Raw genomic sequence first — 230,686 nt, forward strand, 5'->3', positions numbered from 1 at the left:
CTCCTCCATGAGCCACGTCCGCCACACGGAAGAGGGTTGAAAAGTGCAAACGATGTCCCCGAACAGGTGTAAACGATGTCCCCAGTCTTTACAGGCCCGCGCTCCCAGCGGGGGTCACTCGAAGCCGGGGGCTTGTTCGTCTTTCTCGCTGCTTTTGGCGGCGGTGTCTTGGTATTTGAGGATGCCTTGTTCCATCCACTTCCAGAGGTCGGGTTGTTCCTTTTTGAAGTGTTCGTAGCCGGCGTGGAGGGCTTGGCTGCGGGCTTCGGCGTTGTCGACGTTTAGCTCGAAGCCGAAGTCGGCGCCGGCGGGTTCGACGGGCCAGCCCATGATGCGGGCGAGCATGACGTCGCCGAGGGCCTTGCGGGCGTGGGTGCCATCGAGCCACCAGTGCATCTTGGAGTTGTCCATGGGGACCTTCTCGGCATTGAGGGCGTGGAAGTCATTGAAGTCCCAGATGGTGGCGGGCGGGGCTTCGGGGTGGGCGGCGTTTGAGGCTGCCACCATTTTGGCCATGGCCATGCGGTCCTTGCTGAAGGTGGGGTCGGGATCGCCCTGCTGATAGAAGACACCGATGTAGGTGGCGTGGCTCGGCGGGATGACGAGGACGAGGCGGCACTTGTGCGCCTTGGTGTCGTCGAGAATCTGCTGGAGCTTGCTCGCCTTCCATTCGTTTGGCTCGGTGGGGAGGTGGGCCTTGCGACGGCGGATGACGCGGAGTGCGTGGGAGATGGCATCGCGCTGGATGACCTTGGCGACGTCGACGGTTTCCTGGTGGCGGAGGCGGTGGCCGAGGGCGGTGTATTCGGGAAGCCGGTTCTTCCGCTTGTTCATGATGGTCTGAACCGCGGACTCGAAGGTGGAGATGCCGGCGTAGTAGCGGAGCGTTTGCTCAAGGTGATTGCCGTCGGGATTGAACGGGCTCTCCATGAAGCCGGTGGTCTTGTAGGGCGAGTTGCTGCCCATCAAGTCGCCGATGTCGATGCCTACGATGGCGGTTTCCAGCGGTGCGCGCTCGATCGTGTAGTGAAGGATGGCCGAGGTCTCGGGCAGGGTGCCGGCGCTGACGGCGAGGTTCACGGCGGGGGTGTCATTCCACTGCGGTAAGGCGGGGTCGAAGGCGATATCGATGCGAGAGGAACCGAAGAAGGCGACTTTCCACGGCTTGGCCTCGGCGATGCCGGCCTTGCCGGTGCGCTGGTAGCGGTAGATCGGCCGGTATTCGGCGAAGCTGTCGTCGGTCCACGGGCCCTTGCTGACCCAGAGTGGATTGACCCAGACATTCACGCCCACGAAGAGGGCGATCAGGAAGCTGGCGGCGATGAGAACGGCCAGCGTGAAGCGGCGAAAGGATGGACGGGGCAGGCGCATGCGGAGCTCCGGTTAGAATTGGAAGTAGATGAACTCGCTGAGCTTGTCGAACTGGTAGAGGACGCCGGCGAGGAGGAGGACGAGGCCGAACGCCCAGACGGCATTCGGGCGGAACTCCCACCAGCGGCGGGTGCCGGGACGGCCGTCCATGACCCGCGAGGGATCGAGGGCGGGATTGTAGCGGCGGAGGAATTGCTGGGTATTTGGCAGGAGCCAGACGATGAGCAGGATCATGCACGCGCGGACGGCGTGGGCATCCTTCACGACGTAGGCGCTGCTGTCCGGCCAGCCGTGGATGCCATTCATGCCGAGCATGGCGCGGTACATCTGGCCGGTGGCTGCCATGGCTTTCTCGCCGCCGTTTTTCACGAGCTCATAGGCACCGGCGCGGAAGGGGACCCAGGAAACGAGCACCGCGACGAAGGTGAGCAGGATGGCGATGGGGCGCGGCATTGGCTTCCAGCCCATCTTCTTGCGGAAGCCGAACCAGGCGTGATTGAGGCAGAGGTAGATGCCGTGCAGTGCGCCCCAGATGACGAAGGTCCAGCCGGCGCCGTGCCAGAGGCCGCCGAGGAGCATGGTGAGGAAGAGATTGATGTAGCGGCGGGCGGGGCCCTTGCGATTGCCGCCGAGCGGGATGTAGAGGTAGTCGCGCAGGAAGCGGGACAGCGTCATGTGCCAGCGGCGCCAGAAGTCGACGACGGAGTCGGCCTTGTAGGGTGAGTGGAAATTCAGCGGGAAGCGGATGCCGAAGAGGCGGGCGGCACCAAGCGCCATATCCGAGTAGCCGGAGAAGTCGAAGTAGAGTTGGAGGCCGTAGGAGATGGCGCCTACCCATGCTTCGGCGGTGGTGACCGGGCGCTCGCCGCTGGCGGCGAGGTCGAAGATGTTATTGGCGATCGGCGAGAGATTGTCGGCGATGACGACTTTCTTGAAGAGGCCGATGATGAGGATAGCGAGGCCGACGGCGAAATTCACCCAGAAGCGGGTGCGGCCGGGCTTCCGCTTGAACTGGGGCATCATCTCCTTGTGATGCACCAGCGGGCCGGCGATCAGGTGGGGGAAGAAGGTGACGAAGAGCAGGTAGTCGGTGAACTTGTACTCCTTGGTTTGCCCGCGCCAGGCATCGACGAGGTAGGCGATCTGGAGGAAGGTGAAGAAGGAGATGGCGAGCGGAAGGATGATCGACGGCGGAGTGGCCGGCCAGCCGATCAGCTTGGCGGTGATGCCGGCGAAGAAGCCGGCGTACTTGTAGTAGCCGAGCAGGCCGAGATTGGCGGTGAGACCGGCGACCAGGGCAACCTTTCCCTGGTGGGTGTCCCGGTGGGTGGTGAGGAAGCGGCCGATGAGGTAGTTCCCCCCGCAGGAGCCGAGGATGAGGAGGATGTATTTCGGCGACCAGCCATGGGCCGGGTCGGGATTCCAGACGCCGTAGAAGGCGATCGAGGCGAGCACCAGCCAGGCGAACGCGGCGCGCGGGACGAAGCGCCGCAGCAGCGAGAAGACCAGGAGGGTCAGCGGCAGGAAGACGAAGAGGAAGGTGTAGGAATTGAAAATCACGGTAGCTGGGGCCGCCGGGCGACGGGGTCTGTCTAGCGGTGCGGATTTCGCCCCGCAACCCCGGAGGGTGTGATCCTCAGGCGGGCGTCATCCGGGCTTTTTGCCGCTTGGAAGTTTTTCTCCGGCCCGCCAGCCTCCGCGGCGTGATCCGCGTGTGCCACGTCCTCGCCAGTGTCGGCGAAAAGGGCGGTCTTGAGAAAAATGTCATCGAACTCGCGAACCGGCAGGCCGCGCTCGGCCATGCCGTCAGCGCCGTGGCCGACGAGACGATGCGGCAGCATTTCGACCCGGCGGTGAATTTCCTGGCGCATCCGATGGGCGGATGGCGGCTTAGTCCCTTCAACCTGCTGGCTTTACGGGGGAAGATCCTGGCGGCCGGGCCGCAGGTGGTGCATGCGCATGCGAACAAGGCGGGGGGGATGGTGCGTTCGCTGCGCGGGTTTTTGCCGGGGATCAAGCGGGTGGGCACGGTGCAGAACATCAAGCGGAGTGCGCGGCCTTTCCGGGACTACGACGCGGTGATCACGGCCTCGGCGCAGGTGCGGGATTCGCTGGGTGGCATTCCGGCGACGGTGATCTGGAATTCGATCGCTCCGCCGCCGCCGGGGACGCGCGAGGCGGCGCTGGCGACGAATCCGCCGTTTCTGGGCGAGGGGGAGCCGGTTTTTTCGACGGTGGGGCGGCTGGTGCCTGCGAAGGGGATGGATTTGCTACTGGAGGCGATGGCCGAGGTGCCGGGGTTCAAGCTGTGGCTGGTGGGAGAGGGGCTGCAGCGGCCGCTGCTGGAGGAGATGCTGGGGCGCTTGAATTTGCGTGAGCGGGTGTGGATGGCCGGGCATCGCGATGATGCGGTGGGGCTGATGGGGTGCTCGGATTTGTTCGTGGTGGCTTCACGGAATGAGGGTGGGCCCTACACGCTGGCGGAGGCGCTGCACATGAAGGTGCCGAGCATTTCAACGAGGGTGGGGTTTGCGCCGGAGTTCCTGCCGGCGGAGGCGTTGATGGAGACGCACTCGGTGCCGGAATTGGTGCGCGGGCTGAGGGATGCGTTGGGGGATTTGGCGGGATTGAGGGAAAGGCTAGAGCCTTCGTTCGAGCTGGTGGCGAATGAGGTGACGCTGGATGCGATGACGGCGAAGGTGATCGGGGTGTATGAGCGGGTGCTGGGGAAGTGAGGTGGGACGCGTCGACGGAACGTCGACACCCCTTAGGGAGGCTATTCGGGTCGCGTCACGGTTAGTGGCGTGAAGGGCCTATCCCCGGATTTCCACAGGACCTTCAGGGCTGAGGGGCCGGTGAGGTGGTGGTAGTCTATGGAGATGGAGACGGGTTGTCCGGCTTGGAGGGTAAGCGTCTTTCCTGCGGCTGGGGTGCCGGCGGGTTTGTCGATCAGGGGGGCGTCCTTTCCGAGTGTGAGGGTCACTGCATCGTTGCTCACGACCTTGATTGTTAGAGGGCCTGCGGATGGTGGGATGACGATGCCGTCCCAGTGGATCTTGAAGTGGTCTTTGCCGATTCCGGCGGAGGCATCGGGTGAGCCTGTTCCCGGTTCGTCGCCGAGATTGAAGTCAATGAACGGGACGATGGAGGTTTTGGTGGCGGGCTTTTCCGAGCCATCGGCGGCGGTGTAGGTGACGCGGAACATGCCGTCGCTAAGAGTGGAGGGGTCGGGCAGCATCGCAGCGACTTCATCGACGCTCCATGGATGGCCGTCGGGATAGATGACGCCGTGGAAGGGCTGGGCGGGTTCGTCTGGGCCATCGGGGTGGCCCCAGGGGTAGCGGCAGTTGTCGCGGCCGATCATGAGTTCCCAGGCAACCCAGCCGTTCTTTTTTCCGCCGATGTCGGCGATGATCTTTTGGAGCGGGGCGTGGGGGCGATCGAGTGTTTCGGTGCAGAGGTGCTCCGGTCCGCCATCGGCATTCGGCAGTGAGCCGGGGCCCATGAGATACGAGTGGTAGGTGGGGAAGTCGGAGTACTTCGCGCCGTAGAAGCCGCCGTAGGTGGCCGTGACTGGTATCTTGGTGCCTGTGCCCTTGACCCATTGCCGGGTCCATCCGAGCAGGGTGTCGATGTTGGCATCGGTGTCCGAGGTGCGGTATTTCTCCTTCGCTCCGAAGGGCTCGTTGTAGAGCTGGAAGAAGGAGATGCGGGGATCGTCCTTGAAGCGGGTGGCGATGCCGGTGACGTAGTCGTGGAAGCGTTCGCGGTGTGCTTCCAATTCCACCTTGCTGTCACGGATGCGGTGGGAAGGGTTCGGCATCATCTGGGAATTGTGACGGCCTGGCACGGGTGCCTGGAAGTCGAGCGAGGGCTCCACGTGGCCGCAGTCGTCCCATAGGATGAGGTTTGTTTTCAGGCCGTGCTTTTCTGCGCGGGAGAGGAAGTCGTCGATGCGCTTGAGGTATTCCGTCCCGTCCTGGTCCCACACGATCCAGTGGAGGTAGACTTGCACCATATTGAAGCCATATCGCGAGGCGAAGCCGAGTTCGCGGTCCAGTACGTCGACGTGATCCCAGTAGTCTTGCCACATTTGCACGGAGTTCACGGCATCCGATCGCACGTAGATCGCTCCTTTCACCCATGACCAATCAGTGCGGGATGGCGGGTCGGGAAGGGACGTCACGGGACCCACTGCAAAGTCGTCGAATTTCGCCCCGCCGATCTGGTCTTTCCAGAGTCCGACGCGACTAGGACGTGAATAGGTGTCGTCGAATTCGCGGATGACGGGCGTCTTCATGTCCTCGTAGTAGACGAAGAGATCGGCTCCGTGGCATTGCACCTTGAGCTTCCGGAGTTCGCCGGAGCGGCAGTGCATCACCTTTGACTCTTGTAGTAGCTTCCAACCGCCTTCGCGATCCATGCGGAAGAGTTGCAAGAGTGGTCGCTCCCAATCCTCGCCTTTTTCCACTTCTCTGAGGCCGACGGCGTATCCGGTGCGATCGTCGCCGATGCGAAACTGGATACCTGCGGCCGCATGGGGTTCGTTGGAGAGGTAGGCGACATTCGCGGTGACTTCGAAGTCCTGGCCGGTGAAATCCTGCCGGGTCATGAGGGCGAACTGCTTCTCTTTGGACGGCGTGCCGTCTTGTTCGACACCTGTGGAGGCGATGCCGCCTGCGATCTGCCATTTGCCGTCGAGCGTTTCCCAGTTCCCGGTGGAAGCGGCGTGGAAGTCGTCGGATGCTGCCCGCGCCGTGGCGAATGGCGAAAGGGCAAGGAGAGCCACGGGAAGGGCGGATTTCATGGCTGCACCATACGCCGGGTCGGGATGGGTCTTACTGGGTCATTGCCGATGTAGACGCATTTTCGGTACCGGGGCTGGTGCGCTGGTTCGGGCTTCCAATCGTCCGGGAGCTGTATCAGGTTTCGTTTTGATGGGTTCTCGCTGGCTACTGCTCTTCCTCATTGGCACATCGCTGGCCGCTGCGGAGCCGGACTTGGCGGCATTGATTGCGAAGATCGAAAGCACCGCCAGTTCAGGTGAGGGAATGAATGCGGCGGAGCAGACACTGGCACATCATATTGCAGAGCATAAAACCGCTGCGGCAGATCAGTTGATCCCGCTGCTGAAATCCGAGAATGAAGATGTTCGCCAGTTGGCAGGGTATTGTGTGCTGGAACTTCCGCCCGGCAGTCTGCTGGAACGCCACTTGCCCGAATTGATCGAGGCATGCCGAAAGGATCGGGGATGGCTGCCCAATGCGATCGCAGACATTGATGCCGACGCTGCGGTGGAGTTCCTCGCGGCGGACTTCCGACGCAAGCCCGAAACGGGCGCCCAGATCGACCATGCGCTGATACAGGCGGCCCCGCGGTCAGTGCCTCATGTGCTCAAGGAGTTCGGACAGGCGACCGAAGAGGAGGAGGATTTTCTGGATGGAATTTCGAAGCTCTGGTTTGCGATGGGTGACAAGGCGGCGGATGCCGTGAAGCCGCTGCTGGAGATGACGTTGGACGAGAGCTTGCCACAGTTCCGACGGGAGCGGGCGATCGGCTATTTGGGAGACATCGGGCCCGCTGCCAAGACGTCATTTCCATCGCTCAAGGAAGCGGCGGTCAATCAGCCCGAGTGGTTTGGAACTGCGGTGAATGCCGCGCTCTCGAAGTCTCGAACTTCGGAGGCGGCGTCGGGATTGTTGCTGAATGCGGTGGCGGAAGCACGCAAGGAGGGAGAGATCTATGTATTTGGCAGCCTTGCCGAGCTGGGGAAGGAGGCGGAAGCGGTCGGAGATGAACTGGCCGGGTTGCTCGATGACCGGGATACCAACGTGAGGCTGGGTGCTTGCAGCGCCCTCGCGGCCACCGGGCGTCTCGATCTGTGGCCTCAACTGGCGCGCGCCTTGAAGGACCCGGATTGGCGGGTGTCTTACTGCGCTTGCATTGGCCTTGCCGAATGGAAGGCGAAGGGGGCGCTGCCTTCGCTGGAGCAGGTGAAGAAGGGTCATTGGTATCCCCGCGTGGCTCATGCGGCGGACTACGCGATGGTGGTGATCAACGGAGGAAGTGCGAGCAAGGAGCAGATGGAGTGGTTGGGGAGCTTTCCCGAGGACCATCCACTCACGGTGGGTTCGTATTGTCCCAAACTCACCTATCTAGCGAGCGAGGAAGTCGAGAAGCTGGGAATCGAGGAGCCCGAGGAAATTCGTTGGAATGTCGAACCCACCGAGGAACAGGACATTCCCACCTTCAAGGGTCTGTATCCTGCCGAATTCAAGGCGATCTCCGAAGTGATCGAAAATCAGAAGCGGGAGACGTGGGACTTCTGCTGCCGCCTGAGACGGAGATTGGAGCGGGATCGGGGGACGCTACTCGGGTTTACGGCAGGCGAGTGGGTGGGGGGACTCTTCACTGTGACCGCGGACGGAAAGGCGGAGCTTATCCTCGACGAGAACATTGAGAACCTTCTCGAGTGGAATGGGCGCTACGTTGTCTTGTCCGGGATGAGCCATATGGGCATCAACGAGGGTATGGTTCACGAGGTGATGAACGAGCAGGGGAAATGGGGAGTCCGCCCCCTCTATGCCCTCCCCGGGTGTCCGTCGGATAGCGGGGTCCTTGAGGATGGCCGCTTGTTTGTGAACACCCAAGGTGGAGGCGTCATCATCGGGAAGGACGGGAAATTCGAGTTCGCCGGCTCTTACAAATCCTCCTCTTCTGAATGACACCTTTCGGCGACGACTTGCCGGGGCGCGATGCGTAGATGGGAGAATGATGAAAGCCCTGCGTTTCCTTTGCCTGCTTCCCGCCTTGGCTTCGGCTCAGGAGAGTATTGAAAAGCTCGATCCGGGGCTGGATGCGATCCTTGATCCGGCGGCGAAGATCGAGACGGTGTGTAAGGGTTTTGATTGGGCGGAGGGGCCGGTGTGGGATGAGAGGGAGAAGCGGTTGCTGTTTTCCGATGTGCCGCGGAATACGATTTATCAGTGGAAAGAGGGGGATACGGAGGCGAGCGTCTACATGAAGCCGTCGGGGTTCACGGGGGTGGCCAATTACAGTGCTGAGCCAGGCTCGAATGGCTTGGCGATGGATGACAAGGGGCAGCTCTATTGCTGCGAGCACGGGGACCGGCGGATTTCCTATCTGACGCCGGGGGGCGGGAAGAGGACGCTGGCGGACAATTTCAATGGGAAGCGCTTCAACTCGCCCAACGACCTGACGATCGCGCATAATGGGGATGTGTATTTCACCGATCCGCCGTATGGCCTGCCGGACCGCGAGAAGGATACGAAGTTCCGCGAGCTGCCCTTCTGCGGGGTGTATCGAGTGACGCCGCAGGGTGTGGTGTCGCTGGTCACCCGCGATCTTGAACGGCCGAACGGGGTGGCGCTATCGCCGGATAACAAGACGCTTTATGTGGCGCAGTCGCATGATCCGGCTCCGATCATCATGGCTTATCCGCTGAAGGCGGATGGGGGGATCGAGGGCGGGAAGATCTTCTTCAATTGTAAGGATGTGGGCGGTCCGGGTGTGCCGGATGGCATCAAGGTGGATGCGAAGGGGAATGTCTTCGCCGGGGCAATGGGTGGTTGCTTGATCCTGAGTCCGGAGGGCAAGCTGTTAGGGCGGATCGTGTGCGGGCGGGCGACGGCGAATATTGCCTTTGGTGAGAATGGGACGCGGCTTTATCTGACTTCGGATGACCGGATTTTGAGGGTGGCGTTGAAGCGCTAAGGCTTTGATGCCGTGAAGACGGTGTAGCGCATCGCGCCGGTGAGGTAGGCGAACCAGATCCTTAGTAAGGTGAGGGCGAAGATGCGGTTGCGCTGGTGGTCGTCGAGGAGGAAGCGGCGGAGTGCGGGATCGCGAAAGAAGGCTCCGATGGTGCGCTGGATGCAGATGGGCCAGGTGCGGCGGACCTGGCGGCTGAGGTCGTCGGTGGATTGGAGGCTGAGGCCAGCGCCGGCGATCCATCGGAGGTAGTCTTCTTCATTGCCCATGCCGACCAGGCGGCCCTCGCGGCAGATGGGCTCTAACAGGTGCTTCTTTTGCCATTCGCTTGGCGATGGTCCGGCCATCCAGGCGCAGATGACGAGCTGGCCACCGGGAGCGAGGACGCGGGCCATTTCTCGGATGCCTTGCGCGACATCAGGCAGGTGCTCGGTGCTTTCGATGGCGATCACCGCGTCGAAGCTCTCGTCGGGGAAGTCATTCTTCAGCCAATCCCCGAGCACGAAGTCGGCTCCTCCGGCGGCAGCAGCGGCTGCTTGCTGCTTGGGCGAAATGGTGATGCCGGTGACTTGTGCGCCGTATTCCGACGCCAACAGCCGTGCGGTGGCTCCGTAGCCGCAGCCGACATCGCAGACGCGGTCGCCCTTCTTGATCCCGGCGCGCTTCGCGACGTAGCGGCTCAGGGCATCGACGGCGGCGAGGGGTGACTCGCGGCCGGTTTCCCAGAGGCCATGATGCACGTGCTCGCCCCAGAGGCTGCGATAGTAGGGGTCCAACTCGTCGTAGTGAGCGGCCACTTCATCGCCGGTCGTGTCGGTGTGGATCATCGCTGGTGCGGGTGAGGAAGCTCGTGATTTCCAGAACGAGGTCTTCCATCGCTTGGTTCTTCGCGATTGCCAGCAAATGTCCGCAATGGGTCTCCAAAAAGGAACGATCGGTGGTGGCGTTCCTGCCGGATCCGGTCCGGTCGTCGTAGCCTGCGGCCCACTCGATGAAGGACTCGTGCTCTTCCTGCATGTCGCCGCCGGGATCGATTCTCGAGCCGAATTGATTCTTCTGGCGATTCAGCAGGCGGTCGAGCCGGACTTCCTTCGGGATGTCGAGGAAGATGCCGTGGGTTGGCTCGAGGGAAGGCAGCCCCCAGGTGGCGACGGAGCCGCTGAGAATCCAGTCCGGCTGAGATTTCAACGCTGAGTCTAGCAGGTCCCGGCGCTCGTCGGGTGTGTATTGTTCTTGGAACGGAGGATCAGTCGGCTTGTGGAAATACGAGTCCGAATCGAAGACGGGTAGTCCGAGTTGCTTGCCGAGGATCTCGGCTGTCGAGGTGCAGCCGGATCCGGGGCCTCCAGAGATGAGGATGCGCATCGTGTGTGGCCGGATTCTATTCGATCGGATCCCAGCTCTTTTCCGAGATCGTCTTCACCAGTAGGAAGCAGCCGACGGCGGAGGCGATGGCTTCGAGTGCCAGGAAGGGGCCGAAGGCGTCGAGATATTTCTTCGCGGCGAGACCGAGTCCGGGGAGGATCATGGCGCTCATCATCATGAGGAACATCGTGGCACCGCGCGTGGCGGACTTTGATTCCTCGGTGGGCTTTGAGAGGGGGACGGTCTTGTCGATGGCGCCGGGAGCGAGGGCGTAGACGGGCAGGGCGATCAGTCCGGGTAGAAGGATGGGGAGGTGCTTCATGCCACCGGGCAGCAAGGGCATGATCACGCCGAGCAATGAAATCGCCGGAATCACGAGCACGATGAGAACGGCCACGACTGCGCCGAGGATGAAACGCCCGGGTCCAGGCACGGGGGCCAACCGGTAGATGTCTGCCGCTTGCCAGTGCTGGGAGAATTGCAACAGTCCCATCGCGCTAAGCGGCAGCAGTCCCAGGTAGCCGCCCGCGATGGCGATGCCGAACGTGCCCATGGCTGGCGAACTTCCCTGGAGGAGGAAGACGGCCGGCATCATCAGAAGCGGGGCGAGACCTGGGTAGAGACGCAGCTTCATGTCGCGGTCGCGCAGCATGTAGGCGGCGGAGAGGCGGAACGAGGCCCGTGTCACTGGATCACGCAAGAGCCAGGAGAGCGGCGGGAGGTCGGCAATGCGGTCGAGCCAGCGGCGGCCACCGCCGGTTCCCGACGCCTTGGGTCGCGACTCGGCCAGGGTTTTGAGGCCTTCCTCGTAGGTGCCGGCCATCTTGCCGAATGCCAGGAGGAGCACGCCAGCGGTGGCTGCCAAACCGACTCCCGCGAAGGCCCAATTCACGGTAGTGCCGTGGCCGATGACGATCTCGTCGAGACTGGCGAACCATGCCGGTGGCAGCAGGAAGAGCCACCACTTGATGGCGATCAGATCGCTGTGCTTTTCCATGCCGCGCATCAAGTAGGGCAGCATCTGACTGCCGGCGACGAGTGCCATGGCAAGCAGCACCTGGGCAGTGGTCATCAGGTTATCGAGACGCTCGCGGCCGAACCAGCGCAGGCAGAGCTGATAGATGAGGACCACGCTGCCCGCGCAAAAGAGCGCGGCGAGTGCGGTGGACATCAGGTGCACCGGCGCGAACAGTGGACCCCACTTGATGGAGCCAGCGATGATGCCGACCAGATTGAAGGAGCAGGCGACCCACAGTGAAACCCGGACCATCACCGAGACCTTCGCCCATAGGAGGGTGCGGGCATCGACCGGGCGGTGGAGGAGGATTTCCGGCTCGTCCTTGTTGAAAAGGATCTCGCCCGCCGAAGCTGCCACGAACATGCCGAGGAACAGCAGCGACATGCCATGGAGGTATAGGGACAGGGCGAACGATGGCTGGCCGATGAATGAAAGTGCGGCCATCCCGACCAAACCATACAGAGCCAGCGTGCCCCACAGCTTCGCGCCGACTGAAGCAGGTGCGCGATTCTTATTCAGCCCGCGCGAGCTGCGACCGCGCAGGAAGAGCGTGAGGTAGAGCTTCTGCAGCGTCTTCGATGTCGAGGGCGAGTTCACGGCCGGAAGGTTCTTGCGAAGTCCTCCGCCTTTTGGGCGAGGTCGTGGCCGCCCGTCAGGGTCGTGAAGAGCTCTTCCAGCGAACGGGCGTCGTGTTGCCGGACCAGCTCTGCGGGGGCTCCGTCCACTTTCACTCTTCCCTGGTCGATGATGATGACCCGGTCGCAGACTCGCTCCACCACGTCGAGGATGTGGGAGCTGTAGACGATGGCCTTGCCTTCGCGGGCGAGGGTTTGGATCAGGGCCTTGAAGCCGACGGCGGCGTTTGCATCGAGGCCGTCGAGGGGTTCGTCGAAGAAGACGACGGGGGGATTGTGGAGGAGTGCGGCGGTGATGACGACCTTGCGGCGCATGCCTTTCGAGTAAGCGCCGAGGAGTTTATCGGTGAGGGTTTCGAAGCTGAGGTCGAAGAAGGCGATGAATTGGCGGATGCGCTCGCGGGCAGCTTCGGGCGGGATGCCGTAGAGGGCGGCAACCATTTCGAGATACTCCAAGCCGGTGAGAGATTCGAAGACGGCGCCGGAGTCCGGGACGAAGCCGACGAGGCGCTTCACTTCCATGGGTTCCTGGAGGAGATCATGCCCGCAGATGGAGGCGCTGCCGGAGGTGGGAACGAGCAGGCCGGTGAGCATTTTCAGCGTCGTCGATTTCCCGGCGCCGTTTGGTCCGAGCAGGCCGACGATCTGGCCGGCGGGGATATCGAGGGTGAGCGAGTCGACGGCGGTCTGGGTGCCGAAGCGCTTGGTGAGCTGGCGGAGGGAGATCATCCTCAGGTGTTTCTGCCGGAGCGGGCAGGGGAGGGCGATGAAATTCCTGAGCACTCCGTTCTTGTCCTTCGCGGGGGAGTCGCGGGAAACTGGGGGTCATGGATGACCCGAGGGAGGAGCCGCTGTATGAGATGATCTTGGGCAAGGTGCTCTGGGGTGAGCCGCGTGAGGAGGTGTTTCACAGGCTCAACGTCAATGGCCTCACGGGAGAGCGTGCGGAGGCGATTTATGCTGCTGCTTGGGAGGAAAGGCTGGTCGTCATCCGTCGTGAGTGTGCGAGGAAGGCTGGCACCGGCCTGTTGCTCACGGTGGGGGCGGTGGTGATTTTCTGCGTCTTCTGGTTTGGCCTGGGGGTGATTCTCAACGTGGTCCTCTATCTCTGCGCGGCCATGTTTTTCATGGGAGCGTGGAAAGCGATCGATGGCTTTGCCGGGATGCTGATGGCCGGGCGCAAGGAGGGCTCGGTGGCGGATGATGCCTGAGGCGATTGTCCGGGGACGGAAGGTCTAGCGCTTGTCCTTGGCTTCCGTAGGGATTTTCGTCAGTTGAGGTTTCAGCACGGTTCCGTCCATTAGCACGGCGCGCAGGATATCGTTATCATTCACGTGGAAGGTCACGACATAGAATGCCACTGGAATGTCCGGGTGAGCTTGATCGCGGCTGGGTTGGTTGCGGAGCTCCAGTTTGGTGACGTGGAGGTTGTCACTTCCAGAGATGTCCGAAGAATCCAGGCTGGCTTCGGCAAGCTCCAGTACCTTCACCGCGGAGAGAGGTGGTTTTGCCCGGGGGATGGCCCGGGGTTGCTGCTTCCACAATCCCCAATTCACGGTGAATACGCGGACGAAATGGAGAACCTCATTGTCGTCCGCTCCCGGTGAGGTGAATTCCTCGCTGCGGTAGATTTCCACTTCGTCTTCCCCGGCGATTGCGACCCGGGGGAGGGCGAGGAACAGGATCGCTAGGAAAACGAGCCGTTTCATCCATTGGGAATACATGGACCTAAGAAAACTCGAACTCATGGTTCTAATCAAGAGCCGTGGTTCGAGTGGGAGCATCTCCCGTGGAAAACGGCGAGCTTGTTTTTACCTTCTATTTACGATCAGATTGTCAGGTTCGTCTTCCCGCTCTCGTCAGGCTTTTTGGCTGCAATTGCTGTTCACCACCGCCGGCGCTACCGCGCCATGGATTCCCTCCCAACCCTCCAAGTCATGATCAAGATCCGTTTCCAAGCGGTCGGCATGAACGCCGCCCAGATTAACGTTCCGAAGGAAACAGAAGCCCCGGTTCCGCTTCGCGTGGATGACCATGTCGATCACCTCAATGGTGGCGGCAAGCCCCAGCACTTCGTCGTCGTCAGCGCGCGATACGTGGTGGATGAAAACAGTGGTGGTTTTTATCAACAGGTGGGTGTTGCGCTGAACTCGAAGTAGGAATCCTTGCGGGTTACATTGCGACAAAGAAAGAGGCCGGGAGAAGATCTCCCGGCCTCATTTAACCCAATTTTACCCAGAGAAGATGGGCGCTACCTGAAACGATCAAGGAGCGTCGGCGATGGTGATGCGGAGGAAGCCCTTCGGTCCGCGCGGGGTGGCTCCGCCGACCGCGCCATCGAGGCGGAAGGTGCGGTAGGTCCAGCCGGTGGTGAGCGCCGGCATGCCAACGGAGCTGGCGGTGATTTCCGTCACGCCCTGGTCGTAGAGGCCGAGGTTGTTCGAGCCCTCGATGGTGTAGATGGTGTCATCGATGGTGGCGGCTTTCGACGGGGTGCCTGCGAAGACGGCTCCGGTGCGCACTGGCAGGGTGATCACGAGGGCCTGATCGGCTCCCACTGCTTCGACGCGCGAGCGGACCTTGCCGGTGGCGCCTCCGACGGCGGGATTTCCGTCGAGGGCGAACTCGTCGAGGTTGGTGAGGCCGTCGTGGTCCGGGTCGTCGGTCTTGGCGTTGAGGGTGCCGACGGCGGCGAATCCGGAGATCCAGTTGATGAACGGATCCTCGGGCAGGACCAGCAGGCGGCCGGTGCCGGTGATGCGATCGGTCTCGTGAGCGGCTCCGGAGCCGATGGCACCCCACTCGCCGTCTGCCTGCATGACGCCGTCGATCACGAGGTCATCGATGGAATCGGTGCCGACGTAGTTGAGGTTGATGAACGATCCATTGGTGGCGCTGACGCTTACAATCGCGTTGTCGGCGAGCGTGGCGGAGGGAAGCGAGAGCGTGCCGGTGGTCACGGTGACATTGCCGGTGGGCGTGGTATTGGTGAGGGTCAGGGTGCCGGAGCCGACCTTGGTCAGGTGGCCGACCAACGTGCCGCCTGCGAAGGTGGTGCTGGTATTGAGGCCGCCGACGCTGAGGGTGGTGGCACCGCCTTGTGACGGGCCCTTGATGCCGGCGGTGGCGGAGGCACTGGAGAGCGAGCCGATGGTGTAGGTGTTGCCGTTGCTATTATTGCTTGGCTCCAGCAGGACGGTGCCTGCGAGGTCCACGGAGCAATTGGCGAACCCGCCAGTGTTGAAGCTTCCGCCGTTGTTCAGGAGGCGAACGGTGCCGCTGCCTGCGATGTTCAATTGGCCGGTGAAGCCTGCCCAGTTGTTGCTGAAGTCATCGCGGGCAACGGTGGTGTTGGCGTTGATGTTCAGCGTGCCGGCTCCGGTGATCACCGCACCCGCACCAAGGCTCATGCGGTTGTTCATGTTGATCGTGCCGGTCTGGCCGGTGGCGATGGTGATCGGATTGCCGAAGAAGTAGCCGTTGTTGTTGCCGTAGTTGTTCTGCAGGGTGCCGCCCTGGAAGGTCAGCGTGCCCATAATGAACGAGGTATTGTTCACGGCGAGGGTGCCAGCCTGGATGACGGTTCCTCCGGTGTAGCTGTTGGTATTGCTGCCGAGGGACACGGTGCCGGCGCCGATCTTGTTCAGGGTGCCGGTGCCGCTGATGGGACCGCTGATGGTGTAGGTCACTCCGGTTTCGGCCTGGAGCAAGCTGGCGGCGTTGCCAAGGACGACGCTGCGGGTGCCGGTGAAGCTGGCCGTTGCTTCCAGCGTGGCGGCATTGATGGTCACCGAGCCGGCGGAGTCGCCGAGGCTGCCGATGCTATTGATCTGCACCTTGCCATTGTTGATGACGGAGCCGCCGGTGTAGGAGTTGAAGCCATTCAGGGCGAGGGTGCCGGTGCCGGACTTGTTGAGGGTGCCGGTGCTGGCCCCGTCCATGATGCTTCCGGTGATGGTGTGGGTGGTTCCGGAAGCCACGGAGAAGTTGCTGGTGCCGCTGCCGAGGTAGAAGCTGCCGGTGCTGGTGAAATCCGCTGTCGACCGCAGGGTGCCGGCATTGATGGTGGTCGAATTGACGGGGTCACCGAGGGCGAGGTCATTGGTGATCTCGAGGGTGCCGGCATTGACGGTGGTGCCGTTGAAGTAGGTATTGACGCCGCTGAGGATCAGCTTGCCCGCGCCACCCTTGGTGAGCGGCGAGCCATTGCCATCAATGACTCCGCTGATGGTCACGATGTCGGCGGCATTGGTCACGGTGACGGCCGCGCCATTGCCGGTCAGGGTCACCGGTGAGCCGATAATGTGGCTGCCCGAGCTGTTCGTGATGAAGGCTGCTGAGGCTCCGTTATTCAGGGTGAGGCTCGCGCCAGAGCCGGCGGCGAAGGTGTAGTTCTTGGCGTTTGCGGCACCATTGAAGGCGATGGTTCCGACGGTGAAGGCACCGTTCACGGTGATGGTGCGGTCCGCGGTGATTTCGGTGCCGCCGCCGCCGAAGGCCGCGATGGCTCCGCTCGCGTTTGGAGCGCCGGTGGGAGTCCAACTGCCGGCAGTACCCCAGCTGCCGTCGGCATTCACGTTCCAGAACTTCTGCACCACGGCGCTGTTCGCCACCGTCAGGGTGATGAAGCCGCCGCTGGCGCCGAGCGTGTAGGTCTTCGCCGGAGACTTGTTCGAGTCATTGATCGAAAGCGAGCTGACGCCTGAGCCAGAGATCGCACCGCTGTAAGCGATCAGGTTGTAAGTGCCATTGGTGGTGAAGGCACCGGCACCGCCGTTGATGTTGATCTGGCCGCCATTGATCGTGAGGCCGCCGCTGGTGGTGACGTTGATCTTATCGAGCGTGGTGGTGTTGGTGATGCCGAAGTCGAGCTGGGATCCGCTATCGAGGGAGAGGGAACCGGTGGAAAGAGTGCCGATATTCGTGTCGCCGCCGTCGCCGGGGGCGACGTGGGAGCCGGTGGCTGCCGCTACCGAGCCTGCGATGCTGCCGCTTCCGGAAAGGACCGCATTGGCAGGAAGGCTCACGGCGGTGTTGCCAAGGCTGCCGGTGAGGTTGATCGAGCCGGTGGTGAGGGTGGTCGCGCCGGTGTAGGTGCTGGCGCCGGAGAGGTTCAGGGTGCCCGCGCCGGTCTTGGTGAGGGCCAGTGCGCCGCCGCCGGTGCCGTTTTGGAGAGCGCCTGCAAAGGTATCGGCCACGGCGATGTTCGTGGTGAGCGTGGCATCGAGGGCGGTGGAGTTTTCGACGGCTCCAGAGCCGGTGAGCGTTGTCAGCGTCGGCGTGCCGCCGGTGCTGCCACCATTGAGTTGCAACTTGGCGCCGGTGGCCACGTTCACGCTACCTTGTGTTCCGAGTGCGGTGTCGGAGCCGAGGCGAAGCGTGCCTTCGTCAACGGAGACGGAGCCGAGGTAGTTGCTGTTTTGGGAAAGGACGACGGCTCCCGGGCCTGCGACGTGCAGGACGGTATCGGCGGCACCGCCGGTGAAGTCATTGGCGGCATTGCCGATGGTGAAGACGTCCGCGGCATTGACGGTCGAGAGCGTGCCGCTCACGGCGGCTGCGGCGGAGAGTGAGACGCGGGAGTTGACGGCATTGGTACCCTTGGAGCGGACGGTGGCGGTGTTGCCGATCGTCACGATGAGGTTGTTCTCAAGGGTGAGGCTGCCGTTGGCGCTATTGGCATCAAGTTCCAGCACGCCACCATTCACGAACACCTTCGCGTTTGCGGTATTGCCGAACGCGAGGTTGTTTTGCACCACGAGGGTGCCGGCGTTCACCTGTGCGCCATTGGTGACGATCGCGTGGACGTTGTTGCCGCCGCTGGTGTTGCCGATGAAGATGTTCGTTCCCGAGAGGATCCACCGTCCTACACCGTTTTTCTGGATCGGGCCGGCGCCGCCGTTGCCGGTGGTGGTGGTGTTGTTGATGTTACCACTGATGATGTTGTTACCAGTATTCGTCCCATCGAGAATGATCTGCCAGGTGCGGGTGGTATTGGTGGCGTCGAGGTTGCCGGAGATGATCAGATTCGCACCGGTGGTGGTGGAGTTGTTGATGAACGCGTAGTTGTCGCTCTGGCTGCTCGGCTGGGTCAGCTTCAGCGGGCCGGCCAAGGTCTGGGAGACGGCGACCGTGTCGGTCATGGTGACCGAGTTCGGAGTGGCGATGTTTTGCGCCGAGAGGAGCAGCGGATTGCCTCCGGTGGCACCGATGACGTAGGCGCCGACGTTTGCCGTATCGAAGCGGATGAGGCCGATGCGGCGGTTGAGATCGATGGTGACCGGGTCGGTGACGCCGCCGCGAGTTCCACCGACGAGCGCGGAGCTGAAAGTTGCCTGGTCGTTCGAAGTCGTGGTGGTCGATCCGGGAACGGCGTTGGCCACCCAGTTGGTGGCGTTGACCCAGGTTGCATCCACTTCACCATCCCAAGTCTGAGGGGCGGCGAATGCGGAAGTGGTCACCGCGCAGAGTGAGGCGCAGGCGACGAGAGAAGTGCGGGTGAGGGGGGAAAGAATGGCGGGTTGGGAAAGAAGTCGGGCTTTCATCGGAATCTTCGGGTTGGCAGAGTTGGCTTGAGGCGCAGGGGCGGCGACGCGAGATGTGGCTTTCAAGGCAGTGTTTGGATTTGCTTGGGTTGTCGGGAGGCTGGCCCGAAGGCGGCCGTGATGAGGCAGGGTTGTGTATGAAAGCTAGCCAGCGGGTGATGATTGCCCAATAGCCCGAAGGAGGTAGGGCGGGGGTCACCCGAACGGGGAGGTGGTTTGTTGCTGCCGAATCGGCTCCATGCGATGGGTGGAGCCGTGGAAAAGTGGCCTGTTAGATCGGCGGATGCGCGGGCTTCCCGTGGCGAAATGCATCGGCTGCCGGTAGCTTGACCCTGCGGGGAAAAGACGATAGGTCCGCCGGGATGAAGTGGTTGTGTTTCGCCGTGATCGCCGGCCTTTGTTCCGGTCAAGCGATGGCCGAGACGACGGTGATCACGGGGGTGCGCACGTGGCACATGACGGATGGCAAATCCCGCCGCCTGAAGCTGATCATGCTAACGCCCGATGGAAAGCATGCCTATTTCAGCGATGGGAAAAACAAGGGCCAGATTCCAGCGGTGGCGGTGGAGTCGCTGGTGCCGGAAGAGCGTGAGGTGTTAGAGGGAGTGCATTCCGGAAAGGTAACGCTGTGCAAGGTGGAGGGACTTTCGATGCAGCTCAGCTGGCCCACGGGCAAGGCACCGGAATATCTGGTGGGACTGCAGGCGGGTGAGGCCCGTGAGTGGAAGCATGTGAGCGGCAAGGCGATCCAGGCCCGGCTGGTCAATCTAACGGATGACGATGTGTCGCTGCTTGTCGGCGAAACCTTTTCGCTGGTGGCAATCCGCGATCTCTCGGAGGCGGACCGGCAACATCTGGAGAAGGTGAAGCGCGGGAATGTCACGGTGGCTTTCTCCGGAGCACTGGAGTTGCTGAATGGAGGTTGGGACAAGGGGCCGAGCTATTCCGTATCGGTATCGTCCGAGCGCTTTGCAGCCCTCGGTGAGCTGGGAGGCGATTTTCAGAAGGCATTGAACGCCTCCTTGAAAGCGGCGGGAGAGAAGTTGCCTGAGGGAAAGTGGAAGTTCATTTCGCTGAGTGAATACACTTGTTCGCGGCCGAACTTCGCGGCGGCGGACGCGAAGCTTCCCATGCTCTATGAGGCGACCTTCGCTCTGGAAGGTACCGGCGTGCGTGCTGCCAGGGATGCGTGGCCTCTAACCGTGACTCCCGTCCAGTGGCCCGGCGATCCGGAGCTGATCCTGCATGTGACCGCCGATGGCGAGATTCTCAAAGCCCAACGCCAATAACCCCGGGAATGATGAAACCGTGGCTCGTTCTTTTTCTGGTCCTGCTGCTCGGTCGCGCCGTGGCGGAGGAGGTGACGCTGCATCGCATCTACCATAACCCGCAGGAAGAGAAGGGCTGGATGGACTACCGCGTGGAGCGCCCGGAATACGTGAAGGTGCCGGAGTGGGAGCCGATGCCTGGAAGCGAGGTTCCGCTGAGCCGTGACAAGGCGGTGGAAATTGCGAAGCAAGCGACCGCTGCTTCCGGAGTGGGTGAGAAGGCGAGGATGATCGTAAGCCTGGAAGCCACGAATCGCTATGAGAAGGAGATCCTCAAGCGCTTGCCCCAAGATGGCTGCCGCTGGTTTTACGTCGTCGAGTTCCGGGAGGAGGGAAAGAAGTCGATTTTTTGCGTGGTCACAATGAGCGGGGCGGTGGCGAAGGCAGTGCCGGGTGGGAAGTAAGGCTCCGCGTGGAATGGACGAGGTTCGTGGGGCGTGCTACGGAGTCGAGGCATGATTCGGGCTTTGATCCTAGCGATGCTGATTGCGTTCTCCGGTGTGCTGGGAGCGGCGGAGGTGGAATCAGCTCCGCCTCCCGCGAAGCAAGAACCCGCCAAGGAGGAATACCTGCCCGGGGTGGCCTTCAGCCAAGGGATCACGGAGATCACCGGGGTCGCGATTTCGCCGCTGCTGGGCGTGAGTTCGGTGGGGGCGTGGCGCTACTGGAAAACGCCGGCCGAGGCGCGTGCGGCGCTGCCGTGGTATGCGCAGCCGTGGGCGTGGGGGACTGGGCTGGTGCTGCTGACGCTGTGCTTTCTCAAGGACTCACTGGGGACGGCCGTGCCGGGTCTCTTGAAGAAGCCCTTCGACATGGTGGAGTTGTTCGAGAACAAGGCGAGCGCGCTGGTCGCGAGCGGGGCCTTCGTGCCGCTGGTGGCGGCGGAGATGGCGAAGCATCTGGATGCGGAGAAGGCTGCGGTGGCAGTGCCGACGGCGTGGCTCGGTGGAGAGACGGTGGCATTCATCGATCTCTCGTGGCTGATGATCCCCGGGGCGGTGGTGGCCTTCCTGCTGGTGTGGATCTGCAGCCACGCGATCAATGTGCTGATCATCCTTTCGCCATTCTCGACGGTGGATGCGGGATTGAAGCTGCTGCGCACCGCGCTGCTCGCGATGATCGGTGTGGTCTATGCGATCGCGCCGTGGCTGGCGGCGGCGTTTTGCGTGGTGCTGATTCTGATTGCGGCGTGGCTGGCTCCGGCGGCGATGCGGCTGGCGATCTTCGGGGCGCGCTTTGCCGGGGACATCCTGCTGCCGTGGCGCGGGAAGCGGCGGGCAACGCCGGAGAACCCGCATGTTTTCACGCTGGGCCGTCTGGCGGGGCTGCCGCCGCGCACGGGTGGGCGGCTGGTCTTGTTAGACGATGGCACGGCGGTGTTCCGTTACCGGCGCTGGTGTGTCCTGGACGAGCGGACGGTGCCGCTGCCCGAGGGGGTGCGGCAGGTGGAGAAGGGGATTCTATCGCCATCGCTGGTTCATGGAGGTGAGGAGAAGATGGCGACGCTGCTGCTTTTTCTGCCGCGCTATCGCGGGCACGAGGAGAAGGTGGCCGAGCACCTGAAGCTCCAAGGGGTCCGCGAGCATCCGATGGCGAGGGGATTTGCGGCGGTGAAGGAGTGGCTGAAGGGCGTGCTGCGGCGCGGGCCGGCGGAGGTGCGATCCTGATTTCTGCTGAAGACTACCCGACTGTTTCTTTGCGCCCGGGGCCTGTTGCGACGAGGGATGATGCTTTCCTTCTTGCAGGAAAATCCGGCAAGGGTGGAAGATTGCTCCGTCAAACCCGTATCACCTGTCAAATCCTCCCCTTGAGTCACCATTTCATGAACGATACCCAAGCGAAAACACGAACGCGCCGCGGCCTCGCGGGCTGTCTGGGGCTGCTGGCCCTGGCCGCCACGGCTCAGGCCCAACAAGCCCCGGCGGCCCCGCAGTGGAAATACACCACCGACAAGCCGGCCGACGGCTGGGAAGCCCCGGGCTTCGACGATGCCTCCTGGAAATCCGGTCCCGGCGGCTTCGGCGGCAAGGGTGACAAGCGCGCTCCCGGCGGGATCGTGAACACCGAGTGGACGACCAATGACATCTGGCTGCGCCGCACCTTTGAACTGAAGGAGATGCCGGGCCACCCCGCGCTCTTCATTCACCATGACGACGACGCGGAGGTCTTCCTCAATGGCAAGCAGGTTGCGAACTTCACGGGCTACAGTCAGTCTTATAAGATTGTGCCGCTTGAGCTGAGTGCCCGCGATACGCTGAAGGCGGGTGCGAATCTGCTCACGGTTCATTGCCATCAGGGAAGTGGCGGCCAGTTCATCGATGCCCATGTGATCGATACGGATAACCTGCCTGACCAGCGCGAGCTTCTCGGCAGCGATGGCGCGGTGCATTCGGATCTCATCACGACGTGGGGCGAGAAGGTGACCCCGGAGAATGCGTGGCGCGAGTATCCCCGCCCGCAGCTCCAGCGCGAGCAGTGGAAGAATCTGAACGGGCAGTGGGACTATGCGATTACGACGCAGGAGGCTGGCGTGCCTTCGAAGTGGGCGGGCAAGATCCTGGTGCCGTTTGCGATCGAGTCGAAGCTGTCCGGCGTCCGGCGGATGCTGCAGCCGTATGAGGCGCTGTGGTATCGCCGTCCGCTGGATCTGGCCAAGCAAGCGGGCAAGCGCACGGTGCTGCATTTCGAGGCCGTCGACTATCGTGCGAAGGTTTGGGTCAATGACAAGGAAGTCGGCAGCCATGTGGGCGGCAATCTTCCGTTCAGTTTCGACATCACCGATGCGCTGAAGGACGGTGGCAATACGCTGACCGTCCGTGTGGAGGATGCCACCGGGGGCGCGCAGCTTCGTGGCAAGCAGGTGCTGAATCCGGGCGGGATCTTTTATACGCGCAACTCCGGCATCTGGCAGACGGTGTGGGCCGAGGAGGTGGCCGAGCGTCGCATTGATGACCTCGTGATCACCACTGATATCGCCACGGGTGAGATCAAGATCGAGCCGAAGCTGGCTGGTGGTGATGCCGCTGGTGCGACGCTTCAGGCGCATGCGCTGGATGGTGGCAAGGTGGTCGCGGAAGCGAAGGGCGGAACGATCGTTCTCAAGATCCCGGATGCGAAGCTGTGGTCGCCGCAGAGCCCGCATCTCTACGACCTGAAGGTTTCGCTGTTGGGCGAAGGTGACAAGGTGGTGGATCAGGTTACTTCCTACACCGGCATCCGGAAGGTGGGACGAGCCAAGGACAAGGATGGCAACTGGCGCTTCACACTGAATGACAAGCCGATCTTCCACTGGGGTCCGCTGGACCAGGGCTGGTGGCCGGATGGCCTGCTGAACCCGCCGGCTGACGATGCCATGGTCTTCGAGATCCAGTGGCTGAAAGACGCGGGCTTCAACATGATCCGCAAGCACATCAAGGTGGAGCCGCGGCGCTACTACTACCACTGCGACCAGATCGGCATGCTGGTGTGGCAGGATCAGGTGAGCGGTGGCGAGAGCCCGCCGTGGACGAGGTTCGACGCCAATCCGAAAGACGCGGAGTGGAAGGACGAAGACCACAAGCAGTGGCTCAACGAGTTCGATAGCATGATCTCGCTGCTGGATCATTTCCCGAGCATCGTGGTGTGGACGCCCTTCAATGAAGCGTGGGGCCAGCATCGCACGATGGAAGTCGGCGAGTGGGCGGTGAAGCGCGATCCTTCCCGGATCATCAACATCGCGAGCGGTGGCAACTTCTGGCCGGTGGGTGATGTCGCGGACCTGCACCACTATCCGGATCCGGGCTACCCGACCGAAGACGCTCGCTACAAGGATTTCATCAAGGTGGTGGGTGAGTTCGGTGGCCACGGTTGGCCGGTGAAGGATCACCTGTGGAACGTGAGCAAGGAGAACTGGGGTTACGGTGGCCTGCCGACGAGCATCGAGGAGTATCACAACCGCTACGTGAAATCGATCCAGGTGCTGACCGAGCTGAAGCGCAAGGGCGTCTCGGCCGGGGTCTACACCCAGACGACCGACGTGGAGGAAGAGATCAACGGCCTGATGAGCTACGACCGCAAGGTGATCAAGATCCCGGCGGCGGAGCTGAAGAAGATCCACAAGCCGCTCATCGACGAGTGAGGAGCTGCTGACGAGATTGGTTTATGGGAAGCGCGGGCGTGATTGCCCGCGCTTCTTTTTTGGTCCGACGGAGTGACAGCGCGGTGCGGTTCGTTGAAGCGGGCAGTTCGCGTGCTTCCGCGTTCTCACGAACGCGCCTACTGAAGGGTCAGCGGAACGGGACGATGCTTGCGCCGGTGGTTCGCTGGATGATGAGGATCAGGCCGGCGAGGCCGACGAGGGCGGAGCCGATCCGCTTGACCCAGATGAAGCGCTTTTCGCCCCACCAGGCGAAGGCGGCGAAGGCCATGGCAAGCAGGGCGATTTGGCCGAGTTCGACGCCGAGATTGAAGCCGAGGAGGGCTGACGGTAGTTTCTCCGGCTGGCCTGTTGGAAGTTTTCCGACGAGCCATCCGGCGAAGCCAAGGCCGTGGACGATGCCGAAGATGCCGACGAGGATGAGCCGGCCTTTGCCGAGTTCCTTTGCCCAGAAGTTTTCGATGCCGACCCATGCGATGCTCGCGGCGACGAGGATCTCGACGACGGTTGAGGAAACATGCACCCAGCCGAGAGCCGCGGCGGCGAGGGAAAGGGAATGCGCGATGGTGAAGGCGATGGTCTGTTGGAGCAGCGGCTTCCACTTGGGCACTAACAGGAAGAGCCCGAGCACGAAGAGGATGTGATCGACGCCTTCGGGCAGGATGTGGGTGAAGCCGAGCCTGATCCAATCGCGGAGGTGGGTCTCCGATGGCTTCATTTCCGCATGGGTTGCGGGTCGCTCCGCGACTACCTGTTCCTCGTTGAAGAGCGGTCTGGTCTGGGCCGCGTCACCTTTGCCGGTGGTGACGATGAGATTCACGCCGAAGGGCTCTTTCCACGAGACGCCTAGCTTGGTGGTGCCGACTGGCATTCTGGCCTCGATCTGCACGGCGAGCATGGGCAGCTCCTCCGGGTCACCTTTCTCCATGAAGCCGGGTGTCTCCTTTTCCAACTCGGGGACATGCAGGGTCCACGGGAGCTCCTGGCCATCGGCCTTCAGGTGGAGGCAATCGCGCCAGTAGGTCTCGCATTCGCGGGCGATCTTTTGCCAGCCCTCCGGGCCTTGTTCGCGGAGCCATGCGAGGTCCTTGGCTTCCTGATCCTCGTCGCCGCGGAACTCGGGGAGCATGTAGGCGGCATCGGCGTCGGCGATGGCTGTCACCTGGTCTCCGTCCAGCGCCACGGACATCGAGATCTCAGCGATCTGGTGGGCGGAAGCGAATCCCGCGAGTAGAAGCCAAACCAAGAGCAGGCGGCGAAACATGGCGGGGCGGACAGGTGGAAGAAGAGCGGAGGGGGTGGGATTCGAACCCACGGTCAGTTTCCCGACTTCGGTTTTCAAGACCGACGCGATAGACCACTCTGCCACCCCTCCTTGGGCGCGAAGCGGCGGCACTTTCCGTGGTCAGGGCGGGTGTGCCAAGTCCAAAGGCGGGGAGGATGGCGGTCCTGCGGCGGAAATCGCGTTTGAGAAACGAAAAGACCCGCGCGCCTTTGAGGGCGGCGGGTCTGGAAGCCTGGTGGTCTTTGCTGGCCGGTCAGCGTCCTGCGACCCAGTTGACGGAGTTGGTGAGGAGGGTCTTGAAGGCGGGGTTGTCGTGCGCCTTGTCATCGTGGCCGAGGGTGATGCAGACGATGCGGGTCTTCTTATCGCGGACGGCCCAGACGCTGGGGATCGGGTCCTTTGTTCCGTCAGGAGCGTTCACCGCAAGGATTTCCATGCCGGTGTTCAGTTCCCTGGTAAGTCTTCGCCTGAGGCTATCGCAGCGACGGGTTCTGGCCCGGAGTCGAGGAGCCGAGCGCGCAGATCTCCGGCGGTCAGCTCCTTCTCCCAGCGGCTTATGACGACCGTCGCGACGCCATTTCCGATGAGGTTGGTGATTGCCCGGCACTCGCTCATGAAGCGGTCGATGCCGACGAGGAGAGCGAGACTTGCAATGGGGATGCCCGGCACGACCGCGAGGGTGGCGGCCAGGGTGATGAAACCCGCACCGGTGACGCCGCTGGCGCCCTTGGAACTGATCATTGCCACGAGCAGCAGCGAGATCTGCTGTTTGAGATCCAGTGGGGTATTCGTCGCCTGCGCGAGGAAGACCGCGGCCATGGTCATGTAGATGTTCGTGCCATCGAGATTGAAACTGTAGCCGGTGGGAATCACGAGGCCGACGGTGCCGGGGGCGCAGCCAAGGCGCTGCATTTTCCGCATCATCCCCGGAAGCGCCGTTTCGCTCGAGCTGGTGCCGAGGACGAGCAGGATTTCCTCCTTGATGTAGGCAAGGAAGCGGAAGATCGAAAAGCCGGTGCAGCGCGCGATAAGACCGAGGACAATGCACACGAAAAGCGCGGCGGTCAGGTAGAAGCTGCCCATGAGCGCGAGGAGCCGGTTGAGCGACCCAAGGCCGTAGGTTCCCACGGTGAAGGCCATTGCGCCGAAGGCTCCGACCGGAGCCACTTTCACCACAATGGACATGATTCCGAAGAAGAGCTGGCCGACGGTCTCGATGGCGTGAATCACACGCGGCGCGCGGCTGCCGAGAGTCTTCAGGGCGAAGGCGGTGAGAATCGCGAGAAGGAGGACCTGGAGCAGGTCGCCCTTGACGAAGGCATCGAAGAAACTGGTGGGGATGATGTTGAGAAGGAACTCCACCGTGCCAAGGGATTGCGCCTTCTCGGCGTAGCTTTGACCGATCTTCGGATCGAGCGCGGCAACATCGACATTGAAGCCCGCACCGGGCTTCAGCAAATTGACCACGACAAGGCCGATCACGAGTGCGACCGTGGAAACGACTTCAAAGTAGAGCAGGGTTTTGCCCCCGACCCGGCCGAGCTTCTTGAGGTCGGACATGGACGCCAAGCCGTGAACGACCGTGCAGAAGACGATCGGCGCGATGATCATCTTGATCAGCCGGATGAAGCCGTCGGCAAGGGGCTTCAGAGACGAAGCCTGCCAGTCTCCAGGCTGCGGGGTGTCCGGGAAGAAATGACCGGCGAGGATGCCCAGTAAAACCCCAGTGATTACCTGGACGTAGAGGACGCGATACCAAGGTGTGCGTGGACGGGGGAGGTGCATCTCGATTAATTATGCGATCCACTTGACCTCAGCCTAGCTCCGAAATCCATCCTAACGGTGTGGAGCCCAATAAACGAAGAGACCCGCGCACCCTGATGGGCGGCGGGTCTGATAGTCTGGTGATTCTTACGGGCTGATCAGCGGCCTGCGACCCAGTTGACGGAATTGGTCAGGAGGGTCTTGAAGGCGGGGTTGTCGTGCGCCTTGTCATCGTGGCCGAGGGTAATGCAGACGATGCGGGTCTTCTTATCGCGGACGGTCCAGACGCTGGGGATGGGGTCCTTGGTTTGGTCCGGGGCGTTCTCGGCGAGGATTTCCATGCCGGTCTTCTTCTCGGGCTGGAAGCGGTAGTTCTCGTCATAGATCATGAAGGTGGCGGGGACGCCTTTCATGATGGGATGCTTGGTGTCCTTGACGGTCACCTGGAAGTCGCCCTTGCCGTGGTTCGGGGTCTTGCCGCCGATGAAGCGGTCGTTGTAGCCCTTCCACGGGGTGTGGTCCCAGGTGGCGGCGTGGAGCATGACGATGCCCTTGCGCTTGTCGGCGAAATCGTTGAGTGCCTTTTGGAACTCTTCCTTGCCCCATTGGTCGTGGTTGCCGCTGAAGACGAGCACGTCCGCCTGAGGGAGCAGTTTCATGGCTTCATCGTAGTTCGGAGTGGCGGCGACGTCGGTCAAGGGGGCCGCCTTCAGGGTGGTGGCGTCGGTGCCGAGGAAATAGGTGGGGAAGTCGTGGGAGCTGCCGGAACCGACGAGCAGGACGCGGACGGTCTTGGCAGGCTTCGGGTCCGCGAACTTCTGGTTCATCGGTTCGGTCGAGTCCGGGCCAGCGAAGACCGGGAGGGCGAGAAGGGCGGAGAGAACGAGGGCTTTCATGGTGTTGCGTTCGTGATGGTGGAGGTTTTGTAGAAGTGTTTGCGAGAGGTTCAGGGCTTCTTGGCGACGCTGCGGATGTAGCCGATGATGTCGCGCAGGTTGTCGGCTCCCATGCCTTCGAGGCCTTCGGGCATGAGGGAGTTTTCGCCCTTCTGGCGGCTGGCGATGTCGGCGGTCTTCAGGTCGACGGTGATGCCACCGGGCTGGCGGATCTGGACGCGCGTTTCATTTTCACTGGCGATGAGGGCGGAGTACTGGGTGCCGTCCTTCATGGTGATGTTCCAGGTGCGGTGCTCGTCATCGACGATCAGGTTTGGATTGACGATGTGGGTGAGCAACTCGAGGACCGGATGGGAACCGATGCCGCCGAGGTCGGGGCCGAAGACGTGGCCCTGACCGTCCAACTGGTGGCAGGTGGAGCAGATCGCGGTGAACATCAGCTTGCCGTTTTCGATGTTCGCGGGCTTTTCGACGAGTGGGACCAGCTTGGCGATGATCTGGTCCTTGCTCTGCGAAGCCGCGCCGCCGAGCAGGGTCTTCGCGCGTTGTGCCGTGGCGGCATCCGGGTGAGCGGTGAGGCGGGAAACCTGCGTGGCATCGAGGGTGGATGGATCCACCTTCTTCGCTTCCACCGCATCGAGCAGCAGCTTCGCCCACTCGGGACGGCTGGTGAGGGCGGTGACGGCTTGGTCGCGGGCGGGTTTTGGCAGCGTTGCGAGTGCCTCCGCGATTGCGCGGCCGGCTTCGGGGTCGCCGGTGGCGGAGAGGGCGGAGATCAGGTCCTTGGCAAAGGCTTCCGAGGCGGTTGGCGTCAGCAGCGCGGTGATATTGGTGAGGATGAACTTGTTAGAGCCGCGGGCGGGCAACAGCGCACGCACTGCATCAGCGCGGACGGTGTCGGATTGGCCGGCATCGCGGGCGACTTCCATCAGCTCGGTGGCTGCCTTGGTGATTTCCTTCGAGAGCGTTCCGCCTTTGTCCCAGGTCGCGGCAAGCGAGAGGGCACCGGCAGCGATCCCGCGATCAGGCGAGGCGAGCAGCGCCTTCAACGAAGCCAGTGCCGCTTGCAGGTTGCGCGGGGCGGCTGGAGGCGTCTTGCCGAGCTCGCGGAGCACGACGGCGACGAGCTTCGGATTCGGGGATTTCTCGGCGGCCTGGAGGACGGAGATGAGCTGACCTTGATTGCCACTGGAGGCGAGGGTCGATGCCATCGACTGGACGGCGTCTTCCGATTGGGAAGATCCCGCTTCGGTCAGGACGGTTTCGAGCTGCGAGGATGGGTTCCGCGCGCTGGCGGCGGCGGCAGCGGCCTTGGACCATTCGTCGTTCTGCTTGGCACCGGAGGCGAGCAGGGCGGCGCTGGCTTCCGGGGTCATCGGTGAGGCACCGAGGGCGCGCAGGGTGGCGAGGCGGACGCGCTCATTCTTGTCGTTGAGGCCGGCGGTCACTTCGGCACCGCCGAGTGGGATGCCACTGGCTTCGGCGATGAGCATGGCGTTCTTGCGGACGCGGTCATCGCTGGCGCGGAGGGCTTCCTTGAGCACGGGCTCCTTGAGCTGGTTGAGGCGATTGAGCGCCCACAGCGCCTGGATGCGGGCGGGCACGAAGGATTCGCTGGTCGCCATGGCGGTCAACTGAGGCTCGACCGAGGTGCCGACTTCAGCGGCGCGCTCGAGGAGGATGCGGATCGCGTTGAATCTAACATCCTTGTTTGGGTGCTTGAATGCAGCGACGAGTTCGGCGGGCTTGGCACGATACATGTCGAGCTGCGGCCACTTCGGTGCGCCCTGGTATTGGACGCGGAAGATGCGGCCGAAGTAGTGATCGCGGTCGGGACGGACGGAGGCACCGGAGCGGCTGTGTTGCGGGCCGCGGGTGTCATTGTGAATGACGACGGGCGTATTGAAATCGAGGATGTACATCGCGCCATCCGGTCCGAAGGAGACGTCGATGGGGGAGAACCAGTAGTCCATGGAGCGGAGCCATTCGCCGTTCTGGATGATATTCTCACCTTTGAAGGATGGGCCTTCGGGCTTGAGGTTCTCGACGTGGATGATGTCCAGGATGGGCTCGGACATGAAGATCTTGCCGTCGTATTCCTTCGGCCACGCGCCGCCTTCGTAAACGGCGGTGGAGCAGCCGGCGCTGTAGCGGCCGACCTGGTCGATCTGCATGGTGGGCGGGCGATCGGGCATATCGGTGCGCTGGACCGTGCGGCCGGGATTCACGGCGAAGAAGCTGGATGCCTTGGTGTTAGGAGCGCGTGCGAGCACCCACTCGGGCAGGACCACATGCTGGACGGGGTTTCCGCTGGTGGCCTTGCCGTGGAAGAGCTCCATGTCGCTGGTGACTTCACCACCGAAGGAGTTGCCGCCTTGGGATGCGACTTGCTCGATGGCAGAGCCGTCCGCCTTGAAGCGGAACATGCCCGCGGTGACGCGGCCCATGCTCTTGTGAAGGATCGGGCTCGACACGTTGGCATCGCTGCCGGTGCTGGCGTAGATCCAGCCATCGGGGGCGGCGACGAAGTGATTCGCAACGAAGTGGGTGTCGCCGGGAGCGAAGCCTTCATAGAGGGGCTTCACGACGTCGGCCTTGCCGTCGCCGTTTTCATCCTGAAGCGAGACGATGTGCGGCTGCGCGACGGCAATAACGCCACTTTCCGAAAGGCAGAAGCCGGTGACGAGTTCGAGGCCTTTGTAGAAGACGGTCTTCTTGTCCATCTTCCCGTCGCCATTGGTGTCTTCGAGGATGCTGATGCTGTCCTCGGCGGGGCGGTTCGGATCGACGGGAGTCAGGGCACCGGTTTCCTTCCAAGGCTCGGCGACCGTGGGGCGGCGGCCGTTCGGATACTCGGGAGTTTCGGCGACCCAGAGGCGGCCCTTGCCGTCCCACTGGATGGCGATGGGCTTGTTGATGAGGGGCTCTTCCGCCACGACATTCGCGACGAAGCCGTTCTGTAGTTTGAATTGTTTGACGGCATCGGCAGCGCGCAGGGGGCCACCGGCGGGATAGCGGAGGGTGGCGAGGTCGGCCTTCGCGCTGAGTTCGTCGGGCTCGTGCTTTCCGGTCCAGGCGACGGAGCGCAGGATGAAGGTGCGGATGCTGGCGTGAGCCAAGTTGGCAGGCGCGCCTTGAAGAATAGCGGCAGCGCGGTGGGTGGAGGGCTCGTAGGTCCAGATCTGTGGCTGGAGGTCGTAGACGGAGGCTCGCACGTCGCGGCCGGGGACCTTGGGTCCGTCGCCGCGCTTGGCATCGCGGCCTTTCGGCGTGAAGGCGGAGGCGAGCACCTGGATGCTATTCTCGAAGTCCAGGTCGTAGAGGGTGTCGTCGTCGATATCGAAGGGGGAGCTGTCCTTCACGATCGGGTGCGAGTTCGTGACGACGTAGAGCATCATCTTGCTCATGAACTTGCGGCTGCTGTCATCCCAGCCGCCGCCGAAGGTGGCCTTCCCCCAGGCTGCGTCGCCGGATGCGACGGCGCCGTTGACCACGACGATACCGCCGCCGCGCTTGGTGAAATTCGTGATCGCCGTCTGGGAAGTGGCGGGCAGGGCCTCGAACTTTTCGCGGTGCAACAGCAGCACGTCGGCTTTGGAAAGCTTCGCCTCGTCCGGGGTGAGGACGGCGATGGCTTGGGCACCACCGGACTTGAGCGCGGCGAGGTAGGCGTTCGAGAACTGGTTGTTGTCGCTCGACACGATCACTCGCAGCGGAGCGGCGTGCAGGGATGATACGAGCACGAGGAGAAGCAGGGGCAGCAGGCGGAGGAACATGGGTTGGAAAATTGGTGCTCGAGGCAGGGTCCGCATGGTGAGAGATGGGTTCATTGGCATTTAGTCGCATTTTGGATGAAAGCGCCAAGCTTCCACCGTGTCCCGTGCGGCGAGGATTGAAGTCAGACTACGCGCGGATGTTTCGTTGTTTGGCATAGCAACCGCGTTTTTTCTGTCATCAAAGCGGTGCGGCCGGGTGGGTTGGTTCAAATCCAAGTGAGAGGGGAGCAAACTGCACCTCCCGCGGAAATTCCCCTTGCACCGGGGGCGGGGCGCGTGAATGCTCCGCCCGAAACCATATAAACCTGAGCAAGTAACTAAGGTAATGCTTCCCGAGCACGCTCCCTTCTCTCCCGACCAACGCCGCGCCGTCGATCTGGCGCTGGCAGGACTCGATGCGTCCCAGCGCTTTTGGCTGGCTGGATTTCTCTCTGCCGCACCGGTGGGTTCTGGGGCTCCCGTGGCTGCGGCCGCGGGTTCGCTGAAGCTGACCGTGCTGTATGGTACTGAGTCCGGGAATTCCGAAAAGCTGGCAGATCTGTCAGCGAAGGAGGCGAAGAAGCGTGGTTTCCAGACTGCGGTGAAGAACATGTCGGACATTTCTCCGGCGGATCTCGCGAAGGTGGAGAACCTGCTGGTGATTGTCAGCACCTGGGGTGATGGCGAGCCGCCGGAAAGCGCGACCTCTTTCTACAAGGAGTTCATGAATGGCTCGGCGATCCATTTGCCTGCCGTGCGGTTCTCGGTGTGCGCGCTGGGGGATACGGCGTATGAGAAATTCTGCCAGATCGGCAAAGACGTCGACGCTCGCCTGGAGGCGCTTGGTGCGACCCGGATCTCGCCGCGTCAAGATTGCGACGTGGAGTATGAGCAACCGTATCACGAATGGCTGGATGCGGCGCTGAAGTCCTTCGGCCCGGCTGCTCCGGCTCCGGTGACCCTTGCCCCGACCGCGACCCATGTGGCCGAGGAATACGGTAAGAAGAACCCGTTCCCGTCCGAGCTTCTTGAGAAGGTCCTTCTTAACGGCAAGGGCACGACCAAGGAGACGTGGCACTATGAACTCTCTCTCGAAGGCTCTGGCCTGACCTACGAAGCTGGCGATGCGCTGGCTGTGGTGCCGGTGAATGCGCCGGATATCGTGGAAGGTATCCTCAAGGCATCGAAGCTTTCGGGCAGTGAGACCGTGGAAGTGAAGGGCGTGGGGCAGAAGGTTTTGGCCGATGCGCTGCGTGAGGACTTCGATATCACGGCGCTGTCGCGTGCGGTGCTGACCAAGCTTCAGGCGATCTCCGGTTCGGACAAGCTGGCTGCCTTGCTTGCCGATGACGCGAAGGATCAGCTCAAGGATTACCAATGGGGTCGCTGGATCGCTGACGCGATCGCCGACTTCGCTTCCAGTGGTGTCGGTGCCACGGAGCTGGTGAGCATTTTCCGCAAGCTGCCGCCGCGGCTTTACTCGATCGCTTCCAGCCCGCTGGCTCATCCGGGTGAGGTTCACCTGACGGTGGCTTCGGTGCGCTATCAGGCTCATGGTCTGCCTCGCAAGGGTGTGGCTTCGACCTATCTCGCTGACCTGATTGAGAAGGGCGGCAAGGTTCCGGTCTACACGCACCAGAACAAGAACTTCCGCCTGCCTGCATCGGCCGATACGCCAGTAATCATGGTGGGGCCGGGCACGGGGGTGGCTCCGTTCCGCGCCTTCGTCGAGCAACGCGCTGCGACTGGCAAGCCGGGCAAGAACTGGCTGTTCTTCGGCGACCAGCGCTACACGTATGACTTCCTCTATCAGACCGAGTGGCAGGATCACCTCAAGGAGGGGAACCTGACCAAGCTCGACGTCGCCTTCTCCCGCGACCAACCGGAGAAGGTCTATGTGCAGCATCGGATGCTGGACCGCGCGAAGGAGCTCTACGGTTGGCTCCAGGAAGGCGCGCACTTCTACGTCTGCGGCGATGCCTCGCGCATGGCCAGCGATGTCCACGAGGCCTTGATCGCCGTCGTCGAGAAAGAGGGTGGCTTCTCCCGCGAAGTCGCCGAGGCTTACATCGAGGACCTCAAGAAGTCCAAGCGCTACCAGCGCGACGTGTACTGACCAAGCATCGAGTCAGCAGTTCCAAGTTCCAATTTTTCAGACGCCATGAGCGAAAAGAAACTCTCCGCCAACGAAGGCATCAAGACGCGCTCGAACTACCTGCGCGGCACCATTCAGGAAGGTCTCGCCGACCAGTCCACCGGCTCGATGTCGGAGGATGACCAGCAGTTGCTGAAGTTCCACGGCACCTATCAGCAGGACGATCGCGACACCCGTAATGACCGTCGCAAGCACCGCCTTGAGAAGGCCTACTCCTTCATGATCCGCATCCGCGTGCCGGGTGGCGTGGCCACCCCGCACCAGTGGATCGAGACGGACCGCCTCGCGACGCAGTTTGCCAATGGCACGATCAAGCTGACGACGCGCCAAGCCTTCCAGTTCCACGGCATCATCAAGACGAACCTGAAGCGCACGATCAAGGAGATCAACCAGGCGGCGATGGATACCGTCGCGGCTTGCGGCGACGTGAACCGCAACGTGATGTGCAATCCGAATCCGTATCTCTCGTCGGTGCATGCCGATGTGCTGAAGGCGGCACAGGACATTTCCGCACACCTCACGCCGGCGACCCGTGCCTATCACGAGATCTGGCTGGATGGTGAGAAGATCGAAACCTCCGAGCAGGAAGAACAGGAGCCGATCTACGGCAAGACCTACCTGCCGCGGAAGTTCAAGATCACCATCGCCGTGCCGCCAAGCAACGACGTGGACATCTTCGCGAACTGCCTTTCGTTCATCGCGATCGTCGAGAACGACAAGGTCGTCGGCTACAATGTCGCCGTTGGTGGTGGCATGGGTTCGACCCACGGCAACGAGGCTACTTATCCGCGCATTGCCGACGTGATCGGCTACTGCACGGCGGAGCAGGTCGTGGACGTGGCCGAGAAGGTGGTGCTGGTGCAGCGCGACTTCGGCGATCGCACGGATCGCAAGCACTCGCGCTTCAAGTACACCGTGGATGACCACGGCCCGGAGTGGATCCTTGCCAAGCTCAACGAGTATCTCGGCTACGAACTCGGTCCGGTGCGTGATTACAAGTTCACGGACAATGGCGACCGCTTCGGCTGGGTCGAAGACGAGAAGGGGAACTTCCACTACACGCTCTTCGTCGAAGGTGGCCGTGTGCTCGACACGCCGGCTTACCCGATGCGCACCGGTTTGCTGGAGATCGCAAAGATCCATGACGGCGACTTCCGCCTGACTGCGAACCAGAACCTGATGATCGCGAATATTTCCGCCAAGAAGCGCTCCGAGATCGAGGCGCTGCTGGAGAAGTATGGCATGCATCATAGCCACGAGCGCAGTGCGCTGCGCCTCGCCTCGATCGCTTGCGTCGCCCTGCCGACTTGCGGCCTGGCGCTCGCGGAAGCCGAGCGCTATCTGCCGGAAGTGGTGACCGAACTGGAAGAGGAACTGGAAAATGCCGGCCTCCGCCACGACTCGATCACGATCCGCATGACGGGTTGCCCGAACGGTTGCGGCCGTCCGTTCATCTCCGAGATCGGCTTCGTCGGTCGCGGACCGGATCGCTACAATCTCTACCTCGGTGGTGGTCACGCTGGCCAGCGGCTCAGCAAGCTCTATCGCCAGGACATCCATGCGAACGAGATCCGCGGCCTGCTGGCTCCGATCTTCCAGCGCTACGCGAAGGAGCGGGAAAAGGGCGAGCACTTCGGTGACTTCGTCATCCGCGCCGGCATCGTTGCAGAGACCAAGCAGGGCGGCGACTTCCACAAGAACATCAAGGAAGAGGCGCTCAAGAACTGAACCGACCATGAACAGGGAATGTGAAACCGGATACCAGCGGTGTCGGCCTTAGGCCGACCTCACCGCTCCGTGTTTCCGTTTTTAAAATAGCAACTCATTCCCTCGCGTTCATCGCGGTTTAACAAAATGTCCACTATCACTCGCATCGCCACTCCTTCCGAAGCCGAGACGCTTTCGGAAGAACTCGCCCGCCTGAAGGCTGGCGACCGGCTCAAGCTTTTGCACGAGCGCTACGGCAAGCGGCTGGTCGCCTCGACCAGCTTCGGCTTGCAGGCGGCGGTCATGCTCAAGCTCATCGCTGACAACGCGCCGGAGATCCCGGTCGTGTTCATCGATACCAATTACCACTTCCCGGAGACCTATCGCTATGCCGACGAGCTGACCAAGCTGCTCGGCACCGACCTCCGCGTCTATCAGCCGACCCACTCCGCCGCCCGCATGGAGGCCCTTTACGGGAAGCTGTGGGAGCAGGGGAAGGAAGGCATGGATAAGTACGGCATCTTCACCAAGGTGGAGCCGATGGACCGTGCGCTGAAGGAACTCGGCGCCGATGTCTGGATCAGTGGTGTTCGCCGCAGCCACTCGAGCACCCGTGCCGAGCGTGCCTTCGCCGAGCAGCAGAAGAAGACGCTGAAGGTGTATCCGATCCTCGATTGGGCGGATGCGCAGGTTTCGGTCTTCATGCACCAGAACAATCTGCCGCGTCATCCGCTGGAGGCGGAAGGCTATGTCACCATGGGTGACTGGCATAGCACAGTGCCAGCTGTCGACGGGCTCTCGGCTGAAGAGACCCGCTTCAACGGCGAGAAATACGAGTGCGGTCTCCACCTGGACTCCGGCAACTCGGATTTCCAGATCTAACCATTCATCGTCGCGCACGTCATGGCATCGTCACTCCAAGTGCTGCATGTCAGGGAGGGTGAGGGCGCTGATAAGGCGCGTCTCGGTCCGTATGAGATCGAGACACTGATCCCGGTCGCCGACGAAGGTGCGGCGACCGCCTATCGGGTCCGCATCGAACCGAACCAACGCACGGCCACCAGCTATCACAAGTTGGCGGAGGAGTTGTATCTGGTCCTGGCCGGGAGCGGGGTCGCGGTGCTGGATGGCGTGGAATACACGCTTCGCGCCGGTGATTTCCTGCGCCTGCCACCCGGGACCACTCACGCCTTTATCACCGGTGACGAGGTCCTCGTCATGCTGGACGTTCACACCCCGGGATCGCGGCCCGACCGGGACGTCTACTTCGTCGGGGAGACTCCGCAGGGTTTCTCGGTGCCGTCTTTGGTGACGTAAATTGACCCGTTTTTCCATGGCCTTCCACGGCCTCCTCCGCTCAATCTCTTATCCAACATCCCGCCCCATAAAGCTATGCCCATCGCAGACTCCATGGTTGCCACCGTTGGCAACACCCCGCTTATCCGCCTGAACAAACTCACCAAAGGCCTGAACGCCGAGGTGCTGCTCAAGGCCGAGTTCTTCAACCCGCTCTTCAGCGTGAAGGACCGTATCGGCAAGGCTATGATCGAAACCGCCGAGAAGGATGGCTCGCTCAAGCCCGGTGGCCTGATCATCGAGCCGACTTCCGGTAACACCGGTATCGCGCTCGCCTTCGTCGCCCGTGCCAAGGGCTATCGCTGCATCCTGACCATGCCGGAAAGCATGTCGATCGAGCGCCGCGTGCTGCTGCGTTTGCTCGGTGCCGAGATCGTGCTCACGCCGCGTGCCCGCGGCATGGGTGGTGCCATCGCCAAGGCCAAGCAGCTCCTTGAAGAGAACCCCGGTTCCTTCGGCCCCGGCCAGTTCGACAATCCGGCGAACCCGCAGGTCCACCGTGAGACGACCGCCGAGGAAATCTGGCGTGACACCGATGGCAAGATCGACGCCTTCGTGGCTGGTATCGGCACGGGTGGCACCATCACCGGTGTCTCCGAAGTCATCAAGGGCCGCACCGCGATGAAGACCTACGCCGTGGAGCCGGTGGCCAGCCCGGTCATCACCCAGTTCCGCAATGGCGAGGAGATCAAGCCCGGCCCGCACATGATCCAAGGCATTGGTGCCGGTTTCATTCCGAAGAACCTCAACGTCGACATCGTCGATGACGTGATCCAGGTCACCAACGAAGATGCCTTCGCCACTGCCCAAGCGCTCAACACCGAAGAAGGCATCCCGGCAGGTATTTCGACCGGTGGTAATGTCTGGGCGGCCATCCAGCTTGCCAAGCGTCCGGAATACGCAGGCAAGCGCATCGTGACGATCGGGGCCTCGTCCACCGAGCGCTACCTCTCGACTCTGCTCGCCGAGAAGATCCGCGAGGAAGTCGCGAACCTGCCGGTGGCGGAGATTTAAGCCGTCTCGGTAAGATCGAGTTTATTAAACGCCCCGTCCGTGAGGATGGGGCGTTTTTCTTTGTCGATGCGATTGTCGATACCCTGATGGGTGTCCTTGGATCCCGCGCGATTTCTCTTCCCTTCATTTGGCCGAGGTTTAACCTATCAGGCTCAAGAGGTTTGTTGAATTTCCGGGAACTTGTTCCCATCCCCCGAAGAGCGTCATGAAATCCGTGTGTCTGTTATGGTTCGCCTGTGTCTTGTCCGTTTCGGGCGCCACTGTGGCTCCAGAGCTCGTGGAGGATATTTATTCCTCGACGCCGACTTCCCACTCATCCCCCGACAAACATTGTGCGGTCGGAAACACCTTGTACTTCATCGCGACCGATCTCACCCATGGCGAGGAGCTCTGGAAAACCGATGGAACGGAGGCGGGTACCGTCCTGGTAAAGGACATCAACCCCGGGGCGGAGAGTTCATCCCCGAACTTCCTGACGGCGGTGAATGGCATGCTGATGTTTTCTGCAAGCAACGGGGTGAATGGCTATGACCTGTGGAAGAGCGACGGGACTGCTGCCGGGACCGTGCGTGTGAGGAACGTGAACGGCCTTGGCTTGAGGCCGACGGGGATCACGGCACTGGGCAACCTCGCCTATTTCGCCGCACAAAGTAATAATGACACCGAGCTGTGGCGATCGGACGGTACTTCTGCGGGCACCGTCCTGGATCGGAATATCGACAGCAGCGGTAGTTCCAGTCCCAGCGGATTTTGCGTCGTGGGAAACACGCTCTATTTCACCGCCACCACGGGCTCCCTCGGGAGGGAATTGTACAAGGTGGGAGGTGGTTCCAGCACGGCCTTGGTCAAGGATATCAATACAGGTACCGGCAATGGTTCGTCTCCTGATCAGCTGGTGGCTTTCGGCGGTGCCTTGTATTTCACAGCTCGGGACGCGACGGGTTTCAGCGGTTTGTGGCGAAGCAACGGAACTTCGGCGGGAACAACCCCGGTCAAGGCAGGTGACATCAACGGCGTCCGGCATCTGGTGGTTACCGGGAACAGCTTGTTCTTCGTCGTGACGGACGATTTGTGGAAGTCGGATGGAACTGTCGCCGGTACCGTCTCGGTGAAACATTTCGAGCCCACGGGCACCTCCTACTTTCCGCCTGAGCAACTGACGCCTTTGGGCAATGATATTTACTTCGTAGCCGATAGCGCGGCGACAGGTCTCGAACTCTGGAAGAGTGATGGCAGTGCCGATGGCACCAAAGTGGTGAAGGATATCGTACCGGGTTCCGCGGGCTCTTATCCCTTCAACTTGAACGTCCTCGGAAACTCGTTGGTATTTTGGGCGAGAGAGGAGGGGACGATCAATTCGTGGATGTGGCGCAGCGATGGCACCGAAGAGGGGACCAACCTCTTCATGAAGATCAAATTCCAGTATGTGATCAGCGCGCAGGCGACCATAGGGAATGTGTTTTACTTTCGCGGCTATGATGACACAGCCGGTGGTGAACTCTGGCGTAGCGACGGAACCCTCGAAGGCACCGTGATGGTCAAGGATATCCTCCAGCCAACGGGCAGTGCTTCGCCGGCAGATCTAGTGAAATTTGCCGGTGGGCTGGCTTTCTCTGCCGACGACGGCGTGCACGGGCGCGAACTTTGGAGAGCGGATACGATGGGGAGCAGCGCGTCCATGATTGCCGACGTGCTGGAGGGGCCGGCCTCTTCGTCGCCGGTGGCCCTGGCAACCCTCAAGGAGCAGCTGTTTTTTGCGACAAACGATGCAGCCAAAGGGAGTGATCTCTGGTCGAGTGACGGAACGGCAGGCGGAACCCGGATGATCAAGGATCTGCCTGACGATGCGGATAACCATCCCATTCGAAAAATCGTGGAAGCGGGAGATTGGGTGTATTTCATTTACCCCGACCGTACGCCGGGTGGGAATCTCTGGCAGAGTGACGGGACGGAGGAAGGAACAAAGCTGGTGCCGGGAGGCACGAATTCATTCCCGAGCCAGCTCACAGCGGTGGGAGGCATTCTCTACTACCTCAACTATAATTCTGTCACCGGACGCGAACTCTGGCGGAGCGATGGGACGTCCGCTGGCACGTATGTCGTGAAAGATAGCTTCCCAGGGTCCGGCGGGGCGGATTCTCCGGCGATCGTTCCGATCAATGGCGTGCTCTACTACGTGGCCAACGACGGGGTTCACGGTGAGGAGCTTTGGCGGAGCAATGGGACAGCAGCGGGTACCTCGATGGTGAAGGACATTTTTCCCGGAAGCAGTGGCTCGAGCATCACCCAGATGGCCGCTGCGGGAGGCATTCTCTATTTCGGTGCGGACAACGGGGTCAACGGAATCGAGCTATGGAAGAGCGATGGTACGGCCGCGGGTACGAGCATGGTTTTGGATATTCGCAGCAATCTCCCCAGCTTCTCTTCTTCACCGAGTCTGCTCACCGGAGCGGGGAATACAGTCTTTTTCACCGCCAACAATGGTATCAACGGCGTGGAACTCTGGAAAAGTGACGGAACGGGCGTGGGAACCGTGCTCGTGAAGGATATTCGCCCGGGCGCGAGCAGCAGCTCAGACATTTCGGGAATTACGGCGGTGGACGGTCACGTCTACTTTCGTGCCAATGACGGGATTGCCGGAGACGAGTTGTGGATCAGCGATGGCACGTCGGCGGGGACCGTTGTAGCAGCGGATCTCACTGGGGATTCTGGAAGTTCGATGCCGTCGAACCTCTACTTCACCGGCAAGCGTTTGTTCTTCACTGCCGTCAGCAATGAATTCGGAACCGAGCTTTATTCCATTCCCGAGGGGCGTGAGATCGAAGTGAGGAATCCTGATGGGATGCCATTGGCAGATGGAAGCGGAAACGTGGATCTCGGGTCACCTCTCACGGGAGCCCCTTCCGGCCCGCGAGCTTTTACCATTATCAATAACGGCGGCCTGCCGCTTCAGGTCGCGGGTGCTTCTGCAAATGGGGCAAACTCCGGCGATTTCGCAGTCGATGCCGCGACCTTGCCCACGACGCTGCAGCTTGGGGCGTCCGCAATGATTTACGTCAATTTCACTCCGGGCGCACCGGGCAATCGGAGCGCGGGGCTATCGATTGCCAGCGAGGATCATGACGAAAGTCCCTTTGATGTCGCACTGAAGGGATACGGAAATACCGCTCCTGCTTTTGGAGGCTATTCGTTCCCTGCTTCCAACGGCCCCGCGCGAATTTCCGTCGCGAAGCTTCTCTCCAAAGCTTCCGATGTGGATGGTGATGCACTGTCCATCCGCTCGGCAGGACCTGCGTCGGCAGGAGGAGGGAGCATCGCACTGGACGGTGGAAGTCTCGTCTATACTCCGGTCGCCGCTTCTTCTGGATCCGACACGTTCGAAGTGGTGATTAGCGATTCCCGGGGCGGCACGGTGGCCGGCGTGGTCACAGTTGTTTCTCCGGCCGTTGGTTCCGGCATATCCACCACCAATCCTCCGAAGATCGAAGTTCTTCCGGGCGGCGGTGTCTCAGTGGCGTTCCACGGCATTCCTGGCCGTACCTATTCGATCGAAAGATCCACGGACATGAATAGCTGGGTGACCGTCGCGTCCTTGCCTGCAGGAGCCACCGGCAAGCTAGAATGGGTGGATGCCGACCCGCCGAAGCCGAATGCCTTCTATCGCCTGACTACCCCATGACCCTGACTCTCCCCATGAAAGCTCTCATCTGCTCGCTTGCCGTGGTTCCCCTGATGGCTTCGGGTGCAACCATTGTCGAGTCACACGTGTTTTCGGTCAGTACGGTGATACCGGACAATAGTGCGATCGGAGTGTCGGACTCACGTGTCTCGGTATCCGATATCGAGTCGATCACCAGCGTCGAGTTGACGCTGGTCACGAGTGGAGGATGGAATGGAGACCTGTACGTCTATCTACTTCATGGGAGTGGCTTTTCGGTGCTCCTCAACCGAGCTGGCAGGACGCTCTTAAACCCTGATGGGGCGGCATCGTCTGGCATGGTGCTGACGTTCTCGGATTCGGCAAGTGGTGACGTGCATGCTGGAATTGCGGCTTCGGGTGTTGCGAGCGGAACCTTTCAGCCAGATGGCCGGGAGACTGATCCTGCGAACGCGCTCGATACTGACAGCCGCACGGCGCTGCTATCATCCTTCGGCGGGCTGAATGCAGACGGTGAGTGGACTCTTTTTGTGGCGGACGCCGCCACCGGCGAAATTGCGACTTTTGAGAGTTGGACGCTGACCCTGACCGGAGTGCCGGAGCCATCCTCGGCCTTGCTTGCGGGGCTTGGTTGTCTGATGGCATTCAGGCGCAGACGCTGAGACCAAACCGGTCATGAAAGCATCAGCGGTCCGCCTTCACAGAACTTTTGCTGGCCGAAGACGGGGATGTGATGGCCGAAGGCGTGGGCGATGGAGAGCCAGAGGCGGTTGTGGGTGACGTTGTCGAACTGCATGGCTTGGCCGGTCTTGAAGCCGAGTCCGCCGCCGAGGAGGACGAAGGGGATGTTGTCGAGGGAGTGGCTGTTGCCTTTGCCGAGTTCGTTGGTCCAGACGATGGTGGTATTGTCGAGCATGGTGCCCTGGCCGCCGGGTTCGGGAATGCTGTCGAGCTTCTTCGCGAGATAGGCGAGCTGCTCGCAGAGCCAGATATTGATCTTCACCAGTTTTTCTTGTGCTCCGGCATTGCTGTCCGGCTCGTGGGAAAGTCCGTGGTGATCCTCGTTAATATCCAGCCAGCGCATGCGGGCTTGGCCGACGCTGTTGGTGTATTGGAGCGTGGCGACGCGGGCCATGCCATTGGCGAAGGCGTTCACCAGCAGGTCCGCTTGCATGGTGCTGATCTTCGGGATGCCATCGTTGTCGAGGGCGACACCTGCTTCCAGCGCGGGGGGAGGGAGGAGGAGATTCTGGGTGCCGCTGCTTTGGAGATCCTTCTCCATCTCGCGGACGAAGGTGGCGTGTTTTTCTAACAGATCCTTTTCCTCTCGGTCGACATTGGCGGCGATGGTGCGCAGGTCATCGCGCACTTCATCGAGCACGCTGCCGAGGTTTTCCCGGTCCTTCGTGCTGCCGTAGAGTTTATCGAACAGGGAGTAGGGATCGCTGTTCGGGGCGAGCGGCTGATTCGGGCCGGCGTAAGATTCTCGGGTCCATGGGTCGGCCCTGTTAGGAACGGCGACGCCGACTTCCAGCGAGCCGAAGCGGGTTGCGGTCTCGGGGCGGGCCTGGAGGAAATTCCTGATCTCCTGGTCGATGGAGATGTTACGGGCCCAGCCGGCGGGTTTGTCGCTGCCGCCCTGGATATTGCCGGGTAGAAGCTCATCGGCGGTGAGCAGGCAGCTGATGCCGCGCATGTGGCCATCACCATCGCCGCGGACCTTATTGTGCACGCCCTTCAGGGTCATGAGGCGCTTCTTGAAGGGCTCGAGCGGCGCGAGGATGCGCTTGAGCTGGAAGTCCGGTCCCGCTTGATCCGGCCAGAACTCTTGTGGGATGGTGCCGTTCGGCGTGAAGAGGAAGATGATGCGCTGCATCTTCGAGCCGGGCGCGTCTTGCGCGAGCGAGGGCAGCGATGGGAGGAAGGGCAGGGCAGCGGCGGACAGGCCGAGCTGGCGGAGGAAGTGGCGGCGGGTGGTCGTGTTCATCGGCTGGCTTGGTCAGGGCTGGCAATGCCGTGGCGAGCGGTCAGTGCATTGATTTCGACGAGGAGTTGCCGGATTTGATGGCCGGATGCGGTGAAGGTGGCATCGAGCTTCGTCACCGTGTCGTAGCCATACACGGCGGGATTCTGCTTCAGCTCGTATTGGAGAAGTTGGCGGATGAAACCGCGGCGCGCGCCGTCGGATTCCACGGCGTGATTTGCCAGATCGCGAGGACCCTTTAATCGCAGTGTTTCACCTTCGAGCGTATGATAATCGGCCTCGGGGTCGATGGGGCGGTCACCCTCGGTGGTGCGGTAGCGGCCCACGGCATCGAAGTTCTCCAGGGTGAAGCCGAGCGGATTGATCGTCTCGTGGCAGGTCATGCAGTTCGCGTTCCGCGTCATCTCGGCGACCTTCTCGCGCATAGTCATCTTTGGATCGAACTTGTGGTTCTCGAAGGCGATCGCTTCGGGCGGTGGCTTGAGGATGCCGCCCAGTACATTGCGCGTGACGAAGACGCCGCGGTGGATGGGCGAGGTGCTGTCGGGATGGGCGAGGCGGGCGAGCAGGTAGGGATGCGTGAGCACGCCGGCGCGTTGGGCGGGATCGAACTTCACCGGTTGGAAGCCGCCGCCTTCCGGCATGGGAACGTCGTAGAACTTCGCCAGGCGGTCATTGAAGAGGAGGTAGTCTGCTTGGATCAGTTCGCGGTAGTCGGACTTCTCGCTCCACACGACCTGCTCGACAAATAGCTCCAGCGAGCGCCGGAGGTCGGCGACCAGTGCGGCATCGAAGCCGGGGTATTCCTTTTCGTCCTTCCGCAGCAGGTCGCTATCGGCATCAAGCTTCAGCCAGCGTTGGAAGAAGGCATTGGCCTTTGCCTTCGCCCGCGGGTCGGCGATCATGCGCTGGGCTTGGGCTTTCACCTGCTCCTGCGTGTGGAGCTGGGCGTTCTTCGCCGCGTCTAGCAAAGGCTGGTCCGGTAGCGAATCCCATGCGCCGAGTGCGAGCCGCGAGGCGACGGTGTAATCGTCCTTTTCCTTGCCGAGTTCCGGATAAAGGAAGCGTGGCGACTTCAGGATGAGGATGACGGCGCGCTTTACCGCTTGCTCCGGAGCGATGCCATCGGCGAAGGGGTGCTCGACGTAGAGCTGCTGCATTTCATCGGTCAACGGGCGACGGAAAGCTCGCTCGGCGAAGGTTGCGATGAAGGCCTTCAGTTTCGCCGGACGCTCGGGGTCCTCGTCCTTCGTCTTGCTCAGGAAGGGCAGGCGGGAAAGCACTTGGTTCGCCACCTCGATCGCTGCGGTGGTGGTGGCCTCGTGCCAATCCTTCGAGATGCCGGTGCCGCGTTCATAGCCTTCGCTGGCGTCGTCGGCAGGGAAATCCGTGCTGACCACGGCGATCCGGACGGCGCGTGATGGTGAAAGATACGGTGCGCGTAGTACTTCCCACTCGCCGCGCGGGGCCTTCCACTCGAGGCGGACCATGCCGCGCTTGTCCTGATACTTGAAGTAGTCGAGCCGGAAGGGATAGCTGCGGCCGCCGAGCAAGAAGACGCGCGCCTTTGACTCGCGGACCTCGGCGCCGGAGTTGACCCAGGCATCGATCAGGGCGGGCTGGCGCTTGGCACCGCTATCGTCGCGGAAATTCCCGTCGCCTTCCTGTTGGTCGCCATTGAGGTAGAGGCGGGCACCATTCGGGGTGACCAGCTTGAACTCATACCAGCCGGTCGCGGGTGCGAGGAGCGAGCCGTCCCACGCGACCGAATACTGGTCGGCCTTCATGCCCTCGGCCGGCGGCCCTTCGCCGAAGTCGAAGGCCAGCTCGCGGTCCTCGCGTTCGAGCGCCTTGCGGGCCTTCTTGTTCATGCCGTCGGAGTCGAAGTACTGCGCCTTCAGTCCGCGGCCTTCGCCGGGCTGGGCCGCTTGGCCGAAGCTGCCTAACAGATCCGCCACGGACTCGCGGAACTGGCGGTTGGTGAGGCGTGCGAAGGCGGGCTTCGGCGGTGGTGTGTTTTTTGCCCGCGCTTCGTCTGAGTAAAAGGCACGGTAGATGAACTCGGCGACCCGCTGGGATTCCTCGGCATTCAGGATCTCCGGTTTGTCCTCCGGCATCTTGCGGTCGATGTAGCGCGCGAGTGAAGGCAGCGCGCGCTCGCCTTGCAGGGGCTCGTCCACTTCATCGGGATTTCCCTCGCCGTGCTTGCCGTGGCAGGAGGCGCAGTGCTCGGCGTAGATCGCTTCACCGGTCAAGGGGGCAGGTGCTTCCTGCGCGAGCAGGCAGCCTGTCAGTCCCATGACAATGGAGATCCGGAACACTTCCCGGATACGTCACCAAAGGGCCGCTTTTTCGATTAATGTGAAGATCGGGCGACAACAGGCGGATTGACGGTTTCTCCGGGCATGTTGGATGCTCCGCATCGTTTCAAAGGAACGAGATCAAAAGCATGAATTCTCAGGGCAAAGTATGGTTGGTGACGGGAACTTCTTCCGGTTTCGGGCGGCGGATTGTCGAAGAACTCATCGCTCGCGGCGAGCAGGTGATCGCGACGGCGCGTGATCCCCGTGCGGTGGAGGATCTGGTGGCGCTGGCACCCAATAACGTGCTGGCGCTCCGGCTGGATGTCACGAAGGCGGAGGACATCCGTGAGGCCGTGGCGGCGGCGGTGGAGCGGTTCGGGAGGATCGATGTGCTCGTGAACAACGCGGGCTACAGTGTGGTCGGAGCCGTGGAGGAAACGGGGGAGGAGGATCTCCGGCATATCTTTGAGACGATGTTTTTCGGCGCGGTGGCGATGACCCAGGCCGTATTGCCGGGGATGCGCGAGCGGGGTTCGGGCACCATCGTGCAAATCAGCAGTGTGGGCGGTTTCATCACCGCTCCCGGATTCGGGCCTTATTGCGCGGCGAAGCACGCGCTTGAGGCGCTTTCCGAGGCCTTGGCGGCGGAGGTGCAGCCCTTCGGGATGCGGGTGCTGATTGTGGAGCCCGGGGCATTTCGCACGGAGCTTTTTGGATCCGCTTTCCGCAGCATGCCTGAGATGGAGGTCTATGCTCCGACGGTGGGGGCGACGCGGAATTATGCTGCGCAATCCGCCGGGACGCAGGCGGGCGATCCCGTCAAGGCGGCCAAGGCAATCCTTGATGCGGTGGCGGCGGGGTGTCCTTCGCTGCGGTTGCCACTGGGAGCGGATGCGATCCACGGAATGCGGGCAAAGCTCGCCCAAGTGGCCGCAGACGTGGACTGGAATGAGGCGATTGCCGCTGCCACAGCCTATTGAAGAGCAAGCGGCGGAGAGCGGTGGCAAGGGGTGGTGAAACTGTTCGATTGAACATTTAAAAATTTCCCCTAGCTTGCCCGCATGGCTGCCGCCGTGATCGAGCAACTGCGCAAGCAACTGCGGGAGAAATTCCCGCAGGCTCATGTCGCGCCGCCGATTGCCGCCGAAAAGCCGCCCCTGACACAATCCCTCGATCCCGGATTCTTTCCGCCGGGGGAAATTTCAGAAGTGGTGGGCTCCGGCCTCGGTTTGCTGGTAGCGGGTCTCTTGGGCGAGCCACAGGAAATGGCACCTCTGCCGGATTTCATTCTCATTGATGGAGGTGATCAGTTTGATCCTGCATCTTTCACGCCCGAAGCCTGTTCGCGGTTGGTCTGGGTTCGTTGTGGCACGGCGGCTGAAATGTTGAAGGCAACGGATCTAGTTGTTCGAGATGCGAACATTCCTTTTATCCTGCTGGATACCTGTGGCATCGGTCGCAGGGAATTAAGATGCATCCCGGCCCCGGCGTGGTGGCGGCTGAAACTGGCGGCTGGAACAGGAAATTGTCGCCTCGTCGTCATGTCACCCTTCGCTCAGGTGCCGTGTGCAGCGGTGCGCGTGGTGCTGGATAGTTGGGTGAGGCTGAGGGATTTCGAGCTTCCTCGCCGCGAACTCGTAGCGCGGCTGCGCATGGTGCCGGTGAAGATGAAGAGAGTGAATTGAAACGTCGTGTTCGCAGCCCTTCATCTTCCTGATCTCACTGTGATGGCTGCTATGCGAGCCTGTCCCGGGGCGTGTAGGAAGCCGTGCGCCGTGTTGGAAGCAGATGTCGATCCTGAGGCGATCTTGGAGAAGGTGAAGCTGCAACTCCAAGCGGTGAACGACGTTGCGCGAGAGACTGGAATCGGTCCCGGCTGGCCGCTCAATCGTGCTCTCGTCCGCTGTCCCGATTTGAAGGTGCTGACACCGGATCCTGAGGGCGAGGCGCAATTGCTGGGAGAGATGATTGCGCAAGCGGAAGGCATCACGCCGGATCTGGAAATCGCGTGCAAGGATACGCTTTTGCTGGATCTATCGCGCACGTCTTCACGGCATGCGGCACGCTTGAGTGAATTGGAAGTGGCGGATGTTTGGCCACTGCATGCGAGGGCGGCCACGCCGGACCTCGCTCGCCTCGCGGTAAGGCATGAGGACTGCCACGAACGCTTGGTCACCTCGCGGGATATCGCCAGATTACCTCTAGGACTGCTGCATTTTCTACCGGGTGGCGGTGAATTCCTGCCACTGCTGAAGGATTGGGGCCTCTCGAAGCTCGGGGACTTCATGGAGCTTTCACGACAGGATCTGACTGCTCGTCTGGGACCTCAATCGGGTGCCTGGCATGACCTGCTTCATGCCAAGACTTGCCGCCTGTTGCGGCTCCATCGGCCGCCGGAGAGCATGGAGCAGACCATGGACTTTGAGGAGCCGGTGACTGCGACCGAACCGCTGGTGTTTGCTTTCAAGCGCTTGCTGCATGCGCTTTCCGCCCGCTTGGCGGCCCGGTATGTGGCCGTGAAGACTTTGAGGATTATCTTCCATCTGGAACGTGGAGGAATCTTTTTCCGGGAGATCCGGCTGCCCGAGCCGCGGGTGGAGGAGGGGGAGTTGCTCAGGCCGATTCAGGTGCTGCTAGATTCGCTGAAGACCGGTAGTAGCGTGGCGGGCATTACGCTCGATGTGGAAACCACGCTGCCGACCTCGGCGCAGCGCGATTGGTTCATCCGCCAGCTCCCACAACCGGAGCGTTGGACGGATACATTGGCGCAATTGGAGGCTCTGTTAGGTCCCGGGAAGGTGGGTATTCCCGTGCCGCCTGCGAGCCATCGACCGGATGATTTCAAGCTGCACGTTGCGGATGGAAGCATGCCGGCCTCTTCGAATGGCTTCTTTCCTCCAAGCTCCTTGCCTTTGCGCCGTTTTCGCCCTGGTGTGTCAGTGATAGTCGCCGCCGACGCCAATCCCAGCCAACCACGGCCACTTGCCGTGCTAACTGGTCCCTATCGGGGGCAGGTGATGGAAAGCCGTGGTCCCTTTGGAGCTTCCGGCCACTGGTGGGACGTCCATCCTTCCTGGCAACGGCGCGAATGGGATGTGCGCCTCGCAGGTGATCATCTTCTGCGTCTCGCTTTTACGCCGCCGGACCGATGGTCGATCGATGGGCATTATGAGAAAGAGGATGACCTTGGGATGCCTGATGCGAAGGAGAATGCAGCAGCGGTTGTCTCATCTGTCGCTCAGTTGAAAAAGAGAATGCGGCCATTCGTGGAGTTCCATGCCCGATCGGCGTTCTCTTTCCTGAGGGGATCGAGTAATCCGGAACAAATGATCCTCCAGGCAAGGGAAGTGGGCTTGGATGCGATTGCGATTACCGACCATGAAGGCTTTTACGGCTCACCTCGAGCTTACAAGGCCGCAAAGGAGTTGGGAGGGATTCGCGCCATTACTGGTGCTACCTTGGAGATGGATGGAGCCCAAGTTCCGGTTCTATGTGCCACACAGGAAGGTTACAAAAGCTTGTCCCGGCATCTCACCAACCGGCATCTCAAATCGATCGTTGCCCACGGAGATCTGAATGACGGGAGATTGATCGCCCTTACCGGTGATCGCGAAGGGCCTTTGATCCGGCATCTGCTACGCGATGACAAAGAGGCTGCATTGAAAGCGGTGAATGCCTTGATCGACACCTTTGGCCACGGCAACGTGTATGTGGAGATCCATCGGCATAGCCTTCGGGATGACGGCAAGCTGAACCGCTATCTGGTGGATCTTGCCCGTCACCTCCGTCTGCCTCTGTTGGCGAGTAATGCGCCCCTTTATGCAAGGCGGGAAGACCGTTTGTTGGTGGATGCCTTCACTTGCCTGAGGCATCATACTTCTCTGGACGCTGCAGGACTCTTGTTGGAGTCAAATGGAGAGCGCCATCTCAAATCGCCTCAAAAGATGGCGAGGCTTTTCCATGATCTTCCGGAAGCATTGGAAAACACGGCCAGACTTTCAGACCGGATTGGCTTTGCCTTGGAGGATATGGGATACCAGTTCCCTCATTTGACCGATGAAGCTGGGGGGCTCTTTATCGAGCAAGAACAGGAACAGCTATTGCGGGAACGTTGCCGCGAGGGCGCGATTTGGCGTTATGGGAAATGCGACGGGAAGGTCAGGAAGCGCTTGGAAAAGGAGATCTCGCTCATCTGCCGGCTCGGGGTTGCCGGCTATTTCCTAATCGTTCAGGACATCGTCTTGTACGCTCGGCGCGAAAACATCCTTTGCCAAGGCCGGGGGTCTGCCGCAAACTCGGTGGTTTGTTTCGTCCTGGGCATCACGAATGTCGATGCCGTGAAACAGAAGTTGGTCTTCGAGCGCTTCCTTTCCGATCCACCTGAGGGGAAGAAAAAGGAGATTGTTTGGCCGGATATCGACATTGATTTCCCATCGGGCGACCAACGGGAAAAGGCGATCCAATATGTCTTCAACAAGTACGGCGCCCGCGGTGCCGCCATGACGGCAAACGTCATCACCTATCGGCCCCGCTCGGCTTTCCGGGAAATGTCCAAGGTGCTTGGTTTCCCTCCTTCAATCGCAGACCGCTTTTCCACGATGGGGGGATCTCCCGAATACCAGCGTTGGGAAGAGAAGCAGGAAGAAATCGGAGTGCCCGAGGAAGAGAAGAAAAGAAGGGAAGAGGAACGACGGCATGAAGCATTTGAAGAGAGCATGGCGAGCTTGTTGCCGCCCTCTCATCCGCGCCTAGCCGCTCTTGAAAAGTTATATCATGCAGTGCTGGGGTTGCCGAGGCATTTGGGGCAGCATTCCGGCGGCATGGTCATTTGCGCGGGAGGCTTGGATGAAGTGGTGCCTATCCAGCCTGCCAGCATGCCGGATCGAACCATTGTTCAGTGGGACAAGGACGATTGTGAGAACCTGGGTCTGGTGAAGATTGACCTGTTAGGTCTCGGCATGTTCGCCGCGATGGAGAACATGATCGAGATCTGCAAGCGCAGGAATGAGCATGTGCCTCTGGATGAAATCCCGCTGGATGATCCGAAGGTCTACGACATGCTGCATTGCTCGGATACGATCGGGACCTTCCAGGTGGAATCGAGGGCTCAGATGGCGACCTTGTCCATTCTCAGACCAGAGAGCTTTTACGAGATTGCCATCCAGGTTGCCATTGTCCGGCCGGGGCCGATTGTGGGAGATCTTCTGAACCCTTATTTGAGAAGGAGAAACGGCCGAGAAAAGCCCGATTGCATTCATCCGAAACTGGAGAAGGCGTTGGGTCGGACCCTCGGCGTGCCTCTATTTCAAGAGCAGGTGCTTCAGATGGGAATGATCATTGCCGGATTCGATACCACCGAAACCGCAGAATTGCGGAGGGCGATGTCCTTTCACCGCTCTCATGAACAAATGGATCGCGTGACCGCGAAATTGCACCATCGGATGACAGAACGTGGGATTCCATTGGATGTTCAAGAGAAAGTCATCCGGGCCACTGAAAATTTCGCCGAGTATGGTTTCCCCGAAAGCCATGCCCTGTCATTTGCCGCAGTCGCTTACTGGTCCTGCTGGTTCAAGGTCCATCACCCTGCAGCTTTCTACACCGGCTTGATTAACAACCAGCCGATGGGCTTTTACTCCACTCATTCCTTGATCCAGGATGGCAAGAGACACGGCATTCGGTTTTTGCCAGTTTCATGCGTGCACAGTCTTATGGTCACGGATGTGGTGGATGAGAATGTGATCCGTCTCGGCCTGCATCGTCTTCAGGGGATTTCCAAGGAAACGCAGGAGAAGATTGTGGAGGAGAAGACCAGGGAGCCCTTTGATTCCTTGGAGGATTTTCTCTATCGCGTCGTTCCTAATGCCAGAGAGCGACGGATTCTGGCGAAGTCGGGGGCGTTGAATGATCTGCCGAAAGCGGGGCATCGGCGGAAAGTAATGTGGCAAGTGGAGCTGCCTCTGTATGGCGATCTGTTAGGCGGTCAAGAGGAGGCTTCCGAAGATGCTCTTGCTGCGATGACCATGCCTGAGCGCCTTGCCGCGGATCTTTCAATCCAAGGAGCTTCTACTGGTCCGCATGCCATGAAGCTGTGGCGGAGGAGCCATGCTGAGATGGGGCTGGTGAATGCGCGGGATCTCCAGAGCTTGCCGCATGGGATGCCGGTGAGGGTGGGGGGCTTGGTGATTTGCCGTCAGCGTCCCGGGACGGCGAAGGGGCATTGCTTTATTTCGTTGGAGGACGAAACGGGGATCTCGAATCTCTTTGTGAAGAAGGAGAACTTCCAACGGATGCGGCTGACTATTGTCAGCGAGCCTTTTCTGATGGCGACGGGGCGGGTGCAGATTGCCGAAGGGGGGATGCGGACGGTTTATGTGGATGAGGTGTTTCCTTTGCCGGGGGCGGAGCCGGTTCATGCGGCGGAGTCGCATGATTTCCACTGACGCGGGGGAATGGAGTGCCGGGCTGGCGAACTTACCATCCAAGCGGGATGAATCCCGCGCTCCCAGTGAAGAATCAGGCAAAGAAGCGGCGCAGGTTGGTGAGACTTTCGGTGGCGATGGCTTCGGGGGTGGGGGTATAGTCGAAGACTTCGACCGAGACCCAGCCGTCGTAGGATGTTTCGCGTAGGGCTTCGACGATGGGGGTGTATTCCACCTCGCCCATGCCGGGGCCGCGGAGGTTGGGGTCGTTGGCGTGGAAGTGGACGGTCCAGTCCTTGCTCTCGCGGATGACTTGGCCGATGGACTTGTCCTCGTAGCTCATGGCCTTCACGTCGATGTGGAGCTTGCAGGCGGGATGGGCGACGGCTTCGCAGAGGCGGATGGTCTCGGCGGCGGTGGTGAGGAAGTTGGTTTCGACGTGGCCGAGTGGCTCCATGGCGATGGTCACGCCGAGCGGTCCGCAGTGTTCGGCGGCGGCGCGCAGGACTTCGGTAGCGCGGGCGAAGGCGTCGTCGTAGTTCCAGGCGGGATCGAGCGAGCGTTGCATCGGGCTGCCCCAGACCATGATGGTGCCGCCCATGGCGTGGCAGAGGTCGGCGAGGTGCCTGGCGTGGTCGGCGGTTGCTTTCCGGATGGCGTCGTCCGGGGTGGTGAGGTGGAAGCCGGTGGTTTTTGCCAGCAGCCAGTGGAGTCCGACGACTTCCATGCCGGCGTCGCGGACTTGATTTCCCAGGGCTTTCGCGTCCGACGTGGTGAGGGTCCGGACGTCATCGGCCAAGGTGAATGGGGCGATCTCGAGGCCTGTGTAGCCGATCTTGGCAGCGATGGCGGCGGCTTCGGAGAGGGGGATGGAGCCGAAGGTCTCGTTGCAGATGGCGTAGCGCATGACGTGAGAAAAGGCAGTCAACCGGCATGGCGCAATGCCATGGATGGGTAGGTGAGAAAAGCTTGCAGGGTTGAATTTGCATGCAAATAGTGACCGCGTCATGTCGCTTGAGACCCGCCACGCTGCCAAACGCTTCCGCCGCAAGATCACCGGATACGCCGCCTGCCTGCTGCCCTTCGAGGCCGATGGTTCGATCGCGCGCAGCGCCTTTCAAGCGGCCGTGGCCCGCACAACGGATGCCGGCCTTGGCTGTGCGGTGAACATGGACACCGGCTACGCGAACTACCTGACCGCTGCCGAGCGCACCGAGATCCTGGGGCTTACGAAAGAGGTGATTGCAGGCCGCCGCGATTTCGTGGCTGGGGTTTTCGTAGAAGGCGTGGAAGGGGAACTCATCGATCTCTACCGCCGTCAGATGGATGAGATCGTGTCTTTCGGTGGCACGCCGATTCTTTTCCAGACGACTCGCTTTCACGACTGGGCTCCGGCGCAGATCGTCGAACTCTACGCGAAGGTCTGCGAGGGCCACGAGTCGGTCTTTGGCTTCGAGCTGGGGAAGATGTTCGCGCCGAATGGGATGATCTACGACGAGGAAACCATCCGCGGGCTGATGACGATCCCGGCGCTGAAGGGGATCAAGCACTCGTCGCTTGACCGCGGCAAGGAGCTGCGGCGGCTGGAGATCCGCGATGAGGTGCGGCCGGAGTTCATGATCTTCACCGGCAACGACCTGGGGATCGACATGATCGAATACGGCTCCGATTACCTGCTCGGTCTCGCGGCCTTTTGTCCGGAGAAATTCGCCCTGCGCGACCAATATTGGCTGGATGGCGACGATCGCTATGCCGAGCTCACGGATGCGCTGCAGTATCTTGGCAATGTCGGTTTCCGTGCGCCGGTGCCGGCCTACAAGCACAGCTGTGCGGTCTTCCAGCATCTCATCGGCCGCATTCCGACTTCTGAACCGCACCCGCTCTGCCCGCGCCGCCCGGATTGGGAAGCTGGCATCATTGAGGATTGCGCCAAGCGCCTCGGCTACGATCTCTAATAGACCATGCCGACGATCGACGACATCGCCCGTGAACTGGGTATTTCCTCCGCAACCGTTTCGCGCGCGCTGAATGGCTCGCGGTTGGTCGGCGTGGAAGTGCGGGAGAAGGTCGCCGAGGTCGCGAAGAAACTGGGCTACGAGAAGCGCAGCATCCGCCGTCACCGCGGGCGTGGCATTCTCAGTGTGAAGCTGGTCCTTCCGCGCCATGCCGAGCCGGAGCGGGCGCTGTTCTATGATTTCGCGGCACTCATCGAAGGGCTGCGGCGTGGCTTCACTCTGTGCGGATTGAATCTGTTGTGTGAGATCAACTCGCCGGACTTCGAGCCCTATCCGCACAAGAAGGGTGGGGATATCGATGCGTTCGTTTTCGCTTTCCAGCGTCCCAGCCAGCAGACGCTGAAAAGCCTGCGTGATCATGGGACGCCCTTCGTAGTCCTCAACCGTTCGATCCCGGGGCTGCCCTGCGTGGCTTCCGATCATGCGGCGGGGATGCTGGATCTGCTGGATCATCTCCGATCGGTGATGAGCGAGATACGGCCGCGCTTCGTGTCGATCGAGGGCCTCGGCCAGATTCATGAGGAGCGGCTCGATGGTTTCGTGCAGGCATGCGTCCGTCGCAATATCGCGTTTGATCGCGAGAAGGACACCGTTGCCTTCAGCGACATCGCTTCGATCCAGTCCGCCAAGGTCGCTGCCGCGGCGAAGGGAGCGAATGTGCTGGTCTGCGTGAACGACATTGTCGGCACGGTGGTGCTGACCGAGCTTGATCGTCTTGGGATTTCGGTTCCGGGCGAAATCGCGGTGACGGGCTTCGATGATTCGCCGGTGCGCCGGTTGTCCCGTCCGCTTCTCACCACCGTCAGCCTACCAGTCGAGGAACTGGCCCGCTATGCGGCGACACGCTTGCAGGCGGAGATTATCGAAAACGAGGCACCTGCCGCCTTGTTGCGGGTCGCCGGCCATCTTGTTCCCGGAGAATCCACTCCATGAGTCCCGACCGCCTCGCCATCCACACCTTCACGAACAAGCCGTGGTCGATCCACGAGTGCTTGGAAAACTATGCACGACGTGGGATTGGCGGCGTTTCGATCTGGCGCGAGACGGTGGCCGGCCATGACCTCGCGAAGGTGAAGAAGCATCTCGATGACAGCGGCTTGAAGCCGGTCAGTCTGGTGCGCGGTGGGTTCTTTACTGGAAAGGATGCGCCGACCCGTGAGGCGGGCATTGAAGCTAACAGGGATGCCTTGCGTGAGGCCGAGGCGCTTGGTCTGCCGATGATCGTCCTCGTTTGTGGGGCGACGCTTGGGCAGACGCCGGAGGAGAATCTGGATCAGATTCGCGATGGGATTACCGCGTTGCTGCCGCAGGCGGAGAGCGCGGGCATCCGGCTGGCCATTGAACCGCTGCACCCGATGTATGCCGGGGATCGCTCAGCCGTTGCCTCGATGCGGGATGCGAACGAGCTGGCTGAGTCGCTGGGTCATCCGCTCGTCGGCGTGGCGCTTGATGTTTTCCACGTGTGGTGGGAAAGCGGTCTCGAAGCGCAGATCCAGCGCTGTGCTGCTGCGGATCGTTTGTTCGCGTTCCACGTCTGCGAGTTCAAGCCGGACTTCGATCACGTCTTGCTCGACCGCGGCTTGCCCGGAGAAGGGGTGAATGCTTCTGCGCGCATTGCGAAGATGGTGCAGGCCGCCGGTTTCGATGGTCTCACCGAGGTTGAAATCTTTTCCCGAAAATATTGGGCCGAGAACCAGCACGACTTTCTGGAGAAGATCGTGGTGAGTTGCGCGGACCTTTGAATCCAAACCACGGAATCGCCGTGGTCCCTTTGATTTTTGATTTATGAAGACCAAGAAGCTCGGAATCATCCTCAATGGCGTCACCGGACGCATGGGCACCAACCAGCACCTCGTGCGCTCCATTCTTGCGATCCGTGAGCAGGGCGGGGTGGTGTGTGGCGATACGTTGGTGATTCCCGATCCGATTCTCACCGGACGCAATGAGGACAAGATCCGCGCGCTGGCGACGAAGTATGGCGTGGAGCGCTACACTACGGATCTCGATGCCGCGCTGGCCGATCCGCACAATGAGATCTTCTTCGATGCCTCCGGCACGCCGTATCGCATCGGTTTCCTGGAGAAGGCCATCGCTGCGGGGAAGCACATCTATTGCGAGAAGCCGACTGCGGTTAGCTTTGATGAAGCGCTGCGCATCGCCGTGGTTGCCGAGAAGGCGGGCGTGAAGAACGGAGCCGTGCAGGACAAGCTGTGGCTGCCCGGCCTGCGGAAGTATCAGCTTCTGAAGGAGCAGGGTTTCTTCGGGAAGATCCTCAGCGTGCGCGGTGAATTCGGCTACTGGGTTTTCACGGGCGAGCATCAGGGCCAGCCGATCCAGCGGCCGAGCTGGAACTACCGCAGCGAGGATGGCGGCGGCATGATCGTGGACATGCACTGCCACTGGCGCTACGTGATCGACAATCTCTTCGGGAATGTGACCCGTGTCTTCTGCAAGGCGGCCACCCACATCGAGGAGCGTGTCGATGAAGACGGCAAGCCCTTCAAGTGCACGGCCGATGATTCCGCCTATGCGCTGTTCGAAACGGACACCGGGATCATCTGCCAGTTCAATTCCTCATGGAATGTCCGCGTTCGTCGCGATGATCTGCTCACGATGCAAGTCGATGGCACCGAAGGCTCGGCCATCGTCGGCCTCCGGAAGTGCTGGGCGCAGCACCAGAGCACGACGCCGCGTCCGGTGTGGAATCCGGACATCGACAGTCCGATCGACTACTACGATCGCTGGGTGGAAGTGCCGGACCAACTCGCCTTCGAGAACGCGTTCAAGATCCAGTGGGAGCTCTTCCTCAAGCATGTCGTGAATGACGAGCCGTTCCGCTGGACGCTGCGCGAAGGAGCCAAGGGCGTGCAGCTTGCCGAGCTGAGCTGGAAGTCCCACGAGACCGGTGCGTGGGTGGATGTGCCGGCGATCGGGTGAAGGGGGGCGAAGAAGACGCGCCGCTACATCATGGCATGTAGCGGCGTTGAGGTGATCCCGGAGCACGATCTCACGATGCGGCTTGTTGCCGCCAGTTAGCGACGGTCATAGACGTGCCGCTATATTGGAGGACGCTTACTGCGTGGCTTGGCGCGGGCGATTGAGCCGCTCGACGAGTTGCGGAGGAAGCTGCTGGGAGTTGCTGGCCATCCACTGCCGGGCGGCGGGTTCGTCGCGGCGCATCCAGTCATTGAGGTAGCGCCAGTAGTAGCCTTGCTTGCGATTTTGGTCGCTGAGCTGGGAGACGAAATTGAGCGAAGATTCCGGCGAGCTGCGGAAGCTTTCCTCGATGTATACCTGACGGGCACCATCGAGATCCGGGTTCTTGCCCAGGCTGGCGAGCCACTGGCCTGCGGCGGCGGGGTCCTGGCGGGCAAACTGGCGAGCGACGCCTTCGGCTGCCTCCGTTCGAGTATCTTCCGGCAAGTGCTCCACCCAGGTGCGGGCGGAGGCGAGGTCTTGGCGAGCCCAGGCGTCGGAGACGGTTTCAGAGACATCGCGGCGGGTGTTCACGTCGGTGATGGCGGCGTTCCACTGTCCTGCTTGGGCGGGATCGAGGCGAGCCATGTCGCGGGCCAAGTCGCGCGATGCCTGATTGCGGAGATTGTCATCCGTGAGGCCGGAGAGCCATGACGCCGAGTAGTCGAAGCCGAACTGCGTGACGTAGGGCTTCATCGCATTGATCGCCTCGTCGCGGGTGCGGCCTTCGAGTTGGGCAAGGTAGTCACGGGCAAGCAATGGATCGGAGGCGGCGATGCCACGGGTGGCGCCAAGCAGCCAGTTGTTCACGTCGCCTTCGTCGGGAGCGGTGGCGGCCCAGGCAAAGGCAGCTTGCGGATCATTGGCGGCCCAAGTGGAGAGTGCGGTTTCGCGTTCCCAATCGTTCGCGTTGCCCTGTTGGAGGAATGCGACGGCGCTGTTTGGGTCACGCTCGGCCCATGCCTGGAGGATCAGCGAGCGCTCGGCTCCGCGCAGCTCGGCGGAGGGAGAATTGCGAAGCTCGTCGTAAACGCCGGCAAATTGGTCGGCTGGCAGGCGGTCGAGGAAGGCGAGCAGCCGTTGGGTGCGGTCGAGACGGCTGGTGACGCCGAGGATGGACTTGAGATCCCGGTCGACGTTTTTGGTGGCATCGCGGCCTTCGCCGGCGCGCTTGCGCTCAAGGCGCTCTGCCAAGCTCATGCCCGCGGTACCTTTGCTTGATCCGCGGCCATCGGCTCCGCTCCCGTCGGCGGCGGTGCCGGATGCGTCCGGAGCGCTGATTCGTCCGATCATGACGCCGGCGCCCAGCGCCAAGGCGAGACCACCGGCGCTCCAAATCATTTGGGATTTTTTCGGATTCATCGTGAGGAGAGGTAAGCTTCGGAAGCGGCGGATGTTTCAAGCGACGTCGCTTTTCAACTGCTTTTGCAGGAATTGAGAGGCGCTGGAGCAGAAAATGTTCCCGCTGATGCGCTACGGGAGGACCACGCGGAAGGTCGTGCCCTTGTCGCTGGTGACCTCGATCCGGCCGCCGTGGTTCTCGACGATGGTCTTCGCGATCGCCAGGCCGAGGCCGGTGTGGCCGTTGATTTGGCCACGCGCGGAGTCGGCGCGATAGAAGCGGTCGAAGAGTCGCGGCAAATGTTCCGCGGAGATGCCGGGGCCATTGTCGGAAACTTCCAGCACCGTGCCGTCTTCATTCACCGAGGTCTTCAGGATGACGGTGCTGCCCGACGGGGGGTGGATGAGGGCGTTGGAGAGCAGGTTCTGAACGACCATCGCCAGCGAGTGAGGATCGCCCTTGAGCGGGGCGGGGGAAATCTCCCGCTGCACAGTGATCGAGTGCTCGTTGGCGAGCGGTTGCAGCAGATCCGCCACCCCGGTGGCGATGTCGGCGAGGTCGCAGGCCACAGGGTCGAATTTCGAGGCAGGCAGATCCTGGCGAGCCAGCACTAACAGGGACTCCACCAGCGCCCGCATCCGCTCGGCGGCGGTGCGGCAGTTGGCGAGGATCTCGCGATATTGCTCGGGCTCACGCTCACGTTTGAGAGCCCGCTGCGTTTCCGAGAGGATGATGGTGACCGGCGTGCGCAGCTCGTGCGAGGCATCGGCGGTGAAGCGCTTCTGGCGTTCGATCGCCGCGGAAAGACGCTCGAAGGTGTCATTCAGCACATGACCGAGGCGGTCGAGTTCGTTGTCGGTATTGGCGATCTGGATGCGCTCGTCGAGATTGCCGGCGGCGATGCGTGAGGCGGTGCGGCCGATGGTGTCGATCGGCTTCAAGGCGCGACCGGCAAGCCACCATCCGCCGCCGAGGCCGGCGAGCCATAGGGCTCCGCCTCCCAAGGCTAACAGCACGCCGAAGTTTCGCTGTTCCCGCTGTTCCTCGCTGATGTCGCGACCGACGATCGAACTCATGCCCGAAGGCTGGACCCGGTGTTGTTCGCGCCGGTGATCTTGTTCGACGTATTTTGTGGAGCCGTCCTTCGGACCGCAGGGTGGCTTGAGATCGTCGGGCGAATTGGCGGAGATGAAAAGCGGCGAGCCATCGCTGTCCCAGCACGCAAGGTAGCTGCCTCCATTGGCTCCGGAGAAAAGCGCGTGGAGTTCCGGCGGGAACTTCGAGACGTCTCCGGGATTGAGCAGGCGCTCGCGGATTTCATCGAGGCTAGGCGGCTCGTCCTTGTTCGGCAGCGGACGCGAGGCGAAGAGGCTGCGGAAGAAGGTGCCTTGGAAGCCGCGGATCTCGCGGTCGATCTGGACGGTGCGATCGTTTGAGGTCAGGCGGAACGACAGCAAGCAGAGCCCCGTGATGAGACACAGCAGGATGAGCGCGTACCACAGCAGGAGCCACCAGCGGACCGATTGGAAGAGCCGCTTCATTCGATGCTGTAGCCGTGGCCGCGGCGGGTGGAGATGAAGCCGGCGCCGAGCTTCTTGCGAACGTTCGAGACGTGGACGTCGAGCAAGTTGGAGAGCGTGTCGTCGCTCTCGTCAAAAAGGTGTTCGTAGAGTTCCGTGCGGCTGACCACGCTGCCGCGATGAAGGGCGAGGTATTCGACCAGCCCATACTCGCGCGGGGTGAGCGAGACGATTTCGCCTGCGCTGCGGACCTGGCGCAAGGCGGTGTCGATCTCCACGCCATCGATTTCCAAAGAGCTCGTCCCAAGCCCCGAGCTGCGACGGATCAAAGCCCGGAGGCGGGCAAGGAGTTCCTCGAAATCGAAGGGCTTGGTCAGGTAGTCGTCGGCTCCGGCATCGAGGCCGCGGATGCGATCGGGCACGGCATCGCGCGCGGTGAGCATCAGGACCGGCGTCTTTTTCTCACGACGGAGGCGGGCTAACAGCTCCCAGCCATCGATGCCCGGCAGCATGCCATCGAGCACGATGCAGTCGTAGTCGGTCTCGCGGGCTTTCGCCAATCCCTCCTCACCATCGATCGCGGTGTCGACCGCATACTGCTCCTCCCGCAGCCCTTCACTCAGGCTGTGGAGCAGCAGTGGATCGTCCTCGATGACCAGCAGGCGCATTTGGAGATGGTAGATGGAAGATGGTGGATCGTAGATGGAAAGGCCGGAAGGCAGAAGGTTGTTCAACTACCATCTGCCATCTGCGATCTCCCATCTATTCATGACGCAGTGCCTCGATTGGATCGAGACCCGCTGCACGGCGCGCGGGCATGAAGCCGAAGAGGATGCCGATGGCGGCGGAGAAGATGAAGGCGATGCCGTTGATCTTGGGATCGAAGGCGAAAGGCGCACCCACGAGCGTGGCCAGCCAGACGCAGAGTCCGTAGGCCAGCGCAATGCCGCACAGTCCGCCGACGCAGGAGAGGGTCACGGCTTCCACCAGGAACTGGAGCATCACCTCGCGGGCTCGTGCGCCGATGGCCATGCGGATGCCGATCTCGCGGGTCCGCTCGGTCACCGAGACCAGCATAATATTCATGATGCCGATGCCACCGACCAGCAAGCTGACGCCGGCCACCGCGCCTAACAGCGAGGTCATGACCTTGGTGCTGGAGCTGACCGCGTCGGCGATCTGGCGACTGTCGAAGGCGGAGAAATTGTTCTGCTGATTGTGGCTCAGGTGGCGTCGTTCGCGCATCAGCGAATTCAGGTCGGCCACCACCGCTTCGCTCGGGTAGCCGTCCTCGGTGGAGATCATGATTTGGCCGAGGTTCTGTTTCGACATCTGTCCGTTCAGGCGCCGTTGCAGGGTGGTGATGGGGATGATGATGTTGTCATCGAGGTCATCGCCCCAGCCTGCCTGGCCTTTCACCGTGGTCACGCCGATCACGGTGACGGCGGTGTTTTGCAGACGGATCTTTTTGCCGAGGGCGTCCTCCTTGGGGAACAGCTCCTTGCGGATCGTCTCGCCGATCACCGCGACGGTCGCGCCATCCACGACTTCTTCATCGGTGAAGAAGCGTCCGTCGGCGATCTGCCAGTTGCCGATCGGGAAATAGGACGGGGTGGTGCCCTGAACATCGGTCTGCCGTGCTTCCTCATCGGAGATGGCCTGGACACTGGTATTGGACATGGGGGCGATGGCCCGGATGCCGGGGACCTGATCGCGGACGGCATCCAAGTCTTGCTGGCTGAAAAGGGCGGCGGATTGAGGGCCCCATCCCTGGCCGGGACGGAGGGTGAGCAGGTTGCTGCCCACCTTCTCGATCTGTGACTTCACCGTTTGCGTGGCCCCGCGGCCAAGGGTGACGAGGGTAACCACAGCGGCGACTCCAATGACCACACCGATCACGGTGAGGAAGGCACGCATCAGGTTGCGGCGGATCTCGCGCAACGCGATGATAAAGGCGTTCCAGAACATGCTCATCATCGCGTTCTCGGGGTGCGGTTGGTGTTGATGTCGTCCGAGCCGATCAAGCCGTCGCGGACGTGAACGATTCGTTTTGCGTAGTGCGCCACTTCATCCTCGTGGGTGACCATGATGACGGTGATGCCCAAGTCGTCGTTGAGGCGGCAAAGGAGCTCCATGACCTCGAGCGTGGTCTTCGAGTCCAGGTTGCCGGTTGGTTCGTCGGCGAAAAGCGTGCCGGGATTGGTCACGATTGCCCGGGCAATGGCGACGCGCTGCTGCTGGCCGCCGGAGAGTTCGGCGGGCGTATTGCGCTCCTTGTCCGGCAGGCCGACGCTGGCGAGGGCCTTGCGTGCCATCTCGTGGCGTTGCTTGCGCGTGTAGCCGCGGTAGAGCAGGGGAAGCTCCACGTTCTCCAGCGCGGAGGTGCGGGCGAGCAGGTTGAAGCCTTGGAAGACGAAGCCGAGCGCGGTGCGGCGCAGTAGCGAGCGCTGGTCCTTGTTGAGCGTCTCTACTCCCACACCTTCGAAGCGGTAGCTGCCGGTGCTCGGCGTATCGAGACAGCCTAACAGATTCATCAGGGTCGATTTGCCCGAGCCGCTGGGTCCCATGACGGCCAGGAACTCGCCGCGGGCGATGTCCATGTCCACGCCGCGCAACGCCTGGAACGCGGCATCGCCACGCCCGTAGGTTTTGGTCAGGCCGCGCAGTTCGATGAGGTTGCTCATGACTTCATCGGAGGCTTGGCGCTGACGATGATGTCCGCGCCTTCGGAAAGTCCTTCGCCAGTGATCTCGGTGTCATTGCCATCGGTGAGCCCCGTCGTGACCTTGATCTCGAACGGCTCGCCACTCTTCAGCACCCAGACACTGGTGTCTTTCTTCTCCGGGCCGGTGGGAAGTCCGCCGTTGGCACCGCGGCCCCAGCGTCGTCCGCCCCCGGGCGAGAGCTGCTGGACGATGGTGCGGTCGCTTTCTTCCACCTTGCCGAGTTTCTTTGCCGCCACGGGATCGAAGCGGAGCGCTGAGTTTGAGACGGAGAAGATGTCCTGCTTCCGCTCGATGAAGATGTCGGCGGTCGCCGTCATGCCGGGGCGCAGGCTGAGGTCGTCATTATTCACCTCCAGCTCGGTGCTGTAGGTCACCACGTTGTTGGTGATGGTGGAGCCGTAGAAGACCTTCTTCACGGTCGCGTTGTAGACGCGTTTCGGCCATGCGGAGACTTTGAACTCAACGGCCTGGCCTTTTTCTACGCGGCCGATGTCGGACTCCGCGACTGCCACGACGAGTTCCATCTTCCGCAGGTCTTCCGCGATAGTGAAAAGCTCCGGTGCGGTGAAGGAGGCGGCGACGGTTTGGCCGACCTCCAGCTTGCGCAGCAGGATGGTGCCATTGACGGGCGAGCGGATCACGGCCTTTTCCAGGTCGCGCTCGTTCGACTTCACGTTTGCATCGGCCTCTGCCACGGAGGCCTTCGAGCTTTCGAGATCTGCCTGGGCCCGCTCCATGGTGGCCACCGAGGTATCCATGTCTGCCTTCGATGGAGTCTGGCCGCCGCTTAGCTTGTGCAGTTCTAACAACCGGCCGTGTGATGCCTCGCTTTCGCGCAAGGTCGCCTCGGCCTGATTGACGCGGGCCTTGGCGGAAAGCAGGGCGGCGCGGGTGCGTTCGGTCTGCTGGGTCAGCTTGATGGTGTCGAGCTTCGCGAGCTGCTGGCCCTTGGTCACGGTGTCATTGGTATCGACGAAAACCTCGGCGACGGTGCCGGACAATTCGCTACCGACGATGACCTGATTGGTCGGAGCCAAGGTGCCGGTGGCGGTGATCTCGATGGAGATTTCGCCGCGCTCCAAGGGCTTGGTCACGTATTCGGGGCCGGTCTCGGCCTTGCTGTTCTTCTTGTAGTAGTAATAGCCGCCGCCACCCAGTGCGGCAACGATCAGGGTAATGATGATCCACTTGCGGATCGGCCGGGATTTGCCCTGCTCCAGCACGGTAGCGAGGTCTTGCGATGAATCGGATGGCTTCATGAAGAAATGGGTGATTCAGGAACCGGAGGACCAACCGCCGCCGAGTGCCTTGTAGAGTTGAATATGCGCGGCGGCGCGGTCGGCTTTCACCGCAGCCACAGTTTCCTCGAGGGCGAGGTCATTGCGCTGGGTATCGAGCACGGTGGTGATGTCGATGATCCCGGAGCGATACTTCTGGCTCGCCATCGTGGAGGCTTGCTTCGCGGCGGCGGCAGCTTTCTCAAGGGTGGCGAGGCGTTCCTCCGTGCGGCGGCAGGCAATGAGAGCGTCTTCCACTTCGGAGAGCGCGGTGAGGACGGTGGATTGGTAGGAAAGGAGTGCCTGTTCCTCAACGGCGCCCTGCGCGACGATATTCGCGCGGATGCGGCCGGCGTCAAAGATGGGGCCGGAGATCCCAGCGACGATGCCGGTGGCGGTCGTGGCGGGATTGAAGAGCTTGTTGCTGGTCAGGGAGTCGATGCCGAGGGAGCCGGACAGGCGCAGGCTTGGCAGTTTCTCGGCCTCGGCCACCTTGGTGCGAGCCACGGCGGCGACCCATTGGTAGCCGGCACCGCGGACATCGGGACGTTGGCGGATGGTGTCGGCGGGAATGCCGACCGCGAGACGACGGGCAGGCGAGGGGATGCCGCCGGAGCCGGTGGAAATGCCGCCGGGGGCGCGTCCGCAGAGAAGGGCAAGGCGGTTCTTGGTTTGCGCGATGTTTTGCTCTTGGGAAGAGATCTGCGAGCGGGCGGTCTCGAGGCTCGACTCTGCCTGGCGCAATTCGAGCTGATCGATCTCGCCGGCCTGAGCACGCCATGAGGCGAGCTGGGTGGTTTCCTCGCGGGTCGTGAGGCTGCGCTTCACGATGGCGAGACGGTCTTCAGCGGAACGAAGGTCGAGGTAGGCGAGCGCTACCTCCGATGCGAGCGAGGCCTGAGCCGAATGAAGGTTCTCCTTCGCGGCTTCCACCTCAGCAGAGGAGGCGAGCACGGCCTGACGATTCTTTCCAAAGAAATCGAGTTCCCACGAGGCGCTGAGGCCCGCGGAGTAAGATGTGCTGGAGCGGTCCTTTCCGTCATCGATCCAGGTCTTTCCAGAACTACGGGAGCCATCGTAGTCCACGGACGGAAATAGCGAGGCGCGTTGGGCGTCGCGTTGCGCCTGTGCTTGGCGGACGCGGGCGATGGCGGAGGCGAGGTCGCGGTTTCCCGCAAGTGCCTCACGGATCAGCTTGGTCATTTGTGGATCGCCGAAGGATGACCACCAGCTCGACAAATCGCGCTCGGGCGAGGCACTGGGGAAGCCGGCCGCATTCCGCCAGGAAACCGGCAGGACGACGTCCGGACCCTGGGCAGGTGTCACGCGGCATCCCGGCAGCACGACGAGCAAGGTCGCGGTGCAAACGGCGAGGCGAACGGGGAAAGTCATGCGCCCACCGTGGCAGGCCGAACCTTTAGGGATCGTGAAGGCGCTCGTTTCCCGGGCGGAAAATCACTTGAAATCGACCGTCATTGCTTCGCCACGGTAATCCACTGCCGTTTCTTTCACGCCGGGGATCAATAAAATGCGGAGCTTTTGCGGGTGCTTGAGGAGGTGCTGGGCGGAGACTTGAGGCTCGATGGTGAGCTTTCCCGCTTGGTCGTCCCACTTGAAGGAGGTCACCGCGGAATCGCCCTTGAGGTAACCATTGCTGGACCCATCGTCGTGGTAGATCTGCGCGGTGCCATCTGCCCCGCGGTAGATGCGAATCGTCAGCGGCTCTTTTACTTCTTCGCCGGTATATTGCCGGATGGGATCAAGCGGCAGGATGGTTCCGGCCCTGACGAAGATCGGCATGGTCGCGAGATCGACGGGGCGGCGGATGGTGCTGCCACCTTCGTGGGCGTCGCCGGACCAAAAATCATACCACTGGCCTGCCGGGAGGTAGGTTTCGCGACTGGTGGCGCCCTTCTCGAAAACCGGGGCAATGAGCAGATCGCGGCCCCATAGGTATTCATTGCCGATCCCGCGGGCCTTCGCGTCGTCGGGGTAGTGCAGCCACAAGGCACGCATGAAGGGCAAGCCGGTCTCACGGGCTTGCGATGCCAACGTGTAGTTGTAGGTGAGCAGTTGGTAACGAAGCTCGGCGTATTTCCTGGCGATCGGTTCGATGGCAGGATTGTTCAGCTCGGAAAGCGACGGAGGCTCCTTGTCCTCCACGGGCCCGAGCGAATCGAGTCCCCATCCCCACGGCAGCCGTGTCCACCAAGTCCGGCCGTGGGCGCGGAAGGATGGAGTAAAGGCGGCAAATTGAAACCAGCGTGCGTAGAGTTCGCCGGTCAACTCAGGGGTGGAAAGGAAACCGGCAATGTCCGAGCCCCAGTAGGGCGAGAGGCTGAGCGAATGATTGATGCCGACTGCGATCTGGGCTTCGAGGGTCTTCCACGTCGATTGGGTGTCGCCCGACCACACCCAGCCGCCCCAGCGCGCTATGCCGAGGTAGCCATTGCGGTGTAGGCTCCACGGACGGCGGTCGGGTTGCGTGGAGATCGGGCCATCGTAGTAGAGCTGATGGCGCTTGAGCCGTTCATTGAGGTCGAACCAATCGCCCTCGTCCGGCCACCAGCCGTCGACGCCAGCTTTCACGAGACCTTCGTGTTCCTTCCAGTAGCTGCCGAGGAGGGCATCGTCTAACAGCGGAATCTTGTCGCGATCCCACGGCACCATGTGGAGGACGACCTTTGCGTTGCGCTGGTGCACATCGGCGATGAAGGCGGCGGGGTCGCGCTTGAAGACCTCGGGGTTGAACTCGAAGGACGGTTGCTTCTTGTTCCAGCCGCGCGGGGTGAAGCCGGTGCCGAGGTAGATCACGGCATCGAGCGGGATGTGCTTCTCGCGGAAGGTATCGACGATCTTCAGCATCTGGGCGTCGTCTTCGAGCGTGCGGTGGGATTGCATGTAACCGAGCGCCCACTTCGGAGGCATGACCGCACGACCGGTCAGCGCGGCGAGATTGTTCATGAAGGCGGCGGGCTCGCGGGCGTCGAAGACGAAGACATCGAGCAATCCGGGAACGAAGGTCTCCATGGGAGGGATGCCCTTGCCGAGTTGCTTGCCTTGATTGCCGAAGGTCTGGCGCATGGCCTTGGGATCCTTCGCTTCGATTGGGATGAACTTGCCGGTGTCAGGCTTCGAGAGATCGATCTTTCCCCACGGCGTTGCGAACCAGAGTCCCCAGCCGCGCGTGCCGGCGAGCAGGGCGACGGGATTGCGCGAGCCGTAGGCATCGGATTGCCAGTGCGGCTCCATGGTATCGAGGCGTCCGCGGCGATCGAACTGCACGGGATCGGTGCGCCAGTTCTTGCCCGGCATCGGTCCGCCTTCGCCGAGGCCGAGCACCGGCTGGTCATCGAGAGGGAAGTCGATGGAGCCATCGGCTTGGAATGCCAGCTCCTGGATCAGGGTGCCGTTCGCGGAGGACACGCGGACGGTGAGGGGATCGGGCTTTACTGAAACCTTGAGGGTGCCGGCGGTGATTTCCTTTGCTTCCGTGATTTCCTGCAAGCGGAGCAGCGGGACGTCCGTGCGATCTAACAAGGCCGGATTCGGCGGCAGCTCTGCGGTGAAATCGAGTGGCTTCAGCGTGACGCGCAGTGCGCCTTCACCCACCACACGGATGCTTAGCTCGGCGGGTTTTCCCGCGGTGACGAGAGGGGCTGCGTGAAGGGCGTTCGCGAGAGCGGCAAAGGCTGCCATCCGGCACAGGGCGGATTTCATAGGGTGTTCCAATTCTTCATGCGACGCCTTCACCGGGAAACAAAAAGCCGACCCGGTCGGAGATGCTGACGCATTTAACCCATTGATGCGGAGACATCCGACATTCCGGGTATCTTTTCACCGCGGAAAAATCCGAGTAAAGTTGGTCCGGTTTCGCGGTCTTCCGGAATGCAAGGGTCCGGAATCGCCTGATGGCTGCCGGGTCTTCTCGTTCCTTCATGAAATCCGTTTTGAGATGTGCTGTCGCCCTTTTGGGCCTCTTGATCGCTGCGGCGGGCGCGGCGACGGTGGCTGACCCGTCTGCGGCGGCCCTTATCCAGAGGTTGATTCCCGCCAAGGCGTCCAACTTTGTCTGCGAGCTGATCCCGCCGGACGGAAGCCGCGACGTCTTCGAGATCGAATCACGCGACGGCAAGATCGTGCTGCGCGGAAACAACGGCGTGAGCATCGGGTCCGCGTTGAATTGGTATCTGAAGTACTATTGCCACTGCGAGGTCTCCTGGTGTGGGGATCAACTTGCGCTGCCGGATCCCTTGCCGATCCTGAAGGAGAAGGTTCGCAAGGACTCGCCGCATCAGTATCGCTATGCCTTCAACTACTGCACATATGGCTACATGATGGCGTTTTGGGATTGGGCGCGGTGGGAGCGGGAGATCGACCTGATGGCGCTGCATGGGATCAATACGCCGCTGATGGCCACGGGCGCGGAGGTGATCTACCGGAATGTCTATCGCGGCCTCGGGCTTTCCGAGAAGGACATCGAGTCGTTCATCGCCGGTCCGCCGTTCCTGCCGTGGTTCCTGATGGGAAACATCGATGGCTGGGGCGGGCCGAATCCGCGGGCTTGGTATGACCGGCAGGAAGCCCTTCAGAAACGGATCATGGCCCGCGCGATGGAGCTCGGGATGAAGCCGGTGCTGCCGGCCTTCGGCGGGCACGTGCCGGCGGCGCTGAAGCAGAAGTTTCCGGAAGCCAAGATCGCGAAGCTCAAAAATTGGGGAGGCTTTCCCGGTGTGAATGTGCTGGATCCGACGGACCCGCTGTTTCGCAAGATCGGGGCGCGCTTTGTCAGCGAGGCGGGCAAGCTATATGGCACCGCGCACTTGTACTCCGCCGATACCTTCAACGAGGTCGATCCGCCGACCGACGATCCGGCGTATCTCCGCGAAATGACCCGCCAGGTCTATCAGTCGATGGCGGATGCTGACCCACAGGCGGTGTGGTTCATGCAGGGCTGGCTGTTCGTTCACAGTAAGTTCTGGAGCCAGCCACGGGTCGAGGCATTGCTGTCCGGAGCGACGGAGCGGCAGATGGTGGTGCTGGACTTGTTCGCGGATGGCAAGCCGCAGTGGCTGCGCACCGGGGCGTATTCCGGCAAGCCGTGGCTGTGGTGCATCATCAACAACTGGGGCGGCAAGCAGGGGATGTATGGGCGGCTGACGAAGGTGGGGGTCGAGATGCCGAAATTGCTCGGGAGCTCAGAGGCGGGGAGGCTTTCGGGCATCGGCACGCTGAACGAGGGTGGGGAAAACAATCCGATCGTTTACGAGCAGCTTTATGAGATGGCGTGGCACGACAAGCCGATGGATGTGGCGGCGTGGGTGGAGGACTTCGTGTGGGCGCGCTACGGCAGCCGGAACGAGAATGCGCTGAAGGCGTGGCAGATCCTGAGCAGCACGCTCTATGAATGCGGCGACCTGCGTCATGGGCCGCAGGGCAATTTCCTCGCGATGCCGCCATCCTTGGGGAAGGACGGCGGTGGTTTTGCGCGGGGTGCGATCTTCTATGATTCCTCGAAGGTTCGGGAAGCGTTCCGTCTGCTGCTGGATGCTTCCGCTGAATTGGGGAGCCGCGATACCTACCGGTACGATTTGGTGGATGTGGGGCGTCAGGTCATGTCGGACATCGCCCAGCAGAAACTACACGCTGAGTTACGGGAGGCTTTCGCCGCGAAGGATGCTGCCCGTTTCAAAGCAGGGTCGGATGCCTACTGCGAGGCGATCATGGACTGCGATCGCTTGCTGAGCTCGCACGCGATGTTCCAGTTCGGTCGTTACCTCAAATACCCACTCGCCGCGGATGCCACCGCGGAGCGGAGGGGCCAATGGGAAGGCAATGCCCGCCGGCTCATCACGCTGTGGGGAGATCGTGGCAATGGTTTGTTCGGCTATGCCCAGCGCCAATACGGCGGGCTGATGGGCGACTACAACCTGGGCAGTTGGAAGCTCTACCTGGATGCCGCGGCTAAATCGCTGCGAGGGGGCGAGAAGTTCTCCGGGGACTCGCTGGTGCGCGATTTCACCGAAAAGTGGATCTCCTCGCGGAAGCCGTATCCGGCCGAGGCCGAGGGTGACTCCATCGCCATCAGCCGGATGATTTGGGAGAAATATGCTGCCCATGCGCCCAAGGTGGACCGCCCGGGGGCTCCGCTCGACATCCACGACAAGGAATGACCCGCAAACCTGGCTTGCGATTTTTCGTGGTCAGCTTTTCGGTGGATCGGGAATAGGAATAGCGATGAGCACCCGGCCCGAGTTTGATCCCGGATTCACCGAAGAGAATGACGCCACCGTGGGCGCTCTGATCGAGGAAGTGCGGCCTGCGCTCAGGGGGTATGTGCTTTCGCTCCTGCCGGACCGGGACTCCTGCGATGACGTGGTGCAGGAGACCTGCCTTTTCCTCTGGGACCGGCGGGGTGAATTTGAGGCGGGCAGCAACTTCAAGGCCTGGGCTTTCAAGGCCGCATGGTTCAAGGTGCTCACCCACCGGCGGGAAATGCAGCGCCGGAAGCTGGTGAGCTTTTCCGAGGATGTGCTCGAGCGGATTTCCAGAGCGGCCGAGAATTTTTCCGAGGACGTGGACCACCGGCTCGCGGCCCTTCGCGAGTGCGTGGCCGAATTGCCGGGCGAGAGCAAGCGGCTCCTGCAATTGAAGTACCTGGATCGCCTGTCCCTTACCGCTCACGCCAAGAACCTGGGTGTGAAGCCAAACCAGATTCAGAAGAACCTGTCGCGGATCCGGCTCGCGCTCCGCCACTGCATCGAAACCCGAATTTCTTTCCGTCATGAGTAGCCGCCCACCGCATGCCAAGCTCCGAAGTCTGATCGACCGACTCCACGATGGGCCGCCGCTGTCCAAGCAGGAGGTGGCGCAGCTTGAGGAGTATCTTGAGGACGACGAGGCGCTGGCCTACTACGTCGCGGTCAGCCAGCAGGAGGCGCTGCTACCATCTTCGATCCCGGAGCGTGATTTGTCAGAGGTGGAGCCTGCCCGGATCGTGCGATTCCCGCGCGCGATGCGGTTCGCCACGCCCTTGGCTGCGGCGTGTGTCGTGTTTGCCCTAGGACTGATCCTTGGGCGGCGACTGGAACGAGATCCGTCTAACAGCACGGTGGCCATCTCCCCGGCGCATGCTGCTCCTGCCCGGATCACTGGCATGGTGGGCGTCGAGTGGGCTGATGAAAGCGCTCCTCACAAGATTGATCTGGATGCTGCGTCTGATCCTATTTCGATCAAATCCGGCTTGGTGGAGGTGACGTATGGGAATGGCGTGTGCGTTACTCTCGAGGGGCCGGCCGTCTATGAGGTCGCCGGGCAAGAGGAGGGACGTCTTGCAAAAGGGAAGCTCTACACCACGGTGCCGAAGGGTGCGGAGGGCTTCAAGATCCACTACTCGGGAGGCACGGTGGAGGATCTGGGCACCGAGTTCGCCATGGATGCGCAGGAGAATGGGAGCACGGAAGTGGGCGTGTTTTCAGGGAAGGTGAAGCTGCACTCGGAGGGGCGGGACTCGATCATGCTGTTCGAGAACCAGTCGCTGGTGCAATCGCCAGGTGCCGAGGAGCCGTTCGAGCCGGTGCCGCTGGATCGCGAGAAGTTTGTCGACCGGTTGCCGGCCCGCGACTTCCGCTGGGAGGTGGATTCTCCGGGGACGCGGGAGTTCACCTGTGATGTGACCCATCTGGTGTGGAAGCCCGCCAAGTATCGGGCGATCTTCAAGTGGATCAGCGGTATGGACGCGGTGAATCTCCGGGATGTGCGGCTTTTCCGCGATGGTGAACTCGTGGTGGCGGATGATCACGCTGGCAGCACCGGTGTGCTGCGCTACGTCTCTAACAACATCTACGCACTCGACGTCCCGCCGGGGGACTACAGTCGCGGGCGCTGGACGATCAAGGCCCGGATCGAAACGATCAGTCGTGAGGGAGGAAATCTCGCTCATGCCGACGTGCCGATCGGGAGCCGGGGGATCCTCCAATTCGAAGAGGGGCTGGTGACCGGTGCGGGCCCGGAGCAATTCATCGGTCGCTGGGCTTACCGCCACATGGGCACTGCCTTCGTCCGCGAATTTCATCCGGATGGCTCGGTATCCCTGGAGCAGAATGGCGTGAAGGATGAGGGCTACTGGGTGGACAGCCGCTGGGAGGTGAAGGATGGCGTCCTCAATGTCAGCATTCCGAAGCGAGGGCTGGCAGAGCGCCATGTCTTGCGTGACGCGAAGACACTCATCTTCGCGAGCAACCCGTATGAGAATGCGGTGAAGGAATCCGACTGAGAAATTTCTGCAGGAAATCCGGTCAGCATCCGGACGGGAGGGGAATAAGTGCGGGTCGATCTTGTCCGGTGTCAACCGGTGCACGGCGACAACATCGACGCACAAAAAATACCTGAACGATCCCGATGCACACGATCAACCTCCTGGCGGTGGCGGCCGCCCTTACCCTGGGCACGGCGGAAGCCGCCCTGATATCGCACTACACCTTCGACGAGACCTCCGGGACCACGGCGGTGGACAAGGGCTCGGCCGGAGCCAATGGAACGATTGGCGCCAATGTCACGCTCGGTGCGGCGGGGAAATTCGGAACGGCTTTCACGTTTCACAATGATGCGACGCAGGCGGGCATCGTCGACATGGAGAATGCGACGACCTTCGCCGCGATCAATGCAAGCCAAGCGGTGACGATCTCGGTGTGGCTGAAGTGGGCGACCTCCACGGCGAACCGCGACACCGCCGTCTTCCTCGGCAGCAATGCGGCCAGTGACCGCTATCTGGACGTCGGCACCACCGGGGGAACGAATACCGCGAATCTCGGCGGCGTCTTCGGTCGGACTCGCGCTGCCACGACCTTTCCGGATTTGATCAGGGGTGCGGCACTGAATGACGGCCAGTGGCATCACGTCGCCTACACGGCCAATGCGACCACGGACGTGACGCAGATCTACATCGATGGTGTGCTCGCCGGCAGCACGACGACTCCCTTGTTCACGTTTCCGGCCTTCAACAACTTCGAAGTGGGACGGCTAGGGCGCAGCGCTCCGACGGATGCCTATGATGGTTCGGTGGATGAACTGCGGATCTATGATTCCGTTCTCACCGCTGGCGAGATCGCCTCGCTGGCACAGGGAGCGGCAGGTGATCCCTCGATGCTGGTGGAGCCTTCGTTTTCCTTCACGAGCAATGGTGTAGCTGGAATCCTATCCGTTCCCTTTTCCAACAACGGAGCCAGCCAGACGCTGACGCTCAGCTCTGTCGCTCCCGTCACGATCAGCGGCGACAACGCGGCGAACTTCAGCCTCGCCTCCTTCGATAACAACCTCGCGCCAGGTGCCACGGGTGCCATTCGCCTGAACTTCAATCCGCAAGGAGGGGGGACCTACAATGCCACCCTCACCATTGCCTCGAACGATTCGCTCAAGCCGTCGCGAGACGTGGCCGTCAGTGTCGAGGTAAGGGACCCGGTTGCCGGTATCGCGCCTGCTTTGATCGACTTCGGCAGCTTCGCGACGGCTCCTTCACCGCAAACCCAGACCCTGACGATCTCGAATACCGGAGGTGCCACCGATCTAACGGTCTTTGATGTGGCCAGCACGGGAAGCGCGGCCTTCACCACGAATGCCGCGCCTCCCTTCGCGGTGGCGCCCGGTGGAAGCACTACGATCACGGTGACTTTCACCCCGGGAAGTTCCGACGGCAATTTCACCGGCAATCTGCAAGTCATTACCGACGGCTTCAATCAGGGTGTCTTCGATGTCCCGCTTTCCGCCTCGGTGAAATTGAGCAGCCCGGATGCGAGCATGGTCTCCCATTTCACCTTCGACCAACAGGCGGCCGTGGGCGATGACACCGGGACTCTCAACAATGATGGTACGCCAGTGGGTGATGCCCAATGGACGGCGTCTTCACGTATCGGTGGTGGAGCCCTGCTGTTGGACGGCACCGGTGACCTGATCGATCTCGGCGCCGATACCGGACCCGACTACACGAGCCAGCTGGTCGCCGACAGCGATGGCTTCACGGTGGCCTGCTGGGCCAATGTGCCGGTGGGAACGACGGTGGATCGCACGCGGTTCTTCTCGGCCTATGCCAATGGTGCGGCCACGCTGACGCAGGGCTGGGGAGTGGGGCAACGCAACGCCTCACGGCAGCTGATTGGCACCACCTACGGCAAGGTCGACTACCTCGCGCCGGTGAACTCGGCACCGGCCCTGGGCGCCTGGCATCACTATGCGTATGTGTTCCGCAATGTGCCGGTCAACCGGCTGGACACCTACATCGATGGTGTGCTGGTGGATAGCCGGACGACGGCGACCAACACCGGCTTCAATGATGCAACGACGGTTGGCTTTGCGATTGGTGCGCTGGGCCGCTCGACTGCCTTCGAGGGATTCGCTGGCCGTCTGGACGATCTGCGGATCTACAACCGGGAATTGGTGGCGAGCAATATCGCGGACCTCTTCAATTCCGCGCCGCCGCAATCGGCCTACGACGTTTGGGCGTCGACCTACGGGCTGAATCCGGCCGGCAATGGAGCACCTTCGCAAGATCCCGATGGCGACGGCCTGGCGAACTCCGTCGAGTTTGTCGTGGGATCGAGCCCGGTTTCCGGGTCTTCGGCCAACCTGCCGGCTGGAAGCAAATCCGGAAACAATCTGGTGATCGTCTATCGGCGTGAAACCGCCGCCGCGGTGGCAGGGTTCGTCGATCGAGTTGAGTTCAAGGACGACATGTCCGCTACTCCGTGGACGCCTGCCGTGAATGGAAGCGGGGGAGTGACGATCAGCAGTGTGGCGATCGATGCCGACACGGAAGAGGTGACGGTCTCCATTCCTTCTCCCGGTAGTCGGATGTTCGCGCGGCTGAGTGTGACCGCGCCGCAATAGGAGCTTTGTTCGCCTTGGGATTCGAGGTCCCGCGGATACCGTGCGTGAAGGGGTTTGGGTTTTCCTTCCGCACGGCATCCAAGGCGGGCCCACAAAAAGCCCCCGCCACCGGACGATGGCGAGGGCTGTGAAGGGTTCGGTCAGACGAGATCATTCGCCGCGGGCGGCCTTGCGTTCCGCCTGCTTTTCTTTCCATTTCCCGCCACCACCACCGCCGCCGCCATTGCCCTCTTGCTTCTGGGCCTGGCGTTCCTGGGCTTGGGCTTGTTGCTGGGCGCGGGCTTCGGCCATGCGGGCCTGCTGCGAGGCGCGCGCTCCGCCGTTATTGCCACCGTAGTTGCCACCGCCGTAGTTCGGCTGTTGGGGTTGTTGATACCTGGCCTGCGGCGACTGGCGTTGGTCGCGGACCTTTTCGGCCCAGTTCTGCTGCTGGTCGCGGATGTTCTGCTGCTTCTGCGCCTGATTTTCACGCATCTGCTGGTTGCGCTCGGACTGATTGTCGCGGGCCTGCTGAAAATTTTGGGCGGCGCGGACGCGCTGGTTGCGCCAAGCGTCGGCGGTCGCGTCATTGCGCTCGCGGACCTTTGTCGCCCACGAGTAATTCGCGGCCTTCAGCTGATCCACGCGGTTCTGGTAGTTCGGCAGGTAGCGGTCGCGGAAGTTCACGGGTGGCGGGCAATTGCCGTGGCCATTCCATCCGCCGGGGTGATGGGCTCCGTAAATCGGGCGCGGGCAGTAGCCGACCGGGTAGTAGCCGTAGAGGTAGGGGTCGTAGTAGCAGCGGCGGTAACGGTCGTAGTAGCAATACACCGTGGGATCGTAGAACCAGCGGTCGCTGCTGGTGTAGACGAAGGTGGTATTGAGACCACCGCCGCCGCCGTAATAGCCGCCGCCTCCTCCGTATCCACCCCCGCCGTAGCCGCCTCCACCGTAGGGGTCATAATAGCACGAGGCGACGAACAGGGTGGCAGCCGCAGCAGCGGCTCCTTTCAACCAGCGGTGTGTTTGGGTCATGGCGGTAAAACGCTAAGAACGACGAATTATTCAACCGATTCGTCCGAAGTCCAGCGGGCGCATTGACAGGATCGCCCGGAATCCGTTTCTTCGCCGCGTCAAGCTGCCATAATCCCCAGAATGTCTGCCCCTGTTCTTGTCACCGGAGGAGCCGGATACATCGGTTCCCACACAGTCCGCCTGCTCGCATCGCAGGGTCGGAAAGTCGTCGTTCTCGACAATCTCGTCTATGGTCACCGTGAGGCGATCGTGGATGAAGGAGTCGAGCTGGTGGTGGGGGACGTGGGTGACCGCAAGCTCATCGAGGAACTCTTTGCCAAGCACGGCTTCGGCGCGGTGGTCCACTTTGCCGCCTACGCCTACGTCGGCGAGTCGGTGACCGACCCGCTGAAGTATTATCGCAACAACACCGCCGAGCCGCTGACCCTGCTCGAAGTGATGCAGGCGCACGGCTGCAAGGCCTTCGTGTTCTCCTCGACCTGCGCCACTTACGGCGTGCCGGAGAGCATCCCGATTTCCGAAAGCAACCCGCAGAACCCGATCAATCCCTACGGCCGCAGCAAGCTGATGCTGGAATGGGTGCTGGCCGACTGCGACCGCGCCTGGGGCCTGAAGAGCGCCTGCCTCCGCTATTTCAATGCCAGCGGCTGCGCGGAAGACGGCCTGATCGGCGAGGATCACAATCCGGAAACCCACCTGATCCCGCGCGTGCTGATGGCGGTGACCGGGGAAATCTCCCACGTGGACGTCTTCGGCACCGACTACCCGACTCCCGACGGCACCGGCGTGCGCGACTACATCCACGTGGCCGACCTCGCGTCCGCCCATGCGAAGGCGATCGACCACCTCACCGGCGGCGGCGATTCGGTCCGCTGCAACCTCGGAACCGGGGTGGGGGTGTCCGTGAATGAGATCATTTCCGCGGTCGAAGAGGTGACTGGCAAGAAGGTGCCGGTCCAGTACGGTCCGCGCCGCGCTGGGGATCCGCCGCAGCTTTTGGCCGACCCGCGCCTCGCCAAGGAAGTCCTCGGCTGGGTCGCCGAACACCGCGACGTCCGCGACATGGTCCGCTCCGCCTGGGCGTGGATGGACGGCCCGCGCAAGGGACGATTCACGTCTTGAAACGTTCGTTTTCTGCGTAATCGCGATGTAAACACATTCCGGCTTGCAATTCGGCTCGTCCGCAGCCACAGATTCAAAAAACCAAACCCGTCATGCATTTCAGACCAACCCGCTCAGCGAGGGGCTTCAGCCTCATCGAGCTGCTCGTTGTCATTCTCATCATTTCCGTCCTCCTCACCCTAGGTGCCGTCGGCCTGAAGGGCATCGGTGGCAAGGGAGTCACGAGTGGCGTTTCTACCGCCGAAGCCATCTTCGACGAAGCGCGAGCGATCGCCGTCGGCAAGGGCACCCGGTCGCGGGTGCTCATTGACGTGAACGACCCGCAGAGCACGGAAAACTACAAGCGCCGGATGGTGGTGGTTTATGAGAAGCTGAACGAACAGGGCGAGCCCCAGAAGGACCAGTGGGAGTTGTCCAGCCGTGCGGTGACGCTGCCGGAGGGCACTTTCTTCAGCGAGACCTTCAGCAAGAAGGACCACAAGTCAGGCGGAGATGGTGTCGACAATGTCGACCTTTCCACCAACAAGCAGGCTTACGACGGCAAGTACCTCTCCTATGAGTTCAACTCCGAGGGGATCTGCTCCACTCCTGGTGCCAGCTTCATCCTTGGCTCCGGAGCCCGCGCGGCGGGTCAGGAGCCGAATGTCACGGGAGCGGGCAAGCGTGACTTCGCCGGCTTCATCGTATGGCGCAATGGCCGGACCTCGTTGTTCCGTGGTCCGGACGAAATCGGCATTCCTTCCGACGTTAAGACTTTCTGATAACCGCTCATGAAATTTCAAAATCCCCGGACTGGTCGCGGCTTCACCTTGATGGAGACCGTGATCGCCATCGGCGTCCTGGCGCTGTTGCTCACGGCCTTCCTTGCGGTCTTCGGTCCCGCGACCACCGGCCTGCGCCGCGCCATCAGCGTCCAAGAGGCTGACCGCTTGGCTGCGGCCTTGGAGCGCGAGTTGGTGACCGTTCGTCCCAATGCGAGCGGAGCCAGCTACACCACTGGCTTCGACAAGGCCTACGAGTGGATCAAGTCGTCCCCGGACAAGGGAGATGAGATCCTCCTTTACCAATATCGCGGTGATCCGAGCCAGTTGCGCGCGGATGGCACCATGGAGCCCTACACGCAGAACGGCGGAGTGGCTGGCAAGGACTTCATCGTGCAGCCGGCGGTGCGCCAGCGCAGTGATGACCAGCTGCTCGAAGACCTGAAGGCGATCGACGGTCGTATCTTCGCCGTGAAGCTGACGCAGCTCGTCTTCAGCAGCGGCCAGCTGACTCGCGGTACGGCGGGCGAGATCACCGATCCGACTCCCGATGACGGCGATGCGGCCGGCACCGGCTCGGGCTCGGATGCCTATCCAGAGGCGGTGATCGCCTTCGCTGCCGAGTTCTTCATTGTCCCCAACAGCTCCGCCGACTATGTGAAGCCTGATGGGAAGTTCAATCTCGCCAACATGACCAAGCCGGTCTTCACCCGCAATCTCGCCGTCCGCCGCTGAGCGGACCACCGAATCATGAAAAACCCGTTTTCATCTCCGCTCCGGCGCGGCTTCACCCTGATCGAGTTGCTGGTGGCGATGGCCATCACGACGGTCATCGTCGCCGTGCTGGTTTCCATCACCGGTGTGGCGCTCGACACGTGGCAACGCGGTCGCGCCGAAATCCGTGCCTCGCGTCAGGCCAAGTCGATGCTCGACACGATGGCGAAGGACTTCGAGTCGCTGGTTTCCCGCCGCGGCAACAATTTCGAATGGCTCTACTCCAAGGTGGAGTCCCAGCTGCCTGGCCCGACCGCCAACGTGAGCAGCAATTCGGCCGACCTGATCTTCTTCACCGCGGCGACGGATCGCTACGAGGGGAACATCGGCGGAACCAAGGATCTCGGCGGCGATGTTTCCTGCGTGAGCTACCAGCTCAAGTGGCAGGATCCGGTCGAGGGTGACGATGACGACAAGTCCGCCACCTTCGTGCTTTATCGCAAGCTGGTGAATCCGGACGAAACCTTCAAGGATCTGCTCGGCAAGGACGACCTTCAGGCTGCCTTCCAAAGCAAGTCGGACAAGGTCAAGGACGTGGAAAACTTCGTCTGCGAAAACGTCTATCAGTTCACCCTGACCTACCAGATCGAGGTGACCCAGGCTGCAAGCGGCAACGGCGGCACCACGAAGACCTTCCCGGTCCGCGTGACCCTCGGTGACTCCGGTGCCGGCAAGGAGCTGCGTCTGCGCGGCAATGGCATTGAAACACCGAGTCTTTCCACCGGTAGCCTCTCGCCGCAAGTAAGCGCCGACGAACTCAAGGCTGGCCGCCTGATCGGCGTCGAGATCGGCGTCACGGTGCTCTCCGACTCTGCGGTCATCCGCCTCAACAACTCGAATCTGGATCAGAAGGTCCGCGAGAAGATCCTCGCCCAAGAGTCCTTCCAATACTCCCGTGCGGTGGAACTGCCTGGGATGTAAGACAGGGGCTCGAGTTTCCGAACAAAGCTTTCAGAAAGGGAGTCCGGAAGGGCTCCCTTTTTGTTTGGTTCAACCGGGGGCGGTGGGCTGCCTCTGACTGGGATGAGCAGGGTGATCGTGGTGCAGGCCGCGGCACTTCCTTTAGTGAAGGCCGCCTGGCTCTGGTTGGCTCGTGTTACGACTCCGCCAACGAGCGGCGGAAGAAGGGCCACGAATCGCGAAGGTAGAGCGCGAAGGGGATCCACCAAATGAAGTCGTTGGTGAGGCAGAGGACGATGGTCGCGGGCGGCCAAGTGCCCTGCCAGAGCAGGACGAACAAACCGATGGGCCCGAGGATCTTTCCTGCCAAGCCCACCGCTGCGAGCAACCAGCCTCGTTCGGGAACGCGGGCGACCTCGAAATAGAGGATGCCGTAGAGCCCCACGACCATGCCGAGACTGGCGAAGATCGGGGGATGATTCGCGAGCGGCATTCCCGCGAAGCGGAACAACCACTGTGGGTCGAATGCGGCGTAGAGGCCCCAGGCGATATTGTAGATCCCCGCCACGACGAAGATCGCGCGGTGAATCCGGCGACGAGGGATCCGGCCCGGACGGCCGGGTGATGGGGAGGGCGGGGATGAGTCGGGGTTCATCGGAGGATCCGAAGAGACAGGGGACTGCAGCCGATGGGCTCTCTACCGCCCGGTGGCCAGGAAGGCGTTCCCGAGCTTTTCGCTGCCGACGGACGTCTCAGGGCCGTGGCCGGGGAGAAGGGTGGTTTCGTCCGGCAAGGTCAGCACGTTCGCCCTGAGCGCCTCCAAGGCCTCCTGATAGGGGCCGTCCGGGGCGCAGCCGCCCATGGAGCCGGCGAAGAGAGCATCGCCGGTCACGCAGACCGGCCGGGCTAGGCCCTCGATGCGGTAGCCAACTGCCCCGGGACAGTGGCCAGGCAGATCGATCACTTCCACCGTGAGCGTGCCGAATTTCAGGCGGTCGCCCGGCTTCACGTCCTCCTGAGGCATTGCCACCGACCGCGTGCGGCCCTTCAGGCTCGCCAGACCGTCCAAATGGTCGCCGTGCAGGTGGGTGATGAGGACGTGGACATCCTCGATGCCGCGGTCGTCCAGTGCGTCCCGGATGGCTGTCGTATGAGGGCCGGCGTCGAAGAGCAGGAAGTCCTCCGGTCCCGCTTGGACCAGCCACGCATTCACCGTTTCATCATCAAACGGAAGTTCCAAACGGATGATCTCCGGCAATCCGGAGGCTGGAGGCGTGTAGCTGGGCAGGCCAGCCAGCGCGTGAGCGTTCAGCCCGAGTGCAGGCGCGAGCAGCAGCAGGGTCTCGCGGAATGCCGGTCCCCGGCTCGCGGAGATGACCTCCCGTTCGGCCAAGCCGCAGCGGGCGGCCGCTTCGGAAGGGGCGAGACCTAAGCCCCGGAGGGCCTTGCGGATCACGTCGGCGGTGGTGTCGTAAAGCATGTTTCAAGCGAGCTCGCAGGCCAGTTTGATGGCGTGGATCATCGAGTCGGGACGGGCGATGCCTTGGCCGGCGATCCCGAAGGCTGTTCCGTGGTCGGGGCTGGTCCGGGGCTTCGGCAGGCCCAAAGTGACATTCACCCCGGTGTCGAAATCGAGCAACTTCAGCGGAATGAGCCCTTGGTCGTGGTACATCGCCAGGACGGCATCAAACTCCCCATCGGCCGCTTGGCGGAACACGGCGTCTGGTACGTGGGGGCCGGAAAAGACGCCTGGGAAAGTTTGATTCAAGCGATCGATGGCAGGCGTGATGATGCGCTGCTCCTCGTCTCCGAAACGTCCGTTTTCCCCGGCGTGAGGGTTCAGGCCTACCACTGCGATGCGTGGGGTCCGGCGGGTCTTGCGACGAGCGAAGTTCTCAAGAAGGCGGCCTGTTGAAACGATTGCTTCAGGCGTGAGGCTGCTTGAAACGGATGCCAGCGGAATGTGGATGGTCGCCAGTCCCACACTCAAGGTCTGTCCGCTCAGGCACATTGCATAATCCTTAACACCAAATCGTTCCGCGAAAAATTCCGTCTGGCCCGGAAATGGAAATCCGCCAGCCTGCAGCGTCGCTTTCGAGACGGGCGCGGTCACCACCGCCTTTGCATCCGGATCGGACCTGAGGATCCGAACGGATGCTTCAAGCGCATCCAGTGCCCGAAGGGCGGAGGTTGCGTCCGGCTGGCCCGGGATGCAGCCGGTGGCGTCGCCGAGCACTTCGAAATCGAAGCCAGCAGGCAACTGGCCGGACGCGAGCGCCTTCGCGACCACCTCCGGCCCGATGCCGGCAGGGTCGCCCAGAGTGATAAGGATGCGGGGCATCGTACACGGGCTGGCTCGCCCGGCTCAGATCTTCTTCTCGATCATCGCGGACTTCCGCTTGCCGGAGATCCACTTCTCGTAGGTCTTGGCGTTCTTCTTCGTTTTGACGCGCTCCTCGATCATGTCCCGGACCTCGCTGAGCGGTGGGTAGGGGCCCTGATTGATCTTGGTGATCTTCACGATGGTGAAACCGACCGGATCCTCGAGCGGGCCGACCACGTCACCATCCTTGGCGGCGAAGATGATCGAGGCGAATTCCGGCTGGAGGTCGGTGCGAGGCACGTCTTTCTGGAAGCCGCCCTCCGAGGCAAAGGCGTCGCGCGAGTGCTTCTTGGCGAGCTCGGCGACATCGGCCCCGCCCTTGGCCTCGGCTGCCACCTTTTCGGCCAGGGCGAGCTGGGTCTCCGGAGTGGCCAGAGGATTGTCGGCATCGAGGCGGGGAAGGAAGATCTTGTTGAAGGTGATCACGTCCTTCGAGGTGTCGCGGAGCTTGTCCTTCACCTCGTTGTATTCCCTTTCGATCTCGCCCGGCAGCGGCGGCGGGGCGTCGGAGAAGTGCTCGGCGCGCATGGCCTGCACGATGAGCTGCTCGCGGGTCATTTTCCGATAGCCGTCGCGGGTCATCCGGGCGCGCTTGAGTTCCTCGTCGAATTTCGCCTCGCTGCCGTTGAAATTGGATTGGATCTGCCGCTTCACTTCCTTGTCCACGACGTGTTCGGGCAGGTTGGCACCCTTCCCTTCGAGGACCTTGAACTCGGAAAGGATGATTTCGCGGTCGATCATCTCCTGGAGGAGCTTCTCGCGGGCGTCCAGCACCTGGCGCTCGAATTCTGCCCCGCGGCGGGGGAACTGGGCGGCGAGCTGGGCGTAGATCGGGGCGAGGCGGAAATTCAGCTCGCTCTTGGTGATCGCCTGGCCGTTGACCTTGGCGGCGATGCCGTTGACCTCGAAGACGCCGCTCGGAGCCGGGCGGGGAGCGACAGGCTGCTGTGCCGGGCAGAGGCCAGCGGTGGAAAACAGGGCAAGCCAAGCGATGCGGGAATTCATGAGCGGTCTCGGTGGACGCCGTGACTGTTCCGCGTGCCGGGGGCCTTGGCAAGGCGCGAAACCGCCTTCACCGTCCCCGCGGACGGTGCAGAAATCCCCGGGGGAGCTCCTTGCGCACCCGGGGAAACCGAGGGGGCAATTACTTTTCCTGGAGCTTGTCGGCTGCGTCCTTCGCCGCATCCGAGGTTTTCTGGGCGGCATCGGCTGCGGCGGCCTTCATCTTGGCAGCGGCGTCGTCGGCGGCCTTCTTGGTCTTGTCGGCGGCATCCTTGGCGCTTTCCTTGACCTTGGCGGCGGCGTCTTCCGTGGCCTTCTTGGCGTCTTCCGCGGCGGCCTTCATCTTGGTTTCGGCGTCGGCGGCGGTGGTTTTCACGTCCGCTTTCGCCTTCTCGACATCGGAGTCCTTGCAGGCGACGAAGGCGATTGGCAGGGCGGCGGCAATCACGAGGTGATGGATTTTCATGGTGGTTTGGATTCGGGTTGAGCTGCGGCTTGAAAAAGAGACACCGCAACCGGTCACCTCTAACATCGATTGCCGAGCGGTCAAACTGGTGCTTTTCCCATCGGGTCGTATGATCCCGGCATGGAGACCGCGCTCGTCCAGTGCCCGACCTGCTTCGAGACCTTTGAAGTCGTGATGCCGCCGCCCGAGGAATTGCCGGCGGAAATGGACTATGATTGCGAGATCTGCTGTCGGCCGCTGATCCTGATCTTTGATGAATCAGGGGCTTACGCCCGCGGTCTCGGCGAGTGATGGGTCCGGCGATTTCCATCCTGCTGCCTTTCCACAATGCGGCCGCCACCCTGGCGGAGGCGCTGGAAAGTGTGCTCGCGCAGAGCTTCGGAGATTGGGAATTGCTGGCGGTGGATGACCGCTCGGACGATGGATCTGCCGAAATTGTCACCGCCATTGCCCAGCGGGATTCCCGGGTGCGATTGTTCGCGAATGCGGGACCGCCGGGCATCGTCGGCGCACTACAGACCGCTGCGGCTGCCTCGGCTGCAGGCTGGGTGGCGCGCATGGATGCGGATGATATCTGCCATCCGGAGCGTCTGGCCCGGCAATGGGAACGGGCGGGAGCGGCGGATGTGATTACGACCGGGGTGGATCTCCTCGATCCGCTCGGGGAGGGGATGGTTCGCTACGTGGCCTGGGTCAATTCGCTGGCGACGCACGAGGTGATCGCCAGCTCCCGCTTTATTGAGAATCCGGTGATTCATCCGACGGTGCTGATGCGCCGCAGCATTCTCGATGCGGTGGGTGGCTACCGCGATGTCCCGTGGGCGGAGGATCACGATCTCTGGCTGCGGATGCTCCAGCATGGGGCACGCTTCGTGAAAGTCCGGGAGCGCCTGCTGGCGTGGCGGGATTCACCGGGCCGGCTTACCCGCAGCGATGCGCGATATGAGGAAAAGGCGCGCCAACGGATGCGGGCTCACTATCTGGCGGCGATGTCTTCGGTAACGGAGCGGGGTGTGGTGATTGCAGGAGCGGGGCCGATCGGGAAGTCGCTGGCCCGGGAGTTGATGGCGCTCGGCGTGGCGGTGTGCGGGTTCTTTGATGTCCATCCGCGGCGCCTCGGCGAAGTGATTCATGGAGCGGAGGTCGCCGGGCTGGAGGATTTCGGGCGACGTTGGCGGGGTGCGGTGATGTTGTCCGCGGTGGGGATCGCAGGGGTGAGGGAGGAGATCCGGGAACTCGCTGCTGCGGCGGGATATGAAGAGGGGCAGGATTTGTGGTGCGTCTGTTAGGTCGGCAAGGCGTCGATCCCCACTGGCAACGCCTCGCCTGTCTCGCTAGGTTTGCCCCATGCCTACCGAGAAAGAGAAGATGATCGCCGGCGAACTCTATCAGGCATTCGGCGAAGAGCTTTTCGGCGAACGCCAGCATGCCAAGCGCTTGTGCCGCCGCTTCAATGCGACGACCGAGGAACAGATGCCCGAGAGGGAGGCGATCCTTCGTGAGTTGCTTGGCTCATGTGGGGAGAATGCCTTCATTGAACCGTCTTTCCGCTGTGACTATGGTTACAATTTCCATGTCGGCCGGAACTTCTACGCGAACTACGATTTGATCGTGCTGGATTGCTGCGAGGTCCGCATCGGTGACAACTGCATGATCGCGCCGCGGGTGTCGATTTTCACCGCGACTCATCCGCTGGATGCCGCCACGAGGACGAGCGGCTTCGAGTATGCCAAGCCGATCACCATCGGCGACAACGTGTGGATCGGTGGTCATGCGGTCATCAATCCGGGCGTCACGATCGGGGACAATGTGGTGGTCGCGGCCGGGGCGGTGGTGACGAAGGATGTGCCGTCGAATGTGGTCGTGGCCGGGGTGCCTGCGCGGATCCTCAGGCATCTGGATGGGAACCAGTTGAATATCGACAAAGCCGAATGACTTGTGTTGTCTCCGTGCCCGCATGAAACAGTACATTGTCCGTCCCGTCACCACCGGCTTCTTCTCCGGCACGCTCAATGAGATCAAGCTGGAGGCCTTTCTCAACGAGCATGCGGCCCAAGGCTGGAAGTTCGTCAAATCGATCCACGAGACCAAGAAGATCCTCGGCATTTTCGCCCGTGAGGCGCACTTCGTAATCTTCGAGCGCGACGTGTGATTGGCGGGTGCCGGATGCGCGGTCGCTTCCTGTTCTTGGAAGCAGCGTGGGGAATTGGAATGGCCGCCTTGCCGGATCGGTGAGATATGCTGCCTCTCATGGCGGAAAACAAATCCTCGGGGTGCGTGGTGGCGGCGATTGTCGGCGTCGTCGCAGTGGTGGTCGGCGCGGTCTTGGTGTCGACTTTCCTGTATCGGGGAGCCGTCGCGGGGAAGCGCATGGTCTCCGCGCAGATTGAAAAGGCCCGCTCCGAGGCGGATCGGGCCCGTGCCGACGCGACGGCGGCGCAAATGATCGAACTCAAGGAGGGCGAGCTTCCCGACTACGCCACCTATCAATCCGGCCAGCCTCTCAGCCGAGAGATGTTCCTCGCCTGGCGATCCGATACCAACGCCACCACGCTGGTGCGGGAAACCTTTCGCGAGAAAGTGGAGGGAGCCGATGTGACTTGGACGCTTCGCGCCGGCGATCTCCGGCAGGAGGGCGACTACATCACCGGCAGCTTCTTCTTGCCCTACGGACTGCGGACCACGACCGGCTACCTCACCTCGCCGGGCGTCGAGTCGGTGCGCTGCGAATTTCCCGTGCGCGAGCGCGAGTCGCTGCTGAATATCCGCCGCGACCAGACGGCGACGATCCGCGGCAAGCTTTCCCTCAAGAGTGGCGAAACCGTGTTGCGCGAGGCCCGTCAGGCTGGCACCGGGGTGGAGAAGGAATGAGGTGGAGCGTTTTTTCTGCAAGGCAGGAGCGGCGGCGCGTCTTGGAGATGCCGGTGGTGACCAATGGGCCGGCCAACTCCTAAAAATTGCCCGCCATGAAAACCGCCCTTCTCATCTTGCTGCCTATCGCTTGGATCGCCTCGTGGACGGGCATCATGCTCAGCCTCGCCAGTGGCCAGGCTCCGGTAAAAGCCGTGCCGCCGGAGCTGGTGGCGGCCGTGGAGCGCTGAGCTTTCCAAACTCTTCGGAAATGCTTGCCAAGCCCGAAGGATTTCCCCAAAACCTCGGCCCCGCCGCACGGCAAAGCAAAGCGCGCTTAGCTCAGTGGTAGAGCACATCCTTCACACGGATGGGGTCGCAGGTTCGAACCCTGCAGCGCGCACCATTTACAACCGGAGAGAGATCTCCGGTTTTTTGTTGTACTTCAGGCGATTGTGTTCGAGGCGCTGAATGAGCTTTTCGGCAGGGAGCAGTAGGCTGCCGATGGTGGAGGTGCTTCTGAAGCAATTCGGCGTGTGGAAGAGACCTTCGCTGAGGTTGGAATTTGGGGCTGCCCGGTGGTTGTGAGTCCGACGTTGCGAACTGCCCAGGCGGCCTTTTGCAACACATGGAGACCGGAGAATTTGTTAGACAAGAAGGCCTTTTGCAACTTCGTGAATCAACTGAATCGTGTGATTTGCATACATTGAAGAAATGGGCATTCTTAAGGTATCAAAACGTTGACGTTTTGCGTGAGTTAGGTAATTGGACGAGCGTTACTTTTGCTCTCTCCCCGAGGCCACATCAACTGCTGATTCACCCAGAAAGCACGCTTTCGGGAGGTTCGACCGGTGCCGCAGGCCCTCGGATGAGGGAGAGCTGTGTCCACGGGGAAGGGGATCTTTCGGGTGCGTGCCTCCCTCTAGATTCCCATCCCGCCCATGAGATCCCGGACTGCTTTCGCAGGAGCCCGCGCTTTGATTTATCCCGTTCTGGCTTTGCTGGGACTGGGTAGCGCTTTCTCCCAATCGATTGTTCAGGAGTACTACGTGCCGATGCCCGAGGCGCAGATTCGCCAGACGTTCCTGGCGCTGGCGAGCAACACGGGCACCACGATGGACACGACCATCTCGCTGGTGGCGGCCGTCAGTGGCACGAAGATCGTGTATGACCACTGGGAGGATGGCTATGAAGTCAATCTCGATAGCCCGACCCAGTCGACGACGCAGGTCTGGGGTGATGGCAATGATGCAAACGGCAAGCCACCGGGATTTGCGAGCGATCCGAACGGGCTTCCTGCGGGCGCGGTGATGGCGCTGCGGAACCTGATCACGCTACCGCGGAATCCCACGTCCTTTCTCTACGATGGCCGCGACCGCGTGGGCGCGACGCGTGGGATCGTGATGACCCGCTCGAGTTGGGCAACTACTCCAGGTGCCGTACTTGCGGATGCGACGGAGGTGAATGCGACGGTCGACTGGGGGACGAGCTTCATCATTCCGGTGGGTGAGAATGAGATTTTCCCGACGCCTGCGACGGCGTCGATGTTCGAGCTGTGCTCGCTCTTCGTGCAGGCTTCGCAAGCAGGCACGACGGTGCAGATCGACAAGGATGCGAACGGCGTGGTGGATACGACGGTGACGCTGGGGCAGGGTGAGACCTACTACCTCGAGCGTGGACTTCTAAGAGGCGCAACGGTGGTGGCCTCGAAGCCGGTGCAGACGCAGATCATCACCGGTGACATCGGTGGCAACTACGAGACGCGCTGGTACACGGTGGCGCCGACGGCCTTGTGGGGCACCCGCTACTGGAGCCCGGTGGGCACGGCCTCCAACGGCGATGACACCTACGTCTTCCTCTACAATCCGGACAGCGCGGCGATCTCGGTGAACGTGACCACCCGCGTGGGAGCCAGCACGATCAGCATCCCGGCGAAGAGCAACTACATCTACCTGATGCCGCAGGAGTCCGGGGCGAGCTTCATCAATACGGCGAGCAAGCCCTTCTATGCGATTGCGACGGTGGGTGCGGAACCCACGGCGAATAACGTGCATGACTGGGGCTTCAGCCTGGTACAGGAGTCCGACCTCACCACGACGCTGTCGCTGGGTTGGGGTCCGGGCAGTTCGGAAACGGGCACGATCACGGTGAACGGTAACCCGGTGTGGGTGACTGCCACGAAGAACACGACCATCTACGTGGACTACAACGGCGATCGTGTGGGCTCGGTGACTGATCCGCTCGGTGGCAAGTGCGATGCTTCCTATCAGGTCGCTGCGCTGGAGGTGATGCGCCTCTTCGATCCGGACAAAGACCAGACCGGCATGCGCGTCTACACCGTCGATGGCACGCTGATCGCGGGCGCGTGGGGGCAGGATCCCGCCACCGCAGGTCCCGGCAACCCGTACCTCGATGCGGGCACCACGATCCCGTCGTTCCCCGTGCCGATCATTCGAAAGAGCTCGACCATCGCGGTGGATAACAGCCCCACCGGGCTGAGCAATGGCGACGTGCTCGAATACACCATCACCATGGACAATGCGGGCCTCGTCGCGCTCGGCAATACCGCGGTGATCGATACCTTCTCTACGAAGCTCGTCTATGTGGCGGGCAGTTCCTCGCGCGATGGCGTGGCCGTGGCCGACAATACCGGTTCGGGAGTCACGGCCTTCCCATTCGATTCCAGCGGCACCACTTACAACATTCCGATCCTGGCCCGCGGCCAGCTCACGACGCTCAAGTATCGTGCGACCGTCAATGGGACAGGAACGCTCGTGAACACGGTGAACACGTCCTATGCGGGCGTCACTTCCTCGAACAGCATCATCATTCCGAGTGGCGGCGTTCAGGCGCAGATCATCTTCAGCCTTTCGGGCGGCACTGCCACCACGGCGTATGCCGCGGGCGATGGCATCTACGTTCAGATGACGGATGCGGATGCGAACACCAGCAGCACCACGGTTCAGACCGTCACGGTGACGGTGCGAAACCCGACCACGGGTGACTATGAAACGATCACGCTCACCGAGACCGGCGTGAATACTGGTGTCTTCCGCAATACAACGGCGCTCCCTTCGTCGTCCGCCTCGGGCACCAATCCGAATGACGGGACGCTGAATGTCTTCGCGGGTAATGGTCTCACGGTCACTTACAATGATCCGGTGTTCGGCGACACGGCGACGGCGAATGCCACGATCAGCACGCCTTCCGCGACGAAGTACCTTTACCTTAGCACGGATGGCGTGGGTTCGCCGGACCAGGATCTGGACCGCATCAGCCCGGCGATCTCCGGCGACACCACACCGGCCTTTACTTCGGACATCCAGGCCCCGGTGTCAGTGGCCGCGGGCACGCCGACGCTGGGAGCTTATGATGGTCCGTTGGTTGGCAGCACCGCGAGCGTGAGCATGAGCCATACGGTCAGCGGCACCAATCGCCTACTGCTGGTGGCTGTGAACTACGAGGACGACAGCACCGCCGGCATGACCATCAACACGGTCACCTTCAATGGCGTCGCGCTGACCCGGGTCTCGCGTGTACCTTCCTCGCAGGAAGCGGTCGCCGAGCTTTGGAGTCTGGTGAACCCACCGGCCGTCACCGCCAACGTGGTGGTGAACATGACTGCCTTCTCTTCGGCCGATGCCCTTCATCTGGCGGCGACTACTTTCACGGGGGTGAACCAGACCACGCCGCTTGGCACGGTGGTGACCGCTGCCGCGGCGACGACTCCCATGACCATCACGGCCGGTGGCGCGACGGGTGACCTCGTGTTCGTGACAGGTGCGGTCGATGATTCCCGCACTGCCACGCCGACGGGCACGGCGGCGACGGCGATCTGGAATGCCAATGCGGGCGGCACCGGTGACGGTGTCCGCAGCGTGGGCAGCAGCCGCGCCGGGGATGGTAACAGCGCTGCCTTTGCCTGGACGCTGAGTGCGGCCGACGGTTGGGGTGCGATCGCGGTTCCGATCAAGCCCGCGGTCGCAAGTGGCACGCCGACCACGCTGAGCTTCACGCAGACGCCGACTCTTGCGGAGAGTCTTACGATTCCCTCCGGCTCGGTAATGACCGGGACGGTGTATTACACGGCTTCCGCTGGCAGCTTGAGTGGCACGGTCCCGGTATCGGCAACGCTGCGCTACGGCTCCACTACCGTGGCTACGGTCAGCTCGGCCACAGCCAGCTCCCCGACGCTTTCTTTCACCTTCCCGGCACTTGCGAGTGCGGTGACGATTCCCGCGGGGCAGGCGTTGACGCTGGACATCACGACGGCAGTGCCAGGTGTCGCCTTCCGCGTCGACTATGATCTCAATACCAAGAACTCGCTGATTTCGATCCCGACCAACACGGTGATCCACACGGATTCGATCGGAGTTTACGATGCTCCCTATCCAGGTGGCACGCTGGTTACCAGCCCGGCGAATGGCCAGACCGTGTATGTTCGCGCGACCGCGGGTGACCCCTTCGGTGCCTATGACGTTACCAGTATGGATCTGGTGATCGATGCCAAGGACAGCAACACCGATGACATCACCACCACACTCAATGCGTCGAACGTGGTGGCGACCACGGGTGCCACGAAGACCTTCGAGTATGTCTGGCGCACGGGTGTGAGCACCGGTCTCTACACGATCGCCGGAACCGCCAAGGAAGGCTTGGAAACCTCGCCGGTCATTTCCTCGACGCGCTCGACCACGGTGACCTTGAGCTTCCTCGACCTCGGCACGCCTTCGACGACCGAGTTCCTGAATGCCGGTGGCACGCGCACGACGACCTATGCGGCGAATGAGTCGATCCGCATCCGCGTGACCGACCTCGACAAGAACAAGAACACGCTGCTGGCAGAGACGATCACCGTCACGCTGACCAATAGCAGCGGTGATTCTGAGACGGTCACGCTGACGGAGACCGGGCCGAATACAGGCGTCTTCACTGCCGTGGTGCCTGCTACATCGACCGGATCGCCGACGCAGAACAACGGCTCGCTTTACGCGCCGACGGGCAGCGTCATCAACGTGGTCTACACCGACGCGACGGATAGTAACGACAGCACGAGCGCCACGGCGACGGTGCCTGCTCCGACTGCAGTCGATGGGGTCTCGATCAGCAAGACGCTGATTTCGCCGCCCAACGGTCAGGCAAACGTGGGCGACGCGTTGCAGTATCGCCTGCGGATCGTGAATACCGGTGGCACCGCGCTGAGCACGGTGGCCGTCACGGATACCTTCCCGGTGGCGAACCTGACCTACGTGTCCGCGACCACCACACCGACCAGCGTTTCCGGCGGCACCATCTCCTGGTCGAATGTCGGCCCGCTGGCCATCGGCAGCTCCACCGAGATTTACCTGAACTTCACCGCGAATGCCGCCGGCACGACGGTCACGAACTCCGCTTCTGTCACGGCCGGCACCGCCAGCTCCAACAGCTCCGCGAACGTCACCATCTACCGCCCGCGCCTGCAGGTCACCAAGACAGTGACCAGCCCGACTTCCGGCACGGCAGGGAAGGGGGACAACGTGGTCTTCAGTATCGCGATCCAGAACAACGGCACCACGGCGATCCCGAACCTGCCGCTGGAAGATCTCTTCAGCAACGACACCTTCGAATACGTCACCGCCTCGCTCGCACCGAATGCCGTCGGCTCCGGCAGCCTGCTGTGGAATGACATCACCGGCAGCGGCAGCCTCGCGGTGAATGCCACGCAGACCATCTCCGTGACGCTGAAGGTGAAGGGTGAAGCAAACCCGGCGACGAACGTTGCGGCGGTGAACTATGCGACCGACTCGAATGGCAGTGCCGTTCCCGCCTCCAGCAGCACCGCGACGATCGTGACCGCGGCGGCCTCGATCAAGGGCCTGGTGCTCGAGGACAAGGGCACCGCTGGATTCGGCGGTGGCGATACCGCGCTGTCGAACGTGCGCGTCACGCTTTACTCGGATCCGAACAACGACGGCGATCCTTCCGATGGCACGGTGCTGGCGATCACGAACACGCTGGCGGATGGTAGCTATGAATTCCTGAACCTTGCGCTTGGCAACTACGTCGTCGTCGAGACCGACCCGACCGGTTACAATAGCGTGACCGACATCGATGGCGTGAACGACAACCGCATCAAGGTTTCGCTCACGACGCTGACGGCGACCACCGGCCGCAACTTCCTCGACAAATACATCGATCCCGCGCTCTACGCGAACATCACCGGCCAGGTCCGCAACGATACGAATGCCAACGGTCTCCTGACGGATCCAGACGCTGGTATCAGCGGTGTGACGATCGACCTCTACACCGATCCGAATGGCGACGGTGATCCGGTCGATGGCACACTCTACCTGACGGCGACGACGAGCGCGGTCAGTGGCTCGATCGGCAATTACGCCTTCAACCTGATCCCGCCGGGCAGCTATGTGGTGGTCGAGACTGATCCTTCCGGCTTCTTCAGCACGGCGGACAAGACCTTGCCGAACGACAACCGGATCGCAGTGACGGTGGTGGCTTCGCAGACTTCGACGGCCAACGACTTCCTCGACTCGAACGCGACGACGCTGGCTGGCACGATCGGGGACTCGGTGTGGGCCGACACGAACAACAATGGCATCTTCGACTCCGGTGAGTCGGGCATCGCGAACGTGACGATCCAGCTCTATCGCTCGACTGACACTCCGGGCGTCAGCACGCCGTATCGCACGACGTTCACGAACATCAGCGGTGTCTATTCCTTCGCGAATGTGCCGACGGGTCAGTATCTGATCTACATCCCGGCCGCGAACTTCGCGGGCAATGGGACGCTCGTCACCTCGCCGCTGTCCTCGACCCTGACGGTCACCACGGACAATCAGGTGAACAACGACGACAACGGCATCCAGACCGCCTCCGGTGCCGCGGTGGTCAGCCCGACGATCACGATTTCCGCGAACGAGACCGAGAACACGATCGACTTCGGCTTCGTGCCGAATGCGAGCCTCGGCAGCATCACGGGCACGGTCCTGGCCGATAACAACAACGACAACGTCGGCGATACCGGCATCGCCGGCGTGGTGCTGCGGCTTTTCACCGATCCGAATGGCGACGGCAATCCAATCGATGGCGTCCAGGTGGGGAGCACGACGACTGCCGCGAATGGCAGCTACTCCTTCACCGGTCTGCCGCCGCGCGCCTATGTGGTGGTGCAGACGCAGCCCGCCGGGTACCTCGACGTTTCCGACAGCGATGGCGGAACGGTCAATCAAGTGGCCCTGGTGCTCACCGCGGGTGGCAGTGGCTTGGCGAACTTCGTGGAAGAACTGCCAGCCACCGTGACCGGTCACATCTACCGCGATGTGAATGGCAACGGCTCGCAGCAGACCGCCAGCGAGGCGAACTTCAACAACATCCGCGTGGTCGTCACCGACGGCAACAACGCGACCCAGAACGTCTTCACCAATGCGAACGGCGATTGGACCGCCAGCGTGGCACCGGGCCTGATCAGCGCGAATGTGGATGAGACTGGGCTGCCAGTTGGTTGGACCCAGACCGAAGGCGATGACCCGACACAAGTGGCGGTCGCTGCCGGCGGCACTGTCAGTGCGGGCAATGACGGCTACTTCTATCCGGCGATCGTGACCGGCAAGGTCTATCGCGACGTGATGGGCGACAATACCGAGAACGGCACCGATACCGGCCTCGCAGGTGTGATCGTCCGCATCACCGACAGCCTCGGCGTGGTGCGGAATGTGACCACGAATGCGAGCGGCATCTGGACCGTGAGCGTGCCGCCCGGCGCAACGATCATCGATGTGCTGGAGCTTGATGCGACCTTCCCGACCGGCGGGATCCACATGGAAGGCACCGATCCGAATACGGTGACCGCCGTGGCGAGTGCCACGACCGATGGCGGCAAGGACGGCTATTATTTCCCGGCGACCGTGACCGGTCACCTCTACCTGGATGTGAATGGAAACTCGGTGCAGGACTCGGGCGAGCCTAACCTGCAGAACATCGACATCCTCGTCACTGGCAGCAATGGCGTGGCGCAGACGGTGGTGACTAACAGTGGCGGCAACTGGACCGCCACGGTGACGCCGGGCGGTGGCACCGCGAAGGTTGTGACGACCGATCCGGATTTCCCGGCGGGTAGCGTGCAGCGTCAGGGCGATGACCCGACCAGCTTCGTCGCGGTGGCCGCTCAGGTGGTCTCCGGTGGCATCGACGGCTACTTCGTTCCGGCAACGATCATTGGCCACATCTATCGCGATGTGAATGGCAATGGCGTGCAGGACTCGGGCGAACTGGGACTTGCCGGAGTGCCGGTGAAGATCACGAACAGCCTGGGTGCGATCCAGACCGTGACCACGGATAGCGCGGGCAACTGGACCGCGAGCGTGCCGCCCGGCACGACCATCGCCGACATCGATGATGCGAGCACAGCGATCCCGGCGGGATCGGTCCGCACACAGGGCACGGATCCGACGACCGTGACCGCGCTTGCGGGTGCCACCACGGATGCGGGCAAGGATGGCTACTATCAGGCAGGCACCGTCACCGGCCACGTCTACCGCGATGCGAACGGCAACGGTGTGGAAGACGCGGGTGATTCCGGCTTGGCCAACCTGAACGTTACCACGACCGATAGCCTCGGCGTGGTGCGCGTGGTGGTCACGGATGCGAGCGGCAACTGGACCGTGAGCGTGCCACCGGGCACTTTGAACTTCAGCGTGGATCGTTCCGATCCTGACTTCCCGGCGGGCGGCACCTTGAGCCAGGGCAGCGATCCGGGCAGCGCGATCGCCGCGGCAGGCCAGACGGTTGCCTCCAACAAGGTCGGCTTCCGCATCCTCGGCATCGTTACGGGTCACCTCTACATCGATGTGAACAACAACGGCGCGCAGGGTGCCGGCGAGCCGGACTTGGGAAGCGTGACCGTTACCCTCAGCGGCGGTCCTTCCGGCACTGTCACCACGGAGACCGATGCGAGCGGCAATTGGTCCGTGAGCGTGGCTCCCGGCACCTATTCGGTGAAGGTGGATACGCTGGATCCGCAATTCCCCGCCGGCTCCACGCAGAGCCAAGGCGCCGATCCGAACAACGTCACCGCGATCGCGGGACAGACGGTGAACGGCGGCATCGACGGCTACTACATCGCGACCTCCGTCACCGGCACGATCTATCGCGACCTGAATAACAACCACGTCCGCGACTCGGGCGAACCGGGCATCGCCGATGTGAGCGTACAGGTCACCGATGTGAATGACACCACGCGCACGGTGGTGACCAACTCGAATGGGGTGTGGGTGGTCAGCGTGCCACCCGGCACGACGACCTCGGTGGTGCTGGAGAGCGGCCCGGTCTTCACCTCCGGCTACGTTCGCTCGCAAGGCACCGGCACTTCCACCGTGACCGCGGTGACGAGTTCGCCGACGTCCGTGGCGATCACCGGCTACTACTTCCCGGGCATCGTGAGCGGCCACCTCTTCAATGATCTCAATGGCAATGGTATCGAGGACTCCGGCGAGCCGGGTCTCGGCTTTGTGACCGTGAAGGTCACCGACAGCCTCGGCGCCATCCAATTCGTCGAGACCAATGCGAGCGGCAATTGGTCCGCGAGCGTGCCACCGGGCACAGTGATCGTGGACGTGGATGACACCGACGCGCAGATCCCGAGCGGTGCCACCCGCACCACGGGCACGGATCCGATTTCCATCACCGCAGTGGCGGGCACGAATACTCCGGCCGGCTCCGCCATCGGCTTCTATCAGGCGGCCAGCGTGACCGGGCACCTGTATCGCGATGTGAATGGCAACGGCCAGCAGGACTCGGGCGAACCGAACCTGCCGGGTGTGAATGTCTTCGTCGCCGATTCGAACCAAGTGACCCAGACCGTGGTCACGGACTCGAACGGCAACTGGAGCGCCAGCGTGCCGCCGGGTCAGACGCTCATCGATATCGATGAAGCCGATCCGCAGTTCCCAACCGGTTCGATCCAGACGGAGGGTGTCGCGCTGACCACCGTGACCGCTTCGACCGTGACCGGTCCAGCGAGTGCGGGCAATTTCGGCTTCTATGTGCCGGCCGTGATCACCGGTCACCTCTACCTCGACCTGAATGGCAACGGGAACCAGGACTTCGTGGTCCACGACTTGGCGAACGTGAACATCCTCGTGACCGACTCGCGCGGACAAACGCAGACCGTGGTGACGAATTCGCACGGCGACTGGAGTGCGACGGTGCCTCCGGGACTGGCGACGGCGACGGTGGACAACACGGATCCCGAGTATCCCACGGGCTATGTGGTCACGCAGGGTGCTGTCACGACGAACTTCACCGCCGTGGCAGGTGCCACGACGGGCAGCACGCCGGTCGGCTTCTTCCTGCCGGCGCAGGTGAACGGCCACCTTTACATCGATACCAATGGCAACGGCCAGCAGGATAGCGGAGAACCGAACCTGGCGGGTGTGGATGTGTTCGTGACCAGCGCGATCAACAACGTGCAGACGGTCACGACCAATGCGACTGGCGACTGGATCGCCACCGTGCCTCCGGGCAATACCAAGATCGATATCAACGAGAATGATGCGCAGTATCCGGCTGGCTACGCGCAGACCGATGGCACTGATCCGAGCTTCGTGACCGCAGTGGGCGGGCTCAATACCTTTGCGGGCAATGATGGATTCTATCGCTCCGGCACCATCAGCGGCCACATCTTCAATGATCTCAATGGCAACGGCATCGAGGATTCCGGCGAGCCGGGCCTGGCAGGCGTAGACGTGCTGGTCACCGACGTGAATGGCAACTCGCAGACCGTCACCACGGACGCGAGCGGCAATTGGGTGGCGACCGTGCCTCCGGGCCGCGCCGATGTGGACATCGTGAACACCAGCCCGGCGATCCCGGCGGGTGCGACGAAGTCCGCCGGTGACGATCCTTCCTTCGTGATCGCAGCGCCGGGTGTGAATGTGCCTTCCACCACGACGGTGGGCTTCTTCCAGGCCGCGACCGTCACGGGCCTGCTCTATGCAGACACGAATGGCAATGGCGTGCGCGATGCGGGTGAGCAGGGGATTGCTGACATCACCATTCTCATCACTGACAGTCTAAACAACCCGCGCACTGCGGTGACGGGTCCGGATGGGGTGTGGACCATCGCGGTGCCACCGGGCACGACCGTTGCGAAGGTCGATACACTCGATCCGCAATTCCCGGCAGGTGTCACTCAGATCGAAGGCTCGGATCCATCCACGGTGAATGCGGTGGCAGGCACCACGGTCAGCGCTGGCAATGACGGCTACTTCCTGCCTGCCCAACTGACCGGAACGATCTATCGCGACGTGAATGGCAATGGATCGCAAGGCAGCGGCGAGCCCGGCCTCAGCGGCGTGACCGTTCGCATTACCGACAGCCTCGGGGTGGTGCGCGATGTCATCACGAACGCATCCGGCGTGTGGACGGTGAGCGTTCCTCCGGGTGACACCATCGTGGATGTGATCAATCAGGATGGCACCTTCCCGAGTGGTGGTGTGCTGCGAGAGGGGATCGATCCACAGACGCTGACTGCCATCGCAGGTGAGACCGTGATTGCGGGCAAGGCAGGCTACTACTTCCCCGCCACCGTGACTGGTCGTGTCTTCTTCGACGTGAATGGCAATGGCACGCTGGATAACGGCGAGACCGGCCTGGCGAATCTCGATGTGGTGGTCACCGACAGCAACAATGTCAGCCAGACGGTGACCACGGATGGCAATGGCTTCTGGTCCGCCAGCGTGCCGCCGGGATCGACCCAAGCGAAGTTGCTCGAAAGCGATCCTCAGTATCCGACCGGAGCGCAGCGCACCTCGGGTGCCGATCCGACTTCCGCGAATCCGACGGCGACGCAGGTCGTGGTGACGGCTCCGGTTGGCTTCTTCTTCCCGGCCACTATCACCGGCATCGTGTATGCCGACACGAATGGCAATGGTTCGCAGCAAGGGGGCGAGAGCGGCTACGTGAACGTGACCGTCCGCATCACCGATAGTCAGGGGGCGATCCAGGATGTGGTGACCACCACCGGCGGCGTGTGGACGGCCAGCGTGCCGCCCGGCATCGCGACCGTGCTGGTCACCGACGCGAATGGCGTGATTCCCGCCAACTCGATCCTGCGCGAGGGCACGAATCCGAGCACGGTGGCTGCCGTGGCGGGCGTGACTTCGAATGCGGGCAAGGATGGTTATTTCCTGCCCGCGACCGTGAGCGGCCATCTCTTCGTCGACAACGATGGCAATGGTGTGGAAGGCCCCGGCGATGCGCCGATGGTGGGCGTCGATATCATTGTGACCGATTCCAATGGCACCGTGACCACGGTGACCACCGATGCGAACGGCAACTGGGCGATCCAGGTGCCACCGGGCACCACGCTCGTGGCGGTGGATAAGAACGATCCGGACTTCCCGCTGGGTGGCACGCTGGTCACCGGCACCGATCCGAAGACGGTTAACGCGGTGGCGGATGTGAACACTCCCGCGGGCACGCTGGCTTACCGCGTCCTCGGAATCGTTCGTGGCCACCTCTACTACGACGTGAACAACAACGGCATGCAGGATCCGACGGAGCCTGCGATGTCCGGCATCCCGGTGCAGGTCACGGATTCGCTCAATGCGGTCCAAGTGGTCTTGACCGATACCGATGGCAACTGGAACGCGACCGTTCCACCGGGCACGACCTCGGCGCTGGTGCTGACGGGTGATGCACGATTCCCAAGCAGTGCGGTGCAGACGGAAGGCACGAATCCTTCGAGCGTTTCCGCACTGGCAGGCCAAACCCTCAGCGCGGGAACCGATGGCTACTACATCGCCACCTCGGTGACCGGCACCATCTACGTGGATCTCAACAACAACAACGTCCGCGATGCGGGTGAGCCCGGCTTGGCTGGAGTGACGGTCCGTGTGACCGACGTGAACAGCGCGCAGCGCAATGTGGTGACGGACAGCGAAGGTGTCTGGGTGGCAAGCGTTCCTGCGGGCAGCACGACCTCGCTAGTGCTGGAGACCGATCCGGTCTTCACCGCCGGCTACGTCCGCACGCAGGGCAGTGGGACCTCCACCGTGACCGCGGTGACGAGTTCGCCGACATCCGTGGCGATCACCGGCTACTACTTCCCTGGAACGCTGACGGGCACGCTCTTCGACGACAAGAATGGCAACGGCGTACAGGACAGCGGCGAGCTGGGCCTGTCCGGCGTGGACGTGACCATCACTGCCTCGAATGGCGTGGTGACCGTGGTGACGACGAATGGCACCGGGCAGTGGACCGCGCCAGGCATCGCCCCCGGCAATGCCGTGGTGACCGTGGATCGCGGCGACCTGCCACCCGGGGTGGTGGTGACTGCCGGCTCGGATCCGACGGGAGTGACCGTGGTTTCCGGCGTAACCACCACGGTGCCCGGCACGGCCTTCTTCCTTCCGGCGACCGTGAGCGGCCATCTCTTCAAGGATGTGAATGGCAACGGCCTGCAGGATGAGGGCGAGCCGAACCTGCCGAACGTGAATGTCTTCGTGGCCACCTCGACCGGCACGGTGATCACCGTGGTCACGGATGAGAACGGCGATTGGACGGCTACCGTGCCGCCGGGCACCACGCTCATCGACATTGATGAAAATGATCCGGACTTCCCGGTGGGCGGTGCGCTCACCACGGGGCAGCCGGTGACGACGGTCACCGCAGTCGCTGGCTCGAATACGAGCGCAGGCACTCTGGCCTATTTCGTGCCGGCCTTCATCAGCGGTCACCTCTACCTCGATACGAACGGCAATGGTTCACAGCAAGGAGGAGAGAGCAACTTGGCGAACCTCGACCTGGTCATCGTGATCGTGGATTCGAATGGCAATACCACGCGCGTCACGACGGACAGCGCGGGTAACTGGAAGGCAACGGTGCCTCCGGGTCCGGCGACCGCCACGGTGGACTCGACCGATCCGGAGTATCCGGCGGGGGCGCTCCTGACCCAGGGGGCGATCACGACCAGCTTCGATGCGGAGCCGAACGTCACGAAGGTGGGAACGCCTGTGGGCTTCTTCTTCCCGGCGACCCTGACCGGTCACCTCTACATTGATGCCAATGGCAACGGCTCCCAAGACGAGGGCGAGCCGAACCTGCCGGATATCAGCGTGTCGGTGCTCAATTCGAACGGGGTGACCGTCATCGTGCAAAGCGATGAGCACGGCAACTGGACGGCCAGTGTGCCGCCGGGTGAGACCACGGTGGTGGTGGACCGGAATGATCCGGACTTCCCGACCGGTGCCTATGTGCTGACCGATGGCACCGAGCCGACCATTCTTCCGGCCGAGAACGTGGTGGCCAATACCTCGAACTTCGGAGGCAATGATGGCTACTATCTCGCGGGCAGCGTGAGCGGTCGGGTGTATGCCGATACGAATGGCGATGGCGATCTGGATGCGGGTGAGCCCGGCATCGGTGGGGTGGAAGTGCGCATCACGACTTCCACCGGCCAGATCCTCACGGTCTTCACGCTGGCCAATGGCAACTGGAGTGCCCCAGTGCCTCCGGGCCAGACGATCGTGGATGTGATCGACAGCAGCACGGCGATCCCGGCTGGCTCGATTCGCAAGGAAGGATCCGACACGGTGAGCGTCACTGCGGCTGCCGGAGTGGATGTCACCGCTGGCAATACCGGCTACTTCCTGCCGGGCAGCATCAGCGGCTTCGTCCAGGCTGATACGAATGGTGATGGTGCCCCTGATCTCGGCATTGCGGGTGTGTCCGTGGGACTGTTCGACACGAACAATGCGGTGATTGCTTCCACGACCACGGGGGCGAATGGAGCCTATACCTTTGGCAACCTGCCACCGGGCAACTACGTGATCGTCCAACTGCAGCCGGCAGGCTATATCAGTGTGTCCGACGTGGATGGCGGTGATCCCGACACGATCGGTGATGTGACGCCGGTGGTGCTCACGGCTGGTGGAACGGTGACGGGCCGGAACTTCCTGGAGCGCTCGCTCAAGACGCCAAACACCTTCACGGAATGGCAGGCCGGCAATCCGCTGGGTGGCCAGAATAGCCCCACGCAGAACCCGGATGGCGACATTTCGAACAACCTGATCGAATACGCCTTCGCGCTCGATCCGGCCAGCGGTGCGGGCAATCCGTTCTGCCTGGTGCCCTCGCTCGCCAATAATGGCACGATCGATGCGGTCTACACCCGCACCGCAGGCGGAGCGACCGATGTGACCTATCAGTTGCAGACGATCTCCAGTCTCACGCTCTCGCCGGGTGGATGGACGACGGTGAGTCTGGCTCCCGCGAACTTCACCGTGACCGACAATGGTGATGGCTCGGAGACGGTGCGCATTCTCGACCTGCAATCGCTGACGGGCTTCATCAATTCCGGCTTCGTCCGGATGCGCGTGAGCCTGGATGCGGATCACAATGGCACGCCCGAGGCGGTGGCCGTGACGGAAGTCGGCGGCTGGACCGCCACGAGCCTGGGCAGTGGCTGCCGCACCTATGGCAATCCGTTCGTGTCCTGCCCGCCATTCTCCGGGGTCATCGATGCGGTGAATGGCCAGCAGATCACGCTGGGCACTTCCGCGGCTGGTGTGAATCTCGCGACGGTCTTGCCTTCCGGCTCGTCGTATTACCTCGAAGTCACCGCTGGCGATTGGGCTGGCCACCGCTTAGATGTGACGACCCCGGGTGTGGGCACGCTTGCGCTGGCGAATGATTCGGATCTCTTCTCGGAGACCGGGCCGTTCAACACGCTGACGGGGGCATTGCCCGCGAGCTTGGCTGGCGACAGCTTCGTGATCCGCAAACAGTGGTCGCTCGGCGAGATGTTCCCGGTCGCTGCCTTCACGGCGACTGGCAGCCAAGACACGGCCGATCAGGTGCAGACCTTTGCGAATGGCGTCTACACGGCCTACTGGCTCTATGACGATGCCGGCACGAAGCGCTGGCTGCGCGTGGGTGACAGCAGCATGTCCGACCACACGGCGACGATCGTGCCGCCGGGCGCGGGCACCTTTGTCACCTGCCTGAATACGCCAGGCTCGCTGCTGGCCTATGGCAAGGTCCGCTCGAATGACTTCGTGATGCCACTGCAAGCTGGCAACAACCTGGTGCGGGGCGGTTATCCGCTGGATGAGTCACCGTTCTCGCGCGGCATGACGATCGGGAATGGCTTCTATGGTGACCGCGACTTCAAGAAGGCGGACGAGATCTTCCTGTGGCGCGGCGATGCGACGCCGGATGCCTCGGGCTATGACACCTACTGGCTGGTCAATGCGTCGACGACGCTGAGACGCTGGGCGAAGGTGGGCGACTCGACGCTCCAGGTGCAGGACAACGCCCTTCTCTTCAAACGCGACACGAGCGCATTCCTCAAACTGAGCAACCCGCTGCCATCCCACAAGGTGACCCGTCCTTGGCAGCCCTGAGAACCATCCCTCACTCCTTACTCCGATGAGACTTCATCCAGCAGTGCAAGCGGCGGCAGCGTTCCTGCTTTTCGCCGTCGCGCAGGCCACGGCCGTGACCATCAATTGGGGAAGCCCGGTGCTTTCCTCGACGGTCAATAGCCAAGGCCAGGAAATCGACTCCAGCTATCATGTGGAACTCGGTGCCTTCGCCAATGGCTTCGTCCCCACCGAGCAAAACATGAGCGAGTGGGCCTCGAACTGGCGTACCTTCAGCGTGGCCACCTATGTCGCCGAGTTCGGCAGCTTCACCGGCACGGCGGACTTGGTGGCGGGCGGTGCCAGCAGCGATCCGATGGCGAGCCTGGGGATGAATTTCTCCGACGTGGAGGCCTACGTGTGGATCTTCAATTCAGCGACGATGTCGGCGAACACGGAGTGGTTCCTGGGCCGCAGCGATAGCTGGGTGATGCCGACCGCTCCTCTCGAGACCGATTGCTGCGACGACCGGCTGCCGACGCAGTGGTCGATCTCAGACCTGAGGCCGGGGGATACTCCTGTCTATGGAGGCCAGGGCCAGGTCGCCGGCGCAGGCTCCGCGTCAAATCCGGGGAACTACGACATCCAGACCTACACGGTGCCGGAGACTTCCTCCTTGCTACTTGCGTCGGTGGGTCTGCTCTTCACTTTCTGGCGCCGCCGCCCGGTCTCCTGAACGACTCCACTGCCTGATGTTTTCCCTGCGTGCCCTCGTTGTTCGCCTGATCCTCGTGATGGTTCTCACGAAGGCGATGGAAGCGAGGACGCTGCGGTGGTTCTGCGACGCGCAGACGGTGAATCTCGGCAGTGATGGCACGCCGATGGATGGCGGGTTCCGTTTCGAGGTGGGGGTGTTTGCCTCCGGCTTCACGCCGACTACGGCGAATACGTCGCAGTGGGCCGCGAATTGGAGTGCGGCCCAGCGGACGGTTTACAACGCGACAACGAAGGTCTTCACGAGCCAATACACGGTGACCTCGAATGCCGCGCCTTTCACGGTCGGCGCCGTTGCTTATGTGTGGGGCTTCGGCGGCAGGGCGGGGAATGAGTGGACGCTCTTCCGCGCGACGTCATGGACGTGGCCGCTGTCCGATACGCTGAATCCCACCGCGATCAGCTGGAACGCGAAGGACGCGACACAGGTGGTGGTGGGTTCGATCCATTCGACGGGGACTCCGTTCCTCATGCAATCGTCCGCCGTGACCCATAGCGTGCCGCCTACCTCGACCTATGCGCAGTGGCAGAATGAGGAATTGTCCGGTGTCGCACTGAATGGCCCCGAGGAGGATGCCGATGGTGACGGGATCAAAAACGTTCAGGAATTCGTCTTCGGTACTCGTCCGAAGGTCGCCGACTTGTTGCCGCCGGTAGCGTCCGGGATGGTGGGAAGCGGAGCGGACCGCGCGATTCAGCTCAGCATTCCTCGCCGGCTTGACCGGAGCGCGAGCCTGTCGGTCGAGAGTTCACCAGAGCTTGTCACATGGGGCTCTGCCATGGCGGGTGCAACGGTGGTGAGTAATGGTGCGGAGGCGTGGGTGCTGCGCTTTCCGGTCGGAAGTTCGGACAGGCGGTTCTTCCGGATTGTCTCTGCGCCGGTTCCGTAGTCAGCGGAGACTGCCGGGTTGGGAAAGTTCATTTTCCGCTCTTTCTTTCAAAGGACCGGCGGGGAAGAGGGCGACCCAAGTGGAGGCGCTTTCCCGATCGCGGGACGCCCACTGATTGACCACCGAGATCAAGGCTTCCGTCTGGTTCGATCCTTCGGGAATCTGCTCCAGCACGAGGCGCGCTGCGTTCTCAGGGTCGGTGGCCGACTGGACGATGGCCAGCCGCGTGCACAGCTGCTCGCGTTGCTGACCCGCGGACCGTGCAAGGGTCCAGGCTGCGGCAGCGGAGAAATCCTGTCCGGCCCATTGTTGGACGAGAGTATCGAGTTGCAGGCTCGAGGTTCCGTCGAGGTGGTGGTGCTCATACTTGCGCACCGCTTCGCCCGGATCCGTCTGGGAAATCTGGAAGCAAACGTCTCCGAGTGCGGACGAGCGCTCGGTCATATCGGATAGGCTTGAGGCCCATTGTTCGGCCCGCTCGGGATCGCGGGCAGCAAGTCCCCGGGCAAGCCGCCGGAGGGCTTCGTCGCGAGCCTGTCCGGCGGGAAGCGACTCCGCGAAACGTGCGGCCGCATTCGCGTCGAGCTGCAGCAATTTGGCCATCAACGTGGCAAACGTTTCCCTGTCGAACGATTCGTTGTTTTCAGCATACGTCGCGAGCCGTTCTAACAAGTTCTCGGTGGAGACTGTGCTGGTGGTTCGCTTGTTTACGGATTTCGAAGAGGAAGACGAGCCGTCATGAACCATTCCTGCCGGTGTTGGTTTCTGCCAACAAAGTAGGGTAACACCGAGGAGCAGGCCGATGCCTCCTGCCAATGGGATGATCGGTTTCTTCGTCATGTTTCGTGAATGGCTCGCGTGCGAGTGAGGAGACACCGCCCGGGAAGGCAGGCGGTGTCTCGCATTCGATCTTCGCTTACTGGAGTTTCCAGCGCTGCTGGGGACCACCGCTCCAGCCCCACTGGATCAGTGAGGTGCCATTGGTGGTGGTGCTGGAGCTATCCAGCGATGCGCCGGTTTGCTGGTTCCAGATCTTGTAGGTGCCATCCGATTGGAGGTCCACCCACCAGCGCTGGTTGCCGCCGCGGTTCGGGGTCCACTGGATGATGTTCGTGCCGTTGGCGGTCGATCCACCGGGGACGTCCATGGATTTCCAACTGGCCTGGCTGACGATGTTCCAGGAGTTGTCCGCGTTCTGGCTGAAGTTCCAGATTTGGTTCTGGCTGGGGCCGAGTCCCCAGAGTTTGACGACGCTGTTGTTGGCGGTCAGGCCGGTGGTATCGATGGCCATGTTGTTCATGCCCACGATGGTGTGACGGCCCCAGATGTTGCTGGGAATGCTGACGGGTGTGAATTGCAGCCACGCCGCGGCATCGCAGAAGCGGTTCGTGATGATGTTGTTGTCGTTCGGCGTCTGCTGGGTGAAGTCGCTCCAGGTGATGTTGTAGTCGGTGCGGCGTTTGCTCCAGGCAGCGTTGGCATTGGCGAGGGCCCAGCTGTGATAGGTGCCCCACTGGCGGTTATCCCGGCAGAAGTGTCCGAGGGCACGCGCATACTCGTCCGACCAGGTATTGGTGCCTCCACCGGTCATGATGCCGTTGTTGTACCACGAGGCTCCCTTGACGTAGTCGAGCGCCCTTTTGGCGTCGTCGTAGTACATCACGTTGCCAGTGATCTGGTAGAGGTAGTTCGCGTAGTCGGCGAAGGTGCCCTGGTTGTAGACGTTCCGGCTGGTGTTGACGTTGCCATTGCGGTCGACACCGTTGTAAACCTGACCGTTCGAGGTGTTATAGAGGTGGGAACGAACCCAAGCATAGATCTGGGTTGCCCGGTCGAGGTACCACTGGTCGTGATTGCCCATGTAGATCAGGCAGGCCGCCTTGCCCATGGTGTTGTTAGAGAGCGCCTGCTTGTCGATGGTCTGGCCTGACGGCGTCATGTTCGGCTGCTGCTCCCAGATGCCGCCGCCATTGTACTGGGTATCCCAGCCGCGGGCCCAGGCCATGTCGAAGCAGGGGACGCGGGCATTGTAGAGCAGGTCGGCATTGCCAGTGATGAGATAGCCGCGGGCCAGCATGATGGAAATCCATCCGATGTCGTCGTTCCAGCCGTCCCACTCGTAGCCTGGCGGGAACTTCTGCAGGAAGGTGGTGCAGAGGGCGTTGACGAGGTTCTTGTGAGTGATGCTGCCGGTGCGCTCAAAGGCGTCCTGCGCGATCATGATGTCGATGGCTCCGGTCCAGCCTTCGTCGAAGGTGCTGCCGTTGATCTTGGTCTTGTAGTAGTTGCCGTTCACGAGGAAGGCACTGTTAAAGCCATTGAACATGGTGTCGGCATCACCGGCTCCGATGGCGGAAGCCGGGCTGACAAGGCTGCCGCAGGCGCCGATGGCGAGGGCGGTCAGAAAGGCTCGCGCGGTTCCGCTTTTCCGGGAGCGTGGCATGAGTTCGTTCGCAGGACCGGCCATGGCTCCGCCATGCGCTTCTTTGAATGCGTGTTTCATTACTTGGGTTGTTAGGTGGGTTGGCAATTTCGCGACGATATTGGGTTTGTCGCGAGAGCCATCAGATGCCGACAAGGCAAGATGCCTTGGATGCATCGTGGCTCATCATCAGGCTATGTAATGAATGCCGTGATTGCCTACCTCCCCATGTCGGGAGTTTTACCTGGTACCATCATCGATCACGACGATCGTTGAAACTTGAATTCACCGTGGATGGTGGATCCAAGTTTCAAGGACTCCAAGTAGTGAGAGCTTTGGTAGTCTGAAAGCCTCTGCTTGTCTCCGGCCCCTGTGGGCGCATAGTAGCCGCAAGCTATGAATCCTTCCCCTCGCTTGGTCAGCTATATCGCCATCGGCCTGTCGGTTCTCTCCATCGCGCTCCATTTTACCCCGACATTTGCCGGAGTAAGAATTTCCCTCAATACGCCGGAAAACGCGCTAATTACCTTCGCCAAAGCGGATCGAGGTGGAAGCTTTCGCGACTTGCGGGAACTGGCCAAGGCTTCCCGGACGGAAGAAAAATGGCCCATGGTGGATCCGAAGTCATTGACCGTTTCGAAGGTGGTTCCCATTGAGGATTCGGGCCGCGCCGAAAACAACGGGCAGGTGATGTGCTTCATCAGCTACAAGGGGACGGACGGCGTGCCGAAGTATGAGGTGGTGACGCTGCGCAAGAATTTCCAAGGCAATTTCGGAGTTGGTTATTTCAGAGAATATATCGACAAGCAAACCGAAGGAGACAAGTGGCGCATCGAAGCCAAAGAGGCGTGGGAGTCCCGGGGGGAATTCAATTGAGCGCACCGGAAGGATCGCCATGAGTCGCATCTGCGTCGCTACAGGGGGAGCCTACCGCCGGTAGAGTCCGGTCGCTGTCATCCCTCAAGCACGATGTAGGCGAGGAGCAGTTTGCTTCCAGGTCTATCCGGCGGCGGGGTGGAAGCTTGGATTCCGAGTGTCGGTTTTCCCTCTGCCTCATGGCCGGTCTGGAGACCGGCGCTTCCGGTGGAAACACGCTTCCGCTAAAAAATTAGCAGGGGCATCCCGCTTCAGTCCCTGAGCGAGATGCCCCTGTAACGAACCGGGACAGGAGTGTCCCGGCCACTGTTTACACGGACGAGGTCCCTTTCACGGCAGGCAAATCACCCGAGCTTGCCGTGAGAGGGGAAGATGAACGGGGTCAGTCAACAGTAGTGACCGATCCGTTCATCTGAATCGTCCTATCCAGCATGAAAGTAACATAAGCGAGGCGCTCCAGTCCGAAGGGCGAGTCGCTGAGCAACTCGATCGTCCACTGGCCATCGGAATCGAACACGTTCTTGAACGTGGACACGGAATAGAGATGGTTCACGGGGACCGTCTCGGAAGGATAGTTCTTACCTCCGCCGGGAATCGTGATGCCGGTGGTATTGAGAACCGCCGGGCCCTTGTAGGCTTGGGCGATGATGTTGGAGCCGGGATAGACGTCCGTGACACTGAAGGTCAGGGTCGGCATCTGGAAGCGGACCATCTGGCCGCTCGTGACACCGGTGATGGAGCCATTCGGCACAGGCCAGATCTGGACAAACTGGGATGCCAGTTGCGACGCGGGTGCTTGATAGTCCGCCACCGAGAAGACCGAGTAGCGCTGCTCACCGCGGACCTTCGAGCGATCCGCTCCGGGGATCGAATTGGTGGTGAAGGTGTAGGTGTAGGGAGTGGTCGTGGCATTCTGGGTCAAGGACTGGGTCCCCAGCAGTGTTGCCTGAGTGCGGTCGATGCCCACGCCGGTTCCAGCGGTGCCGTAGGACTGCATGTGCTGGAGAAGGGTTACGCTCTTGGCGCCATCCGGAGCTCCCGCGTCGGCGATCAGGCCCTGGACCGTCACCTTCACGGTGAAGGGCTTGTCAGCCCGTGTCCGTGGAATGGTGGCGTAGGGGTCTTGCGAGGTGATCGTCACCCCGGCGATCGGCGTGTACGTGCTGACGTAGCGAGTATCGAGCAGGTAGCTGACGGGCGGGGTGGTGCCTTTCACGGTCCACAGCTCGAAGCGTGCGCCGCCCGGATTGATGACCAGCGGGGAAAGACTTTCGCCGGAGGCAGCAATGTTTTGCATGTCCCACTGGACCCACTGGCTCTGAGGCTTGCTGGGCTCGATCTGGACCTGGCGGATGTAGTTCGTGAAGGTGGAGCCGGTGGTGGCTGCCATCAGTGGGGATGACAGCAGTCCCATGGCAGCGGAGATGATGAATGGGAGCTTTTTCATGGCTTGGCAGCAGTGGAGGTTGCGAGAGCCGGTGCCTTGCCGGGCACCGCAGCGGTCTTGGGGGCGGGAGGTTCGTAGCGATTCACCGAGATGGGACCTTCCTGATAGGTAGCCACCACAAGGCGTTTCTCCTTGGCAAAGGACTTCACGACTTCCTCGTCCAGCGGTTCTTGGCCCATGGCCTGCGCACGAGAGACGGTGACAGTGCGGATCCAGCCCCGGTTCGCCGCATAGAAATCGATCCATGGGACGAACTTCGATTGTTCCGCGAAGCCGCCCCGGCTCTCAAGCTCCTTGGGGAAGTGCAGCACCGCATTCTTCGGAACGAGCGTGGCGAGGCCGAGGTAGCTGAAGAGATCCGAGCGGGAGAGCAGATCCTGAGGCCGGTTGACGACCGAGGGATCCTCGCCTTCGGGCGGATTGAAGACCGGTGCCGGGGTCTTCTCCCTGGCGATGCGGTTTGCAGCCACGATGTCATCGTGGGTGGGCACATCGGTCATTGGCTGGCGTGCAGGCGCTGGTGTCTGTGCAGAAGCGAGCGGAATCAGAATCCCGGCAACCGCACCCAGAACGATCATTGGCGATCTCATGGTGTTCGTGGAGTTGGGGTTGGCGGATTACTTGGTGCGGAAGGTGCAAAGGATCACCATGTCCTGAAGGTCGTAGCCCGGGTCACTCATCTGGTTGTCGTAGTGAGTGAGCTCCATGAACACGATCACGTCCATCGGTCCGATCTTCACGCGGCCGTTGCTATCGAGGTAAGGCTTGAGGAAGCTTTCCAGCGACGGGGCATTGTACTGCGGGACGTTCGAGGGAGGGACGTCGCCATTGACCAGCGTGCGGACGTTCTGGGTGCCGCTCTGGGAGTTGAAGTAGGGGCCCCAAGCATTGTTATACTTGTACTTGCCGCCGAAGCGGAGGCGCTTGTTCTTCTGCACCAGCTGGGTTTTGACGATCTTGCTCGGCTGCACGTTGGTGTTCGTGCCGTAGAAGATTTCGTTGTAGGTGCCGCCATCGTAGCTGAATTCCGCGCGGGTCGGCACGAAGGTGTAGCTATTACCAGAAGCGACGGTAACGCCGGCACCGAGGATGCGGATGTCGACGTAGAGGTCCTCGGTGGGATTGACCGTGTTTCCTCCCTCAATGTCCGTGTAATCCTGGACGATCGAAGGGTAGGTGATGGCCCACTTCAAGTTGGGCTTGGTTCCCGGTTGGACGATCACCGGGGTGGCGGTCAGCGTGCCCGTCGGGATCGAGGGCTCGGTGGATTGCGCGTGCGCAACAGGTGCGCAGCAAGCGAGGGCGGCTACCGCAAGGGCAGCGCATCGGCTGGTTTTCATGGCTGGGTGTGTTAGGGTGACAGGTGCAGGTGACCTCTAGGGCTCTTCCGGTTCCATGGGCGTGGGACAGACCATGGGGAAGTGAAGGCTCGGCGAGAGATCCGGGCACGGGTATGCCTTGTGTGGGACGGCACGCCCGTATCCGCTCGGGACAGAGAGTCCCTCGCCTTGTCTTCTCCGTAGGCTGGGGCGAACCCCGGCTTTCCGGACCGTATCAGTCGATGTAAGGTGGCGACGGGGTCGCCCGTGTTTTCTAACCAGGGAACCGGCGGTGCCTTGCGGCAGAGAACCGGATCCCGCATTCGTTTACCCGACCCAGCCGTTCCGCCCATCCGCGAGCGGACGGCTTGAGCAAACCATGGGAAGGGAAATGAGATGCTTCATGTGCTGTTTTCTTTTTTGAAAAAGCGCTGTGTGACTGGGGAGTCGCGAAGGAGAATGTACAATTAAGTAATCCAAACAAGGCGGCAGTTCTTGAATTTTTAGCGGTTCTTAGCACCTTTCGTCAATTTAGCGCTAAGGCGCTAATCCCTGATTTCCACGCTTCCGTTGCTTTCGGCGCTCCCTTTGCATGACGGGCTCGGCAAAGGAATCTTGCCGAGCCGGTGCGTAGTGGCGCGTAGTTCATTCATCGTCTAATCCCGTCATGCTGCTTGCCCGATTGATCGCGTTCACGTTCTTGCTTTGCTGCTTCCCCGTCTTGGGGGCGAATCCGTTTTTCGCGATGGACACCGGAATCACCGGCGAACCGGTGAAGGTGGCAGAGACGCTGGATGCGTTGGGATACGATGGCCTGGGGGGAAGCGGCTATCAGGTGACGCCGGTGAAGGACGAACTCGCGAAACGCGCGATGCGCTTGTGGAACGTTTACCTCACGCTCGACTTCGCCCCGGGAAAGTCAGCGCTGACGCCGGAGCTGAAGAAATTGATCGAGGACCTGCGTGGTCACGATACCGCGCTGTGGATCGGCATTCACAAGGTGACGGGTGGCGAGGCCGCTGCGATCGCGGGCTTGCGCGAGATCGCGGACCAGGCGGCGCCCGCGGGGGTGAAGGTCTCGCTCTATCCCCACACGGGCCAATGGCTGGAGCGGTTTCCTGAGGCCGCCCGCCTGGCTGGAACGGTGGATCGGAAGAATGTGGGAGCCACCTTCAATCTCTGCCACTGGCTGAAGGTGGAGGGCGATGTCGATCCGATTCCGGTGATCAAGCGCGAGGTCGCACGACTTCAATTCGTGACCATTAATGGTGCCGATGGCGGGGATACGAAGGCAATGGGTTGGGATCGCTTGATCCAGCCGCTGGGGCAGGGGACTTACGACACCGCGGGCTTCGTGCGCCGATTGCAGGAGGACGCGAAATGGAACGGGCCGGTCGGCTTGCAGGCTTACGGCGTGAAAGGCGACCGGCAGGAAAACCTGAGCCGCTCGATGGCCGCGTGGCGTGAAATGAATGATCTGTTAGATGGCAAGATCCTGTGCGGCTATCAGGGCTGGTTTCGCTGCGGTGAGGATGGATCCAACAACGGCTGGCACCATTACGCGGTGAATGGGAAGTTCGAGCCGGGCTCTTCCGCGATCGAGATGTGGCCGGACATGAGCGAGCTCGGACCGGGCGAACGCCACGCCACAGCATTCCGCCATGCCGATGGTTCGGTGGCGGAGGTTTTCAGTTCGGTGCATCCGGATACGACGCGCCGGCACTTCAGCTGGATGCGCGAGTACGGGATCGATGGTGTCTTCCTGCAGCGCTTCGCGACGAGCACGCGCGATCCGCGGTCCCGCGGTGCGATGGATCAGGTGCTGGCCCACGTCCGCGATTCCGCAAAGGCCGAGGGGCGTGAGTGGGCGCTGATGTATGATCTCACCGGCCTGAAGACCGAGGACTTTCCGCGGGTGATGGAGGATTGGCAGCAGCTGAAGGTGGGAAGCGATCCCGCGTATCTCCATCATCGCCGCAAGCCGCTGGTGTCGCTGTGGGGACTGGGCTTCAATGATCGTCCGCCTTCGTTGCCCGAGTGGGAGAAGCTGATCCGCTTTTTCAAGTCGGAGGGCTTTTCGGTGATGCTCGGGGTGCCATGTTATTGGCGCACGCTGGAACGCGATTCGATCCATGATGCGAAGCTGCACGAACTGATCGCGATGGCGGACATCGTGAGCCCGTGGGCGGTGGGCCGCTTCGGCACGCCGCAGGATGCGGCGGCGAGGAAGAAGGATCTGTTAGAGCCGGATCTCGCGTGGTGCCGCGAGCGCGGGGTGGATTACTTTCCGGTGATCTTTCCTGGCTTCAGCTGGCAGAACCTGGAGAAGAGCCGGGGCCGTGAGGCGAAGTTCGAGGCGATCCCGCGGCTCGGCGGGAAATTTCTCTGGAGCCAGGCCATCGCCGCCCGGCAGGCGGGAGCCCGGTCGCTATACGTGGCGATGTTCGACGAGATGGACGAGGGCACGGCGATCTTCAAGACGTCCACCAATCCGCCGGTGGGAGACAGCCGGTTCATCGCCGAGCCGGGCTTGAAGTCGGATCACTACCTCTGGCTGACCGGTGAAATCGGGAAGATGCTGCGCGGGAAGATCCCGGTGACGGAGGGATTGCCGGCACGCTGAGATCATACCTATCTTTGAGGATGACGTGGCTGGGCGAACTCATCGTGGACATCCTCGTTCGTCCAATCCTTGAAACCGTCATCGGCGGTCTCTTCTACCTCACGGGAATGGTATTCCTGAAGATAGTGACGGTGGGACAGGTCGATCTCGCCCCGCTGGATACACTGCATGCAACAAACCGGACGCCGAAAGGAGAGCGGGACTGGAGCATCTGGCTCTGCCGGCCGGGCAAGCGCAGCGCTCTCAAGGCGGAATGGGTGATTGTCGCCGGCGTTGTCGTTTGGGGCGTGACCGGACTGTGTATCTATCAGGCAACGAAGGACCGCGATCCGCGGGAGAAATTAGTTGTGCCATCCGTTGCGGAGTAGAACGACGCTTGGCCGCTTGCTTGAGCCCACTCCGCCCGCTTTCCTCCCGCCGATGAAAATCGTGGTGCTGACGGGAGCCGGGATCTCCGCGGAATCGGGCGTGCCGACGTTCCGTGGCAGCGATGGCTTGTGGGAGGGGCACCGGGTGGAGGATGTTGCTTCGCCAGAAGGTTTCGCCCGCGATCCACAGCTGGTGCACACGTTCTACAATGGCCGGCGCCGGAAGTTGCTGGAAGTGGAGCCGAATCCTGCACACCGCGCGCTCGCGAAGCTTGCCCGGGTTCGCGGCGTGGATCTGACCCTAGTCACGCAGAACATCGATGACCTGCACGAGCGCGCCGGCTCGGAGGAGGTGCTGCACATGCACGGCGAGCTGCTGAAGGCACGCTGCAACGAATGTGGTGTGGTCATTCCCTGCCGCGAGGATCTCAGCCGTGCTTCGATCTGTCCGGCGTGCAAGGGGATCGACTGCATGCGGCCGCACGTGGTGTGGTTCGGTGAGGTTCCTTTCGGGCTGGATGAAATTGCGGCGGCGATTTCGTCGTCGGACCGGTTCGTGGCGATCGGTACATCCGGCCGGGTGTATCCGGCGGCATCGTTCGTCTCGTGGGCGCGGCAGGCGGGGGTGTCGACGCTGGAGCTGAACCTGGAGGAGAGCGCCGCGAGCGGGGTATTTCACGAGAGCCGCCGCGGTCGGGCGGGGGAAATCGTGCCGCTGTGGGTGGAAGAAGTGATTTCCTCCGTGAACCAGCGCAGCTAATGGTCAAGCGGGCGTCACGTCGTGCTTCTGCTGGCCAGCGAGGCCTTGTCGCCATTGATCCAACTCGCGCCGCACATTCGCGAAATTCTCCTCGCTCACGGTGAAGACGCTGCCGCCTTCCTGGCGGTCGTCCGCCAGCACGAGGAACTTCGATCTACCCCGCCGATCCTGACCTTGGAAGAAGCGGATCAAGTGCCCGTTTGCCATCGTGCTCCGCAGGGTGAAGACCGGGGCGAGCGATCTCCATTTCAATCCGAAGAGAAGGCCATACAGCCAGCAGGTCGGCCCGCTGAGCGGCTCGCATGGTTCATCTTCCCACGATTCGCCCGCCGGCTTAACGATCGTGGCCAGTTCCATGGGGAGACGCCCCGGATGGCGGAAGATCGCCCGCACCAGCCCATTGGCGGTGCTTCCGATCTGGAATTCCAGCTTGCTCTCGAGCCACGACATCTCCGGTAAAGTCCTTATCGTGCCCCGCAGCGGCTGCCCATCTCAATCCCGGGTCCGGCCCCAATCGCCTTCTTCCCGCATTTTGGCCCGGGTTTCTTGGTTCTAACGCTAAGGATCAGGGTTGATTTCCCGTTCAAAGAACGGACGCTGTGATCTCAATGAACCTGAAAAAGGCGAGCACCCACTGGAGCATCGCGCTGGCCACCGCCTCACTGGCCGTGGGCGCTCCGGTGACCCCGAAGGAACCGCTGGCAATGCCGGATGCGGTGGTGGCGCTTTCCGACGAATCCTATGCCGTGCGCGAGAAGGCTTCCCACGACCTGTGGGCCCAAGGGGACAAGGCGCTGCCTGAGCTGCGCAAGGTGGTGGAGGGAAAAGACCCGGAAGCGGCGGTGCGCGCGCGCGAGCTCATCCGCAAGATCGAGCTCGGCATCCTGCCCGACAGTTCTCCGAAGATCGTGGCACTGGTCATGCGCTACGACCGTGGCGGCGTGGAGGAGAAGCGGGGGGTGATCAATGAACTGAAACGCGAGCGCGCCTTCCGGCAGATCCTGAAGCTGTATGCCCTCGAAAAGAACGAGGAGACGCTGGGGATGCTGGAGGAGTCCGTCCGCGGGGTGGCCGTGGATGCCGCCCGCGATTGTCTCGCCAGCGAGCCGCCAGACATGGCCGGGGCCTTCGCTTTCCTCGACATGGCCCGCCCGGAAGCCTCCGAGCTGATGGCAAAGGCCGCGCTGCACCGGGCCAATGGAAGCTTGGATGAGGAATTGAAAAAGGCGGAGCATCTCGAGGGCGAGCCCGGGCACCTCTGGCGCTACGCCTTGCTGACCTGCGCGGGTCGTTTTCCTGAAGCCGCCGCCGAAGCGGACAAGGCGGGACAGGACCAGGCCTCCGCCCGTCTCCTGCTCCTGTCGGGCGATCCCTTGCCATGGCTGAACGTCGCCGGGCCCTCGCCGCAGGTAGTCCCAGCGGCTGGCTTGCAGGCCTACCGCGAGTTCGCGATCAACACCTGGGAGGGCAAGCCGATCCCGGCCGAGCTAACCCGCACGCTGCGCCGCCAGACCCGCGGGGGCGATGAAGAGGATCAGGCAAAGGAGCTGCGCCTGCTGTTTTTGACCGGCGATCTGGGCGAGGCAGAGAAGCGCCTGACCGAGCTGGATCATTGCGCCGCGTTTTATTACTTCGAGGCCACGGAGCGTGTGGAAGACGCGCTGAAGGCGCTGGGGCTCGATCCTGCGAAGCCGGACTACAAGGCACTCGCGGCGAAGCGTTTCCGGACCATCCCCGATGACGATAGCGAGGGCACGGAAGTCGGCGAGTTGGCCGCCCTCGGCTACTTTCTGGAGCATCGCGGACTGTTGAAGGAGCTGGATGACGCCTTTTTGGGACCCTTGGTCGAGCTGAGCCGGGCGGATCAGGAAAGCTATCTCAGCACGATCAACCGGCTGTTCCACGGCCCTTTCACACGGGTCGGTCTCGCCACCATCCAGCCGGTCCTGAAGTCGATCGCCCAATTCGCCGGCGACGATGAGGTGCGCTGGGGCATGGCGGTGGCCAATCTCTTCGACTTCGAAGATCCCGACCGGCTGTGGAACTGGACGGCCACGCTCGATCCCAAGCTCGACCGGTCGGAGCGTCTGGAGTGGCTGTGCCGGATCTTTGGATTCCTGCCGGATGTCGATGGTTCCCGTGACCGCTTCCTCGATCTGGCTTGGAAGGCGATCGACAAGGAAGAGGCCGGCGCCCGCCGGCCAATGATCGAGATCATGGCTGCCCTGGACGACCTGCTGCAGGACCGGGGGAATACCTTGCGATGGATCGAAGCCCTGGAGCAATCCGACAAGGGCGATAACATTTTCATCCTCCGTCAGAAGGGAAGGGCGCTGGCGTCACTGGAACGATGGAAGGACGGCGCGGCGGTCTGGCTCAGGGTGATCGAGATGTCTCCCGGCGAGGCCCTAGACCGGATGATGGCGGCGATTTGCCTGCGCAACGCGGGGGAGGTGGAAGCGGCGGATCGCCAGGAGAAGCGGGCTGAGATGCTGTCGATGGGAGAAGTGCAGATGCAATTCGCGTGTGCCGAGGAGGTGGCGGTGGCGGGAGACTTCGAACGGGCCGGACGCTGGTGGATGCGCGCCGCGGCCGAGTGCACTCGGGGCACGGCATTCTTCCAGGATTTGCTCACCCGCTTGATCGATCAGGCCCAGGCGACCGGTGATTGGCGCCGCATGGCGGCCTTCTCCGAAGCGCAGGCCTTCTATCAGGCAGCGGCGGGCAATGGCAGCTATCGCATCCAGCCGACCTTCGCGATGTCGACCGCGCTGCAATCGCGGATCGATGCCGGAATGGCGCTGGCGCTCTCGAGACTGGGTCAGAACCGGGACGCCTCGCTGAAGGAAATCGCGCGCTGGTCGGCGATGCCCTATGCGGAGAATGCGATGGCGGATCACTTCTTCGCGCCGATGCGGGCGGCAGGACTGACGAAGCAGCACGATGAGATCTTCGAGCGGATGTGGACCAATGTGACCAACCGCATCAAGCAATTCCCCGAGTGCGAGAATAGCCGCAACTCCGGCGCCTGGCTGGCGTCCCGTGCCAACCGCCGTCTCGACGAAGCCGAAGGCCTCCTGAAGAAAGCGCTGGAAACCAGCCCGCGCCAAGCTGCCTACCTCGACACCATGGCGGAACTCCAATTCGCCCGCGGCGACCGCAAGAAGGCGGTGGAATATTCCACCCGCTCGATTGAAGGCGGCGCGCTGGACCTCCAGCTGATCCGGCAGCATAAGCGGTTCACTGACGGGCCATTCCCGCCGAAGTGACGTAAAACGGGGCTCCTGCGAGGGGACCCCGGAAGCCGACGTCACTATTCCGCCTCTTGCGCGATATTGTCAGACTTCGGGCTGAACCCGTTCCTCTTGTAGAAGGCGGCGGCTTCCTTCTCCGATGCTGTATAGTAGGGCTTCGTCACCTCAATTCCTTGCGCGTTGGCATATTGGATCAACCCGATTCTCCACGCTTTCCCTTCCCAGGAGATGGTCATCTTTTCGGTGGCAGGAAGGCCATAAGGCACGCCGCTTTCGTCTCTCTCGATCCCTACCTTGGCTCCCGTCGTCGCAGCAATGACGCCTCCTTTCGCGGCCGTCTTGTAGACCCAGGCGGGCTTTTCTCCAACGGTGCTTCCCAAGCTGCTTTTCACGGGCGTCGTGGTCAGCGTCCCTTCCTTAATACCTCCGACCAGGCCAAGCCTTGAGTTCTGAATCGCTTCCACGCGGACCATTTTCGCGGCCTTCTGAACCCGCCCTGCAAATTCCTTGTCCGCATCCGTTGCAACCTGGGCTTCCGCCGCTTGCTTCCGTTTTGCAATCGCATCCCGTTCCGCGGCATCCTGCTGGCGTTGGGCTTTCGCCTCCTGCTTGCGATACTCGGCCGCTGCGGCCTTATCGTAGCAGTACTTCGCCTGAAGATCGGCGGGCAATTTCTCGAATGGAATCTTGGTCGCGCCTGTCTCGTGGAGAATGGAAATGCCATCAGGTGCCACTTCCCGTATGGTCACCGTCGTGTAGGTCGTGCCGTCCAAGGTGACGAGTTGATCGAGCTTTTCCCGTTCAGCTGCAAGGAGCACGGGAAACAGAAGAGGGAGGACGAGGAGGGGGAGGATTCTTTTCATATCGCGGTCAGACTACATCTCCGTGGAAAGTATTCAATTGAACACTCCATTATTTTCCGAAGCTGGAAAAACAGAACCCGCGGGAACGAGAAACCGGGGACGGGCTCGGCCGGAAAAATGGCCTGAGCGAAGAAGTGGCGGACCGGGAGGGATTCGAACCCTCGGTACCCTTGTGAGGTACGCACCTTTAGCAAAGGTGTGCTTTCGACCACTCAGCCACCGATCCAAACTTGCGTCGCGCGGACCTTGCACACAGCCGCCGGAGGTCGTCAACCATCCCGAAGTAGAAATCTTCGACATCGGCGCGAAGCTTGATTGGGCAGGGGACTCGTGGCGCTATTCTCTCCATGAGATTGAGACTGCTTCCGCTGCTTGCCTTGCCCATGGCCCTTGCATTCGCCGGGCTTTCATCGTGCTCGCTCTTCAAGGATGAGGAGAAAAAGCCGGAGGAGTCCGCGACCAAGCCGGCTCTGGTTGGCCGGGTCGCCTCGGTGCAGGAGAGGAGCGGCTTCGTCCTCATTGAGTCCTACGGGCCGTGGAAGGTGCCGGATGGGGGGATGCTCTCGGGCATTGGTAGTGAAGGCCGGACGGCCAACTTGGTATCGACCGGGGAGAAGCTCGGGCAATTTTCTGCGGCAGATATTCGTTCAGGGGTGGCGAAAGTTGGGGATTCGGTATATTATCGCCCCGTTAAGGAAGAGAAAGCGACTCCGGGCTCCGTAGAAACCCCCAGTCCCAGCCAACCTGCGGCAGAGCTTAAAACAAAAACGAACGCCGGTGAATCCTCGCCAAAGCCATGAATTTCAAAATGATCAGCCCAAAACAGAGGTGTTAGGTGATTAATTTGAAATTTGGTCTTGCTTACAGTCCGGCAAGCTTGCTAGGTTCGTCCCCGCAAAGGCTGTGCTCCCTTACATGTCCCGAAAGATGAATACTACAACCAGCCATGAAACTGAGCACCTCAGGCGCCCCCGGCGCCTCCCTGCATGCCGATGCCGATCGCCTCGCTGACTTCGTCCTGTTCACGCAGCGCTCCTGCATCCTGAACCTGTCCAACGAACTCAATAAAGGCAACGTGTCGTTCCCCCAGTTCTTCCTTCTGACCTACCTTTCCAGCGAAGAATATCTGACGATGTCGGATATCGCGAAGAAGATGGGTCACTCGACCGCCGCGGCCACTGGCCTCGTCGATCGTTTGGAAAAGCTCGGATATGTCGAGCGAGTCCACGCCGCGGAAGACCGCCGCAAGATCATGGTCCGCATCACTACCAAGGGTGTGGATCTGGTCGGAAAAATGCGGAAGGAAATTGCCGCGGACCTCGCAAACATCCTCTCTGAAATGGACGAGGATCAGGCAGAGGCCGTCGAGCACACGAAGCGTGCCATTCGGGCGCGCGCTATCGCGTGAGCGACGAGGCCGCCGACATCCCCCTTGGCGGATCGATCGCGCCTCCGTTACGATTTGTGCCCGTGACGGAGGCGCTCTCTTTCCCCAATTCATTCCTGAAACCCCTCAATGCCTTGCCCGGAGTCCGGGCAGGGTGGGTCGGTCGTTTGGACAGCATCGAGGTGACGACCGATCGAGATGAAACCCTCGCTAACTTGCGCCCGCTCCATGAGGAGATCGTCCGGCGCGAGTTCGGTCGTGCCCGGTGGTGGCGTGCCGAGCAGGTCCACGGTAATGGCGTGGCCTTGGTTCCCGGGGCTGAGACCAAATTGGCTGGCGATGGCCTGCCCGTGGTTCCGGCCGTGGATGGTCTGATCACCGCGGCTCCCGGCGAGATGCTGGGCATTTACGTGGCCGATTGCGGAGCGATCTGGATGGCTGACCGCCGCACGGGAGCCGTGGGGCTGCTGCACTCCGGTAAGAAGGGCACCGAGCTGAATATCCTGGGTCGGGCGATTGCGCTGATGGGCGAGAAATTCGGCACCCAGCCGGCTGATCTGGTGGTGGTGCTGGGGCCGTGCATCCGGCCGCCGCACTATGAGATCGATTTCGCCGCCGAGATCGCCCGCCAGGCGGAGGCCGCCGGCGTGGGCGAGTTTCACGACGAAGGCGACGACACGGCCTGCGACCTGACGCGGCACTACAGCTACCGCGTGGAAAAAGGCTGCACGGGCCGGATGCTTGCGCTCATCGTCCGCGAGGAAATCGCCACCGCATGAGCGCCCTGACCATCGAAGCCCCCGCCAAGCTGAACCTGACCCTCCGCGTGCTGCGGAAGCGCGAGGACGGCTTTCACGAGATCGACTCGTGGATGGTGCGGTTGCCGGGGCTGCACGATACGCTGAATTTCACGGCGGCTGAGGCGGATGCCTTCACTTGCAACGATCCGAGTGTGCCGTCGGATGAGTCGAATCTGGTGCTGAAGGCGCTCGCGGCCTACCGTGCTGCGACCGGTTTTTCACAGCCGCTGGCGATTCACCTGGAGAAGCGAATTCCGCACGGGGCCGGGCTCGGTGGAGGGAGCAGCGATGCAGCGGCGACTCTTGCGGCGCTCGACCGGCTTCATGACCAGCCTCTGGGCACGGAGCGCCTGATGGAAATCGCGGCGACGTTTGGGTCGGACATTCCGTTTTTCCTCGGGCCGCCGTCAGCGCGGTCGACCGGACGAGGCGAAGTCATTGTCGCGGCGGATGCGCCGCCGCCACTGCCGGTGCTGCTGCTGAAGCCTTCGTTTGGCGTCGCGACTCCGGATGCCTACCGCAACTGCATGGGGGCGAAAGGGCTGGAAGGCGTGCGCTACGATGCGCAGGTGTTTCCGTGGGGGGAATTGGTCAACGATCTCGAGCGGCCTGTTTTCTGGAAGCACCTATTTCTTGCGGAAGTGAAGTCCTGGCTGCTGGCGCGTGAGGAAGTGGCCGGTGCCTTGATGAGCGGATCGGGATCTACGATGTTCGCCGTACTTCACGATTTGGCTTCGGCCGATGCCGTGATTACCGCGGCTCGTGCGGAGCTGGATTCCACGCTTTGGGCGTGGAGCGGCTTGATCGGAGCGTGATTCCTGGAAGCAAGCTGCTAACCGGCAATGTCAATTTCGGTGAGCTTGATGCTTCCATCGGGTTGTCGGGAAAAGACATACCACCGGGTCCATTCGAATTCCGAGGCAACCGGATTCTCGTAAGTGTAGGACACACGCCAACATTCACCTGCCACGCCCGCTTCGTGGAAACGTTCTGACTCCAAGTTTGATGCACTTGTGCCGAGCAGGGCTGTCGCCGCCTCTTCAGGGAAGAGGCCATCGAAATGGCGGATGAAGCTCTCCCGCTGGTTGATGCCTCCGAAGCCATCGAGCATTCCGATCATGGGGAAGCGGGTCATCCCGGCGATTTTCTCCGCGTTGCGCGCTCGCAACGCGGATTGGAACTCGTTCCAGAATGCGGCCGGCATTTTCCCGGGCTTTCCCAGTTCTGTTAGGCTGTGTCCGGACGGGGGAGCGATGGCTGATGAGGTCACGGACTTCTTGCCATCATGGCAGCTGACCAACGCAGTCGCCAGAGTGACCTGCCACACGATTCGGTATCGCATGAGCCTGCTTACGCGTGGTGCAGCAGGATTGAATTCGCAGCGAAGTGATCGGAGAGGATGTCCGAGACGATCACCAGTGGCGTGCCCGGGCGCACCAGGCCGGCGGAGCGGAGCGTTTCCACGGCACGCTGGATGGTTTCGTCGATCGTGGCGGCGAAGGGTAGCTTGAAGGCTTCCACATTTCGGGTGAGGGCGAGTTGGCGGCAGACGCGATCCTTCGGGGTGAAGGCGTAGAAGCCATTCGTGCGGGGGCGCAGCATGGCGGTGTGGTTCGCCATCACACCGCGTCGGGTGAGCACGATCAGGCGGGCGTCGGGAAGGGAATCCACGAGGGTGACCGCGGCACGCGCGGCTTTCTGGCGTTCATCGCGCAAGAGCACGCATTGGCCGAAGCCAAGGCCGCCGGTGCGCTCGATGCGCATGCTGATCTTCACCAGTGCATCGACGCAGCGCAGCGGGTGCAGGCCGACGCTGGTTTCGCCTGAAAGCATGAGGCAGTCAGCCTCTTCGTACGCGGCATTCGCCACGTCGGTGACCTCGGCGCGGGTGGGCGTCGGGTTCTGGATCATCGACTCCAGGAGCTGCGTCGCGACGATGACGCGCTTGCCGAGTTCGTGGCAGCGCTTCACGAGGCGGCGCTGGAGGATGGGCAACTCCTCGAACTCGACTTCCACGCCGAGATCGCCGCGCGCGACCATGATGACGTCGGTGGCCTGGATGATGGCGTCGATGTTGCGGATGGCTTCCTGGTCCTCGATTTTGGAAACGATCTGGGCTCCGCCTTCCAGTGCTTCCACGGCCTCGCGAAGTTCGCGGACGTGGGCGGCATCGCGGACGAAGGATCCGGCGATGTAGTCGGCATCGCACTCGACGGCAAGGGCCAGGTCGTTGCGGTCCTTGTCGGTCAGTGCGGGAAGATTGAGACGGGTGCCGGGGAGATTGATATGGCGGCGCGAGCCGAGTTTGCCGGCGGTCTTGCACTCGCAGATGATGCGGTCGTCCTTCTTGGTCTTGATCTCCATCAGCATGGTGCCGTTGTCGACGACCAGCGTGCGGCCTTCGGCGACATCATCCATGAGGCCGCCGTAGTTGACCGTGGTGGAGAGCTCGATCGAGGGGGCGGCATCGCTTTTCCGGAATTCGACGAGGTCGCCGATCTTCAGCTCGTAGGGCTTCTCCAGATCACCGGTGCGAATCGAGGGGCCGGTGAGGTCGAAGAGGACGGCGATGTGGGCGGAGCGTTCGGCAGCGGCCTTGCGCACCCGGCGGGCCATCTCGCGGGCCCACTCGTGCTTGGCGTGGCTCATGTTGAGCCGGAACACGTTGGTGCCGAGGTCGATCAGTTGGCCGATGGTTTCCTCCGACTCCGTGGCGGGGCCGAGAGTGATGATGATCTTGGTTCTGCGAGACATGGTCCGGGGCGAGCTTGGAAGGAGGGCGGGGGAGAGTCCAGCAGGGAGGCGTGCATCTTCCGTGCCGGTTTTGTGGCAGGAGATGAGGGGGATTCATTCCCCCGGTGGATTCGCTTTCCTACTTTTCCGCCAGCCCGCGCAGCCAATCCGTGGTGGCGGGATAGTGCCGGAGACCGGGGGATGCGGCGATCATCCCGCCGATGACCTGACTCCGGGTTTCTCGTGGGAGCTGACAGATGGTTTCTGCCGCCCGCTCGCCCAGGCGTTTGGCCCATTCAGCTCCTCCGGTGGATTCGTAGGGATAGGGACGGTTCACGATCGAGGCGATCCAGAGCCGAGCGCGCGTGGCCGGATCCGTCTCGCTCCATAGTGCCGTGACTTCCCGGGCCGCATGATAGCGCTGGAAGGCAGGCCCATTGAAACGGCCGCCTCCATAGTCGGCGCCATCGCCGTCTGCGACCGCCGGGCCTTCGGTGGCCATTTCGGCGATCCTCGGTGCCAAGCCGCGAAGATCCAGCGCGAGGGCGGCGAGAAACACGCCGTTCATCATGCCGTCATGTTGATGCAGGCAGGGAGTGACGAAGGCCTCCAGTCGAGACAGCCGGTCCGGCGATCCTTCAGTCAGGCGCAATAGGACATCGATACCGGAATCGAATCCGCTGAAGCCTCCTTCGCTTGCGCGGGTGATCTCGTCGAGATGAGCTGCCGCTCCAGGCAATCGGGACAGTGCTTCGATCGCCTCTGAATACGTATTTGCACCGGCGAAATCGCCCGTCTGCGGATCCTTCAGCTCGGCCAAGAGCAGGGGCATCAATTCCCTGGTGTCTGAAGGGGAGAGCTTAGTCCGGCCTAACAGAGTCATCGCTTCGCCGCGGCGAACGTAGTCCTCGGTGCGGTGACGGACGATTTCCATGAGCACCGGCACGCGGGCTGGAGCGGCATCGGGATCGTGCTCGATTTGAAATTCGGCGACCTCCATTACCAAATCGTTGAGGTCCTTGGGTGAGATCAATGCCAGAAGGTCCTTGGCGGCCCGGGGAGAGGCGGCGGCGAGGGTATTGAAGATGAGCTTTCGCTCATCCAGATTGGCCTGCTGGAACTCGCCGATCAGATGGTCTTTCCAGAGTTCGGGGAAGTTCCGGCGCAGGCGATCGAGCGCCCATTGTCCGTTGCCGCCCGCGGCCCGGACTTCCTTCAGAAGCAGCTTCGAGCTGACTGCAAGGCGGAGCTTTTCCAAGGCCCGGTCGACCGGTTCGCGAAGCACCGGGCCGGCAGCGAGTTCACGCTTTTCCTGGAGCTCCTGGTAGCGGTCATGGACCTTGCGATGATCCGATGCTTCATCGGTCCCGTTGAGGCCAAAGCGTTTATCGAGGGCTTCGAATTCCTTGTCTTCGGCTCCTGGCACGGGAAGTGAAGCCTTCAAGCGTTCCAGTGCCGGCTGAAGTTCGAGAAAAGCCTCTTGTCCGATGCAATCGACGAGATCCGCCAGCGCGGGGGCCGGGATCGGGTCCTTGAAATGACGATCGAGGCAACGACCGATGACGTCCGTGAGCTGATCCAGCGCCGGGGTATCGTGACGCGGTGTGAGGCGTTGATCGAGGGGTGTCATCAACGAACGCCGGTCGATCTCGGGGGCTACCTTCCATCGTTCGCTGAGATGCGCTGGCAACGCAGTATCGAGGAAATACTCCACCAGATTCAGGCATATTTGCGGCGTGTAGTCTTGATCCCATTGAGAACTGATGGAGATCCCCGCCCACACGGTGTCCCAAGTAATTTTCCGCGGAGTCGCTCCATCCTTCATGAAATAGAGCGAGCCGAAGCCGTCCGCGGTGGATCCACGGATTCCGTTCATGCGGTGGGAGTTTCTTTCGTCCGTGTTTGACCGGATCCGATCCAGCCAGAACAGCGTGTCGGCCAAGAAGCTCGCTTCTTTTTCCGAAAGAGGGATCAGACGAGCAGTGGAGCCGGGTTGATCGGCCAGGGGATTGCGGCCGACTGCCCCTTGCGAATTGTAGTCGGTGGCGATCAGCACCGGTGAGTCCACTCCGAAGCGTAGGGCAAAGATGTGTTTGCTGAAGCTATAGCATCCCGAGGAACTCCAATCATGCAGCCACCATCCGGACTTGGGTGGAGCGACGTGGTCCCGGTCATCAATCGCAAGTTTCCAAGTCCGGCGGTGGGTAGAGGTTCGATTGGCTTCCGCGAAGGCGAGTGCGGCATCCTTGGGTGACATTTCCCAGAAGCCGGGAGGCAGGGCGGTTTCCATCGCATCCTCCGGTCCATCGAAGGAATCGCGGTGCTTTTTACCCCGGCAGAATGCGAGCAACTCCGCGTCGCTCGCACCGTTCAGCGATTTGAAGTTGTAGGGCTTCCGTGTCGCCGGCGGAGGAGCGACCGGTTTGCCATCCCATGCTTCGCCTTCGAGAGGATAGTTCAGGCCGCCCGCTTTCGCGATCTGCTCCATCGTTTCGCCCGGCTGCATCACGCGGATGTGCGAGTGCTCCGGGATCTCGCCGGCGGAGTAGCGCTTCGCCGCGGGGTCCCAACGGAAGACGAATTGCCGCAGCGCGGCATCCGTGGCAGCAGTCTTCGGGCCGAAGGCGATCTCGACCCGCCCATCGCCTTCCTCATCGTAGCAGGTGTAGCCCCACTCGTTGATCTCGTCGGCTTGTTCGTGATGCCAATTGAAGATGACCTGAAGCAGTTTCTTCGGTTCGCGTTCGATTGTTGCCAGTTCGAAGACCTGGATTTCATGGTCATCCGCGCCTCTGACTTCGCTGCTGGAGAAATCCGCCAGCTCCAGGATCCCGTCGCCGTTGAAATCGAATAGATAGCCGTGCGTGATGGAATCGTCGCTGCCGAATGGGTGGATCTCATTGCCATCGGGCGCCAAGAAGAGCACCTGGTGGTCCAGGATCCGTGCCAAGGATGGCTCCAGTAGACCACCGACGCCGGGAGCTTTGCCGAACAATTCCTCGGGAGCGCTGATCTCATATTTGTCTCCAATGGAGAAGTTGCTCTGGAAGTCATATTCGGTATCTGCGGCGAGGATGTGGAGATCGCCGGTGCCATCCGTCTGGGGACAGAGGTGGAGGCGCCAGGTCACGAGTTTGCGCTCCTTGCCATCGCACTCCAGGAGGCGAGCCACTTCCGTGTCCCGGAGCTTCGGATCATTCAAGTTGGAGAGATCAGCCTTCCTCCACTGGTCACCTGCCCGACCGAAGCCGATGCAGGCCAGTCCGGTCAGCACCATCAGAAGGAGATGAAGGCGTCTCATGATCATGAAGAGGTAGCGGGAACAGAAACGCCGGACAAGCAGGCTCTCTTGGGAAAAAGCCATGCGGCGGGTTTTTGTCTTTCCCCCCATGGGCCGTTCAGGGAGGGGTCTGGACCCGCACCCGGTAGAGGCGCTTCGCGGGGAGGCCGCCGGTCAGGCTGCCATCGTCGGTCCATTGCTTGGGCGTGCCATCGCCGGTGACGGCTGGGGGCCCATTATTCCAAGCAATGAGATTGTTGCTATACTCGACCTGATAGATGCGTCCCGTCGATGTTGGATAGGTGATGGTGACGGGGCCGCTCGACGCGCGGGTGGCGGTCCATGGGAAGCGATCGCCCTTCAGCGGGTCGAGGTCGAAGAGATACTCGGCCATGGTGTCGTTGCCGTCGTGGTCGTCGTCGGCATTGTCGGGAGCATTGGCATCGCCGAGGTGCTGGAGCTTCCAGCTTTGATAGGGGGTCAGGTTTGAGCCGGTGGCCGTGGCGATGATCGAGGGGTCAGCTTCGATGGTGGCATTGACCGCGACCACCCGGTAGTCGTAGGAGGTACCAAGCTGCGCGGTGGTGTCGGCGTGCGTTGTCGCACCGGCCCCTAACAGAGCGAGCGATGTCCACGCGCCAACACCGGCGAGGCGGCGCTCGATGCGATAGCCGGTTTCGACGCCGGAGTCGTCCGTCCACTGGAGCAGCACGCCATTCGCTGGCTGCGCGGTGAGGTTCGTCGCCTTGCGGGGACGGACGGGTTCACCGGTGTGGGTGTAGGTTTTCCACGTGCTGACGGAGGTCGGCGAACTGGTGATGCGGCCGGTGTAGGTGGCGCTGACGGTGCCTCCCGTATCGCTGATATCCATGGTGCCGTAGCGGCCGTCTCCTGCGCTGGTGCCGCCGGAGTAGGGGCCGCCCTTGGTGGATCCGTCGCGGGCCAGCGCCGCGGCATGGAACACGGGGATGCGCACACCCGCAACGTAGGTCGCGGTCGCGCGGCCATCGTCATAGGCCAGCGCGTGCATGTCGCCGGAGACGATGATCACATTCTGGATCTTCTGGTCGCGGATGAACTCCAGCAATTCGGTGCGCTCGGTTTTATAGGAACCCCAGTTGTCGCCGGTGGAACTGCTGGAAATAAAGGGCAGGCCGCACATCCATACGATCATGGGACACTCGGCATCGCGGGCGGCGATGAGCTGGTCCTTGAACCATTGCTTCTGCACATCGCCCATCATCGACTTGTTCGCATTGTCAGAGTCCGAGTCGGGGTCACGGTCCGAGCGGAGGTCGGAGAGGATGAAATGCAGGCGTCCGCAATCGAAGGATTGATAGATCGCGGCATTGGGACCGCCAGCCGGCAACGGGAAATGCGGGACGCGCTCGCGATAGACCTGACGCGCGGCCTCGCGACCATCATTGGTGCGGTCGGAGCCGTTGCCGGAGAAGTCGTGGTCGTCCCAGATGTAGAAGGTCGGGACATTGCGGAAAAGGTTCGACTGCTCCGGAGACTCGGCGAGAACGCTCGTGTAGTTCTGCCGGTACGGAGCCGGATTGTTCACATCGGTGTCCTCATAGTGGAGGTCACCCATGTGGAGGAAGAACAGCGGATCTTCCAGCCTCGCCGCCTCGTAGGCGTCCTGGGGATTGGTCCATTCGCCACAGGAGGCGAAGGCGAAGCGGAACGATACAGCGCCCGGAGCGGGGAAGGTTTTGAACTTGCCGCCTTGCGCCGGTAGGAGTGTGCCATTCAGCTCAATCGCGTAGAAGTAAGCCGTATCCGGGGCCAAGCCTGTGACGCTGAGACGCACTGCGTTCCCTGCTGCCGCTTGTGAGATCACCGGCGCGGAAAAGACCGGGGAGGCCAACCCGGCCGTGGTGCTCACCGCGAGCCGCGTGGTGACGCCCGCTTGATTGAGCGGCACGGTGACTACCACTGAATTGGGAGTGGTTGCCCCGCACCATGGGGGCGCGATGGGTGCCTGGCCGCTGGCTACGGCGACGAGGCAAGCAGGGATGACGAGAGGAAGGCGCATCGATTTGGGGGGAGGGATGTTGCGGACCCGTAGGGTGAAGCATGAACCGGGCAAGCCGGTAAATCAATCGGAGTCGCCCGCGTCGATGGGTGAAGCAGCGGGTTTCGTCTCCTTGCCCGTGCCCGGCAGCTTGCCGCGCCAGCACAGGGAACCGGCCCAGCCGCCTGCCAAAGGTGAGAGGGCGATCAGGGGGATGAAGGAATCCCTCCAAGCCAGAGGGACGCCGAGGGTCATAAGGACGACGAATCCGATGAATCCGAAATAAAAAGCGACCGACCAAAGGACCGTCATCGACGTCTGCCGGAGGTAGTAGTTAGCGAGTGCCCACTTTCCGGTGCAGCCATGGTAGACTGCGATGAAGGAGAAGAGCAGCGGAAGTCCGGTGATGAACCAGTGGTAAACTTCTGGTGGCAGGATTTGAGGGCCTAACAGGGCCCACACTACGAGCAGGGTGAGCAGAACCGTGCCGCCGACGTAGTAAACGACGGCCCAACCGAGGATGCCGGCCCATTTTCGGAGGTTCAGAACTCGCGTTTAGCAGGCGATTCCGTGTCTTGCGAGAGTGAATCGGTTTCCGCTGAAGATAACAGGGAGGGGCGATGGAGGCTTTTGCGTGCCGGATTGCTTTCGGTTGGCGGTTTTGGTCGTATGGATCGCTGACAATGAATGGCGAAACCAAGCCACCTGATGATCCCGAAGCGGAGTCGGGCAAGGACCTGTGCAGCCGGTGCTTATTTCCGAACGAGCTGGAAGCTCCGTTCTGTGAAAAGTGCGGCGCTCCTTTGACGCCCTATGCGTCGACCGCGCCCTTCGAGTCGGTGCGGGCGGAGGGCGAACTTTACCTGCGGGCGGTCGAGCAACCGGGAAGTTTGGTGGTCGTTCTGGGGATGTGGATCATTTTCGCGCCCTGCTTGGTTGTTGGGGCCATCATTTCCTCGATGCCGTTGAGAGAGGACGGTTTTTCAATTTCCTTCATCGGGGTATTTGCGTTCCTCTTCGGCTCATTCGTTCTAACCGTATCCTCAGTGGTCCTTTTCAAGACGACGCGCAGCTACCTCAGAAGCCGGAGGAAGAACCGATGACCGCGCGCGGCCTGATCCGGTGGAAGTCCTTATGGTTTGGAATCGCTGTCATGGGATTCCTCGCCTTCGGCTGGATGCGCTCGATGAGCTACCATGACAATCTGTCGTGGAGCATGGGGACCGTGCATCATGGCATCAGCCAGCGAGTGGGAAGCATCGAGTTCTACCGGCTGATCTTCCCCGTGGCGATGGGCGATGGACTCAAGGTCACCACGCTGCGGCCCGACGATCCGCAGGGTGCAGGTTTTCCACCGGCTCTAGCGTGGAAGAGTGAAGGCGTCCCGGGCTTCGTCCAACACCATGGCGTTTTCGTCGCGCACTGGCTGCTGATGCTGCTCTTCCTTCTCCCGTGGCTCGGGTGGATTTTCTTGCGTGTTAGAAAGCAGGAGAAGCCAAGCTCGTGAGGCTGGCGAGACGTCTTGACAGTTTCCGGTGAATATGTTCAAAGGAACACATGTCGCTCGTTCCCCTTATTCTTCGGTCGCCGGAGCCCGGCGAACTTCCGCGTTTCGTTTCCGATCTGGCCAAGTGCCGGGTGGGAGACTGGCAGCGTCCTGAGCATGTGCTCGAATGGTGGGGACGGGGAGGAGTGCAGCGATTTCAACCGCCGGATCGCTTTGAATGCTTCCGGACCGGCGAGCGTGTCTGGTTGTTCCAGAGGGAACTTCATCCGGAGGGGAAGACCGTCAGGGGACAGCCTTGCTGGATTTGGCGCAGGATCTCGTGAGCCGTGATTCAGCGCAAAAGAGAAGGCAGGAGGTTTCCCTCCTGCCTTACTTTGAAAGTGGTACCCCGACTTGGACTCGAACCAAGGACCAAAAGATTAAGAGTCTTCTGCTCTACCAACTGAGCTATCGAGGCGTTGTGTCCTGCCTTGCGGCGGGGCCGGAAGGATGCATTTCGATCCGGGCGGCGCAAGAGGAATTTTGACACTTTTTCGGTCAGTTGGCGACCGGCAAAAACAGGATGCAGATGGGGTTCGGGCAAGACGTGGTGGCCTTGGGTTCGCCGAGCTTGCCGGTGGCTGGATCAAGCGGCAGGGAGGCGAGAGTATTGCTGTCCTGATGGGCGCACAGCAGCCACTTGCCATCGGGTGAGATGGTGAAGTGACGTGGGACCTTGCCACCGCACGGGGCGATCTGGACGGAGGTCAGCTTGCCGGTGGCGGCGTCACGCGAGAAGACGGCGATGCTATCGTGGCCGCGATTCGAGGCGTAGACGAACTTGCCGTTCGGATGGACTTGGACTTCGGCGGTAGTGCTTTGTCCGGACCAGCCCTCGGGGAGGGTGGGGACATCGCCGATGGGTTCGAGCGAGCCCTTGGCGTCGTCGAAGCGGCAGGCGGTGACGGTGTTGGCAAGCTCATTGACGATGTAGGCGTGCTTGCCATCCGGAGAGAATGAGAGGTGACGTGGTCCTGCTCCGGGAGCGGAAGGCGAGAAAGCAGGTTCATCGCCGCCGGTGGGCTTCGCGGTGGCGGCGTCGAAGGTGTAGGTCAGTACTTTATCGAGGCCGAGATCCGGGACTAACAGGTGCTTGCCGCGGAAATAGACCCCGTGGGCGTGGGGGCCTTCCTGGCGGCTTTTGTTAGGGCCCTTGCCGGCGACCTTGTGGGCGAAGCCGAGACCCTGCGGCAGGCCATCGGCGCCGAGCTTCAGGGCAGTGGTGGTGCCATCGCTGTAGTTCGCAGTGGCGAGAACCTGTCCCGAGGGATCGACGGCGAGGTGGCAGGGATTGTTTCCCTCCGAGGAGGCCTCGGTGACGAATTCCAGCGAAGGACCGGCACCGAGCTTGAAGACCGCCAGGCTTCCCTGGGGAAACTTCTCCGACTTGCCGACCGAATAGAGCAGGGGCTTGGTGGGATGAAGCGCGAGGAAGCCGGGGTTTGAGTATTTCGCGCCGACCTTCGCCTCGCCGAGGGCTCCGGTTTCCGGGTCGAAGGTGGAAAGATAGATGCCCTCGCTCTTTCCGCTGCCGCCGGAGTTGGTGCCGATGGCAATGGGCAAGGGGGCGGCAGTGGCTAGGGCGCTGACGGCGAGGAGAGCGAGGCAGGGTTTCATCATCGCGTCTCCTACCGGGCGAGGAGGTGAAATCCATCACAATCGTTGCGCGAAGCGGGTCATCGCGGCATATCCGGGCCATGCCCGCCCACGCCGAAGCCTTCGAAATCCGCACCCGCGGGAAGGGGACCTATCAGATCACGAGTGAGGTCGCGGGGATCGTGCAGCGCAGCGGGATTGAGACCGGGACGGTCACGGTATTCGTCCGCCATACGTCCGCGAGCCTGGTGATCATGGAGAATGCGGACCCGAGCGCACGGCGGGATCTGGAGGAGTTCTTCGAGCGGCTGGTGCCGGAGGATACGCCGTGGTTCGTCCACACGGATGAGGGGCCGGATGATATGCCGAGCCATATCCGGATGGCGTTGACGCGGACCAGTGAGGTGATTCCCATCATGGGTGGGCGGATGGTGCTGGGGACGTGGCAGGGGATCTTTCTCTTCGAGCACCGGCGGGCACCGCACCGGAGGGAGATCGTGGTGAGTGTAGTGGGAGAATGAATGGGTCAGCGGTCAATGGTCATTGGCCAGCAGGGAAGTTATCGAAGCAATCCTTGAAGCGGACCTGATACTTGTATGCTCCGTCCTCGAAGGTCAGGCCATCGTTCTTGAGCTCGATGAGTTTCAAGTCGCCGAAAAACGCGGGGTCGTCACCTCCCGCGTCGCGATGAATCGAGAGGTGATTGGGAATCAGACGCTCCGTTGTTTCTTCTCCCGGCTGCTTGAGCACTTGAAAGAGCTCCCGAACTTTCGGCACGTCTGCGGGGGTGGGGGAGCGGTAGATGAGCGTCCACTGGAACGGCTGAAGTCCCTTGGCCGCTTGTTCGCGGATCAGGACGCCCCTTCCATCCGGGCTGGCGTCGATGGCGTGAAGCCGGAGCTGAACTTCAGGGCGAGCTTTCGAGAATAGGAGCGTGGAGAAATCCTTGCCCGATCGAATCTCGTAGCGGGGATGCGGCTTCAAGCCGGGTTGGTCCGATTCGAAGAGATACTTCACCTGCAGGTGGTCCGTGTTGACCGGCTTCGGACGATCGGCGGCGAGGCATGCCGATGTAGCCGCGATTGCCGAGGCCGTGAGGATCCATCGCATGGCAGCGTCCAAACTATCCGCAAGCTGCGGCGGCGTCACGGACATTCCGGCCGCTATTGCCCCTGCATCTTCTTCCGGTAGGCCAGTGGGCTGATGCCGACGGCTTGCTTGAACTGCCGGGAAAAGGCCGACTGGTCCGAGTAGCCGCAGGAGAGGGCGATCTGGGCGATGACTTCGTTGGTGGTCGAGAGTCGCTCGCAGGCGGCATCGATGCGGACCTTCACGAGATACTGGCCGGCAGTGACGTGGAAGAGGGCGCGGATGCGTTGGTCGAACTGATAGATCGAGAGGCCGGCCATTTCCGAGAGCTGGGGCAGGCGGAGGGGTTCATCGAAGTGCTTGTGGATGTGCTCGATGGCCTTCGACATGGCGGCGAAGTCCTCCTGCCGGTCCTGGGGGCCGTGCATGTCGCGGGAAATGCCGCAGACGCCAATGATGCGGCCGTCCTTGGCCTTCACGGCTTCCTTGAAGGTGAGGCACCAGCCGCGGCGGCCGCCGGGGTAGAGGTGGAGCTCCAGGTGATCGCGGATGCCGTGGCCGGTTTTCAGGATTTCGCGGTCTTGGATGGCGAAGCCCTCGCCGAGCGGGGGCGGAAAGAGTTCCTCGGCGGTTAGGCCGATGGCGGCTTCCTTGTCCGGCAGGCCGCAGCGGGTGGCGAGGGTCTGATTGACCGCCATGTAGCGGCCGAAGGCGTCCTTCACGAAGAACACGATGTCGGGGACAGCGTCGAAAAGGCTGTCCACCGGCGGCATCCCGTCGAGGGATTCGAAGAAGGTCTTACGAAGTCGGGCGGCCGGCGTCATCTTGGTGAAAAGAATACGCTCTCGTTGCTATACGGATTCGGAGGCGGTCGCTAGCCCTTTCGCCTAGACCCCGGTGCTAAAAAACCATGAACCCATGAGCGTTCCCCGCATTCGAGTCATCGATTCCCACACTGAAGGCGAGCCCACCCGCGTCGTGGTCGAGGGCGTGCCGGATCTGGTTGGCGGCACCATGCGGGAGAAGGCGACGCGGTTTTCGACCGAGCACGACTGGCTGCGCTCCGCCGTGTGCAATGAGCCGCGCGGGCATGATGCGATGGTTGGTGCACTCCTCTGCGAGCCTTCCGAGCCGGACTGCTGCTGCGGGGTGATCTTTTTCAACAACGTCTCGACGCTGAACATGTGCATCCACGGCACCGTGGGCCTCGCCGCGACGCTGGTGCACATGGGAAAGATCGGGCCGGGGGATCATCGGATCGATACGCCCGTGGGCGTCGTCGTCGCCCGGGTGCATGAGGATGGCTCTGTGACGGTGGCGAATGTGCCGAGCTATCGGAAGGCGGCGGATGTGCCGGTGGACGTGCCGGGCTGGGGGATCGTTCGCGGGGACATCTCCTGGGGCGGGAATTGGTTTTTCCTGATCGATGGCCAAGGGCCGGCGGTGGAGTTCGCGAATCTCGATGCTCTAACAAGCTTCACCTGGTCGGTCCGGCAGGCGCTGGAGCAGAATGGCATCACCGGCGACGATGGCATGGTGATCGACCACATTGAGAGCTTTGGGCCGCCGACGGATCCCGCGGTTTCCGACAGTCGCAATTTCGTCCTTTGCCCGGGCAAGGCCTACGACCGTTCGCCTTGCGGAACCGGGACCAGTGCCAAGCTCGCGTGCCTGCATGCGGCGGGAAAGCTCCAGCCCGGAGTGGTCTGGCGGCAGGCGGGGATTCTCGATACGATTTTCACCGGCACTGTCGAAGAGCTTCCCGATGGGAAGGTTCTCCCTCGCGTGACCGGCCGCGCGTGGATCATTGGCGAGTCCGTCTATCACTTCGATCCTGCTGATCCGTTCCGCAACGGTATCCCTTCGTCCCTCTAACAAATCACTACACCACCGCACCGAAATGAGCATCACTTGGAAGGGCGTCATGCCTGCCACCCTCACGCAGTTCAATGCCGACTACTCCATCGACCACGCGCTCATGGCGGAGCACGGGAAGTGGCTGGTTGAGAACGGCTGCACCGCCATCGTTGCCCACGGCTCGCTCGGTGAAGGTGCGACGCTGTCCTTTGAAGAGAAGGTTTCGCTACAGAAGATGTATGTGGAGGCTCTGCCGGACACTCCGATCATTCCGGGTGTGGCTTCGCTTTCGACCAAGGAGGCAGTGGATATTGCCAAGGCGGCCAAGGACAATGGCTGCCGCGGTCTGATGGTGCTGCCGCCTTACCTTTATGCTTCGGATTGGCGGGAGATGAAGGCGCACATGAAGGCGGTCATTTCGGCCACGGACCTGCCGTGTATCATTTATAACAACCCGGTCGCGTACAAGACCGACTTCGCCCCGAAGCACATCAAGGAGCTCGCCGATGAATTGCCGAACGTGGAGTCGGTGAAGGAGTCGTCCACCGATGCCCGCCGCATTGCCGGTATCCGGGAGGTTTGTGGAGATCGCTTGGCGCTCGGTGTGGGTGTCGATGATTGCGCGCTGGAAGGTGCCGCGATGGGCGCGACCTTCTGGATCACGGGCGTGGGCGGCGCTTTCCCGAAGCACAATGTGAAGCTGTGGGAACTTGGCACCACCGGCCGCATCGAGGAAGCGATGCCGATCTACACGTGGATGCTGGAGATGCTGCGGATGGATACCGTGGTGAAGTTCGTGCAGCTCATCAAGCTGCAGCAGAACCTCGCGAGCGGTGGGAAGTTCGGGAACAACCGCGTCCGGGCTCCGCGTTTGGAGCTGGAGGGCAAGGAGCTTGCCGAGGCAACAGCGATCATTGAGAAGGCGATTGCCACCGCGCCAGTGGTGTAAGGATTGCGGACGTTCCGTCCACAACGTGTCGACAGAATGTCGACACTCCTTATTTCCTCGTCATCTTCTGTCTCCATCATGACCACCCAGCTTCTCGGCACTTCTTTCATCGGCTACTCACGCGGCACTGGCAGCGATGTCTGCGGCCATGCGATTTATCCTGCCAGCGGCGGGAAACTGGAGCCCGCTTATATCGCGGCTACTCCGGATGAAGTGAACGTTGCGGTCGATCTGGCGGGGCAGGCGTTTCCGAACTACTCGACTCTTCCCGGCACGCTGCGCGGTGCGTTCCTGCGTGCCATCGCGGACGAGATCGAAAAGATCGCCGATGACATCGCGGTGCGGGGTCCGCAGGAAACCGGCTTGCCGGAGGCCAGGCTGCGTGGTGAGACGGCTCGCACGACGGGGCAGCTCCGGATGTTTGCGGCGCTGGTGGAGGAAGGGTCGTGGGTCGATGCCCGCATCGAGCTCGCCCAGCCGGATCGTCAGCCCTTGCCGAAGCCGGATCTCCGCTCGATGCATCGCGCGCTGGGGCCGGTGGCGGTTTTTTGTGCGAGTAATTTTCCGCTGGCATTCTCGGTGGCCGGCGGGGATACCGCCGCGGCTTTGGCTGCGGGTTGTCCGGTGGTGGTGATTGCCCATCAGTCGCATCCCGGGGTAGCGGAATTAGTCGGTGGCGCGGTGATCCGTGCGGCGCTGGCGACGGGTATGCCGGAGGGCGTGTTCTCGCTGCTCTACGGCGGCGGCCGCAGCGTGGGGATCAGCGTGGTCCAGCATCCGGTGATTCAGGCGGTTGGTTTCACGGGCTCGCGCGGAGGTGGCACGGCGCTGATGGCAGCGGCGGCCAATCGCGAGCAGCCGATCCCGGTGTATGCGGAGATGAGTTCGGTGAATCCGGTGGTAATTTTGCCGGGTGCGCTGGAGCGTGGTGAAACTGCTTTGGCGGAGGCTTTCTTTGGATCGCTCACCCTTGGTGTGGGGCAGTTCTGCACGAATCCCGGACTGGTTTTCATGCCGGAGGGGAAGGGCTTTGGCTTCATCGAGCGGCTTCGTGAGCTGGTCTTGGCTGCGACACCGGGCACGATGCTGAACGCGACGATTTGTCAGGCTTATGCCGAGACCGTGGAAGCGGTCGCCTCCACCGAAGGCGTCCAGACGATCGCCCGGGCGACTGCCGGAGCGGGGCAGGGAGCGCCCGCAGTCTTCAGCGTTTCGCTGCGCCGTTTCCTTGAAGCGGATCTGCTGCGCGGGGAAATGTTCGGCCCTGGCACTTTGATCGTGCGCGGCTCGCTGGAGGAAATCGAGGCCGCTATCCCGGAACTGGAAGGCCAGCTCACGGCCACGGTCCACGGCACGGCGGAAGAACTCGCGGCGCACGGCTCGCTGGTGAGCGCCCTCGAATCCCGGGCCGGTCGTCTGATTTTCAATGGATTTCCCACCGGTGTGGAAGTCTGCCACAGCATGGTTCATGGCGGGCCTTTCCCGGCGACCTCCGATGGACGTAGTACTTCGGTCGGCACCATGTCCATTCATCGCTTCACGCGGGCCGTGGCATGGCAGGGATTCCCGGATGCCTGCTTGCCGGCGGAGCTTCAGGAAGGGAATCCCCTGGGGATCCGCCGGATGGTCGACGGGCAATTCGTCTAACCACCGGACCTAGGCTCCCCGACTGGGTGGTACGGATTGAATTGCCACGCCGCCACGAACAGCCACCATCTTCCCCATCATGAAAGCATTCTTGTTCGCGGTCCTCGCTCTGCTGCCGTCGCTTCGCGCCGCCGACCACCCGTGGGTGACCTTGTTCAATGGCAAGGATCTCTCGGGCTGGACGCCGAAGATTTCGGGGCACCCGCTCGGTGACAATGCCCACGACACCTTCCGCGTCGAGGATGGCATGATCAAGGTGAGCTACGATAAGTATGGGAAGTTCGATAGCCAGTATGGCCACCTGTTTTCGAACCTCGCCTACTCGCACTACATCCTGCGGATGGAATACCGTTTCGAGGGCAAGATGATGGCGGATGCGCCGAGCTACGTGAACCTCAACAGCGGCGTGATGATCCACGCGCAGCCGCCGCAGAGCATGGGGCTGAACCAAGGTTTCCCGATCAGCATGGAGGTCCAATTCCTCGCCGACGAGGGCAAGGGCAAGCGCTCGACCGCCAATGTCTGCACCCCGGGGACGCACCTGGAACTCGATGGGAAGAAGGTTACGCAGCACATCGTCGAGTCATCCGCGCCGACGTTCCCCGCGGGCGAGTGGGTGAAGATCGAGGTGGAGGTGCATGGCAATGACGAGGTCATCCACCGCGTGAACGGGCAGGAAGTGCTGCGCTATCAGAAGCCGCAGCTCGATCCGGTCTGCAAGATTTCCCCGGCCCAACCGCTGGTGGATGCCGGTGCTCCCACGATGATTTCCTCCGGGCACATCGCGCTCCAGGCGGAGGGGCAGGGCGTGTGGTTTCGGAATATCGAGCTGAAGCAGTTGGAAGACTAGTGAGGCAAGGGACCTCACTTCGACTTGGCTTCGAGCCACTTCAGGCTCGTTGCCTTGCAGGGCTCGCAGAAGGCTCCGCTTTCCTTGTCGACGGTTTCGATGCTGGCCTCGGCGTCGCGCATCACGCAGCCGGCAGCTTCGCAGTGGGGCAAGCCGGTGACGTGGCCGACTTCGTGGATGGCCACTTTCCGAAGGCGGTCGCGGAGTTTCTTTTCATCGGCGCCGCGGGCACCGAGGCGGAAGGTGGAGACGACGCATGCGTGGCCGTCGATTTCGCCGAGGCCGAAGATGCCCCAGTCGACGTGCTCGTCCTTGGTAGTGGAGATGTCCTTTTCGGTGATGCCGATGACTACCGGATGCTTGGCGGGAGCGATCTCCTTCAGGTGATCTAACAGATTGTCCGCACGGTAGCGGCTGCGAGGAGCATACCATGCGGACTTGGGGAGGGGACGATTCCCCAACAGGATGACCTTCACGCCGAAGGCTTCTTCCAGGCCACGCTTCACGACTTCGATCCGCTCGGCTTTCACTCCGCCCAGAGGTTGGAGGGCGATGGGGGCGGGCTTCTCCTCTTCGGCGGTGGCCAGCCGGGTAAACGCGAGCAGAAATAGAAGCAAAAGGCGGGGGAACATGCGCTTTCACGATGCCCGAAGGGACTGTGTGAGCAAGCCCGCTCCGCCGGGACATGGCGCTTGCCGCCGGTAGGACGAAATGCTCTGTTTTTGAAATGCAGAACGGGTTTGTTTTGGCGGCTGGGGTGCTCACGGTGGCGATCGCAGGGGCTCAGACGCCCGATTTGGCGACATTCGAGCGCCAGGCGATGGAGCGTGGCGGTGACGCTGGCCGGGGACGCGAGGTGTTCAATGCCGCGACGTCCCTGTGTTCGACCTGCCATAGCGTCGATGGCAGTTCTTCCAAGATCGGACCGGACCTCGGGGCGATTGGCGACAAGTTCGAGCGGCGCGACTTGATCCGCGCGGTGCTGGATCCGGGAGCGACCGTGGCGGTGGGCTACGGCACTACCACGCTGGGGACGAAGCAGGGCCAAACTCTCAGCGGCGTGGTCAAGTCCGCTACGCCCGAGGCGACGGACCTGATGGGCGTGGATGGTCGCGTGACGCGCATCGCCACGGCGGACATCGTTTCGCGCAAGAATGACGACGTGACGCTGATGCCGCCCGGCCTGTGCATGACGATGGGCGTCGACGGCTTCACCGATTTGATCAGCTACCTGCAGAGTCTGCGCGCCGCATCGCCGGGCGAGTTGCCGGGAAGCCCGGAGCGCATTCCCTTGGCGGTGGGGCAGGCGAGCTTCGAGCCCTTGTTCGGCCCATTCGATCATCCGACTTGGCTCGGCTGGATTCCGGGGCAGGCGACGAAGGCTGCGCTGGTGCTCGAGCACGCGGGGAAGATGTGGTTCGTAGAGCAACGCGACGGCAAGGAACAACGCCGGCTGTTTCTCGACATCAGCAGCATCGTCCGGCGTGGTGGTGCAACGGGTCTGTTAGGGATGGGTTTCCATCCCGACTTTGAGAAGAACCGCCGCTACGTGTTGAAGTATCAGGTGGTGGAGAACGGCGTGATTTCCACGGTGATCGATGAGCGGAAGATGAAGCCGGATGCGATCGAGGACAGCGGCGAGGCACCGCGGCAGATCATCAAGATCCGTTCGGTGACGCAGGATCATAATGGTGGCTCGATTGGCTTCGGGCCGGATGGCTTCCTTTATTTTGGCATGGGCGATACCGGTCCGCAGCGCGATCCACAGGGTCACGGGCAGGACATGAGCATGCTGTTAGGGAAGCTGATGCGGATCGATATTGATCGGACCGAGGGCGATCTCGGCTATGCGATTCCGCAGGATAATCCGTTTCGCGGAGTCGAGGGAGTGCGGCCGGAGATCTGGGCAAGCGGTTTCCGCGAGCCGTATCGCATGAGCTGGGATCCGTTGACGAAGGATTTGTGGGTGGGCGATGTCGGCCAGGATCGGATCGAGGAGGTGGGCATCGTTCGCCGTGGTGAAAACCATGGCTGGAACGTGTATGAGGGGCATCATCCCTTCTCCGAGCGCTTCCGCCGGACGGGGGAAGTTTATGTGCCGCCGGTGATGAGCTATTCGCATCGCCACGGCGTCTCGGTGACGGGAGGTGAGGTGTATCGAGGGAAGAAGGCGCCGCAGATGGAGGGCTGGTACATTTTTGCTGATCATGAGAGCCGTCGGGTGTGGGCGCTGACGCAGCAGGATCGCAAGCTCGGCCAGGTGGTTGAGATCGCCCGTGCGCCGAGCCGGGTGACGGCGATCACGCGGGATGGAGACGGGGAGTTGCAGGTGGTCGGTTTCAATGACGGCATGATCCAGCGGCTGAAGCTGGAGGCCGTGGATACCCGGCCAGTCGAGACGCGGGTGATTGCGGAGACCTCGGAGCGGACGCCGGTGAGCTGGCGTTTCACCGAAGCGCCGCCGTCGGAGGGTTGGCAATTCGGCGACTTCGATGCCAGCGGGTGGAATCTCGCGCCGGGCGGTTTCGGCACTGCTGGCACTCCGGGCGGCAACATTCGTACCACGTGGCGGAGCGGGGACTTGTGGGTGCGGCGGGAGTTCGATGTGGCTCCGGAAGTCGCGGCAGCTGCTGGCAATCTGATCCTGAGGCTGCACCACGATGAAGACGTGGAGGTTTACCTCAATGGCAACGAGGTTTACCGTCGGACGGGCTGGACTCAATCCTATGTGGATGAACCGCTTGCGGGTGTTTCCCTGAAGGCGGGTCGGAATGTGATGGCCGTGCATTGCCACCAGAACGGCGGCGGGCAGTACCTCGACGCGGGCCTTCTGAAGACGGTGACGCCGGGCTCGTAAGCTCCGTAATTTTACTCTTCCGAAGATTTCCGATTGCAAACGGCGTCGGTCGGGTTGATGGATGCAAGTAATCACTTGCATGCACCCCGCCAACACTGAAATTACCCCGCTTTCTCCCGCCGCAGAGCGCTTGCTTGATGCTGCGGTCCTCGTCTTCGCGCGGGTCGGCATCAGTGGTGCCACGACGCGGGAGATCGCCAAGGAGGCGGGGGTGAACGAGGTCACCTTGTTCCGCAATTTCCAGAGCAAGCAGGGGCTGCTTGCCGAGGTGCTGAAGCGCGCCTTCTTTCCTTCGAATGAGGTCCAGTTGAAGGGACTTTCCGTCCTCACCGGGGCGACCGTGGAAGAGGTGCTGATGGATTTCGCGGCGGCCGATTTCGAGCGGAAGCGGCGGAACATCGCATTGATCCGGGTGCTCGTCGGCGACGTGCATAATCTCGGCGAAAAGGAGTCGGAGGTGCTCAAGGAGATCTTCCAGCCGTGGAAGCGGGAACTCGCGAACCGGCTGACCGAGGCGAAGGAACTTGGCTTGATCCGTGATGACGTGACCCCGGTCATTGTCGTCGATCAATTGATCGCGATGACCTTCGTTGGGGCGCTGCGCTGCGGTACGATGAAGGCGACGGACTATCCGCCGGAGACGTATTTGAAGGCTTGTGTGGAGACGCTCGCGCGGGGCATCGCGGCAGAGCCGGAGAAAAGGAGGCGTCGTCCATGAGCGCGCCTGCGGCTCTTTATGGTTCGGACCCTTCCTTGCTTTCGCCGCTCGCGGCGCGGCTGCTGGACAAGGGTGTGCTGAAGTGGGCGATCTCGCTGACGGCATCGCTTGGCGCGATCCTGGAGGTGATCGACACGGTCATCACCAATGTGGCGCTTGTGGACATCCGCGGAAATCTCGGCGCGAGCTTGGCGGAGGCAGGGTGGGTTTCCACCGGCTATGCCTGCGCGAACGTGGTGATCATTCCGCTGTCGGCGTGGCTGGGTTTCCGCTTCGGGAAGAAGAACTATTTCATCTTCTCGCTGATCGGCTTCACGCTGGCCTCGCTGCTGTGCGGTATGGCGCCGAATCTCGGTGTGCTGATCTTTGCCCGGGTGCTGCAGGGGCTTGCCGGTGGCGGTTTGTTAGCCAAGGCACAGTCGATCGTGTTCGAGGCATTCTCGGACAAGGAGCGCGCGCTGGCGCAATCGATCTTCGGTATGGGCATCATCGTGGGCCCTGCCATCGGCCCGGTGCTAGGCGGTTGGCTCACGGATAACATGGGTTGGCGCTGGATCTTCTTCATCAATCTGCCGATTGGCATCCTCGCGGTGCTGATGGCGTGGATCTTCATGCCGGCCGACGATGAGAAGAAACTGAAGCGCGGCGGTAGCGTCGACTGGTGGGGGATCGGCTTGCTTGCGGTGGGGCTCGCGAGCTTCCAGATCATGCTGGAGGAAGGGCAGCAGGAGGATTGGTTCGCGTCCGGACTGATCGTGGCCACGGCGATTGCCAGCGTGATCGGCATTGCCCTTTTCGTGTGGCGCGAGCTGGTGACGCCGCATCCGGCGGTGGACCTGCGGGTGCTGCGCTATCGTTCGATGGTTGGCGGCACGATTTACTCGGCGCTGTTGGGTATCGGCATCTACGGGATCATGTTCGCGGTGCCGATTTTCGTGCAGGATTACCTGCACTACACGGCCTTGCAAAGCGGGATGCTGCTGGTGCCGGGCGCGCTGGTTTCGGCGGCGACGATGATGCTGTTCGGCCGCATCGGCGGAAAGGTCTCTCCGCGGATCCTGATCACCATTGGTGCGCTGCTGACTAGTATGACTGGCTTCATGCTGCATGACATCAATCCCTCCACCGGTGCGGCCCAGATCTTCTGGCCGCTGGTGATCCGGGGCATGGGCAGCGTGCTGATCTTCATGCCGCTGAGCATGGCCACGCTGGGACCCTTGGCGAAAAAGGACATCGCTGCGGGTTCGGGGCTCTATAGCCTTACGCGGCAGCTCGGCAGCAGCATCGGCGTGGCGCTGATCACGACACTGCTGGCTCGCCAGGAAGCGGGGCATCGTGCGGTGCTGGTGGAGCGGATCTCGGAATTCCGGCCGGCTTTCGTCGATCGTCTGCAGGCGCTTACCAGCCATTTCTCCGCGCAGGGAATGGATGCCACGGCGGCGCACGATCAGGCGATGAAGCTGATCGACCGCGTGGTCTCCGGCCAGGCAATGCTGGTATCCTTCAGCGATCTCTTCATCGGCGTGGGCGCGCTCTTCATCGTGTCCCTGCCAATCATTCTCCTGTTAGGCGGCAAGAAGGCTGGTGGCGATGCAAAGGAAGCCGCCGCTGCCGCCCACTGAAATTTCAAAACACATCTGACATGTCCGAATCCATCCATCCCGAAGACGCGGTCGCTTATCCCGCGACGCGGAAGAAACGCAGGCCCTTGCTCACGGTGGGCGTCCTTGCCCTGTTAGGCTGCGGCCTTGCCTGGTCCGTTCACACCGCCCAGCTCGCTTTCTCGACCGAGAAGACTGACGATGCCTACATCACCGGTCGCGTTCATCGCATCGCCGCGGGGGTCGAAGGGCCGTTGCTGGAAGTCGTGGCCGATGACAACGAAGAGGTGAAGTCCGGCCAGGTGCTGGCGCGCATCGATCCCAAGGAATACGAGATCCTCGAGAAGCAGGCGATCGCGGCGCTGGAGCAGGCGAAGGCCGGCGAGCTGCAAGCGCAGGCGGCTGCCAGCGAGGCGCGGGCTTCCAGCCGGCAGGCCGATGCCAATATCTCGATGGCGGAGGCCGAGGTGCTGCAGGGCCGCTCGAAGCTCGACCTCGCGCAGAGCACCGACCAGCGCAATGACAAGCTCCTCCGCGGCAGCATGCACGCCATCTCACAGGCCGAGTCGGATGTGTCCCGTAGCGATGTGGCCGCGGCCGAAGCGATTGTGGCGGCTGGTGAAGCGAAGCTTGCGGCGGCCCAGGCCGGGAAAGAAGCAGCGCAGTCCTCGATCCAATCCGCCGAGGCTCGTGTTGTTTCCGCGCAGGCCGACATCGCCGCTGGCAAGGCAGCGATCGAAGAAGCTCGCCGCAAGATCGAACTTACGACCGTGACTGCGCCAGCCGCCGGTCGCGTGGGGAACAAGAACGCCGAAAGCGGCAACCGTGTGCAAAAGGGCCAGCCGCTCTATGCGCTCGTTGAGGAGGACTACTGGATTGTTGGCAATTTCAAGGAGACGCAGCTCAAGAACATGAAAGAGGGCCAAGCGGTGGACATCGCGGTCGATGCGCTCGGTGGCAAGCACTTCAAGGGCACCATCGATGGTCTGGCACCGGCCACGGGTGCGCAGTTCGCGCTGTTGCCGCCGGACAATGCGACGGGCAATTTCACGAAGGTGGTCCAGCGCGTGCCGGTGAAAATCACCTTCGACCGCGAATCGATCCGCGGCTCGGAAGCGCTGCTGCGGGCCGGACTCTCCGCGGTGGTGCGGGTGAGCGTGAATTGAAAGCAGAGGGGGCCAGTGAATTCGATTCCCCACTGAGAGTGCTCCGATAGTCTCTATTCATGGCCCGCCCGAAGCCCGCGATCATTTTCATCTTCATCACGCTGTTCCTGGATATCTTCGGGATCGGCGTGATCGTGCCGGTGCTGCCGAAGCTGGTGGAGCAGCTGCAAGGTGGCAATGTGGCGGCGGCGGCGCATGCGGTGGGCTGGCTCGGTGCGCTGTATGCGCTGATGCAGTTCATCTTCTCGCCGGTGCTCGGCAGTCTCTCGGACCGCTTCGGGCGGAGGCCGGTGATCCTGCTGTCGTTGCTCGGGTCAGGGCTTGATTACCTAGTGCTCTATTGGGCGCCGACGATGGGCTGGCTGTATGGGGCGCGGATCATTTCCGGCATCACGGCGGCGAACTTCTCGGCGGCGAGCGCCTACATTGCCGATGTCACGCCGCCGGAAAAGCGGGCGGCGGGCTTCGGGATGATCGGCGCGGCCTTCGGGCTCGGCTTTATCGCGGGGCCAGCGATCGGCGGGCTGTTAGGTGACTATGGGTTGCGGGTTCCGTTCCTGGTCTCCGCTGGCATCACCTTGTTGAATTGGCTCTATGGTGCGTTCGTCTTGCCCGAGTCGTTGGCACCGGAAAACCGGCGGCCGTTTCATTGGGAGAGCGCGCATCCGGTCAAGGCACTGGCGGCGCTGCGTCGCTGGCCGGTGGTCTTCGGCTTGGCCGGAACTCATTTCCTGAGTAATCTCGCTGGCAATATTTATCCATGCCTGTGGGTGCTCTACACCGGGGTGCGCTATGGGTGGCAGAGCAAGCAAGTGGGCTTGTCGCTGGCCTTGGTGGGCGTAACCTCGGCGGTGGTGCAGGCGGGGCTTGCGGGCAAGGTGATCAAGCTTATCGGCGAGCGCCGCGGTGTTTATGTCGGCATGCTGGCCATGGCGCTGGCGATGTTCTGCTATGGCACCGCGACCCAAGGGTGGATGGTTTATGGGATCATCTTCATCGGGGCGGTCGCCGGCATTGGCGGCGCCGCGACGCAATCGATGATTTCGCAAGCAGTGCCTGCTGATGAGCAGGGTGCGGTGCAAGGTGCGCTCAATAGCATCACCAGCGTGGCGGGGATCATCGCGCCGATCCTGTGGACAGCGATGTTCTCGTGGGCGATCGCGCCGGAGCGGTCACTGCACTTGCCGGGCTTGCCGTTCTACGGTGCTTGCCTGGTCGCGCTGATCGCTGCGGGGATGGCTTGGCGCGTGTTCCGGAGAACTGCCTGAGGCCACAGGACGCGGAGGCAGCTCGGCCTTTGGAACGCCGGTCTTGATGACCTTTACCGGGGTGCCGACTTTCACGACCTGATAGAGCGTCGGGACGAAGTCCTTCGGCAAGCGGATGCAGCCGTGCGATGCCGCTTCGCCGGGGCGGGGGATTTCACCGGCATGCATGCCGACACCGTAGGACGTGAGCCGCATCCAGTAATGCATGGGCGAGGGATGGTAAGTATGGCCCTCGGGCACGGGCGTGGTCGGCTGGGCGTCGCCATTGCTGACATTGCCGGCGGGATCGGTGATCCAGCCGTAGAGATTCGAGAGCTTCACCTCCATCATCTCGGAGACCCTGTAGTTTCCTGGGGTGGTCGAGTGGCCTTCCTTGCCGGTGGAGACGAAGGACCAGCCGATGGTCCGGCCGCCACGCTTGTAGGTGGCGATCTGGGACGAGAGGTCTATTTCCACCGAGATGTCTCCGGGCCCCTTGTCATCGTCCCACTCGTACATCACATGTGATGCCTTCGGCGGCGGGGCCGGGTGGAAGAGGGTGCAGGAGGGGAGACCGAGCAGGGCGAGGAGGAGGAAACGACGCATGACGGGCGGGCGCTGCCGTTAGATCATCGCATGTGCTGCGGGGCGGCGAGTCTTTTCCTCCGGGGGGAGCCGGTGGCATCCTGCCGAGAATTCGAATCCGGGCTTCCATCCCGCTGCCGGATGGGCTCAATCGCCCTGCCACCATGACCCTGCGAGTGCTGACCCTCTGTGGAAGCTTGCGAGCGCGCTCTTCCAATCGCGCCATGCTGTTGGCCTATGAACGGGCGGCGCCTGACATGGCTTTCACGCACTACGCGGGCATCGGCGAGCTGCCGCATTTCAATCCGGATCTCGATGGCGAGGGAAAGCCGGTGCCGAGTGAAGTTGCCGGGTTGCGCGATGCGGTTGCAGGAGCGGATGCGTTGGTGATTTCCACGCCCGAGTATGTGCACGCGTTGCCGGGCGCGTTTAAGAATGCCCTCGATTGGTTGGTGAGCGACCCGGCGTTCATCGGCAAGCCGGTGGTTATCCTTCATCGGGCGCACGGATCGAGTTGGGCGCTTGAGTCCCTTCGTGAAGTTCTCCGGACGATGTCGGCGGAGGTTATCGAAGACGCGACCGCCTTGCTGCCGCTGGAAACGAACCAGATCGATGAAACGGCGATCCTGGCGCGTGATGATTTGCGACTCTTGCTCTTGGGGAGTGCGGCAGCGTTGAGGGCGACGCTTGATCGCAAGACCAATCAAGCGCCAGTGTGAATGGGTTCAGCTCCCGCAAAAAGACTGACCCCATCAGCACTTGTTCGGCATTTTTCATCTGAAGGTTAATGCAGCTACGATGGAGTGAATGCCGATCATAAGACCCATGGTCAGCGGCAATTGCTTCTTCTCAAGAGCATTCCCTAAAACCCAGCCGTAGATTGGTAACTGTATGCAAGCAAGACCACAAATAGAAGGAACTCTGAAGGAGTCGGGCACATTCGAGTCGAGAATGAGGCATGAAGACGGATAAAGTATACGCGCAAGAATGTAGTCTCCATGTCCAGCTCCTGCAGAGACGATGGCAAATAGCATCGTAAATGGCGTTAGGATCGCCCCGGAAATGGCACCGATAACCTTTGGGCTCATTCTTGTTTTTCTGACGAACGATAGATGTGGTGGCACGGCGGCGCAGGGCTGACAGAGCGATGCGAACGAGAGCGCTTGTCCGCCCTTGCCACCCACGACGTGTCCGGTTTTTTGTTTTCGGACTTCATGTGGATAGATGCCATGTATCTGTCTCACTGGAGTATTCCCAGGAGTCGATTAATCCGCCTGGCTGGGGGAACGAGAACGAGTAGCTGCTCCCATCTGAACGATAACCGAAAGGGCTACGAAGAAGACGTGGAAGAGTTGGCTTGGCCGGAAGCTGTGCGAGGTTCGTCGGGTAAGCTCCGTGGGTCCTGCGGTAAGCCTCCAGCATCGGCGCGACACGCGATGGATAATCCTTGGCTGCCACGACTGCGCGCTGCTGTACAAAGCGATTTGCTGGGATGGCGAGTATGACAAAGCAGCCGAGAGCCGCGACGATCGAAAGAATCGTCCATGCGGGGCGGTTTGAGCGCCCGTAGTGGAAGGCAAACAACCAGAGAATTCCAGCGACAAGTAACGCGGGTATTCCTATCCACGCGACCAGGGCGCCAAGCATCATCAGAACAAACGGGTCCATGCACCAGACGACGGCGATGAAGCACGCGACCAACACCACGCCAATGACGGGCCGGCGATTTCTGGTGAGTAGTTGACGCATCTCTATTTCTGCCGATGTTCGAAAGTCCCCCAACGGATGCGGCGGAAGCCTCCTTGATTCAAGGCGAAAGTACGCTGCGGCATCCGTCAGGTGGGACGATTTGTTTGGCATCGCTCGACCTCGGGGAGATCAGATTCGTGGCGACGTCCATTCCGGGGCGAGTTTAGCAGCCTTGGGTGGCCAGTCTATTTCCTCGCCGGTTTCCCACTTGGCAAAGGTCCACACGAAGCGTCAACTCGCGGCACCATGGATGGACCCGCGGTCGAGATCGAATACCTGCGCAAGCGCTACGGCGGCTTTGAAGCCCTGGCTGGCGTTTCGCTCAATGTCCCACGGGGCAGTGTTTTCGGACTGCTGGGGCCGAATGGCGCTGGCAAAAGCACGCTGGTGAAATCGCTGCTAACCATTGTTCGTCCCAGCGAGTGCCGCGGGCGGATGCTGGGCGAGCCGATCGGCCACCGCGGAACCCTGCGCCGCGTCGGCTATCTGCCGGAGCACGCGCGCTTTCCCGACTACCTGACGGGCCGCGAGGTCATCGGCTATTCGGCGGGACTTGCCGGTGTGCCGAAGAGCACCACGCGCGAGCGCACTTCGCGTTTGTTAGAGCGGGTCGGCATGGCCGCATGGGGCGACAAGAAGCTGGGCACCTATTCGAAGGGCATGCGCCAACGCGTGGGTCTTGCCCAAGCCCTGGTGAATGAACCCGACATCGTCTTTCTCGACGAGCCGACCGACGGCGTTGATCCCGAGGGGCGCATCGAGATCCGAAAGATGATCGAAGGCATGCGTGCGGATGGACGCACGGTTTTCGTCAACAGCCACCTGCTGGGCGAGGTCGAGCAGGTCGCCGATCACGTGGTGATCCTTTCCAAGGGCCGGATCATCGAAAGCGGCACGGTGGCGCAGCTCACCCGCCGCGGCCGGAGCTTTCAGGTCCGCACCGTGGGTCCCGTGCCTCCCGCCATTCGTGAAGGACTTGAACGCGAGGGGCTGGAGGTGAAGGGCGACCTGATCACGATCCAGTCCGACGATGCTGTGCCAGTGCAGCCGGTGATCGACTTGCTACGCGGAGCCGGCATCGCGATCCGTGAGATCCGCGAGGCGAAGCTCTCGCTGGAGGATATCTTCCTGCAAGCCGTGCAGGCTGGAAAGGAGGCCGCATGAGAGCTGCACTCGCGATCCTGTGGGATTCCTTCCAGTTGTTGCGTGCGCGCCGGCTGTTCTGGGTGGCGCTTGGGATCTCGATGTTCGTGGCGCTGTTGTATGCGTCGATCGGCTTCAATGAGACGGGCATGTCGGTGGGCTTCGGATGGAAGCAGGTCGACAGTGAGTTCATGCAGAAGGGCAAGCCCGAGGCGGCGGCATTCTACACGATGCTCTTCACGGACATCATCGCCCGCTTCTGGCTGGCGTGGTTCGCCATCGCTCTCGCGCTGCTATCCACCGCGAACATTTTTCCGGAGTTCCTGGCGGAAGGTTCCATCGGCATCTCGGTGTCGAAGCCGGTCGGCCGGATCCGGTTGTTTCTCCTGAAGTACCTTGGCGGCCTGCTATTTGTGGCGCTTCAGGTCGCGTTATTCACGCTGATCGTTTTCCTCTCGATCGGCCTGCGGCTCGGTGAGTGGAACTTCACGCTCTTCTGGGCGGTGCCGGTGGTCACCTTCGTCTTCAGTTTGATTTACGTGGTCGCGGTGTGGGTCGGCATCTGGACGAAATCCACGCTCGCCGCGTTGTTGTCGGCGGGTCTGGTCTGGGGCGTCAGCTTGCTGGCGCAGTGGACGGAGAGCTTCTTCTACAAGACTGCCTACCTGCTCCCCGAGTCGGGCATGAAAGTGGATTTCAAAACCGGAGAAATGACGACCGGCAACGCGGACGTGGAGAAGAACAACGTCATGCTCACGGCTCACGAGACCGCCAAGACGGTGACCGCGCCTCTGCCGAAGACCCGCGACTGCACGCTCTATCTGAAGCGCCTGATTCGCTTCCCCGAGCGGGACTCGCTGCTTTCCGGCGTGACCTTTGACATGCTGCTCAGCGGGCAAATGCCGGATCCGAAGATGACCGGGGCAATGCGACGGATGGAGGATCGTCACTCCGCGTGGTATGTTTTCGGCACCTCGGCGGCTTTTGAAATCGTTGTCCTCGGCCTAGCTGGGTGGATCTTCGTGAGGAGGGACTATTGAACAACAGGCCGCGCTGAGCGGGCGCCCTGAGGAAACGGTGGAACCGCCCATTCCCTTGGAAGACGTCACATGGCCGGGATCGTTGAGGTCAACGAACGTCCGTGAAGGTCGACCGCGGCAAGGATTTGGCTCGCAGGTTAAATGGAGCGCGGGTTGGATTGTTCCCGGAATCTGCAAGTCGAAGTCCATCGGACGCCGCCGAATGCCAACGGCCTCGGTCTGATCGCATTATGTCCACCGAAAATCCCTACCAGACCCCGGCGGCAACCGAGGTCGTCGCGCCGCCTGCATTGCAGGTCCGGGAGGTGCGCGAGGAGCACATGAAACACGAGGCCTCGCTCAAGGCGGTCGGGTTTCTGGGGCTTCTGGGTGGGGTGCTGCTGTTGGGTTCCTTTGCCTTTGTCGGTATCGAAGCGATCGCGGCCGGCTTGCTGGAGTCATCGTCATCGATGAGCCTGCTGTTCGAGGTGGCTTTCGGGACCCTGCAGATCATTGCGGGGATTGGTCTGCGGCAGTTGCAGGGCTGGGCGCGGATCCCGGCGGCGATCGTTGCGGCGGTCTCAATGACCTCGGTGCCGATCGGCACCATCGTCGGGCTGTATATCCTCTACCTGCTCTTCAGTCCGAAGGGCTCGAAGGTCCTGTCGGCGGAGTACCGCGAGATCGTGGCGGTGACGCCGGACATGCGCTACCGGACGCCGCGCTGGTTCTGGATCTTCATCCTCGTGGCGGTGCTGGTGCTCGTCGGATTTGTCGTCTTTGTTTTCTTTGCCGCCCGCGCTCGCTAATCCGCGGAGATCTTATTGGCTTTCGCCTAACAGCATCTCAAGCACTCGTCCCGCAGCGATCATTCCGAAGACAGCGGTGATGTGAGTGGCGGTGCCGTAGCCGGCGTCGCAGCGCAGGCCGCCGGGCAAGTCCTCGGGGCGCTCATGGCTCACGCCGCCGTCGCAGGTGGGGAAGAGCGGGGGTTCCTCGGAGTAGACGGCTTCGATCTTGAACTTGCGGATCTTCTCGCCAGCGCGGGCTTTGGGAAAGCCGTGTTCATCTCGCAGGCGCTTGCGGACGGACATGAGAAGGGCGTCGTCGCGAGTGCGGGCGAGATCGGTGACGCGGATCTGCGAGGGATCGCGCCGGCCACCGGCTCCGCCGCAGGCGATGACCGGCACGTGGCGCTCGCGGCACTTGGCGAGCAGCACGCACTTGGCGCGGACGGCGTCGATGGCATCGATCACGGCGTCGAAGCCTCCGTCGAGGAATTCGTCGACATTGCGGTCGGAAAGGAATTCGTGGCGCTCGATCACTTCGATCTCGGGCTGGATCGCCCGCAGCCGGTGCGCCATGACGCCGACCTTCGGCTTCCCGTAGGTGCCGTCGAGGGCATGGATCTGGCGGTTGGTATTGGTGACGCACAGGTCATCGGCGTCGATGAGGGTGAGCTTGCCGATGCCGGAGCGGGCCAGACACTCCGCGGCCCAGCAGCCGACGCCGCCGATCCCGACCACCGCGACGTGGGCACGGCGGAACTTTTCCAAGCCGGCCACTCCGTAGAGCCGGCCGATGCCGGAGAAGCGGTTCAGGTAGGCGTCGTCGGTCATGAGCGGGTCCTAGCCGCGGCGAAGCGGGCGTGCAAATGCCGAGTGAAGGGAAGGAGCCTCGTTACAAAAATCGCTTTGAATAGACGCCGGGGTTTGCAAGTCCCAGTCACGATGAACTCCCTGCGTTCGATTGTCGGGGCCGTCGTGCTGGCGGCCGGTGTGTGCTGGGCGGGTGAACCGACCCACGAGTTGACCAAGGAATCGGCGGTAAAGCTGATCAACCTGTTGATCGAGGACCATCAGGAGCGGATCGAGATTGTGCTGATCACCGAGGGCACCAAGGTCACGAGTGGTCTGGAGGAGAAGAATGTCCGCCGGGTGATGGCGATCCATCCGGTCCAGGAAGGAGGCAGGAGGGTCCGCCGCGTCCAGACCTACGACTTCCACTGGAATGACGAATACGGTTGGCACTGCTGGGAGAAGCGCGAGGAACGCAGCGGGGAAGTGATCTACATCTACAGCGAGACTCGCGGCGAGGTGATCATCAAGTAGGTGCCGGGCGCTCGGAAAGGGTTGCCGGGAGGGATGGATTCCGGTAATGCAAATTCATGCAACATTTGCTCCCGGAGGATCGTCTTCTCCGGGGACGAAAACCCAGCGCCTGATGAAACGCTCTTTGCTCCCGTTCGCCCTTGCCCTCCTTTCGCTGCCTCTGTCCGTCCGGGCCGGGGATGACAAGAAGCCGGTGCTTCCCGGCTTCAAATATGAGGAGATCCATTCGGGAAACGGGATGACGGCGATGGATTTCGACAGCGAGGGCCGCTTGTTTGTCTGCGAGAAGTGGGGTCGCGTGCTGGTCTTCCAGCCGAAGGGGAAGGGAGACTTCGAGAAGCCGGAGGTGTTCGCGGACTTCCATGAGCAGGTGAATCCGGAAGGGGAAAGCGGCTTGCTCGGAATCGCGCTCGATCCGGGGTTTGCGAAGAACCACTATCTTTACGTCTTTTACACCGCTCAGGCCGAGCAGCGCCTGGTGCGGCTGACGGCGGACAAGGACTTCAAGGCGGCGGTGCCCGGGCAGGAGCTGGTTTTGTTAGACGGGCTGCCGCGCACGATGACCAACCACAAGGCGGGGGACATTCATTTCCATCCGTCCGATCCGAAGGCGATCTTCCTCATTCTGGGTGACGATACGAAGCGCGAGCTCTCGCCGGATTTGGATTACTACAACGGGAAGCTGCTACGGCTCGACACCTCGAATGGCAAGGGGCTGAAGGACAATCCTTTCTATGATGGGAAGCCGGACTCGATCCGTTCGCGGGTGTGGGCGAAGGGCTTTCGGAATCCTTTCCGCTTTGCTTTCGTCCCGGGTCGACCGGCGGATGCCGTGTATGTTTCCGAGAATGGCGATGGCACGGACCGCATTGCCCGGGTGCAGCGCGGCGGAGATGGCGGCTGGGGAACGGACGGCGACAAGGGGCTGCTGAAGCCGGAGGACCCGCACACGAGCGTGCTCTACACGACCAAGCCCTGCATGACGTCCATCGCCATCGCACCCAAGGGGCCGTTCGCTCCCGATGGGCCGGTGCTCTATGCGCAGAACTGGTTCACCAAGGATCTGATGCGCTGGAAGCTCGCCGGGAAGGATCTGGCGGAGATGGCTGCGATCCCGTCGGATGATGGGAAGGCTTTCCTCGCAGAACATCAGACGGTGCATGCGACCTTCGGGCCGGATGGGGCGCTGTATCTGACGCAGACGTATTACTCGGAATCGAAGGGCGGTAACTTCAAGCTGAGCAGGATTGTGGCGGCGGGTGCGGGGAGGAACTAGCCGTGTCTCCCATCGGTCGAGGAGGCTCAAGGGATCATCGATCTCATGAGCACGAGCTCGCCGATCCGGCAGCCCGGACAAGACTCGCCTTCCTCTGGACGCGAGGCGATTGCGCCCGCTGTGGAGCAGCACGGGCAAGCTAGGTCTGGCAGGACTTCCAAGAGGAACTTCTGATAGGCTTCTTCCGACGGATTCGAGGGACCGGGGAAGGGCGGCAGCGTCAGCCGCGTCGCCCGCCATCTTTCATCGGTGAAGTGATATGCCTGCAAGGTCTCGCCCGGCTCTGGTGCCCATTCCGACGTGAGAGAGCGGAATAGCAGGCGCGCTGCACAAGCACGACAGTAGGCGTGGCTGCCAAAGAGCTGATGAGACCAGCCGGCTACAAAGCCGAAGTCACAGGCGGAGCAGTGGTATGAGGGGAGTATCCCATTCATCCGACTTCACTGCGCCGAACCGTAAGCCTCCAGCTCGGTCAGGAACCCGTGGTTCTCGCTGTACTGGTCCTGCTTGTCGTGGTGATCGGCGAAAGTGGCGCGGACGAAGCGCACGGGGCGCTTGTCGAAGCGGAGCTCGGTGCCGGCGCGGGTCTTGCCGGCGAACTCGTGCTTGCCGACTTCCTGGAACTCCTTGCCGTCAGGGCTCACGGAAATGACGATGGTCTTGGTGGCGCCGTAATCCGGCACGCCGAAGCGCACGGCCTGGATGTCACGGGAGCGACCGAGGTCGAGAGTGACATGTTTCGGGAAAGCCGGGGCATCGCCGGTGGCGAAGCAGGAGCCCGCACCACCTTCCCAATTGCCATCGGTGAGGCCGGCGTTCCAGCCGCTCTTGTTAGGATCGCTGGAGGTGAAGGGCTTTTGGAAGGCGACATTGCGGCCGAGCACCGGATCATCCGGCCAGTGGGTGTGGAAGGAGGAGGCGGGCAGACCTTCCTTGTTCATCAGGTTCGGTTCGGCCTTCTGATACCAGCCGTAGCGGGCCATCACCGGCTGGGCGACCTTGTCGGACTTGAGGACAACCTCGTTGCCAGCGATCTCGGCGGTGGCGGGCTGGAAGTTCCAGTCCGGGCCGGCGACTTCGAAGTAGCTCGGTGCCTTGCCATCGCGGGTGGCGAGGCCATCGGCGTATTGGAATTGGAGGCGGATGGAATTCCCGTCGACCTTGAAACTTTGATAAAGCGGGCCGGACTTCACGACGTTGGTTTTGCCGTAGGTATCGGCGAGTGCCCAGCGGGCGAGGCGGTATCCGACATCCAGCTTGTTCTTGGGGTGAATGTCATTGGGCGTGCCGATGTCCATGGTGACGGCCATGCCGGTGTGCGGGATCTTGAGGGCGTCACGTTGCGCGGCCCAGAGCGCTTGCAGGGCGCCTTCGCGTTCGTCGCCGTAGCCATACGGGGCGAGCTGGACGTAGAGGAAGGGTGCCTCGGGGACGGCGAACTGCTTCCGCCAGCCTTGGATCAGGGCCTGCATCTTCAGCGTGTAGAGCATCCCTTCACCGACATTCGACTCGCCCTGATACCAGAGGAAGCCGCGCAAGCCGTAAGGGACCAGCGGGTGAATCATCGCCTGATAGGTGCCGGTCGCCTGATTGGAACCGATCGGCAGCACTGGCGGCGCGGAAGGTTGGCCGGGCAGCGCCTGGTGAGCCTGGAGCGCCCGCTCGGCGGCATCCAGCCAGGCGCGGGTCGCGGTCAGGTGACGGCGCATGAGGTCATCATACTTCGGCGAGCCGGGCGTGCGGGCGTCGCGGAAGTCCCGCATGTCGCGCAAGTCCTCGATGCCCTCGAAGCCCTCGTCCGCCAGCCACGGCTCGATGCGCGAGCCGCCCCACGAGGAGTGGATCAGGCCGACCGGGACGCCGAGTTCCTCCGTCAGCTTGCGGCCGAAGAAATAGGCCACGGCAGAGAAGGGCATGGCCGAGTCGGGTGTGGCGGGAGTCCACTGGCCTTCGAAATCGTCCAGCCGGTAGGGAGAAAGTTTCTTGGGGACGGTGATCAGGCGGAGCAGGGGAACGGGTCCGGACTTCGCGATGTCTTGGTTCTCCTTGAGGGTCCCTCCGACGCTTAGCTCCATGTTCGACTGGCCGGAGGCGAGCCAGACCTCGCCGACGAGGACGTCCTTCACCTCCACGCGATTGCCGCCTTCCTCGGCGGCTTCGAGGACCCGGTTCTCGGCGGAGGCGGGCATGGCGTCCAGATCGATGCGCCATTTGCCATCGCCCGCCGCTTGCGCCGACTTCTCTTGGCCGGCGAATTTCACGGTGACCTTCTTGCCCGGATCGGCCTGGCCCCAGACCGGCACGGCGCGGTCGCGCTGCAGGACAGCCCCATCGGTGAAGATCCGCGGCAACCGCACTTCGGCGGTGGCGGGGAGCGCGGCAAAGGCGACCAAGGCCAAGGACAAGAAACGACTCGCTTGCGTCATGCGCGCGATTACGGAGCCCGCCGCCGGATTCTACCAGTTTGGATTCCTTATTTACCGCATCATTATCGTTTCCTATGTGAGTCCGATTTGGGACTGGTGGTTATTTTGTGGGGTAAAAAGTGAGCAATTGGAAACTCATGTGTTGACCGTTAGGGGTGGGATGGGGCTTAAGTGATTAATACGCGAGGAGCTTCATGGTGCGCGCCGGTGCCGTTGAAGGTGACTTTCCCCGGCGTTTCGGAAGTTGCCATGACGGAGCCGTCCGTCTGGCGATTGCTCCGTTGATTCGTTTGTTGCAGCCCGGTCTCGACCTCGACTCGGGATCTGATTTCTTCCCGAGAAACCCGTTAACTCATGAAAACCCGCCAACTCCTCCTGCTCAGCGCAGCATCGCTGGGCGTGATCACGGCCGTCGTGCTGTGGCCGGACTCAGGTCCGCGCGCCACTGCACCGGTTTCTAGCAAGGTCGCAAGCCTGCCACCGGTGGACGAGGAGGTCGCTCCGGAGGCTGGTGCCAATCCGGAGGTGAAAGGAGCTGAGGCCACGGCGGCTGTGGATGAAGCGCCGGCTGATTTCGGAGCATGGGCGAGAGAAACCCCGCCGCAACCGGACTTATCGAAGATCGAGGCTTTCGATGGCTGGGTGGGGCGGTGGAAGGCCGCGACGCCGGAAGTACGCGTGGCGATGTCGGGGGAAGGGGCTCAGCTCGCGACGGCGCGTCGTCCGGAGTTCAAGGCGCTGATCGCGACGAATCCGCGGCTGGCCTTGGAGAAAGCGGTGCCGCGCGTGGTGCGGCAGGACTTGCCGGAGGAGATCGTGGCGCAGTTGGAGGCACCGGTTTCTTCCACAGGGGATTTCAATGTCTATCAGGGACGTCCCGCGGAGGGGATGCAACTGCGGGGCGACCAGCTCACGATGCGCTATTTCGAGGCGAATGGCGTGAGCTACAAGGCCCGGGTTTTCGGCGAACTGGAGAACGTCACCTCGCGAAAGGGCGTGCCGCTGCAAGGGGTGGCGGTCGATCGTGAATTGGCCATCGCTCAGAATGGGGTGCGGCCGCTGGAAGTGGGCGAGCGCATCCCCGCAGGCACGGTGGTCGAAGAAACCTGTCCGGTTTCCGGCGAGACGACCCAAGCTGTCTCGACCGGTGAAGCGGTGAGTGATCAGACGCCGACGGTCGAAATTGGCGGGCGCGTCATCACGCTTTGCAACGGCTCGCACGTCTCCGTGCTGGAAGATGAATACCGCACGTGGATCCAGGCGAGCGGACCCGGCGGTGCGGGCTTCTTCACGGACAATTTCCCGGGGACTTCATCGCGGGCGATCGGCAACCTTCGCTGCCTCTACATCCGGGCGACGTATCAGGAACAGGTCTCGGCGCCGAATACCGAGGAGGAAGCCTACAGCGACATGCGGAATACCGCGCGCTACTACCTCGAAAGCTCGTATGGGAAGATGACCACCACCACCACGGTCACCTCGCTGGTCACTCTGCCGCACACGATGGCATGGTACAAGGCGAAGGACGCCGATGTGGACGGACTCGGCCTGATTCACACCGAGTCGCGCAATGAGGCGCGCAAGCTTGGCTACGACTCGAACCAATACGACTGCATCATCGTCCGCATCAATGGTGGTCCACGCCTCGAAGGCATCTCGTGGGGCGGCGGCTCCAGCGTGTGGATCACCTGGGGTGGCATGGACGTGCTCAATCACGAGTGCGGCCACTCGCTCGGCCGCAACCACGCGAACTACTGGAGCACGACCGACGGCACTGCCTACGGAAACGGAGCCAATGAGGAGTATGGCAACTCCTTCGACGTGATGGGCGGCGGCGGCGGCTTCAGCGCTCACTACAATACCATCAGCAAGCGCGCCCTCGGCTGGCTGCCTGACGCCTATGTCCACCAGCCGAAGACGAACGGCGTCTATCGCATCTACGCCTACGACCAGCCGCAGCTCGAGGAAGGGAAGCGGTATGCGCTGACGGTGGCGAAGGACAGCGTCCGCCAATACAACGTCGAGTTCCACGAGGCGCGTGGCGGGCTGCTCGCGAATTCAGCGTTGGTTCTCTACAGCGGCATGGGCAGCAATGCCGGCCACTTGCTCGATACCACACCGGGCAGTTCGGGCGGGAAGGGTGACGGGGGCATCGCCATCGGTCGCACCTACTCCGACCTCGAGGCGGACATGCATTTCACGGTGATCGGGAAGAATGCGACTTCGCCGCCTTCCCTCGATGTCGCCTACTACCGCGGTCCATTTCCGGGTAACAACGCGCCGACGCTCACGCTCAATGCCAGCGCCACCACGATCGCGGCCAATGGCAGCGTGACCTTCACGGCGACAGCGAGCGATGCCGATGGCGATGCGCTTGCCTACTACTGGGACTTCGATGATGGCGTTACGGCCGCGAATAGCGCGGTGGTGACCCGCACCTTCACGACGGTCTCGCAGGTGACGGCGATGCTGACCGTCTCCGACATGAAGGGCGGCACCGCCCGTCGCCATGTCGTGATCAACGTGGGCAGCCACGGCAAGCAGACGGTGACCGGCGCGATCACGTGGAATGCGCAGCCGCTGCAAGGCGTGCGGGTTTCGAATGGCACCAAGTACGCCTTTACCGATTCCAGTGGCAACTATGCGCTGTCGGGCCTCAGCACCGGCTCGAACACTCTGACTGCCACCCTGAACGGCTTCACCTTCACTCCGTCCTCCTCTACCAGTCCGCTCAATGTCGTCGCCGGTGCCAACACCGTCGACTGGACCGCCGGCAACTCGACCTTTGTCACGCTGACGAAGACGGCCGATCCGGTGGAGGGCGGAGCAAATGGCTCCTTCACGCTCACCCGCACCGGCGACACGACCGCGAGTCTCGCCGTCCGCGTTTCGCCGGTCGGAGGCACCGCGACGAAGACGACCGACTATACCTTCGCGCCCGACTACGTGTCAGATGGTAGCTATTGGACCTTCACGATTCCCGCGGGCCAGGCCTCGCTGGTGGTGAATGTGGCCGCGGTGAATGATACCGCGCAGGAAGGACCGGAAACGATCACGCTCCAGCTCGCGTCGAATGGCAATTATCTCTCGAACGCCGGCAATTCCATGGTGATGACGGTGGGTGACAACGACACCGCGCTGCCGCAGGTGGCCGTGGTTTCGAACGATCCCTATGCCACGGAAGCTCCCGCCGATGCCGCCAGCTTCACTTTCACGCGCATTGGTTCCACGGCCGCGGCGCTAAATGTGTCGGTTGCCTGGAGCGGCACGTTCACCAACGGCTCCGACGTCACGACCTTGCCGACGACGGTCACGATTCCCGCGGGTCAAAGCAGCTTCACGCTCGCGGTGAACCCTCTCAATGATACTGCGATCGAGGTCCCCGAGACGATCATCGCCACGATCAACACGAACGCGGCCTACATTCGCGACACTGCCTCCACCACGGCCACCGTCACGCTTACTGATGACGATACGCCGGTGGTCACGGTCAGCGTGCCGGATCCTTCCGCCTCGGAGGCAGGGCCGGACTCGGGACTATTTCTGATCAGTCGCACCGGCAGCACGGCAGCTCCGTTGAAGGTTTACTACGGCGTCCATGGTAGTGCGCTGCACGGGACCGACTATGCGGCGCTGAATGGCGAGGTGACCATTCCCGCCGGAGCGACCAGCGCGCCGGTGGTCATCGCTCCCTACAATGACGATCTCGGCGAGCCGGCGGAGAGTGTGGTGCTTGCCGTGACCACCTTCAACGATGCCTACAGCCTGGGCTCCTCTTTCCAGGGCACGGTGATGATCGCCGACAATTCCGACGTTCCCGTGATCAGCCTGCGTGCCGGCACGGTAGGCGCCGAGGGTGGTTCGAATCCGACAGTGATCTTCCGCGCGGTGGGAACCGGCGGTGGCAATGTCACGGTGAACTACACGGTCAGCGGCACCGCGACTTCCGGCAGCGACTTCTCGGCGCTTTCCGGCAGCGTTTCCATCCCGGCTACCGGGACGAACGATGTCACCCTGACGATCCCGGTGATCAATGATGCCGTCGCGGAATCGACCGAGACGGTGATCGTGACGATCACTCCCAGCGCCAACTACAAGATCTATAACAGTGCCTCGGCCGAAGCGATCATCCGCGACAATGACAGCGGCAGCGATCGCGTGATGGTCTCCACCGCCAACCAATCGCCGAGCGAGGCGGGTGCTACCGGGCAGTTTTATTTCTCGCGGACCTTAAGCGCCGGTGATCTCACGGTGAACTACGCGATCTCTGGCACCGCGACCAATGGCGTGGACTACGCCTCCCTGACAGGCAGCGTGGTGATCCCCAATGGCCAGACTGGCGTGGACGTGCTGATGACGCCGACCGACGACGCGATCGCGGAAGGCACCGAGACGGTCACCGTTACCGTGCTCCCCGGCACCGGCTACGGCCCGGATCGCCCGGGGTCCGCGACGTATGAGATCATCGACAATGAGACCCCGTCGGTCGCCGTCGGCTTCCAGGCCGCGACGGTGACGGTGAGCGAGAATGATGCGGGCGGCGAATACCGCGATATCCCGGTGACGCTTTCCGCCTCCTCGGCGAACACGGTGACCGTGGACTATACCTCGAGCGGCGGCAGTGCCTCGGGCGATGACATCGACTGGTCCTTCGTCACGGCGGGTAATGTTCCGATTCCCGGCGGAACCCTGACCTTCGCACCGGGTGTGACCTCGCAGAATATTCGCGTCCGTATCAAGAACGATGGCGTGATGGAACCGGTGGAGACCGCGATGCTGGAGTTGCGCGCGCCGCGGTTCGCAGCGCTCTCGCCGGGCCTGGCGAAGCAGTCGTTGCTGATCTTCGATGCGGCGCCATCGGCGATGGTGCTGGAAGAGCGCTGGGGAAATACCGCGGTCTACACGAACCAGTCGTGGAGCACGAATACGCCGAACTATGCCGGCGTCCTCTACTCATTCACCACGCCGCAGGATGTCGCCGACAACTATTCGCGCCGCTTGACCGGCCAGATCGTCGCGCCGGTCACTGGCACCTACAAGTTCTGGATCGCATCCGACGATGCCTCGCGGCTCTACCTGAGCACGACCTCGTCGGCGGCGCAGAAGGTTCAGATCGCCACGCTCTCCACTTATACCAACTTCCAGAACTGGGACGCCAATGCGTCACAGGCTTCCGCAAATATCACGCTGACGGCCGGGCAGTCGTATTACATGGAAGTCCAGCACCAGGAGGGTGGCGGAGGCGACCACGTATCCGTGGCATGGCAGGGACCGAATTTCAGCCGCACCCCGATCACGCTGGCCACGCCGGAGAATACCGCGCCACGCTTTGTCAGGCTGGCCACGCCCGCGACGACCCGCACCGAAGCCGATGGCAGCGAGCCGATGTTGATGGCAGTGCTGGATCGTCCTGCGGGAAGTACGCCGGTCACCGTACAATTTACCGTCACCGGCACTGCGACCGCTGGCAGTGACTACAATCTCACGCCCGGCACCCTGACCTTCGCCGCCGGCGAGCAGGTGAAGCTGCTGCCGCTTACGATCCTTTCCGACGCGATCGGCGAAGCACCGGAGGCGATTGTCGTGTCCCTCACGAGCCCTTCCGGGGCAAGCCTTGCGTCGCCGTCGACGCACGTCATCACGCTGCGCGACACCGACACGCCGGTGGTGAACGCGGTCTTTGCCACCGCCACTTCGGCGATGGCTTCGGGCGCCGTGATCGGCACGTCCACCGCCACGCCGGCTTCTGGCCGTAGCATCACCGGGTGGAGCATCGTGGCAGGCAATACCGGGAATGCCTTTGCGATCAATGCCTCGGGGCAGGTCTCGCTGGTCACGCCCGGTGCGCTGCCAAATCCGGGCAGTGTTCAACTGGTCGTGCGCGCCACCGATAACGTCGGCGCTGCGGGCGACGGCTTTGTCAACGTGATCTGCAATGCCCCGGCCAATGGCGTGGTGGAGCAGCGGTGGAACGGGAACTCCGCCTTCGACAACGAGGACTGGACCGGGACGGCTGCTTACACCGGCACTCGCCCGAATTTCACGTCGGCCCAGGACGTGGCCGACAACTACTCGCGCCGTCTCACCGGCTATCTCAAGCCTGCCACCACTGGCGACTACACGTTCTGGATCGCGGGCGACGACGACTGCCGCCTCTACCTGAGCAGCGACGGTTTCCCCGCCAACAAGGTGGAGATCGCCAACGTCGACGGCTACACGAATTACCAAGCGTGGGATTCACAGTCGCAGCAAAAGTCTGCGGCGATCCCGCTGGTTGCTGGGAAGGTCTATTGGCTGGAAGCCCAGCAGAAGGAAGGCGGCGGCGGCGACCACGTGTCCGTGGCGTGGCAAGGCCCCGGCATCTCCCGCCAGGCAATCCCGGCGAGCGTGGTTTTCCCGAATGTCGCTGGCGCGAACTTCGAGAATCCGCCGGTGCCGCCGAGCATCGTGCTCACCTCGCCAAGCGCGGGCAGCTCCTTCAATGCAGGAGATAATGTGACGCTCACGGCGAATGTGGCGGGCGGTTCGATGGCGATCACCGCGGTGGAGTTCTATCGTGACGCGACCCTGATCGGCTCCGACAACTCCTCTCCCTACAGCGCGACGTGGTCGGGTGCCACGGCTGGGAATTTCACACTCACGGCGAAGGTGACCTACACCGGCGGTGGCGTGACTTCGGCTGGTTCGGCAATTTCTGTCGTCGATACGAACCCCGCCGGCGACCCGGACGGTGATGGATTCACCACCGGTCTCGAGACGGCGCTTGGCACGAACCCGAATTCCGCGGCATCGCAGCCGCCCGCGCTCTACGCCAACCTCCGCGCCTGGTGGAAGCTGAATGAAACCAGCGGAATCAACGCCGACGATACCACGGGCCGAGTTCAGGATGGCACCGTTACCGGTGCGCTATGGACGAGTGGCATCACCGGCAATGCGCTGAGCTTCGATGGCGTGGATGATGGCGTGCTGGTCGGCACGTCTGCCGCGATCATTGGTTTGGGTGATCTCTCGCTGACGGCCTGGGTGAAGGTCGATCCCGGTTCGCCCCTGGGTACCGTGATCCAGCAGCGCGATTCCGGAGGGACCGGACAGCAAGGAAACTACATGCTGAACGTGAACGCGAACGGCACGGTGAATTTCTTCATCTATGGCGGCAGCGCCTATCAGTTCGACCTGACCACCACCGGCGCGATCAATGACGGCCAGTGGCATCACCTCGCCGCGCTGCGCAGCGGGACTTCCGGGAAGATCTACATCGACGGCGTGGAAGCGGCGGCCGGCAGCGGAACCACCCAGCCACTGCTGTCACGAGCCGTCGCGATCGGCTACGACGCTCGTGACAATACCAAGCGCTTCGATGGCTTGATCGACGATGTGCGCATCTACGAGCGCGCGCTTTCCGCCGCAGAGGTTGATGGCCTCCATGATGCGCTCGTGCCGAATCGTGCTCCTGCTTTCACCACGGACCCCGTGGTCAAGGCCGCGGCACCCGAGGACTCGGCCTATAGTGGCAACCTTGCTGCGAATGTCAGCGATCCCGATTTCGGCGACACGTTGACCTATTCGAAGCTCACGGGACCGGCGTGGCTGAGCGTGGCTTCAAACGGCGCTCTCTCCGGCACGCCGTTGAATGCCAACGTGGGGGTGAACACCTTCACCGTCCGCGTTACCGATCCCGGCGGTCTGAGTGATGACGCCACGATGTCCATCACGGTGACGAATACCAACGATGCGCCCGTTTTCGCCGCGGATCCGATGACCGGCGGCAATGCCACCGAGGATAGCGCCTATTCCGGCAGCATTGGTGGCACGGCGAGCGACGTGGATGCAGGCGACAACTTGACCTATTCCAAGTTCAGCGGCCCGGCATGGCTCAGCGTGGCTCCGAACGGCGTGCTCAGCGGGACGCCCGGCAATGGCGACGTCGGCTCCAACAGTTTCACGGTCCGCGTGACCGACAGCGGCGGACTTACCGATGATGCGGTCTTCAACGTCACCGTCATCAACGTGAACGATGCTCCTGCCTTCAATGTCGATCCGATCGCGGGTGCAGCGGCTACCGAAGACCAGAGCTACAGCGGCACGCTGGCGAGCAGCGCGGGCGATATCGATGCCGGCGACACCTTGACTTACTCCAAGGTCTCCGGTCCCGCATGGCTGGGTGTCGCTTCCAATGGTGCGCTGTCCGGCTTGCCGATGAATGGCGACGTGGGAGCGAATAGCTTCACCGTCCGTGTCACCGACGGCTCCGGCGCCAGTGACGATGCTGTCCTCAATATCAGCGTGGCCAATGTGAACGACGCTCCGGTCTTCACCGTGGATCCGATGACGCGTGAAGGCGGCACTGAGGAAGTGACCTACGCGGGAACGAGTTTGGCGGGAACGGCAATCGATGTGGATGCGGGTGACACCATCACCTATTCCAAGTTCAGTGGTCCTCCCTGGCTGAACGTTGCCGCGAATGGAACGCTCAGTGGCACGCCGCCGGCAGGAAGCGGTGGCAGCAATGTCTTCGTCGTCCGCGCCACCGATGTCTCCGGTGCCCATGATGACGCGACGCTGACGATCGACATCGTCGGCGCGTCGTTGCCCATGCCATGGGATGAAATGGAGATCGGTAGCGGCACCGTGGCGGGCTCGTCCGCGCACAGTGGCGACACCTACACGGTCTCCGGTGCGGGCGCTCTTGGCAGCGGTTTCCTGAACAGCCGCAATGACGCCTTCCACTTCGTCTGGCAGACGATCAGCGGCGATGGCGAAATCATTGCCCGGATCAATTCGCTGCAAGCCAGTGGCACGAATTCGCGGGTCGGCGTGATGATCCGCGACACCTTGGCCTCGAACTCGCGCCATGTTTTCATGGGCATGACGGACGACAACGACTACCGCTGGGTGCGCCGGACGGGCATGAATGGCAACACGTCCACCACCAGCAGCGGCACTGGCACGACGCCGAATGCCTGGGTCCGTCTGACTCGGGTGGGGGATACCATTACCGCCTACAAGAGCAGTGACGGCACGACTTGGACCCAGGTCGGCAGCTTGACTGCCAATTACCCATCTAACTGCTATGTCGGCCTGGTGGTTGCCAGTGGTAGTGCCGATGGATTGAACACCTCCCAGTTCAGCAACGTGAGCGTGACTCCCTGAAGACATCGGGAGGGGAATCCAGATTGATCAGCGCAAGGGCGACGGTGTTCCGTCGCCCTTTTCGCGTGAATCGGGTCGATTGGCAGAAAATATCTTAAAAATCGCCATTAAACGATAAAAAGTGATTGTGTGACGGCGGGTTTTGCGATTTTTAGATGTTCGAATCGTCAAAAATGACCCGAATAAGCGGCGATTTAGGCGATTTGACCCCAAAAGCCCACGACCCATGAACCCCACTAAATCCTTTGCCAGGAGAGCCCTCGGACTGACGCCATGGTGCATCTCCGGCCTTACTATCCTGACGGCAAACGCGGCGGCCCCGGTCGCCTATGACGACGTGATCGCCGGCAAGGCGGACACACAACTCGTCCTCGATTACCTGTTGCTCAACGACACGGATGCTGATGGCAATACGCTGAGCATTTCCGCCGTCGGGGCGCCCGCCCATGGCACTCTAACAGCACTGGGTGGCAATAGCTACCGCTACACGCCCACCGCCGGCTACGCGGGACGGGACAGCTTCACCTACACCGTGGCGGATGGCACGGGCGGGACGGATACCGGGCTGGTGACCATCTCGGTCAATGCGGCTTATGACGTCGAGGCGGTGCGCACCGCGATCCTGACGGGAGTCGCGCAGCTCGCGGATCCCACCCAGCCGGGCCATATGAGCGTGTGGGGCCCCACCGCAGTGAGCATCTCGAACTACGCGGGTCAGAACGAGACCCAGCCGATGATCGCGGCCGCGACGCTCGGGGCCGGACGGGTGGTGGTGATGCCGGACCACCAGTGGTTCAACATGGACAACTACGGGAGCCAGTTCAACACCGGCACCTACTACCAGAACGCCATCAACTGGGCCGCCGGGACGACCAACAAGGGAATCGCGATCGTAACGGTCAATGCGGCGTGTTCGACGTGGCTCGCCGCACAGGGCTACACCAACGTGACCACCACGACGGAGGCAAACTTGCCGACCGCGCTGGCATCCGCGAATGTGCTCGTCGGCTGGCTCGGAAACAACACGCCTGCCGCGTCGATTTCCGCGGTATCCAATTTCCTGAGCAATGGTGGCGCCGCACTGCTTTGCGACTATTCGCCCGGCTACTCCTGGTGGTGGGGCAAGCAGAAGTGGCAGATCCCGTCGGCGATTGCGTTGCGCGAAGCCGGTCTCGCCTTTGTTAGCGATGACCTCGTCTGGTCCGGTCCTTTCACGACCAACCGGGCGGACGACGTGATGACGCTGGATACCATCGTCAGCCTGATGGCGAATCCGGGAGCCTACACCCAGAACCAGAAGGACCTCGCGGTGGTAGTGATGCAGCGGATGCTCGAATCCCTCGATCCCAATGACATCGCCTACGCACGGCTGAATGCCGCCTTCAAGAATGCCGTCGGAGCGATCACGCCCACGCCGCTGGCACCGGTGACCGATTCATTCCAGCGCACGCTACTCAGCATCGAATGCTCGCAGCTCGCCAAGCTGGCGCCCGCATCGATGACTGCTCATCGCGCTGCTCTGGCAGTAAGCCCGACCGCACCGCGCGTGACGAATGCGACCTTCGGCCTGGAGGCACCCGCGGCCGCGCATTCAGAGAAGACGATCTACACGCCCTTCTATGCAGCGCCTGGCGAACTGGTAACGATCACGTTCCCCGCGGCGCTTTCGACCATCAATCTGGACGTGCGCACGAGCCATCTTCGTTCGGCTCCCGGTGACGCGACCAGCTATCCGGTGATGCCCGCTCAGATCATCAATCGGGATGTGACCAGCACCACGGTGCAGGTCGCGAATCCCCACGGCGGCCTCATCCAGATCATCGTGCCGAGCAATGTCACTTGGAGCGGCACCCAGAACATCACCGTCACGGGAGCGGTGCAGGCACCGTATTTCAAGCTGGGCACCACCACCGATGCACAGTGGGTGGCGGGCATTCGCAGCCGAGGCACTCCTTTCGGCGTCATTGACTCGCCTGAAGCCACGCTGGTGGTCGATGCCGACAAGTGGTTGCGGACTCTCTCCGATCCGGAGGCGGTGATCACCGAGTGGAACTACTTCTGCGGAAAGGTCCGCCAGTTCTATGCCTACAATCCGGGCCGCCAGCTGCCGATGCACCACGACTTTTATGCAGCCGGTGGCGTGTCGACCTACCCGCAGTCGTATGACCTCACCGACGAGATCACCAACTCGCTCAACCTGAAGTCATCCGCCTACGCGCTGACGCTCCACGAATACGGCCACATCTGCGACTCGGATAATTTGCTGTTCAACGGCTTCGGCGAAACGAACCCGAACCTCGGCGGCAAGTGGCTCCAACAGACCGAGCGCAACTATGCGTGGAAGCAGTGCCTGGCTGTCGGCCGGGTCAATCGCTACCTCACCGTGGCGAGCGATCCCGACCTCTGGACCGAGGAGGCCCACCATGCGGTGGATGTGAAAGTGGTTCCCTTTGACATCCTTTCCGCCCAATTCGGCCCGGCTCTTCTCAAGGACACCGTGGCGGCAATGACGGCCTTGTCGCCGATCTCGACCAGCCAGGGGAAGATCGACGAATGGGTCCGCCAGCTCAGCAATCGCACGGGCTATGACATGACCACGTTTTTCGAGGCCTGGCTCTTGCCCGTGTCAGCGTCGGTGAAGACCGAGCTTTCGGGATTGCCCGATTGGATGCCGGTCGACCGGACTCCCGAGTCGCTCACGCTGGCGCAGGACACGACGGTCACCTTTGAGAATCCTGGCAGCAACGACTTCAGCTACGACGGCGGACTGAACCTGACCGCGGTTTCGCAGCCGGCTCACGGCGTGGTCGCGAACCTTGGCAATGGCAGCTACACCTATACGCCTGCTGCCGGCTACACCGGCTCCGATAGCTTCACCTACACGGTGACGAATGCCACCGGCAATGCGTTCGTTACCACGATCCCGGTGAAGGTCGTCGCCGCGGCGAATGATCCGAAACTGGTTGCCTTCGATGGCGTGGCGGATGGTTCCAACTGGACCCTGGTGCAGCTCGACAAAACCTACACCTCGATGGTCGTGGTCGCACAGCCGCTGGCCGGTGCCGGTGCGCCGCCGCTTGCCAGCCGCATTCGAAATGCCAGCGGCTCGTCCTTCGAGATCCGCCTGGATCGTCTGGATGGATCCGCCACACCGGTGGGACCCACTGGTGTGCGATACCTCGTCGTGGAAGCTGGGGTGTATAACCAGGCTACCCATGGCATCAAGATGGAGGCGGTGAAGTATACCTCAACCGTGACCGACCGCGGAGGATCCTTCACCGGCACCACCCGAGACTTCGCCTACACGGGCTACGACCACTACTTTATCCCCGCGGTCTTCGGCCAGGTGATGACCAGCAATGATGCTTCATGGTCGGCCTTCTGGTATCAGGCGACCGACAATCGCCTCACGCTCGGCAAGCATGTCGGTGAAGACCCGAATACGACCCGAGCCAATGAAACGGTCGGCTACATCGTGATGGAGTCGGGTTCCTATCAGTTCGGCAATTATCAGATCCAGGTGGGTGGGCTCGGCTTCGATTCCTACGCCGGCCTCGGATCGCTCAGCGACAGCAGTGCCAGCCACAGCTTCCCGCGCTTTCCCACCATCCATTCGGCGCAGCTCAGTGCCGACATGTCGGTCCCGTGGGGCGGCACCGATGCCGGGAAGGACGGCTACGTCGCGATGCAGACAGTGGTCGGCGGGAATTCATTGGGCGGTTACCTGACCGAGGACTCGCTCGGCGATGCCGAGAAGACGACTGGCGAAAAAGGCGGTGCTTATCTGCTCGCGCATCGCACCGGCGGCGTGCCCTTCGCGAAGGCGGATCAAGGCCGGGCGATCTCCGGCACCTCGTCCTTGCTCGATGTGCTGGGCAATGACTCGGTGACCGGCAATCCCGTGGTGAATATCACGCAGCCGGCACATGGCGCGGTCGTGATTCACACCGATGGCAAGCTGATCTACACGCCCACTGCCGGCTACACCGGTCCGGACGCATTCAGCTACACCATCACCAGCGGATCTAACACCGCGACCGCGCCGGTCTCCCTGCAGGTGATCGCAAGCACAGCGGTGCAGGCGGGTGTCACGGCGGATCGTTTCAACAACATCACCGGGGGCTCGGTCTCGAACCTGACCAGCAGCGCGAACTATCCGAACAGTCCAAGCACGCGGACCGTCTGGACTTCGGTGAATTCCGGCCAGAACGTCGGCGACAATCTCGGCCACCGCATCTACGGCGTGGTCGTGGCGCCGACCACCGGCAACTACACGTTCTGGATCGCCAGCGATGACTCCAGCCAGTTCTCGCTAAGCACCGATACCGACCCCGCGAATGCGGTGATCAGCGCCAGCGTGAACGGATGGACGAACTATCAGGGCTGGGACGAGAATGCGTCGCAGATGACCGCGGTGAAATCACTGATCGGTGGCCGCGCTTACTACTACGAGATCCTGCACAAGGAGGGCGGCGGTGGCGATCACGTCTCGGTTGCGTGGCAAGGCCCCGGCTTCGCCCGCAAGGTGCTGGCCACGCCAGACATCTACACTGCCGGTGAAAACGCTCCGACACTGGTCGCGGCTCCGGCCAACCAGAGCATGAACGAGAACGCGGCTCCGCTGGTGCTCAATGTCGGCGGCGTCTTCGTCAGCAGCGATCCCGGCGATCCGCTCACGCTCGCCGTCCATGCGAACAACAAGCCGACCCTCGTAGGCACCACGCTCAATGGCAGCCAGCTCACGCTCACGCGTCTCGGCTTCGAGACCGGCACGGCGACCATCACCTTGCGCGGCACCGATCGCACCAACACGCTGGTCACCGCCAGCTTCACGGTGACGATCAATGACAATTTCCCGGACTCGGATGGCGATGGCCTGACTGATTCGTGGGAAGTCACCAACTTCGGCAGCGTGGGTGCCCAATCTGGCAGCGGCGATCCGGATGGCGATGGCTTGAGCAACGCCGGCGAACTCGCCGCAGGGACCAACCCCAACAATGTCGACAGCGACGGCGATACCTTCCGCGATGGCTTCGAAGCCGCCGCCGGTTCGAATCCGAATTCCAACAGCTCTACGCCGCAAGGGCTCTATGCAGGCCTTGCTTCCTGGTGGCGTCTCAATGAAACCACTGGCAGCACGGCGGCGGATGTGGCGGGAGCACACACCGGCACCGTCAGCGGCGCGGCGTGGGCCACCGGCATTTCCGGCAATGCGCTGAACTTCGATGGCATCGACGACGGTGTGCTCCCCGGCACTGCCGCGGCCCTCACCGGCAGCGGCAACTTCTCGGTGTCGGCTTGGGTCAAGATCAACCCCGCTTCACCGCTGGGCACTGTCATCGAGCAGCGTGATCCTACCGGTTACGTCGGCGAGTATGCTCTCAATGTGAACGCCAGCGGCACGGTGAACTTCATGGTCTACGGCTCCGGTGGCTATCAGTTCGACCTGACGACCACGGGCACGGTCAATGACGGCCAATGGCACCATGTCTCGGGCGTCCGCAACGGGACCTCGGGGAAGGTTTACATCGATGGCGTCGAGGCGGCGTCGGGCACCGGCACGCTTCAGGCCCTGCAATCCTTCGCGGTTTCCATCGGCTACGACAACCGCGACAACAACAAGCGCTTCAAGGGCTTGATCGATGACGTTCGCATCTACACGCGTGCCTTGTCGGCCACTGAGGTCAGCGGGCTGCGTGACGCGCTGGTCCCGTTGCCTCTGCCGTGGAGCGATAGCGATGTTGGCACCGGTATCACCGCTGGCTCGGGCACCTATGCGTCCGGGACTGGCACTTACACGTTGTCTGGGGCAGGTGCTCTTGGCAGCGGCTTCCTCGCCAGCCAGAATGATGCCTTCAACTACGTGTGGCAGACGCTGAGCGGGGATGGCGAGATCATCGCCAAGATCAGCTCCTTGCAGGACACCAACACCGATTCGCGGATTGGCGTGATGATTCGCGACACGCTGGCGACGAATTCGCGCCATGTCTTCATGGGCATGACGGACGACAACGACTACCGCTGGGTCCGCCGCACGACGGCTGGTGGCACCACATCGACGACCAACAGCAGCACCGGCACGGTGCCGAATACCTGGGTCCGTCTCACCCGCGTCGGCACCACCATCACCGCCTACAAGAGCACCAATGGCACAAGCTGGACACAGGTGGGCAGCCTGAGTGCGAGCTTCGCCACCAATTGCTACATCGGTCTGGTGGTCGCCAGTGGCAGCGCCACGGGGCTGAATACGTCACAATTCAGCAACGTTAGTGTAACTCCATGATGGGGGAGTTATTCCGGGTGTAAGGCCTTGGAAAAGAAAAAGTCCCTCCTTGCTCTGGCAGGGAGGGGTTTGCTATTTCGCGCGCGCGGATTACCCCTTCCGCGCACCCTCACCCGAAATGCGCAGCCCCTCCCTGGCGGCCTCCTTGTTACTCTCACTGCTGGCGATTTCCCTATGGTGGAGTCATCGCCCGCCGGAAGGGCCACGCGCTCCAGAGGCGGCCATGGTGGTGCAATCGCCCGATACCGGACAACTGCCAAGTCCATCGACGAAGGCTGCAGACCGGCCTCTCCCGGAGAAGCGGGAAGCGCGGTCGGCCAAGCTTTCGTCCGACGTTCTCACCCGGGCTGTCGATGGGAAGCGATTCCATCTGGAACTGCCGGACGGCCGTGAGGCGATAGGGGATGTCTCACAGGTCCGGCGGGATGTCGGTGGGAACGTCTCGCTCGTCGAAGGGGTCATCACTGCACCTCAAGCGGGTCGTTACTTCTTCCAACACGCCGACTTCGAGGGCGTGGCTGGTGAACTTGTCGGACACATCCTCTTTGAAGGCTCTCCGTGGGGTTGGAAAGTCGAGCCTTCGGGTGTGGGCAGAGCGCCGCTGCTGGTGGAGACCCACGAGGATCGCATCCTCTGCGTGAACTACGCGGTGGCTCCGGTTGGCGAAGTCGAGGAGGCTCCGCAGGCTCACCCGACAAACATTCCCATCCCATCCTACCAGACGATCATTCCGCTGCAGAGCTTGCCTGGCGCGACCGGCGTCATCTATCTCGACTTCGATGGGGAGAAGGGTCCTTTTCCCGGTTGGGGGGATTTCGATGCGGCACCACCGCTGGTGAACAACAACCAGATCTTCGAAGTCTGGAAGCGGGTGGTGGAGGACTACCAGGGCTTCAACCTGAACATCACGACCGATCGCGCAGTCTTCGACTCGGCTGACGAGGGCAACCGCCAGCATGTGGTGGTCTCGCCGACCACCACGGCGGCGCCCACTGCCGGCGGGGTGGCCTATGTCGGCTCCTACAATTGGCCGGGTGACACCGTGTGCTGGGCCTTTTACAGCACTGGCAAGACCTCGGCGGAGGTGATCTCGCATGAAGTCGGGCACACGCTGAATCTCAGCCATGACGGCAGGATCTCGCCCAGCGAGGGATACTATGCCGGCCACGGCAATGGTGTCACCGGCTGGGCTCCGATCATGGGGGTGGGCTACTACGAAAATCTCACCCAATGGTCGAAGGGCGAATACACCAGCGCCAACAACACCGAGGATGACCTGGCGATCATCGTGTCCAACAACGATGTGGACTACCGCGAGGACGACACCGGAGACACGCTCGTCACCGCCCGCTATCTGGAGATCGCGGCGAACGACAGCGTCTCGGGCGAAGGCATCATCGAGAGGACCGGCGACGTGGACGCCTTTCGCTTCACGACGACGGGTGGCGCGGTTTCGCTCACCCTTGGTCCGGCTGCCGCCAGTCCCAACCTCGACATCCTCGCCGAGCTCGTGGAAGCTAGTACGGGGACCGTCGTAGCTACTTCGAATCCGGATCTGTCCATCACAGCATCGATCTCCGACACCCTCGACGCGGGGGAATACCTCCTGAGGATCCGCGGCACCGGTCGCGGGGACCCCGAGGTGGACGGCTACTCGGACTATGGATCGCTCGGCACCTATCTCATCAGCGGCAGCGTGGCCGGTGGGGTGAAGCCGGAGCGTTTCACCATCGTGGAAAACAGCCCGGCTGGCACCTTCGTGGGGACCGTGCCCGCGCGTGAGGATCACGGACTTTCACCACTGCTGTGGAGCATTTCCGGCGGCGATGGGAGCGGGCTGTTCTCGATCAATCCGCTGACCGCCGAACTTGTCGTCACGTCGGTCCTGGATTTCGAGACGCTTTCCACCCGCTGGGATGATCCCGCGACGCTCGAACTCTTCGTCACCGCCACCGACACGCTCAATGCGGCGCTCACCGAGACGATCCGGGTGGTGGTGACGGTGGCCGACGTGAATGAACTCTCCGTCATGAGCGACGCCTCAGTGACGATGCTGGAGCACACCCGCCCGGGCACCAAACTCTTCACGGTGGCGGCGGACGATCCCGATCACTTCCAGTTTCCCGTCTTCAGCATCGTCGGAGGCAATGGCGACGGCTGGTTTGAAATCGATGCGGGAACGGGCGAACTCCGCGTCACCGGAAACATTGACGTTAGTTCGGACATCACCGTGCCACTGGTAGTGCGGGTGACCGACCAAGGAACGCCTCCGCTTGTCGCCACTACCACTGTCAATGTGACGGTGCTCAATATTGCCGGCGGCTATCAGCCGGGAGCGGTGATGCGCACTTATTTCGAGGGCATCGGCGGCAGCGCCGTCAGCAATCTCACCACGAATTCGAGATTTCCGAATCAGCCCGACAGCCAGGAGCTGGTGGAAGACTTCGACGGGCATGGCCATGGCGATAGCTTCGGCAGCACGCTGCGCGGTTACGTGATCCCGCCGGTGACCGGCAGCTACCGCTTCTGGATCGCTGCCGATGAGTCGGCCCAGCTCCGGCTCAGCACTACAACGAGTCCCTCGAACGCCACGGCCATCGCCTCCGTCTCCGAGTCGACCGACCCCTACGAATGGCTCGACGGTGGCAGCCAGATGTCGTCTCCCGTCACCCTGGTGGCCGGTCAGGCCTACTACATCGAGGCCCGCCACAAGGACTCCTCGGGTGACGATCACGTCTCGGTCGCGTGGTCGGGTCCGGGCATGCCGAAGCAGCTTCTCCGCGGCCTCTTTGTGGCCCCTTATGAGCAGAATTACGCGCCGGTGATTCCCACGGTTTCGTTCCCGGTTCACGACGATGCCTTCGCCGGACAAGAAGTCGGCACGGCCACCGTGAACGATGTGAATGCCGGTGACAGCCACGGCGACTTTGCCATCGTCGATGGAAATGAAGCCGGCATCTTCGCCATCGATCCGGTCACCGGCGTGCTGCGGGTCGCCGCGGCGAATTTGTTAGATCCGGGAGTGCAATCGATGCACGTGCTCACGGTGAGCGCCAGTGACAATGCAAGTCCGCCGCTGTCCGGCACCGGCACGATCATTGTCGCGGTGCTCCAGCCGGGTGAGTTTGCCGTGACCAACCTTTTCCAACAGGTGTGGACCGGCATCGTCGGAAGCAGCGTCACCTATCTCACGTCGAACCTCAGATACCCGTACCGGCCTTCGTCGATCCGCTACTTGTCCGGCTTCGAGAGTGATGCGAACATCGGCGACAGCTACGGCTCGCGGATCCGGGCGCTGGTCATTCCACCGGCGAGCGGGAGCTACACCTTCTATCTGTCGTCGGACGAGGACTCGCGGCTTTTGTTAGGAAGCGGGCCGCAGGCGGCCGGCGCGGTGCAGATCGCGTCAGTCACCGGCTACACCGCCGAGGACGAGTGGACCAAGTTCGCCTCGCAGAAGTCAGCGCCGGTCCAGCTCGTCGAGGGCGAGGCCTACTACATCGAAGTGCTTCACAAGGAGAACACCGGTGCCGACCACCTGCAGGTGGGATGGACCGGGCCGGGCATTCCTTCCGTCACGGTCATTCCCGCCTGGGCGCTGGAGCCGTATGATCTCAATGAGGCACCCGTGTTCGGAAATGGCGCCGCTTCGTTCAGCGTCATGGAAGGCGCTCCTGCGGGCACGGTGATCGGCACCCTCGCGGCCACCGATCCGGAAGGGGACTCGCCGCTTCACGCGATCACCGCCAGTGCCGTGCCGGGTGCGTTCGCCATCGACGTGAACACCGGCGTGCTCACCGTGGCGAATCCCGCGGCGTTGAATTCTCCGGGCGTGAAAGCCATCACGGTATCCGCCCAAGACCGCGGTATCGGCGGCATCTATCCGCTCAAGGCCGGCTCCATCGCAGTCGAGATCACGGTCATCAGCAATAACCAGCCGCCAGCCTTTGTCGCGGACCCGATCGCGCTGGCCGCCACTGAGGATGCATCTTTCTCCGACCATCTAACAGCCTCTGATCCCGATGCAGGTGATGTGATCACCTTCACGAAAATCGGCGGCCCCGAGTGGCTGATCGTCGCTCCGGATGGCTCGCTTAGCGGCACTCCGGAAAATGACGATGTCGGGCCGAATGAGTTCGTCGTCCAAGTGGCCGATCCCGAGAACTTCTCCGATCAGGCGACGCTGACGATTTCCGTCGCCAATACCAATGACGCGCCCTCATTTGTCGCCCTGCCGCTGACCCTCGATGCAGCGACCGAGGACCAGCCCTACCTCGCCACGGTGGCTTCATTCGCGGGCGATCCCGATGCCGGTGATTCCCTCGTCTTCGAAAAAGTCTCCGGCCCCGGCTGGCTCACCGTCGCGCCCGATGGCTCGCTCTCCGGAACGCCATCGAATGAGGATACCGGCGAGCATTCCTTCGTCGTCCGTGTGACGGATCTCGCCCAAGCCTCTGCCGAAGCCACGGTGATGGTGTTCGTAGTGAACACGAATGATTCTCCGGTAATCTCCACGCCTGTCGTCCCGTCCGCGACCCAGGATGCCGCCTACACCGCCAGCCTCGCCGCTTTCGCCGCCGATCCGGATGCAGGTGATTCGCTGGTCTTTTCGAAAGTCTCGGGACCAGGGTGGCTCATCATCGGCACCGATGGCAGCCTCGGCGGCACGCCCTCGAATGCCGACGTGGGCGATCATGACTTCGTGGTCCAGGTGACGGATGGTGCCGGCGCGTTTGCCCAGGCCACTGCTTCAATCACCGTGGAAAACGTCAATGACGCCCCGGTCTTCACCATCGATCCCATCGTGGCCGCCGTCGGGACCGAGGAAGTGGCCTACACCGGCGCCACCATCGCTGGCATCGCCGTGGATCCCGATGCAGGGGAAGCACCGGCTTACTCGCTCGTCGACGGCCCTCCTTGGCTCTCGGTCGCGCCGGAGGGCACGCTTTCCGGAACCCCGCCCGCCGGCAGTTCGGGGACGAACACCTTCAGGGTCCGCGCCACCGATCCCGCGGGCCTTTTCGCCGAGGCCACGCTGGTCATCGAGATCGCGTCGGCGCTGCCCCTGCCGTGGGAAGAGTCCACCATCGGTAGCGGTCCGGCCGGGAGTAGCGTGGCGCTCGGGGATAACCTCATCCTCACCGGCCAAGGTTCGCTGGCGGGGCGGAATGACGGCCTGCACTTCGTTTGGCAGACCTTGGACAGCGATGGCACCATCATCGCCCGGCTGGACTCGCTCGAGAGTGCCAGCCCGGGCGCACTCGCGGGCATCATGATCCGGGACACGCTGGCCACGAATTCTCGCCACGTCTTCATCGGCATGACCGGCGGAAGCGGCTACCGCTGGATCCGCCGCACGGGCCTGAATGGCAATACTTCCACCTCCACCAGCGGCACCGGTGCCGTGCCGGATGCCTGGCTGCGCCTCACCCGCACGGGAAATACCATCACCGCCTCGAAGAGCCCCGATGGCGTGGCGTGGGCCACCGTCGGCAGCCTGACCGCGGCACTGCCGCCGACCTGCTATTTTGGGCTGGCGGTCACGGGCAGTAGCGCTGAGGTTGAAAACACCGCGACCTTCAGCCACGTTTCCGTTACCCCGTGACCCGCTCGATCCAATTTCCCGCCGCTGTCTTGTCCTCGCTGCTGCTCTTTTCCGCCTGTGAAAAGAAAAGCGAGTCCACCGCTTCGTCCACGTCCCCGGACAAGGAAAGCCCCGGTACCCCCGGCAAGTCGACCAAGACCGAGCGCCACGGCGGCACCCGCGCCGAGCGCGAGGCCGAGGCCAAGACCAAGCTCCGCGAGGATTTCGAGGCGGCCGCGAAGATCACCGATCCCGCCGATCGCGAGAAAGCCCTCGCCGCCGTCGCGTGGGACGCCATCGATACCGATCGCGAGCTCGCGGAAAAGGCCTTTGCCGCCCTCACTCCGGGCAGCGAGGAGTCCCGGAAGCTGGTGGCTCATTTCGCCATGCGCTTGGCCGATGAAAATCCGGAGACCGCGCTCGAGTGGGCCCGCAACTTGGACGAGGGCGAGCGTGAGGATGCCGTCGGCCGCGTGATTTCGGTCATCGCCGCCACCGATCCCACCCGCGCCGCCGCCCTCGCCACCGAGGAAGTCCCGGAAGGCCCGCAGCGCGACCGCACCGTCGTTCAGGTTGTCCAACGTTGGTCCCAGAAGGCTCCCTCCGAGGCCGGCATGTGGGTCACTTCGCTTCCTGAAGGAGGCGGCCGCAAGGGCGCCCTGATCAATCTCGCCCGGACCTGGTCGCAAGCGGACGCCTCCGGCTTTGCCAACTGGGCCTCCACGCAGGAAGCCAAGCTTCCCGAAATGGCCTTCGCCGTCGCCACGCTGCTCCGCACCATGCCGGATGAAGAGCAGCGGAAGAAGCAGCTCGCCACCTTCACCGACCCCGCCTTCCGCCAACGCGTCGAAGCCGAATACAAGAAGACCACCCTCCAGCTCCCACCCATGGGCAAGCCGCCGGGAGGTCTGGCGCCGCAGAAGTAAGCAGGCGGTTATCGTCCCGGAGAGCGCGCTTCGGGGGCATTCTGGGAGCGCCGGTCTCCAGGCCGGTCGAATGGTCCAGGTGGCCGTCTACTCTCGCGGTACCTCCGGAATCCAACGGCCGGAAGCCGCTGCTGCCGGCTCTGGAAACAGGCGTTCCAGAGCCCGTGGGCACTCTACTATTCCAGAATACATCTATACTGGAATTATTGGAGTTCGGATCCCGCCGCTCCCTTCGCCAAGGCCTGCGAGGATTCCTCCTTTCCGGGATGTATAGGAAAGCGGAAAAGCGGAATTCACATTCTTCCTCCGCCAAGGCTACGGAGGACAAGGTCTTCCTTGGTTTTGGTAGCGGGAGGACTGCGTCCTTCCGGCTGGGTGACGCCACGCAGCTGCGCACCACTCCTTTACCTTCATTCGGCCCGCACCCCGCCGGAACGGCGCAGCCGTCCCGCTACGGGAGAATCGATCAGCGGCTCGCGGGCTTAGCCGCGTCCTTGGCTTTCGCCGGGGCTGGGCTCGCCTTTCTCGGGACGATGGTGAAGGTCAGGTCGTTGCTCTTCAGGTCCACCACCGGGACCGTCTTGTGAAGCTCCTTGAGCTTGGGGTCGGCCTTCGCTTCTCCTCCTGCCCGGTCGTCGCCCATGTAGTCCACGATGCTGCCGGCGGAGGTCTGGTAGGTGAAGTGAACCCGGTAGGTCCCCGGCGGAAGGAAGGACATGCGGATCGGATCGGCCGAGCCGAAGAATCCCTTGCCGAACGGGTTGAAATCCGCCCCCGCGGCCACCGTCGCAAAATCCTCAATCCTCAGCGAGTTCTGATTCCCGCAGCGTCCCAGCGCTTGCAACTGCACCGGCTTGCCCGCCGTGTCGAGGACCTCAAAGCCACATCGGGGAAACCGGCCGCCGCCGCGAGCACACCCGTCGAGGCTCCCGACCAGCACGGCCTCCTTTCCGCTGTCATTGCGGATGGCGACGTTGATCTTGGGCTCCTGTCCCTCCGTGATCCTGGTCTGGGCGCTCGTGATCGTGCAGGAAAACGGCGGCTTCTCCCCGGCCTCGCCCTCCGCAAAGGCACTCGCAAGCCCCAGCGGCCACAGGGCAAGAAGACAGGCACCGGTCAAAAGACGCTTCATGGCGGGATGGGATCTACCGCAGACCCTAGATGAATCACCGGGATCCCGGCAAGAAGTTGAGCCGGGAAAACCGTTGTTTCAGGCGGTCCCGGGCAAGGCGTTCCAATTGTCGAAATCCACGGCTTTTAAGGAGCAACGACGCTCTTGTCGTTGGCTCTGGGTGGGGGGCCAGTCTTTGTCCTTCCTGTGGCTTTGCAGGATGCCCTAATCTCGGCCCTGACTACCTGCTAGATGCCTTCCCTCCACAATTTCCCAGCTCTATCAAACACCACGATGTCGATATTGGCTTTGAGTGCGTGCCAATCTCCGGAACAACAAACTAGTGAGGTAGTTGCTTTCAAAGCGATTCAAGCATGATCATCGAAGTCCAAGAGTTTCTCCAGCGTGTTTCGAGTGATCTTCCCTCTCTTGTAACGGAGTTGCAGTCGGTAACCGGGCGCTTTGGAGATGAAGAAGCGGATGCTTGGAAGCAGTCACTGCCGCGCTTGGCTAAGGCGTTTGCATCTCCGGGCTTCGCGCCACTTCATTTGTATATCAATGGTACCGGAGCTCTCTCTCTGGAGTATCAGTTGCCTGCTGCGTCTTCCTGGTGCGACGTGGTACTGCTGGGTCAGAAGGACGGCCAACCGGGGGCTGTCATCATTGAGCTAAAGCATTGGCAGACCAGCACCGATTCGCCCGGAGAAATCGAAGGGTTGGTACAGCATTTCGGGCAACCAACGCTCCACCCATCGGATCAGGTTCGCGGATACACAGAGTATTGCCGGCGTTTCCACTCGGCGGTTCACGACTTCGAGGCATCCGTTGAAGGTTGCGTGCTTTTTACCAAAGATACGATTACTCACGCCTATCGGCTGCCGCCGAACGAAATCCTTACCGAACAGTTTCCCTGCTTCACCTTGTCGGAGGAGGATTTGGCCGAGCCATTTCCGGCGTTCGTTTCCAATGTAATCCGTGGTCCGCACCTCGGGTTCGCCAAGGCTTTCGAGACAGGATACTACAAGCAAGACCGGGGATTCATTCGGCAGATTGGAGATCAGATCCTCGATCCTCGTTCTAGTCCATTCGAGCTATTGGACAACCAGAGGAGGGCGTTTGCTCTTTGTCGCGCGCAGGTCAATGCCTCGCTTTATGGGGTGGGTGCCACACGGAACAAGAAGGTGATCGTAATTGAGGGACCACCGGGTTCTGGAAAGTCAGTAGTTGCTGCCAAGATCTGGGCGGCTTTGGCGACCGATCCGGAGCTTCCGGAAGGACCGATTGTCTTCACCAGCACGTCAGCAAGCCAAAACAGCAATTGGAGCTACCTGTTTAACATGGCCTCACGTGAAATCGCGGGATCTGGCGTGGTTAAGAAGGCAACGTCCTATACTCCAATAACGACCCACAAGTTAGGGCAGTTACGGCAAAAGCATCGCGATCCCGATCTGTTCAAAGACGGTGAGAGTTGGCGGCAGAATCTGAAGACGCTCCGCGCCATGGGGGTTCCCTTTTTGAATGGAACTCGGGATGGTGAGTATCTCGTTTCTGTCGTCGATGAGGCCCACGCATTGATCAATCCCGAACATCCCGAGGGAAGAGGGCAATTCGGATTCGTGACCGGACTGGGACCGCAGGCCTTTCACATCATGAGGGTTTCGCAGGTTTCCATTTTCCTTTTGGACAGTCGTCAGGGATTTCGGACTCGAGAGAATACGACAACAGATGATCTAAAAGCGTGGGCCAAGGAATTGAAGGCGGACTATGCAACTGTGAGTCTCGCTGGTAGCCAGTTCCGCTGCGCTGGATCCAAAGAGTATGTGGATTGGGTCGAAGCTGTTCTTGGAGGAGCGCCTCTGGGTAACTGCCAAGTGCTTGCCTCGGCGTGGAACAAGCCGAAGCCGGTATCAATCGGGAATATTATCGAGTTTCCACAATACCAGTCAAAGGTGGCTGAAGACGCGGTTCCTTATGTGACCAAGCCGCCAAAAGTGAAGCAAGGAGCGGGGCCGATGGATTTCCAGATTTTCGACAATCCGAAGGCGCTTGAAAGTGCGCTTCGCGAGAAAGTCGAAGCCGGATATTCGAGTCGCCTTCTTGCTTCATTCTCGCGCCCGTGGACGACGGCCGAGGCGAATGTGCCTCATGACCTTCCGCCTTCTCTCAAAGACTTCTCGATCCCTTACACTGAAAATGGAACGGCGGCGACATGGAGTCGGATTTGGAATTTTGTTCCAAATAACGGCTCCGACTACACCGCTTATATTCAGGGAGCAGAGGGTTCCCGAATGCACGCCGATCCCCTTTGCGAAGTCGGGTGTCCTTACGCAGTGCGAGGATTTGACTGGGACTACGTAGGAATATTGTGGTTCTCCGACCTGGTGAACAAGGATGGGGCTTGGCGCGCGAATCCTCAACATGTCCATGAAACCGGCATCCGGTCACTGAGGACTGCTGCGATGAACGAGAAGGAACCCGGTGGACCTCATCACATCAATCTACTTGAGGCAGTCGCTCAAGCTTATCGGATTCTTCTGACACGCCCGATTCGAGGTGTTTACGTTTGGTTTGAGGACGATGAGACTCGGGACTATGTCGAGTCGTCGCTTGGACAATAGCGCCGGTTTCTTCCGGATGCTTTTCTAAGTGACCGTGATTGCGCTCAGCCAGATCAGATCGTCCGCAAGGGAGTGCACGATATGCTTTCGGTTTTTACAGCGAGCGCATCGTCCAGCACTCTCCGAAACCTACGACTGCATCGTTACCGCAAGTCCGACTTGTCGGGTGATCGAGCGTTAGGAAGTGGCCACCGACATCGGCAGCGACGCCAACCTCGGAGCGACCGAAACAACAGGCGACACAAATTATTCGCGGAACTCTTCCTCTTCGCCAACGCAGTGAGCTTGGAGACGAGGAAGATCATGAATGGGCTGCCGTGCCTTGAGATTTCGTTGCGACCAGCTTTTCGGCAGAGGTCGCTGATATGTGCCTGCCGTAACGAGCAATGCTTAGAGCTTGTGAGAGAAAGGGCTCCCTGTTAGGAAGGAGTCAGAATATATGGCGCAGCGCAAAGCAGTTTTGGCGGTTTGGAACAAAGCAGGAAGAGGGAAGACCGAAACGCTCAAGACGGTGGTCGAGATAATAAAAAAGACTTTCCCGAATTTCATTCAGCTTTTTCCTTCGTCCGATGGCCCGCTTCCGTCGGGGGATATTGTATGGGTTTGTAAAATCGAGGATTTGATCATAGGGGTCGACTCCAAGGGCGACCCTTGCACCGGATTAAAGGAGCGTCTGATTGAATTGCTCAAAAAATGGAACGTGGACGTGATTTTTTGTGCTACCCGGACCAGCGGCGAGACAGTTGCCGCGGTCGAGCACCTTGTGGAGGTGGAGGGATTTGAACCGGTTTGGACCTCCACTTATCAAGTGGACGGCAGGGGCGCGCAGAAGGAGGCGAATGCCGTGAAAGCTCGGCACATTGTCGATTTGATGAAGCAGCTTGGCTATTTACCATGAGCATCGTAGTGCCCGGCGTAAGATCGGCCCGGCCAACTGGAACTTGCGTGTAAAGTCCGTCAGAAAAGCCCTCAAATCTTCCTCCCCAATCCGCCGGACTTGCGCTAGGTTCCACCGATCCGATGGAGGAAAAGCCAGACACCTACCTTTGCCCGGGTTGTGACCGGGAGGTCCGCGTTGGGTCGCGGGGGTGTCCGTATTGCCAGCCGCCGGCGACGGGGAGGCGGGAGGTGCAGCTCAGGAAGAGCAAGAAGCGGTTGCCGAAGGCGGCGGCGGAGAAGGGGCGGGTGCGGGATCGGGCTCGTGCCCGGGGGAAGAAGAGTTGGGAGCAGGATCCGGGTTACGATGGGCTGGATTTGCCGGGGGAGGATTTTGACTATGATGATTTCGTGGCCCGGGAGTTCGGGCACCGGGCGCACCGGAAGGTGGGGATTGCTTGGTACTGGTGGGTGACGGCTGTTTTGCTGGTGGGGTTGATGGTTTTGGGTGGGTTTAGGTTGTGGGGGTGAGAAGAAGTGCCGAGTGATCGGTGATCAGTGATCAGTGGAAGAGTTCGGACTGGTGGAGTTCGGACTGGTTGAGGCCGGACTGGTGGGGAACGAACCCACCTTCGCTAAGGCTACGGTGGACAGGCCGCGGAGACGGGGAGGCGCGAGGTTTCCTTGGGCCACTGGATGGATTCGACCGCACTCGGAGAGTGCGGACCACTTTGGTTGGTGGTGCGGGCTGTGCCGGCTATCCAGGCGGCGATTTGTCTTCGGGCGTCGACCAGCCGGAAGCGCGCAGCGCTTCCGCTACGGGAGGGGCGGAGATGAACTCCGCTAATTCCGCTATAGATGCATTCCGGATTAGCGGAGTTCGCTGCGGCTCACGGTGGCGGGCCATTCCGATATTCCGATTTCCTAGACTTATCGGAATATCGGAATCGGGGCTCGGTTCAGAGGTCCGGGCGGGTGGGGGCGGGGGTGCCGCAGTTCCAGCATTCGGAGAAGACGCCTTCGACGTGTTCCTTGCAGACGGGGCAGGTCCAATCGGGGCTGACGGGCGTTTCGGCGGCGGCCTGGCGGTAGTCGCGGATGATGGCTTTGGCGCGGGCTTCGTCGGCATTGTCCAGCACCCACAGTTCGGGGTAGACCTCGGAAATCGGCAGCTCGCCGGCGGCGCGGGAGGCTCCTTCATTGCGGATCTCGGTGCGGATGCCTTCGGACTCCAGGATGGATTGGAGGTGGCCGACGATGGTGAAGTCGATGTGGTCGAAGACGCGCTTCATTTTGGGAATCCTAACACCGGGTCAGTCGCACTTCACCCGGTAAAACATGGCGCCGGTGCCGGGGGTGACGCGATAGGTGACCAGCACGTGATCCGCGAGGGTGGGATGGGCGACCTGTTGGACGAGGGTGAGGGAGGCCGGAGTCCAGGTGACCAGATTGGCAGAGCCCTGGAGCTCGAAGGTGAGCGATGGGTCGTTATTGCGGCGGGTGAAGGTCCAGCGCAGTTCGGTGCCGCTGCGGGTCATGGTCTGGGCCGGAGCGAGATCGCGCAAGCGGGGGTCACCGCCGAAGAGATATTCGATGCGATTGTTCCGGCCATCGCCATCGGGATCGGCGGTGGCGAGCGCCTCGGTGGACCAGAGGTCGTGGGAAGCGGCCCAGATGTCATAGGGCGCGGTGAGCGTGGCGGGATCGGCAGCGGCGAAGCCGGGAGAGCCGAGATCGCCGGGATTCGGCGACGAGAGCACGGCACCGTATTTCCCAAGCTGGCTGTAACCGCCGGGAACGGCGTCGCCATTCCGGAACCAAGCGCGGGACTTGCCAGCTTGGTGGGCGAGGTAATTGGCTCTCGCGGTCTCGGTGCCGGATGGGATGTAGACGATGACGGAGTCGCCATTGCCGAGGCCCTGAAAGCCATCCGGAAGATGGAAGTCCTCGCGGGTGAGGATGCGCACCGAAGCGGGGAGATTCCACGCGACGCGGAACAGGGCGGCCTCGTCTTCATCGTCCTCGTCGAGGATCACGATGCTTTCACCGGCGGCGAGCACGAAGGCCGGGAAGACGGCTTGGGCGGAGACGTTATGGTTATCGTCCCAAGAGAAGCCGGAGAGGTCGATCGGGGTCGCGGCGGTATTGGTGAGTTCCCACCAGTCGCCATTGATGGTGCCGGTGGTGTGGGCGCTGCTGGAAAGGATCTCGGTGACCTTGATCGCGACCGGCGGGGCTGCGGGATCGGCGGCGACATTGGTCTGGGCGATGGTGGTGCCTGCGGCGTTTTTCAAGACGAGCTTCTCGCCATAGGGCGAGAGGTGTCCGGAGTAGGGGCCGACGACGAAGCGGGTCTCGCCTGCCTTCGGCGAAACGGTGCGGGAGCGGAAGGCGAGGACATTCGGCGAGATGTAGATCGAGCCGGCGGGCGAGATCACAGTGCCGCCTTTCAACGTGAAGGAGCCGCTGGCACCGGTGAGCGTCCAATCGCTGATATCCACGGCGACGGCGGCGCTCGGATTCACGAGCTGGATGTATTCCTGGTCGGCATTCGCCGAATGAGCCTCGATGACGCCGAAATTGACGGTGGGCGCGGCGGCTTGGGAATCGGGAATGCCGGCCTTGTTGTTGTTGCCGATGCCCAGGGTCTTGCTGGCGTTGTTGATCGAGTGGGTGGTGTAGAGGTGGGTGCGGCGCGCGGCGAGGAAGGAAGTCTTCAGCGTCGCGAGACCGGAGGATGGCGAGATGTTCGGCCCGAGCCCGTAGGCACCGCTATTCGGCGGCCAACCCCATTGCGCGCGATCTGCGGTGGCGTAGGGATCGATCAAGGCGCCCATGGTATTGAAGCTCGTTTCGAGCGATGAATTGGCCGCGCTGGTAGCGAGGTAGCGATCCATCAGGGTCCGCATCCGGCGGAGCAGCATATTGCGGGTGCTGTCGTTGCGGATGACGGCTTCGTAGAGGCGGTTCCAGCTGGTGGTGAGGCCGGTATTCGGCAGGCACTGCGAAGTGCCGTAGAGCGGGTGGCTCTTGTTCGCGTCATTGGTGGCCTGCACCACCGTGTTGGGGGCCTCGCCCGCGTAGAAGAGCTGGCCGAAGGAGAGATTGAGGTCGAAGGGGATGGGCCGCCATTCGCGGGTGCCATCGCTATCGCGGTAGAGGACCATGTTTGCCCAGACGTCGTCGGCTTCCTGGGCGATGCGGGTCACCGCGAGGTAGTTGATGACGGCGGGGAGGTTCGTATTGTCGTGGATGTATTGGAGCCGCGACGTGAGGGACGCGGAGGAGGAGATGCCTGCCTTGAAGGCGGTGTAGTCGGCGTTGCTTTCCCAGCGGCGGGCCTTTTTCTCCGCACCGGCACCGGAGTCGAGCGTGCCGACTTGCTTGTAGAGGGCGCCGCGGGGATCGAGGCCGAGCTCCTCCACCAGCTCGCTGTCCGCAGAGTAGGTGTGGAAGGCGAGCTGCCAGGTGGCGCCATTCATGCGCAGCTGCACCGGGAAGTGGGGAGCGCCGGCATTTCCCGAGTCGCGGTGCATCCAGAGCTGGTGGAACTGGCGGAGGTAGCTGGGGTCGTTGTACTCGGAGTTGAGATTCAATTCACGCTGCGCGGGCAAGTCCGGCGACCATTGGAAATCGCGGCCGGGGTTGAAATCGACGCGGTGGGAGCGCTTGAAGAGATAGCGGGAGGTGGTGCCCTTGATGCGGATCAGGACGTTATCGTAGAGCTTGCCGCCGCCGAAGAAGGCACCGCGAGCGCCGCCATCGGAATCGATGCCGGTCTGGGTGGTGGTGGTGGGAAAGACGTAGTCCGGGACGAAGAGCTGATAGACCGGCAGGGTCTGGCCGGTCGGTTCGCCGCCGACCACGGTGCCCTCGTAAAGCGGCAAGGGCTGGTTGGCATTGGTATTCACCGGCCAGCGGGAGGCGCCGCCGGCGCTCACGAGCAGGGCGCGCCAGCGGACCATCTGTCCGGTGGTGGCACCGGCAGGGATGACCGCGGTCCAGGTGCTGTCATTGGCGGTCACGTCGCCGTTGAGTCCGTTGTCAGAGAGGGGAACCGTTTGAACGCTGCCGTGCATGACCACGTAGCTGAGCGTGGGCGTGCCGGAGACTACGACGTCCGGGGTGACCCGTACGGTGACCGTGATGGGCTGGCCGACGGTGGGAATTTGCGGGGTCCAGGACATGCCAGCGATCGAGCCGGCGGAATAGATGGTGGATGATGCCGTGCCGGGCGTGGGGAGGAAATAGCGCCAGCCGGCGCGTCCATCGGAAGGCTTATTGCTCGCGTTGAGACCGAAGGAGACATTGCCTTCCTGGGGCGGGTAGCCATCGAAGACATGCGCCAGGATTCCCGCGGGATTCGAGAGCGCGAGGTAGCCGCCATCATCGCCGAGCTTGAAGTCGGTGTGCAGGTTCGCTGCTGGATTCCGCCGGTCTTTTCCAGATGCGAAGATCACGCGACGCTGGCCGGGCTGGAGGATGACGGAAGGTAGGACCCAACGGCGTGGCAGGGCGGGATCGTCCGTGAGTGCCCAGCCGGCGAGATCCACGGCAGCGGTGCCGGGGTTCAGGAGCTCGATCCAGTCCGGGGTATCGTGATCCTCATCTTCCTGGCCGCCCGCATTCCTCGTGAGGAATTCGGAAATGATGACCTCGGGTGTGGGCAGGAGAGAGCTGAAGGTCGCGGACCACGGGGCGGGTTGGGCAGGGGTTCCATTGAGCCCGGTGATCCCGTGAGCGGCTGCCCAGGTGAAGTTCACCGGTCCCTGGGAAGGTGCGGGGAAGGCGAAGCGATAGTGCTTCGAGTCGATCACTTGGAGGCCGTTGGCGATAGTTCCATTGATCAGCAGGTCGGAGGCACCGACGCCGCTGACGGGGAAGGAGAAGGTCACATCGGCGGAGACGAGGGTGTCCACGGTCTGCCCGGCCTGCGGAGTGGTGGCGGTGATCACGGGCCAGGTGATGGATTCCACGCCGCCTTGGAAGAGGCCGGTCATTTCGGTGGCGGTGAGGGCGTGATCGAAGATCGCCACCTCATCGAGATCGCCGGTGAAATTGTGGGCGGCTCCGTTGTTGCGTGAGCCGATGTTCAGTTCTGCCTGGGTGCCATTCGCGATGCTGCTGCCCAGCGTATCGAGGCTCGTGGTGACCGGCACCGCCACGCCATCGATATAGATCTTCACGCCCGCCGCGGTACTGGATCCATCGTAGGTGAAGGCGACGTGATGCCACTGCTGGTCCAGCACCGGGAGCGCGGCATTCACCTGAAGGGCGATGGCCGGGTAGTCATTGCTCAGCCATACCGTCACGCTGTCGGAATTCGCGCCGTTTGCGGACGAACCGACATGCATTTCCCAGCCGCGGTGCAGCTCGTCCTCAACCATGTCGCCGACGATGGTGCTATCCTGCGCACCGCCTTTGATCCACGCGGTGGCCGAGAAGGACTGGTCACGGTCGAAATTGATCCCGGTGCCTGCTTTCAGCCAGCTGCTGGAGAGGGTGGCCGCCGCGGTGCTGTGAGGGGACGCCACCGTATTGGAATAGGCGGCGGTGCCTTCCCAGGTCGCCGGGTAGGAGGCGACTTCGTCCGCGGTAGACGAGTCGAGTTTCCAGTGGGCAAGCAGGCCTGCGCTGGCCGTGGAGGGCAGGACGCAGGCAAGGAGGAGGGCTAAGGCAGGCAGGGAGTTCATGCTTGGGGCATGGGGGCCGCGAGGGACGGTCGCGCCGTGGGTTTTTATTAGTGAAACCGGGTTAGGGGGCTTTTGCAAGGTGGGGATTCCTCGCAGAATATGACGGTTCATCCGTCATGATGTCGGAAAGATGCAAGAATGCGTGGCGGCACGCCGCGTCAATCCTCCATCGTTGCGATGGGGATATGATCCTGAACAGATGCCGGATGCCCGGTGATCGGGCTTACACGGCTTCAGGGCTTCTTCACCTTGTCCCACTCGGCGGTCCAGAGCGGGAGCTTGTCGCCGAGGTCATCGATGGGCTCGCACTTGGCGAAGAGCTCTTCCGGCGGGAAGAGCACCTCGCTGCCGCGGAAATCCTCGCTCAGGCTGGCGTAGGCAGCGGAGTTTGGCGCGCGGTAGCCGATCCACTCCATATTTTCAGCGGCGACGCTGGCCTCGGTGACGTGATTGATGAAGGCGTAGGCGAGATCGACCTCCTTCGCGCCCTTCGGGATGCAGAGGTCGTCGCAGGAGAAGGCGGCGCCTTCCTTCGGGATGAAGATCTTCATGTCTTCATTCTCCTCCTTGGCCTGGATGAGATCGCCGGCGTAGCCTTGCACGAGGAAGAATTCTCCGGACGCGATGCCGGTCTTGTACTGCTCGTTCTCAAACTTCGCGATGTTGTCCTTCCAGCGGCGCGCGACTTCGCCCGCGGCGGCGAGCTGGGTGGGATCGGTGGAGTTCAAGGGATGGCCGAGGAATTTCAGCGCGGCGCCGAGCACCTCGCGCATGTCATCGAGCATGGTGATGCGGCCCTTCAGGTCCGCGCGGTCGAGCATGGCCCACGAGTTCACGGGATTGCTCACCTTTGACGCGAGATAGCAGAGGCAGGTGGGTGCCATCATGTAGGGCACGGAGAATTCCATTTTCGGGTCGAGCGCCTTGGCGAGGTAGGCGGCGTCCATGTTCTTGAGATTCGGGATCTTCGCGTGGTCGAGCGGCTGGACCATGCCCTTTCGCTTGAGCGCCTGAACGGCGTAGGAGGAGGGAACGAGCACGTCGTAACCCACCGCGCCGGATTCCAGCTTCGCGAGCATCGCTTCGTTCGAATCGAAGGTGTCCACGACCACGGTGCAATTGTGGGCCTGCTCGAAACTCTGCTTGGCCTTCTCGCTGAGGTAGTCCGCCCAGGTGAACACGGTCAGCGTCTTCTTGGCGCCCGAAGCTCCGGTGGATCCGACCTTCTGCTTGCAGGCGGGGATGGACGCGGCGGCGAGCGCGGAGGCGGCGATGAAGTGGCGGCGGTTCATGGTGGATAGACGGTAGAGGGGAAATGAGCGGAAGGGGAATCGGAAACTGGGCGGAAATTCTCACTTGGACTCGGCCACGGCCGGCCTCGTGAGGCGCTGTGAGACGGCGACCACGGCGAAGGTGACGATGAGCATGAGCGAGGACAGGGCATTGATCACCGGGAGATCCTTGCTTTTCTTGATCATGGAATAGACGAGCGTCGGAAGGGTATCCGAGCCGGGGCCTTTGACGAAGTAGGTGATGACGTAGTCGTCGATCGAGAGCGTGAAGGCAAGCAGGCCGCCGGCGAAGATGCCCGGGGCGAGCAGCGGCAGGGTGACTCTCATGAATGCCTGGGTCTTCGTGGCGCCGAGGTCACGGGCGGCTTCCACCACATTGAAATCGAAGTCCTGCAAGCGGGCCTGCACGACGAGCGCGACGTAGCTCAGGCAGAAGGTGATGTGGGCGATCGAGATGGTCAGCAGGCTGAGCTTCATCCCGAAGGAGATGAAGAGCAGCAGCAGGCTCATGCCCATGAGGATGTCCGGTAACACCAGCGGCACGGCGACGAGGAGCTTGTGGGCGTCCTGCAGGCGGGACTTGTAACGCTGGAGTGCGAAGGCGGCGGCGGTGCCGAGCACCATGGAGACGAGGCTGGCGGCGGTGGCAACCTTCACGGAATTGGCCAGCGCCGCGAGGATGTCGGTGCGCTCGAAAAGCCGCGTATACCAGCGCGTGGTGAAGCCGCTCCACGTCGAGGCATAGCGTGAATCATTGAAGGAATTCAGCACCAGGAAGCCGATCGGCAGGTAGAAGAAGACCAGCGTCAGGATCAGGGCGATGAGAGGGACGCGGCTTGGCTTCATGCGGTCTTCTCCTTTCTCCTGAGGAACATGGGAGCCAGCACGAGGAGCGCGAGCGCGCCGGAGAGCGCAGCGGCTTCGGGAAGATTGCGGTCGGTGAAGTTCCGCTGGGCGATCTTGTTGCCGATCATCTGGGTGGTGGTTCCGCCGACCATGTCTGGCACGACGTAGGAGCCGAGCATGGGGATGAAGACCACGAGGAAGGCGGTGATGGCGCCTTGGCGGATGCCGGGGATGAAGACGGAGAAGAAGGCGCGCAGGGGTTTAGCACCGAGGTCGCGCGCGGCATCGAGGAGGCCGAAGTCGAATTTTTCGGCTGCGGCGAAGAGCGGCAGGATGGCGAAAGGCAGGTAGGTGTAGACGCTGACGATGATGACGGCGGTGAGGTTGCCTAACAGACGCTCGTTTTCTCCTAGCAGCCCGATGCTGCGCATCGCCTCGGCGACATAGCCTTGGGCATGGAGGATCTGCTGCCAGGCGAAGACGCGGATCACGAAATTCGTCCAGAACGGCACGATGACCAGTAGCAACACTCGCGAGCGCCAGACAGGTGTCAGGCGGGCCATTGAATAGGCGACTGGCAACGATATGGCGATGGAGAGCACCGTGGTCGCGGCTGCCGTGAAGATCGTGCGGGCGAATAGTGCGGGATAGCTTGGATCGGCAAGTGCGCGAATGGCATCCAAACTCCAGCCTTCACCGATGCCACCGGCTGCAAGCGCTGGCCGGAAGGCGATGGCGAAGATGATCGCCACTGGGACCAGCACGAACATCACCAGCCAGAGGAAGCTGGGCGCAGTTGAGAGAAGCTCGGGTTTGCGGTCCGTTTTCATCAGCTGGCGTCTGGAAGGGTCAGCATGCCTTCGTCTTCCTCACGATATTGCTCTAGCAGGAAGCCGTCATTCGCGTCCCACAGGAGCCAGACGGTGTCGCCCCATTTGGGCGGGGATTCGTCCAGCTGGAAGGTGCGGTGCTGCATTTCTGCACACAGGCGCCATTCGCCGCAGCGGACCCAGTAGCGGGTGTGGGAGCCGTAGTAGATGACGTCTTCGACCTTGCCTTCGACGGCGTTGTCCATCGGCGAGATGGCGGGTTTGTCCCGGGAAACCATCAGCTTCTCCGGGCGGATGGAGAGGTGGACGCGGTCGCCCACTTTGACCGCTTTGTCATTGTCGATGATGATGCTGCCAAAGTTCTTCACCTCGCAGCGAGAGAAGCGGGCGTCGATGGCTTCGGTGATTTTGCCATCGAGGAAATTCGTGTCGCCGATGAAGGCGGCGACGAAGGAGGTGCGGGGGGCTTCGTAGATCTCTGCGGGCGGGCCAACTTGCTCGATGATGCCTTTATTCATCACGGCGATGCGGTCGGAGATCGACATCGCCTCGCCCTGGTCGTGGGTGACGTAGATGAAGGTGATGCCGACTTCGTCGTGGATGGCATCGAGCTCGACGATGAGGCGCTGGCGGAGCTTGAGATCGAGGGCGGCGAGCGGTTCGTCCAAGAGGAGGACCTTGGGCTTATTGACCAATGCGCGGGCGATGGCGACGCGCTGCTTCATGCCGCCGGAAAGCTGGGACGGCTTCTTGTCGCCGTGGGCCTTGAGGTCGACGAGTTCGAGCATTTGGTCGACGCCCTTGGCGATTTCGGCTGGGGTCCATTTGGCGATCCTGGGGCCGAAGGCGATGTTCTCGCGGACGCTCAAGTGCGGGAAGAGCGCGTAGCTCTGGAAGACCGTGTTCACCGGTCGCTGGTCGGGTGGCAGCGGGGTGATATCCTTGCCATCGAGATAGACGCGGCCGAGGTCGGGCTGGTCGAAGCCGGCGGCCATCCGGAGCAAGGTGGTCTTCCCGCAGCCGGAGGGTCCGAGCAGGGAGAAGGTCTCGCCCTTTTCGATGTCCAGGGTGACATCATTGATGGCAGTGAAGGTCCCGTAGCGGCGGGTCACATTCTCGAAGCGCAGGTAGGCCATTTCTTCCATCTAGCAAGGCGGATGCGTCAAACAATGTCGATGTGGAAGTGCCGGGGAATTGCGTTTGCCGACGGGGCCGAATGGGGTAGGAGAGCGGCATGATCGACATGCTCGTGCGCCTCTACGACCTGCCTGAAAGCGCGGAACTCTACGCGACGGTGGCCGGGCAGGGGATCACGCTGCGGCGCGCGCGGGCTTTCGAGAAGCATACGGTGGCTGAGTTCGCGCGCACCCATTTCTCGGCGAAGTGGGTCAGCGAGGTGGAGGTGGCGCTGAGCCGTCAGCCGGTGGCGTGCTTCATCGCGACGAAGGACAAGGCGATCCTTGGCTTCGCCTGCTTTGACACGACGATGCGTGGGTTCTTCGGGCCGACTGGCGTGGCTGAAACGGCCCGCGGCACGGGGATCGGAAAGGCGCTGCTTTTCAAGGCGCTCGAGGGGCTGCGTGATATTGGCTACGCGTATGCCTTCATCGGCGGGGTGGGACCGCGGGAGTTCTATGAGAAGGCTTGTGGGGCCATCGAGATCCCCGGAAGCGATCCGGGGATCTATGGGGACATTTTGCCGTGAAGAGGTCGCGGTCGTTAGTCTAGCAGCAGCACCTCGGCGCTCTTCGAGCGAAGACGGAAGGTCTTCTTGGAGAGGTCATGCGCGGCCTTGATCGAGCGGACGGTGCGGCTCTTCACCCGCATCAGGACGGAGTGAGTGCGGGCGACATTGCCATTCACTTCCACGCCGCGGAGCAGCGGGCTATCGGAAATGCCGGTGGCGCTGAAGAGGATGCGGTCACCTTTGGCAAGATCCTTGGAAAGATAGACGCGGTCCAGCAAGTGACCGAAGCCTTCGGCAATGAGGACGCGCTTTTCGAGGCCGTCCTTTGGCCAGATCTTGGCCTGCAGGCCGCCGCCGAGGCAGCGAAGGCCGGCGGCGGAAAGCACGCCTTCCGGAGCGCCGCCGATGCCGATGTAGAGATCGACATTGCTCTCTGGCAAAGCGGGCGCGATCGCGGCGGCGATGTCGCCGTCGGAGATCATGCGCAGCTTGGCGCCCATGCGGCGCACGGCGTCGATGTAAGGCTGGTTGCGCGGACGATCGAGGATCATCACGACGATGTCGCGGATGTCCTTCTCAAGGATCTTCGCGGTGATCTTGATGACCTCTTCAGTTGGGGCTTCGACGCTGATGGGAAGCTTGGGATCGGCGATGAAGGCCTGGCGGACTTTCTCCGGATAGGAGAGCTTCTCGAGGTAGAAGGCGGGGATGTCTTCGAGCGCGCTCTCCTCGCCATCGACCGGGATGGCGGCGGCGATGCAGGACACCGAGTTGGCCATGCCCTTCGAGACGTTGGTGGTGCCGTCGACGGGATCGAGCGCGATGTGGAATTGCGGCGAGCCTTCGGCCCAGGTGCCGACCTTCTCGCCTTTGAAGATGCCGGGCGCTTCGTCCTTGATGCCCTCGCCGATGACGACTTCGCCGCGCATGTCCATCAGGTCGAACATGCCACGGATGGCATCGCAGGCGGCGGCATCGGCAGCTTCTTTCTCGCCACGGCCCATCCAACGGTGGGCGACGATGGCGGCTCCCTCGGTGGCCCGAAGGAAATCCATTTCAAAAATGCGTTCGGGGTCGATCATGGGTTCGGAGTGGGGAGGAGTTGGAGCGCGGAAGATGCAAATCGCGGGCCAATCCGCTCAGCGTCCGATGAACGCTTTGAATCGCTCGTATGCGCCTTGCCATTCGTCCCCATTTTTCGGTGCATAATTTTGGAACTCGAATGACTCGCGAATCAAATGACGGGCGGCGGCAAGGTCGGGCAAGTGGCCGGTGGCGATCATCTGGACGACGATGTTGCCGCATGAAGTTGCCTCGATCGGGCCGGCGATGACGTCGATGCCGAGCGCATCGGCGGTGGCTTGCGCGAGGAACGCGTTCTGAATGCCGCCACCTCCGGCGTGGAGCTGCTCAAAGCGTTTGTCGGCGAGAGCACAAAAATTCTCGAAGACGACGCGATACTTCAGTGCCAGCGATTCGGAGGCGACGCGGAGGATAGTGCCTTTGTCCTTTGGCACGGCTTGGCCGGTGCGTTCACACCATGCGCGGATCTTCGTTGGCATTTCACCGGGTGCGGCGAAGACGGGGTCATCCGGGTCGATGAAGGCGGTGAAGGCTGGTGCGGCTTCGGCGAGCTTGGCCATTTCGCCGTAGGAGATGCTTTCGCCATCCAGTGTCCACTGGCGCTTGCACTCCTGGATGAGCCAGAGTCCGGCAATGTTCTTGAGGAAGCGCACGGAGTTCTCCACGCCGAGTTCATTGCAGCAGCGCGCAGCAAAGGCCTGAGGGGTGCGGATCGGATCCTTTCGCTCAAGGCCCATGATCGACCATGTGCCGGACGAGAGCCAAAGGGCGTCATCGCCTTCCATCGGGATGCCGGCCACCGCCGAGGCGGTATCGTGCGAGGCGCTGGCGACGACGGGAATACCTTCCATTCCGATCTGGCGGGCGACCTCCTTGCGGATCGGGCCGAGGACGGTGCCAGGCGAGACGATTTTCCCAAAGATGCGCCTCGGCAACCCGAGCGTCTCGATCACGCCCCAGGCCCAATCACCAGTGCCGGCATCGAGAAGCTGCGAGGTGGAGGCGATGGTCCGCTCGACTGCCTGCACGCCGCATAGCCAGAAGGCGAGCAGGTCGGGGATGAAGAGCAAGGTGTCCGCCGCTGCGAGGGCGGGGGACGCGACTTGTTCCTCGGCCAGCAGGTGCAGGGAGGAGTTGTAGAAATTCGTGGTGATGCCGGTGAGCGAGTAGATCTCGGCTTCGCTGAGCTTGGCGTGCATCACGGCTGGCATGCCTTCGTGACGGGCATCGCGGTATTGGTGCGGCATGCCGAGCAGGCGGCCGTGTCCGTCTAACAGACCGAAGTCACAGCCCCAGGTATCGATGCCGATGGCGACGATGTCCTTGCCGTATTTTTCCACGGCACGACGCAGGCCTTCGACGATATCGCGGAAGAGACCGACGATGTTCCAATACGAGCCGCCGGGCAGGTCGGTGCCAGGATTGTCAAAGCGGTGGATTTCCTCGAGTTGGAGGGTTTTCAGGTCGGAGACGCCGGCGATGACGCGGCCGCTGCCGGCCCCGAGGTCGATGGAGAGGAAGACGGGCATGCGGGAGATGGTAGATAGTGGATCGTAGATGGCAGATGCTTTAGCACATGCTCACCGGGCGAAGCGGAGTTCGTAGGGGACGCTCTTGAGTTGGCCCTTGGCGTAGGCCTTTGACTCGCGGTCGGTGATGACCACATCGAGGTCGGAAGGCGTGGCGAAGAAGTGATTGGCCTTGATGCCGAGTTTCGAGTGGTCGAGCAGGGCGCCGTTCCACGAGGAGATCTCGATCATCATGCGCTTGAGCCGCGCTTGTTCGGGATTCGGTTCGCTGATGCCCTGGATGGGATCGAGTCCTGCACCGGAGAAGAAAAAGCGATCGATTTTAAGGAGGCGGAGCGCTGATTCCGTGACCATGCCGGAGAAGCGCCGGCCGCGGGCTTCGTAGATGCCGCCGAGCTGGACCAGCTCGAGATCGCCTCTGCCAGCGAGACGTTCGATCACCGCAAGCGAGTAGGTCACGACCCGCACCGGCATGTTTTCCGGCAGGTGGCCAGCCAGCTCCAGCGCGGTGGTGGACGCGTCTAACAGGATCGTCTCGCCCGGTCCGATGATCCGCACCGCCTCACGGGCGATCTCGATCTTTTCCTCCAGCTTGCGGGCTTCGCGCTCGCTCTGGGAGAGCTCGCCGAGCGGGGCGGAGGCATCCATGGCGCCGCCATGGGTGCGGCGCACATGGCCGCGGCGGCCGAGGTAGTCGAGGTCACGGCGGATCGTCTCCTCGGTCACGGCAAAGTCCTTTGCCAGCTCTGCCGTTCGGACAGTGCCGTCACGGCGGACACGGTCGAGAATCTGGCGTTGGCGTTCGGCGGCGAGCATGTGGGTTTTTGTGGGAAATTGCTTGCTTTCGTGGGTTTTGTCCCGCACACCCCCGGCACGTCAATCGCGAACTTCGACCAACCCATGCCCTCTGACTTTAAAAATGTGAACTTCTCGTGGGATGATGCCTATGCAGCGACCCTCGATCCCGTCGAACGCCTCGTCTATCGGTCCAACATTCTGGGTGCGGACCAGCGCATCACGAACACCGGTGGCGGCAACACCTCCTCGAAGATCGTCGAGAAGGATCCACTGTGGGGTGCGAGCGCCGAGATCCTTTGGGTCAAAGGCTCGGGCGGCGACCTCCGCACTTCGAAGCGCGAGAACTTCTCCTCGCTCTACCAGGAGAAGCTGATCGCCCTGCAGGACGTGTATGCGGGCCGCGGCGCCAAGGGTCTCAAGTCGCAGGCCGAGGACGAGATGGTGGCGATGTATTTCCACACCACCTTCAATCTCAACCCACGCGCTTCCTCGATCGACACGCCGCTGCACAGCTTCCTGCCGGGCAAGCACGTGGATCACATGCATCCGAACGCGATCATCGCGATCGCCGCTTCGAAGAATTGCGAGAAGCTCACGCAGGACATTTTCGGTGGAACCATGGCCTATGTGCCGTGGATGCGCCCGGGCTTCGAGCTCGGCCTGGCGATGCAGGAGATCGCAAAGAAGCAGCCGGACGTGAAGGCGATCATGATGGGCCAGCACGGCTTCATCTCGTGGGATGACGACGACAAGGTCTGCTACACCCGCACGCTGGAATTCATCGAGAAGGCAGCGGCTTACATCGAAGGCAAGTATCAGGCGAAGGGTGGGGATGCTAAGGCCTTCGGTGGCCAGAAATATCTCACGCTTCCCGAAGAGCAGCGTCACGCGACGCTGGCTGCGATCCTGCCGTGGCTGCGTGGCCAGGTGTCCCAGCAGAAGCGCTTCATTGGCACCGTGCAGGACGACATCAAGATCCTGCGCTTCGTGAATTCGGCCGATGCTCCGCGTCTCGCCGAGCTTGGCACCTCGTGCCCGGATCACTTCCTGCGCACCAAGATCAAGCCGCTTTACGTCGATTGGAACCCGCAGGCCGAAGATGTCGCGGCGCTCAAGGCGAAGCTCAAGGCTGGCCTGGATCAATACCGCAAGGACTACGCGTCCTACTACGAGGCCTGCAAGCACGCCAACAGCCCGGCGATGCGCGATCCGAATCCGACCGTGGTGCTCATTCCCGGCCTCGGCATGATCGCATGGGGCAAGGACAAGTCCGAGAGCCGCGTCACCGCCGAGTTCTACAACTGCGCTGTCGAGGTGATGCGCGGTGCCGAGGCGATCGATGAATACATTTCCCTGCCGCAGCAGGAGGCTTTCGACATCGAGTATTGGCTGCTTGAAGAAGCGAAGCTCCAGCGCATGCCTGCCGAGAAGGAACTGGCGCGCCAGATCGTGGTCGTGATTGGTGCCGGTTCCGGCATCGGCAAGGAGACCGCTCATCGCCTGGTCAAGGAAGGCGCGCACATCGTTTGCGTGGACCTGAACAAGGAAGCCGCCGAAGCGACTGCCAAGGAGATCACCGACAAGCATGGTCTTGGCATCGGTGTCGCTGGTAGCGGGATTTCGGGTTGCGGACCGGCCATCGGGCTTGCTGCGAATATCACGGATCGCGCCAGCATTCGTGCGATGCTTGATCAGGTCGCGCTCGCCTATGGAGGCTTCGATCATATCTGCGTGACTGCCGGCATCTTCGTGCCGAGCGACACTTCCGGGCACATCCCGGATGACAAGTGGGCGCTCACCTTCGCGATCAATGTCAGCGGCTCTTACTACGTTGCCGATGAAGCGGCGAAGACGTGGAAGGAGCAGGGTCTGCGCGGCAATCTTGTGCTGACCACCAGCGCCAATGCTGCTGTCGCGAAGAAGGGCAGCCTTGCCTATGACACCTCGAAGGCCGCCGCGAACCACCTTGTGCGTGAGCTTGCCATCGAGTTGTCGCCGCTGGTGCGCGTCAATGGCGTCGCTCCCGCGACCGTGGTCCAAGGCTCCGCGATGTTCCCGCGCGACCGCGTTATCGGCTCGCTGGCGAAGTACAACATCCCCTACACGGATGACGAAGCCACCGAGTCGCTGGTAACCAAGCTGGCGCAGTTCTACGCGGATCGCACGCTGACCAAGTCCCCGATCACTCCGGCTGACCAGGCGGAAGCGTATTTCCTCCTCGTCACGAACCGTCTCAGCAAGACCACCGGCCAGGTCATCACGGTCGATGGCGGCCTCCACGAGGCCTTCCTGCGCTGAGCGAACCCACCTTCCAGGTAGTAGGTCCGAACGGGCGGCTTCTCACGGGGCCGCCCGTTCACTTTTGGGGCGAAATTACCCGGTTCGGGCCGGTTTTCCCCCTTGATCGGGGAACTCCGCGCGGGGCTTGTCAGGGGCGGGTGGGCGGCTAGCGTGGGGCATGCGTTTTTCGATTCTCCTCGCGTCGGTGCTGGTCGCCGGCAGCTTTTCCGTCCATGCCGGGACTCCGCAGCAGGCGGATGGGATCCGCCGGTCCTACGAGGCGGATTTCAAGGGGTGGGTATTGAAGCTGCACGTCGCGGGGAGCGATGCAGAGCGCAAGAAGGTCGCCGAGGAGCGGCCGGACGCGGCCGCGGCGGCGAAGCGGATGTGGGCGGCGATCCAGCCGAATCTGGCCGAACCGTGGACCGTGGAGCCGGCGGCGTGGCTGCTGAAAATTTCCGCGGGGCTGGTGGCTCCGGGAGAGAATGGCATGGCCAAGCCGCTGATGGGCGAGGCAGCCATCGCAATCCGCGCTGCGGTGGAGAAATACCATTTGGCCGACAAGAATCTCGCTCCGATGTGCCTGGCCTTGGTCGCGGCACCGGATCCGGCGTCGCTGGCACTGCTGGAAAAGGTCGAGCGCCAGAATCCTGACAAAAAGGTGCAGGGCGTGGCCGCACTGGGAATCGCGATGTTGCTCAAGGACCTGAGCGACGAGCCGGAGGTGATGCGCCGCCGATTGACGATGCTGAAGAAGGCGATCATCGAGAGCAGCGATATCGAGGTGAACGGGGTAAGCGTGGCGAAGTTGGCGGAGGATGAACTGTATATCATCCGCTTCCTCAGCAAGGGGCGCGAGGCTCCCGACCTGACGGGCACCGATTCCGGTGGTCGGCCGATGAAGCTTTCCGACTATCAGGGGAAGACCGTGGTGTTGCTCTTCTGGCGGTCCGAGGACGAGGGGACGGAGGCATTGTGCGAGATGGTGAAGAAGATTCGCACGCGCTTTGCGGGCAAGCCCTTCGAAATCGTGGGGGTGAATCGCGATCCGCAGGCAGCGCTCCGGCAGCTGCAGGCCTCAGGCACTGTGGATTGGCCGAACTTTTCCGATCCCGATGGCAAGCTGACGGGTGAGTATCGCGTGGGCGTGTGGCCTCTGGCCTACGTGCTCGATGGTACCCGCAAGATCCACTACACGGGAGCGATGGGCTCCTTCGTGGAGCTCACCGCATCGGCGGTGATGTCGGACAAGAAGTGACCGTGGTCACGCTGGCTGCGGATAGACATGCACTGACCATGGGGCGCTTTTCCACGCCTCATCGCCACGCGTAAGATCGACGATGAAGCGTGCGATTTCCGTGCCGCTGTAGTCGCGATGGTTTCGCTCCCATCCCTTGCGGGCCATGGCGAAACGTGATGAGGCGTTCTCGGAGAAGTGTCGTACTTTCGCGGCGAGGTCGTCGATGTCATCGAAGTAGGCGATCTCGTCCTCGCCATACAGGCTTTCCAAGCCTGCGCCGCGAGGAGTGAGGGTGAGGATGCCGTTGCCCATCAGCTCGGCGATCCGCGAGGATGAGTAGAGCGGGACATCCGTGCGGCGGGAGAGGTTCAGCGCCATCTTGGAACGGCGGATCACCTGCTCTTTTTCCCAGCCGAAGATGCCGGGTTGATCGAGGCAGCCGTAGTAGCCCACGCGCAGGTCGGGTAGCTTCGCCTTCAGGTCTTGGAGGAAGGCGCGGCGTCCCGGTTCGCCCTTGTCGCGGCCGAAGAAGAGGAGGTCGTGGAGAATTTCCGAGTCCGGGGTTTCGAAGGCGCGGTGGCATTCGATGCCGGCGTCGACGGCGCTGGGAATGAATGCGGCGGGGCAATTCGGGCGGGCGAGCGCTTCTAACAGCGGGCCGCCGGTCGAGCAGAAGAGCGCATCCAGCACGTCCAGCCGGTGGCGAAGATGTTCGGTGTCGTCCTTGTCCCAAAGCGGATCGACATACCACAGTCCGATGCGGATGGACGGCAGGATGCGGCGGATCTCGCGCAGGGTGTCCGCCGTGATGAACTGCGCGTGGCCGAGGATGAGGAGGTCGGGGTGGACGTTGCGGCAGGTTTCGATCAGCGCCTTGTTCGCGCGGCCCTTGCCGAAGGTTTTGCTCTTCGTCGGCGAGAGCATCCGGGCGCGGTCATTGATCGAGAAGGGATAGACGAAGTGTCCTAGACGGATGAGGCCGTGGTGGATCTTCTGGTCCTGGTTCCACAGGTGCGCGCCGTCCTTGTCGAGCTGCAGGTTGGCGGCGTGGACGATGCGCATGGGGAAAGGGTGAGGTTGCGGACAAGAAGTGCCAAGTTTCACCTTACTCGCCAGCACCATCGCGCTCATCCCGCGCGCGGGTTTCGAAGCGCATGAGTTCGGCGATGAAGGTGAGGGGGACGTGGCCGGTTTCACCGTTACGGTTCTTGGCGAGAAGCAGCTCGGCGCGGCCGGCTTCGGCTTCCTTCTCTTCCTCGGTCTCGGCGTAGTAGGCGGTTCGATAGAGCAGGCCGATCATGTCGGCGTCCTGCTCGATGGTGCCGGACTCACGAAGGTCGGACATGCGGGGCACACCGAGCGACTTGCCGGTCCGGCCTTCAGGACCGCGGTTGAGCTGGGCCAGCACGAGGATGGGGAGGCTGAGTTCCTTGGCGAGGGCCTTGATGCCGGCGGAGATTTCACCGATTTCACGCTCGCGGGAGTTTTGCGCCTGCTTCGATCCGGACTTCAGGAGCTGGAGGTAGTCGATCGCGATGAAGCCGATGTTGTCCTCGCGTTTCCGGCGGCGGGCCTTGGCGCGGAGGGTATCGATCAGGATGCCGGCGGTATCGTCCACGAAGAGCTTGGAAGAGGCTATCTCCTCGGCGGCGCGCTTGATGCGCATGAGGTCTTCCTTCTTCGGTTTGAAGCCCTTGCCCAGTTGGGCCATCGGGAAGCGGGCGCGGGCGAAAAGGAGACGCTGGACGATCTGGAAGGCCGTCATTTCGCAGGAGAACACCATGCTCGGGACGCCGAGATCCACGCAGATGTGCTCGGCCACGTTCATCATGAACGAGGTCTTGCCCATCGACGGACGGGCGGCGACGACGAACATTTCACCGGGCTTCAGGCCCTTGCACATGCGGTCGAGGTCGGAGTAGCCGGTGGCGGTGCCATGCACTTCCATTTCGCCGTGCACCAGTGACTCGAAGTGAGTGAGGACCTCCGCGATGGATTGCTTGATGTGGAAGCCGCGTGAGGTTTCGGTGCCTTGGCGAATCCCGAGCACACTGGTCTCGACCCGGTCTAACAGGGCCACGGTTTCTTCCGGATTCTCGTAGGCTTCCGTGGAGGCCTCGGTGCAGGTGCGGATGATCGAGCGCAATACATACTTGTCCTTCACCAAGGCGAGGTGATGGGAGAAGTGCGCGGCATTCGGCGCGTAGGTGAAGATGTCGGTGATGGCGGCCGGGCCGCCGACGCTGTCGAGATTGCCGCGGTCGTGGAGAAGCTGGACGAGCGAGACGAGTTCGATGGTCTTGCTGGCGGCATTCAGCTCGCGGAGGGTCTCAAACAGGAGGCCGTGGCCGGGCAGGTAGAAATGGTCGCGGGTCAGGCCTTCTTCCTGCGCCAAGCCGATCCACTGCTCGGGGTCCTTGAGCATCGACGAGAGGATGCTCTTTTCCGGGCCAAGCGCGTGCGGCATCTGCCGCATCACGTCCGGATTCAGGGCGGCGGCGGGATCGGCGTTTTGCAGGGCAGGGGACTCGGCGTTGCGGAAGGGCTTGGTATCTACGGCCATGGGCGAACAGGGTGGCGACGGGAGGCAGACCCTACTCCTCTCGCAATCCGCCGGTCAATGCGGGGAACCTGCGAAAAGTATGTGAATAACTACCGGGTCTTTTAAGGCCGACCCGCTCCACTGCTCAATTGGGAAGAACTGTGAACAAGTTGCGGATAATCCCGCGGTTATTCACTTCGCGGCGCGCAGGGAGAGGTAGCGGGCCTTCAAGTCCTCGGCCTTGGCACGCAGGGCTTGGGCGGCGGGGAGGGTGGTGTCGACCTTGGCTTTGGCCTCCGCTAGAGAGGCGGTGGCTGTGGCGAGCTTGCCTTCGAGGTCGTGGACCTTGCCGCGGATTCCTTCCAGTGCCTTCGCTGACTCCTCGATGGCCTTGGGATCGGCAGGGGCTTCGGGTTTGCCCAAGGTGGCGTGCTTCGCTTCGGCATCCGCGAGTTCCTGCCGGGCGGTTGTGAGGGCGTTGGTCTGCTCGTCGACGGCTTTCACATGGCCTTGGAAATCGGCGACGAGTTCTTCGGCTTCGGCATTCTGGCGGTCCGCTTCGGCGCGGGTTTTGAGGGCCTCGGCATTTACCCCGGCGGCGCTCCAGTGGCGCTCGCGATCTTGAAGCCATGGCAGGCGCTGCTTGGTTTGTTCAAGCTTGGCGGTGGCTTCCTGGGCAATCTTCTCGGCGGGGCCGATGGCGTCGCGGGCTGGGGGGATGGCGGCTTCGTGATCCTTGATCTTGGCCTCGCCTTCGGTGGCGGCCTGCGTGGCTGCGGCGACGATGGGGGGAAGGGTTTCGCCCTCCTTTGCAAGTGCGGCGACCTCGGCATCCAGTTTCGTCGTCTCCTCGGCGGCGGCCTTCTGCCGGCCTTCGATCTCAGAGAGCGCGCCTTGCTCGCGGGCACGTTCGGAACGGACCTGCTCAAGGGTGGACGCGGCGGCTTCTGCCTTCGGGCGCTGGGCATTGACGGAGCCCTCAAGGGTTGCGATGGCGTCCTTCCGATCTTCGGTTCGGGCCTTCGCCAATTCGTCTTCGAGGCGCTTCAATTCCGCGGCCGCCGCTTGGCTCTCTTGATCGGAGCTCGCGATCTTCTGGTCCACGGCGGCGATGGCAGCCTTCTTGGCCTCGGCTTCCTTGTTGGCGGTGTCGAGGCGGCCACGGGCTTGGCCGGCTTGCTCGCGCTTCGGGGGCAGCTGCTGGTTGGTGTTAGAGAGCTTTTGCTCGGACTCCTGCTTGGTCTTCACCGCGGCGGCAAGGGCGTCACGGGCTTGTTGCAGCGCGGCCTCGGCATCGGTCATGCGCTTGCGGGAGTCGGCGAGCTTTTGTTGGGCGTCGTTCGTGGCGGCTTCGGCGGCGGAGACGACTTCGGGTTGCTTGTGGATTTCCTCGCGCAGGGAGGCCAAGCGCTGCTCTACCGAGGGGGGATTCGCATCGAAGCTGCCGACGGGATTGCCGCTGGCCACGTCCCACACGGTGATCTGGCCGCGATAGTCGGCGGCGAAGGCTTTCTTGCCCTCGCTGTCGAAGGCGACCGCCACGGGAAGGTCCGGCTGATCCTTGAACTCGCGTAGCAGGTTGAAGTCGGGCTTCCACAGCTTCACCGCGCGGTCGCGGCCGGAGGTGATGAAGGAGCCGTCACGGGTCCACGCGAAGGCGAGCACGCCGCCCGGATGGGCATCGAGCTTCTTCACCTCGGTGCCGCCGTTCATTTCCCAGAAGCGCACGGTGCCGTCCTCGGACGCCGTGGCGAGCAGGTTGGAGTCGGCGCGGAAGGCGGTGGCGGTGATGGCGGCCTGATGAGCACGCAGGGTTTGATATTCGTTGCCGCTGTCAGCTTCCCAGACGTAGACGCCGCCATTGCGGTCGCCGGTGGCCAGCAGGATGCCATCCGGCGAGAAATCGAGGGCGGTGACCCAGTCGGTGTGCTTCTTGATCGAGTGAAGCTGGCTGCCGTCCTCAGCCTTCCAGATCTTGATAAGGCGGGAAGGGGAGCCGGTCGCGACGAGCGAGAGGTCCGGCTTCAAGTCGCTCGCGAGTACGCTGTCGAACTCCTTTCCGGCGACCAGCATGCGTTCGCCGGTCACCACGTCGAAGGTGACGGTGACGCCGGATTTCCCGGGCACGCCGCCGCCGACGATCAGGTAGCGGGCATTCGGCGTGAAGGCGAGGGAGACCGGATCGCCCTCGGGGAAGGGAAGCACGCCGGTGAGTTCCAGCGAGTTGGTATCGAAAAGCAGCACCTGCCGCTGGCCGGTCACGGCCAAAAGCGGCGCCCAGGGCGAGGATGCCATCGCATGGACCGATGACGCTCGCGACGCGACGACCGGCGGGTCTAACAAGACATCCACCGGCATCGGCGGCGGGCCTTCCGGCTTCTGGTCGGCGGCGGATTTGAGAGCGGTATCGAATTTCGGCTTCGAAGGTTTCCTCGCGGACGAGCTCTTGTTTTCCAAGAGTCCGCCCTCGATCCATGCCTTGAGCATGTTGATTTGGTCGCTGCCGAGCTTCTCGCCCTCGGGCGGCATTTTCGGGTCGGAGGTCTGCAGGACCACCGCGATGAGTTTCGAACCCACGTCGCCCGGCTCTGCGATCTTGCCGCCGGAGCCGCCTTTCATGGCGCCGGAGAAGGTGGAGAGATCGAGTCCGCCCTTGGTCTTGTCCGGATTGTGGCAGTTCAGGCAGGTCTGCTGGAAGATTGGCAGCACCTGGTCGTCGTAGGTGACCTTGTCCGCGGCGGACGAGATGCCGACGAGGACCGGGAGAGCGAGGATGATGGCTGCGCGATTCACCAAGGCGATTGCAGCCATCTACGCCAAACGTGTTTGCCGATCTTGCGGGAAAATCGATCTTCCCGCGCCGCAAACAAAAGAAAAAGCCCGGCACCGCGGTGCCGGGCTTTTGTCAAAAAACACAATCCAATCCGAAACGACTCACGTGGAGTGAGGAAAGCGGAAGCTGAACAGGGCCGAGATCACGCCGAGTGCCATGGGCATCATGGCGGTGTTCTCTCCCTTCAGGTACTGGCCGAAGTGGTAGAAGGCATTCTGCTGCGGCGAATCAAAGAGCAATGCCGGCAGGGTGATGAGGCCGAGGGCCAGGAGCGCCGGAAGCGCTGAGATGGCGATGAATGCCGCTTCCCGATGGCTGAAGCGGCCGGTCAGCAGCAAGCGCGGACCATCGATGAACCAGCTGCGGAAGAACCGTCCGTCGAAGTGACCGAACACGTCTCCAACAGTGAGATGCCGCCTCTGATTGCCCGATGCCAGGGAGGGCATCTGCGAATCGGCCGGGGCGACTTCGGCGTTTTCGGGCTGGTTGTTAGGGTGGGACAGCATTGCGGCCCCGGAATACACGCGATCACGTAATTGGACAATTTAAAAAAATTAAATTTGAACATTACGTGAACTGTGGAGTCGCCGTGAAATCCATATGTCCGAAATACCCCCTTCGCTGCCTTTTCAGTGGTTGAAGATGAACTCCTTTGAGTTCAGCAGGGCCCAGAACACATCATTGAGGATTTGCTGCTTTTCCCCGTCGTTTTTTCCCTCATTGACGGCTGCCATGAGCTTCTCCAGCTCGGTGGCAGTTGGCATGCGGTTCACGGTCTTGAGATAGAGCTGTTGGATGACTTCCTCCGGACTCTTTTTCTGCTCCAACATGGACTCCACGATCTTGCCCTGTTGGATGCGATTGTGGGTGGCATCGCCATTGAGGAGATGGAGCGCCTGGGACAGGTTCGGCTCCATTTTCACCTCGCAGGAACAGACCGTGGCCCGGCTGGCGCGGCCGAAGGTGGTGAGGAAATAGGTGGAGGTATTGCCATCGGCGATCTGGACGGCACTGGAGCCGAGTGGCAGGCCCTTGAACTTGTTCGGGGTCTGGGTCGCCTGGGAGATGCAATCGAGCAGGACCTCTGCGCGGATGCGCCGGACCATGGAGCGAGAGAAATTCCGGGTGTCGGTCTCGTTCGTTTCGTTGGTCGCGCTGGAGAGCTGGTAGGTGCGTGAGGTGCAGATGTCGCGGACCAGCTTCCGCAGGTCATAGTTGTATTCGACGAACTTGCTGGAGAGTGCCGCGAGCAGCTCGGGATTCGCCGGTGGATTGGAGATCCGGACGTCGTCCACCGGATCGGTGATGCCTACGCCGAAGAAGTGGGCCCAGGTGACGTTGGCGACGTTGCGGGCAAACCATGGATTGTCGGTGGAGGTCAGCCACTCGGCCATGGCTTCGCGGCGGGACTTTTTGCCGAAGTCATCGGGGGTCTTGGTGCCGAGGAAGCGGGGCTTCACCGGTTGCTTCGTTACGAGGTGGGGGACCTCGCCATTGCCATCGAAGACGATGCGCTCGCGGGGGTCTTCGGCAGGCTTGCGCTTCACTTGGGCGAAGAACGAGGCGAAGCCGTAGTAGTCGTCCATGGTCCACCGGTCGAAGGGGTGATTGTGGCATTGGGCGCATTGGATGCGGGTGCCCATGAAGACCTGGGCGACGTTCTCGGTGAGCTTCAGGACGTCCTGCTCGATCTGAAAGAAGTTCGTGGCCGGGCTGGAGAAGGTGCCGCCTTCCGAGGACAGCAACTCGCGGACGATCTCATTGAAGGGCTTGTTGCCTGCGATGCGGTCGCGCAGCCAATTGTAGTAGCCGAGAGCGGCCTTGTAGGAGACCTGCTGCGGGCCGTTGTTGAAGGTGCGGATCTGCAGGAGTTCCGCCCACTTCATGACCCACATCTCGGAGAACTCCTTGCGGCCGATCAACTCGTCTACCAGTGCCTCGCGCTTTTTCGGATTGGTGTCGGTGAGGAATTTCTCCCGCTCGGATGGTTCCGGGAGCTTGCCCACCACATCAATGAAGACGCGGCGCAGGAAGGTCTCATCATCGCAGAGGGGCGCGGGGATGATGCGGAGCTTGTGCAGCTTTTCGTAGACGGGCTTGTCGATGTAGTTGAACTCGGGAAGCTCGGGTCGCGTGTAGTTGAGGTTCTTCGGAATGACGATCGCCTGGGCGACCTCGGTGAAGGTCATGAAGCGGCCTAACAGAAAGGCCTCACCGCGGTTCTTCGAGGTGGAGAGGCCGCTGCGGAGATTGATCGAGACCGAGTTGTCGTTCGAAGTGGAGAAGGACGAGAGTGTGGTCACGTCGCGGTCGGTGCCGTCAGAATAGGTGGCCTTAACCGTGAAAGGGGTTTCCAAGTCTTCGCCCTTGAGGACGAGTTGCGAAGGCTCGACGGTGATGCCGGTGGGTCGTGCGATCTCGCCCTGATCATACTCGGCGCCGGACTTGATCCAGGCGACGAGGGTCTCGTAAGGCGCGCTGCCTTTCTCAAAGAGTTTACCGCCGGTGTGCGGGACTGCGCCCACCGCCTTGGTCACCATCAGGGACTCTTCCGGTAGGGAGAGATTGATGCGGCGGCCGGGGTTTTCGCGCGTGAGGCGGAAGTGATCGCCCTGCGGATCGAAGCCGAAGAGGCTGAGGTGGAAGCCGTCCTTGCCGCGTGCCGAGCCGTGGCAGGAGCCGGTATTGCAACCGGAAGAGGTGAGCACCGGCATCACGTCGAGCTGGAAGGAGATCGGGCGCGGCTTGGTGGCGTCCTTCACGGTGACCGGGACCTCTGTCTTCAGGCCGCGGTATTCCAGAGTTAGCGTGGTGCTTCCGTCCTTGAGGGGCTTGAGGGTGGTGCCTTCCAGTTTGGCGACCGACGGGTCGGCGACGCTGGCCTTGATCTGGCGGGTGATATCCTGGGTGGCCGCGTCCTTGAAGCGGGCGATGGCCAGCACCCTGTGGAAATCCGCGGAGGTCTCGAGAGACACCGTTTTCGGGAAGGCTTCGATGCCGGCGATCTCGGGATCGGCCGGTGCGTTCCAATCCGGCAAGGCGGTCTTCGGCCGCGGGGCGAACACAATGCCCTCGGGCCATGGCGCTCCTTCTTTCATCCAAGTCTCCAGCACTCCGATCTCTTCCTGAGTGAGGGGCTTGCCCTTCGGCGGCATGATGTCGTCGTCATCCTCCTCCAGCTTCACCCGGACGAGCAGCTCGGACTTTTCCAGGTGTTCCAGCACGATCGCGGCGCCTGATTTGCCACCCTTGAGGAAGTGCTCGCGGGTGGTCATCAGCAGGTCGCCCTTGGTCTTCTCCGGGCAGTGGCAGGAGACGCACTTCGTCTCCAGGATCAGCCGTGCCTTCTCAAATGACTCCGACGCCCCGGCGAGGGCCGGGAAGGCGAATGCCAGAAGGAGTGCAGGCGACGGAAAACCGGATGGCATTCCGCGATTACGGGGCCGGCGGCCGCTTTCTCACAGGAGAAATCCGTTTGAATGAGGTGGCAACGGCCGCCTCACTTCAAGTCGGCGGGCTTCACGCCCTTCTTGTAGCCTTTGAAGCCGAAATTCGAGGGCTTGTAGTCGCCGATCGGCTCCACATCGAGCTTCGCCGGAACCGGCAGGCCGCAACCCCAGTAGACGGAGTTCACGACGAAGCGGCGGACGCCCGGTGACTCGAAGTCGGTCGCGGCACCCATGGTGGAGCAGATCACCTTCTGGGTCTTGCCATTGTCCAGCTTGCGGTCGCGGACCCAAGCGACCGGCATCATGGGATCGTTCTTCTTGCCGGTTACCGGAGCATCGTCCGGCTTCATGCCGGTGAGGACCGAGCCGCGGAGCAGGACCTTCGCGTCATCGGGGAGCTTGTTGACGGCATAGACATCGGTGGGTCCCCACACGTCGGTGACGCCGGTAAGCAGGGGATGGCTCTTGTTCGCCTCCTCGATCACGCCGCGGGTGCTTTCGTGGGCATGGTTGCCGTGGTGATTCACCCACGTCTCGCCGAGGACATTTTTGCCGAAGCCGCCGTTCGCATTGTAGGACCACGAGGCGTAGGGGCTGTCCTTCTTGCGGCTGTAGCTGAACGAGTGCGTGGAGGTGCGCAGGCCGAGCAGAGGCTTGCCGGCTTCGACGTAATCGACGATGTGCTTCATCTTGTCGTCCGGCAGTTCGCGGAAGCGGAGGCCGAGGATGACGAAGTCAGCGGAGTCGATCGATTCGATGCCCGGGATATTGGTCTGCTCGTCGGGATTGATCTCGCCACTTGCGGGGTCGACGGAGAAGAGGACGGTGCACTTGAAGCCGTGCTTCTCGGCCAGCATCTTGCCGAGCATGGGGAAGGATTCCTCCGAGCGGTATTCCTCATCGCCACTGACCAGCACCACATGCTTGCCCTTGCCCGGGCCGGACTTGCCTTCGAAAACAATCCAAGAATCGTCAGCCAGAGTGGAGGAGGCGAGGGCGACCGGGAGGATGAGGCGGAGAATGGGCTTCATGATGCGATTACCCGCGAACCAAGCGGCTTCTTGCGAAGGCGGCAAGAATCATCCCATGAAAATCCCTTGCTACTGTGGAAACGTGTTTGGTTTCGCCGGAGTGGAATATCCATGTGACACCCCGCGTCACTTCCACCTCACCTTGGCCCACACGGGGAAGTGATCGGACGGCTGCTCTTCGCGGGCGCGTTCGACCTTGATGTCGGATGCTTCGACCTTGGCGCCGTGGCTGACGAGGATGTGGTCCACCTTTACCCAGCCGTCGCGGTTGCCCTGCCAGAAGTGGAGGGTGCGGCGGTTCTTCACGTCGGCGTGGAGGATCTGATAGGTATCGATCAAGGGCGTGCTCCACGGCGCTTGCTTGGTGCCTGCGAGCGTGACGGACTTTCCAACGAAGTAGTCGACGGCGGGGTTTCCTTCGGTCGCATTGAAGTCGCCTAACAGAACGAGCGGCTCTTCCGGATGAGGCCGGCTTCCGATGCGCTTGGCGATCAGGGGCGCGGCCCGCTCGCGTGAGTATTGGTTGCGGTGGTCCCAGTGGGTATTGAAGACGCAGAAGCCGCGACCGGTGCTGCGATCGACGAGGCGGACCCAGGTGGCGGTGCGGGGGAAGCCATTGCCCCATGTCATTGAACCGGGCTTCTCCGGTTCATCGGAAAGCCAGAAGGTGCCGCCGTCGGTTTTCTCGAAGCGGTCGCGGCGGAAGAAGATCGCGGCATATTCGCCGGCGCGCTTGCCGTCATCGCGACCCACGCCGTGGAAGTCGTAGTCGGGGAGGGAGGCTCGCAAGTCGGCAGCTTGCCCGTGGAGGCACTCCTGCACGCCGAAGACGTCGGGATTCATGGTGTGGATGGATTTGACCAAGCGCCCGATGCGATTTGGCCACGCCTTCCAGTCGCGTTCGCCCGGATCCTCGTAGCGGATATTGAAGGTGGTGAGGGTTAGCGGCAGGGAACCATCTTCCGACACGGGCACGGCCTTCGGGGCCTCGTGGTGGCAGGTGGAGATGATGGCAAGGAGGCCGCTGCAGAGGAGCCACTTCATTTGGCGGGCAGGTCGTCGAGCACGTCGATGGAGCTTCCTGCTGCTTCACGCAAGGTCTTCCGGAGTTCCTGCACCGCGTCGCGTCGCTTCACTGCTTCCAAAGCGGCGATCACCTCGGGTTTCGCCTCGTCGAAATTCCGCGGCTCCGCGGGTTTGCGTCCGGTGACCTCCACCAGATGCCAGCCGAGCTTGGTGCGGACCAGCGATGGGCGGTCCGGCGGAAGGGCAAAAACCGAGGCGGCAAAGTCCGCCGGCAAGCGATCGCGAGTCATCCAGCCGAGCTTGCCGCTGTCGGTCTTGCTGCGCGGATCGTCGCTGAGTTCGGCGGCGATGGTGGCGAAGTCCTTTTGCTTCGCGGTCAATTCGGCCAAGGCTTTTTCCAAGAGTGCCCGTGCCTCCGCGGCGTCGCGCTGGAGCGTGGAGACAAACACGTGCCGGACCTCGATTCGTTCGGGCCGGGCAAGCTCTGCCGCATGAGTGTCGAACCATGCCCGAGCTTCCTGTTCGCTCACGCTGATGTTTGCCTTGATGCGGCTTTCGATGAATCGCTGCTGCTGGAGCCGGGCGCCAAGCCGCAGGCGCAGTTCCTTGTCCGAGTCTATGCCTTCGGTGGCGAGATGAGCGCGCATTTCCTCCGGGCTCTCGAACCGTAAGGCGAGCCGCTTCTCTGCTTCATCGAGCTCCGCGTCGGACACCGGCAGTGCGGCTGCTTCGTCTTTCGTGGCTGCGCGAAGGAGCTCGTGGTCGATGAGGTCATCGAGCGCTGCCTTTCGCTCGGCCTGCCGTTGCGCGGGTGCCAGTGAATCGAGCGTGAGGCCGCGCAGCCAGAGGCGCTCCTTGGTGGCGCGCTCGACTTGGGATGAGAGGATAGGCCTGTTCGCCACTCGTGCGACCACGCCTTGGGCCTTTGCCTTCGCGATCGACTGGGGGCTATCGGGGAGGCCGCGCCGCATCCACTGGCGCAAGGGGCCGGTGAAAACAAAGAGATCCCCCGCGAGATAGAGCAGGATGGCCGTGAGGAAGCCGATGCGGAGGGTGCTTGTCGTCAGGCGCACGCGGGGAAAAGTTGCGCACCGTTACGCGATTCCCGCGCGCTTCCTTCAGCGGATTTCCACCGTCGCCCCGGGCCGGATCAGGGTGGGGATGCGGATGGCATCCCAATTCGCGAGGCGGATGCAGCCGGCGCTGCGGGCGCGGCCGATCGTTTCCGGATCGGCGGTGCCGTGGAGGCCGATGCCCGGCTTGCTGAGGCCATTCCAGATGATGCCCACCGGGCTGTTAGGGCCGGGCGGGATGTTCAGGGAGTCGCTACCGCGTTTGCCGGTCTCGAGCAGTGACTTGTCGTAGCGCCAGACCGGCAGCTCGACGCTGTTGTTGAGCTTCCACACGCCGTAGTGGATGAACTGCGGCTTGCCGGGTGTGATGGGGAAGGAGGCGACCAGCGCGTGATTCGCGACCGGAGCCTTCTTCGGCTTCACCAGCACGGGTTGGTTGGAAACGGTTTCTTCTTCGTCGATCACCAGCGCGGCTGGAGCGGCTTCGAAGATGCGGACCTGGTTCTTCTTGGTGTCCACCACCACGTGGCGTTCGGACATCGTGGGGTCGGCCTCGTAGCGCTTGCCGCTGATGCTTTCGATCAGGAAGGGCTTCACGTTTGGCACGATCAGGGTGCCGCCGGGCTTCACGCCCCAGGTGTTCTTGGCGCCATTGAGCTCGAGGATGAAATCGACGCTGGTGTGAAAGCGCTCCGACATGAACTCCGCGATGCTGCGGTAGCTCATCTGCTTGGCCTTCGCCTGGCCTGCGTGATCGTGGGAGAGTCCGCTATCCACCCACTTGGAGGCGATGTCGGGGACGAGGGCCGTCGCGAAGGCATTCGGCACGGCCTTGCGCGCGGCGGCCAGGACGGGGCCCATGTCATCCGCCTCGTGGCCGTGGATCTCATTCCACGAGGCCACTGCCTGGATGGTGAAGCGGCCGGGCTTGCCATCGACGACGCCGGGTCCGAAATTCGATTGGTCGAGGAAGACCTGGAGCCGGATTGCATCCTCGCCGGTCGGGAGATTCGCGATCGCCGGAGCGTCGGATTTCGAGCTCGGCTTGTGCTCCTGCATCTTCACCACGCCCGGGGCGATCGGCGTGCACTGCGCGACGGGAGTCGGGGCGGAGGCCGGAGTGGCAGGCGCGGGCGGAGGGGTAACTTTCTCTTTGGGCGTGATTTCCGACGGATCCACGGGCAGGGCGCGCAGGGGGTCGGCATTGGACGAGAGAGCAGTGGCAAGTAGGGCGGCGGCGACGGAATTCCGGAACATCTTCGGCAAGTTTGAAGGTCGGGACAGAGGGAGTATTTCAGATTTCTTCCTGATGTCACGCGGGGAAGCCTAACGGTTGGAGAGGGGTGGCTGCGCCGTGGCGGTTCCGAAACTTCACGGGTCGCGCGCCCTTCGTGAAAGCCGCGGAATTCTGGTTAAATTCCGCATTGCCAAACGAAAAAGGTCCGCCTAGCTTGCGCGCCCCGACGCCGAAGAGCCCCTTGGTGTAATGGTAACACTACGGATTTTGATTCCGTCTTTCCAGGTTCGAGTCCTGGGGGGGCTGCTCTGTCGAGCGACACTCTCTAGTCAGTCCTGAGCACGACAGATTTTGATCTCGGGTGTTCGAGGTGGACGGCGACAAAAGCGACATTTCCCTGTTGCCAAGGTTGGTCGATTACCTAGTTTCGGCGCGCCTTAAGCAAGAGCCCCTTGGTGTAATGGTAACACTACGGATTCTGATTCCGTCTTTCCAGGTTCGAGTCCTGGGGGGGCTGCTCTTTCCTCACCACCCCGGGCATGAAGGAAAAAGGGAGAAGAGTTCGTGGCCACTCTGAGTGGACCTTAAGAAGGAACGAACTCAACCACCGGGGCCGCCTCATCGATTTGGGAGGCGCGGTTCTTTTGGCAGCCTTACTTCCGTTTTCTCCGAGCCTGCAGCCACATGGCCTGCTCGAACGAAAAGGCCCCTCCCGGTGGGAGGACCGGAAGGGGCGTAGCTGAAGCACAACAATGAAGTAACAAACGATGTGCACCGGAAGCGGACCGGGCACGATGTCATGATGGCAGGAAAGCTGCCTGCGGCCATCACGTGATCGCGTGGCGATCTTGCTTACTTCGCGAGAGGAAAGGAGATGCGGAAGATGGCTCCTTCACCGGGCGGGCTGACGAGGCGGACGCTGCCGCCTTCTTCATCCACGAGGCGCTTCACGATCGAGAGGCCGAGGCCGGTGGAGGCTTCGCCACCGGTGGGGCAGGCGGTCATGCGGGCGTAGCGGGAGAAGATCTTCGGCAGGTCCTCGACGGCGAAGCCGGGGCCGGTATCGGAGACCTCGAAGCCGGCTTCATCCTGATCGAGGATCCACTCCAAGCGCACGGTGCCGCCGGGAGGGGTGAACTTGATCGCGTTGCTGAGGAGATTGTCGGCGACGCGTTCGATGACCCATTCGGCGGCGGCCAGCTGGACGAGCGGGATGCCGTTGCGGTGGCCGAGCGTCAGTCCTTTGCTTGCCGCTGCCGGACGATGGCGTTCGAGGACGTTGGAAAGGACCGCGTGGAGGTCCTGGCAGCGGGGCTCTTGCCGGTCGCGGCGGGCGAGTGAGTCGACCAGGCGCGAGGCTTGATCGCTGGATTCGCCCAAGGCTTCCACCAGAGGGACCAGCTCGCGGGGCATGCGATCGGAGCGCTCCTTGAGGAGGTTGGTGGCCATCTTGATGCCGGCCAGCGGTGACTTGAGATCGTGGATGACCACCTCCAGCGAGCTCTTCTCGCGATGGCGTGAAATCAGCAGCTCGATTTGACCGGCGACGAGTGCGGTGAAGTCGCGAACGGCCTCGATTTCCTGCTCCGTCCAATCGCGCGGGCGAGTGTCGATCACACAGAAGGCGCCGAAGAGATGATCGTCCGAGCCGGCCAAGGGGAAGCCGAGGTAGGCGAGCACGCCGAGGTCGGTGACGGCACCATTTCCGGACACGCGGGGGTCGAGGCGGGCGTCGCGGATAATGAGAGGGCGGCCTTCATTGACGGCGTGCTGGCAGAAGGAGTGGCTCAGGGGCGTCTCGCGGGATTGGTCGACGGGTGCGGGCAGACCGCAGGCGCCGGCGAAGACCTGGCGGTCGGCATCGACGAGGGAAACTAGGCACACGGGCACGTCCAGCACGCGCGCGGCTAGGGAGGTGATTCGCTCGAATTCCGGCTGGGGTCTGCCTTCGAGCAGACCGCTGGAATGGAGCGCTTCCAGCCGGGCTGGATCGGAAACCAGGGGAGGTGGTGTCATTCGCGCGCTAGGCTTGGTAGCGCGGCGGGCTTGCGGGGGCAAGAACGGGTTGATTGGCGATTCGCCTAGAACCCACCCTCCACGAACTCAACACGCCAGAAGCGCTTAGCTTCGCCTACGGTGGCGGGCTGGGTGAAGACGAGTGGGGCACCGGTGCCGTCGCGTGTTTCGACGAGGGCCCAGCTGGTGAGGTTGGTGCTGCTCCAGAGGCGATAGGACCAGCTTGGCTCGGAGGCGACGGTGATGCTGACCTGGGTGTGGTCGTTGCTGAAGGCGACGCGTGGCTGGGGCTTGTGGGCGAAGTAGGCGGCGGCGTCCCACTCGAGCACGGACATGCGGTCGGCGGTATTGGCGGGTGGGGTGTAGCCTTCGCCCTCCGATGCCTGATAGAGGAAGTGAAGCTGCCGCTCGCGGTCCCAGAGCTCGTTGTCGATGATCGGCTCGAAGTTGCCGAGATTTTCGTGGGTGAGGTCGAACTCGATCCACACCTGACGGTCGGGATCTTCGGCCTTTGGCAGGCTGTGAACGATGGTGATGCCATTGTCGCCAGAGTCATCGCGGTAGGCGACGATGATGCGGTCCTGGTCATCATTCACCACGACGGGGCGACCGAGGTCGCGGACGAAGGTTTCGCTGTAGCGGGTGCCGGTGGGGTCGTTGGTGCGATTGGAGACGGTGCGCGTCTGCCACGTGCCATTGTCGTGGCGGAAGACGACCATATACTGGCGGCGGAAGTTGCCGCTGGCGGTGAGCGGGGCCCACCAGGTGGCGGTGACGGGATTGCCGGAGCGATCGAGGCAGGTGCTGGCCTGATTGATGAGGCTGGAGCCTTCCGGGATGTTGACGATGGTTTCGGCACGGGTCGCTTCCACGCCGCTCTCCGCATCGCGGGAGATCGGGAGGGAATAGGGCGTGCCATCGAAGCGCTGCCACGTCTTGCCAGCGTCGGTGGAGCGGCCGAAGCACATCATGTTATTCGTCTGGTAGCCGGCGAAGCCGCCGGGCGAGCCGGGGGCTCCGGGGCCATTGGTGGGCAGGTAGCGCCAGGACCAAGTGAGGATCAGGTCGTCGCCGTCCGGGCCGCCGAGCTGTGGCATGTTCAGATAGGCATTGTAGTCATAGGCCGGTGCCCAAGTGCCCTTGATGAAGGGGGCCTGAACGCCGCCGTTCTGGTGGACCGGGGTCCAGGTGTGGGTGGCGGTGTCCCAGCGGGTGATGAAGGTCTCGCCATTTCCCGAGGCGATCTCGCGGAAGACGAACAGCAGGTCGCCATCCGGCAGCTTCAGGAACTGCGGGTAGGTCACGGTGTTCTCGCTGCCACTCATGGGGCCGTCTGGGCCAAGAACAATCGGCGCGGTGCCAGTGACAGGCGTGGTACTACGGGCATAGTGGAAGGCATCTCCGTGCATGCCCCACGACACGTGCATGTAGCCCTCTCCATCGATGCCGTAGCTGATGACATCGTGGCCATCGGTGATGGTGTTCGCGGTGTAGGGCTGGCGGAAGATTTCCCATTTTGAAGACCCCAAGGTACGACGACCGATCCAGATGGTGTTATTGAACTGGGCGTTCGCGTCGTACTGGTGACGGCCATACCAGGTGATGAACTGCTGGTTGCCGACGGTCTTCAACGATGAGCGGACGAAGGCGACGGTATTGATCGCGGAGGCACCCGCGTAGCCGAAGTCGCTGGTGGCGTGGTCGCCGTCATCGACCGGCACCAGGGTGACGGCGGTTCCGGGAGGACGCGACCACGCGTCGGAGGGATTGGTGCCGGCGATGCGTTCCTGGAGATTGCTGAAGCCATCGCCATCCGGATCCGCTCCCCCATTGAGCGAAAGAGTGCCGAAGTTCGATTGCTCCCAAGAATCGGGCAGGAAGTCGGCGTCGGTGTCCGCGGCGGTCGATGCGCGGTTGTTGGGTGCAGAACCGTGGGCCAGTTCCGCGGCGGTGGTTTCGCCATCGCCGTCCGGGTCGCCATTGGGACCTTGGGAAAGGTCGCCGAAGTAGCGGATCTCAAGGGCATCCGCCAAGGCGTCCGCGTCGGTGTCCGTCGGAGTGGAGTTGGGATTGAAGGGATTGCTGCCGGCCTGGTATTCGGCGAGGTCGGTGGCGCTGTCGTTGTCGTAGTTCGCTCCGCCGAGGCCGGACAACTCGGCGAGGGTCGGTGCGTAGAGCAGCTCCCAGGCATCGGGGAGCAAGTCGTGGTCGGTATCGGTGACGAGATCGATCGGCTGGAAGAGGAATTGATCCGCGCCGCGGGCGACCTTGCTGATGCGGACCTCGTCGATGAGGCCGAGCAGGCCCTCGGTGGAGTTGCCTGTTAGACGCGCCTCATTGCCAATGACCAGCGGGCCGGTCACGCTGCCGGTGGTGCTCTCCGTCGTGGAGCTGCCGATGAGATTGGCGGCGGACACCGAGGCATCCATCAGGGTCCAATAGAGCCGGGTGGCGGTGCCATCGTAGGTGACGGCGACGTGATACCAGTTGGCCGCATTGAACGCGTGGGTGCCGGTGGTAGGGATGGTTGCGGTGGCCGCAGCACCCGCGGTGGCGATGAAATTGAACTCCAACTGGCCGGTGGAGCTGACGCGAAACTGGAAGCCGCGCGCGGCGAGGGCGCTATCCGTGCAGGCGATTTCCCGCTGGGTGCCGGTGATGGAGGGGAGCTTGACCAAGGCCTCGATGGTGAAAGCGCCGTCGGTGCCGGCGAAGGACGATTGGGCCACCGCATCCGGGCAGGTGGTGGCGGTGCCGACCTGAAAGCCGCCGCTGTTATTTGTGTCCAGGCCGATGCCGAGATTGGCGGCGGAGATGTTGGCGGCGGTGCCGAAGGCGGAAGGGCCCGTTGCGCCCAGCACGGCGGTGCTCGCTGGCTGGGGATTGGTGGCGTGATTGAGCAGGGTGGCTCCGTCGAAGGCGATGGCGGAGCGGCCGCCCGAGACCGCATTGGCTGCCACCGAGGCACCGGCGGCTTCATTAAAATGGAACAGGTGCACCGTATCGGCATCCACGACATAGGGACCAATAATGGTCGCATGCACGGGAAGCACGGCGAGGAACGGAAGCAGACGGGCGACGGACGTCATGGAATTCCCACCATGCACCCGCTTTTCCCAGTTCTGAAAGACAAGCCGCCAATCTCCCCCCTAAAGGGGAACGGGGCCGCGTGGAAAGAATGAGGCCGAATCCGCCCCCCGACGGATTCGGCCTGTTTGGGTGTACACCACACTACTTCCAGCCGGAAATCTTGCTATGCAGCGGCGGCCTCATTGACCCCCCGCTTGAACATTCCCCCCATTGCAATGCCCGTCAACGTGTCATCTGCTTCATTTTCAGCGGTCAATGATTCGAGGAGAGCATGGGCGTCATCCTCGAATTCGAGGCATTCCGCAAAGGCGTGGGCGGTTCCGTAGGCGGCGATCTCGTAGTGTTCGATGCGATTCATCGATGCGATCAGCACTGCATCCCGGACGCTGCCCGGGGTGGCTCGGTCCATGCGCCGCTTGGTCTCTTTGATCAGGCCCCGCATCGCCTCACATTGCTCGCCGCCGGCGTTCAGTCCGTGTTGGAGGAAGAGTTCCTGAAGGGTGGCTCGTTGCTCGCGGCCTTGGCCTAGTTGGCCGTTGAGTGTCCTGCGCAGCTTGTCGTCAGTGGCGCGGCGGGCCAATTCGGGGAGCGCGGCGACCAGCTGGGATTTGGCACTGAAAAGGTCGCGAAGTTGATCGTAGTAGAGCTGTTCGAGATTCGTTGTCATGGCTTCGAGGGGTTGCTGGGGGATAGGGTGCAGCCCCTGTGCCGCGAATCCAAAGGACTGATAATCAGAGGTCGGATACCCTGGTGGTGAATTATGCAATGCATCGTGCAATCCCTAAAAAAGCCTACTTGTGGCAACTTGCACCCGTTTGGTCGCATCTGTTGGAAGCATGCCGGATTTCTGGCTTTTTGAGCCGTTAGACCCGGCACCTATTCTAAATCGCCCATGGAAACCCAAATCCTGACGGAAGCCGAACAGCGTGCGGTGATTTCGAAAATCACCTGGCGGCTGATTCCGCTGCTCTTCGTCTGCTACATCGTCGCCTACATTGACCGGATCAATGTCGGCTTCGCAAAGGAGCATCTGGAGCCGGTGCTGGGCGTGGACCCCAAGATCTTCGGCGAGGTGTTCGGGACTGGGGCGGGTCTGTTCTTCATCGGTTACTTCCTGTTCGAGGTGCCGAGCAATCTGGCGCTGCAGAAGTTCGGGGCGCGGCTGTGGATTGCCCGGATCATGGTGGTCTGGGGGATCGTCTCGCTGGGCTTCATGTTCCTGAACGGGAAGACTTCGTTTTATGTGATGCGCTTCCTGCTGGGGGCGGCGGAGGCGGGCTTCTTCCCGGGAATCATCCTCTACCTGACCTTCTGGTATCCGGCGAAGGAGCGGGCAAAGACGGTTGCGCTATTCGCGCTCGGTGGCATCGCGGCGGGGATCGTGGGCTCGCCACTTTCGGGAGCGCTTCTCAAGATGAATGGGATTCTGGGCATCGAGGGGTGGCGATGGATGTTCTTTCTGGAGGCGATCCCGGCGATTGTGCTCGGGGTGGTGGTGTTCGTGTGGCTGCCGAATGGTCCATCGGACGTGAAGTGGCTGCAGGGTCGCGAGAAGGAGTGGCTCCAGAAGACGCTGGCGGCGGAGGCGGTCGAATCACCGGGAGTGAAATACCGGCTGGTGGACGCCTTCTCTGATCTTCGCGTATGGCTGCTGTGTTTGCTTTACTTCCTCGTGAACGTGGCCGGCTACGGGTACGAGTTCTGGGCACCGTCGCTGCTGAAGACCTTGTTTCCGAAGGCGGATAGCCTGGAGCTCGGGCTGTGGAATACGCCGGCGTATGTGGCGGCGGGCGTGGCGATGCTGATGGTGGGCCGTCATTCCGACCGGACGGGTGAGCGGCGCTTTCACGTGGCCGTTCCGGCTGCGATCGCTGCATGCGGAGCGGTGCTGGGAGCCTTCGCGGGGAATCCGTGGCTGGGAATGCTCGGGATGGTGATCCTGCTCGCTGGCCAGAAGTCGACGCTGGGACCCTTTTGGGCGCTCGGCACCGCGGCGCTTCGCGGCACGGCGGCAGCGGGGGGCATCGCGCTCATCAATTCAACGGGCAATCTCGGCGGCTACTTCGGCCCGAAGATCGTGGGCATGATCAAGGATCAGACCGGTGGCAAGGACACGGCGGTATTGCTCTTCCTCGGAGGAGCACTGCTGCTGCTGGGAGGGCTGGCATTGATCCTCCAGCCAGCGCGTAAGGCGAGTCTCTAACAGGACCCTCTAACAAAAGGAGGCGCGGACCGTGTTCCCCCCCAGGAATCCGATCCGCGCCTTGAGTTAACTGGGACCACCTCGACCTCAGCCAGTGGAAATTCCCCCCGGAATTCAGCACCGGCACCGAAGTCGATTCAGTTTCCAGCTTCGTTCGCCCCGCGAACGGGGCAAACGCTCCGCGCAAAATGCCATAAATCGAAGAATTCCGAAGGATTGAGTGCCCGCTAAATCGGCCACTTGATCCCAAAATCGGACAAGGTGGAATAGACGAGGGCGTTACTCGCGCGCCTTTTCCATCGCGGCGTGGATTGCCTCGGGTGCCATGTCCTGAATCGTGTTGTGCCGGCCGCCGGGAATCTCGGTGTAGCGGACGACTCCGGGGAACTCCTTCGCCAACTGACGCGACATGGTGACGGGGATGGCTTCGTCGTCGCTACCGTGGAGGATGAAGACTTCGGCGTTGCCGCGCTTTTCGAGTTCCTTCAGCCGGGTGCGATTGTCGAAGCGGTGCCAGACGAGAAAGCCGAGGTCGACGCCGAACATGGCCTTGGTCATCTGCATCGAGCTGGTGAAGGGCGCGAGCATCACGCCGCGGCGGATGTCGTATTCCTCGGCGGCCATCAGGCAGACGGCGCTGCCGAGGCTGTGGCCGAAGAAGCGGAGCTTGGGTTGATCGGCGGGGAGCGACCACTTCAAGGATGCCATGGCAGCGGGGACGACCGCTTGAAGGTTCCGCCGGATGGTGGCGGGGCGCGGGCTTCCTTCGCAGGCGCCGTAGCCGGGCATATCGATCAGCAGCCAGGCGTCCTTCTTCGGGCCGTATTCGCGGAGCCAGTCGGACCAATCGAGTGCGAGGGTGCCATTGCCGCCGACGACGAGCCAGAGTCGCTCGGGCTTCGGGGTGGGGGATAGCAGGTAGGCCTGCTGCTTGCCCGCGGTGGTGGCGTATTTGATGACGGTGGTTCCGGGCTCGGTGTCCCATTTCGTCACGTCATCCGGTCCGTAGGGGCGGGGGAAGTAGATGAGCTTGCTCTGGCAGCCGGTGAGCAGGGCGAGGAAGCCTAAGATGGAGGTGAGAAGGATCACGGAAGCCCGTCGGAGCAGACGCATGAGAGGGTGTTAGCATCCCGTTCGGGTAGCGTCGAGATGCTGACACTGATGCTTGCGAGAAGTGGCGGGTTCCCGTTGTAATCCACGGATCATGAAAACCCCGCTCCTCGCCTTGTTGCTGAGCCTGCCCGTGATGGCGCAAGACCTGCCGTCGATCGCCGCGATGAAGTCCGCTGCCGATGCCTTCATCGGATCGCTGGACGATGCCAAGCGCGGTCAGGCGGTGTTTCCCTTCGAAGCCGAGGACCGGGAGAAATTCAAGTTCACCCCGCCGCCTCCGGCCCGCACCGGACTTCCCTTCAAGGAGATGACGGAGGCCCAGCGTGCCGCGGCGACCAAGCTGCTGGATGCCGTGCTGAGCGAGAAGGGCAAGCTGAAGGCGACGCAGATCATGACGCTGGAAGGCGTGCTGCGGGAGATCGAGAAGAAGCCCGACTACCGCGATCCGGAGAAGTATTACGTCTCGATCTTCGGCAAGCCAGGCGATGAGAAGGGCTGGGGCTGGAAGTTCGAGGGCCATCACCTGGCGCTCAACTACACGGTCGTGGGTGGTAAGGAGTTCTCCGTCACTCCATCATTCTTCGGTGCGAATCCGGGCGAGGTCATGGAAGGAGAGCACAAGGGCTTGCGTGTCCTGAAGGCCGAGGATGAGCTGGCCCACGCGCTGGTGAACGTGCTGCTGGAAGGCGGGAAGAAGAACGTGATTTTCAGCGACAAGGCTCCGGCGGAAATCCTCACGGCGGAGAACCGCAAGGCAACGGTGCTGGATCCGGTCGGCGTGACCGTGGCCGACATGTCCGAGGCACAGAAGAAGGCGCTGTTAGAGTTGATCTCCGAATACCTGGGACGTCATCGGACGGACCTCGCGGAGGCGGACATGAAGAAGATCGAAACTGCGGGGATTGAGAAGGTCCGCTTCGGTTGGGCCGGCGGGACGAAGCCGGGTGAAGCGTGGTACTACCGGATCCAAGGGCCGACCTTTTTGATGGAGTCCGCGAACGTGCAGAACAACGCGAACCATGTGCATGAGTCGTGGAGATCGTTCGATGGGGACTTTGGAAGGGATATTCTTTCCGAGCACTACAGGGAGCACGAGAAGGAGGGGGCAGCGCACTAAGAGAAGCGCCAAGGAAAGGCAGCCTTCGGGCTGCCTTGTTTGTTTGCATGGCTCTCCCAGTGACAGAGAAAAGCGCATCCGACAGAATGCCGGATGCGCTTGAATGAGAAACGGAGCTTGCCGCTTGCTTACAGCGAGAAGTTGTCCTCCTTCGGCGTGGTGCCGATGGAGATCTGCACTTCGCCGTTGGCGGCGAGGTGGGTGAGGCAATGGTAGACGTCCTCCGGGTCGGCATCGACTTCGAAGGCGACTTCCTCTGCGGTCTTCGCTTCCGAAACGAGGCGGCTGCGCACCGAGCTGAGGAGGTCGAGGAAGATCGAGGCGGCCTTCTTGCCGGCTTCGACGCCGGGCTGGTGGTAGGCGTTGATATTGACCAGCGAGGCGTAGAAGGAAACGGTCCGTTCGAAGAGGCCAATCAGCACGCCGAGCTGGAAGGGATTCACTTCCGGGATGGAGATGGTGATCGACTTGCGGCCGGAATCGTAGAGCGCCTTGCGGGTGCCACGGAGGAAGCCCTGGAGGTAATCGGCGGAGCTGTTGCCGGGCTCGACTTCGATGGAGTCACCATGGCGGCCCTTGCGGACTTCGATGAAAGTGGCGAAGAAATTCGCCACCCCATCGCGCAGCTGTTGGACGTAGGCGTGCTGGTCGGTGGAGCCCTTGTTGCCGTAAACGGCGATGCCTTGGTTCACGACCTTGCCATCGAGATCGTGCTCCTTGCCGAGCGACTCCATGACGAGCTGTTGGAGATACTTCGAGAAGAGGACGAGCGAGTCCTTGTAAGGAAGAACGACCATGTCCTTCTCACCCTTGCCATTGCCGGCAGCATACCAAGCGAGGGCGAGGCGCATGGCGGCGTTCTTGTCGCCGGGCTTGCGGGTTTCCACGTCCATCGCAGCGGCGCCGGCGAGGAAGGCGTCGATATCGATGCCCTGCAGCGCGGCGGGCACGAGGCCGACGGTGGACATCACCGAGGTGCGGCCGCCGACCCAGTCTTCCATGGGGAAGCGGGCGATGAAGCCTTCCTTCTGGGCGTACTGGTCGAGCTTCGAGCCGGTGCCGGTGACGGCCACGGCGTGCTTGCCGAAGTGCAGGCCCGCGGCGTCGTAGGCGGCCTTCGCTTCGATCATGCCGTTGCGGGTTTCCGGAGTTCCGCCGGACTTGGAGATGACGACGACGAGGGTCTTGGCAAGGTTCGCCGCGCCGATGTCGGAGAGGACGCGATCAATGCCGGCCGGGTCGGTATTGTCGAAGAAATGAATGGGCATGCGCGCGCCGTGGCCGATGGCCTCCGACACGAGCTGTGGGCCGAGCGCCGAGCCGCCGATGCCGATGAGCAGGACGCGCTGGAAGACGCCGCCGCTGAGAGGCTTCACCTGGCCGGTGTGGACCTTTTCGGCGAAGGCCTTGAGGTCGGCGAGGGGCTTGGTGACGGCGTCGCGGATTTCCTGGCTCGGGGCGAGGGCGGCATTGCGCAGCCAGTAGTGACCGACCATGCGGCCTTCATCGGGATTGGCGATGGCACCGGACTCGAGAGCGGCGATGTCGGCGTAGGCCTTTTCCACCTTCGGCGCCATTTTCGCGAAGAACGCCTCGTCGAGGTCCATCAGGGAGGTATCGAGCGAGAATCCGAACTGCGGGTAGCGGATCAGGGAGGATGCGTAGGTGGACCAGGACATGGGAAACGTTGGATTGCGGGCGCGGAGTCTGAAAAAGCCGCGGGCCAAGGGCAAGCGGCGCGATTGTCACCCCCGGACGATCCGGTTCATCGGTGGCATCAGTCCGGCTAATTAATCGTTGAATATCAGAATGGAGACCACCTTGTGATCCCCGAGCATTTTTCGGCCGCCTAGGAAGGCGAGCTCGATCAAAAACGTCACGCCGACGACCTTTGCGCCGAGTTGGTCGAGCAATTCCAGCGCCGCGCCTGCGGTGCCGCCGGTGGCGAGCAGGTCATCCACGAGCAGGACGGACTCGCCGGGAGCGACGGCGTCTTCGTGGAGTTCGACCACGGACTCGCCATATTCCAGCGAGTAGGCCTTTTGGCGGGTCTTCCACGGGAGCTTGCCCTTTTTCCGGACGGGCACGAAGCCGGCGCCGAGGCGGTCTGCCACTGCGGCGGCGAAGATGAAGCCGCGGGCGTCGATGCCCACGACCTTGTCGATCTTCTGGCCGCCGGCGCTGTCGCAAATGAGGGTGATGGCGTCGCGGAACAGCGCGCCGTCCGAGAGGACGGGAGTGATGTCCTTGAAGACGATGCCGGGTTTCGGGAAATCGACCACGTCACGAATGGCAGCGCGCAGGGTATCGGCGGATGGCATGATAGGAGAGTCGTTAGACTCCAGCAGGGGGCAGGCCAAGGCGGGAATGTAGCGGCGGGCTGTGACCGCGGCGTTGAGGGACCGTTCAGCCGGCCTGGAGACCGGCGCTCCCGGTAAAACAAAAGCGCCGCACGGAATCGCCATTCCGTGCGGCGCAATTTTTGGGTGAGGCCGGGAGGGCCCTGGGTGAACAGCGATCTAGAGGGATTTGGCCCTTCGGGGGAGTTCAGCGGACAGCGCTAGGGAGGGCAGGCGGTGTCCGATGAGGCGTTCGAAGGGCGAGGGAGGAGAATCTGCTCGGTTCGCAGGCGACCGACGGTGATAGAATGTCAGGATCTGGCGATTTTCACCATTACGTGATCGCGGAGGGGCTGATCCTCAGGGCTTTTTCTTTTCCGCTGCCGGAGGTCTGCTTCATTCAAAGTTCAAGAGCCCTCCACCGGGGTTTCACGATCCTCCCTCACTCCCGTTGCCGTCATGTCTGCCGATTCCACCTTGAAGTCTTTGGTCCCGCTTGCCGTGGGACTCGTGGTCGGCGTCGCAGGCGCCACCATGTTCCGCGCGAGCTTGACCGGAGAAAAGGGTTCCGCCGAGGAGCGGGTGGCCAAGCTGGAGGTGGAGTTGAAGAAGGCCAATAACAAGATTGCGGCCTTGGACGATGCCCCCAGGCGAGACGGCCGGACGGTGAAGGACGGGCTGCGTGACATCGTCGCCGACCTGCGTGCCGGCCGGCCGGTGACACCGGACGATATCCTGAAGCTGACCAAGCCGCTGATGCGTGATCTGGAGCCCCTGATGGCGCGGATGCGGGTGCGTGAGGAGAAACGCCGGATCGACAGCATGACCGGCGAGCTGGCCCGCAAATACAATCTCACCAGCTCGCAGCAGGAGGCGCTTCACAAGTGGTTCGAGCAGAAGTCCGAGGCTGATGCGAAGGCGTGGAGTCAGATCGTCTCCAGTGATAGCACGACCTTCGAAGACATGATCCGCTCGACCCACGACGTCCGGCCGGACGAGGGGCTGGATGCCTTCATGCAGACACAGCTGAGTGGGGACAAGCTCACGCAGTTCAAGACCGAGCGGATGGCCGAACGCGCGCAGCGGGTGGAGCAAGAGGCGGACCGCAGCGTCCAGAGGCTCGACAACATCGTGGGGCTGGATGACCAGCAGCGTGACCAGGTTTTCGGCATCATGGCGCGGAGCTCGCGCGACTACGACCCGGCGATGCAGCTGGAAGGGATCGGCGGACAAATCGGCACGAGCCCGAATGGCGGACGTCAGGAGGCCATGATGTCCGTGCTGCGTCCCGAGCAACGCCAGGCCTACGAAGCCGAACGCCAGCGCCGCCGCCATGAAGCCGAGGAAGATCTGGGCGCGATCGGCCTGAGCCTGCCTCCTAACTGGGACCTTCTCGACAATGACGATTTCTGATCCGCCTGCCCACGTGCCGCGTCCGGCCATCGACATCCGCGACCTGAGGGTGGACTACGGCGATTTCGTCGCGGTGGATGACCTGAGCCTGAAGGTTCCTCCCGGCGAGGTGTTTGGCTTGGTGGGGCCCAATGGTGCGGGGAAGACGAGCACCTTCCGGGTGTTGACGACGTTGATGGAGCCGACGTATGGAGAGGTGATCCTGGATGGCGTGGACGTGCTGGAGGACATTGAGAGCGCACGTCGTGTGGTTGGCTACATGCCCGACCTCGCGCCGGTGCCGGGGGACCTGAAGGTCGGCGAGTTTTTGGAATACTATGCCTCGGCCTACGGGCTTGGAAGTTTGCCACAACGCCGCGAGCGGGTGGTCGAGTGCATGGAAGAGGTGGCCGTGACCGACCTGCGCGAGAAGTGGTGCAAGGAGCTGTCGCGAGGCCAGACGCAACGGGTGGTGCTGGCCAAAACGCTGTTGCACCGGCCGCGGGTGTTGATTCTCGATGAGCCGGCAAGCGGCTTGGATCCCTTGGCGCGGCGTGATCTTCGCAATGCGCTGCGACGCCTGGCGAAGACGGGTGCGACCGTTTTCATCAGCTCGCACATCCTCAGCGAACTGGCTGAGATGTGCACCTCGCTGTGCGTGATGAATCGCGGGCGCTTGCTTGCCTCCGGGACGGTGGAGGAAGTCCGCCAGCAGCTCGGCAATACCGAGCGCACGATCACGGCCAGCTTGCTACATCGGCATGAAGAGGCTGCCGAGTGGTTGGCCGCGATGCCGGCCGTGCATGAGCTGCGCATCGAGGGATCGCAGGTGGTCTTCGGCTTCAAGGGCACTGATGACGAGCAGGCGGACTTGATGGAGGGGCTCGTTCGCGAGGGCTTCCGATTGCGCGCTTTTGAAGAACGCCGCTCGTCCTTCGAGGACATTCTCGTGGAAGTCGCCGAATCCAACCGCCGCTCATCATGAACGCCGCTGATGCTTATCGTCATCGAACGTGGGAGGTTTGGAAGAATCCGATCTTCCGTCGCTATTGCCAGGCGCGCCTGCGTCCGAAAAGTGTCGGATTGGGGATGCTGATCACAGTGCTGATCGCCGGTTTCATGGTGGGGATGGCGCGATCCGGTGGGGTGCGTTCCGGTCTTTCGCTATCGGATGCCTCGCGCCTTGCCCTGCCGCCGTTGCTGGGTTTCCAATGCGTGCTTCTCTTCATCCTGGGCACGGCTCAGGCCGCAGGAGGGATGACGGCGGAGCGTGATGAGGGGGTCATCGATTATCAGCGTTTGGTTCCGATGTCCCCACTGTCGAAGGTGCTCGGGTTTCTCTTCGGCCTGCCGGTGCGCGAGTATGCGATGTTCCTAGTCACGCTGCCTTTCGCCGCGTGGACGCTGTGGCTGGGGGAGATTTCCTGGCACGTGTGGCTGCCGATCTATGCGATTATCCTCACGTCCGCGATCTGCTACCATCTTACGGGATTGGTCACTGGCACCGTGGTGAAGAACCGGCGGTGGGCATTCCTGCTTTCGATTGGAATCGTCTTTTGCCTCTACACCGTCATCCCGCAGATGGCGAAGTTCGGGCTGGTCTACTTCAAGTATCTGACGGTTTGGCCGGTGATGGAGGAATTCGGTCCGAAGCTGATGCCCCGGACCGTGGGATCTGCTCTGGAGACGCTGCAGAATCTTGCGCCGACGGCGAAGTTCTTCGGGCTCGGTTTTCCGGAATCGGTCTTCACTGCCTTTTCCCAAGGCGGACTCATCCTCACGTTCTTCGTCATGCTCTGCCGCAAGTGGCGGAGGACGGAATCGCATCTGCTAGGAAAGACGTGGGCGACCGGCTTTTACATTTGGATCCAGATCCAGTTGTTGGGGAATTCGCTGCCACTGATGGATGAAGGGCTCGTATTCCCATCGAAGGCCTTCAGCCGGCTGACGCGAGTGATACCCAACTGGCATCCGGATCCCAGCGAGGCGGTGGCCATGTCAGGCATCTACGGGGTGATGTCCCTGCTGCTGATCTTCATGTTCGCGATCATCATCACGCCTTCGGCCGACAGCCAGATCCGCGGTTGGCGGAGGGCGAGGAAGCAGGGTGTGGATTCGCTGCCGTTTTTCTCCGATGCGGCCACCGGCTTTTGGGCTGTGCTGATCATGGCGCTTGCCGGGGCGGCGGGATGGTTCCTGTTCACTCAAGGTCTGGTCGAATCGCGCTGGTTCCCCGGGCACGTGATGACGACGAAGATCCTCCTCTTCTTTGCGCTGGTGATGGTCACCGCGGGAGTGGGCTTCCAGGTTTTATTAGAAGCGAAGGGCGGGCGCGTCGTCGGACTGGTGACGATTTTCGCAGGGATTGTGCCTCCGATGGCGGGGGCTGTGATCGCGCCGATCAGCAAGGGGCTGGCACCCCTGTCCGTGTGGTTGTTCGGCATGTCGCCGGCGAGCTTGCCGCTCTATGCGTCGGGGAGCCTGCTATCGCTCTCCGAGCTTCCGGTAGAGATCGCGCGGGCGGTGCCGCGGGCATTTCAGTTCTGGCTCTTCATCACCACCGTGGCCTGTCTGTGGCAGATCAGCCGGCTGTGGGTGTCGAGACGAGCGAAGGCGAAGAGCGTGCTCGAGGGGAATGTGGTGGCAGAGAGGTAAGTGAGCGATGCGGGCGCTACTCGCTGTCGGTCTTTAGCTTTTCCACCGCTTGGCGTGTGCGTTCCGCGAGCAGGCATCTTGCGGCGCTGATCAGCAGGATGATGCAGATGGCTGCGGCCGCTCCATGAAACCAACGTGGCTCGGCACCGAGCTTCGGGATGGTGCGGGCCGCGCCTAACAGGGAGAGGATTGCGGCACCCATAATGCCGTGCCATTTCGCCTTCAGCGAGAAGAAGCCGCAGATGATGAAGCCGCCGCCGAGGGTGAGGCCGCCCTGGAGCAGGGTCGGGTCCTTCGTTTGCTGGAAGACCATGAAGCCGAGGGCCGCAATCAGGATGCCGCCGATGAAAATCAGAATGCGCACGGGTGGAGGCTAGGAGGAGGCGTCGCCGCGGTCGATGACGACGTTTGTTTCCGGTCCGAGAGAACGGACCCAAGCTTCCAAGGATGGGAAGAATTCGTGAAAGCCCGCTTCAAACTCCGAGCGATGGAGGCGGAGATCTTCGATGGCGGTGCGGATGGGGAGGAAGGCGGGATTGCGCAGCGAGACGCGGTAGAAGACGCCGTCGAGGCCTTCGTCCGTGCCATAGTGGCCGAGCCAGTCGTCGGTGATTCGCTCTTCCAAGGTGTCGGCGAGAAAGGGTGGTAGGAGTTCGAAGTGATCGCGCAGGGCCGTGTTGCAGGTGTCGATGAACTCCCTGAGCGGCCACGGGCTGTGGCGGTCCCAGTGACGGGTGAGAAAGTGGTCGTGGACGAGGTCGACGATCACGCCGGCAAAGCGGCGGCGCTCCGGGGCTACCAAGGCTTTCAACCGTGCGGTTACCGGATGCTCGTCGGCGAAGCGGTCGATCGAGCGATGGCGGACGATGCCTTGCACCACTCGCAGGGGGAGCTTCTGCGTGAGTGCTTCCGGTCGCCCGGCCACGAAATCACCGAGCAGATTGCCGATCCGGGAGAGGGGATCGTCTTCGGCCAGGAGGAGGTGGGCGAGGTAGTTCAAGGGCGTGCCCTATTGGAGAGCCGGAAGCGGGGTCGCGCAATGCGGGCTTTCCGATGTGTGTGAGGTTGGCGCAACATCGCGGCCGTGAGCTGGATCTGGTGCAATGGCGACTTTCTCGATGGCCCGCTGGCGGTATCTCCGACGGACCGCGGGTTGACGAATGGGCTGGGCCTTTTCGAGACAGTGCTGGCGCTTGATGGGAAGCCGGTCGCGCTGGAGCTGCATCTGGAGCGTATGACGGCAGGGGCGGCGAGGTTGAGATGGGACTTTGAGGGCGAGGGAATCGAAGAGGCGATCATCGGTTTGTTAGAGCGGACTGAGCTGGCGGGCCAACGCGCGCGGGTTCGAATTGCCATGACGGCCGGGACGGGGGACTTGCGGGATCTGGCTCGCGGGGCTGGAGCGTTGATGTGGATCACTGCTGTTGCCAGTCCGCTGCCGGCCGAGTCGATGACGCTGGTGACATCGGAATTCCCCCGGAACGAGCGTTCGCCATTGGCCGGCCTGAAGTGCGCGTCTTATGCGGAGAACCTGGTCGCGCTTGATGAGGCACGCCGGGCTGGGGGCGATGAGCCGCTGTTCTTCAATACGCGCGGGGAGCTGTGTGAAACTTCCGCGGCAAATGTGTTTCTGGTGAAGGATGGGGTGATCTCCACGCCGCCGCTGTCTTCGGGGTGCCTTGCCGGCACGATGAGGCGGCGG

Annotated in this window: 161 protein-coding genes and 6 tRNA genes (1 of these 167 cut by a window edge); 85 read left to right on the forward strand and 82 right to left on the reverse strand. The window is 62.2% G+C overall.

The features are described from left to right. Positions 1-114 precede the first annotated feature (114 nt). Both WKV53_RS15635 and WKV53_RS15640 read right to left on the reverse strand, forming a co-directional pair. The gene (locus WKV53_RS15635; RefSeq protein ID WP_341405710.1) at positions 115-1,371 is read right to left on the reverse strand and encodes a hypothetical protein; all 1,257 of its coding nucleotides are present in this window, start codon (positions 1,369-1,371) and stop codon (positions 115-117) included. 12 nt (positions 1,372-1,383) lie between these two features. Beyond that, positions 1,384-2,931 carry an MBOAT family O-acyltransferase gene (locus WKV53_RS15640; RefSeq protein WP_341405711.1) on the reverse strand — a complete coding sequence of 516 codons (1,548 nt, stop codon included), beginning with the start codon at positions 2,929-2,931 and terminating at the stop codon, positions 1,384-1,386. Between the two features lie 107 nt (positions 2,932-3,038). On the opposite strand from WKV53_RS15640, the gene WKV53_RS15645 reads away from it, so the two are divergent. Next, complete coding sequence (locus tag WKV53_RS15645) at positions 3,039-4,106, forward strand: glycosyltransferase (protein WP_341405712.1); 1,068 nt, start codon at positions 3,039-3,041, stop codon at positions 4,104-4,106. 41 nt (positions 4,107-4,147) lie between these two features. Here the strand turns inward: WKV53_RS15645 and WKV53_RS15650 are convergent, their stop codons facing one another. Beyond that, positions 4,148-6,178 carry a PA14 domain-containing protein gene (locus tag WKV53_RS15650; protein ID WP_341405713.1) on the reverse strand — a complete coding sequence of 677 codons (2,031 nt, stop codon included), beginning with the start codon at positions 6,176-6,178 and terminating at the stop codon, positions 4,148-4,150. 130 nt (positions 6,179-6,308) lie between these two features. Between WKV53_RS15650 and WKV53_RS15655 the strand changes: the two genes are divergently transcribed. Next, on the forward strand, positions 6,309-8,096 hold the full coding sequence (locus WKV53_RS15655) for a HEAT repeat domain-containing protein (protein ID WP_341405714.1): 1,788 nt from the start codon (positions 6,309-6,311) through the stop codon (positions 8,094-8,096). Positions 8,097-8,142: 46 nt separating this feature from the next. Further along, complete coding sequence (locus WKV53_RS15660; protein WP_341405715.1) at positions 8,143-9,105, forward strand: SMP-30/gluconolactonase/LRE family protein; 963 nt, start codon at positions 8,143-8,145, stop codon at positions 9,103-9,105. Here the strand turns inward: WKV53_RS15660 and WKV53_RS15665 are convergent. From WKV53_RS15665 to WKV53_RS15680, 4 genes are read right to left on the reverse strand one after another with little or no spacing between them, the layout of a single operon-like run. After that, the gene (locus WKV53_RS15665; RefSeq protein ID WP_341405716.1) at positions 9,102-9,929 is read right to left on the reverse strand and encodes a methyltransferase domain-containing protein; all 828 of its coding nucleotides are present in this window, start codon (positions 9,927-9,929) and stop codon (positions 9,102-9,104) included. The genes WKV53_RS15660 and WKV53_RS15665 overlap by 4 nt on opposite strands. Further along, positions 9,901-10,467 carry an AAA family ATPase gene (locus tag WKV53_RS15670; protein WP_341405717.1) on the reverse strand — a complete coding sequence of 189 codons (567 nt, stop codon included), beginning with the start codon at positions 10,465-10,467 and terminating at the stop codon, positions 9,901-9,903. The genes WKV53_RS15665 and WKV53_RS15670 overlap by 29 nt, the downstream gene beginning before the upstream one ends. A gap of 16 nt (positions 10,468-10,483) precedes the next feature. Next, positions 10,484-12,082: a hypothetical protein gene (locus tag WKV53_RS15675; protein ID WP_341405718.1), complete on the reverse strand. Its 1,599-nt coding sequence runs from the start codon at positions 12,080-12,082 to the stop codon at positions 10,484-10,486. After that, positions 12,079-12,849, reverse strand: coding sequence for an ABC transporter ATP-binding protein (locus WKV53_RS15680; protein WP_341405719.1), 771 nt, complete (start codon positions 12,847-12,849; stop codon positions 12,079-12,081). Before WKV53_RS15680 ends, WKV53_RS15675 begins: the two co-directional genes overlap by 4 nt. A 98-nt stretch (positions 12,850-12,947) precedes the next feature. Here WKV53_RS15680 and WKV53_RS15685 point away from each other — a divergent pair, with 98 nt between their 5' ends. Further along, entirely contained in the window at positions 12,948-13,331 is a 384-nt protein-coding gene (locus WKV53_RS15685) for a hypothetical protein (protein ID WP_341405720.1), read from the forward strand. A 24-nt stretch (positions 13,332-13,355) separates the two neighbouring features. Here the strand turns inward: WKV53_RS15685 and WKV53_RS15690 are convergent, their stop codons facing one another. Then, a complete protein-coding gene (locus tag WKV53_RS15690) occupies positions 13,356-13,829 on the reverse strand; it encodes a hypothetical protein (RefSeq protein WP_341405721.1) in 474 nt (157 codons plus the stop codon). 201 nt (positions 13,830-14,030) lie between these two features. Here WKV53_RS15690 and WKV53_RS15695 point away from each other — a divergent pair, with 201 nt between their 5' ends. Next, entirely contained in the window at positions 14,031-14,279 is a 249-nt protein-coding gene (locus tag WKV53_RS15695; RefSeq protein ID WP_341405722.1) for a hypothetical protein, read from the forward strand. A gap of 105 nt (positions 14,280-14,384) precedes the next feature. Here the strand turns inward: WKV53_RS15695 and WKV53_RS15700 are convergent, their stop codons facing one another. Beyond that, positions 14,385-18,665, reverse strand: coding sequence for a beta strand repeat-containing protein (locus tag WKV53_RS15700; protein ID WP_341405723.1), 4,281 nt, complete (start codon positions 18,663-18,665; stop codon positions 14,385-14,387). 362 nt (positions 18,666-19,027) lie between these two features. Here WKV53_RS15700 and WKV53_RS15705 point away from each other — a divergent pair, with 362 nt between their 5' ends. The 4 genes from WKV53_RS15705 to WKV53_RS15720 all read left to right on the forward strand — a co-directional run bounded on the left by WKV53_RS15705 (position 19,028) and on the right by WKV53_RS15720 (position 24,110). After that, on the forward strand, positions 19,028-19,954 hold the full coding sequence (locus WKV53_RS15705; RefSeq protein ID WP_341405724.1) for a hypothetical protein: 927 nt from the start codon (positions 19,028-19,030) through the stop codon (positions 19,952-19,954). Between the two features lie 8 nt (positions 19,955-19,962). After that, entirely contained in the window at positions 19,963-20,397 is a 435-nt protein-coding gene (locus tag WKV53_RS15710) for a hypothetical protein (RefSeq protein WP_341405725.1), read from the forward strand. A 75-nt stretch (positions 20,398-20,472) separates the two neighbouring features. Next, positions 20,473-21,660, forward strand: coding sequence for a hypothetical protein (locus tag WKV53_RS15715; protein WP_341405726.1), 1,188 nt, complete (start codon positions 20,473-20,475; stop codon positions 21,658-21,660). A gap of 155 nt (positions 21,661-21,815) precedes the next feature. After that, positions 21,816-24,110, forward strand: coding sequence for a glycoside hydrolase family 2 protein (locus tag WKV53_RS15720; protein ID WP_341405727.1), 2,295 nt, complete (start codon positions 21,816-21,818; stop codon positions 24,108-24,110). Positions 24,111-24,258: 148 nt separating this feature from the next. On the opposite strand, the gene WKV53_RS15725 is transcribed toward WKV53_RS15720, so the two are convergent. The 6 genes from WKV53_RS15725 to WKV53_RS15750 all read right to left on the reverse strand — a co-directional run bounded on the left by WKV53_RS15725 (position 24,259) and on the right by WKV53_RS15750 (position 31,849). Further along, a complete protein-coding gene (locus WKV53_RS15725) occupies positions 24,259-25,392 on the reverse strand; it encodes a HupE/UreJ family protein (RefSeq protein WP_341405728.1) in 1,134 nt (377 codons plus the stop codon). Positions 25,393-25,418: 26 nt separating this feature from the next. After that, positions 25,419-25,503, reverse strand: a tRNA-Ser gene (locus WKV53_RS15730). A gap of 163 nt (positions 25,504-25,666) precedes the next feature. Then, positions 25,667-25,849: a hypothetical protein gene (locus WKV53_RS15735; protein ID WP_341405729.1), complete on the reverse strand. Its 183-nt coding sequence runs from the start codon at positions 25,847-25,849 to the stop codon at positions 25,667-25,669. Positions 25,850-25,857: 8 nt separating this feature from the next. Further along, a complete protein-coding gene (locus WKV53_RS15740; protein ID WP_341405730.1) occupies positions 25,858-27,198 on the reverse strand; it encodes a dicarboxylate/amino acid:cation symporter in 1,341 nt (446 codons plus the stop codon). 137 nt (positions 27,199-27,335) lie between these two features. After that, on the reverse strand, positions 27,336-28,073 hold the full coding sequence (locus WKV53_RS15745; protein ID WP_341405731.1) for a ThuA domain-containing protein: 738 nt from the start codon (positions 28,071-28,073) through the stop codon (positions 27,336-27,338). A gap of 50 nt (positions 28,074-28,123) precedes the next feature. Continuing rightward, positions 28,124-31,849 (reverse strand): PVC-type heme-binding CxxCH protein, encoded by a 3,726-nt coding sequence (locus WKV53_RS15750; protein ID WP_341405732.1) that lies wholly within the window; start codon positions 31,847-31,849, stop codon positions 28,124-28,126. Between the two features lie 325 nt (positions 31,850-32,174). On the opposite strand from WKV53_RS15750, the gene WKV53_RS15755 reads away from it, so the two are divergent. The 7 genes from WKV53_RS15755 to WKV53_RS15785 all read left to right on the forward strand — a co-directional run bounded on the left by WKV53_RS15755 (position 32,175) and on the right by WKV53_RS15785 (position 42,380). Then, on the forward strand, positions 32,175-33,944 hold the full coding sequence (locus WKV53_RS15755) for a diflavin oxidoreductase (protein ID WP_341405733.1): 1,770 nt from the start codon (positions 32,175-32,177) through the stop codon (positions 33,942-33,944). Between the two features lie 45 nt (positions 33,945-33,989). Continuing rightward, positions 33,990-35,711 carry an NADPH-dependent assimilatory sulfite reductase hemoprotein subunit gene (locus WKV53_RS15760; RefSeq protein ID WP_341405734.1) on the forward strand — a complete coding sequence of 574 codons (1,722 nt, stop codon included), beginning with the start codon at positions 33,990-33,992 and terminating at the stop codon, positions 35,709-35,711. A 126-nt stretch (positions 35,712-35,837) separates the two neighbouring features. Next, positions 35,838-36,572, forward strand: coding sequence for a phosphoadenylyl-sulfate reductase (locus WKV53_RS15765; RefSeq protein WP_341405735.1), 735 nt, complete (start codon positions 35,838-35,840; stop codon positions 36,570-36,572). Between the two features lie 21 nt (positions 36,573-36,593). Further along, on the forward strand, positions 36,594-37,007 hold the full coding sequence (locus WKV53_RS15770; protein ID WP_341405736.1) for a cupin domain-containing protein: 414 nt from the start codon (positions 36,594-36,596) through the stop codon (positions 37,005-37,007). 75 nt (positions 37,008-37,082) lie between these two features. Continuing rightward, on the forward strand, positions 37,083-38,060 hold the full coding sequence (gene cysK, locus WKV53_RS15775) for a cysteine synthase A (RefSeq protein WP_345789663.1): 978 nt from the start codon (positions 37,083-37,085) through the stop codon (positions 38,058-38,060). 205 nt (positions 38,061-38,265) lie between these two features. Next, positions 38,266-41,739: an ELWxxDGT repeat protein gene (locus tag WKV53_RS15780; protein ID WP_341405738.1), complete on the forward strand. Its 3,474-nt coding sequence runs from the start codon at positions 38,266-38,268 to the stop codon at positions 41,737-41,739. Between the two features lie 14 nt (positions 41,740-41,753). Next, entirely contained in the window at positions 41,754-42,380 is a 627-nt protein-coding gene (locus WKV53_RS15785; protein WP_341405739.1) for a proprotein convertase P-domain-containing protein, read from the forward strand. A gap of 11 nt (positions 42,381-42,391) precedes the next feature. Here the strand turns inward: WKV53_RS15785 and WKV53_RS15790 are convergent, their stop codons facing one another. Further along, positions 42,392-43,705, reverse strand: coding sequence for a DUF1552 domain-containing protein (locus WKV53_RS15790; RefSeq protein ID WP_341405740.1), 1,314 nt, complete (start codon positions 43,703-43,705; stop codon positions 42,392-42,394). After that, positions 43,702-46,002 (reverse strand): DUF1592 domain-containing protein, encoded by a 2,301-nt coding sequence (locus tag WKV53_RS15795; RefSeq protein WP_341405741.1) that lies wholly within the window; start codon positions 46,000-46,002, stop codon positions 43,702-43,704. Before WKV53_RS15795 ends, WKV53_RS15790 begins: the two co-directional genes overlap by 4 nt. 149 nt (positions 46,003-46,151) lie before the next feature. On the opposite strand from WKV53_RS15795, the gene WKV53_RS15800 reads away from it, so the two are divergent. The 3 genes from WKV53_RS15800 (at position 46,152) to WKV53_RS15810 (ending at position 52,448) form a co-directional block, all read left to right on the forward strand. Then, complete coding sequence (locus WKV53_RS15800; protein ID WP_341405742.1) at positions 46,152-46,985, forward strand: oxidoreductase; 834 nt, start codon at positions 46,152-46,154, stop codon at positions 46,983-46,985. 81 nt (positions 46,986-47,066) lie between these two features. After that, complete coding sequence (locus WKV53_RS15805) at positions 47,067-47,690, forward strand: hypothetical protein (RefSeq protein WP_341405743.1); 624 nt, start codon at positions 47,067-47,069, stop codon at positions 47,688-47,690. A 90-nt stretch (positions 47,691-47,780) separates the two neighbouring features. Beyond that, the gene (locus WKV53_RS15810) at positions 47,781-52,448 is read left to right on the forward strand and encodes an error-prone DNA polymerase (RefSeq protein ID WP_341405744.1); all 4,668 of its coding nucleotides are present in this window, start codon (positions 47,781-47,783) and stop codon (positions 52,446-52,448) included. Positions 52,449-52,521: 73 nt separating this feature from the next. Here WKV53_RS15810 and WKV53_RS15815 read toward each other — a convergent pair whose 3' ends face one another. After that, the gene (locus tag WKV53_RS15815; RefSeq protein WP_341405745.1) at positions 52,522-53,334 is read right to left on the reverse strand and encodes a sugar phosphate isomerase/epimerase family protein; all 813 of its coding nucleotides are present in this window, start codon (positions 53,332-53,334) and stop codon (positions 52,522-52,524) included. Between the two features lie 100 nt (positions 53,335-53,434). Here WKV53_RS15815 and WKV53_RS15820 point away from each other — a divergent pair, with 100 nt between their 5' ends. Genes WKV53_RS15820 through WKV53_RS15835 form a run of 4 tightly spaced genes read left to right on the forward strand, consistent with a single transcriptional unit; the run spans position 53,435 to position 57,379 of the window. Then, positions 53,435-54,382, forward strand: coding sequence for a dihydrodipicolinate synthase family protein (locus tag WKV53_RS15820; protein WP_341405746.1), 948 nt, complete (start codon positions 53,435-53,437; stop codon positions 54,380-54,382). Between the two features lie 6 nt (positions 54,383-54,388). Continuing rightward, positions 54,389-55,375 carry a LacI family DNA-binding transcriptional regulator gene (locus WKV53_RS15825; protein WP_341405747.1) on the forward strand — a complete coding sequence of 329 codons (987 nt, stop codon included), beginning with the start codon at positions 54,389-54,391 and terminating at the stop codon, positions 55,373-55,375. Further along, positions 55,372-56,184, forward strand: coding sequence for a sugar phosphate isomerase/epimerase family protein (locus WKV53_RS15830; protein ID WP_341405748.1), 813 nt, complete (start codon positions 55,372-55,374; stop codon positions 56,182-56,184). Before WKV53_RS15825 ends, WKV53_RS15830 begins: the two co-directional genes overlap by 4 nt. A 43-nt stretch (positions 56,185-56,227) precedes the next feature. Further along, complete coding sequence (locus tag WKV53_RS15835) at positions 56,228-57,379, forward strand: Gfo/Idh/MocA family protein (RefSeq protein ID WP_341405749.1); 1,152 nt, start codon at positions 56,228-56,230, stop codon at positions 57,377-57,379. A 135-nt stretch (positions 57,380-57,514) separates the two neighbouring features. On the opposite strand, the gene WKV53_RS15840 is transcribed toward WKV53_RS15835, so the two are convergent. The 8 genes from WKV53_RS15840 to WKV53_RS15875 form a co-directional block, all read right to left on the reverse strand. Beyond that, entirely contained in the window at positions 57,515-58,780 is a 1,266-nt protein-coding gene (locus tag WKV53_RS15840) for a hypothetical protein (RefSeq protein ID WP_341405750.1), read from the reverse strand. A 111-nt stretch (positions 58,781-58,891) separates the two neighbouring features. Then, positions 58,892-60,301, reverse strand: a complete 1,410-nt coding sequence (locus tag WKV53_RS15845) for a sensor histidine kinase (RefSeq protein WP_341405751.1) — start codon at positions 60,299-60,301, stop codon at positions 58,892-58,894. After that, positions 60,298-60,948 (reverse strand): response regulator transcription factor, encoded by a 651-nt coding sequence (locus WKV53_RS15850; RefSeq protein WP_341405752.1) that lies wholly within the window; start codon positions 60,946-60,948, stop codon positions 60,298-60,300. The genes WKV53_RS15845 and WKV53_RS15850 overlap by 4 nt, the downstream gene beginning before the upstream one ends. Positions 60,949-61,042: 94 nt before the next feature. Further along, positions 61,043-62,257 (reverse strand): ABC transporter permease, encoded by a 1,215-nt coding sequence (locus tag WKV53_RS15855; protein WP_341405753.1) that lies wholly within the window; start codon positions 62,255-62,257, stop codon positions 61,043-61,045. Further along, the gene (locus WKV53_RS15860) at positions 62,254-62,964 is read right to left on the reverse strand and encodes an ABC transporter ATP-binding protein (RefSeq protein ID WP_341405754.1); all 711 of its coding nucleotides are present in this window, start codon (positions 62,962-62,964) and stop codon (positions 62,254-62,256) included. The genes WKV53_RS15855 and WKV53_RS15860 overlap by 4 nt, the downstream gene beginning before the upstream one ends. Then, on the reverse strand, positions 62,961-64,265 hold the full coding sequence (locus WKV53_RS15865; RefSeq protein ID WP_341405755.1) for an efflux RND transporter periplasmic adaptor subunit: 1,305 nt from the start codon (positions 64,263-64,265) through the stop codon (positions 62,961-62,963). Before WKV53_RS15865 ends, WKV53_RS15860 begins: the two co-directional genes overlap by 4 nt. A gap of 15 nt (positions 64,266-64,280) precedes the next feature. After that, complete coding sequence (locus WKV53_RS15870; protein WP_341405756.1) at positions 64,281-65,675, reverse strand: efflux transporter outer membrane subunit; 1,395 nt, start codon at positions 65,673-65,675, stop codon at positions 64,281-64,283. Between the two features lie 63 nt (positions 65,676-65,738). Further along, positions 65,739-68,003 carry a glycoside hydrolase family 31 protein gene (locus WKV53_RS15875; RefSeq protein WP_341405757.1) on the reverse strand — a complete coding sequence of 755 codons (2,265 nt, stop codon included), beginning with the start codon at positions 68,001-68,003 and terminating at the stop codon, positions 65,739-65,741. 218 nt (positions 68,004-68,221) lie between these two features. Here WKV53_RS15875 and WKV53_RS15880 point away from each other — a divergent pair, with 218 nt between their 5' ends. The 4 genes from WKV53_RS15880 (at position 68,222) to WKV53_RS15895 (ending at position 75,164) form a co-directional block, all read left to right on the forward strand. Beyond that, a complete protein-coding gene (locus WKV53_RS15880; RefSeq protein ID WP_341405758.1) occupies positions 68,222-70,456 on the forward strand; it encodes an alpha-N-acetylglucosaminidase in 2,235 nt (744 codons plus the stop codon). A 64-nt stretch (positions 70,457-70,520) separates the two neighbouring features. After that, a complete protein-coding gene (locus tag WKV53_RS15885; protein ID WP_341405759.1) occupies positions 70,521-71,075 on the forward strand; it encodes a sigma-70 family RNA polymerase sigma factor in 555 nt (184 codons plus the stop codon). Then, positions 71,068-72,558, forward strand: a complete 1,491-nt coding sequence (locus WKV53_RS15890; RefSeq protein ID WP_341405760.1) for a FecR domain-containing protein — start codon at positions 71,068-71,070, stop codon at positions 72,556-72,558. The genes WKV53_RS15885 and WKV53_RS15890 overlap by 8 nt, the downstream gene beginning before the upstream one ends. Positions 72,559-72,683: 125 nt before the next feature. Then, positions 72,684-75,164: a LamG-like jellyroll fold domain-containing protein gene (locus WKV53_RS15895; protein WP_341405761.1), complete on the forward strand. Its 2,481-nt coding sequence runs from the start codon at positions 72,684-72,686 to the stop codon at positions 75,162-75,164. Positions 75,165-75,314: 150 nt separating this feature from the next. Here the strand turns inward: WKV53_RS15895 and WKV53_RS15900 are convergent, their stop codons facing one another. Beyond that, positions 75,315-76,178 carry a hypothetical protein gene (locus WKV53_RS15900; RefSeq protein ID WP_341405763.1) on the reverse strand — a complete coding sequence of 288 codons (864 nt, stop codon included), beginning with the start codon at positions 76,176-76,178 and terminating at the stop codon, positions 75,315-75,317. 120 nt (positions 76,179-76,298) lie between these two features. Between WKV53_RS15900 and galE the strand changes: the two genes are divergently transcribed. The 4 genes from galE to WKV53_RS15920 all read left to right on the forward strand — a co-directional run bounded on the left by galE (position 76,299) and on the right by WKV53_RS15920 (position 79,756). Next, positions 76,299-77,300 carry a UDP-glucose 4-epimerase GalE gene (gene galE / locus WKV53_RS15905; protein WP_341405764.1) on the forward strand — a complete coding sequence of 334 codons (1,002 nt, stop codon included), beginning with the start codon at positions 76,299-76,301 and terminating at the stop codon, positions 77,298-77,300. A 92-nt stretch (positions 77,301-77,392) separates the two neighbouring features. Continuing rightward, positions 77,393-78,061, forward strand: coding sequence for a pilus assembly FimT family protein (locus tag WKV53_RS15910; protein ID WP_341405765.1), 669 nt, complete (start codon positions 77,393-77,395; stop codon positions 78,059-78,061). Positions 78,062-78,070: 9 nt separating this feature from the next. After that, positions 78,071-78,796 (forward strand): prepilin-type N-terminal cleavage/methylation domain-containing protein, encoded by a 726-nt coding sequence (locus tag WKV53_RS15915; protein WP_341405766.1) that lies wholly within the window; start codon positions 78,071-78,073, stop codon positions 78,794-78,796. 15 nt (positions 78,797-78,811) lie between these two features. Beyond that, a complete protein-coding gene (locus tag WKV53_RS15920; RefSeq protein WP_341405767.1) occupies positions 78,812-79,756 on the forward strand; it encodes a PulJ/GspJ family protein in 945 nt (314 codons plus the stop codon). A gap of 175 nt (positions 79,757-79,931) precedes the next feature. Here WKV53_RS15920 and WKV53_RS15925 read toward each other — a convergent pair whose 3' ends face one another. From WKV53_RS15925 to WKV53_RS15945, 5 genes are all read right to left on the reverse strand, one after another. Continuing rightward, positions 79,932-80,390: a hypothetical protein gene (locus tag WKV53_RS15925; RefSeq protein WP_341405768.1), complete on the reverse strand. Its 459-nt coding sequence runs from the start codon at positions 80,388-80,390 to the stop codon at positions 79,932-79,934. A gap of 42 nt (positions 80,391-80,432) precedes the next feature. Further along, positions 80,433-81,215: an MBL fold metallo-hydrolase gene (locus tag WKV53_RS15930; protein ID WP_341405769.1), complete on the reverse strand. Its 783-nt coding sequence runs from the start codon at positions 81,213-81,215 to the stop codon at positions 80,433-80,435. A 3-nt stretch (positions 81,216-81,218) separates the two neighbouring features. Further along, on the reverse strand, positions 81,219-82,025 hold the full coding sequence (gene pdxA / locus WKV53_RS15935; protein ID WP_341405770.1) for a 4-hydroxythreonine-4-phosphate dehydrogenase PdxA: 807 nt from the start codon (positions 82,023-82,025) through the stop codon (positions 81,219-81,221). 75 nt (positions 82,026-82,100) lie between these two features. Next, positions 82,101-83,123, reverse strand: coding sequence for a peptidyl-prolyl cis-trans isomerase (locus WKV53_RS15940; protein WP_341405771.1), 1,023 nt, complete (start codon positions 83,121-83,123; stop codon positions 82,101-82,103). 139 nt (positions 83,124-83,262) lie between these two features. Further along, a complete protein-coding gene (locus WKV53_RS15945) occupies positions 83,263-83,586 on the reverse strand; it encodes a hypothetical protein (protein WP_341405772.1) in 324 nt (107 codons plus the stop codon). 120 nt (positions 83,587-83,706) lie between these two features. Here WKV53_RS15945 and WKV53_RS15950 point away from each other — a divergent pair, with 120 nt between their 5' ends. The 10 genes from WKV53_RS15950 to WKV53_RS15995 all read left to right on the forward strand — a co-directional run bounded on the left by WKV53_RS15950 (position 83,707) and on the right by WKV53_RS15995 (position 104,458). Beyond that, positions 83,707-83,877, forward strand: a complete 171-nt coding sequence (locus WKV53_RS15950) for a zinc ribbon domain-containing protein (protein ID WP_341405773.1) — start codon at positions 83,707-83,709, stop codon at positions 83,875-83,877. Continuing rightward, the gene (locus WKV53_RS15955) at positions 83,877-84,875 is read left to right on the forward strand and encodes a glycosyltransferase family 2 protein (RefSeq protein WP_341405774.1); all 999 of its coding nucleotides are present in this window, start codon (positions 83,877-83,879) and stop codon (positions 84,873-84,875) included. Before WKV53_RS15950 ends, WKV53_RS15955 begins: the two co-directional genes overlap by 1 nt. A 58-nt stretch (positions 84,876-84,933) precedes the next feature. Continuing rightward, positions 84,934-85,521 (forward strand): sugar O-acetyltransferase, encoded by a 588-nt coding sequence (locus tag WKV53_RS15960; protein ID WP_341405775.1) that lies wholly within the window; start codon positions 84,934-84,936, stop codon positions 85,519-85,521. 22 nt (positions 85,522-85,543) lie between these two features. Continuing rightward, entirely contained in the window at positions 85,544-85,738 is a 195-nt protein-coding gene (locus WKV53_RS15965; protein ID WP_341405776.1) for a DUF4177 domain-containing protein, read from the forward strand. A 98-nt stretch (positions 85,739-85,836) separates the two neighbouring features. Next, the gene (locus tag WKV53_RS15970; protein ID WP_341405777.1) at positions 85,837-86,457 is read left to right on the forward strand and encodes a hypothetical protein; all 621 of its coding nucleotides are present in this window, start codon (positions 85,837-85,839) and stop codon (positions 86,455-86,457) included. A 95-nt stretch (positions 86,458-86,552) separates the two neighbouring features. Then, positions 86,553-86,687: a hypothetical protein gene (locus tag WKV53_RS15975; protein WP_341405778.1), complete on the forward strand. Its 135-nt coding sequence runs from the start codon at positions 86,553-86,555 to the stop codon at positions 86,685-86,687. Positions 86,688-86,767: 80 nt separating this feature from the next. Continuing rightward, positions 86,768-86,842: transfer RNA gene (locus WKV53_RS15980), tRNA-Val, on the forward strand. Positions 86,843-87,377: 535 nt separating this feature from the next. Further along, complete coding sequence (locus tag WKV53_RS15985; RefSeq protein ID WP_341405779.1) at positions 87,378-102,836, forward strand: SdrD B-like domain-containing protein; 15,459 nt, start codon at positions 87,378-87,380, stop codon at positions 102,834-102,836. 25 nt (positions 102,837-102,861) lie between these two features. Next, on the forward strand, positions 102,862-103,530 hold the full coding sequence (locus WKV53_RS15990; protein ID WP_341405780.1) for a PEP-CTERM sorting domain-containing protein: 669 nt from the start codon (positions 102,862-102,864) through the stop codon (positions 103,528-103,530). A gap of 16 nt (positions 103,531-103,546) precedes the next feature. Continuing rightward, the gene (locus WKV53_RS15995; protein ID WP_341405781.1) at positions 103,547-104,458 is read left to right on the forward strand and encodes a hypothetical protein; all 912 of its coding nucleotides are present in this window, start codon (positions 103,547-103,549) and stop codon (positions 104,456-104,458) included. Here the strand turns inward: WKV53_RS15995 and WKV53_RS16000 are convergent, their stop codons facing one another. Both WKV53_RS16000 and WKV53_RS16005 read right to left on the reverse strand, forming a co-directional pair. Further along, positions 104,459-105,298 (reverse strand): hypothetical protein, encoded by an 840-nt coding sequence (locus WKV53_RS16000; RefSeq protein WP_341405782.1) that lies wholly within the window; start codon positions 105,296-105,298, stop codon positions 104,459-104,461. Between the two features lie 76 nt (positions 105,299-105,374). After that, positions 105,375-106,961, reverse strand: coding sequence for a glycoside hydrolase family 76 protein (locus WKV53_RS16005; protein ID WP_341405783.1), 1,587 nt, complete (start codon positions 106,959-106,961; stop codon positions 105,375-105,377). Between the two features lie 315 nt (positions 106,962-107,276). Between WKV53_RS16005 and WKV53_RS16010 the strand changes: the two genes are divergently transcribed. Further along, the gene (locus tag WKV53_RS16010) at positions 107,277-107,756 is read left to right on the forward strand and encodes a hypothetical protein (protein ID WP_341405784.1); all 480 of its coding nucleotides are present in this window, start codon (positions 107,277-107,279) and stop codon (positions 107,754-107,756) included. A gap of 382 nt (positions 107,757-108,138) precedes the next feature. On the opposite strand, the gene WKV53_RS16015 is transcribed toward WKV53_RS16010, so the two are convergent. From WKV53_RS16015 to WKV53_RS16025, 3 genes are all read right to left on the reverse strand, one after another. Further along, positions 108,139-109,203, reverse strand: a complete 1,065-nt coding sequence (locus tag WKV53_RS16015) for a hypothetical protein (RefSeq protein WP_341405785.1) — start codon at positions 109,201-109,203, stop codon at positions 108,139-108,141. Then, positions 109,200-109,703, reverse strand: coding sequence for a hypothetical protein (locus WKV53_RS16020; RefSeq protein ID WP_341405786.1), 504 nt, complete (start codon positions 109,701-109,703; stop codon positions 109,200-109,202). Before WKV53_RS16020 ends, WKV53_RS16015 begins: the two co-directional genes overlap by 4 nt. Before the next feature lie 117 nt (positions 109,704-109,820). Beyond that, on the reverse strand, positions 109,821-110,543 hold the full coding sequence (locus WKV53_RS16025; RefSeq protein WP_341405787.1) for a hypothetical protein: 723 nt from the start codon (positions 110,541-110,543) through the stop codon (positions 109,821-109,823). A gap of 646 nt (positions 110,544-111,189) precedes the next feature. On the opposite strand from WKV53_RS16025, the gene WKV53_RS16030 reads away from it, so the two are divergent. Genes WKV53_RS16030 through WKV53_RS16040 form a run of 3 tightly spaced genes read left to right on the forward strand, consistent with a single transcriptional unit; the run spans position 111,190 to position 114,273 of the window. Further along, complete coding sequence (locus tag WKV53_RS16030; protein WP_341405788.1) at positions 111,190-113,145, forward strand: TIM barrel protein; 1,956 nt, start codon at positions 111,190-111,192, stop codon at positions 113,143-113,145. A 20-nt stretch (positions 113,146-113,165) separates the two neighbouring features. Further along, a complete protein-coding gene (locus WKV53_RS16035; protein WP_341405789.1) occupies positions 113,166-113,513 on the forward strand; it encodes a hypothetical protein in 348 nt (115 codons plus the stop codon). Between the two features lie 52 nt (positions 113,514-113,565). After that, positions 113,566-114,273 (forward strand): NAD-dependent deacylase, encoded by a 708-nt coding sequence (locus WKV53_RS16040; protein ID WP_341405790.1) that lies wholly within the window; start codon positions 113,566-113,568, stop codon positions 114,271-114,273. 3 nt (positions 114,274-114,276) lie between these two features. On the opposite strand, the gene WKV53_RS16045 is transcribed toward WKV53_RS16040, so the two are convergent. Continuing rightward, a complete protein-coding gene (locus tag WKV53_RS16045; protein WP_341405791.1) occupies positions 114,277-114,723 on the reverse strand; it encodes a hypothetical protein in 447 nt (148 codons plus the stop codon). A gap of 158 nt (positions 114,724-114,881) precedes the next feature. Between WKV53_RS16045 and WKV53_RS16050 the strand changes: the two genes are divergently transcribed. Further along, complete coding sequence (locus WKV53_RS16050; RefSeq protein WP_341405792.1) at positions 114,882-117,542, forward strand: hypothetical protein; 2,661 nt, start codon at positions 114,882-114,884, stop codon at positions 117,540-117,542. Between the two features lie 44 nt (positions 117,543-117,586). On the opposite strand, the gene WKV53_RS16055 is transcribed toward WKV53_RS16050, so the two are convergent. Continuing rightward, complete coding sequence (locus WKV53_RS16055) at positions 117,587-118,390, reverse strand: hypothetical protein (RefSeq protein ID WP_341405793.1); 804 nt, start codon at positions 118,388-118,390, stop codon at positions 117,587-117,589. Between the two features lie 135 nt (positions 118,391-118,525). Further along, positions 118,526-118,616, reverse strand: a tRNA-Ser gene (locus tag WKV53_RS16060). A gap of 157 nt (positions 118,617-118,773) precedes the next feature. Between WKV53_RS16060 and WKV53_RS16065 the strand changes: the two genes are divergently transcribed. The 4 genes from WKV53_RS16065 (at position 118,774) to ispE (ending at position 121,392) form a co-directional block, all read left to right on the forward strand. Beyond that, positions 118,774-119,190, forward strand: a complete 417-nt coding sequence (locus WKV53_RS16065; protein WP_341405794.1) for a hypothetical protein — start codon at positions 118,774-118,776, stop codon at positions 119,188-119,190. Positions 119,191-119,336: 146 nt separating this feature from the next. Then, positions 119,337-119,798: a MarR family winged helix-turn-helix transcriptional regulator gene (locus tag WKV53_RS16070; protein WP_264485903.1), complete on the forward strand. Its 462-nt coding sequence runs from the start codon at positions 119,337-119,339 to the stop codon at positions 119,796-119,798. A 62-nt stretch (positions 119,799-119,860) separates the two neighbouring features. After that, positions 119,861-120,556, forward strand: a complete 696-nt coding sequence (locus WKV53_RS16075; protein WP_341406002.1) for a purine nucleoside phosphorylase YfiH/LACC1 family protein — start codon at positions 119,861-119,863, stop codon at positions 120,554-120,556. After that, complete coding sequence (gene ispE / locus WKV53_RS16080; RefSeq protein ID WP_341405795.1) at positions 120,553-121,392, forward strand: 4-(cytidine 5'-diphospho)-2-C-methyl-D-erythritol kinase; 840 nt, start codon at positions 120,553-120,555, stop codon at positions 121,390-121,392. The genes WKV53_RS16075 and ispE overlap by 4 nt, the downstream gene beginning before the upstream one ends. A gap of 17 nt (positions 121,393-121,409) precedes the next feature. Here ispE and WKV53_RS16085 read toward each other — a convergent pair whose 3' ends face one another. From WKV53_RS16085 to WKV53_RS16105, 5 genes are all read right to left on the reverse strand, one after another. Then, positions 121,410-121,919: a hypothetical protein gene (locus WKV53_RS16085; protein WP_341405796.1), complete on the reverse strand. Its 510-nt coding sequence runs from the start codon at positions 121,917-121,919 to the stop codon at positions 121,410-121,412. Positions 121,920-121,927: 8 nt separating this feature from the next. Then, positions 121,928-123,331, reverse strand: a complete 1,404-nt coding sequence (gene pyk / locus WKV53_RS16090; protein WP_341405797.1) for a pyruvate kinase — start codon at positions 123,329-123,331, stop codon at positions 121,928-121,930. Positions 123,332-123,449: 118 nt separating this feature from the next. Further along, positions 123,450-126,611, reverse strand: coding sequence for a hypothetical protein (locus tag WKV53_RS16095; protein WP_341405798.1), 3,162 nt, complete (start codon positions 126,609-126,611; stop codon positions 123,450-123,452). A 97-nt stretch (positions 126,612-126,708) separates the two neighbouring features. After that, entirely contained in the window at positions 126,709-128,631 is a 1,923-nt protein-coding gene (locus WKV53_RS16100) for an alkaline phosphatase D family protein (RefSeq protein ID WP_341405799.1), read from the reverse strand. A 63-nt stretch (positions 128,632-128,694) separates the two neighbouring features. After that, positions 128,695-129,072: a hypothetical protein gene (locus WKV53_RS16105; RefSeq protein ID WP_341405800.1), complete on the reverse strand. Its 378-nt coding sequence runs from the start codon at positions 129,070-129,072 to the stop codon at positions 128,695-128,697. Positions 129,073-129,293: 221 nt separating this feature from the next. Between WKV53_RS16105 and WKV53_RS16110 the strand changes: the two genes are divergently transcribed. Next, a complete protein-coding gene (locus WKV53_RS16110; protein ID WP_341405801.1) occupies positions 129,294-129,713 on the forward strand; it encodes a hypothetical protein in 420 nt (139 codons plus the stop codon). Positions 129,714-129,763: 50 nt separating this feature from the next. Next, a complete protein-coding gene (locus WKV53_RS16115) occupies positions 129,764-130,117 on the forward strand; it encodes a hypothetical protein (RefSeq protein WP_341405802.1) in 354 nt (117 codons plus the stop codon). A gap of 381 nt (positions 130,118-130,498) precedes the next feature. Here WKV53_RS16115 and WKV53_RS16120 read toward each other — a convergent pair. Further along, positions 130,499-130,574: transfer RNA gene (locus WKV53_RS16120), tRNA-Lys, on the reverse strand. Positions 130,575-130,654: 80 nt separating this feature from the next. Then, entirely contained in the window at positions 130,655-131,776 is a 1,122-nt protein-coding gene (locus tag WKV53_RS16125; RefSeq protein ID WP_341405803.1) for a lactonase family protein, read from the reverse strand. A 77-nt stretch (positions 131,777-131,853) separates the two neighbouring features. Between WKV53_RS16125 and WKV53_RS16130 the strand changes: the two genes are divergently transcribed. Next, positions 131,854-132,273: a secondary thiamine-phosphate synthase enzyme YjbQ gene (locus WKV53_RS16130; protein ID WP_341405804.1), complete on the forward strand. Its 420-nt coding sequence runs from the start codon at positions 131,854-131,856 to the stop codon at positions 132,271-132,273. A 19-nt stretch (positions 132,274-132,292) separates the two neighbouring features. On the opposite strand, the gene WKV53_RS16135 is transcribed toward WKV53_RS16130, so the two are convergent. Beyond that, positions 132,293-132,862: a hypothetical protein gene (locus tag WKV53_RS16135; protein WP_341405805.1), complete on the reverse strand. Its 570-nt coding sequence runs from the start codon at positions 132,860-132,862 to the stop codon at positions 132,293-132,295. Between the two features lie 53 nt (positions 132,863-132,915). After that, the gene (locus WKV53_RS16140; protein WP_341405806.1) at positions 132,916-133,665 is read right to left on the reverse strand and encodes an AraC family transcriptional regulator; all 750 of its coding nucleotides are present in this window, start codon (positions 133,663-133,665) and stop codon (positions 132,916-132,918) included. Between the two features lie 94 nt (positions 133,666-133,759). Between WKV53_RS16140 and WKV53_RS16145 the strand changes: the two genes are divergently transcribed. The 4 genes from WKV53_RS16145 (at position 133,760) to WKV53_RS16160 (ending at position 138,144) form a co-directional block, all read left to right on the forward strand. Beyond that, on the forward strand, positions 133,760-134,716 hold the full coding sequence (locus WKV53_RS16145; protein ID WP_341405807.1) for a proline racemase family protein: 957 nt from the start codon (positions 133,760-133,762) through the stop codon (positions 134,714-134,716). Between the two features lie 25 nt (positions 134,717-134,741). Then, on the forward strand, positions 134,742-135,647 hold the full coding sequence (locus WKV53_RS16150; protein WP_341405808.1) for a dihydrodipicolinate synthase family protein: 906 nt from the start codon (positions 134,742-134,744) through the stop codon (positions 135,645-135,647). Between the two features lie 78 nt (positions 135,648-135,725). Beyond that, complete coding sequence (locus tag WKV53_RS16155) at positions 135,726-137,294, forward strand: aldehyde dehydrogenase (NADP(+)) (protein ID WP_341405809.1); 1,569 nt, start codon at positions 135,726-135,728, stop codon at positions 137,292-137,294. 79 nt (positions 137,295-137,373) lie between these two features. Then, on the forward strand, positions 137,374-138,144 hold the full coding sequence (locus WKV53_RS16160; RefSeq protein ID WP_341405810.1) for a 3-keto-disaccharide hydrolase: 771 nt from the start codon (positions 137,374-137,376) through the stop codon (positions 138,142-138,144). A 14-nt stretch (positions 138,145-138,158) separates the two neighbouring features. On the opposite strand, the gene WKV53_RS16165 is transcribed toward WKV53_RS16160, so the two are convergent. Continuing rightward, positions 138,159-138,776, reverse strand: coding sequence for a hypothetical protein (locus WKV53_RS16165; RefSeq protein ID WP_341405811.1), 618 nt, complete (start codon positions 138,774-138,776; stop codon positions 138,159-138,161). A gap of 95 nt (positions 138,777-138,871) precedes the next feature. Between WKV53_RS16165 and WKV53_RS16170 the strand changes: the two genes are divergently transcribed. From WKV53_RS16170 to WKV53_RS16190, 5 genes are all read left to right on the forward strand, one after another. After that, positions 138,872-141,001, forward strand: coding sequence for a PQQ-dependent sugar dehydrogenase (locus WKV53_RS16170; protein WP_341405812.1), 2,130 nt, complete (start codon positions 138,872-138,874; stop codon positions 140,999-141,001). Between the two features lie 79 nt (positions 141,002-141,080). Further along, positions 141,081-141,719, forward strand: a complete 639-nt coding sequence (locus WKV53_RS16175) for a TetR/AcrR family transcriptional regulator (protein WP_341405813.1) — start codon at positions 141,081-141,083, stop codon at positions 141,717-141,719. Beyond that, the gene (locus WKV53_RS16180; protein WP_341405814.1) at positions 141,716-143,341 is read left to right on the forward strand and encodes a DHA2 family efflux MFS transporter permease subunit; all 1,626 of its coding nucleotides are present in this window, start codon (positions 141,716-141,718) and stop codon (positions 143,339-143,341) included. The genes WKV53_RS16175 and WKV53_RS16180 overlap by 4 nt, the downstream gene beginning before the upstream one ends. 20 nt (positions 143,342-143,361) lie before the next feature. Beyond that, positions 143,362-144,486 carry an HlyD family secretion protein gene (locus tag WKV53_RS16185; protein ID WP_341405815.1) on the forward strand — a complete coding sequence of 375 codons (1,125 nt, stop codon included), beginning with the start codon at positions 143,362-143,364 and terminating at the stop codon, positions 144,484-144,486. Between the two features lie 59 nt (positions 144,487-144,545). Further along, a complete protein-coding gene (locus WKV53_RS16190; RefSeq protein WP_341405816.1) occupies positions 144,546-145,754 on the forward strand; it encodes a TCR/Tet family MFS transporter in 1,209 nt (402 codons plus the stop codon). On the opposite strand, the gene WKV53_RS16195 is transcribed toward WKV53_RS16190, so the two are convergent. Further along, positions 145,659-146,339 (reverse strand): L,D-transpeptidase, encoded by a 681-nt coding sequence (locus tag WKV53_RS16195; RefSeq protein ID WP_341405817.1) that lies wholly within the window; start codon positions 146,337-146,339, stop codon positions 145,659-145,661. The genes WKV53_RS16190 and WKV53_RS16195 overlap by 96 nt on opposite strands. Before the next feature lie 143 nt (positions 146,340-146,482). On the opposite strand from WKV53_RS16195, the gene WKV53_RS16200 reads away from it, so the two are divergent. After that, entirely contained in the window at positions 146,483-147,037 is a 555-nt protein-coding gene (locus WKV53_RS16200) for an NADPH-dependent FMN reductase (protein WP_341405818.1), read from the forward strand. A gap of 54 nt (positions 147,038-147,091) precedes the next feature. Here the strand turns inward: WKV53_RS16200 and WKV53_RS16205 are convergent, their stop codons facing one another. Beyond that, on the reverse strand, positions 147,092-147,406 hold the full coding sequence (locus WKV53_RS16205; RefSeq protein WP_341405819.1) for a hypothetical protein: 315 nt from the start codon (positions 147,404-147,406) through the stop codon (positions 147,092-147,094). Positions 147,407-147,530: 124 nt separating this feature from the next. Then, positions 147,531-148,067 carry a hypothetical protein gene (locus WKV53_RS16210; RefSeq protein ID WP_341405820.1) on the reverse strand — a complete coding sequence of 179 codons (537 nt, stop codon included), beginning with the start codon at positions 148,065-148,067 and terminating at the stop codon, positions 147,531-147,533. A 246-nt stretch (positions 148,068-148,313) separates the two neighbouring features. Here WKV53_RS16210 and WKV53_RS16215 point away from each other — a divergent pair, with 246 nt between their 5' ends. The 3 genes from WKV53_RS16215 (at position 148,314) to WKV53_RS16225 (ending at position 151,038) form a co-directional block, all read left to right on the forward strand. Then, entirely contained in the window at positions 148,314-149,231 is a 918-nt protein-coding gene (locus WKV53_RS16215) for an ABC transporter ATP-binding protein (RefSeq protein ID WP_341405821.1), read from the forward strand. Next, a complete protein-coding gene (locus tag WKV53_RS16220; protein WP_341405822.1) occupies positions 149,228-150,250 on the forward strand; it encodes an ABC transporter permease in 1,023 nt (340 codons plus the stop codon). Before WKV53_RS16215 ends, WKV53_RS16220 begins: the two co-directional genes overlap by 4 nt. 230 nt (positions 150,251-150,480) lie before the next feature. After that, the gene (locus WKV53_RS16225) at positions 150,481-151,038 is read left to right on the forward strand and encodes a hypothetical protein (protein ID WP_341405823.1); all 558 of its coding nucleotides are present in this window, start codon (positions 150,481-150,483) and stop codon (positions 151,036-151,038) included. A gap of 12 nt (positions 151,039-151,050) precedes the next feature. Here the strand turns inward: WKV53_RS16225 and WKV53_RS16230 are convergent, their stop codons facing one another. Continuing rightward, positions 151,051-151,848 carry a tRNA threonylcarbamoyladenosine dehydratase gene (locus tag WKV53_RS16230; RefSeq protein WP_341405824.1) on the reverse strand — a complete coding sequence of 266 codons (798 nt, stop codon included), beginning with the start codon at positions 151,846-151,848 and terminating at the stop codon, positions 151,051-151,053. 111 nt (positions 151,849-151,959) lie between these two features. Here WKV53_RS16230 and WKV53_RS16235 point away from each other — a divergent pair, with 111 nt between their 5' ends. Further along, a complete protein-coding gene (locus WKV53_RS16235; RefSeq protein WP_341405825.1) occupies positions 151,960-152,340 on the forward strand; it encodes a hypothetical protein in 381 nt (126 codons plus the stop codon). Between the two features lie 112 nt (positions 152,341-152,452). Further along, positions 152,453-153,616, forward strand: coding sequence for a PQQ-dependent sugar dehydrogenase (locus tag WKV53_RS16240; RefSeq protein WP_341405826.1), 1,164 nt, complete (start codon positions 152,453-152,455; stop codon positions 153,614-153,616). Between the two features lie 440 nt (positions 153,617-154,056). Here WKV53_RS16240 and WKV53_RS16245 read toward each other — a convergent pair whose 3' ends face one another. After that, complete coding sequence (locus WKV53_RS16245; RefSeq protein ID WP_341405827.1) at positions 154,057-156,042, reverse strand: sialate O-acetylesterase; 1,986 nt, start codon at positions 156,040-156,042, stop codon at positions 154,057-154,059. 354 nt (positions 156,043-156,396) lie between these two features. Here WKV53_RS16245 and WKV53_RS16250 point away from each other — a divergent pair, with 354 nt between their 5' ends. From WKV53_RS16250 to WKV53_RS16265, 4 genes are all read left to right on the forward strand, one after another. Further along, positions 156,397-165,192 carry a Calx-beta domain-containing protein gene (locus tag WKV53_RS16250; protein WP_341405828.1) on the forward strand — a complete coding sequence of 2,932 codons (8,796 nt, stop codon included), beginning with the start codon at positions 156,397-156,399 and terminating at the stop codon, positions 165,190-165,192. A gap of 226 nt (positions 165,193-165,418) precedes the next feature. After that, a complete protein-coding gene (locus WKV53_RS16255; RefSeq protein ID WP_341405829.1) occupies positions 165,419-171,475 on the forward strand; it encodes an Ig-like domain-containing protein in 6,057 nt (2,018 codons plus the stop codon). Between the two features lie 118 nt (positions 171,476-171,593). Next, positions 171,594-177,080 carry a cadherin domain-containing protein gene (locus tag WKV53_RS16260; RefSeq protein WP_341405830.1) on the forward strand — a complete coding sequence of 1,829 codons (5,487 nt, stop codon included), beginning with the start codon at positions 171,594-171,596 and terminating at the stop codon, positions 177,078-177,080. Beyond that, entirely contained in the window at positions 177,077-177,985 is a 909-nt protein-coding gene (locus tag WKV53_RS16265; protein ID WP_341405831.1) for a hypothetical protein, read from the forward strand. The genes WKV53_RS16260 and WKV53_RS16265 overlap by 4 nt, the downstream gene beginning before the upstream one ends. 466 nt (positions 177,986-178,451) lie before the next feature. Here WKV53_RS16265 and WKV53_RS16270 read toward each other — a convergent pair whose 3' ends face one another. Continuing rightward, positions 178,452-179,117 (reverse strand): hypothetical protein, encoded by a 666-nt coding sequence (locus WKV53_RS16270; RefSeq protein WP_341405832.1) that lies wholly within the window; start codon positions 179,115-179,117, stop codon positions 178,452-178,454. A 353-nt stretch (positions 179,118-179,470) separates the two neighbouring features. On the opposite strand from WKV53_RS16270, the gene WKV53_RS16275 reads away from it, so the two are divergent. Beyond that, positions 179,471-181,714 carry a DNA/RNA helicase domain-containing protein gene (locus WKV53_RS16275; protein ID WP_341405833.1) on the forward strand — a complete coding sequence of 748 codons (2,244 nt, stop codon included), beginning with the start codon at positions 179,471-179,473 and terminating at the stop codon, positions 181,712-181,714. 439 nt (positions 181,715-182,153) lie between these two features. Then, on the forward strand, positions 182,154-182,612 hold the full coding sequence (locus tag WKV53_RS16280; protein ID WP_341405834.1) for a hypothetical protein: 459 nt from the start codon (positions 182,154-182,156) through the stop codon (positions 182,610-182,612). 937 nt (positions 182,613-183,549) lie between these two features. On the opposite strand, the gene WKV53_RS16285 is transcribed toward WKV53_RS16280, so the two are convergent. From WKV53_RS16285 to WKV53_RS16310, 6 genes are all read right to left on the reverse strand, one after another. Then, the gene (locus WKV53_RS16285; RefSeq protein ID WP_341405835.1) at positions 183,550-183,882 is read right to left on the reverse strand and encodes a putative signal transducing protein; all 333 of its coding nucleotides are present in this window, start codon (positions 183,880-183,882) and stop codon (positions 183,550-183,552) included. A 21-nt stretch (positions 183,883-183,903) separates the two neighbouring features. Then, positions 183,904-188,283: a lamin tail domain-containing protein gene (locus WKV53_RS16290; RefSeq protein WP_341405836.1), complete on the reverse strand. Its 4,380-nt coding sequence runs from the start codon at positions 188,281-188,283 to the stop codon at positions 183,904-183,906. A gap of 233 nt (positions 188,284-188,516) precedes the next feature. Beyond that, entirely contained in the window at positions 188,517-189,575 is a 1,059-nt protein-coding gene (locus tag WKV53_RS16295) for an ABC transporter substrate-binding protein (protein WP_341405837.1), read from the reverse strand. Positions 189,576-189,635: 60 nt separating this feature from the next. Beyond that, positions 189,636-190,421, reverse strand: coding sequence for an ABC transporter permease (locus WKV53_RS16300; RefSeq protein ID WP_341405838.1), 786 nt, complete (start codon positions 190,419-190,421; stop codon positions 189,636-189,638). After that, positions 190,418-191,251 carry an ABC transporter permease gene (locus WKV53_RS16305; RefSeq protein ID WP_341405839.1) on the reverse strand — a complete coding sequence of 278 codons (834 nt, stop codon included), beginning with the start codon at positions 191,249-191,251 and terminating at the stop codon, positions 190,418-190,420. Before WKV53_RS16305 ends, WKV53_RS16300 begins: the two co-directional genes overlap by 4 nt. Continuing rightward, a complete protein-coding gene (locus WKV53_RS16310) occupies positions 191,251-192,387 on the reverse strand; it encodes an ABC transporter ATP-binding protein (protein WP_341405840.1) in 1,137 nt (378 codons plus the stop codon). The genes WKV53_RS16305 and WKV53_RS16310 overlap by 1 nt, the downstream gene beginning before the upstream one ends. A gap of 98 nt (positions 192,388-192,485) precedes the next feature. Between WKV53_RS16310 and WKV53_RS16315 the strand changes: the two genes are divergently transcribed. Beyond that, the gene (locus WKV53_RS16315; protein WP_341405841.1) at positions 192,486-192,956 is read left to right on the forward strand and encodes a GNAT family N-acetyltransferase; all 471 of its coding nucleotides are present in this window, start codon (positions 192,486-192,488) and stop codon (positions 192,954-192,956) included. A 14-nt stretch (positions 192,957-192,970) separates the two neighbouring features. Here the strand turns inward: WKV53_RS16315 and glpX are convergent, their stop codons facing one another. The 3 genes from glpX to WKV53_RS16330 are packed head-to-tail and all read right to left on the reverse strand — an operon-like array spanning position 192,971 to position 196,366. After that, positions 192,971-194,020, reverse strand: a complete 1,050-nt coding sequence (gene glpX, locus WKV53_RS16320) for a class II fructose-bisphosphatase (RefSeq protein ID WP_341405842.1) — start codon at positions 194,018-194,020, stop codon at positions 192,971-192,973. 57 nt (positions 194,021-194,077) lie between these two features. Then, positions 194,078-195,550, reverse strand: coding sequence for a rhamnulokinase (locus WKV53_RS16325; protein ID WP_341405843.1), 1,473 nt, complete (start codon positions 195,548-195,550; stop codon positions 194,078-194,080). A gap of 51 nt (positions 195,551-195,601) precedes the next feature. After that, positions 195,602-196,366 (reverse strand): DeoR/GlpR family DNA-binding transcription regulator, encoded by a 765-nt coding sequence (locus WKV53_RS16330; protein WP_341405844.1) that lies wholly within the window; start codon positions 196,364-196,366, stop codon positions 195,602-195,604. A gap of 84 nt (positions 196,367-196,450) precedes the next feature. Here WKV53_RS16330 and WKV53_RS16335 point away from each other — a divergent pair, with 84 nt between their 5' ends. Together WKV53_RS16335 and WKV53_RS16340 are read left to right on the forward strand one after the other, a co-directional pair. After that, complete coding sequence (locus tag WKV53_RS16335; RefSeq protein WP_341405845.1) at positions 196,451-198,646, forward strand: bifunctional rhamnulose-1-phosphate aldolase/short-chain dehydrogenase; 2,196 nt, start codon at positions 196,451-196,453, stop codon at positions 198,644-198,646. Between the two features lie 160 nt (positions 198,647-198,806). After that, a complete protein-coding gene (locus WKV53_RS16340) occupies positions 198,807-199,886 on the forward strand; it encodes a peroxiredoxin family protein (protein ID WP_341405846.1) in 1,080 nt (359 codons plus the stop codon). A 6-nt stretch (positions 199,887-199,892) separates the two neighbouring features. Here WKV53_RS16340 and WKV53_RS16345 read toward each other — a convergent pair whose 3' ends face one another. The 9 genes from WKV53_RS16345 to WKV53_RS16385 all read right to left on the reverse strand — a co-directional run bounded on the left by WKV53_RS16345 (position 199,893) and on the right by WKV53_RS16385 (position 213,079). Then, entirely contained in the window at positions 199,893-200,930 is a 1,038-nt protein-coding gene (locus tag WKV53_RS16345; RefSeq protein ID WP_341405847.1) for a glycosyltransferase family protein, read from the reverse strand. Positions 200,931-200,973: 43 nt separating this feature from the next. Further along, positions 200,974-202,431 (reverse strand): replicative DNA helicase, encoded by a 1,458-nt coding sequence (gene dnaB / locus WKV53_RS16350; protein WP_341405848.1) that lies wholly within the window; start codon positions 202,429-202,431, stop codon positions 200,974-200,976. A gap of 171 nt (positions 202,432-202,602) precedes the next feature. Further along, complete coding sequence (locus tag WKV53_RS16355) at positions 202,603-205,221, reverse strand: c-type cytochrome domain-containing protein (protein ID WP_341405849.1); 2,619 nt, start codon at positions 205,219-205,221, stop codon at positions 202,603-202,605. Positions 205,222-205,344: 123 nt separating this feature from the next. Continuing rightward, positions 205,345-205,749 carry a hypothetical protein gene (locus WKV53_RS16360; RefSeq protein WP_341405850.1) on the reverse strand — a complete coding sequence of 135 codons (405 nt, stop codon included), beginning with the start codon at positions 205,747-205,749 and terminating at the stop codon, positions 205,345-205,347. Between the two features lie 123 nt (positions 205,750-205,872). After that, positions 205,873-208,671, reverse strand: a complete 2,799-nt coding sequence (locus WKV53_RS16365; RefSeq protein WP_341405851.1) for a PSD1 and planctomycete cytochrome C domain-containing protein — start codon at positions 208,669-208,671, stop codon at positions 205,873-205,875. Positions 208,672-208,742: 71 nt separating this feature from the next. After that, on the reverse strand, positions 208,743-209,723 hold the full coding sequence (locus WKV53_RS16370; RefSeq protein WP_341405852.1) for a ThuA domain-containing protein: 981 nt from the start codon (positions 209,721-209,723) through the stop codon (positions 208,743-208,745). A gap of 126 nt (positions 209,724-209,849) precedes the next feature. Beyond that, entirely contained in the window at positions 209,850-210,767 is a 918-nt protein-coding gene (locus tag WKV53_RS16375; RefSeq protein ID WP_341405853.1) for an endonuclease/exonuclease/phosphatase family protein, read from the reverse strand. Next, complete coding sequence (locus WKV53_RS16380) at positions 210,764-211,822, reverse strand: peptidylprolyl isomerase (protein WP_341405854.1); 1,059 nt, start codon at positions 211,820-211,822, stop codon at positions 210,764-210,766. The genes WKV53_RS16375 and WKV53_RS16380 overlap by 4 nt, the downstream gene beginning before the upstream one ends. A gap of 45 nt (positions 211,823-211,867) precedes the next feature. After that, a complete protein-coding gene (locus tag WKV53_RS16385) occupies positions 211,868-213,079 on the reverse strand; it encodes a L,D-transpeptidase family protein (RefSeq protein ID WP_341405855.1) in 1,212 nt (403 codons plus the stop codon). A gap of 215 nt (positions 213,080-213,294) precedes the next feature. Here WKV53_RS16385 and WKV53_RS16390 point away from each other — a divergent pair. Both WKV53_RS16390 and WKV53_RS16395 read left to right on the forward strand, forming a co-directional pair. Next, positions 213,295-213,365: transfer RNA gene (locus WKV53_RS16390), tRNA-Gln, on the forward strand. Positions 213,366-213,505: 140 nt separating this feature from the next. Then, positions 213,506-213,576: transfer RNA gene (locus WKV53_RS16395), tRNA-Gln, on the forward strand. Positions 213,577-213,911: 335 nt separating this feature from the next. Here WKV53_RS16395 and WKV53_RS16400 read toward each other — a convergent pair. The 3 genes from WKV53_RS16400 to WKV53_RS16410 all read right to left on the reverse strand — a co-directional run bounded on the left by WKV53_RS16400 (position 213,912) and on the right by WKV53_RS16410 (position 218,832). Continuing rightward, positions 213,912-215,075, reverse strand: a complete 1,164-nt coding sequence (locus WKV53_RS16400) for a GAF domain-containing sensor histidine kinase (RefSeq protein WP_341405856.1) — start codon at positions 215,073-215,075, stop codon at positions 213,912-213,914. A 65-nt stretch (positions 215,076-215,140) separates the two neighbouring features. Then, complete coding sequence (locus WKV53_RS16405; protein ID WP_341405857.1) at positions 215,141-218,164, reverse strand: BNR-4 repeat-containing protein; 3,024 nt, start codon at positions 218,162-218,164, stop codon at positions 215,141-215,143. A gap of 164 nt (positions 218,165-218,328) precedes the next feature. After that, positions 218,329-218,832, reverse strand: coding sequence for a DUF892 family protein (locus WKV53_RS16410; RefSeq protein WP_341405858.1), 504 nt, complete (start codon positions 218,830-218,832; stop codon positions 218,329-218,331). A gap of 225 nt (positions 218,833-219,057) precedes the next feature. Here WKV53_RS16410 and WKV53_RS16415 point away from each other — a divergent pair, with 225 nt between their 5' ends. Next, positions 219,058-220,368 (forward strand): MFS transporter, encoded by a 1,311-nt coding sequence (locus WKV53_RS16415; RefSeq protein WP_341405859.1) that lies wholly within the window; start codon positions 219,058-219,060, stop codon positions 220,366-220,368. A 279-nt stretch (positions 220,369-220,647) separates the two neighbouring features. Here the strand turns inward: WKV53_RS16415 and WKV53_RS16420 are convergent, their stop codons facing one another. After that, the gene (locus tag WKV53_RS16420; protein WP_341405860.1) at positions 220,648-221,481 is read right to left on the reverse strand and encodes an alpha/beta hydrolase; all 834 of its coding nucleotides are present in this window, start codon (positions 221,479-221,481) and stop codon (positions 220,648-220,650) included. A gap of 91 nt (positions 221,482-221,572) precedes the next feature. Between WKV53_RS16420 and WKV53_RS16425 the strand changes: the two genes are divergently transcribed. Beyond that, positions 221,573-222,598 carry a DUF3500 domain-containing protein gene (locus tag WKV53_RS16425; protein WP_341405861.1) on the forward strand — a complete coding sequence of 342 codons (1,026 nt, stop codon included), beginning with the start codon at positions 221,573-221,575 and terminating at the stop codon, positions 222,596-222,598. A gap of 128 nt (positions 222,599-222,726) precedes the next feature. Here the strand turns inward: WKV53_RS16425 and WKV53_RS16430 are convergent, their stop codons facing one another. Together WKV53_RS16430 and WKV53_RS16435 are read right to left on the reverse strand one after the other, a co-directional pair. Further along, complete coding sequence (locus WKV53_RS16430) at positions 222,727-224,277, reverse strand: glucose-6-phosphate isomerase (RefSeq protein WP_341405862.1); 1,551 nt, start codon at positions 224,275-224,277, stop codon at positions 222,727-222,729. Positions 224,278-224,388: 111 nt separating this feature from the next. Further along, a complete protein-coding gene (locus WKV53_RS16435) occupies positions 224,389-224,919 on the reverse strand; it encodes an adenine phosphoribosyltransferase (RefSeq protein WP_341405863.1) in 531 nt (176 codons plus the stop codon). Between the two features lie 477 nt (positions 224,920-225,396). On the opposite strand from WKV53_RS16435, the gene WKV53_RS16440 reads away from it, so the two are divergent. Genes WKV53_RS16440 through WKV53_RS16450 form a run of 3 tightly spaced genes read left to right on the forward strand, consistent with a single transcriptional unit; the run spans position 225,397 to position 228,984 of the window. Further along, positions 225,397-226,350, forward strand: coding sequence for a hypothetical protein (locus tag WKV53_RS16440; protein WP_341405864.1), 954 nt, complete (start codon positions 225,397-225,399; stop codon positions 226,348-226,350). Beyond that, entirely contained in the window at positions 226,337-227,314 is a 978-nt protein-coding gene (locus WKV53_RS16445) for an ABC transporter ATP-binding protein (RefSeq protein ID WP_341405865.1), read from the forward strand. The genes WKV53_RS16440 and WKV53_RS16445 overlap by 14 nt, the downstream gene beginning before the upstream one ends. Beyond that, positions 227,311-228,984 carry a hypothetical protein gene (locus WKV53_RS16450; RefSeq protein ID WP_341405866.1) on the forward strand — a complete coding sequence of 558 codons (1,674 nt, stop codon included), beginning with the start codon at positions 227,311-227,313 and terminating at the stop codon, positions 228,982-228,984. Before WKV53_RS16445 ends, WKV53_RS16450 begins: the two co-directional genes overlap by 4 nt. Before the next feature lie 16 nt (positions 228,985-229,000). On the opposite strand, the gene WKV53_RS16455 is transcribed toward WKV53_RS16450, so the two are convergent. Together WKV53_RS16455 and WKV53_RS16460 are read right to left on the reverse strand one after the other, a co-directional pair. Further along, a complete protein-coding gene (locus WKV53_RS16455) occupies positions 229,001-229,348 on the reverse strand; it encodes a hypothetical protein (RefSeq protein ID WP_341405867.1) in 348 nt (115 codons plus the stop codon). Between the two features lie 9 nt (positions 229,349-229,357). Continuing rightward, positions 229,358-229,984 (reverse strand): acyl carrier protein phosphodiesterase, encoded by a 627-nt coding sequence (locus WKV53_RS16460; protein WP_341405868.1) that lies wholly within the window; start codon positions 229,982-229,984, stop codon positions 229,358-229,360. Between the two features lie 84 nt (positions 229,985-230,068). Between WKV53_RS16460 and WKV53_RS16465 the strand changes: the two genes are divergently transcribed. Further along, on the forward strand, positions 230,069-230,686 hold the 5' portion of the coding sequence (locus WKV53_RS16465; protein ID WP_341405869.1) for an aminotransferase class IV. 165 nt of this gene lie beyond the right edge of the window; 618 of the gene's 783 nt are visible here — the first part of the coding sequence; it begins with the start codon at positions 230,069-230,071; its stop codon lies off the right edge, out of view.

It is taken from the genome of Luteolibacter sp. Y139, from assembly GCF_038066715.1.
GTDB classification, from domain to species: domain Bacteria; phylum Verrucomicrobiota; class Verrucomicrobiia; order Verrucomicrobiales; family Akkermansiaceae; genus Haloferula; species Haloferula soli.

Bases quoted from the DNA above. Each gene is read 5' to 3' on its own strand.
- WKV53_RS15940 (WP_341405771.1), bottom strand. From the start codon at position 83,123: ATGAATTCCCGCATCGCTTGGCTTGCCCTGTTTTCCACCGCTGGCCTC.
- WKV53_RS15910 (WP_341405765.1), top strand. From the start codon at position 77,393: ATGCATTTCAGACCAACCCGCTCAGCGAGGGGCTTCAGCCTCATCGAG.
- WKV53_RS16045 (WP_341405791.1), bottom strand. From the start codon at position 114,723: ATGTCGTGGCTCGAGAGCAAGCTGGAATTCCAGATCGGAAGCACCGCC.
- WKV53_RS15780 (WP_341405738.1), top strand. From the start codon at position 38,266: ATGAAATCCGTGTGTCTGTTATGGTTCGCCTGTGTCTTGTCCGTTTCG.
- WKV53_RS16385 (WP_341405855.1), bottom strand. From the start codon at position 213,079: ATGTTCCGGAATTCCGTCGCCGCCGCCCTACTTGCCACTGCTCTCTCG.
- WKV53_RS15930 (WP_341405769.1), bottom strand. From the start codon at position 81,215: ATGCTTTACGACACCACCGCCGACGTGATCCGCAAGGCCCTCCGGGGC.
- WKV53_RS16285 (WP_341405835.1), bottom strand. From the start codon at position 183,882: ATGAAGCGCGTCTTCGACCACATCGACTTCACCATCGTCGGCCACCTC.
- WKV53_RS16240 (WP_341405826.1), top strand. From the start codon at position 152,453: ATGAAACGCTCTTTGCTCCCGTTCGCCCTTGCCCTCCTTTCGCTGCCT.
- WKV53_RS15715 (WP_341405726.1), top strand. From the start codon at position 20,473: ATGCTGATTGCGTTCTCCGGTGTGCTGGGAGCGGCGGAGGTGGAATCA.
- WKV53_RS15890 (WP_341405760.1), top strand. From the start codon at position 71,068: ATGAGTAGCCGCCCACCGCATGCCAAGCTCCGAAGTCTGATCGACCGA.
- WKV53_RS16050 (WP_341405792.1), top strand. From the start codon at position 114,882: ATGAACCTGAAAAAGGCGAGCACCCACTGGAGCATCGCGCTGGCCACC.
- WKV53_RS15825 (WP_341405747.1), top strand. From the start codon at position 54,389: ATGCCGACGATCGACGACATCGCCCGTGAACTGGGTATTTCCTCCGCA.
- WKV53_RS16415 (WP_341405859.1), top strand. From the start codon at position 219,058: ATGGAAACCCAAATCCTGACGGAAGCCGAACAGCGTGCGGTGATTTCG.
- WKV53_RS16160 (WP_341405810.1), top strand. From the start codon at position 137,374: ATGAAAGCATTCTTGTTCGCGGTCCTCGCTCTGCTGCCGTCGCTTCGC.
- WKV53_RS15745 (WP_341405731.1), bottom strand. From the start codon at position 28,073: ATGAAAGCCCTCGTTCTCTCCGCCCTTCTCGCCCTCCCGGTCTTCGCT.
- WKV53_RS16300 (WP_341405838.1), bottom strand. From the start codon at position 190,421: ATGAAGCCAAGCCGCGTCCCTCTCATCGCCCTGATCCTGACGCTGGTC.
- WKV53_RS16420 (WP_341405860.1), bottom strand. From the start codon at position 221,481: ATGCGTCTGCTCCGACGGGCTTCCGTGATCCTTCTCACCTCCATCTTA.
- WKV53_RS15735 (WP_341405729.1), bottom strand. From the start codon at position 25,849: ATGGAAATCCTTGCGGTGAACGCTCCTGACGGAACAAAGGACCCGATC.
- WKV53_RS15950 (WP_341405773.1), top strand. From the start codon at position 83,707: ATGGAGACCGCGCTCGTCCAGTGCCCGACCTGCTTCGAGACCTTTGAA.
- WKV53_RS16180 (WP_341405814.1), top strand. From the start codon at position 141,716: ATGAGCGCGCCTGCGGCTCTTTATGGTTCGGACCCTTCCTTGCTTTCG.
- WKV53_RS15990 (WP_341405780.1), top strand. From the start codon at position 102,862: ATGAGACTTCATCCAGCAGTGCAAGCGGCGGCAGCGTTCCTGCTTTTC.
- WKV53_RS15785 (WP_341405739.1), top strand. From the start codon at position 41,754: ATGAAAGCTCTCATCTGCTCGCTTGCCGTGGTTCCCCTGATGGCTTCG.
- WKV53_RS16140 (WP_341405806.1), bottom strand. From the start codon at position 133,665: ATGACGCCGGCCGCCCGACTTCGTAAGACCTTCTTCGAATCCCTCGAC.
- WKV53_RS15835 (WP_341405749.1), top strand. From the start codon at position 56,228: ATGAAGACCAAGAAGCTCGGAATCATCCTCAATGGCGTCACCGGACGC.
- WKV53_RS15815 (WP_341405745.1), bottom strand. From the start codon at position 53,334: ATGCGCTACGCCATCTGCAACGAGACCTTCGGCTCCATCCCCCTCTCC.
- WKV53_RS16280 (WP_341405834.1), top strand. From the start codon at position 182,154: ATGGCGCAGCGCAAAGCAGTTTTGGCGGTTTGGAACAAAGCAGGAAGA.
- WKV53_RS15725 (WP_341405728.1), bottom strand. From the start codon at position 25,392: ATGTTTCGCCGCCTGCTCTTGGTTTGGCTTCTACTCGCGGGATTCGCT.
- pyk (WP_341405797.1), bottom strand. From the start codon at position 123,331: ATGTCTCGCAGAACCAAGATCATCATCACTCTCGGCCCCGCCACGGAG.
- WKV53_RS16030 (WP_341405788.1), top strand. From the start codon at position 111,190: ATGCTGCTTGCCCGATTGATCGCGTTCACGTTCTTGCTTTGCTGCTTC.
- WKV53_RS16310 (WP_341405840.1), bottom strand. From the start codon at position 192,387: ATGGCCTACCTGCGCTTCGAGAATGTGACCCGCCGCTACGGGACCTTC.
- WKV53_RS15655 (WP_341405714.1), top strand. From the start codon at position 6,309: ATGGGTTCTCGCTGGCTACTGCTCTTCCTCATTGGCACATCGCTGGCC.
- WKV53_RS15880 (WP_341405758.1), top strand. From the start codon at position 68,222: ATGAAATCCGTTTTGAGATGTGCTGTCGCCCTTTTGGGCCTCTTGATC.
- WKV53_RS15845 (WP_341405751.1), bottom strand. From the start codon at position 60,301: ATGAAGCGGCTCTTCCAATCGGTCCGCTGGTGGCTCCTGCTGTGGTAC.
- WKV53_RS15680 (WP_341405719.1), bottom strand. From the start codon at position 12,849: ATGATCTCCCTCCGCCAGCTCACCAAGCGCTTCGGCACCCAGACCGCC.
- WKV53_RS16035 (WP_341405789.1), top strand. From the start codon at position 113,166: ATGACGTGGCTGGGCGAACTCATCGTGGACATCCTCGTTCGTCCAATC.
- WKV53_RS15760 (WP_341405734.1), top strand. From the start codon at position 33,990: ATGAGCGAAAAGAAACTCTCCGCCAACGAAGGCATCAAGACGCGCTCG.
- WKV53_RS16100 (WP_341405799.1), bottom strand. From the start codon at position 128,631: ATGCGCCTTCCTCTCGTCATCCCTGCTTGCCTCGTCGCCGTAGCCAGC.
- WKV53_RS15695 (WP_341405722.1), top strand. From the start codon at position 14,031: ATGGATTCCCTCCCAACCCTCCAAGTCATGATCAAGATCCGTTTCCAA.
- WKV53_RS15965 (WP_341405776.1), top strand. From the start codon at position 85,544: ATGAAACAGTACATTGTCCGTCCCGTCACCACCGGCTTCTTCTCCGGC.
- WKV53_RS16255 (WP_341405829.1), top strand. From the start codon at position 165,419: ATGAACCCCACTAAATCCTTTGCCAGGAGAGCCCTCGGACTGACGCCA.
- WKV53_RS15770 (WP_341405736.1), top strand. From the start codon at position 36,594: ATGGCATCGTCACTCCAAGTGCTGCATGTCAGGGAGGGTGAGGGCGCT.
- WKV53_RS16195 (WP_341405817.1), bottom strand. From the start codon at position 146,339: ATGCGTCGTTTCCTCCTCCTCGCCCTGCTCGGTCTCCCCTCCTGCACC.
- WKV53_RS15955 (WP_341405774.1), top strand. From the start codon at position 83,877: ATGGGTCCGGCGATTTCCATCCTGCTGCCTTTCCACAATGCGGCCGCC.
- WKV53_RS16070 (WP_264485903.1), top strand. From the start codon at position 119,337: ATGAAACTGAGCACCTCAGGCGCCCCCGGCGCCTCCCTGCATGCCGAT.
- WKV53_RS16450 (WP_341405866.1), top strand. From the start codon at position 227,311: ATGAACGCCGCTGATGCTTATCGTCATCGAACGTGGGAGGTTTGGAAG.
- WKV53_RS16345 (WP_341405847.1), bottom strand. From the start codon at position 200,930: ATGCGCATCGTCCACGCCGCCAACCTGCAGCTCGACAAGGACGGCGCG.
- WKV53_RS16220 (WP_341405822.1), top strand. From the start codon at position 149,228: ATGAGAGCTGCACTCGCGATCCTGTGGGATTCCTTCCAGTTGTTGCGT.
- WKV53_RS16315 (WP_341405841.1), top strand. From the start codon at position 192,486: ATGATCGACATGCTCGTGCGCCTCTACGACCTGCCTGAAAGCGCGGAA.
- WKV53_RS16065 (WP_341405794.1), top strand. From the start codon at position 118,774: ATGGCCCTTGCATTCGCCGGGCTTTCATCGTGCTCGCTCTTCAAGGAT.
- WKV53_RS15765 (WP_341405735.1), top strand. From the start codon at position 35,838: ATGTCCACTATCACTCGCATCGCCACTCCTTCCGAAGCCGAGACGCTT.
- WKV53_RS15945 (WP_341405772.1), bottom strand. From the start codon at position 83,586: ATGAAAATCCATCACCTCGTGATTGCCGCCGCCCTGCCAATCGCCTTC.
- WKV53_RS16440 (WP_341405864.1), top strand. From the start codon at position 225,397: ATGTCTGCCGATTCCACCTTGAAGTCTTTGGTCCCGCTTGCCGTGGGA.
- WKV53_RS15865 (WP_341405755.1), bottom strand. From the start codon at position 64,265: ATGAAGCCATCCGATTCATCGCAAGACCTCGCTACCGTGCTGGAGCAG.
- WKV53_RS16190 (WP_341405816.1), top strand. From the start codon at position 144,546: ATGGCCCGCCCGAAGCCCGCGATCATTTTCATCTTCATCACGCTGTTC.
- WKV53_RS16210 (WP_341405820.1), bottom strand. From the start codon at position 148,067: ATGCGTCAACTACTCACCAGAAATCGCCGGCCCGTCATTGGCGTGGTG.
- WKV53_RS16040 (WP_341405790.1), top strand. From the start codon at position 113,566: ATGAAAATCGTGGTGCTGACGGGAGCCGGGATCTCCGCGGAATCGGGC.
- WKV53_RS15885 (WP_341405759.1), top strand. From the start codon at position 70,521: ATGAGCACCCGGCCCGAGTTTGATCCCGGATTCACCGAAGAGAATGAC.
- glpX (WP_341405842.1), bottom strand. From the start codon at position 194,020: ATGATCGACCCCGAACGCATTTTTGAAATGGATTTCCTTCGGGCCACC.
- WKV53_RS15895 (WP_341405761.1), top strand. From the start codon at position 72,684: ATGCACACGATCAACCTCCTGGCGGTGGCGGCCGCCCTTACCCTGGGC.
- WKV53_RS16335 (WP_341405845.1), top strand. From the start codon at position 196,451: ATGCCCTCTGACTTTAAAAATGTGAACTTCTCGTGGGATGATGCCTAT.
- WKV53_RS16205 (WP_341405819.1), bottom strand. From the start codon at position 147,406: ATGAGCCCAAAGGTTATCGGTGCCATTTCCGGGGCGATCCTAACGCCA.
- WKV53_RS16095 (WP_341405798.1), bottom strand. From the start codon at position 126,611: ATGAGACGCCTTCATCTCCTTCTGATGGTGCTGACCGGACTGGCCTGC.
- WKV53_RS16400 (WP_341405856.1), bottom strand. From the start codon at position 215,075: ATGACACCACCTCCCCTGGTTTCCGATCCAGCCCGGCTGGAAGCGCTC.
- WKV53_RS15705 (WP_341405724.1), top strand. From the start codon at position 19,028: ATGAAGTGGTTGTGTTTCGCCGTGATCGCCGGCCTTTGTTCCGGTCAA.
- WKV53_RS16115 (WP_341405802.1), top strand. From the start codon at position 129,764: ATGGGATTCCTCGCCTTCGGCTGGATGCGCTCGATGAGCTACCATGAC.
- WKV53_RS15635 (WP_341405710.1), bottom strand. From the start codon at position 1,371: ATGCGCCTGCCCCGTCCATCCTTTCGCCGCTTCACGCTGGCCGTTCTC.
- WKV53_RS16270 (WP_341405832.1), bottom strand. From the start codon at position 179,117: ATGAAGCGTCTTTTGACCGGTGCCTGTCTTCTTGCCCTGTGGCCGCTG.
- WKV53_RS16355 (WP_341405849.1), bottom strand. From the start codon at position 205,221: ATGGCTGCAATCGCCTTGGTGAATCGCGCAGCCATCATCCTCGCTCTC.
- WKV53_RS16340 (WP_341405846.1), top strand. From the start codon at position 198,807: ATGCGTTTTTCGATTCTCCTCGCGTCGGTGCTGGTCGCCGGCAGCTTT.
- WKV53_RS16130 (WP_341405804.1), top strand. From the start codon at position 131,854: ATGCCCGCCCACGCCGAAGCCTTCGAAATCCGCACCCGCGGGAAGGGG.
- WKV53_RS16020 (WP_341405786.1), bottom strand. From the start codon at position 109,703: ATGACCGATGTGCCCACCCACGATGACATCGTGGCTGCAAACCGCATC.
- WKV53_RS15720 (WP_341405727.1), top strand. From the start codon at position 21,816: ATGAACGATACCCAAGCGAAAACACGAACGCGCCGCGGCCTCGCGGGC.
- WKV53_RS16405 (WP_341405857.1), bottom strand. From the start codon at position 218,164: ATGACGTCCGTCGCCCGTCTGCTTCCGTTCCTCGCCGTGCTTCCCGTG.
- WKV53_RS15995 (WP_341405781.1), top strand. From the start codon at position 103,547: ATGTTTTCCCTGCGTGCCCTCGTTGTTCGCCTGATCCTCGTGATGGTT.
- WKV53_RS15690 (WP_341405721.1), bottom strand. From the start codon at position 13,829: ATGAAACGGCTCGTTTTCCTAGCGATCCTGTTCCTCGCCCTCCCCCGG.
- WKV53_RS16145 (WP_341405807.1), top strand. From the start codon at position 133,760: ATGAGCGTTCCCCGCATTCGAGTCATCGATTCCCACACTGAAGGCGAG.
- ispE (WP_341405795.1), top strand. From the start codon at position 120,553: ATGAGCGCCCTGACCATCGAAGCCCCCGCCAAGCTGAACCTGACCCTC.
- galE (WP_341405764.1), top strand. From the start codon at position 76,299: ATGTCTGCCCCTGTTCTTGTCACCGGAGGAGCCGGATACATCGGTTCC.
- WKV53_RS15850 (WP_341405752.1), bottom strand. From the start codon at position 60,948: ATGCGCCTGCTGGTCATCGAGGACGATCCACTGCTGCTCCACAGCCTG.
- WKV53_RS16250 (WP_341405828.1), top strand. From the start codon at position 156,397: ATGAAAACCCGCCAACTCCTCCTGCTCAGCGCAGCATCGCTGGGCGTG.
- WKV53_RS15685 (WP_341405720.1), top strand. From the start codon at position 12,948: ATGGATGACCCGAGGGAGGAGCCGCTGTATGAGATGATCTTGGGCAAG.
- WKV53_RS15870 (WP_341405756.1), bottom strand. From the start codon at position 65,675: ATGACTTTCCCCGTTCGCCTCGCCGTTTGCACCGCGACCTTGCTCGTC.
- WKV53_RS15975 (WP_341405778.1), top strand. From the start codon at position 86,553: ATGAAAACCGCCCTTCTCATCTTGCTGCCTATCGCTTGGATCGCCTCG.
- WKV53_RS16230 (WP_341405824.1), bottom strand. From the start codon at position 151,848: ATGACCGACGACGCCTACCTGAACCGCTTCTCCGGCATCGGCCGGCTC.
- WKV53_RS16430 (WP_341405862.1), bottom strand. From the start codon at position 224,277: ATGTCCTGGTCCACCTACGCATCCTCCCTGATCCGCTACCCGCAGTTC.
- WKV53_RS16235 (WP_341405825.1), top strand. From the start codon at position 151,960: ATGAACTCCCTGCGTTCGATTGTCGGGGCCGTCGTGCTGGCGGCCGGT.
- WKV53_RS15750 (WP_341405732.1), bottom strand. From the start codon at position 31,849: ATGTTCCTCCGCCTGCTGCCCCTGCTTCTCCTCGTGCTCGTATCATCC.
- WKV53_RS16170 (WP_341405812.1), top strand. From the start codon at position 138,872: ATGCAGAACGGGTTTGTTTTGGCGGCTGGGGTGCTCACGGTGGCGATC.
- WKV53_RS15915 (WP_341405766.1), top strand. From the start codon at position 78,071: ATGAAATTTCAAAATCCCCGGACTGGTCGCGGCTTCACCTTGATGGAG.
- WKV53_RS16125 (WP_341405803.1), bottom strand. From the start codon at position 131,776: ATGATGAAACCCTGCCTCGCTCTCCTCGCCGTCAGCGCCCTAGCCACT.
- WKV53_RS15920 (WP_341405767.1), top strand. From the start codon at position 78,812: ATGAAAAACCCGTTTTCATCTCCGCTCCGGCGCGGCTTCACCCTGATC.
- WKV53_RS16135 (WP_341405805.1), bottom strand. From the start codon at position 132,862: ATGCGATGGATCCTCACGGCCTCGGCAATCGCGGCTACATCGGCATGC.
- WKV53_RS16165 (WP_341405811.1), bottom strand. From the start codon at position 138,776: ATGTTCCCCCGCCTTTTGCTTCTATTTCTGCTCGCGTTTACCCGGCTG.
- WKV53_RS16425 (WP_341405861.1), top strand. From the start codon at position 221,573: ATGAAAACCCCGCTCCTCGCCTTGTTGCTGAGCCTGCCCGTGATGGCG.
- WKV53_RS16260 (WP_341405830.1), top strand. From the start codon at position 171,594: ATGCGCAGCCCCTCCCTGGCGGCCTCCTTGTTACTCTCACTGCTGGCG.
- WKV53_RS16155 (WP_341405809.1), top strand. From the start codon at position 135,726: ATGACCACCCAGCTTCTCGGCACTTCTTTCATCGGCTACTCACGCGGC.
- WKV53_RS16435 (WP_341405863.1), bottom strand. From the start codon at position 224,919: ATGCCATCCGCCGATACCCTGCGCGCTGCCATTCGTGACGTGGTCGAT.
- WKV53_RS16295 (WP_341405837.1), bottom strand. From the start codon at position 189,575: ATGAACCGCCGCCACTTCATCGCCGCCTCCGCGCTCGCCGCCGCGTCC.
- WKV53_RS15650 (WP_341405713.1), bottom strand. From the start codon at position 6,178: ATGAAATCCGCCCTTCCCGTGGCTCTCCTTGCCCTTTCGCCATTCGCC.
- WKV53_RS15830 (WP_341405748.1), top strand. From the start codon at position 55,372: ATGAGTCCCGACCGCCTCGCCATCCACACCTTCACGAACAAGCCGTGG.
- WKV53_RS16055 (WP_341405793.1), bottom strand. From the start codon at position 118,390: ATGAAAAGAATCCTCCCCCTCCTCGTCCTCCCTCTTCTGTTTCCCGTG.
- WKV53_RS15805 (WP_341405743.1), top strand. From the start codon at position 47,067: ATGGCTGCCGCCGTGATCGAGCAACTGCGCAAGCAACTGCGGGAGAAA.
- WKV53_RS16150 (WP_341405808.1), top strand. From the start codon at position 134,742: ATGAGCATCACTTGGAAGGGCGTCATGCCTGCCACCCTCACGCAGTTC.
- WKV53_RS15970 (WP_341405777.1), top strand. From the start codon at position 85,837: ATGGCGGAAAACAAATCCTCGGGGTGCGTGGTGGCGGCGATTGTCGGC.
- WKV53_RS15900 (WP_341405763.1), bottom strand. From the start codon at position 76,178: ATGACCCAAACACACCGCTGGTTGAAAGGAGCCGCTGCTGCGGCTGCC.
- WKV53_RS15820 (WP_341405746.1), top strand. From the start codon at position 53,435: ATGTCGCTTGAGACCCGCCACGCTGCCAAACGCTTCCGCCGCAAGATC.
- WKV53_RS16365 (WP_341405851.1), bottom strand. From the start codon at position 208,671: ATGCCATCCGGTTTTCCGTCGCCTGCACTCCTTCTGGCATTCGCCTTC.
- WKV53_RS15960 (WP_341405775.1), top strand. From the start codon at position 84,934: ATGCCTACCGAGAAAGAGAAGATGATCGCCGGCGAACTCTATCAGGCA.
- WKV53_RS15755 (WP_341405733.1), top strand. From the start codon at position 32,175: ATGCTTCCCGAGCACGCTCCCTTCTCTCCCGACCAACGCCGCGCCGTC.
- WKV53_RS16005 (WP_341405783.1), bottom strand. From the start codon at position 106,961: ATGAAACACGCATTCAAAGAAGCGCATGGCGGAGCCATGGCCGGTCCT.
- WKV53_RS15855 (WP_341405753.1), bottom strand. From the start codon at position 62,257: ATGATGAGCATGTTCTGGAACGCCTTTATCATCGCGTTGCGCGAGATC.
- WKV53_RS15665 (WP_341405716.1), bottom strand. From the start codon at position 9,929: ATGATCCACACCGACACGACCGGCGATGAAGTGGCCGCTCACTACGAC.
- WKV53_RS15985 (WP_341405779.1), top strand. From the start codon at position 87,378: ATGAGATCCCGGACTGCTTTCGCAGGAGCCCGCGCTTTGATTTATCCC.
- WKV53_RS15790 (WP_341405740.1), bottom strand. From the start codon at position 43,705: ATGAACACGACCACCCGCCGCCACTTCCTCCGCCAGCTCGGCCTGTCC.
- WKV53_RS16025 (WP_341405787.1), bottom strand. From the start codon at position 110,543: ATGAAAACCAGCCGATGCGCTGCCCTTGCGGTAGCCGCCCTCGCTTGC.
- WKV53_RS16175 (WP_341405813.1), top strand. From the start codon at position 141,081: ATGCACCCCGCCAACACTGAAATTACCCCGCTTTCTCCCGCCGCAGAG.
- WKV53_RS16245 (WP_341405827.1), bottom strand. From the start codon at position 156,042: ATGACGCAAGCGAGTCGTTTCTTGTCCTTGGCCTTGGTCGCCTTTGCC.
- WKV53_RS16290 (WP_341405836.1), bottom strand. From the start codon at position 188,283: ATGAACTCCCTGCCTGCCTTAGCCCTCCTCCTTGCCTGCGTCCTGCCC.
- WKV53_RS16330 (WP_341405844.1), bottom strand. From the start codon at position 196,366: ATGCTCGCCGCCGAACGCCAACGCCAGATTCTCGACCGTGTCCGCCGT.
- WKV53_RS15740 (WP_341405730.1), bottom strand. From the start codon at position 27,198: ATGCACCTCCCCCGTCCACGCACACCTTGGTATCGCGTCCTCTACGTC.
- WKV53_RS16360 (WP_341405850.1), bottom strand. From the start codon at position 205,749: ATGCTGTCCCACCCTAACAACCAGCCCGAAAACGCCGAAGTCGCCCCG.
- WKV53_RS15875 (WP_341405757.1), bottom strand. From the start codon at position 68,003: ATGAAATCCGCCCTGTGCCGGATGGCAGCCTTTGCCGCTCTCGCGAAC.
- WKV53_RS15860 (WP_341405754.1), bottom strand. From the start codon at position 62,964: ATGAGCAACCTCATCGAACTGCGCGGCCTGACCAAAACCTACGGGCGT.
- WKV53_RS15795 (WP_341405741.1), bottom strand. From the start codon at position 46,002: ATGGGACTGACAGGCTGCCTGCTCGCGCAGGAAGCACCTGCCCCCTTG.
- WKV53_RS15710 (WP_341405725.1), top strand. From the start codon at position 19,963: ATGATGAAACCGTGGCTCGTTCTTTTTCTGGTCCTGCTGCTCGGTCGC.
- WKV53_RS15800 (WP_341405742.1), top strand. From the start codon at position 46,152: ATGAATTCTCAGGGCAAAGTATGGTTGGTGACGGGAACTTCTTCCGGT.
- WKV53_RS16275 (WP_341405833.1), top strand. From the start codon at position 179,471: ATGATCATCGAAGTCCAAGAGTTTCTCCAGCGTGTTTCGAGTGATCTT.
- WKV53_RS15670 (WP_341405717.1), bottom strand. From the start codon at position 10,467: ATGCGCATCCTCATCTCTGGAGGCCCCGGATCCGGCTGCACCTCGACA.
- dnaB (WP_341405848.1), bottom strand. From the start codon at position 202,431: ATGGCCGTAGATACCAAGCCCTTCCGCAACGCCGAGTCCCCTGCCCTG.
- WKV53_RS16325 (WP_341405843.1), bottom strand. From the start codon at position 195,550: ATGCCCGTCTTCCTCTCCATCGACCTCGGGGCCGGCAGCGGCCGCGTC.
- WKV53_RS16085 (WP_341405796.1), bottom strand. From the start codon at position 121,919: ATGCGATACCGAATCGTGTGGCAGGTCACTCTGGCGACTGCGTTGGTC.
- WKV53_RS16110 (WP_341405801.1), top strand. From the start codon at position 129,294: ATGAATGGCGAAACCAAGCCACCTGATGATCCCGAAGCGGAGTCGGGC.
- WKV53_RS16185 (WP_341405815.1), top strand. From the start codon at position 143,362: ATGTCCGAATCCATCCATCCCGAAGACGCGGTCGCTTATCCCGCGACG.
- WKV53_RS16445 (WP_341405865.1), top strand. From the start codon at position 226,337: ATGACGATTTCTGATCCGCCTGCCCACGTGCCGCGTCCGGCCATCGAC.
- WKV53_RS16015 (WP_341405785.1), bottom strand. From the start codon at position 109,203: ATGAAAAAGCTCCCATTCATCATCTCCGCTGCCATGGGACTGCTGTCA.
- WKV53_RS16215 (WP_341405821.1), top strand. From the start codon at position 148,314: ATGGATGGACCCGCGGTCGAGATCGAATACCTGCGCAAGCGCTACGGC.
- WKV53_RS15925 (WP_341405768.1), bottom strand. From the start codon at position 80,390: ATGAACCCCGACTCATCCCCGCCCTCCCCATCACCCGGCCGTCCGGGC.
- WKV53_RS16010 (WP_341405784.1), top strand. From the start codon at position 107,277: ATGAATCCTTCCCCTCGCTTGGTCAGCTATATCGCCATCGGCCTGTCG.
- WKV53_RS16000 (WP_341405782.1), bottom strand. From the start codon at position 105,298: ATGACGAAGAAACCGATCATCCCATTGGCAGGAGGCATCGGCCTGCTC.
- WKV53_RS15700 (WP_341405723.1), bottom strand. From the start codon at position 18,665: ATGAAAGCCCGACTTCTTTCCCAACCCGCCATTCTTTCCCCCCTCACC.
- WKV53_RS15660 (WP_341405715.1), top strand. From the start codon at position 8,143: ATGATGAAAGCCCTGCGTTTCCTTTGCCTGCTTCCCGCCTTGGCTTCG.
- cysK (WP_345789663.1), top strand. From the start codon at position 37,083: ATGCCCATCGCAGACTCCATGGTTGCCACCGTTGGCAACACCCCGCTT.
- WKV53_RS16225 (WP_341405823.1), top strand. From the start codon at position 150,481: ATGTCCACCGAAAATCCCTACCAGACCCCGGCGGCAACCGAGGTCGTC.
- WKV53_RS16200 (WP_341405818.1), top strand. From the start codon at position 146,483: ATGACCCTGCGAGTGCTGACCCTCTGTGGAAGCTTGCGAGCGCGCTCT.
- WKV53_RS16305 (WP_341405839.1), bottom strand. From the start codon at position 191,251: ATGAAAACGGACCGCAAACCCGAGCTTCTCTCAACTGCGCCCAGCTTC.
- WKV53_RS16370 (WP_341405852.1), bottom strand. From the start codon at position 209,723: ATGAAGCCCATTCTCCGCCTCATCCTCCCGGTCGCCCTCGCCTCCTCC.
- WKV53_RS16375 (WP_341405853.1), bottom strand. From the start codon at position 210,767: ATGAAGTGGCTCCTCTGCAGCGGCCTCCTTGCCATCATCTCCACCTGC.
- WKV53_RS16410 (WP_341405858.1), bottom strand. From the start codon at position 218,832: ATGACAACGAATCTCGAACAGCTCTACTACGATCAACTTCGCGACCTT.
- WKV53_RS15840 (WP_341405750.1), bottom strand. From the start codon at position 58,780: ATGAATCCGAAAAAATCCCAAATGATTTGGAGCGCCGGTGGTCTCGCC.